This window comes from Amycolatopsis sp. NPDC114505 (assembly GCF_055633615.1).
Window position 1 is genome coordinate 952263 of sequence record NZ_JBVKDV010000003.1, and the last position, 226203, is coordinate 1178465.

Below are 226203 nucleotides of genomic sequence, written 5' to 3' on the forward strand. Positions count from 1 at the left end.
GCAGCACCTGGCGCGGTGTGAAGGCCTTCTGCTCGTCGGAGACTTCGGTGGCTTCGGCCGAGCGCGGCAGGAAGGCGGCGTTGTCGTTCTTCGCGACCTCGCTGAGCTTCCCGGCGAACGGCCCGCCGAACCCGCCCAGCCCGAGCCAGGCGATCACCAGGAGGGCCGGGATCAGCCAGCGGAGGCGGCGCGGCTTGTCGTTCATGGTCGCTAAGGTCCTTTCGAGGGCGAACACGCCCAATTGTTCAGCAAGCTGAACATTCTGCACGACGACCCGGAGTGACGGTGAGCACAACCCCCGAACCCGACCTGAGCACGTGGCCGACGGGCCGGCTGCTCGCGGTCGCCGCGCGCCTGGTGGAGCACCGCTGGGCGGCCGTGCTCGACGGCATGGGGCTCACCCACGCGGGGCTGATCGCGCTCCACACGCTGCGCGACGGGCCGCTCCCCCAGCGGACGCTGGCCCAGCGCTGCCAGGTGACCGACCAGACGATGAGCCGCACGCTCGACCGGCTCGCCAAGGCCGGGTTCGTCACCCGGACACCGGACCCGGCCGACGCGCGGCGTCACCTGACCCGGCTGACCGCGCGCGGCGGCGCGGTGCACGAACGCGCGGTGCGGGCCGAGCCGGCGTTGCTCGGCGTACTGGGCGAGGACGACGCGTTCCGCGCCGGGCTGCTGGACGTGATCGCGCGGCTGTCCGCGGAGGATCGAGACCAACCGGTGACCTGAGCGGCCCGGCCCAGGCCAGGCCCGGATTCCCGGGCCCGGCCCGCTTCTCCGCGGTCAGTCCGGCGATTCAGCTCCGGCGGGCCTGGGTAGCTCTTCTGGCATGTGGATCGCGGTGAGCACCCCAGTGGCCCTCCTGATCGCTACCGTCCTGATGGAGCGGTTCGAACGACGATGCACGCTCGCACCGGCGAAGGGCGAACCGGCCGAACTGCCGGCTTCCGCCGCACTCGACTAGCGTCCCTTGTGGACAGTCCGCGTCGACTGTGATCTACGTCTCACTCCGCTTCGTCGAGAACCCGCGGCCCCTCCCGCGACGACTGACGAAGCAGATCCGGCGAACCCCGGGTCGAGGGAGGAGAACCCCATGCGCGGCAAGTCCACCCGCACGGTGATCGGCCTGGCCACCGCGGCCGGGCTCGTCACGGCAGTGAGCATCGGCATCGCCGGCGGCGCGTCGGCGGCATCAGGAACTTCGGAGGGGACCATGACCACACAACCACCCCAGGGCGCCCGCGCCACCGTCGAGGTGACGCCGAACCCGACGACGCACCGCGGCCAGGAAGTGACCATCACGGGCGACTGCGGCGGCGGGACCGGGTTGAAGTCCGTGCTCGGCGGCTTCCCGGAGCACCCGGCGCTGGAGAACATCCGGATCATCGACGCCGGACCCGGCCACTTCGTCGCCAAGGCGACCGTTTCGCAGCACATCGGCAACGGCGTCGGCCCCGTCTTCGTCGACTGCGGCGGCGAAGCGGGAGTGACACTTCTGGTCACGCACGTATAACGCGAACGGACCCGCTCACCGGGAGACGTTCCGGTGAGCGGGCCATCCGGGCAATTCCGCCGAATTCAGCAGGTCTTCCACGCGAAGTGGTAAATCGTGTCGACACTCGCGTGCTCGGAATCCATTTCGATGTAACTCGTCGCCGAGGAGGTGCCCGCGTCCGCCCGCAGTTCCGCATTGATGTTCAGGTTGCGGTCCTCACCGCACGGGGCGAACACCAGCGCGGCGACGTCGGTGACGTCGCTTGCCCGCCACACGCCGTGGAACGGGCCCGGGTAGGTGTGCCGGACCCGCGCGGTCGGTGACGTCCCGGCGAAGTAGTAGTTGGCCTGCTCGAGCGCGCTCGCCCCGCTCTCGATGTGCGCGTAGCCGCGGTACTCGGCTTCGGCGATCGCGTACGTGAACCCTTGTGGCACATGGACGAGCACGTTGATCTGGCAGTTCTTCCGGGCGTCGAGCGCGGACGCGCCACCGCCGGCCTTGGCGGTGAAGTTCGTGTAGTGCACCGTGAACGACGTGTTGTCGGACGCGACGTCCGCCGAGGCCGTGGCGGTGCCGGCCGGGCAGCCGGACCCGTTGATGGTCTTGATGTCGAGCGTGATCTTTTCGGTCGGAGCCGATGCCGCCGCGGAATCGACGGGTGCGGCGAGAGTGGACAGAATCATTCCGGCTACGACCAACATACCGAGCATGACGCTCCTCCAAATGGGCCACGGTGCCTTTTGATCACGATGATCGCGCGCGAAACGGATCGTAGCGCGATCGCAACCTTTTCGACGGCCACTGAACGGAGTAACACGACAACCGGGAGTACGGGAAATCCATTTCCCGCTATTTCACCCTTCGCCGGTTGTGCATATCGAAGAATCGTCGGTCAGTACTGGTTCAGACCAGTATCGTGCCGGAGCGAGTACGGCGGGGTGGCGCCGGCGAGCAGCGCTTCGGCGTCCAGCGTCGAAGCCCGGCTCCCCCGCTCCGCGAACCGCCGCGCCACCAGCGCGCCCGGTTCCTCGACGCGGTCCGCGCGCCCGGAGAGGAAGGCCCACTCGTGCTCGTCGGACCCGAAGTACAGCACCGTGCCGAACACCTCGCGGAACCGCCGCCACGACGCGAGCAGCGTCTCGTTGCGCCACAGCGTCGGGCAGCCCGCCTGGCAGGTCACCACCCCGCCGGGCGCCAGCACCCGCACGCACCGGCCGAGGAAGTCCGTGCCGTACAAGCGGTTGTGCTGCGCGTCCGGGTCGGTGTTCTCGTCCGGCAGGTCGATCACGACCACGTCGTAGGTGTCGCCGCGGGCTTCGGCCGCGGCCAGGAACGCCCAGCCGTCCTCGAAGGACACCCGGATCGGCCCGTCGCTCCGCGCGAGGTCCGCGGTCGTGTAGCCGTAGGGCAGGTGCTCGGCGCAGGCCCGCACCGCCTGCTCGTCGATGTCGACGTGGTCGACCAGCGTGGCGCCCGCGTCCACGGACAGCTGGGAGGCGACGCCTTCGCTCGACCCGATGACCAGGACCCGCCGCACCCGGTCGGCCAGCAGCAGCGCGGGCACCATCAGCGCCTCGTGGTAGACGAGCTGGCTCGCTTCGGTGCTCTGGCGTTCGCCGTCGCAGAACAGCGAAACCCCCTGCGCGGTCTTGCCGATCAGCACCTCCTGGAACGGTGTGCGCGCGTCGAACACGACGTCGTCGACCGCCCAGACGCGGGTGAGGCCGGCGCCGACCGGTTCGTGGATCGTGGGCATCAGCGTTCTCCCCGGTGCAGGACGGACAGGTGGACCGCGGCGGCGTCCAGCGACTTCGCCAGCAACCGCAGCGCGTGCTCGGGGTCGGCGCGCTCGCCGCAGGTGAACACGTCGGCGAACAGCGACCCGTGCTCGGGGTAGGTGTGGACCGACGCGTGCGACTCGGCCAGCAGCGCGATCACCGTGGCGCCCTGCGGGGCGAACCGCTTGGCCACGACGTCGACGACCGTCGCGCCCGCCTCCGTCACCGCCGCCCGGAGCAGCTCCCCGAGCCGCTCGGGGTCGTCGAGCAGGGCCGCGTCGACGCCGTGCAGCTCCGCCAGCACGTGCCGCCCGGTGAACCGGCCGACCTCAGACATCGCCCCACCTCCCGACGCAGTACGTCCGCAGCGGCTCGATGCCGTTGAACCCGACCGACGCGTAGCTCGCGGTGTAGGCCCCGGTGCCCGGCACGTCGAGCCGGTCGCCGGCGGTCAAGGACATCGGCAGCTCGTACGGCGTCCGCTGGTAGAGGACGTCGTCGCCGTCGCAGGTCGGCCCGGCGAGCACGACCGGCCCGGCCGGGCCGTCGTGTGGCTCCACCGGCTCGAAGCGGTAGGCGATCGCCTCGTTCTCGGCCTCGGCCAGGCCGTTGTAGCGGCCGATGTCGAGGTACACCCACCGGCGCTCGCCGCGCTGGGCGACCAGCACGACTTCGGTCCGCAGCAGTCCCGCGTCGGCGACGAGCACCCGGCCGGGCTCCAGCATCAGCTCAGGCCGCTCGCCGGGGAAGTACGTGTCGAGGGCCGTCTCGATCGTCGCCGCGTACGCGTCCAGCGACGGGACGCCCGTCCGGTGCGTCGTCGCGAAGCCGCCGCCCAGGTTGAGCCGCGTCATCGCGACGCCCTGCGCGGCGGCCTCGGCGAACAGCTTCGCCGCCGTGGCGATCCCGATCTCCCACGCGGCGACGTCCGGCTGCTGCGACCCGACGTGGAACGCGATGCCGGGGCGCAGCCCGAGCGCGGCCGCGCGCAGCACCAGGTCCAGTGCCTCGGCCGGGTCGCAGCCGAACTTCCGGCCGAACGGCGTCACCGAGTCGGGCGCGTCGAGCACCACGCGGATCGACACGGCCGAGCCCGGCGCGTACCGGCCCAGGTGGTCGACGTCGCCGGGCGCGTCCGACGTGAACTCCCGGACCCCGCGCTCGAAGGCGAAGGCGATGTCGCGGGGCTTCTTGATCGGGTTGCCGTAGGCGAGGTCCGCCGGATCGGCACCGCGTTCGAGGCACAGCTCCAGCTCGGCGGGTCCGGCGACGTCGAAGCCCGCCCCGGCCGCCACCAGCGCGTCGAGCACCGGGGGCGCCGGGTTGGCCTTGACGGCGTACCGGATCAGCGCGCCCGGGAACGCCGAGCGGAACCCGCGCGCCCGGGCCGCGACGGCGTCGGTGTCGACGACGAGGCACGGGGTCGGCGGGTCCCGTTCGTCGAGGAACCGGCGGAGGGGGTCGGCGCACACGCCGCCAGTCTCGCAAACGACGTCAGACGAACCGCCACAGGTGGTCCGGTGACCCGTTGTCGTCCCACTGGGTGACCTGGGCGCCGTCCGCCGTGGACTGCTGGTCGACCGCCATGACCTTGCCGCTGCGGACGTTGACGAGCTTCGACCAGCCACCGCCGGCGTCGACGATCCGCCAGTTGTGGTCGGGCGTGCCGTTGTCCTGGTACTGCTGCACGTGGGCGCCGTTGTCGAGGCTCTGGTCGTGCACCGCGAGGATCTTGCCGCTGTTGCGGTTGACGACCCGGACGGTGCCGTCGCCGTTGTCGACCACGGCCCAGAGGTGGTCGGCCGTGCCGTTGTCCGACCACTGGGTGACCTCGGCGGTGTCGGCCAGCGACATGTTCGACACGGCGAGCACCTTGCCCGAGCGCTGGTTCTGGAGCTTGCGCCAGACCGTGGCCGACGCCGCCGGGCGCGTCAGCAGGGCCAGGTAGCCGCCGGCGACCGGGCGGGCCTGGAAGCCGCGCTGGGTGGCGTCGGCGACGACGTACCAGTCGCTGAACGGCACCCGCTGCGGTGTCGTATTGGCGTAGCTGTAGACGCCCTCGACCAGGGTGTTCCGGATGTTCGGCTGGTCGGTGAGCCAGGCCGCCGTCCACAGCTCCCAGTCGGCCTTCGTGTAGTTGTTGCGCGGGTCGAGCAGGACGCCGTGGGCGCCCGCGCGCCCCTGGTACCAGGCGGCCTCCTGCGCGGCGACCCCGAGCGGGACGAGGTCGAGGCCGAGCACGCGGTCGGCGAACCCGTTGTACTTGAGGCTCCACGTGCCGGGCTGGTCGTAAGCGAGCTTGAGGTGCTGGTTCGACGAGTCCTGCGCGAGGGTCACCCACTGGCTGACGTAGCTGCGGGAGGTCGACCGGTAGCGCTGGACGTCGGCGGTGTTGCCGGCGGCCGCCGCGATGGCCCCCATCGCGCCGACGCCGATGATGCCCTTGAGCGCGAGGTTGGCGCTGTGGGCGATGAAGCCGGTGAAGTCGTCGGTCTGGTTCTGGAAGCCGGGGTCGAGGGTGTTGCCGATCAGGTATTCGGCCCACTGCCGCAGGATCCGGTAGTGGGCGGTCGCGAAGGAGACGGCGTCCGCCGACGGCAGCCGCTGGACCAGCGCGGCGGCCATGATCAGCAGGTTGGCCGACTCCTCGACCGGCATGCTCTCCTCGTTGCCGTCGTTGTGCCCGGTCGCGTCCGGGTAGTGCGTCCCGAGGTCGTGCTCGGCGAACTGCATCGGCCAGCCGCCGCGCTCGGCGTAGTCGAGCAGCGGCTCCAGGATCAGCCGCAGGTAGGCCGGCGACAGGTAGAGGTAGGCGGGGAACGCCGGGTAGGTGACGTCCACAGTGGACATGTTGCCGTTGGAGGAGATCTCCTTGAGGAACCCCCAGGGCGCGCCGCCGCGGTCGACGAGCTCGGTGCCGCCGAAGGCCTGGCGCAGCGCCAGCGCGCAGATCCCGGCGTAGTGCTCGCCGGTGGTCCCGCCGCCCGCGGCCGCGACGGCGTCGTCGTGCAGGCGCTGGTCGATCGCGGTCGCCGCGCTCAGCGCGCTCGCGTAGTCGCCGGCGAACCAGACCGCCATGTCCTGCCAGCTGCCCCAGTAGTGCGTCCACCAGGGGCGCAGCTCGGCGCCGAGGTAACGGACGGCGGGCGTGCGGACGTGCCCGATCGACAGCGTGAACGGGGTCGACGAGCCACCGGCCGGGATCGTGCCGAGGTTCTTGTTGAAGGCCAGCACGGGCCAGCGGTCGTTGATCGCGCGCGGCTGGGCGGTGTCGCTGGTGTTGTTCAGCGCGCCCTGGCCGGCGGACGCGGCGCGCACGACGGTGTCCGGCCCGATCTGCCAGCTGACACCGGACGCCGGCGCGGCCAGCACGAGCGAGCCCCAGCTCGCCTGGTCGCCGCTCTCCTGCAGGACGCCCGGGCTCGCCGGGGTGCAGCTGAGCAGCGTCTGGCCGCCGGACTGCTGCTGGGTCCAGGTGACCGGGGTGGCGGTGTTGCCGTGCACCCACTCGGCGGAGGTGTCGAAGTGCAGGTCGACGGCGTGCGCGCGGCCGTCGGCGCTGGCGGCCTGCAGGGTCACATAGCCGAACGGCACGCTCTGGCGTTGCAGGTTCGCCGGGTCGACGGGCGAGAAGAACGTGACGGTCAGGTTCACCCCGCCGCCGGTGAGGACGTACGTCGAGCGCGTCCCGGTCACCTGCAGGCTGACCTGGGTCATCGGGGTGAGGGCGGGGCCGGACGGCAGCGCGGGCGACCCGGCGAAGACGTACGCCACGCCGTCGATGCGGGCGAGGCCGCAGAGGGCGGTGACGTGCCCGGTCCAGAAGCTCGACCAGGTGCCCGGGAGGTTGTCGGCGGGCTGCCAGGTGGACAGGTACGGCGAGCGGACGATCAGCGGGGTCGCGGGCGGCCGGATCGGGCCGAAGGTGCCCGCGGTGGCCGCCGTCGCGGGCAGCCAGAGCGCCGCGGCGACGGCGGCGGCCGAGCCCCCGGCGAGCCGGATCAGGTCCCGGCGGGTCAGGTGAGCGCGTTCTCGGGAGGACATCGGTGGCCCCTTCCACGGCGTGCGAGCCGGTGCGGGATAACTTTTACATCGTTGGTACAACGTTGTAAATCCGCCGTTGGTCGGCGTGGTGATTCATTTGCGGACCAGTGCGGGCGCAGGTCCGGTGCGGATTCCGGGGCGGATCGCCGGCCCGCGATGTCCGGAATGGGTCGGTCCCGGCGCCGGACGTCCCGGATGACTCATTCACGACAGCCCGAAACGTCCGCGCACCGGCCGAATCACGCCCGCGGATGCGGGAAGATCGAGGGCATGCACGCCGACCTCGTCTTCACCCGCGGCCCCGTGCTCACCCCCGGCGGCCGGGCCGGCTTCGCGGCCGTCCGCGGCCATCGGATCATCGCCGTCGGCGACGATCCGGGACCGCTGATCGGCCCGCGCACCGAGCTCGTCGACCTCGACGGCCGCCTGCTGCTGCCCGGCTTCCAGGACGCGCACGTGCACGCCGTCGGCGGCGGCGTCGAGCTCGGCCGCTGCGACCTCACCGGCGCCGGCACCGTCGTGAGCTGCCTCGACACCGTCGTCGCGTACGCCAGGGCGAACCCGCGGCTCGAGTGGCTCATCGGCAGCGGCTGGTCGCTCGACACCTTCGCGGGCGGTCTCCCCCACCGCCGGCTGCTCGACGCCGTCGTGCCGGACAGACCGGTGGTCCTGGTCAACCGCGACCACCACGGCGTCTGGCTGAACAGCGTCGCGCTCGCCAGGGCCGGGATCACCGCGAGCACGCCCGACCCGCCCGACGGCCGCATCGAGCGCGACGCCGACGGCGCCACCGGCGTCCTGCAGGAAGGCGCGATGGACCTCGTCACGCGGCTGCTGCCGCCGGTCACCGAGACCGACGGGCTCGCCGGGCTGCTGCGGGCGCAACGGCTCCTGCACTCGCTCGGCGTCACCGCCTGGCAGGACCCGCTGCTCGGCGAGTACGGCGGCATGCCCGACCCGTCGCGCGCGTACGCCACCGCGTCTGCCCGCGGCCTGCTGACCGCCCAGGTCACGGGCGCGCTCTGGTGGGACCGCACCCGCGGCGCCGAGCAGCTGCCGGACCTGCTGGAGCGCCGGGAGTCGTTGCGCGGCAGCGGGTTCCGCGCCGAGACCGTCAAGATCATGCTGGACGGCATCGCCGAAAACCACACCGCGGCGCTGCTCAGCCCCTACCTGCGCACCGGCCACAGTGGACTGAGCTTCGTCGACCCGGTGGAGCTGCGCGAGCACGTCACGCTCCTGGACGCCCACGGCTTCCAGGTGCACTTCCACGCGCTCGGCGACCGCGCGGTCCGGGACGCGCTCGACGCCGTCGAAGCCGCCCGCACCGCCAACGGCGCGAGCGATCACCGGCACCACCTCGCGCACGTGCAGGTGGTGCACCCCGACGACGTCCCGCGCTTCCGGCGGCTCGACGCGACCGCGACGATCCAGCCGCTGTGGGCCGTGCACGAGCCGCAGATGGACGAATTGACCATCCCCTTCCTCGGTGCGGAACGGGCGTCGTGGCAGTACCCGTTCGGTGCGCTGCTGCGGTCCGGGGCCACCCTGGCCGCCGGGAGCGACTGGCCGGTGAGCAGCCCCGACCCGCTGCAGGGCATCCACGTGGCGGTGAACCGGATCCCGTACGGCGAAGACGTGCCCGCGTTCCTACCCGGGCAGCGGATCGATCTGGCCGCGGCGATCACCGCGTACACGGCGGGCTCGGCCCACGTCAACCACCTCGACGACACGGGCACGATCCGGCCCGGTCACCGCGCCGACCTCGTGGTGCTCGACCGCGACCCCTTCGCGGGCCCCGAAAGCGAGATCGGGGCCGCGAAGGTCGCGATGACGTTCACCGGGGGCCGGTGCGTCCACGAGCCATGACGGCCGGCTCGTGCTCGACGCTCACCCGCGGGCGCAGGGGCAGGTTTTCCAGCCCCTCGACGTCGAGCACCAGGAACCAGTGCGCGTTGGCCGGGATGTGGATCTTGAACATCGGCGCGGTGGCCACCCCGCCGTGCATCCGGTAGTACTGCCGGCGCCGGTAGGCCTGGAGGTTGACCTCCGTCAGGAGCCTGACGTTGGCCATCGCCTCCAGCCGGATGGTGACCACCGCGTCTCTTCGCAGCTTTCCGAGATCGAACACGTTCGCTTCCATGACGCCCCTCTTCACGCGTGGTTGCAGTTCGATGCTGTGTCGCGGGCAGCGCGGATCGCGCCGCGAAAACGCGACGGGCGGAAGTCCGGGGCGGGATCAGCCGGGGCCGGTACCGGGTTCGCAGGCCCGCCAGAGCGGGACGAAGTCCCCCTCCGACGGCGTGCCGGCATGGGTGGCGCGGGGCCCGTGGCCGGGGGTGAGGAAGGCCGGCGGCACGGTGGGAGCGGGCCCACAGGCGGCAACCTCGGGAGCCGGCGACCGCGGCGCGGGGACGTTGTTCCCGGGGACGCGGATCGGCTGTGACGGGGTTTTGGCGGCCGTGGGCGTGCGGTGCGTGGCCCGGGGCTTCGCGGTGGCGGGTTCGGTGGTCGGGCTGGTTGGACGGTCGTAGGTCCGGTCCGGCGTGGTGGTCGTGCTCGGGCCGGCGGCGGTGGGTTCCTGGTGCAGCGGCGCGGTTTCCGTCTCGCTGGTGGGGACGACCGACGGCTCGCGGGTCTGCTTCGGGGCGAGTGGGTCGGCTACGCCGTCGCTCACCGGTCGCACCACGACGGGGGCCGGGGTCAGGACGTCGCCGACGGGCTTGGCCACGGCATCAACGGGCTTGATCACCGCACCGGCGGCACCCAGGACCGGATCGAGCACCGGCCGCACGACCCGGGTGACCGGTTCGAGAGCAGGTTCGAGGGAACGCACCACAGGCTCGACAACCGTTGCGGCAGAACGCGTTACTCGCGACAGGGGCTCGACCAAGGGGGCAGCCGCCCGCACGACCTGCGAGACCGGCGCAGCCGCTCGCACCGCGGGCTCAACGACGACCGGCTCAGCGGCGCGCACAATCCGCGAGATCGGCTCGACCGCAGGCGTTGCCGTACTCACCACCGGCGAAACCGGCGCGGCAGCGCGCACAACTCGCGCCACGGGTTCGGCCGCCTGCCCTACGCTCGACACCGGCGGAAAGACCGGCGCAACAGCCCGCGAAACCGGCTGAACCACTCCAGCCACCGCCCCGCCGATCGGGTCCACCTCGCGCGTCGCGGCCTGGGCATGGCCCGCGACCCACCACGAAACCAGCCAAAACCCGACCATCGCCCCGGCCACGAGCAGCAAGCGCCGGGCGGCAGCTGTCGCGTCACCCTTGTCGCGCGCCCTGGCCACGGTTGGCGAACCTCCAAAATGCGAGATGCAGGTCTGGGACTTACCCTCCAACGCCCGACCCCACACACCCGCTACGCGCCACCCGTCGCTACCACTCGACCGGCCTAGTTCTTTCGGGTCGGCAAGCCTGAGTGAACCCGCCACTTGGCGGAGCGCGGTCCCCCACCCGCAGGCCGCCGGTCAGGCTTCCTGAGAACGTCGCTGGGACGACAACGCGCCCAGTGCCAGGACGCCGTGCTGGAGTCCCTCGCGGAACGTCGCGCGCTGGCCCGGGCTCAGGTCGGCCAGGAGCACGTCCTCCACCTCCGCCACCGCCGGGGCGCAGTCGGCCAGGAGGCGGTGCCCGGTCTCCGTCAGGCCGGCCAGCAGGACGCGGCGGTTGTCCGGCTTGGGGGTCCGCGCGATCAGCCCGCGCTTCTCCAGCGCCAGCACCATCTCGTGCATCGTCTGCGGACGCAGGAACGAGCGCCGCGCGAGCTGGGCCGAGGACAGCGCGCCGCTGGCTTCGAGGACCGTCAGCGCCGTGTACTGCAACGTCGTGAGCCCGAGCGGCCGCAGCGCGTCGTCGAGCAGCGCCCTGATCACCAGCTCGAGCCGTTTGACCAGGTAAAGGGTCAACGGCGGGCTAGCGGGCTGCTGCTCCGCGGAGGTGCTCACGCCGCCCATCATGACACGCGCCCGCGACTATGCTCCGATCATGGACCTCGGTCGGCAAACCCGCGTGCGACAGGCGTTCGGCACCTTCTTCGGTCCACCCGAACCACCCGCGGCCGACCACGTCCTGGACTTCTTCCGCCGCACCGCGGAGACCGTGCCCGCGTACCGGAAGTTCCTGCGGGAGCACCACATCGCACCCGACGCCATCCGGACCATGGCCGACTTCCGGCGGCTGCCGCTGCTCGACAAGGCCGGCTACCACCGGAAGTACCCGCTGCCCGAGCTGTGCCGCGGCGGCACGTTCGACGGGCTCGACATGATCGCCGTCTCGTCCGGCTCCAGCGGCCACCCGACGATCTGGCCGCGTGCGCTCGAGGACGAGCTGCACGTCGCGCGCCGGTTCGAAACCGTGCTCGTGGACGCGTTCGAGGCCGACCGGCGCAGCACCCTCGCCGTCGTCTGCTTCCCGCTCGGCACCTGGGTGGGCGGCCTGTTCACCACGGCGTGCGTGCGCCACCTCGCGGCCAAGGGCTGCCCGATCACCGTCGTGGCGCCGGGCAACAACAAGGCCGAGATCCTGCGCGTGCTCCCCGAGCTCGCGCCGCACTTCGAGCAGGTCGTGCTGCTCGGCTATCCGCCGTTCGTCAAGGACGTCGTCGACACCGGCGTCGCCGATGGCGTCGACTGGCCCGCGTACGCGATCAAGCTCGTGCTGGCCGGCGAAGTCTTCAGCGAGCAGTGGCGCGAGCTCGTCGCCGGCCGCGCCGGGGTCGCCGACCCGGTCCGGGACATCGCGTCGCTGTACGGCACGGCCGACGCGGGTGTCCTCGGCACCGAAACCCCGCAGTCGGCGGGCATCCGCCGGTTCCTCGCCGGCCAGCCGGACCTGGCCCGCGAAGTCTTCGGCGACGCGCGCCTCCCGACGCTCGTCCAGTACGACCCCGCGAGCCGCTTCTTCGAGGAGCACGAGGGCACGCTCGTCTTCACCGGCGACGGCGGCATCCCGCTGATCCGCTACCACATCGCCGACGACGGCGGGCTCCTGCCGCACGCGGAGCTGCTGGACTTCTGCGCCCGCCACGGGTTCACGCCGCCGGCCGGACCCGAGCTGCCGTTCGTGTACGTGTTCGGCCGGTCGCTGTTCACGGTGTCGTTCTTCGGCGCGAACGTCTACCCGGAGAACGTCACCGTCGGCCTGGAGCAGCCCGGCATCAGCGACACCGTGACGGGCAAGTTCGTCATCGAGTCGGTGGAGGACGCCGACCGCGACCGCCGGCTGCGGATCACCGTCGAGACGGCGCCGGGCGCGACCGCCGACGCCGCCGGGATCGCGGTGGCCGTGCGCGACCAGCTGCGGCGGCTCAACAGCGAGTTCGCGCACTACGTCCCGGCCGAGCGCCAGCTGCCCGACGTCGACCTGCGCCCGGCCGGCGACCCCGAGTACTTCCCGGTCGGGGTGAAACACCGCTACACCAGGCAGTCCTAGGCTTCGGACGCCCGGCTGACCCGCTCGGTCGGGTCCCGCGCGCCCGGGTCGCGCACGCGGTCGGTGATCAGGAAGCCCGGGAGCTCGAATCCGTGCTCCTCGGCGAGCCGGAAGGTCCCGCCGCGGGCATCGGGGTCCCAGCCGAGCGTCAGCGCGTGCTCGACCAGCCGCCGGACGTCGCCGGACGCCGGGTAGGAGCCGTCGGTCGCCGCCGGGGTCCACCCCACGCTCGTCGCCTTCGAGAGCAGGTCGGCTTCCAGCGCGCGGCCGTTCTTGCCCGCGCCCCACACCCGCACCCGGACGCACCGGTGGAGATCGACGCCGTCGCCGCGCACGGACCCGATCGCCGCCCGCCAGGTGTAGTCCCGGTCGCCGGCCCGCAGCCGCCGCAGCCTCGTTCGCACGCGAACCAGCCTAAGGCGTGTCCTGTAAGTGATCTAGCTGCGGCGCAGCTGGTTCCGTTACTGGACGGCATCGGCGGCGCCCGCCCCGGGCCAGGCCGGCCGAGGTGTCGGCCGGAGACGGTGATCGCGGACAGCTCCTAGGCCCGGGCCAGCTTCCGGAACCGCTCGCGCCGCTCGGCGGCGGACGAGCCGTCGGCGATGTCGTCGTCGAACCACGACGACAGCGCCGTCCACAGCTCGGCGCGGGCCGCGAAACCGTCCTCCGCCACCAGGGAGTGCTCGAGCTCGGCGATGTCGGCGGTCAGCTGGTCGAGGCGCTGGTCGCACTGGCGGACGTACTCGCGGACCACGACGTTGACGTCGAGACCGGTCTTCGCCCGGGGGCCGGCGGCGCCGCGCAGCCAGCCGTGCAGCCGTTCCTCGCAGTACAGCGGGAACCCGGCGACCGACCCCGGGTAGCCCGAGTCGGCCGACCACGCGCGGAACGCGCAGATCGCCTGGTAGCGCGTGTACCAGTCCTGCTTGCCGGTGGCGAGCTCGGCGAGCCGGCGCCAGGCGTCGCGGTCGGCCGCGCGCCAGCGGTCGAGCGTCCGGCCGTCCGGGACCGCGTCGGGGTCGAGGGCCCGGGCGCGCCAGAAGTGCGCCCGGCAGGCGGCGATCTCCGCGACGAGCTGCCGGACGTAGCTGACCTGTTCCCAGACGTGGGCGCGCTGCGGCCGCAGCGGCGCCGCGCGGTCCGGGGAGAACGTCACCATCTCGAAGACCCGGAACAGCTCGTGCCCGCGCAGCGCGACGAGGTCGGGGTCCTCCCCCATCACCCACGACCGGCGCTCGGGCAGCCGGCCGCTGTGGCTGATCGTCGCGGCGTGGTACAGCTCGCGGATCGCGCGGCGGGCCACTTCGTCCCGCGCTTCGCCGACGAGACGCGGGTTGCGGGCGCGGTCGCGGAGGTCGCGTTCGCCGCGCGGGCCGACTTCGAGCATCGCGACGGCGTACACGCTCGCCGCGTTGTAGCACTCCTCCCACGACTTGCGGGCGCCCGCGGCTTCGACGGTGTCGTCGAGCGCCCGCGGGTCCGGCGGCCAGCGCCGGTCGGGGCAGACGTCGGCCAGCCGCACGCGGCTGCCCGGGTAGGCGGGCTGGGGCACGGGGACCGCGCCGGTCACCGGCTCGACGTCCGCCATCGCCCGCCGGACCACCGTCCAGACCAGCGACAGGTCGAGCGCGCGGTTCGTCAGCTGCCGCCAGCTGCCGCGCCAGCGCCGGGTGAACCGGCGGTAGTCGGCGACGAGCCGTTCGATCTCGTACTGCGACAGGGCGCCGAAGTACGAGCGCATCTCGGCGGCCCGCTGGTTGTACTCGGCCAGCTGCGCCGGCGTCGCCTCGTGGACGACGAGCTCGTCGGCCGGCACCTTCAGCACGCGGCGGTGCAGTTCGAGCCGCTTCTCCGGCGGGATCGCGTACGGCCGCACCCGCACGTCGAGGTCGACGTACCGGCGGAACCGCAGCTCCAGCGCCACCCGCAGCTCGGCCCGGCGCAACGCCCGCGCGTCGCCGGGCACGCCCGCCGTCGTGCGCCGCACCCACCACGAGCCGGCCACGGAGTCGCCGTGACCGAGGACGAGCGCGTGCCGGTAGCGGGCGATCAGCAGCGCGACGGCCCGCCCGCGGCCCGCGTGCCGCGGCTGGCGCGCGAAGTCCGGGCCGATCCACCAGCGCGCCAGTTTCGGGTGACCCCGGCTGCACAGGGTGATCACGTCGTCGTACGTCGCGAGCGCGTCGAGGTGCAGGTCGAGCTGCTCCTGCAGGGCGGCGATCTCGAGTCTGATGTAGACGTTCGACGGGTCGAGGCTCACCGCGCGGTAGTACTCGGCGAGGGCCTCGTCGTAGCGGCGGTTGACGATGAAGTGGTTGGCGCGCTGGTAGGCGTCGAACAGCTCGTACGGGATCTTCGCGCCGCGCCAGGCGGCCCAGTGGATGTTCGTGCGGACGTAGGCGCTGCGCGGGATGACGAGCGCGGCGACCGCGTTCGCCGCGCGGTGCAGCACGCGCGGCCAGTTCTCGTCCTCGATCACCAGCGGGCTGGCGGCGAACCGCGGGACGCGGACCAGCTCCAGGATCAGCTGGTAGCGCCCGGTGGTGTTGCCGGGCCGGACCGTGCCGGTGACGGTGAACGCGGCGGGCGGCTGGGCCAGCCGGACGAGCTTGGTGGCGGCCTTCCACCAGCCTTCCGCGGCGTCGCCGGCGTGTTCGACGATCTGGATGAAGTCGTAGGAGCTCCCCGCCCCCGGCACCGGCGTCGGCGTGTAGAGCCGGGAGTCGTTGAGGATCCGCTTGAACGCGGCGGTCAGCTCGACGGCGGAGTCGATCGCGCGGTCGTGGCTGTCGCCGGGGCGTTCGTCGGCGAAGAGGCGGATGTCGATCTGGTTGGCGCGGAAGGCGGCGGCCTCCAGCCGGGCCCGGCCGATGAAGTACAGCGTGAGCACCGCGGAGATGATCACGACGGACGTCTGCAGCACGGTCCAGGTGATGACGCTCGCGACCTTCGGGTCGCGGACGAACGTCCAGCTCTGGAAGAACGGCAGGTAGGGAACGACGGCGAAGCCGGCCGCGACGAGCCCGGCCGTCACCGCCGCGAGCCACCACCTGATCCGGTGAGCCGCCGGAAGTTCAGCCTGATCGAAGCCGCCGTGACGTCGCGCGGGCACCGTCGATCACCCCCTCGTGTCGCCAGGTTACTCGCGGAGGGGGTGTGTTTCGTTACGGGCCGTGATCCGCGAGCTCGGCGATCACCTGGGCGTGGCACAGCTCCGGCACGCACCAGCACCCGAGCCGCCTCCCGCGCAGCTCAGGCAGGAGCGCGAGCAGGTCCGGCCGGGACAGCAGGTGCTCGCGGTACTGCGAGAGCACTTCTTCGCGGGAGCCGTCCTTCCCCGGCTTGAACGGGCTCGCGAGCTTCGACCCCGCGAGGTGCCAGCCGCCCCGGTGCATGGCCCGCCCGACGTAGACGACGTCGGCGTAGCCCGGGTCGTCGCGGTGGCCCTTCAGGTTGACGACGGTGGTGGGCACGCGTGCTCCTTCCTGCTCCGCCCGGCGGCCCCCGGTGCGGGGCCGCCGGGCGGGATCGTCACGGCAGCTTGACCGCCAGCAGGTCGGTTTCGCGGATCTCCGGCGGTGCGCTGAGCATCGTCGCAGCCGCTTCGGTCAGCGCCGCGGCGATCCGGCCCTCGAGGTGGGCGCGGCGGCCCTGCTCGTCGGCGAAGGTGTCGAACACCCCGAAGGTCGTGGCGTCCAGCCGGAACGCGAACCACGCCAGGGTGTGCTGCTCCTCCTTCGCGAGTTCGACCGCGTCACGCAGCATCGCCTCGACCTTGTCGGCGTACTCGGGCTTGGCCTCGATCCGGGCCAGCAAACCGATCTTCATCGTCACTCCTCGTCTCGTTCGGACCTCACCGAAGCTAGGCCCGCGGCCGGGCCAGCGTCAGTGGCAGAAACGACACCTTTGCTACCGTTTCCGACATGAAGATCGCGGTGCTGGCGTACGACGGGGTGTTCGACTCGGGACTGGCGGCGGTGCACGACGTCCTCGACACGGCGAACGCCCTGCGGGGCGAGCTGGACCGGCCGCCGCCCGCCTGGGACGTCACCACGGTCGGCGCGAAACGGCGCGTGCGGACCGGGGCCGGGCACGTCGTCGCCACGGAACCGCTGCGGCACGTGGCGGACGCCGAGCTGCTGGTCGTGCCCGCGCTGGCCGAGCGGCGGCCGGACGAGCTGATCGCGTACGTGTCGGGGCCCGGCGCGGCGCCGAGCCGGCGGACCGTCGCCCGGGCGTGCGCGGCCGGGACGCCGATCGCGTCCGCCTGCACCGGCACCTTCCTGCTGGCCGAAACCGGCGTGCTCGAGGGGCACCGCGCGACCACCAGCTGGTGGCTGGCCCCGGTGTTCCGGGCGCGCTACCCGGGGGTCGAGCTCGACCAGACGCGGATGGTGGTCGCCTCCCCCGGGGTGACCACCGCCGGCGCGGCGTTCGGGCACGTCGACCTGGCGCTCGCGATCGTCCGGCACCGCAGTCCCGCGCTGGCCGACCTCATCGCCCGGTACCTGGTCGTCGACGAGCGCCCGTCGCAGTCGGCGTACACGATCGCGAGCGCGCTGGCCGGGCACGACCCGACGGTCGCCGCGTTCGAGGGCTGGGTCCGGGCGCGCCTGGCGGAGCCGATCAGCCTCCCGGCGGCGGCGCACGACCTCGGCGTCAGCGAACGCACGCTGCAGCGCGCGGTCCGGCGCACGCTGGGGACGTCGCCGGTGCGGTTCGTGCAGGACCTGCGCGTCGAGCAGGCGGCGCACCTGCTGCGCACGACGGGCCTGTCGCTGGAAGCCATCGCCCGCAAGGTCGGCTACGAGCACCCCGGCACGCTGCGGGAGCTCCTGCGCGACCGGACGGGCAAGCCGGTGGCCTCGCTGCGCGGGTGAGACGCCCGGCGGGGCACGCGCGGTGGTTCGGCTAGTGCATATGCACTATGCTGAGGGTTCACGGTTGAGCCGTCAGCCGCTGCCGGACGTTTCCGCGCCCGGGCGGCAGGCGCTGTCCACGGCCGAATCCTCCGCCCACGTCCGGTCCGCCCCACGCTGCCCGACGAAAGGGTGTGCCCGCGATGGTTCCTGAACCTCGCTCGGCCGACCACGAGCTCACCACCGCCGGCTGGATCGCCGCCGTCGGACACCTGTCCCTGCGCGTCTCCCTCCCCACCCCGCGCACCCTGCTCGTCCGGGTGGCCGGCGAGGTCGACCTGAGCACCGCGCGCAAGCTCGACGAAGTCCTGCGCTCGCGCGTCCACGCCCCGGTCGGGGAGGTCGTCGTCGACCTCGACGGCGTCACGTTCTTCTCCGTCGCCGGCCTGAACTCACTGCTGCGCGCGCAGCTCCTCGCCGACGCCGCCGGGGCGCGCCTGACGGTGGACCCCGGCCGGTCTCGCGCCGTGAAGCGGCTGTTCACGTTGCTGCCGATGGACTTCTACGGCGTGCTGATGCCGGGGCCGGCCGGCTGACCCAGCCGCCGGACGGTCTCGACGATCGTCGTGTTCGGCACGCCCTTGACCAGGTACTCGGTGACGCCGGCCGCGGCGAGCGCGGCCATCGACGCCCGGTCGGCGTAGGCCGAGAACGCCAGGATCGCGGTGTCCGGGCTGCGGCGGGCGATCTCGCGCGCCGCCCGGGCCCCGCCGCCGCCCGGCATCCGGACGTCGAGGACCGCGACCGTGGGCCGGTGGTGCTCGGCGAGCCGGATCGCCTCGTCGGCGTCGACGGCGACCGCGACGACCGCGATGTCGGGCTCCTCGTCGAGGACCTCCTTGAGGACGGCGCGGATCATCGCGTCGTCGTCGGAGATCAGCACCCGCACCTCGGTCACGGTTCGAGCCCCGCCGCGTCGGGCAGCATCGGCAGCCAGAACTCGACGGCCGTGCCGCGGCCGGGGACGCTCGTCACCGACAGCCAGCCGTTGGCCGCTTCGGCCCGCTCGTGCATTTCGACCAGACCGAAGTGGCCCGCGCCGGCGTCCTCCCCCGCCGTGCCGGTGCCGTCGTCGGCGATCCGCACGAGCGTCCCGTTGTCCACTGTGGACAGGTGAAGGTCGACCCGGCTGGCCCGGGCGTGCCGGTGGACGTTGCTGAGTGCCTCCTGGCAGATCCGGTACACGGTGATCGCGGCGGCGGGCGACGGCTCGGCGGTCAGCTCGTCCCGCACCGAGTGGGCCAGCTCCCAGCGGCCCGCGACCTCGTCGACGTAGGCGGAGACGGCCTCCGCCAGGCCGTGCCGGTCGAGCTCCGGCGGCCGCAGCCGCGACACCAGGCCCCGCAGCCTGCCGATGGCGGCCCGCACCGAATCGTCGAGCCCCGCGACGGCGCTCGCGTGCGGCTCCGGCAGCCGGGAGGCGAGCAGCTGCAGGCGCATGCCGACGGCGACCATGGACTGGATGGACTCGTCGTGGACGTCCCAGGCGATCCGGCGCCGTTCCACCTCCTGCGCCTCGACGAGGTGGCCGACGAGCCGGCGGCGTTCGCGCAGGGCCTGCTCGGCGTTGCGGCGCTCGGTCATGTCGCGGGTGACCTTCCCGAAGCCCTGCAGCCGGCCCCGCTCGTCGAACAACGCCGTGATCACGACGTTCGCCCAGAAGCGCGTGCCGTCCTTGCGGACCCGCCAGCCTTCGTCCTCGAGGCGGCCCTCCTCGGCCGCGATCTCCAGCTCCCGTGCCGGCTTGCCCGCCGCGACGTCCTCCTGCGGGTAGAACATCGAGAAGTGGCGGCCGATGGCTTCCGGCGCCGACCAGCCTTTGATGCGCTGCGCGCCGGCGTTCCAGCTCGAAATGCGGCCTTCCGGGTCCAGCATGAAGATCCCGTAGTCCTGGACGGTCTGCACCAGCAGCCGAAACCGTTCTTCGCTCTTCCGCAACGCTTCCTCGGCGTCGCGGCGTTCCGTCACGTCGCGGGTGACCTTCCCGAACCCCCGCAGCCGGCGCCCTTCGTCGAACAACGCCGTGATCACCACGTTCGCCCAGAACCGCGAACCGTCCTTGCGGACCCGCCAGCCCTCGTCCTCCAGCCGGCCTTCCTCGGCCGCGATCTCCAGCTCCCGCGCCGGCTTGCCCGCCGCGACGTCCTCCGGCGGGTAGAACACGGAAAAGTGCTGCCCGACGATCTCGTCGGCCGACCAGCCCTTGATCCGCTCGGCACCCGCGTTCCAGCTCGCGATGCGCCCTTCGGGATCGAGCAGGAAGATCGCGTAGTCCTGCACGCTGCGCACCAGCAGCCGGAACCGCTCTTCGCGCTCGGTGCCCTGGTCGTCGCCCGGCCGAAGCTCGTCGTCCATGCGGCAACTGTGCCGGACGGACGCCCGCCCGGCACGGCGCGTCAGCCGGCCAGCTCGGCCGACGGTGCGGACAGCGCGCACCAGACCACCTTTCCGGGACCGTGGCTCGTCGTCCCCCAGGCCAGGGACAGGCGCTCGACGAGAACCAGGCCCCAGCCGCCGTCGGCGCCGGGCGGCCGCCGCACGGGTGGCGCCGGGTCGTCGTCGAAGACCTCGATGCGCACGTGCCCGGCCCCGACGCTCAGCCGGAGCACCGGGTGGCCGGCGCCGTGCCGCAGCGCGTTGGTCGCGAGCTCGGTGACGATCAGCAGGGCGTCGTCGACGACGGTGCCGCAGGCCCAGGCCGTCAGGGTGAGCCGGGCGAACCGGCGCACGAGCGCCAGGCCGCCCGCCGGATCGGTCAGGCCGCACTCCGCGACGAGCGGCGCCGGGATGTCCACGGCGTCCAGCCTGCCGGGCCGCCCCACCGTCGGACGAGATGCAAACCGGGACCGCGCGGGTGATGCAGGTGCATCAGCCGATGAGGCCCTCCCGGCGGGCCACGGCGACCGCTTCGAGCTTCGACCGCGCGCCGAGCTTCTCCAGCACCCGCTGCACGTGGTTGCGCGTGGTGTTGCGGGAGACGCCGAGCCGCGTCCCGATCTCCTCGGTGGTGGCGCCCTCCGCGAGCAGGTCCAGGGTCTCGCGCTCCCGGGCGGTGAGCTCCGCGCCGCGGACGGGCAGCCGGCCGGTGAGCCGGTCGAAGATCTCGGGCAGCAGCTCCGGGTCGAAGACCACGCCGCCCGCGGCGACGTCGCGCACCGCCGACTCCAGCACGCCGAGCTGCGACGACTTGAGCAGCAGCCCCGCCCCGCCGGCCTTCGCGACCTGCACGGCGACCGCCGGCGTCGCGTCCCCGGTCAGCACCAGCACGCGCGCGCCGCCGGAGCCGAGCTCCGCGATGACGCCGAGGGCGTCACCGTCGGCGAGGCGCCGGTCCAGCACCACGACGTCCGGGGCGTGCTCGCGCGTGTCGGCGACGGCTTCGGTGCGCGAGCGGGCCCGGCCGACCACGGTGATCCCGTCGGCGCGCTCTAGGGCCAGCTGCAGCGCCTCCGCCACCATGTCGTGATCCTCCACGAGGAGGACGCGGACGGGGTTCGGTGCCTCGGCGCTGCTCACGGGGTTCCCTCGGTGGACGGATCACTGGCGGCCCATCCTAGGCGTCCCGGCGCGCGTCACCACCCGGGCGAGCTCGTCCGCAGCAGTCCTTCGGGCCCGGTGACCGGCAGCCGGTCGACGAGCTCTTCGTGACGGCCGGGCTCCCGCAGCACCGGCGGCCGGGCCGGGCCGGCGACCTCCAGCCGGTCGACGAACCGCACGACGGCCTGCGGCGGCGGGATGACCTCGGCCCCGCCGAGGTAGGCGAGCACCTCCGGCTCGTCGCCGCCCGCGGGCTCGACCACCGCCGACCAGCCGTGCACCTCGTGCCAGATCAGCGCCAGGTCGTGGCCGGGACGGTCCGGGAGCTCGCGGTCGAGGGCGACGTAGCCGGAGGTGGGCACGTCGAGGTCCAGCGAACACGATTCGTACCCGACGCCGACCGCGCGGGCGACCCGCGCGAGGTAGGCCCGCAGTCCGCGGGCGAAGTGGTATTCGCTGTCCCTGCCGAAGTCGATGAGCGTGTTCATGGTTCCGCCTCCCGCGCCGCCGCAGCGCCCCGGATACCCCCTTCGGCGGAACGTCACACTTTCGGTTACTCCTCGACCGCGCCGCCGACGGCCCGCAGGTGCGCGCGGAACGTCAAGGCGGGATCCGTTTCGCGGGCGGCGAGGAAGTCGGCGAAGCGAACCTGGTCCCGCAGCGACTCGCCGCCCCGGATCCGCTCGGCCTGGCGGCGTTCGGTGTCGCGGATGCCTTCGGCGAGGGTGAACAGCTCGTCCGCGCGGTCGAGCGGGAGGAAGACGACACCGTCGTCGTCCCCGGCGACGAGGTCCGACGGCCCGATCCGCCAGGTCCCGACGATCGCTTCGCCGAGCCCGCCGTCGACGCGCGGGCCGAGGCTGAGCGGGCCGGTGGGGATCGAGCCGAGGCTGAACACGGGGAGGCCGATCGCGCGGACGTCGGCGGTGTCGCGGTGCAGGCCCCAGATCACGACGCCGGCGAGCCCGGCGGCGCGCGCTTCGAGCACCATGAGGTCCCCGACGCAGCTTTCGTCGAGGCGGCCGCCGTTGTCGACCACGAGCACCCCGCCCGCGGGGGCGTGCTCGAAGGCTTCCAGGAAGACGTCGACGCTGCCGACGTGCCGAGCCGGGACGGCCGGCCCGAGCAGCCGGCTACCGGGCACGACGGCGCGCGTCGCCGCCGGGGCGCAGCGCACGGGGAGGCCGGCGCGGATGCACGCGTCGGCGAGGTGGGCGGTGGTCAGCTGCTCGAACCGCGTTCCGATGTCCATACCCTAAAGCTAACCACCGTTCCCGCTTTCGGTGGTCACCCAGGTGAGGTAGTCCGCACTGCCGCCCTCGATCGGCGTCGCGATGACCTCGGGCAGGTCGTAGGTGTGCAGGTGGTTGATGCGCTCGGTGAGGGCGGGCACCCGGGCGGCGGTGGTCTTGATCTCGACGCGCCACTCCTGGTCGGTCCGCACCTCGCCCTCCCAGCGGTAGACGCTGGTCACCGGCCCGACGATCTGTGCGCAGGCGCCGAGTCGCTCGTCGATGACCTGCGCGGCCAGGTCGCGGGCCGCGGTCTCGGAGTCGGTCGTGGACGTCACGATCACGTGCTCTGCCGCCATGGGGCGAGGTTACCGGCGGTGTGGGGGGTGCATCGCGACCGCGCCGAGCAGCGGCTGAGCCGCGCCACTTGACGGCGAGCAGGCCGGCCGGACCGGTTCCGGGGCACCGGGCCGCTCACCGCACCCGGCCGAATCGCACCGCCACGCCCGGACGCCTCCGAGGACAGCGGGCCACTCACCCCGACCGAGCCGGGCCGAATCGCGGCGGAGCCGCACGGCCCAGCCACAACGCCTCCGGATCAGCTGGGCCGGCTCCCACCCCCTCGGTGGGAGCCGGCCCAGTATCCGGCGACCGGGCCGGCCCCCGAACCGCACGCGCCGACCCGGCCCCTCACCCCGGCGGCCGGTACTGCTCCTCGCAGCCGCACGCCGGCGCGACCGCGGCGGAACCCTCGCGCCGCCGGGAACTTCTCCCAGCCACCTCATCGCGACGCCACGGAACTCCTCACCTCACGGTGTGGGCTTCGTGCTCGTCGAGGTCGTCGCTGTCGTGGTCGTCGTAGGCGTGGTCGTCTTCGTCGGCGTCGTCGTGCGGGGCGGGGTCTTCCGCCGGGTCGTCGCCGGGTTCGTGCGCGGGACCGCCGCCGTCGTGTGGGTTGTCTCCGGGGCCTCCGGAGACGGCACCGACACCAGCGTCGGCGTCTCGCTCTCCGAACTCGTCGCCGGTGGGGTTACACCGGACGGACTCCCGCCCGAACTGCTCACCGCGACCGCCACCCCGCCGATCGCCACCACCGCCACCGCGCACAGCCCCACCACGACGCCGCGGCGCGACGCCCGCCGTCCCGGGGTCGCCTCGGTCTTGGCTCGGCCCAGTGACGGCGGCGGTGCCCCCGCGCCGAACCCGGGCGTCGCCAGTGTCTTCGTCTCCTCGCGCGGTGCCGGGACGCGCGGAACCGGGGGCGGCGGGGGTACCGGCCGGATCGCCGGTTGGGACCGCGTCGCCTGGACCAGGCCCGATCGGCCGGACGCCAGTGCCGCCGCCCCCAGCGCCACCCCGTACTTCGGGTGGATGTCGACCGCCGTCGGGCGACCGAGCTCGGCCGATACCAGCTGGGACACCAGCGGGATCCGGGACGAGCCGCCGACCAGGAGCACCGCGCCGAGGTCGGCCGGGCGCAGGTTCGCCGAACGCAGCGCCCGGTGCAGGGAGCCGATCGTCGCCGTGATCGACGGGCGGATCATCTCCTCGAACTCGCCGCGGGTCAGGCGCACCTCCGTCTGCACCGACGGCAGCAGCACCGGAACGGCCGTCTCGGTGTCGGCCGACAGGGCTTCCTTCGCCAGCACGCATTCCTGGCGCAGCCGCACGACCGCGGCCACCGCGCCCGGGTCGTCCGGGTCGATCTGCGACAGCTTCCCGTCGAGCGCCCGGTCGACGTGCCCGAACACCGCTTCGTCGAAGTCGACGCCGCCGAGGCCTTCGATGCCCTCCGGGCTGCCGAGGATCTCGAACCCGTTGCCGCGCTTGCGCAGCACCGTCGCGTCGAACGTGCCGCCGCCGAGGTCGTACACCGCGACGACGGCGCCGTCCTCCAGCCGCTCCTGCGACGCGTAGTGCGCCGCCGCGGCCTCGGGCTCGGTGATCAGGCCGACGCGGTCGATCCCGGTCAGCCGCGGCACCTGCTCGAACAGCTCCCGCTTGTACGGCCCCCAGTTCGCCGGGTGCGTCAGCGTGATCCGGTCCGGCCGGCCGCCCTGCTGCCCGGCGACCGTCCGCACCACGTACCCGAGCAGGTGCGCCATCAGCGACGCCACCGAGTGCGGCGCGCCGCCGAGCAGCACCGGCGTCGGGTCGCCCAGGCGCCGCTTGAACTCCCGCGCCACGCGGTCCGGTTCGACGGCCGCGCGCCGGCTCGCCGCGTCCCCGACCAGCACGCTGCCGTCGGCCCGCAGCAGCACCACCGACGGGATGGCCGCCGTCCGGTCGCCGAGCGACACCATCTCGACGTGGCCGGCGCTGTCGACGGCGGCGGCCGTGAAGGTCGTGCCGAGGTCGATGCCCAGTCCGTAGCCCATGTCAGCCTCCGCCGGCGGTGTGCGCGTGATCGAAAGTCGGGTGCTCGTCCGGAACCCGGTCCGGTTCTTCGAGGTGGTCTTCGTGCGCCTGCGGGCCGGGTGGCTCCACCGGGGGCAGGTCGTGCGGCTCGGGCGGTGGATCGTCCGGCGGGTGCCCCGCGTCCGGCGCGTGGTCCGGCTCCGGCCGGTGGTCGGGCTCGTGGTGGCGCGGCGGCTCGAACGGGTGCTCCTTCTCCGCCGGGTGCGGCCGGGTGCCCGTGACCTCGCCGGCGTCGTGGTGCTCCGGCTCGGGTTCGGTGGCGAAACTGTGCTTCGCCACCGGGTGCTCGGCCAGCGAGTTCGAGGCGGCCAGTGTCGTCGTAGTCTCGACCGCGACCGGCTGCGGCGCCGGCGTGTCCACTGTGGACGGCTGGCGGCTGAACGTCACGACCGGCGCGGACGGCGTCCCGGGCAGCGACGGCGCCGGCGCGGTGACCTGCGCGGTCACCGTGGCCCCGCGGCCCTTGTCGGCGATCACCTCGGTCTGGTGGATGGTCGGCCCGGCCGGCTCGCCGAAGGGGTCGTCGGCGCTGGCCTGCTGGTCCACGGTGACCCCGACGTCGATCCCCGGCGGCCCGGTTTCGGCCTCGTCGAGGACGACCGTCTCCTCCTGGAACACCTCGATGTCACCGTGCCCCGGCGCGTCCGGGGTGAGCTCGTAGGTCAGCGAACCCTGGTGCTCGACGGTGATCGTGCCGTCCGGGTTCTCGTGGACGACGATGTCGGCGTCCTGGACGATGTCGATGTCCGTGTCGCCGGGCGTCCCGTCCCCGGGCACGACGATGTGCTGGTGGTCGGTGTACACCTCGTCCCGGCCGTTGTTGTGCACCACGAACCGCTCGGTCGCGTCGATGACGAAGTTGCCGAACTCGTCCTCGTGGACTTCGATCTGCTCGAACTCCTCGACAGTCGGCAGCTCCTTCAGCGGCAGGCCGTCGGTGGTCTCCGGGTGCCAGACCGTGCCGGTCCGCGCTTCCACGTGGCCGTCTTCGCCCCGGGTGACTGTGCTGGTCTCGACCTGCGGCACGTACTCGTGGGCGGGGGTGTCGTGCGGGGTCTGGGCGGCGGCCGGTTCCGGCTGCGGCGGCGGTGCCGACGCGGCGGGCGACCCGGGCGTGAGCGCATTGCCCGCCACCTCCGACGCGACGGCGCCGGCGACGGCCGCGGCCGCCTTCTTGATCTTCTTCGGCAGCTCGTTCACGACAAGACCTCCGCCCTGGCTTCGCTGAGCAGGATTCCTTCGCAGGTGCGCACCAGCACGCGGGCCGCGTCGCGGACGTCGCGCGGGGAGGCGGGGTGCTCGGCGCGCCGCTGCCACCTCAGCAGCTGCGCGCCGAGCGCCTGCCGGACCGCGGCGCGGCCCGCGTCCCCCGGCAGGGCCAGCCGGCTCGCCACGTCCACCCCGGCCGCGCCGAGCAGCCGTTCCGCGTCGCGGGCCTCGTCGGTCGTGAAGAGCACGACGCCGAGCCGGATCGAGTCGATCAGCTGGATCTCGGCGAACTCGTGCGCCCCGGCGACGATCCGTTCCCATTCGTGCAGCAGCCCGCCGGTGCGGTCCGGGTAGGCGCGCAGCACCAGTTCGGCCGCCTGCAGCGCCGAACGCGCCTTGAGGACGTCGGCGCGCGCGGCGAACTGGGTGGTCAGCAGCGACCGCAGCCGGTGCAGGCCGCTGCGGGCGAGCAGCTCGCCCGACAGTGCCCGCGCGCCGGTCACCAGGCCACTGCGCGTCAGCTCGACCGCCACCCGGACGCCGAACAGCCCGTAGCGGGCCAGCAGGTCCGCGCGCTCGGCCGCCGGGACGTCCACTTCGGACTCCGCGCGGGCGAACCGGTCGGCCGACGTCAGCAGCCTCGCCACCTCCGCCTCCGGCGCGGCAGCCAGCAGCCGGAACGCGCGGTACTCGGACTCCTTCAACGACGCGGCGGAGCTGGCCAGCAGGCCGGCCACCGGGACCACGGTCTGGCACAGGCCGCGGACCCGGGAGTCGCGGGCGTAACGCTCGGCGATCTTGGCGGCCGAGTCGAGCGCGTCGCTCCGGGCGTGCCCGACCTCGTCGGCCCTCGACAGCACGCCGATGGTGTTCACCGGGCGCCGCTGCGCCGGGTCGTCGTGGAAGGCGTCGAGGAACCGGACGTCGTCGCCGTGGACGTGGCGCATCAGGTACACCACGGCGTCCGCGGTGCCGACGCCGTCACCCTCGGGGACCAGCGCGACCTCGGTGCGTTCGGACACCTCCGAGCGCGCCGAACCCAGCCCGGGCGTGTCGATCAGCGTCATCGCCCGCAGTGCCGGCGACGGCCAGTCGACGACGAGCCGGTCGACGTCGCCGGGCGCCATGCCGAGCTCGAGGCCGAGCGTGCCGGAAAGGCGGCCGAACGGCAGCTGGCGCGGCATCCCGCGGACCGGGTGCAGCATGATCCGGTAGGTCGGGCCGTTGCGGTACCAGGTGACGACGCGGGTGCACTCCCCCGCGTCCGTCGCCGCCAGCTCCTGGCCGACGAGCGCGTTGAGCAGGGTGGACTTGCCGGCCTTGACGCGGCCGGCGATGGCGACGCGCAGCGGTTCGGCGAGCCGGCCGGCGATCTGCCGCAGCTGCGGCTCGGCCGGGGTGCCGGCGTACCCGGCGCACGCGCGGGCGACGAACCCGCGGACCTGGACGTAGAGGGGGGTCATCGCGTCACCGCCGGGACGGGTGCGGGCACGGCTTTGGGGGCGCTGCGCAGGGTGAGCTCGTCCGCACGCCGGCCGAGCACTTCGAGGGCTTCGATGTCGGCCTCCAGGCGTTTCAGCTCGCCCGTCTCGGCGTCGTCGTCGACGACGGCCTTCTTCGCGTTGGCGAGCGCTTCGGTCAAGGAGCGCTGAAGTTCTTCGACGCGCGCGCTGTAGGCGTCGCGGAGTTCTCTTTGGACGGTCCGCATCGCGTCGCGGGAGTCCTTGCCGACCTGGAGGTTGAACTCGTCGACGAACCGGCGCACGGCCGTCTTGGCCAGGCCGCGGCGCTTTTCCAGCTGCCGCTTGCGTTCGTCCATGAAGCCGGAGCGGCCCATGAGCAGGCCGGCCGCGACACCGAACGGCGTGGGGATGGCCAGCGCGGCCATCTTGGTGAGCATGGAGAACATCAGGAACCCGCTGTAGGCCTTCTGGAACGCGGCCATCCCGGTGGTGCCGCGGGTCTTGACGCCGGTGAACGACGAGTCGATGTCGATCTCCTCGACGACCTGGACCGGCGCCTGCACCTCGCGCGGCAGCACGGCCTGGGACTCGGCGAGCTCGAAGTGCTCCGCGACGCGGGAGGCGAGGCCGCGGGCCTGCTTGATGAAGGTCGCGTAGTTCTCGAGGGTCTCGTTCGCGAGCCGCTGGCGCAGCCACTTCTCGAACTCGGCCCAGTTCTTGGCGGGGTCGCCTTCTTCGATGGCCTCTTCGGCCTCGTGCAGCACACCGCGAGAGCGGGCGCGCAGGTCGTAGTCCACATCGGACGAAATGTCGGCGAAGCCGTCGAAGAGCAGCTGCTGCCACTTCGCGGACTGGCTGCGCAGCGCGTCGACGCGGTCGTTGACCCGGGTCAGCTCCGCGACGAGCGCGGCGGACTGCTCGGGGTGCGCGAGGGACGTGCGGCGGGCGCGCAGGGCGGCGTTGAGCTGGCCGACCGCGGACCCGACGTGCAGGCCCACGGCGTTGAGCGCGGACCGTTCGGCGTCGCCGACGACGCTCTGCAGCCGCTTGACCAGCTGCGGAAAGCCGGATTCGACGTTCAGCTCCTGGTCGGCCGAGCGCGCCGCGACGGTGCGCAGCTCCGAGGAGACGGCGACGGTGTCGATGGCGATCCCGCACGCTTCGAGGTGGCCGGCGTTGAGCTCGAGGATGCGCCGCCACTGCGGGTAGAGGTCGATCTTGGTGAGGACGAAGTAGACGCTCGGGCAGAGCTCTTTCACCGTCCGGAGGAACCGCAGCTCGGCGCCGGTGAGCTCTTGCGAGGCGTCGGAGAGGAAGAGGACGGCGTGCGCCCGCGGCAGCGAGCTGACCGTGACGGCGTTGTGCAGCGAGCCGAGGCCGCCGACGCCGGGGGTGTCGACCAGCACCAGCCCTCCGGAGAGCAGCTGGCGGCTGATCGACGCCGTGACGGACTTGAGCTTGCGGACGTTGCCGGGGTTCCCGGCTTCACTGACGTGGGTGGGAAGGTCTTCGAGGGAGATCCGCTCGGTCCACGGCGGCGACGACGGGTCGGCCGGCTCGTAGGTCGCCAGAGCCCCGGACTCCGGCGCGAACCGGACGACGGTCGGCACCGCGGTCGCGATGTCGTCGTCGACCGGGCAGATCTTCGCGGTCAGCAGGGCGTTGATGAGCGAACTCTTGCCCTGCTTGAACTCCCCGACGACGTAGACGGTGACGTCCGGTTCGGACAGCAGGCGCCGGGCGTCGGTGAGGCGCTGGACGAGATCGTCCCGTCCGTAGGCCGCCGCTCCCTTGACCGCGAGGTCGAGGGTGTCGAGGGCGATGCGCCCCCCGCCACTCGGCTCCTGCATGACCGCTCCTTCATTCCTTACTGTTCTTCGCCGGCTCAGTAGTGGTCGGCGTCGTGGTGGTGGTGCTCGTCGTGGTGGTCCTGGTGGTGACCGCCGGCGTGGTGGTGCTCGTGCTCGTGGCTCTCGTGGCCGTGGTGCTCGGTGGACGCCTGCTCGTTGAACTGGTTTCCGCCGTGGTGGCCGCTCGCGCCCTGCTCGTTCTGGAAGATGCTGCCGTGGCCGCCGGTCGAGGCCTGCTCGTTGAACTGGTTGTCGCCGTGGCCGGAACCCTGCTCGTTCTGGAAGATGTTCCCGTGGCCGCCCGTGGAAGCCTGCTCGTTGAACTGGTTCCCGTGGCCGCCCGAACCTTGCTGGTTCTGGAAGATGCTGCCGCTGCCGCCGGTCGAGGCCTGCTCGTTGAACTGGTTGCCGCCGTGGCCGCCCGAGCCCTGCTCGTTCTGGAAGATGCTTCCGTGGCCGCCCGTGGACGCCTGTTCGTTGAACTGGTTGCCGCCGTGGCCGCCGGAACCCTGCTCGTTCTGGAAGATGTCGCCGCGGCCGCCACCCGTGGAAGCCTGCTCGTTGAACTGGTTCTCACCGTGACCGCCGGAACCCTGCTCGTTCTGGAAGATGTCACCGCGACCGCCCGTGGAAGCCTGCTCGTTGAACTGGTTCCCACCGTGACCGCCGGAACCCTGCTCGTTCTGGAAGATGTCACCGCGGCCGCCACCCGTGGAAGCCTGCTCGTTGAACTGGTTCCCACCGTGACCGCCCGAGCCCTGCTCGTTCTGGAAGATGTCTCCCACGCCGCCGCCGGTCGAGGCCTGCTCGTTGAACTGGTCGCCGCCGTGGCCGCCCGAACCCTGCTCGTTCTGGAACACGTCACCGTGGTGGCCGGCGGACGCCTGCTCGTTGAACTGGTTCCCGCCGCGGCCGGAGCCTTGCTCGTTCTGGAAGATGTCACCGCGGCCACCGCCCGTGGAGGCCTGCTCGTTGAACTGGTTCCCGCCGTGGCCACCGGAGCCCTGCTCGTTCTGGAAGATGTCTCCCACGCCGCCGCCAGTCGAGGCCTGCTCGTTGAACTGGTCGCCACCGTGACCACCCGAGCCCTGCTCGTTCTGGAAGATGTCGCCGCGACCGCCCGTCGACGCCTGCTCGTTGAACTGGTTCCCACCGGAACCACCCGAACCCTGCTCGTTCTGGAAGATGTCCCCGCCACCACCGGCCGAAGCCTGCTCGTTGAACTGGTTCCCGGATGAATTCGTCATCGTGTGCGCTCCTGACATTCGGATCGGTGAAGCCCTCGCCCCTCCGTTGTCATCCAGTCTCGGACCAATGGGCGGCCGGGTCATGAGTAGCGGCTACTCGGCTTCCGCACTGCCTCCGCTGCGGACTACCTATGGACCGTCGCCGGGACTACTCCCCGACACGAGCGGGCCTACCACCGATGCCAGCTCGCGGCGGCCGGAAATACCCAGCTTCGCGTAGACCCCGTGCAGCACGTTGTCGACCGTGCGCACCGACACCACCAGCCGGTCCGCCACCGCGCGGCTCGTCAGGCCCGTCGCCACCAGGCGGGCGATCTCCAGCTCCCGGACCGTCAGGTCCAACGGTGTCTCCAGCGACGAAAGGGCCGGCGTCGCAGCGTCCTCACAGGACGCCAGCCACCCCCGCGCGCGCTGGGCCGACATCGCCGCGCTGCCGTTCTTGCCCTCCTCGCGGTACACCCGCGCCGCCTCGGCCGATGCCTCCGCCGCCAGCAGCCGCGCGCCCGCGTCGGCGAACGACGACGCCACCTCGTCCAACGCCGCACCGTCCGAAACCGCCGACGCGTGCGCCGCGTACAGCTCCGCCATCCCGCCCGCGGAAGGGATCGCGCCGGGCGAACCCCCGAACCGGAGCAGGTCGTGGCGGATCTCGGCCGCGATCGCGAGCCTGCCGTCTTCCGAAGCGGCCGAAGCCGCCGAAGCACCCAGGGCCAACGCCCGGGACAGCTCGCCCCGCGCCGCGGCGACCCACGCGCCGTCCCAGTCGCCGAGTGGCTCCGCGACGCGGCCGCTCATCGCCGTTGCCCGGACCAGAGCCGCGGCGACGGCGGGGCGGAACTCGTGCGGCTGGTCGTGCGCGTCGGCGGCCAGGGCCTCCCGCAGCCAGCGGATCGCGCCGCGGACGTTGCCGTAGGCCAGCGCGACCGTCCCCAGCGACGCCGCCGCGCCCGCGACCGCGGGGCCCCACCGGTCCCGGACGGCGTCCCGGTAGTCGTCGCCGGCCCGGTCTTCGGCCTCCTCGAGCCGGCCCGCCCGGCACAGCGCGACGATCCGCGCGTGCTCCAGCCGGACCCGCGCCCCCGGCGCGAAGGCGTCCGAGATCCGGGACGCGATCTCCAGTCCCTCGTCGATGACGCCGAGACACGCCTCCGTCCGCCCGGTCGACGCCAGTGCCCCGGCCGCGACCACCAGCGCCGCGAGCCGGAGCGCGTCGCCGCGGCGGTTGCGGTCCAGCACCGGTCCGAGCAGGTCCAGGGCCTCGCGCGACGCGCCCGCCGCCGCGCGCAGGGCCGCGCGGGCGGTCGCCAGCTCGTCCGAGGCCAACGCCCCGGACACCGCCGTCTCGGCGGTGTCCAGCGCCGCGGCGGCCTGCTCGAAGCGGTCGAGGCCGAACGCCAGGTTCCGGGCCCTGGTCGCGGCGACGCGGGCGTGCTGCGCGTCCGACACCGTTTCGCCCGCGAGCTCGGACAGCAGCGAGTCGGCGTCGGCGTGCCGGCCGCCGGCCACCCGGACCTGGGCGAGCAGGAACTTCGCGCCGAAGCCGCCGCCCATCCGGACGGCTTCGGCCGCCAGCTGCTCGGCCTGCGGGAAGTCCTTGCGCAGCAACGTCTCCGCCGCCGCGCGGACCAGCTGCGGGTCGGTCGGCAGCCCGGCGGCCAGGCGCCACCGCACCAGCCGCGGCTTGTCCTCGGCACGGCGTGCGCCGGTGAGGTCCAGGGTCTGCGCGAGGATCCGGTAGGTGTCGCGCTGGCGCAGCGGCGACGTCCGGCGCCGGATCACGTCGGCGTAGAGCGGGTGCGCGAGACGGACGTTCAGCCGCCGCCCGGTCCGTTCCGAAACGACCAGGCCGGCCTGCTCCATCGAGGCGAGGACGCGGCCGGCGCCGAGGCGCACCAGCGGTTCGCTGCCCAGCGGCTCCCCGAAGGCGAGCAGGTCCAGCAGCCGCCGTTCGTCGGCGTCGACCCGGTCGGTGCGGGTTTCGATCAGCTCCACCAGCCGCGGGGTCGCCATCAGCGCGCCGCTCCACCGCCACACGCCGTCCTCGGCCGACAGCGAACCGCTGTCGAGACCGCCCTGGATGAGCTCGCGCAGGAACAGCGGGTTGCCCAGGGTCAGGCCCCACAGCCGGTGCTCGGCACCGTCGTCGAGCCGCCCGCCGAGCGCCGCGGTGATCAGCTCGGTCGTCTGTGGACGCGTCAGCTCGCCGATGTCCAGCCGCTCGGCGACGCGGTCCTTCCACATCGCGAACACCGGGTCGGGCACGCTCACGCCGTGCGGCGCGATCACGAGCACGAACGCCGACGCGGTCGCGGCCAGCTGGTGCACCAGGGTCGCGGACAGGTCGTCGAGCAGGTGCGCGTCGTCGACGCACAGCACCAGCCGGCGCCCCTCCGCACCGCGGGTGAGGTGGCCGGCGACCTGGTTGAGCCGGTGCGCGCGGTCCCCCGAGCCGTCCGCGCTGCCGGGCAGGAGGTGGGCGAACGCGCCGAACGGGATCGTCGAGGCCGACGACATCGCGCGCACCCAGTGCGTGCGCGCCCCGCCGCCGGCCAGCTCGGCCAGCAGCACCTTGGCGAGCCGGGTCTTGCCGGCGCCGGCGCGCCCGGTCAGCAGCAGCCCGCACACCTCCGGGTCGGCCAGCGCGCGGCGCGCGAACGCCAGCTCCTGTTCGCGGCCGACCAGCGGCCAGTCGTTCGCCACACCCACTGCCTCCCCAACCCCTCACGGGCTTTTCGGTGCCCGCGCACAACCGTTCCTCGGATAATGAGCGCGGATGGCCCGGCGAAGTACCGAAACCGCGCGACAATTCGATAAGATTTTCAACCAGGAAATATCGCTATTCCCGGTCTCCTGGTGATTCTTTTTCCATTGCGACCATCATTCCTATGACGCGCGGCAGGACCACCGCGTTCCAGCCCGCCATGGCGGTGACGAGCTCCGGTTCCGGGCCGCCGGTCCACACGCGCACCTGGCCCGCGCGCAGGTCCGTGCCGAGCACGGCGGCCCACGGCACCTTCGGCGCGAACCACCGCCGCCGGCGCAGCCCTTCGGCGTCCGCGTCGATCCGCGGGTGCGCGCCCCCGCCGAAGCGGGCGGTGGCGCCGGCCGTGATGGCGTCGACCGCGGCGCGCGCGATCCGCGGGCAGGCCGCCGATTCGACCAGTTCGACCAGCCGCCGCCACGTCTCGCGCGCGTCCTCGAGCTCGCTGCCGCGGCGGAAGGCGTCGAACACGAACCGGCTCCACACCGGGCCGCGGGCCAGGCCCAGCGCGTAGCTGGCCTGGTGCGGCCGGGCCGCCGCGTGGTAGGCGACCCGGTCCACTTCGGCCAGCCGGAAGACCCGGTCACCGATCACGATCACGTCGCCCGCCGCGGCGAGTGTGCGCCCGCCGCTGGAGACCCGGACCTCGCCGGAGCCGGTGAACGAGAACTTCCCGCCCGCCATCGGGCTACTTGCCGGTCTTCGCCAGGCAGAGCACGACGCCGGTCTCGCCTTCCTTGCCCTGCCAGAACACCGAGTCGGCGTCCGGGTACGGCGTGCACGCGCTGATCTGCGCCTCGATCTGGGTTTTGTCCTCGACGCGCGCGACGACCTTGAGCGTCGCCTCGGGCGTCCCGCAGTCGACGATCTTCACGTAGTTCTCGCCGCTTTCGGTGACGCAGTTGCCGACCTGGGCGTTCTCGCCGTTCGACCGGGTGGCCACCCAGACCAGCGCGAGGATCCCGGCGACGACGATCAGGAACACGGTGAGCACGATCTTCTGCCGCCGCTTCGACTTCTTCGGCACGGCGGGCGGCTGGGGCGGCATCCCGGCCTGGGGCATCCCGGGCTGGGACATCCCGGGCTGGGGCGGCACCGGCCGCGTCGGGTCGGGGTATTGGGGTCCACCGGTCTGGGTCATGGCGTTTCCTCCCTCGAACGTCCAGCTGTCGCCTTCTAGGCGTTCCACCCGTGTTCCACGGAGTTCCACCCGGAGCTCGGCGGCACGGGCCAGGATGGGACCGCCCCGTTCCCGACGTGAGGACCCCGAGGATGACCCGACTGCCCGCCTTGGCCGTCACCGCCTTGACCACCGCCGCCCTGCTGACCGGCGGCACGGCCGAAGCCGCGAGCCCGCCGTTCACCTCCTCGGTCTTCCGCGCGACGCACAACAGCTATTCGGGCAGCGTCGACGGCGCGAAGAACTCGATCTCCTACCAGCTCGACCACGGCGTCCGGTTCATCGAGTACGACATCCACGACAACGGCTACGCCACGAACCACGACTACGGCGTCGGGCACGACTCGCCCGGCAACGCCGTCGACCACAGCGGCGGCAACCCCGCGTCGAACAACCTGCGGGACTGGCTGGCCACCGTGAACACGTGGTCGGCGGCGCACCCGACGGCCGCGCCGATCGTCGTCATGCTCGACCTCAAGGACAACCTGACCGACAACGCGAACTTCGCGGAGGGCAACCTCGTCGCGGTCAACCAGGAGCTGGAGTCGGTCTTCGGCAGCCGGCTGCTGCGCGCGCAGGACTACCCGGCCGGGTCGCCGACCGTGGACGCGCTGCGCGGGCGCGTGCTGCCGCTGCTCTCGGGCGACGGCGGCAGCCGCTCCGAGTACAAGCGGGACGTCGGCTACCACCCGGCCGTCGCGATCAACGGCCGCGGGCAGGTCGTCGAGGTGCACGACTCCGGCGGCGGCGCGCTCTGGTACTGGACCGGGACCTACGGCGCCGACGGCCGCGTCACCTGGCTGCGGCACGGGAAGTACGACAGCGGCCAGACCCCGGCGGTCGCGCTGAACGACAACGGCGACCTCGTCGAGGTCCACCAGTCGCAGGGCGCGAGCACGCTCTGGTACCACGTCGGCAAGCTCGGCACCGACGGCGAGATCACCTGGCAGGCCAGCCACCAGTACGACAACGGCGTCCAGCCGACGGTCGCCTTCACCGACGCGACGCACCTGCGGGAGATCCACCAGAGCCAGAGCAGCAGCCAGAACTGGAACTGGACCGGCACGCTGTCGGCCACGACGGTCGCGTGGACCGGCAACGCCAAGACGTCCGACGCGCGGTTCGCCAAGGACACCGCCACCAACGGCGCCCGGCGCGTCAGGGTGTGGACGGGCGCGGACGGCCCGACGCCGTCGAATACCCTGCGCGCGGACACCGCGAGCGTCACGGGTGACCGGATCCGTTACCGGCAGGTCGCGTTCGACGAGTTCCAGAAGGGTGACAGCGCCGAGCTGCAGGAGGGCGCGTTGTTCTACGGCGCGACCGCGACGGAGTCGGCGTTCATCACCTCGGCCCGCCAGTCGGGCAAGCTGGTCCGCGGCTGGGACTTCGACTCGGCGGGCAACGCGACCACGCCGTTGGCCAGCTACCCGGCTTCGAACCACCCATACGACGCCTGGTACGAGACCCTGCTGACCCAGAACGGCGCCGTCGAGTAGGCCCCGGCGTACGTCAGCCGGGGTGGTAGGAGCAGCGGGTGCCGGTGCGGACGCCGTCGCGCAGGACGTCGCCGATCACGGCGTCCGCCGCGGCGATCCGGGTCAGCGCGCGGCGGATCGCCTTGCCCACCGCGATCCGCGCCTTCTCCTCCGCGCCGGCGAACTCGCGGACCCGGCCCGCGAGCCCCGCGGCGGCCGACAGCTCGCCCAGCAGCCAGTCGCGCTCGGTGCGCACCTTTTCCGCCCGGCCCGCGTCGTGATTGGCCTCGTGCTCGTCGAGCTCGGCCTCGAGGTTCGCGAGCCAGCGCCGGTAGTGCGCGGTCGCCGTCCGGTCGAGCATCGGCTGCGCGGACGTCGCCTCGGCGACCACGCCGTGCGCCAGCTCGACCGCGGTCAGCTCGTGGCCCGGGTTGTCCAGCAGCGTCGCCAGGTAGCCCATCCCGACGCTGTGCTCGACCTCGACGGACCGCCCGTCCAGGGCGAAGAGCCAGTGGCCGCCCTGGCGCCGGCACGTGACCCGCCGGTCCGCGACGCGGCCGGCGAAGACGGGCAGCACCATCCCGAGCTGCTCGGCCTCGCGCGTCGCCGCGGCCAGCTCGCGTCCGGCTTCGGCCGAACCCGGCCCCAGCGCCTGCGCGAGCCGGGCGCGGGAAAGCGCCGCGGCCGGCCAGTGGGCCAGCGCGAGGTTGTCGCGCACCGCCGCCCGGAAGTGCTCCGTGGCGCGCTCGGTCTCGCCCGCGGTCAGCATCGCCACGCCCAGCGCGTGCTGCACCGAGCCGAAGCAGGCGACGGCGAGGCTGCCCATCATCGGCAGCCGCGCGAACGGCGTGAGCAGCGCGTACGCGGCCAGCGCCGAGTCGACGTCGGCGAGCAGGTACGCGGACTCGACGATCCCGTACATCGACACCAGCCAGCTGCTCGACCGCGGCAGCAGCGCGAGGTCCTGCCCCCGTAGCCGGGCCAGTGCACCGGCCGCCTCGCGCTCGTCCCCGGCCGAAGCGGCGGCGACGGCCAGCCCGGCGACGAAGGCGTTGTCCACCGCGCTGAGCGTCGGCGAATGCACCGTTTCCCGCAGGACCGGCAGCAACTCGGCCATGCGGCCCTGGTACCAGCGGACCGCCCCGACCTGCGCGGTGTACCAGCCGATCGCGTCGGCGTCGCCGGCCTGCTCGCCCCGCAGGGCACAGGCCGCCGCCCGCGCCTCGGCTTCGTCGAACCGGCCGGCGCGGATGCTGAGCATGACGTCGATCGCGTCGAGCACGAACCCGACCGCGAGGTGGTCGCGTTCGGCCAGCAGGCCGCGCAGGTCGGCGAGCCCGCGCTGGGCGTGCGGGTCGCCGTCGAGGAAGAGGTCGACCGTGCGCCAGAGCAGGCCCATCAGCAGGTCGCTGCGCCGGCCCGTGCGGAAGCCTTCGGTGATCAGCTCCTGCGCGAGCGCGCGGCGCTGGCCGCCGTGGTCCGGGCCGAGCAGGCAGTGGTGGGCCAGGCTCGCGGCCTCGGCCCAGGCGACCGGGTCGCCCGCGCGCTTGGCCTCTTCGAGCACGGCGAGGATCTCGTTGCTCTCGCCCGCCACGTAGTCGGCCTCGCCCGCGAGCCGGGCCTTGAGCCGCAGGGCCAGCGACGACCCCGGGTCGACCGCCGTGCGGGCACTGCGCAACCGCGCCTGCAGCAACGCCGCCGCGGCCGCGCTCCGGTGTTCGTGCACCCACAGCCCGGCCAGGCCCAGCGCGGCGCGCGCCATCCCCGGGCCGTCGCACTCTGCCTCAGCGGCCCGGTAGGCCCGGTCGAACCACTCCCGGCCGGCACGCAGGTCGCCGTCGGCCTCGAGTGCGCGCTCCCCGGTGCGCAGCAGCTCGCCGAGCGCGGTGGCCGCCGGTCGCGTTTCGCTGTCCAGCATCGCCGCCCCCTCTCCCCCGGGAAATGGTGCCCGGGTGACCGGCTGTGGTCAACGTGCGAAAACCGTCGGGAATGTCCAGGTCACGGCCGGGAATTTTCCGCCGTCACCGTCCGCGCGCGGTCCATTCGCGACAGTCGCTGACGGCCGCCGTCAGCGCTTCGCCAGGGACCGGTCAGCCCGCCCGGCGAAGCTCGGTGCCATGAGAAACCACGGCTTGAAAAACCTCAGCGTCCTGATCTCCGGCGCCAGCATCGCCGGCCCCGCCCTCGCCCTGTGGCTCACCCGCTACGGCTGCACCGTCACCGTCGTCGAACGAGCCCCGTCGGTGCGCCCCGGCGGCCAGGCCATCGACTTCAAGGGCGGCACCCACCGGACTGTGCTGGAGCGCATGGGCATCCTCGACGACGTCCTCGCCCACCAGACCGGCGGCACCGACCAGACGATCATCGACGCCGAGGGACGGCCGCAGGCGGTCATCCCCGGCGAGTTCACCGGCGGCGACATCGAAATCCGCCGCGGCGACCTGGCCGACATCCTGTACGAGCGCACCGCGCCGCACTGCGAGTACCTCTTCGGCGACACCATCACCGCGCTGACAGAGACGGCCGACGGCGTCGACGTCACCTTCGCCACCGCCGCCCCGCGCCGGTTCGACCTCGTCGTCGGCGCCGACGGCATCCACTCGAACGTCCGGCGGCTCGCGTTCGGCCCGGAAAGCGACTACGTCCACTTCCTCGGCCACTACTACGCACTGGCCGAGCTCGGCGAGCAGGTCGCGGACGGCACCGCCGTGATGTACAACGAGCCGGGCCGGATGGCCGCGGTCGGCGGCCCGAAGGCGTCGGCGTTCTTCGTCTTCGCCTCGCCCGAGCTGGACTACGACCGCACCGACACCGACACCCAGCGGAAGCTCGTGACCGAGGCCTACCGCGACGCCGGCTGGCGGGTGCCCGCGCTGATCGAGAAGCTCCCCGACGCGCGCGAGTTCTACCTCGACTCGCTCGCCCGCGTGACGATCGACCACTACTCCCGCGGCCGGGTCGTCCTGCTCGGCGACGCCGCCTACGGCAACACCCTCGGCGGCTTCGGCAGCGGCCTGGCGATCGTCGGCGCGTACGTGCTCGCCGGCGAGCTCCTCGAGGCGGACGGCGACCACCGCGCCGCCTTCGCCCGCTACGAAGAGCAGATGCGCGGCTACGCCAAGGTCTCGCAGCGCGGCAGCGCGGGCCCGTTCCTCGCGCCGCCGTCCCGGCTGCGGATCAAGCTGCGGGACTGGACGTTCAAGTCCCGCTTCCTGCTCCGCCTGATGCTCAAGGCGACCGACAACTTCGCCACGGACATCGAACTGAAGGACTACGCCTCGGGCTCGTAGGCCAGGTTCGGCCGCAGCCACTGCTCGACTTCGCCGATCTCGACGCCCTTGCGCCGCGCGTAGTCCTCGATCTGGTCGCGGCCGAGCCGCCCGACGGTGAAGTACTTCGACTCCGGGTGCGCGAAGATCAGCCCGGACACGCTCGCCGCCGGCGTCATCGCGTACGACTCGGTCAGCGCCATGCCCAGCTCGTCCGACTCCAGCAGCTCGAACAGCTCCCGCTTCTGGCTGTGGTCGGGGCTGGCCGGGTAGCCGAGCGCCGGGCGGATGCCGCGGAACCGCTCCGCGTGCAGGTCCTCCAGCAGCGGTTCGGCGTCGGGCTCGAACCAGTCGCGTCGGGCCTTGAGGTGGATGTACTCCGCGAACGCCTCGGCCAGGCGGTCGGCCAGCGCCTTCACCATGATCGCGCGGTAGTCGTCCTGCTCGGCCTCGTACTTCGCGGCCAAGGCGCCGGCACCGTGGATGGCGACCGCGAAGCCGCCCAGGTGGTCGCCCACCGGCGCGATGTAGTCGGCCAGGCAGCGGTTCGCGCGGTCCAGCGGCTTCGACGTCTGCTGCCGCAGCATCGGGAACCCGACGTGCGCGTAGTCGCCTTCGAGCAGGATGTCGTCGCCTTCGCTGTGCGCCGGCCAGAACGCGTACGCGCCCTTCGCGGTGAAGCTGCCGTTCGCGATGATCTCGTCGAGCAGCGTGTTCGCGTCGTCGAACAGCTCACGGGCCACCGGCTGCTCCAGGATGGCCGGGTACTTGCCCTTGAGCTCCCAGGCCAGGAACAGGAACTGCCAGTCGACCATCTCGCGCAGCTCGGTGATGCTCGGCTCGACCACGCGGCGGCCGGTGAACGCCGGGGTCGGCAGGCCGTCGAACGACACCCGCTCCGGGTTCGCCCTGGCCTGCTCGAGGGTCAGCATCGGGCGCCGCTGCTTGCTGGCGTGCTGCTCGCGCAGCACGTCCTGGTCGGCGCGGTTCTTCTCGGCGAGCGCGACCGAGCGGTCCGGGTCCATCAGGTCGGACACGACGCCGACCACCCGCGACGCGTCGAGGACGTGCACCGTCGCGTTGTCGTAGGCCGGCGCGATCTTGACCGCGGTGTGCTGGCGGGACGTCGTGGCGCCGCCGATCAGCAGCGGCAGCTTCAGGCCGCGGCGCTGCATCTCGGTCGCGACGGCCACCATCTCGTCGAGCGACGGCGTGATCAGGCCGGACAGCCCGACCGCGTCGGCGCCTTCGGTGACCGCGGTGTCGAGGATCTTCGCGGCCGGCACCATCACGCCGAGGTCGATCACCTCGTAGTTGTTGCAGCCGAGCACGACCCCGACGATGTTCTTGCCGATGTCGTGGACGTCGCCCTTGACCGTCGCGAGCACGATCTTGCCCTGGCCGCTCGACGACTCCAGCCGGCCCTCCAGGCGCGCCTTCTCCTTCTCCTCCTCCATGAACGGCTCGAGGTAGGCGACGGACCGCTTCATCACGCGCGCGCTCTTCACGACCTGCGGCAGGAACATCTTGCCGGAGCCGAACAGGTCGCCGACGATCTTCATGCCGTCCATCAGCGGGCCCTCGATCACGTCGAGGGGTCGGGCCATCTGCAGCCGCGCCTCTTCGGTGTCGTCGACGATGAAGTCGACGATGCCGTGCACCAGCGCGTGCGACAGCCGCTCGCCGACGGTGCCTTCGCGCCAGGAGAGGTCGACGACGCGCTTGGTGCCGCTGCCCTTGACGTTTTCGGCGAAGCTCACCAGCCGGTCGGTGGCGTCTTCGCGGCGATCGAACAGCACGTCCTCGACCAGTTCGAGCAGGTCGGCCGGGATGTCCTGGTAGACCGCGAGCTGGCCGGCGTTGACGATGCCCATGTCCAGCCCGGCCTGCACGGCGTAGAACAGGAACGCCGAGTGCATCGCCTCGCGCACGATGTCGTTGCCGCGGAAGGAGAACGAGAGGTTCGAGATGCCGCCGCTGGTCCGGGCGCCGGGACAGCGCTCCTTGATCCGCGGCAGCGCCTCGATGAACGCCTTCGCGTAGCCGTTGTGCTCGGAGATACCGGTGGCGACGGCCAGGACGTTCGGGTCGAAGATGATGTCCTCGCCCGCGAACCCGGCCTGCTGCGTCAGCAGGTCGTACGCGCGGCCGCAGATCTCGACCTTGCGGTCGGCCGTGTCGGCTTGGCCTTGTTCGTCGAAGGCCATCACGACGACGCCGGCGCCGTAGTTGCGGATGGTGCGGGCCTGGGCGAGGAACGGCTCCTCGCCCTCCTTGAGGCTGATCGAGTTGACCACGCCCTTGCCCTGCAGGCAGCGCAGGCCGGCTTCGAGCACGCTCCACTTGGAGCTGTCGACCATCACCGGGATCCGGGCCACCTCGGGCTCGGTGGCGATGAGGTTGAGGAACGTCGTCATCGCCTGCTCGGACTCGAGCAGGTCGGCGTCCATGTTGACGTCGAGCAGGTTCGCCCCGCCGCGGACCTGCTCCAGCGCGACGTCGACGGCGCCCTGGTGGTCGTCGGACTCGATGAGCCGCCGGAACCGCTTGGAGCCGGTGACGTTGGTGCGCTCGCCGATCATCACGAAGCCGGTGTCGGCGCCGATGCCGAACGGCTCGAGGCCGCTGAACCGGGTGTGTGTGCGTGGCGCGGGCACCTCGCGGGGCGTGACGCCCTTCGCCGCGGCGGCGATCTTCGCGATGTGCGCCGGGCTCGTGCCGCAGCAGCCGCCGACCAGGTTGACCAGGCCTTCGCGGACGAACCCGCCGATCAGCCCGGCGGTCTCCTCCGGTGTCTCGTCGTAGCCGCCGAACGCGTTCGGCAGCCCGGCGTTCGGGTGGCAGGCGACGTAGGTGCCGGCGATCCGCGACAGCTCCTCGACGTGCGGGCGCATCTCTTCGGCGCCCAGCGAGCAGTTCACGCCGACGACCAGCGGCTTCGCGTGCTCGACCGAGCTCCAGAACGCCTCGACGGTCTGGCCCGAGAGCGTCCGGCCGCTGAGGTCGACGATGGTGACGGAGATCCAGAGCGGCAGGTGGGGCGCGACGTCGCGGGCGGCGGCGATGGCCGCCTTGCAGTTGAGCGTGTCGAAGATCGTCTCGATCATCAGCAGGTCGACGCCGCCTTCGGCGAGCCCGGCGATCTGCTCCGCGTACGCGGCCTTGACCTGCTCGAACGTCACCGCGCGGTATGCCGGGTCGTCGACCTTGGGCGACAGGCTGAGCGTGACGTTGAGCGGGCCGATGGACCCGGCGACGAACCGGCCGCCGAACTCGTCGGCGGCCTCGCGGGCCAGCTGCGCGCCGCGGACGTTCATCTCGTGGACGTGCGCCTCGAGCCCGTAGTCGGCCTGGCCGATGCTGGTGGCGGTGAAGGTGTTCGTGGTGGTGATGTCCGCGCCGGCCGCGAGGTACTGGCGGTGCACGTCGAGGATGACGTCCGGGCGGGTGAGGTTCAGCAGGTCGGGGTCGCCGGTGACGTCGTGGGTGTGGTCGCCGAAGCGGTCGCCGCGGTAGTCGGCCGGGGTCAGCCCGGCGCCCTGCAGCATGGTGCCCCACGCGCCGTCGAGCACCGCCACCCGCTGCCCGAGCAGCTCGCGCAGGCGCGCGGTGGCGTCGGGTTCGCTGGGGGTTTCTCGCGGGGTGATCGGGTTCACCGGCAGCCTCCCTCATCCGGGAGGCGCCCTTGTTCGGTGGATCCCGGTCGAGCGTGGCGGACCCGGCGGTCCGTCGCAGCGCCTCTCGACCTGTGGACCACGGTACTGGAAACGGGCATTCGCCCGCCAACCCGCCCCGCCGGTGCGTCCACTGGCTGGGACACCGTAAGTCCACAATGGATTACCGATTCCACCCTGCCTCCACGTTTTCCCGGGTCTCCACCTTGTCGCGTCCCGCGCCGGCGCACCGCTCCTCGCCTGCGCACCCAGGTCGCTTCGATCATCGCTCGAGCGAGGCTCGATGTTACTCTCCGCGTCCACGTTGCCACTTTTCGCACTCGCGGCCGACCTTGAAAACTGAAACACGTTCTAATACGCTCCTCGCGTGGACTACGGAATCGTGCTGTTCACCAGCGACCGAGGCATCACCCCGGCTTCCGCGGCGCGCGCCGCGGAGGAGGCGGGGTTCGCCACCTTCTACGTGCCCGAGCACACCCACATCCCGGTGAAGCGGGAGTCACCGCACCCGCGCACGGGTGACGCGTCCCTGCCCGACGACCGCTACAGCCGCACCCTCGACCCGTGGGTCGCGCTGGCGACGGCGGCCGCGGTGACGTCGCGGATCCGGCTGTCCACGGCGGTGGCCCTGCCGGTGGAGAGCGACCCGATCACCCTCGCCAAGACGATCGCGAGCCTGGACCACCTCTCCGGCGGCCGCGTGACGCTCGGCACCGGCTTCGGCTGGAACGTCGACGAGCTGACCGACCACGGCGTCCCGGGCAACCGCCGCCGCACGGCACTGCGCGAGTACCTCGAAGCGATGAACGCGCTGTGGACCTGCGAAGAAGCCTCCTACGACGGGGAGTTCGTCTCGTTCGGCCCGAGCTGGGCGTGGCCCAAGCCGATCCAGGCGCACATCCCGGTGCTGCTCGGCGCGGGCCCGACGGAGAAGACGTTCCGCTGGATCGCCCGCCACGCGGACGGCTGGATCACAACGCCGGCGGACACGGATCTCGACGGGCACGTGGCCCTGCTGAAGGAGATCTGGCTCGCCGAGGGACGGGCGGGGGCGCCCCGGATCTGCGCGCTCGGCGAGCGGCCCGACCCGGACCGGTTGGCGCACCTGGATTCCCTCGGCGTGACCGAGACGATCTTCGGGCTGCCGGACCGGGAGCCGGCGGAGGTCGAGGCCTGGATCGGACGCCTCGCGGGCAAACTCGGGCTCGCGCCCGTCCCCGCCGTCTGACCGCGAGGGGCACCGCGGCACTCGCGACGCGCAAGGGTGCGTCGCCGCGAGCGGCCGGTCCAATGCCAGCCGCGGGCGGCTGCGCGATCCTCCGGTCGAGGCGTGGATCGGGCGCCTCGCGGGCAAACTCGGGCTCGCGCCCGTCCCCGCCGTCTGACCCGGAAGCCGCCCGGTCAGAACCAGTGCAGGCAGTGCGGCGCTCGCTCGGCGCGGAAGAGCGCGTCAGCAAGACCCGCCGCCTCCGGGTGGTGGGCTCGGACGTGCCCGGCGCGCACCAGCGTGCTCGGGGCCGTGCCGCCCAGGTACAACGAGCCCAGGTCGGTCACGTCCAGGGACAGGTCGGGCTCCCGGTCCGTCGGGACGCAGTCGGCCTTGCCGTCCCGGACCGTCAGCAGGTGACGGCCCCGCTCGCCGAGGAACGGGTCCTCGACGTCGAGGACCAGCTCGCCGTCGGCGGCCCAGCCGCGCGCGGTCAGCGCCCGCGGGACGTCCAGCAGCCGGACCCAGAGCCAGTCGGTCTCGTCGGTCACCTCGCCGGCGCGGAAGTCGGCCAGCTGCCAGCGCAGGGGGTGATCGGGCGGGCACTGCCGGAACACGACCTCGGTGGCCAGGTCGTGGTCCAGCAGGAACCGGGCCAATGCCGTGGCGACGGCGTCGTCGGCCGCGATCGTCTCGTCGACCGTCAGAGTGCCCGGCCCTTCCATCAGGTACGTCGCGTAGCCGTCCGGGACGCCGCCGGCGTCGCGGTGGACGGCGACGTACCGCGGCGCCGGGGCGATCGGCGGCCGTCCCGCGCCCCGGGTCCACCAGTGGTGCGGCCGGGACAGCGCACCCGGCCGGGCCCGGCGGTAGCGGTCGTAGACCTCCTCCAGGAGCCCGGTGCACTCGGCGCGCGGCAGGACCTCGATCGAGCCGGGCACCGGACCGGCCGCGGCCCGCGGGACGGCGAACGCGGCTCGATGACGCGCCACCGTCAGCCGGTGCGTGGTGGTCGCCGGCCCGTAGCCGAACCTGCGGTAGATCAGGGCCTCGCTGGCCAGCAGCACGGAGAGGAACTCCCCGCGCGCCCGCACGTCAGCGAGGTGGTGCCGCATCATCGCGGTGAGCACGCCCTGTCGCCGGTGCGAAGGCAGGACGCCGACGGCGGTCACCCCGGCGGCCGGGGCGATGGCCTTCCCGGGCAGGGTCAGCTCGAAGGAGTACGCGGCCGCGGTGGCGAAAGGCTTCCCCTCCGCCGTCACGGCGAACAGGCACCGGTCCGGTTCCAGCGCCGACCAGACCCGGCCGCCCTCGCCGGGAGGTTCCGGGAAGCGCCCGAACGCGGCGAAGAGCGTGTCGACGAAGACGTCGCGGTCCTGCTCGGTCGTGGGACGGATCTCCATCGGGGCACAGTGCAGCGCCGAACGGCGGCGGGGCAAGCGAATTACCGCAGCGGCGGGGCACGGACGCATCCGTGCCCCGCCGCTTTGCCCCGTTACCCCCCGGGGTCAGCTCGTGGCCGCGACTCCCTGCCGCGCCCGGAGGTCGAGCTCGATCTGCTCCAGCGAGCGGCCCTTCGTCTCCGGGACGAGCCACTTGGTGAGTGCGAACAGCACCACGTTGATCCCGGCGAACAGGAACATCGACCCGCCGATGCCGAGCGAACCCGCGGCGGAGATGAGCGGGAACACCGCGCTCACGATGCCGGTCGCCGCCCAGAGGACGACGCTGCTGACGCCCATGCCCGTCGCGCGGTACTTCAGCGGGAACACCTCGGCCATCATCACCCAGACGACCGCGCCCCAGCCGAGCTCGTAGCCGACCAGGTACAGCACCATCATCACCAGCATCAGGATGCCGCGCGTGCCGGTGTCGTGGACGTTCAGCACGACGAGCCCGGCCGCCACCAGCGTGATCACCATGATCACGTTGCCGATGAGCAGCAGCGGCTTGCGGCCCCAGCGGTCGACGACGAACACGACCCACGCGGTGAACAGGAACTTCGTGACGCCCAGCAGCACGCCGGACAGCAGCGCGGCCTGCGTGGCGAAGCCGAGGCCGATCAGCATCGTCGGGAAGTACGCGTTGATCGCGTTGACCCCGCTGAACTGCTGGCCGACCGCGAGCAGGATGGCGACGATCATCATCGGGCGCACGAAGCCGGAGAACAGGTCGCGGAAGCGCGGCTTGCCCTCGGTGTCCATCTGGATGACCTCGCGGATGGTCGCGATCTCCTCGTCGAGGTTCACGGTGTTGCCGTGCGCGCTCTCCAGCACTCGCCGGGCTTCGGCTTCCTGGCCGTTCTTGAGCAGCCAGCGCGGCGTCTCCGGCAGGAACGCGAGCCCGACGAGCAGGATCGCGGCGGGCACGATCGCGCCGGCGAACATCCAGCGCCACGCGGAGATCGGGCCGAGCCAGTAGCTGACCAGGAACGCGATCAGGATGCCGAGCACGATGAAGATCTGGTTCAGCGCACCCATCGCGCCCCGCAACCGGGCGGGCGCCAGTTCGGACAGGTAGGTCGGCACGGTCGACGACGAAAGGCCGATGCCGAGGCCGATCACCAGCCGCGAGATCACGAGCAGCGCGAACGTCGGCGAGAAGCTCGCCGCCAGCGTGCCCACGATGACGATCACCGCGGCGACCATGATCGTGCGCCGCCTGCCGAGCGCTTCGTTGATGCGGCTGGAGAACAGCGCGCCCACGATGGCACCGACCGACAGGCTGGCGGTGATCACGCCCTTGTCCCAGGCGGTCAGCGACCAGGCTTTCCCGATGAACGGGAGCACGCCGGAGATCACCCCGAGGTCGTAACCGAAGAGGATGCCGCCGAGCGCGCCGAAGAAGTACAAGGTGGTTCGGCTGATGTGCCGCGCCGGGGCTGTCTGCGTCATTGCCGGGTCGCCTCTTTCGTAGGTCCAGTCCAGCCAGCGGCACCACACTCACACGCCGGAAAAAACCGGGCAAGACAGTGGTTGGTAACAATTCAGAAACGTGATCGACGTTCACATATGTGATACCGGTTGGCGCACAACGTTGCTCCGTCCGCCACACCCTCCCTTCCGGTCGCGAACCGGTACACAATGGACACGGACGGCCGGTTCCGCCGGTTCACGAATTCCATTGTGGACGGAGTCGGCGAGCGAAATCGTCGAAGCGTTTGACCTGGTCCGAGCCGTGGTTTAAGTTCCTGGAAGCGCTTCCAGCCTCCTGTCGGCAGACTTGTGGAGGCAACCGTGCGAAGTACGCGTTCCCGATCACCGAGACACCTGCTCGCGATCCTGCTGGCCGTCCTGACGCCGGTCGCCGTCGCGGTCACCGTCGCCGCCGCGCCGGCGTCCCCCGCCGCCGTCGCGGCCACCACCACGTGGCGCAACGCGGAGATCGGCGGCGGCGGGTTCGTCCCCGGCATCGTCTTCAACCAGACCGAGCCCGGCCTCGCCTACACCCGTACCGACATCGGCGGCGCGTACCGCTGGAACACCGCCACCGGGCGCTGGATCCCGCTGCTGGACTCGGTCGGCTGGACCGACTGGGGCCACAACGGCGTCGTCAGCCTCGCCACGGACCCCGTCGACCCGAACCGCGTCTACGCCGCGGCCGGCATGTACACCAACAGCTGGGACCCGAACCCCGGCGCCGTCCTGCGCTCGGCCGACCGCGGCGCGACGTGGCAGGCCGCGGCGCTGCCGTTCAAGCTCGGCGGCAACATGCCCGGCCGCGGGATGGGCGAGCGGCTCGCGATCGACCCGAACCGCGACAGCGTCCTCTACCTCGGCGCCCCGAGCGGCAACGGGCTCTGGCGCAGCACCGACTCCGGCGTCACCTGGGCGAAGGTGACCGCCTTCCCCAACCCGGGGAACTACGCGCCCGACCCGAGCGACCCGTCGGGCTACTCCAGCGACAACGAGGGCGTCACCTGGGTGACGTTCGACCCGTCGACCGGCACCCGCGGCAGCACCACGCAGACGATCTACGTCGGCGTCGCCGACAAGGCGAACACCGTCTACCGCAGCACCGACGGCGGCACGACGTGGGCGCGGCTGGCCGGCCAGCCCACCGGGTTCCTGGCGCACAAGGGCGTCCTCGACCCGGTCGGCGGCTACCTCTACCTCGCGACCAGCGACACCGGCGGCCCGTACGACGGCGCGAAGGGCGACGTCTGGAAGTACGCCACGAAGACCGGCGCCTGGACGCGGATCAGCCCGATCGCCTCCGACAGCGCCGACGACTACTTCGGCTACAGCGGCCTGACGATCGACCGGCAGCACCCGAACACCCTGATGGTCGCGACGCAGGTGTCGTGGTGGCCGGACGTGATCTTCTTCCGCAGCACCGACGGCGGCACCACCTGGACGCGGATCTGGGACTGGACGAGCTACCCGGACCGCTCGCTGCGCTACACCCAGGACATCTCCTCGGTGCCGTGGCTGACCTTCGGCGTCCAGGCCGCTCCCCCGGTGCCCTCGCCGAAGCTCGGCTGGATGACCGAGTCGGTGGAGATCGACCCGTTCGACTCGAACCACCTGCTCTACGGCACCGGCGCGACCATCTACGGCACATCCGACCTCACGAAGTGGGACAGCGGCGGGAAGATCACGCTCAAGCCGGTCGTCGGCGGCCTCGAGGAGACCGCGGTGCTGGACCTGATCAGCCCGCCCTCGGGCGCGCCGCTGCTCTCCGGGCTCGGCGACATCGGCGGGTTCCGGCACGACAGCCTCGACGCCGTCCCGTCGGCGATGTTCACCTCGCCGGTGTTCACGACGACGACCAGCCTGGACTACGCCGAGCTGAACCCGGCGACGATCGTGCGCACCGGCACGCTCGACCGGACCGCCCGGCCGAACGACAACCGCGTCGCCTTCTCCACCGACGGCGGCAAGAACTGGTTCCAGGGCGCCGAACCGGGTGGCGGCGCGAGCGGCGGGACGGTGGCCGCGGCCGCCGACGGCAGCCGGTTCGTGTGGAGCCCGGACGGCGCGGGCGTCAGCTACTCGGTGGGCTTCGGCTCGTCGTGGACGGCGTCGGCCGGTATCCCGGCGGGCGCGGTGGTCGAGGCCGACCGCGTCGACCCGAAGCGGTTCTACGGGTTCGCGGCGGGCCGGTTCTACGTCAGCACCGACGGCGGCGCGACGTTCACCGCGACCGCGGCCACCGGGCTGCCCAGTGCGTCGGTGCACTTCAAGGCGGTGGCGGGCGTGACCGGCGACGTCTGGCTGGCCGGCGGCTCCGGGTCGACGTACGGTCTGTGGCACTCGACCGACTCCGGAGCGTCCTTCACGAAGCTGAGCGGGGTCGCCGAAGCCGACAACATCGGGTTCGGCAAGGCCGCTCCCGGCCGGACGTATGCGGCGTTATACACCATCGCGAAGATCGGTGGCGTGCGCGGGATCTTCCGGTCGGACGACGCGGGTGCCTCGTGGACGCGGATCAACGACGACAAGCACCAGTACGGCAACATCGGGGCGGCGCTGAGCGGCGATCCGCGGGTGTACGGCCGGGTGTACGTCGGCACGAACGGGCGAGGCGTGATCATCGGCGAGTCCGGCGGCGACCAGCCGCCGCCCACGACGACGACCACGTCTTCTCCCCCGACGACCACGACCACTCCGGTGCCGTCTTCGTCGTGCACCGCGGCCTACACCGTCACGAACCAGTGGCAGGGCGGCTTCCAGGCCGGGGTGAAGGTCGGCAACACCGGAACCGGTGCGGTCAACGGGTGGACGGTCACCTGGTCGTTCGCCGACGGTCAGCGCGTGACGCAGGCTTGGAACGCGCAGGTGACGCAGACCGGCACGGCGGTCTCGGCGGTCGACGCGGGCTGGAACAAGACGATCGCACCGGGCGGCAGCGCCGAGTTCGGCTTCACCGGGACCTCCGGTACCGCCAACGGCAAACCCACCGCGATCGCGCTCAACGGCAGCCCCTGCACCACGTCCTGACGGAGGAACGGGAACGGGGCGGCGGAAGGGTCCGCCGCCCCGCCCCCCACGCCCGGTCCCGTCAGCCGGCCGCGAGGAAGTGGGCGCGGATGCCCGCGCCGAACGCCGTCGGCGTGCCGTCGTAGGACGTGATGAGCGCCGGGCCGGACGTGCACGGCCAGGTGTTCCAGGTCCAGCCGAGGTAGGACGCCTGGTGCCGGTCGAACCAGTCCATCAGCCCGGTGACGTACCCGCTCGCACAGTCGTTCTCGCCGATTTCCCCGGCCACCAGCGGCACCGCCGCGGCGACCGGCGCGAGCTGGCTGTCCCAGCACGACGACGAGCTGCACGTGTTGAAGTTGTACGAGTGCCAGGAGGCGGCCAGGTTGCCGGCCGGGTCGCTCGGCTTGTACTGCAGCCAGCCGGTGAGGTCGTTGGAGTAGGCGAGGCCGCCGAGCATGATCACGTTGGTCGCGCCGGTCGCGCGCACCGCGTTCACCAGCGTCTGCATGCCCGCCACCGGGTAGCCGATGCCCGAGCACGCCGAGCCGCCGTCCCGCCAGCACGTCCACGCCTGGGCCGAGCCGGACACCGCGCGGTCGAGGTAGGGCTCGTTGAACAGGTCGAGGATGGTCGCGTTGTCGCCCTTGAACGTGGTCGCGACCGACGTCCACAGGTCCACCGAGTGCTCGCTGTCGGTCATCGGCTTCTGGCAGGTGGCGTTGACGTCGCTGCACGCCGAGGAGTTCCCGGTGTAGACGCCGTGCGTCCAGTGCAGGTCGAGGATCGCGACCAGGCCGTTGTCGTGCAGAAGGTCCACATAGGACTTGAGGGCCGCGCGGTAGGGGGCCCCGGCGTACCGGGGGTCCACGTTGGACAGTCCCAGCCAGCAGTCCTCGTTGAAGGGGACGCGCACGACGTTCGCGTGCCAGCTCCTGATGGCGGCGACCGAGGCCGCGTCCATCGGCCCGTCGAAGAGGCCGTTGCCCTGCACGCACGCGAACTCGCCGCCGGAGCGGTTCACCCCGCGCAGCGTCACCGGCGTGCCCGCCGCGTCGGCCAGCCGGTTGCCCGAGACGTGCAGCTGGGGCGCACCGCTCGGGGGCGGCGTGGACGTGGTGGTCGGTGTGGTCGGGGCGGTGGTCGGCGGCTGGGTGCCCCCGCACGGTTCGCCGTTGACGCTGAACGACGTCGGTGCCGCGTTCGCCCCGCTGTAGCCGAAGTTCGCGCCGGCGGTGACCGACGCGTTCGGGGCGATCGTGGCGTTCCAGGTCGCCGGGGTGAGCGTGACGGTCTTGCCGGACTGCGCCCACGTGCCGTTCCAGCCCTGCTGCAGCTGCTGGTTTCCGGTGTAGGCATAGCTGATCCGCCAGCCGGACAGCGGCGCCGTCCCGAGGTTCTTCAGGCTGAGGGTGGCGGTGAAACCGCTTCCCCAGTCGTTCACCGTGTAGCCGACCTCGCAAGCTGTCGCCGCCGAGGCAGGTGAAGGTGTGCCGAGCGTGAACGCCGTCGTCGCGCCGACGACGGCGAGCGCGCTGAAGGCGCCGAGCAGTGCTGGTCCGGAACGCATCGATCACTCCCTTGGTCCTGAACAAGCTCGAGTCCGATACAGAGGTGTGAGAGCGCTCCCAGCAGCGCTGGACAGTACTCGTCGCCGCCGGACGCTGTAAACCCCGCCGTGATCTTGGCCAGGAATTCTCCGAATCCACTCCAACGGCCGCATCCGGCGCCGCCGGACGGTGGCGCAGCGCGACTACGGGATGCTTTGCCTCCCAACGGCTTCGGCCGTTCAGGAGCGTTCAGTTGTGGCTCACCCCAGCCGACGCACCCGAAAGCGGACCACCGGGCCGGCTCGCGTCCGGGTCGCGCTTTACAACGACGACACACCGGGGTTACCTTTCCGGCGGCTGGAAGCGCTCCCATGCCAGGTCGCCTCATCAGAACGCGGCCACCACCCAGGGGCGCCGTGGCGTGAGCCGCGGCGCCCCTGTCCGCGTCCCCGGGAGGCCCCGATGCACAGGTTCGCCGCCGCCCTCGCCGGATTCTGCCTCGCCGCGAGCACCGTCGTGGTCGTCGCGGCCGGGCCGGCGACGGCCGCGCCCGCGTGCGAGGTCGGCTACCGCGTCAACCAGTGGCAGACCGGGTTCACCGCCGAGATCACCGTGACGAACGGCGCCACCGCGCTCGGTTCCTGGGCGCTCACCTGGCACTACGCCGGGAACCAGTCGGTGACGTCCGCCTGGAACGCCACCGTCCGCCAGTCCGGCGCCGCGGTCACCGCGGAGAGCCTGCCCTACAACGCCGCGCTGCCCGCGGGCGGCACCGTCTCGTTCGGCCTGCAGGGCACCTCCACCGGGACCAACGCCGACCCGGTGGACTTCGCGCTCAACGGCGTCGCGTGCGGGGACCCCGCTCCCCCGGTGACGACGACGCCGACCACCACGACGTCCGCACCGCCGCCCGCCGGGTGCGGGACCGCGACGTTCTGCGACGACTTCGAGCAGCAGACCGGCAGCGCACCGACCGGGCGCTGGACCGTCGGCGCGGCGAACTGCCAGGGCACCGGCACGGTGACCGTCGACCCCGCGGTCGCGCACTCGGGCACCCGCTCGGTGAAGGTCGCCGGCGGCGGTAACTACTGCAACCACGCCTTCTTCGGGACGAGCGTGTCCGGTTCCGGTGTGCTGTACGGCCGGTTCTGGGTCCGCCACACGACCCCGCTGCCCGCCGGGCACGTGACGTTCATGGCACTGCGCGACACCGCGGACGGCGGCCGCGACCTGCGGGCCGGCGGGCAGAACCGGGCCCTGCAGTGGAACCGCGAGTCCGACGACGCGACGCTGCCCGCGCAGAGCCCGGCCGGCGTCGCCCAGAGCGTCCCGCTGCCGACCGGCGCCTGGTCGTGCTTCGAGTTCGCGATCGACGGCGCCGGCGGGCAGCTGCGGACGTGGCTGGGCGGCACCGAGGTGCCCGGGCTGGTCGTCGACGGCGTGCCCACGCCCGACGTCGACCAGCAGTGGCTCGCCCGGGCCTGGCACCCGGCCGTGACCGACCTGCGCCTCGGCTGGGAGAGCTACGGCACCGACGCCGACACGCTGTGGTTCGACGACGTGGCCGTGGGCACCGCCCGGATCGGCTGCTAGGCCGCGACGATCCGGTCGATCTCGGCCAGCTCGTCGTCGGAGAAGTCCAGGTTCGCGGTCGCCGCGACGGTGTTCTCGAGCTGGGCGACGCTGCTGGCCCCGATCAGCGCCGAGGTGACGCGGCCGCGGCGCAGCACCCAGGCGATGGCCAGCTGCGCCAGCGTCTGCCCGCGCCGCTTCGCGACGTCGTTCAGCGCGCGGATCGTCGCCAGGGTCTCCTCGGTGAGCCGGTCCTTCGTCAGGAACGGGCTGGCGCCGGCCGCCCGCGAATCGGCCGGGACGCCGTCGAGGTAGCGGTCGGTCAGCAGGCCCTGGCTCAGCGGCGAGTACGCGATCGAGCCGACGCCGTGCTCGTCCAGGGTGTCGAGCAGGCCGTCCTCGACCCAGCGGTTCAGGATCGAGTACGACGGCTGGTTAATCAGCAGCGGCGTGCCGAGCTCCTTCAGCGCGGCCAGCGCGGCCGTGGTCTGCTCCGGCGAGTAGTTGGAAATGCCCGCGTACAGCGCCTTTCCGGACCGGACCGCGGTGTCGAGGGCACCCATGGTCTCCTCGATCGGCGTCTCCGGGTCCGGGCGGTGGGAGTAGAAGATGTCGAAGTGGTCGAGGCCGGTGCGCGCGAGACTCTGGTCCAGGCTGGCCAGGACGCTCTTGCGCGAGCCCCACTCGCCGTACGGGCCGTCCCACATCAGGTAGCCGGCCTTGGACGACACCAGGATCTCGTCGCGGTACGGGCGGAAGTCGGCGGCGTAGTGCCGGCCGAAGTTCGCCTCGGCCGCGCCTGGCGGCGGGCCGTAGTTGTTGGCCAGGTCGAAGTGCGTCACGCCGAGGTCGAACGCCCGGCGCAGCACCGCGCGCTGGACGTCCAGGGGCTTGTCGTCCCCGAAGTTGTGCCACAGGCCGAGCGACACGGCGGGCAGCTTCAGCCCGCTGCGTCCCGCTCGCCGGTACGGCATGCCCGCGTACCGGTCTTCGGCGGCGGCGTAAGGCGACATGGTTCTCCTCGTCGGCATCGGGTTCCGGCGCAGTCTAGCCGCGCTTGATCAGCGCGCCGGCGAACGACGCGGCGGGCGGCAACGCGGGCAGGAGCGTCGCCTGGTAGGCGTGGTAGATGTCCGGTTTGCCCGCCCAGACCGCGGCGGCGGGGCGGTTCTCCGGGTCCAGCTCGTGGTGCCACGAGCCGAGTCCGCGATCGACGAAGCACGCGTCGGCGTGGTCGCACCACTCCCGGAACCGGTCGAGGTAGGCGGCGTCGCCGGTCTCCTGGTGCAGCGTCCACGCGGCGGCGATCGCCTCCGCCACGACCCAGTGCAGGCGGGTGCGCACGACCGGCGTCCCGGCGAAGTCGGTGGTGTAGACGAAGCCCGGGTGGCCGTCGACGGCCCAGCCGTGGCGGACCGCCGTCGCGAACAACGCCTCCGCGTCCGGCAGCAGCCACTCCGGCGCGCCGGTCCCGAGTGCGCGCTTGAGGTGCACGGCCAGCCGCGCCCACTCGAAGAGGTGACCGATGGTGGCGCCGAACGGCCGGAACGGGTGAGCCGGCTCGTCCCGGTTGTGCTCCAGCCGGACGTGCCAGCCGGCGTCGTAGTGCTCCGGGAGCAACCAGCCGTGAGCGCGGGCCTCGCCGTGCACCAGGTGGTCCATAATGGACAGCGCGCGCTCGGCCCACACGCGGTCGCCGGTGACGTCGGCCGCGGCCAGGAACGCCTCGACCGTGTGCATGTTGGCGTTGGCCCCGCGGTAGTCCTCCAGGTGCGTCCAGCCCCGGTCCCAGACGTCGGCGACGCGGCCGGCGTCCGGTTCCCAGAACCGGCGTTCGACGACTTCGAGGGCCTCGGCCAGCAGGGCTTCCGCTCCCTCGGCGCCGGCGGCGACCGCGCTCGACGCCGCCAGGACGACGAAGGCGTGTTCGTAGGCGCGCTTCTCTGACAACGTTGTCGTCGCGTACCAGCCGCCGTGGTCCGGATCACGAAGCGGGCCGGTCAGCGCTGCGACGCCGTGCGCGACCTGCTCGCCGCTCGCCGCGCCCTGGAGCCGGGCCAGCGCGAAGACGTGCGTCATCCGGCAGGTGATCCAGGATTCGACGGGCCGGTCGAGGACCGGGCGCCCGGCGTCGTCGAGCCAGGCGAAGCCGCCGGCGGGATGGGCCGCGTGGGCGGCGAAGCCCAGGAGCCGGGCGGGTTCGGCGCGCACCCAGGCGGGAACCGATGACGGACTGTCCACTCTTTGCCCTTCTCCACGGCCGGCCCGGTGATCGGCTACCTCCGCCAAGGTAGGCCACGGCGCCGCCGGTCGTCACCGCGGGATTCCGGAAGCGACCACCACCGCGTATCCTGATCGTGAGAGCGCTCCCAGTCTTCGACGCACGCTACCCGACGAAGGGACAGACGTGACCAGGAGACGAAGTACGATCCTCGCCGCCGTGACCGTGTTGCTGGCGAGCCTGACGGCGATCCTGCTGAACACCGGCACGGCCGAGGCGCACGGCGCCCTGATGAAACCGGGCAGCCGGACGTTCCTGTGCTGGCAGGACGGGCTCAGCTCGACCGGCCAGATCATCCCGCAGAACCCGGCCTGCGCGGCCGCGGTGGCCACCAGCGGCGCCAACTCGCTGTACAACTGGTTCGCCGTGCTGCGGTCCGACGGCGCCGGGCGCACGCGCGGCTTCATCCCCGACGGGAAGCTGTGCTCCGGCGGCAACCCGGGCTACGCCGGCTTCGACCAGGTCGGCGACTGGCCGCTGACCCACCTCACGTCCGGGGCCTCGTTCGACTTCTCCTACAACGCGTGGGCCGCGCACCCGGGCTGGTTCTACACGTACGTGACGAAGGACGGGTGGGACCCGTCGAAGCCGCTCACCTGGGACTCCCTGGAGGACCAGCCGTTCCTGACGATCGACCACCCGCCGGTGACCGGCCAGGTCGGCACGGTCGACGGGCAGTACAAGTGGACCGGCGCGCTGCCGGCGAACAAGTCCGGGCGGCACGTCATCTATTCGGTGTGGAAGCGCTCCGACAGCGCCGAGACGTTCTACGGCTGCTCGGACGTCACGTTCGACGGCGGGCACGGCGAAGTGACGGGCGTGAAGGACCCGGGCACCCCGCCGACGACGCCGACGACGCTACCGCCGTCGGGTGGTTCGTGCATGGCGATGTACGAGGTGACGAACGCCTGGAGCGGCGGTTACCAGGCGACGGTGACGGTGATGAACCACGGCACGACGGCCTACCGCGGCTGGCAGGTGGGCTGGACGCTGCCGACGGGCCAGACGATCGGCAGCGTCTGGAACGGCACGCTGAGCCAGTCGGGCTCGGTGGTGACGGTCCGCAACGCCGACTGGAACGGCGCGGTCGCCCCCGACGGCGACACGACGTTCGGCCTGGTGGTGAACGCGGCGGGGACGAACCCGGCCCAGCCGTCACCGACCTGTCAGGGGAGCTGAGTCCCGTTGGCGGCACCGGCCCCGTTCAGTGGACGGGGCCGGTGCTGCCCCGGGTGATCAGCCGCGGCCGCGAGGCCAGGACGTCCCCGACGTCGTCCCCGGCGATCAGATCCCGCAGCATCGACGCGGCCAGCCCCCCGAGCTCCGGCAGCGGCCGCCGGATCGCGGAGAGGGCGGGCCGCACGAGCCGGCAGAGTTCGGAGTCGTCCCAGGAGACAACGGAGAGCTCCCCGGGCACGGCGAGCCCGAGTTCCCGAGCGGCGACGAGCGCCGCGACGGCGAGGGAGTCGGTGTCGCAGAGGAGCGCGGTGGGCCGCGGGTGGGCGGTGAGGATGCGGCGGATCGCATCGGCCGAGGGTTCGATGTGGAGGGTGGTGGAGTGAGCGGGCCAGGCCCGATTTCCGGTGACGGCGGGCCGGATTCCTTGACCGGCGGCCGAAATCGCCCCGAGAAGGTCACCGCGACCGCCGACCGCCCTCAACCCGGCCTGCCCCGCACCGCCGCCGTCGGAACCAGCTGCCGGGCTGGCGCCGGGAGGCCCACCACGATCCAGCCGACCGACGGCCCACGAGCCGCCGCGATCATCCGAACCAGCCGCCGGGCTCCCGCCGAAACGCCCACCGTGGTCCAGAGGATCCGCGGCCCACGAGCCGCCGCGATCGGCCGAACCAGCCGCCGGGCCCGCACCGAAACGCCCACCCCCCTCCAGCGAATCCACAGCCCACGAGCCGCCGCGATCGGCCGTGCCCGCGGTCGGCGACCCGGCCCGCCCCGCACCTCCGCCCCACGCCGGCCCAGCGCCGCGGCGCTCTCCGAGACCGCACGCCGAGCCGGCCTGCCCACCCGACAACCCCAGCCGCCGCAGCTCCGCCGCGAAAGCCGCCGCCCGCTCCCCCTCCTCCGCGAACGCCGCCGCCCCCGGGACCCGGACCACGTGCCGGTGTCCCAGCGCCGCCAGGTACTCCAGGGCCTCCGCCGCTCCCGCCGTGTCGTCCAGCCGGACCGACGGCACGCCCGCCAGCCCGCCCGGCCCGCCCAGCACCACCGCCGGCAGGCCGATCCGCACCAGCTCCGCCGCGCAGTCCGGTCCTGTCAGCAGCACTCCGTCCACCTTGCGCTCGGCGCGCCAGCGGCGGTACACCGACAGCGCCTCGTCGCGGCCCGGGGCGATCCGGACCAGCAGCTCCGGGGAGAACCCGTCGAGCAGGGCCGGGAAGAACGCCTCCGACGGGCCCTCGAGCACCAGCCCGATCGCCCCCGCCCGGCCGCCGGACAGGGCGCGCGCCGTGCTGCTCGGGGACCAGCCCAGCTCTCGCGCTATCCGCGTGATGCGGTGGCGGGTCGCCTCCGAGACGCCCGGGCGGCCGTTGAGCGCGTACGACACCGCGCCCTTCGACACGCCGGCCTCCCGCGCGATGTCGGTGATCGTCGGACGCTTCATCGCATTCCTTCCCCGCATGAAATTCCCGCATGAAATTCCCCGCATGAATTCCCCGCACGAAAGTTCCGGACGCGAATGCGTGTCCGCCCGGACACCCGCCGTCGCGCACCTTGACACCCGGCGGTCCCGGAAACAACACTCCGTCCGGGAGCGCTCCCAATCACGAGGGAGTGAGCCCCGGAGGGGGAGCGCATGAGGCTGATCCGAAGACGGCTGGCCGTCGCCGTCGTCGTCGTCCTGGTCGTGCTGACCGGCGGCTGCGGCCCCGCCACGCCCGAGCGCATCACGCTCACCCTGGCGACCTTCGGCGAGTTCGGCTACGACGACCTGATCCCCGGGTACAAGTTCACCCACCCCGGGATCGACGTCCGCCAGGTGAAGACCGACCAGGGCGGCCCGTACCACCAGGACCTGCTGGGCAAGCTGCAGAGCGGGCAGGGCCTCGCCGACGTCCAGGCCGTCGAGGAGGGCCACCTCTCCGACGTCCTCGCGCAGTCCGCCAAGTTCGCCGACCTGGCCGAAATCGGCCCGCCCGACGTCAAGCCGGGCCGGTGGCTGGAGTGGAAGTACGAGGCCGGCCGCAGCAAGGACGGCAAGCTCGTCGGCTACGGCACGGACATCGGCCCGCTCGCGATGTGCTACCGCAAGGACCTCCTCGAGGCGGCCGGGCTGCCGACCGACCCCGGCTCGGTCAAGACGATGTTCGCGACCTGGGACAGCTACTTCACGGCCGGCGAAAAGTACGTCAAGCGCTCGAAGGGCAAGGCGTGGTTCGACTCCGCGGCGCAGAACTTCAACGCCATGGTCAACCAGCTCCCGGTCGGCTACCTCGACCGCGAAGACCATCCGACGCTCGAGACGAACACCGCCCTCCGGGACGCCTGGAACCAGGTCACCACCGCCGTGAAGCAGGGCCAGTCGGCCGGCCTCACCGCCTTCGCCGACGACGGCAACAACGGCCTGCGCCTCGGCGCCTTCGCGACGAAGGTCTGTCCATCGTGGATGCTCGGCGTCATCGAGCAGCAGGCCGGGATCGGCAACGCCGGCAAGTGGGCGATCACCGACGCGTTCCCGGACGGCGGCGGCAACTGGGGCGGCTCCTACCTCACCGTGCCGGCCGCGAGCGAGCACCCGAAGGAGGCCGCCGCGCTCGCCGCCTGGCTGACCGCGCCGGAGCAGCAGCTGCACGCGTTCCGGGCGAGCGGGAACTTCCCCAGCCAGGTCGACGCCTTCACCTCCCCCGACCTGCTCAGCGAGATGAACGGCTACTTCGGCGGCGCGCTGAGCGGGCAGGTCTTCGTCGCCCAGGCCCAGAAGGTCGGGAAACCGCAGTACAAGGGCCCCGGCGACGGGAAGATCCAGGAGACGGTGGTCGCGCCCGCGCTCCAGTCGGTCGAACGCGGCGCCGACCCGGCCGCCGTCTGGCAGCAGGTGCTCATCGGCGTGCACCGGGTGGTGCCCTGACACCTTCCGGGAGGAGGACACCCGGCGTCTCCCGTCTACGATCAGGACACAGTGGACGAAACAAACCCAGTCGCGCAGCACTCCCCCGTTTGACACCCTGGCCGGGTGACGACTCCCGACCTCTCCCCGCTCGCCGGCCACGCCGTCCGCAACCCCGGTCCGGCCGACCACCTGCCCGTCCTCGCCGTCCTCGACTCGTGGTGGGGCGGCCTCGGCGGGGACGAGGGCTCCCGCCAGCGGGCCCTTCTCCTGCCCAAGCTGATGTTCCAGCACTTCACCGGCAGCAGCTTCCTGGTGACCGCCGACGACGGGATCGTCGCGTTCCTGATCGGGTTCCTCTCGCCGTCCCGGCCGGCCGAGAGCTACATCCACTTCGTCGGCGTCGACCCCGCCGAGCGCGGCAAGGGTCTCGGCGCCGCCCTCTACGAACGCTTCTTCGCCTACAGCCGGGCCAACGGCCGGAGCACCGTCCGCGCGATCACCTCGCCGGTCAACAAGGCGTCGCACGCCTTCCACACCCGGATGGGGTTCGTCACCGAAGCCGGGCCGAAGGAGGTCGACGGCCTGCCGGTCCAGCCCGACTACGACGGGCCGGGCCTGGACCGGCTGTCCTTCCGCAAGGACCTCTAGCCCGACACGCTGAACGAGCGCACGCCCAGCCCGGTCTGGCCCTGCCACGGCTCGAACCCGAACTGGACGCTCGTCAGGTACCAGGCGTCGCTGATCTTGCCGCGGTTCACGCCGTCCCGGGTGAAGTCGGACAGGCTGACGTCGAGACTGTCCGTTCCGGAGTTCCGGACGTAGGAGATCACGTTCCAGCCGATGTTCCCGAACCAGACGGTCCACGTCGCGCCGGCGAGCTGCGCGGTGCCGATCACGCTGCCGACCGGCTGCGGGGCACCCCGGTGGTTGCCCCAGATCATCACCTCGGCGCCGGTGTTCTGCCCGGCCGGGTTCGGTGTGGGGTCGTACCAGACGTCGTAGGCGGCGTCCCACTGTCCCGCCTGGACGGTCGTGCAGTCCACATGGGACCGCAGCGAGCCGACCGACCGGACCTGGCGGGGCAGCCCGCTGTTGGCGCTGCAGTTGCCGTAGTGGCAGCCGGCGTAGACGGACGGGTAGCTGCCCGGCGCGCCGTTGGTCGGCCGGTTGTGCGACGCCGTCGTGACGGTGAACCCGGAGGCGGACACCGACAGGCACTGGGTCGTGTCGTCGCCCCAGTTGTTGTTCTGCACGATGTACTTGCCGCTCTGGATGCGCAGCGAGCCGTACTTGTCGCACAGCTGCGTGTCGGCCGCGGCCGGTGGGGCGGTCAGCACGACTCCGCCGGACAGCAGCACGCTCGCGGCCCCGAACGACGCCAGTGTGGCCCGTAGCCGGTTCTTCATGGGAGCTCCTCTGCTCGAAGGGAGGGGTGGAGACCCGGGCCGGACGGCGGCTGCGCGGCACCGCCCGGCCCGGGAGCTTCGGTTACGACACCGGCGGGTAGGCGTTCTGGACCAGCTCTTCGAACTGGGCCTGGAACCACTTGCCCGACAGCGGCGAGTTCGGCAGGGCGCCGGTCAGGTTGCCGCCGTTGGCCTGGTCGCTGCCGTGGTAGGTCGGGTCGCACATCCGGTCGAAGCCCTTGCCCTCGTCGTTCGGGATCTGCGAGCTCGCGCCGTCGGACTCACCCGGCGGCTTGATCCAGACGTAGGCGTCGAAGTGCGCCGCGGGCGACGCCGTCGGGCGCAACCCCAGCCCGGCCCCGCTCTGGTTGCACCAGTTGCCGCGGTGCAGCCGCCGGTCGATCCGGCCCGAGTTGACGTAGGCGTCCACAGTGGATCCGGAGGCGCCGCTCGGCCGGGCCGAACCGCCCCAGCCGTTGCGGGAGGTGTCGACCAGCATGCCGATGCCGCTCGGCAGGCCCGCGGAGACGAACGCGTTGTACATCGCCGTGGCGAACGGCACCTCGGCGAAGTACGGGTTCCACTGGTAGAACGTCGCCGACCGCAGCGGCTGGCCGCCGACGTTGAGGTTCGAGTCCGGCAGGTTCGGCTCGGTCAGCGGGGTGTAGTTCGCCGTGTCGCTGATGAAGCCGTCGATGCTGTTCACCCCGGCCGTCGTGCCCTGCAGCGTCTGCTTGACCAGGTTCACGAACGGCTGGAAGTTGCTGTCCCAGCCCAGCCACGCCGAGTGCGCGATGTCCAGGTAGTTGTAGACGTTGGAGATCGCGTGCAGCTTATTCAGCGCGTACTGGATGCCCTGGGTGTACGCGCCGGTGGACTGCGCTTCGGCGCACTTGGCCGTCGCGGTGTTGGTGATCAGGTTCGGCAGCGAGTCCGGCTCGACGACCGCGACGACCCGCAGCGGCGCGTACTTCGAGTCCGACAGGATCGAGGCGATCGGGTCGATGTACTCGCTCTTGTACCGGGCCAGGCCGTTCGACCCGGCCTGCAGCTCACCGTTGGACGCCAGCGCCGCGCAGTCGCGGTTGGGCAGGTCGTAGACGACGATCTGGATCGTCACCGGCGTGCCGCCGCTCTGCTGGGCCAGCGCCGCGTCGAGGTGCCCGCGCAGGCCGCGCGCGCTCGACGTGCCCTCGATCGCCGCGATCCGGTCCAGCCAGACGGCCGTGGACGTGTTCGCCACCTTGGCCATCTGGGCGCCGAGCGTGCCGCCCTTGGCCGCGGCCGCCGCGCTCACCTCACCCGACCAGTCCGGGTTCACGTACCCCTTCGCGCCGGAGTACGGGTTGTCCACGTGGGTGCCGGGGTTCGGTGTGGTCGTCACCGTGGTGGGCGTCGTCGGGGTGGTGGGCGTCGTCGGGGTCGTGGGCGTGGTGGTCGGGTCGCCGGTGCTGCCGGTGCAGACGACCCCGTTGAGCGTGAACGACGTCGGGGCGGCGTTCGACCCCGAGTACTGGCCGTTGAAGCCGAGGCTCGCGGTGGCGTTCGTCCCCAGCGTGGCGCCCCAGGACGGGTTCTTCGCGCTGACGTGCTTGCCGGTCTGGGTGAACGTCGCGCTCCAGCCCTGCTGGACCTGCTGGTTGCCGCCGAAGTCCCACTGGAGGTCCCAGCCGGACGTGATCGGGTCACCCAGGTTGGTCACCGTGATGTTCGCGGTGAACCCGGGCTCGTACAGGTTGGTCGCGTAGGTGACCTTGCAGCCGGTGGCGGCGACCGCCGGGCTGCCGCCCGCCACCAGCAGCCCGGCGACGACCGCGGCGGCCGTCACCGAGGAAGCCGCGGCGAGCCGCACCTTCCTCTTCGGGGACCAGAATTCACTCTTCATCGAGTGTGCTCCTTCGTGTTGTCGGGTCAGGCGCTGCAGGGGGTGGAACCGATGGCGAAGCCGCTCGGGTTGCCGGTCGAGGCGCCGGTCGCCTGGAAGCCGATCGACGTCGAAGCGCCGCCGGCCAGGTCCGGCGCCCAGGTGGGCGCCTTGGCCGTCGCCTGCTGTCCGGATTGCGTGACGGTGGCGCCCCAGCCGCCGGTGATCTGCGTTCCCGAAGGCACGGTCCAGCCGAGCGCCCAGGTCTTCAGCGGCGTGGTGCCGGAGTTCTTCAGCGTCACCGACGCCACGAAACCGCCCTGCCACGCGTTGTCGACGTGGTAGGTGACCGCGCAGCTCACCGCGGGCGGCGGGTCGGTCGTCCCGCCACCCGAGCCCACGGGTGGGATCAGGTACGGCTGCAGGATCGCCTGCTTGGCCTGGTTGACCGTCGTCCAGTCGTCGTTGAGGATGCCGCCGGTGTCACCGGAGTTGGGGTTCCACGACCAGTACGTGAAGCTCATCCCGGTCGCGCCGGTGCCGGCGTACTTCATCAGCTCCTGCAGCCAGGTCTTGTCGCGCGGGTCGGCGAGGGTGGTGCCGAACTCGCCGAGCAGCACCGGCGCGATGTTCTGCTTCTGCAGGTAGCCGAAGAAGTGGTCCCACAGCGACGGCAGGTTCGCCGGGAACGACGGGTCGGAGAACCACGGCTGGGCGAACACCGACGTCGCGTACTCGTGCGCCGAGTACACCAGCTTGTCCGGTTTGGACAGTCGCACCGGGAACTGGCGGGCGCCGGAGAGGTTGCCGCCCCACCAGCCGCACTGCGGGTCGCCGGTGCCGCTGACGCAGTCGACGCCCTCGACGATGACCAGCCAGTCGGGGTTGGCGGCCAGGACGGCGTTGCCGCCGCGTTCGGCGGCGAGCCGCCAGTCGGTCGCGGTGTCGCCGCAGCCCCAGCACGCGCCGCCGCCACCCTGGATGGAGTGCGGCTCGTTGTGCAGGTCGGCGCCGATCACCGTCGTGTTGCCCTTGTAGTGCTGGGCGAGCATCGTCCAGTCGGACAGCCAGCGGCTCTCCGGGTACGCGCTGGTGTACCAGAGCGGGGACTGCGCGCCGGAGTCCGGCCGGTGCTGGTCGAGGATGACGCGCATGCCCTTCGTGCCGGCGTACGCGATGATCTTGTCGAGCACCTGGAGGCCGGAAAGCCCCTGCAGGTCCGGGTTCTGGACGGCGTCGATGCTGTTGGGCTTGACGCCGGCGTCGAACAGCTGGTTGGAGTACGGCAGCCGCAGCGTGTTGTAGCCGAGGCCGGCCATCTGGTCGAGCATGTCCTTGTAGTTGCGGCTCCACAGGCCGTGCGGCGAGTAGTTGCCGGTCTCGGCACCGAACCAGTTGACGCCGGTCATCCGCACCGGCGCACCGGTGGCGTCGACGAGCTGGGAACCGGACGCGTGCCAGTAGCCGGTCCCGGTACCGGAAGCCGCGGGGGCCGCGGTGGCCGGGGACGCCGTGAGAACGGCGCCCCCGACCAGTGCGGCGACCGCGAGGGCGAGCAGTCGCTTCATCGAGTGCCTTTCAGCCGAACAGGGCGACGTGGGCGGCGAACGCCGTGGCGATCTCCGACTGCGCCCAGAACCGGTGGTAGGTGAACGTCGGCGCGGCGCCACCGTCCAGGTAGGACTGGACCTTCGGCCACTGTGGATCGCTCTTGTAGAACGACCGGATCGACTCGAACGTGGAGCTGGAGTTGATCGCGTCGCCGTTCGGCATCGTGCCCGTCCAGCCCGTGGGCACGTACAGCCCCTGGTCCGTCGTGGCGTTGTAGGCGTCGTCGAACCGGTTGTAGTCCGTCCGGGTCTCCGGCACCGCGATGCCCTGGGTGTCGGTGTTCGCCGAGAGCGCCGTGAGCAGCTGCTCCCCCACGGTCTTCGCCGAGGCGTTGCTCGACCCGGACGCGTAGTAGAGCAGCGTCTTGGCCAGCGAGGCCGCGACCCCGACGTCGTTGCTGTAGTTCTTCACCGTGACGTGCAGGCTCGTGTTCGACCCCGGGCTGGACGCGTTCCACGTGTCCGGCGCGCCGCTCCAGCCGAGGTCGGCCGGGATCTGGAAGCTCCCGCCGGCACCGACCGTGGTGTTCGCGATCGCCCACGGGACCCACTTGTCGAGGATCTTCTTCGCGCGGGCGTCGCCGGTCGCCTGGTAGTACTCGGCGATCCGTTCCATGCCCCACGTCTGGAAGCCGAACCACTGGTTGCTCGGCGGGTCGTGCCAGACCGGCTGCTGGTCGTAGAACATCCCGTAGAACGTCGGCGTGCCGGACGGCGGGGTGCCGTACTGGCCCTCCCAGCTGTTGGTCGCGCCGCCGGCGAGCCCGCCTTCGGACGACTGCAGCCACTGCAGGAACTCCATCTGCCGGCCGAGGCTGGTCGCCCAGTCGCTCGCGCCGGTGGCCGAGGTGACCTTCAGCCCCGGGTCCGTCGACAGCGCGTACGCCGCCAGCGGGTTCTGGTAGCCCTGGTGGGCCGCGCCGTCACCGATGCGCCAGGCCCACGCGCTGGCCGAGTCCATCGACCCACCCCAGGCGTAGTACCAGGAGACGAGGTAGTGCTCGCTGTCCTTGCCGCTGCCGGCCGCGCAGCTCGACGCGCCGACGCAGTTGCCGATCTTCTTGAAGTACTTGTCGAACAGCGAGTACCGCAGGTAGTCGCCCATCTTCGACGCCTTCTTCACGACGGCGGCGACGTCCGAGCTCTTGCCCTGCGCGGCGGCCCACTTCTCGGCCTGGAAGGCCACCTGCACGGCGCGGGCGTCCGCGTCGGGCGCGTCGGTGTACTTCCACTGCTTCGCGTACGACGAGTCGCCGGTGAACAGGTCGAGGTAGCCGTTCTTGCCGCCGAACTTCAGGATGTCGCAGCTGGGCTGGGTGACCGTCTCCCAGACCGACTCCTGCGAACCGCGCTGGAAGGTGTTGATGAACGCGGGCGCGGTGTTCGTGCCGTCCTCGCAGTGGCCGAACTTGTAGATGTTGTCGACGTCGAGCAGCCAGTGCATGCCGTAGACGTCGGCCGAGCCGTAGGCCGCCTTCAGCTCCGCCGCGATCGGGTCGGCCCCGACGGACACGCCGGACTGCAGCTGCGACGGGTACTGCTTCGGGCTCGGGTACTCGGCCGCGTAGGTGGCGGGCTTGCTCGCGTTGTAGCCGGAGTTGCCCGGCTGGTCGGCCGCGGACGGGATCGCGTAGGTCTCGATCGACGTCCACGCCTGGTTGAACGGCGACCAGTCACCGGTGATCCGCCCGTAGGACGCTTCCAGCCACAGGTAGTAGCTGAACGCCTCCGACGTCGTCTCGTGGCCGTGGTCCGGCGCCTCGACGATCAGCGTCTCGATCGAGTGGTAGGGCACCAGGATGCTGCCGAACTTGCGGAAGTAGCCGTTGTTCGGGTCCTTGATCTTGTTGTACTGGGTCAGGAACGCGAGCTGGTAGTCCGAAGTGGACGACGAGATCTCGTTCACCGTCACCGTGGCCGCGGTGTAGCCGCTGCTGCTCGCGGTGAAGGTCGCGCTGCCCAGCGCTCCCCCGTTGTCGGCGCTCTTCACGGTGACGTTCTGCGGCGTGCTCCAGTTCGCCGACGTGAAGGTGAGGCTCGTCGGGGTCGCGGTCAGGTCGGTGCTGCCCGCGGTCCTCGCCACGCCGACCGTGACCGAGCCGGTGGGTGCGCCGGCGAGGGAGACGGCGAACGTCGTCGTCCCGCCCTGCTTGACCTGCGCGGTCGACGGCGTCGCGACGATCGTGGGCCCGGAGAGGACCTTCACGCTCACCGGGGTCGACGTCGTCGAGGCGTTCTTGTTGTCGTAGGCCTTGGCCGTGACCGAGTACGTCCCGGCGGGGACGTTGGCCCAGCTGCCCTCGAACGGCGAGGCCGTGTCGGTGGCCAGCAGCGTGTCGCCGGCGTAGAACTCGACCTTGCTGATGGTGCCGTCGGTGTCGGCCGCCGTGGCGGCGAGCGGGATGGTGGCCGGGGCGTAGTAGGTGCCGCTTGCGGTGGGCGACGTCAGGCTGACGGTCGGGGCCTTGTTGGCGCCGGTGCAGGCGGTGCCGTTGACCGAGAAGTCGGTGGGCGGGCGGTTGGCGGAGCCCTTCGAGCCGTTGAAGCCGAAGCTCGTGCTGGCGCCGGTGTCGAGGTGGCCGTTGTAGGAGAGGTTCGTCGCGGTCACCGCGGCGCCGGACTGGGCGAAGGTGGCGCTCCACCCCTGCTGGACCTTCTGGCCGTCGAGGAACGTCCAGCCGACCTTCCAGCTGTCGAGTGCCGCGCCGTCGTTGCGGAGCGAGACGTTGGCGGTGAACCCGGTGTCCCAGTCGTTGGTGGTGTAGGTGACGGAGCAGGCGACGTCGGCGGCGAGCGCCGAGGAGGGGACGACCAGCGCGGCGGTGAACGCGACCACGGCCGAGGCCATGCTCAGCGCGCGGCCGCGTAACCAGCGCGTTCGGCGCACAGGGCGCCATCGGGGAGAGGAACGCATGGCTTCGGAACTCCTTTGTCCGTAGGGAGCCAGCGATCTGGGAGCGCTTCCAGGCGCAGACGGTAGCCAGCCGGAAACGTGGATGTAAAGAATCGAGTCAGAAGGACACCGCGGCCGCGGACGTCACACCTACGCTCCCGACTCGCCCCGGCCCACTGAACACTCCTGAACAGCCGCGGCCGATCGTCGCCGCGTCACTCGAACGGCCCAGCGAAACGGTCACGCGCCGTGTCGAGCGAACACCGTTTAGCGCCGAAGGCGTGCACCTCAGGCGGGACCGCTCCCAGCCACCGGCGCCCCCCACCGTGTCGTCCATCCAGGTACGCGTGTCGTCCGCGCAAGTACGCGTGTCGGCCATCCCGGCACGGCACCCGTCCCGGACTCAGCCGGACGACACGCGTACGCGCATGGACGACACGCGTGCGCAGGTGGACGACACGGTCAGCTCGAGGCGCGGACCGCCAGGGAGACCGGGAGGATCTGCTGCCGCGGCTTGAGGCTCTGGTCGTCGAGGAGCTGCATCAGCGTCTCGACCATCGCGTGGACCTGCTCGCGCGGGGACTGGTGCACCGATGTCAGGGGTGGGTCCATGGCCGGGGCCAGCGTGGCGTTGTCGTCGAAGCTGACCACCGCGACGTCTTCGGGGATGCGACGGCCGGCCGCGTCCAACGTGCGCAGCGCGCCCACCGCCATCATGTCGCTCGCGACGAACACCGCGTCGAGGTCGGGGTGCCGCGCGAGCAACGCCGACATCGCGGAAGCGCCGCCGGACAGCGTGAAGTCGGCCTCTTCGGCCAGGTCGGCGGGGTCGAGCCCGGCGTCGAGGAGGGTCTTGCGCCAGCCGGCGAGCCGGTCGATCGGGGCGCTCTGGTCCTGCGGCCCGGCCACCGTCCCGATCCGCCGCCGCCCGGCCGCGACCAGGTGCTCCACCGCCAGGCGGGCGCCGCCCTCGTTGTCGAAGTCGACGACGTGGACGCCGCGGCGGATGCCGGCCGCCTGCCCGCCGAACACCACCGGGATCCGCAGCAGCCGCAGCGCCTTGGGCAGCGGGTCGGCCCGGTGCGGCGCGAACACCAGCGCGCCGTCGACGTGGCCGCCCTCGAGGAACCGGACGGTCCGGCTCAGGTCCTGCCGGGTGTCGCTGAAGATCAGCACCATCTGACGGCCGACGTCGGCGAGCTCCCGGTAGCCGGCCCGCATGACGGCGGCGCGGTACGGGTCGTCGAGCAGCAGGTCCTCGGGCTCCGACAGCACCACCGCGATCGCCCCGGTGCGCCGGGTGACCAGCGAACGAGCCGCCTGGTTCGGGGAATAGCCCAGGTCACGGGCCGCGGCCTGCACCTTCTCGCGCGCCGCCGCGCTGACGTACGCGTCGTCGTTCAACGCGCGCGACGCCGTCGACCGCGACACGCCGGCGAACGCCGCGACATCCTCCAACGTCGGCCGCTCTTCATCCCCTGCTCGAGGCCCCACGCCTACCGCCCTCGCTCCCACAACCACCTGGACGCCGACAGCTTAACCGGCAGGCGGAGACGAAGTCCGGGAGCGCTCCTCGCAGGAAACACTCCGGTCACGACCCCTTGACACCGGTGAAGGCCCCCAGCAGACTCTGCGACACCTGGGAGCGCTCCCAGTCGGGCTCCCAGCAGTGAGAGCGCTCATTCCCGTCAACAAGGTGGTTGAACACGTGAGAACGATCCGGAACGGCCTGGTCCTCGCACTGGGCATCACGATGACGGCGCTCGGCGCCACGGCTTGCGGCAGCGGCGGTGACAGCAGCACCCCGCCCGCGGCGGGCCCGAACGAGCACGTGGACCTGACGCTGGCGACGTTCACCGAGTTCGGCTACGAGGCACTCATCCCGGAGTACGAGCGGCTGCACCCGAACATCAAGATCACCCACCGCAAGACCGGCCAGGGCGGCCCGTACCACGAGGACCTCGTCACCAAGCTCGCCGCCGGCTCGGGCCTCGCCGACGTCACGGCGCTCGAAGAGGGCCACCTGTCCGACTTCCTCGACAAGGGCTCGAAGTTCAACGACCTGAGCAAGATCGGACCGGCCGACGCCTCCCCCGACCGCTGGCTGAGCTGGAAGTACGACGCTGCCAAGACCAAGGACGGCAAGCTCATCGGCTACGGCACCGACATCGGCCCGCTCGCCATGTGCTACCGCAAGGACATGTTCCAGGCCGCCGGCCTGCCGACCGACCCCGAGCAGGTCAAGCCGCTGTTCGCCACCTGGGACAGCTACTTCGCCGCCGGCGCCGACTACGTCTCCAAGTCGAAGGGCAAGGCCTGGTTCGACTCGGCCGCGCAGAACTTCAACGCCATGGTCAACCAGCTCCCCCAGGGCTACATCGGCAGCGACGACAAGCTCGCCGTCGAGAGCAACCAGGGCATCAAGGACGCCTGGACCAAGGTCACCGACGCCGTCGCCAAGGGCGAGTCGGCCAAGCTGACCGCGTTCAGCAACGAGTGGAACACCGGCTTCAAGCAGGGCGCGTTCGCCACGAAGGTGTGCCCGGCCTGGATGCTCGGCGTGATCAAGGAGCAGGCGGGCCCCGAGAACGCCGGCAAGTGGGCGGTCACCGCGGCCTTCCCCGGCGGCGGCGGGAACTGGGGCGGCTCGTACCTGACCGTGCCGACGCAGTCGAAGCACCCGAAGGAAGCCGCCGAGCTGGCCGCGTGGCTGACCGCGCCGGAGCAGCAGATCAAGGCGTTCCAGGCCAAGGGCACCTTCCCGAGCCAGGTCAAGGCCCTCACGGACCCCGCACTGCTGAGCAAGACCGACGACTACTTCGGCGGCACGAAGGTCGGCGAGCTGTTCGCTGAGCAGGCCAAGAAGGTCCAGAAGCCGCAGTACAAGGGCCCGGGCGACGGCCAGATCCAGGAGAACGCCTCCAGCCCGGCGCTGCAGGCGGTCGAACAGGGCAAGTCGGCGGCGGACGGCTGGAACCAGATGGTCGACGCCGCGAAGAAGATCACGCGCTGAGCCGATGACCGTCCTCGACAAGGTCGCGCCGGAAGGGAGTAAGGCCGGGGAGCGCACGTCTCCCCGGCCCACCTTCCGTCACCGGTTGAGCCGGTGGGACGTCAAGGTCTCGCCGTACCTCTACATCGCGCCGTTCTTCATCCTCTTCGGGATCGTCGGGCTGTTCCCGCTGCTGTACACCGCGTACGTCTCGCTGTTCAAGTGGGAAGCCGGCAGCGACGACCCCGACTTCATCGGCCTCGACAACTTCAAGGAGCTCTTCGCCGACGCGCAGTTCTGGAACGCGCTGACGAACACGATCAGCATCTTCCTGCTCTCCAGCATCCCGCAGATCATCATCGCCGTGCTGCTGGCGGCCCTGCTCGGCTCCCGGCTGCGCGGTGCGACCGGCTGGCGGGTGGGCATCCTGCTGCCGTACGCGGCCAGCCTCGTCGCCATCGGCATCATCTTCGCCAACCTCTTCGGCCCGAAGTACGGGCTGATCAACGGCGTGCTGCAGACCATCGGGCTGGATCCGGTCGACTGGCAGGCCAGCCGGTTCGGCAGCCACGTCGCGATCGCGATCATGGTCAACTGGCGCTGGACCGGTTACAACGCCCTGATCGTGCTCGCGGCCATGCAGGCCATTCCGAAGGAGCTGCACGAAGCGGCCCTGATCGACGGCGCCGGCACGTGGCGCCGCTTCTGGAACGTCACCCTGCCGCTGCTCCGGCCGACGCTGATCTTCGTCACGATCACCTCGACGATCGGCGGCCTGCAGATCTTCACCGAGCCGAAGCTGTTCGACGCCATGCCCGGGTCGAACAACGGCGGTTCCACCAACCAGTTCCAGACCGTGACGCTGTACCTCTACCAGACGGCGTTCCAGAACGCCGATCTCGGTTACGCCTCGGCGATCGCCTGGGTGCTGTTCGTGATCATCGTGCTCATCGCGCTGGTGAACTTCTTCCTCACCGGCCGGATCGCGCGTCCCCAGGCGGTGAAGAAGAAATGACCACCCTCCAGAGTGGACTGAGGCGGAAGGTCGCCACGCTCGGCAAGCCACGCAAGGCGACCTACGTCGTGCTGGCGATCTTCGTGCTCGGTTCGCTGTTCCCGTTCTACTGGTCGTTCCTGGTGGCCAGCCGCGACAACGGGATGCTCACCGAGCGCATCCCGCCGTTCGTGCCCGGCGGCAACTTCTTCGCCAACGCCGCGCGGGTGTTCGACACCGTGCCGTTCTGGAAGGCACTGGCCAACAGCGTCATCGTGTCCGGCACGGTGACGCTGACGACGGTGCTGTTCTCCTCGCTGGCCGGGTTCGCCTTCGCGAAACTGCGGTTCCGGGGGCGCAACAAGCTGTTCGTGTTCATCGTCGTCACGCTCGCAGTGCCCACCCAGCTGGGCATCATCCCGCTGTTCATCGCGATGTCCGAGCTGGGCTGGACGGGGAGCCTGACGGCGGTGATCGTGCCCAACCTGGTCACCGCGTTCGGCGTGTTCTGGATGCGGCAGTACACAGTGGACGCGCTGCCGTACGAGCTGATCGAGGCCGCGCGCGTCGACGGCTGCAGCATGATCCGGATCTTCTGGAACGTCTGCCTGCCCGCGGTCCGGCCGGCCGCGGCGATCCTGGCGATGTTCACGTTCATGATGTCGTGGAACGACTTCCTGTGGCCGCTGGTGGTCCTGGACGCGGGCAACCCGACCGTCCAGGTCGCGCTGGAGAAGCTCCAGAGCGGCTACTACGTCGACTATTCGCTGGTGCTGGCCGGCACGACCCTGGCCACCATCCCGATCCTCATCGTCTTCGTCCTCCTCGGCCGCCAGATCGTGGCCGGGATCATGCAAGGTGCCGTGAAAGGGTGACCATGTCCGTACATCCCGACAGCGTTCGGGCGGAGACCGCGCAGATGTTCCCGCCCGGCTTCGTCTGGGGTGCCGCCACGGCGGCGTTCCAGGTCGAAGGGGCCACCACGGCCGACGGGCGCACCGACTCGGTCTGGGACGTCTTCGCCCGCCGCCCGGGTGCGGTCGTGGGCGGCGACACCGGCGACCCGGCCGCCGACCACTACCACCGGTACTCCGAGGACGTCGGCCTGATGCGCCGGCTCGGCCTCGGCGCCTACCGCTTCTCGCTGGCGTGGCCCCGGGTGCGCCCGGACGGCGGCGCCCCCAACGCCGCCGGGCTCGCCTTCTACGACCGGCTGGTCGACAGCCTGCTGGAGGCCGGGATCGAGCCGTGGGCGACGCTCTACCACTGGGACCTCCCGCAGGCGCTCGAAGAGCGGGGCGGCTGGACGAACCGGGACACCGCCTACCGGTTCGCCGAGTACGCCGAGACGGTGCTGGAGCGCCTCGGTGACCGCGTCGCGAGCTGGTCGACGCTGAACGAGCCGTGGTGCGCGGCGATGCTCGGCTACGCGGGCGGCATCCACGCACCCGGCCGCACCGACCACCCGGCCGCCGTCGCCGCCACGCACCACCTGCTGCTGGGGCACGGGCTGGCGATGGACGTGATCCGCCGCCACGCGCCGGGCGTCCCGGCCGGCATCACGCTCAACCTGTACCCCGTCGTACCGCACGACCCGGCGAACGTCTCCGACGTCTCCGCGGCCCGCCGGATCGACGGCCTGCAGAACCGGCTGTTCCTGGACCCGGTGCTGCGCGGCGGCTACCCGGACGACCTGGTGGCCGACCTCGCACCGTTCGGGCTCGGGGACGTGGTCCGGGCGGAGGACGCGGCGATCATCGCGGCGCACATCGACTGGCTGGGCGTGAACTACTACCGCGACTACCGGGTGGCGGGCCGTCCGGTGCCGGGCAGCGAGCCGGCGGGCCCGGAGTGGGTCGGAGCGGGCGACGTCCACTTCGTCCCGGACCCGGCGGCCCCCCGCACGGACTCCGGCTGGGAGGTCCAGCCGGCCGGACTGACGGAGTCGCTGCTGCAGGTCCACCGCGGTTATCGGAGCGTCCCGCTGTACATCACGGAGAACGGAGCGGCGTACCCGGACATAGTCTCCGACGGCGGTGACATCGTCGACACCGACCGCGTGGCGTTCCTGGACTCCCACCTCCGAGCAGCGCACGACGCCGTGGCGGCGGGCGTGGACCTACGCGGCTACTTCTACTGGTCGTTGCTGGACAACTTCGAGTGGGCCGAGGGGTACGCAAAGAGGTTCGGCCTGATCCACGTCGACTACGCGACACAGGTCCGAACGCTGAAGCGCAGCGCCCACTGGTACTCCCGAGTGATCGGCTTGAACGGCCTGGGCTGACACGGGGCACCGCGAGGGACCTCGAGACCAGCCACCGACGAGAACCCAGACCCCCCGCACCCCGATCCGAAGCCAGAACACGGCCGGCAGCACCGGGTCAAGGCATCTTTCCCGCCTTGACGCGGTGTTGCCGGCCGTAGTCACAATGACAGGCTTCGGGGTGCCGGAAGGGCTTTGAGCCTATGCCAAACTGGCCAGTATGGGACTGCGCAGCGAAGCTTGGTTCAACAACCCCGCCGACCCCGGAATGACCGCCCTCTACCTGGAGCGGTACATGAACTGGGGCTTGACCAGGGAAGAGCTGCAGTCCGGCAAACCCATCATCGGCATCGCCCAGACCGGCTCCGACCTCTCCCCCTGCAACCGCCACCACCTCCAGCTCGCCGACCGCACCCGCGAAGGCATCCGCGAGGCCGGCGGAATCGCCATCGAGTTCCCGGTCCACCCCATCCAGGAGACCGGCAAGCGCCCCACCGCCGCCCTGGACCGCAACCTCGCCTACCTGGGCCTGGTCGAGACGCTCTACGGCTACCCGATCGACGGCGTCGTCCTCACCACCGGCTGCGACAAGACCACCCCGGCGTGCCTGATGGCCGCCGCGACCGTCGACATCCCGTCGATCGTGCTCTCCGGCGGCCCCATGCTCAACGGCTGGCACAACGGCGAGCGCACCGGGTCCGGCACGATCGTCTGGAAGGCCCGCGAACTGCTCGCCGCCGGCGAGATCGACGACGCCGGGTTCATGGAGCTCGTGGCGTCGTCCGCGCCGTCACCGGGGCACTGCAACACCATGGGCACCGCCTCGACGATGAACGCGCTCGCCGAGGCGCTCGGGATGAGCCTGCCCGGCTGCGCCGCCATCCCCGCACCGCACCGAGACCGCGCCCGGATGGCCTACCTGACCGGACGAAGGATCGTCGAGCTGGTGCGCGAAGACCTCAAGCCGTCGGACATCCTGACGCGCGAAGCGTTCGAGAACGCCATCGTGGTGAGCTCGGCGATCGGCGGCTCGACCAACGCGCCCATCCACATCGGCGCGATCGCCCGGCACGTCGGCGTGGACCTGCCCCTCGACGACTGGCAGCGGCTCGGCCACCGCGTCCCGCTGCTGGTCGACCTCCAGCCGGCCGGGAAGTACCTCGGCGAGGAGTTCCACCGCGCGGGCGGCGTCCCGGCGGTGGTGCACGAGCTGATGCGGCACGGGCTCGTCCACGAGGACGCGCCGACGGTCAACGGCCGCACGCTCGGCGACAACTGCCGCGACGCCGAAGCCGGCGACCGGGACGTCATCCGGACCTTCGACACCGCCCTCACCGCCGACGCCGGCTTCCTCGTCCTCAAGGGCAACCTCTTCGACGCGGCGATCATGAAGTCGAGCGTGATCTCGCCCGAGTTCCGCCGCCGGTACCTGGCCGGCGGCGTCTACGAGGGCACGGCGGTCGTGTTCGACGGCCCCGAGGACTACCACGCCCGCATCGACGACCCGGACCTCGGCGTCGACGAGCACTCGCTGCTCGTCATGCGCGGCACCGGCCCGCTCGGCTACCCGGGCTCGGCCGAGGTCGTCAACATGCGCCCGCCGGCCGAGCTGATCAAGCGCGGGGTGCACGAGCTGCCGTGCCTCGGCGACGGCCGCCAGTCCGGCACGTCCGGGTCGCCGTCGATCCTCAACGCGTCCCCCGAAGCCGCGGCCGGTGGCGGGCTGGCGGTGCTGCGGACCGGCGACCGGGTGCGGATCGACCTCGCCGCCGGCACCGCGAACGTGCTCATCCCGGACGAAGAGCTCGCGCTGCGGCACAAGGAGCTGGCAGAGTCGGGCGGGTACCCGGTCCCGGAAGCGCAGACCCCGTGGCAGGAGATCCAGCGGTCGATGGTCGACCAGCTCTGCGACGGCATGGTGCTGCGCCCGGCGGTGGCGTACCAGCGGATCGCGAAGACCAAGGGCATCCCCCGCGACAACCACTGACTTTCCCCGGAAAGTGCCGCTTCGGACGCCGGCGGAACGGGTACCACTGCGATAGCCGAGGCGAGGAGGCCCCCATGCTGCCGGATCGCGAACGCCACGCTCTGCGCGAGATCGAGGCGGAGCTGCAGGCGAGCGACCCCGCGTTCGCGGCAGCCTTCGCCGGCCGCACCCCGCGGGAAACCAGGCGGTGGAACCTGTTGCTCCTGCTGTCCGACATCACCGCGGGGCTCATGCTGGTCGTCGGCCTGTTCGCGCGCGACGCCGGGCTCGTGCTGTGGGGCACGGTCGGCGCCGGCGCCCTCGTGGCGTGGCACATCGCCCGCGCCGAGACGGCCCGCGGTCCGGCCGCGGACGGCACCGAGCGGCCCTGACCGGTCCACAGTGGACATTTCGGTCTATTCGGCCGCTTTCGCCGCACCGATGACCGCCTCCGCGACCGCCGGCACCAGCGCCTCGTCGAACACGCTCGGCACGATGTGCCCCGCGTCCAGGTCTTCGCCCACCACGTCCGCCAGTGCGCGCGACGCCGCCAGCAGCATCTCCCCGGTCACCCGTGGCGCACCCGAGTCGAGCAGGCCGCAGAACATGCCCGGGAACGCCAGCACGGTGGTGATCTGGTTGGGATGGTCGCCGCGTCCGGTGGCGACGACCTCCGCGTGCTCGCGCGCCGCGTCCGGGTCGACCTCCGGATCCGGGTCGGCCAGCGCGAACACGATCGCCCGGTCGGCCATCGCGGCGATGTCGGCCGGCTCGAGGAGGCCGCCCGCGCTGACGCCGACGAAGACGTCCGCGTCGCGCACCGCGTCCCGCACGCTTCCGGTGGCCCCGCCGGGGTTGGTGTTCTCCGCCAGCCAGTGCTTCTCCCCCATCAGGTCGCGGCCCGCGTGCAGCACGCCTTCGCTGTCGCAGACGACGATCCCCTCGGCGCGGTAGCCCGCGCGCAGCAGCAACCGCGCGATCGCGCTGCCCGCCGCGCCGGCGCCGGCGATGACGACCGACGTGCCCCCGGGCTCGCGGCCGGTCAGCTTCAGCGCGTTGTGCAGGGCACCGAGCACGACGACCGCCGTGCCGTGCTGGTCGTCGTGGAAGACCGGGATGTCCAGCTCGTCGTGCAGGCGCCGCTCGATCGTGAAGCACCGCGGCGCGGCGATGTCCTCGAGGTTGATCGCGCCGAAGGAGGTCGCCAGGTCCTTCACGGTGCGCACGAGGTCGTCGGGTTCGCGGCTGACCGGGCAGATCGGCCACGCGTCGACGTCGGCGAACCGCTTGAGCAGCGCCGCCTTGCCCTCCAGCACGGGCAACGCGGCGGCCGGGCCCTGGTCGCCGAGCCCGAGCAGCGCGGACCCGTCGGACACGATGGCGACGGAGTTGGCCTTCACGGTCTCGCGGGCGAGCGCCGACGGGTCGTCCGCGATCCGCTTCGCCTGGTCCGCGACGCCCGGCGTGTAGTGCTCGGCCAGGTCGCCGGGGGTGTCCAGGGCGACGCGCGTCGCGACTTCGAGCTTTCCCCGGCTCCGGCTCACGATGCCTTCAGCGCCTTCTCCAGCTGGGCGCGCGTCATCTTCGAACGCCCCTTCACGCCCTGCTCGCGGGCCAGCTTGCCCAGTTCGGACTTCGACAGGCCGGAGAGGTCCTTCTTGCCGCCGCCCTTGCGGTTCTTCACGCTGCGTGACAGCGCCTCGAAGAGGTCGACGACGTCGGCCGACGGCTCCGGCTCCTCCTCGTGGGCGATCTCCTTGCCCTGCTCCTTGGCCTTGATCAGCTTCTCGACGCGCTCGGAGTACTCGTCGCGGTAGTCGGCCGGCTTCCACGGCGACGTCATCTCGTCGACGAGCGCGAGTGCCATGTCGAGCTCCTTGGGCCGCGGCTTCGGCAGGCTGGGCAGGCCGCCCATGACGTCCTTCGGCTTCCGCAGGTCCGCGACGAAGTGCAGGGTGTTGAGCACCATCACGTCCTCGCCCGCGCGGATCGCGCAGAGGTACTCCTTGCCGCGCAGCACGAACTTCGCGACGCCCGCCTTCTCGCTGCGGTCCATCGCCTGCAGCAGCAGGCCGTACGCCTTGGCGAAGTCCTCCTTCGCCGGCTTGAGCCAGTACGTGCGGTCGAAGAACCAGGGGTCGATCTCGGCCAGCCCGACGAACTGCTCGATGTCGATGCGCCGGGACCGCTCGGGAGCGATCTCGTCCAGCTCGTCGGGCTCGACGAGCACGTGGTCGCCGCCGCCGAGGTCGTAGCCCTTGACGATCTCGTCCTGGGTCACCTCGTCGCCGGTCCGCTCGTTGACGCGGCGGTTGCGGATCCGGTCGGACGTGCCGCGCTCGAACTGGTGGAAGTGGATCGTGTGGTCCGCCACCGCCGGGTACAGCTCCACCGGAACGGTGACCAGCCCGAGGCTCAGCGCGCCGCTCCACACCGGTCTGGCCATGTCTCGACCTCCTCACCGGCAGCGATACCCGCGTAGCCGGTGCCCGAAACGCGGCGTCGTAGCGGAGGGTGACGCACCGGAGCCCGCCGGACGGGTGGTCTCGGCGGGCTCCGGGTGCGTCGTGCGTCAGGCGACTTCGCTGCTGCTGCGGCCGCCGGACCGGTGCAGGCCCAGCATGTCGAGCAGCTGGGCGCAGTCTTCGGCGTCCTTGGCGTTCGCGGCGACGGCCAGGGCCGCCTTGCGCCGCGTCGAAGCCTGTTCCGGCGTGTCCCCGCCCTCCAGGAGGAGGTCCGCCACCGGTCGCAGGTCGTTCCGCTTGTCTCGCATGTTTTCTCCCCTCCGGCACTCCCCGGTCACGCTTCGCCGAGGCGATTACCCGGTCTCATCCCACCCAACACAAGAGGCACCGAACGGGTTCCCGGAGACAGCCGGGGCTAGGCCGAACGAGTGAATTCGGCCAGTTCCGACCGGGAAACCGGCAAGGTATGTGAGACCCAAGTCACACCAGGAGGCCGGATGGGCACCCAGCTCCGCATCAGCCGTGAGGACGGGTCGCTGCCCTGCGAAGTCTGCGGGTTCCCGACGATGCACGTCGCCCAGGTCGTGGCCGACGACGGGACCGTGCTCGGCCGGACCCTGGTCTGCACGACGTGCCAGCGAAGCAGGCACCGGCCCGACCCGCTGACGGAGACCGAGGCCCCGCCGGACGAGGTCCCGACCGGCCAGCCGTAGCCCAGCGGGCCGGCTCCCGTCACGCGGTCGTGGTCGCGACCGCCTCCACGAACTCCGCCGCCACCTCGTGCAGCTTCCGGTTGCCGTCCTGGGAGCGCTTCACCAGCCGCTGGAACGCCTCCTCGGCGCTGATCCGGTGCGCGGCCATCAGGATCCCCTTGGCCTGGTCGATCACCGCGCGCGTCTCGAGCGCGCGGTTCAGCTGGTCGATCAGCTCGCGCGCCGCGAAGTACCGGCGCGCGCTGCGCAGGCCGACCACCACCGTCGCCGTGTACAGCTCGAGGATCTTCGTGCTCAGCTCGCTGAAGCCGTGCTCGCCGAAGCCGAACAGGTTCACCGCGCCGGACATGTCCTCGTCGACGGTCAGCGGCGCGGCCAGGAAGCTCGCCACGCCCAGCTGCTCGGCCTTGGACACGAACTGCGGCCAGACGTCTCCCACCGCGCCGACGCCGACGCGCACCGGCTGGCCGGTCTCGGCCGCGCGCAGGCACGGGCCGTCCCCGATCCGGTACTGCTCGCGGTCGAAGTTCACGGCCCGCTGGTCCGTGCTGGCCACCGTTTCCGGCACGCCTTCGCGCACCAGGGTGATGCTGGCCATGTCGGCCCCCGGCACCACCTGCACCACGTGATCACACACCGCCTGCAACATCTGGCCCAGGTCGAGTTCCGAGTCCAGCATCGCGGTCAGGGACTCCATCGCGACAGTCACTTCGTCCAGCCGCGCGGTGAGCTGCTCATGGCCGCCCGTCATCCTGGTGACGCCCTTCTTCTTGGTTCTTCGGGCGCTCTTGACCAGGGAGGACCCGGGCGCGCGCCACTAGTGGGCCGCTAGCGCTTTAACGGGTCCAGGGCGAGATTACTGCATCCCGGTGAGCGCGGGCACAAGCGGTCACCGCCGCGGAGCGCCACACGCCCGTTCGGAGCAACGACGGTTGCGGACCGCTCGCACCCGGTTAGGGTTCGGTCATCGGTTCAGCACAGCAGCCGGCTCGGAACACCTCGAGCGCGGCGCTTCGGCCCCGCGCGGTATCTGGACGGCGGCGAACCGGCTTGATGGTCCCCCAGCTCCGAAATCCCTCCTTGCGGCTGCGCACGACGTGGCCCGCTCCGCACGCGGTGCTGGTCTCCGTCCGCGGCGCGCTCGACACCGCGACGGCCGGCGATCTGGCCGCCCTCGTCTCGGACCGCCTGTGGGCCAGACCTGAGCGGCTGACCCTCGATCTGTCCGAAGTGGACTTCCTCGGTGTGGCGGGCGTCCGGGTGCTCCTGCACACGGCGCTGCAGGCCGAGCAGAACGGCACCGAGCTGTCGGTGCGCACCGGGACGAACCCGATGGTCCGCCGGGCTTTGCGGGTGACGGAGGCCGACCGGCGCCTCACGGTCTCGGCGCCGCACCCGGAGCCCGCACCGGTCTGAGCCCCGGGGTCAGTGCGACGCGTCCGCCCGGGCCTGGGCCCGTTTCGAGCGGACGTGCCGCTCCTCGTTCATCCGTGCGACCGCTTCCGGGTGGTGCAGCTCGAACGCGGGCCGCTCCGACCGGATGCGGGGCAGGTCCAGGAAGTTGTGCCGCGGGGGCGGGCACGTCGTCGCCCATTCGAGGCTGTTGCCGAAGCCCCACGGGTCGTCGACCAGGACCTGTTCGCCGTAGCGGTAGCTCTTCACGACGTTCCAGATGAACGGCAGCGTCGACGCGCCCAGGATGAACGCGCCGATCGTCGAGATCGTGTTCAGCGTCGTGAAGCCGTCCGAGGTCAGGTAGTCCGCGTACCGGCGCGGCATGCCCTCGTCGCCGAGCCAGTGCTGCACCAGGAACGTCGTGTGGAAGCCGATGAACGTCGTCCAGAAGTGCCACTTGCCGAGGCCCTCGTCGAGCATCCGGCCGGTCATCTTCGGGAACCAGAAGTAGATCCCGGCGAACGTCGCGAACACGATCGTGCCGAACAGCACGTAGTGGAAGTGCGCGACGACGAAATAGCTGTCGGTCACGTGGAAGTCCAGCGGCGGCGACGCCAGGATGATCCCGGTGAGGCCGCCGAACAGGAACGTGACCATGAAGCCGACCGCCCACAGCATCGGCGTCTCGAAGGTCAGGTTCCCCTTCCACATCGTGCCGATCCAGTTGAAGAACTTGATCCCGGTCGGGACGGCGATGAAGAAGGTCATGATCGAGAAGAACGGCAGCAGCACCGCGCCGGTGGCGAACATGTGGTGCGCCCACACCACCGCCGACAGGCCGGTGATCGCGACGGTCGCGAACACCATCAGCCGGTAGCCGTAGAGCGGTTTCCGGCTGAACACCGGCACGATCTCGGTGACGATCCCGAAGTAGGGCAGCGCCACGATGTAGACCTCGGGGTGGCCGAAGAACCAGAACAGGTGCTGGAACATGATCGCCCCGCCGTTTTCGGGGTCGAACACGTGCGCCCCGAGCCGGCGGTCCGCTTCGAGGCCGAACAGCGCCGCCGTGAGGATCGGGAACGCCAGCATGATCAGGACCGCGGTGAACAGGATGTTCCAGGTGAAGATCGGCATCCGCCACATCGTCATCCCGGGCGCGCGCAGGCACACGATCGTGGTGACCATGTTGACCGCGCCGAGGATGGTGCCGAGCCCGGACACGATCAGGCCCATGATCCACAGGTCGCCGCCGATGCCCGGCGAGTGGATGGCGTTGGACAGCGGGGTGTAGGCCGTCCAGCCGAAGTCGGGCGCGCCGCCCGGGGTGAGGAACGAGCTGATGACGATCAGCCCGCCGAACAGGTAGAGCCAGTAGGCGAAGCCGTTGAGCCGCGGGAACGCGACGTCCGGCGCGCCGATCTGCAGCGGCAGGATGTAGTTCGCGAACCCGAAGAGGTTCGGGGTGGCGTAGAGCAGCAGCATGATCGTGCCGTGCATGGTGAAGAGCTGGTTGTACTGCTCCGGCGACAGGAACTGCAGCCCCGGCCGGGCCAGCTCGCCGCGCATCAGCAGCGCCATCGCGCCGCCCGCCATGAAGAAGGCGAACGACGTCGTCAGGTACAGCAACCCGATCTGCTTCGGGTCGGTGGTGCGCAGCAGCGCGAGCAGCGTCCCGCCCTTGGGTCCGCGTCGCGCCACCGCCAGGGGCACCGCCCGCAGGGTCGGCTTCACGTCGGTCATCCGCAACTCCCGTCGCCGGACTTCTCCCGTACTGCGCGTATTACTCCTGCCGACGGCGTTCCGCGCTAGCCCGAACGGGTGGAGCTACTCCCGCAACGCCGGGAGCAGCTCTTTTTCGGCGAAGTCCAGGAAGCCTTCCTGCTGGTCACCGCCGATCTGGATCAGGGCGACGTCGGTGAAGCCCGCCTTCGCGAACTCGCGGACGCCCTCGACGATCGGCTCGACGTCCGGGCCGCAGGCGATCGAGCCGGCGACGTCGTCCTCGCGGACGAACTGGGTGGCGCCGGCGAACCCGGCCGGGCCCGGCAGCTCCGCGTTGACCTTCCAGCCGCCGGCGAACCAGCGGAACTGCTCGTGCGCGCGCCGCACCGCGGCGTCGCGGTCGGTGCCCCACGACACGGGCAGCTGCGCGATCTTGCGGCTCGGCGGGCCGAGCTTCGTCGCGTCCCACTCGCTCGACAGCGCCGCCTTCGGCTCGACCGCGATCATCGCGTCGGCCACCGGGGCGAACCGCTGGATCGACTGCGAACCCGACACCGCGATCCCGATCGGCGTCCGCTTCTCGGGCAGGTCCCACAGCTTCGCGGAGTCGACGCGGAAGTGCTTCCCCTCGTAGTCGAAGTAGCCGCCGTCGAACAGGCCGCCGATGATCTGCACGGCCTCGGCGAGCATGTCGTGCCGGACGTTCGCCGGCGGCCAGCCGCGGCCGACGACGTGCTCGTTGAGGTTCTCGCCCGCCCCGAGCCCGAGGGTGAACCGGCCGCCCGAGAGCGCCTGCACGGTCGCCGCCTTCTGCGCGACCACGGCCGGGTGGTAGCGCATGGTCGGGCAGGTCACGAACGTCATCAGCTCGGCGCGGTCGGTGACCTGCGTGACAGCGCCCAGCACGCTCCAGGCGTAGGGCGAGTGCCCCTGTTCGGCCAGCCAGGGCGAGTAGTGGTCGCTCATCACCTCGAAGTCGAAGCCGGCCTGCTCCGCTCCGGCGGCGAACCGGACCAGCTCGTTCGGCCCGGTCTGCTCGGTCATCAGCGTGTACCCGATCCGCATCGGCGCCTCCTTTCCGTCCCGCTCCGCTTACCCGCTCCCGGCGTGGGTAACCGGCTGCCCAGGGTGACGGGAAGACGCCGCTCACCGCCCGGAAGTGGCGTTTACCTCATGATCGACGGGGTACCCAGCCCCGGAGCGGAAGGAGCGGCCCATGCCTCAGTCGTGGAGCAAGAAGCGCGAGCGTCAGTACGAGCACGTCAAGGACTCGGCCGAGGACCGCGGCGTCGGTGAGAAGCGGGCGAAGGAGATCGCGGCCCGCACGGTCAACAAGAACCGCGCGCAGGCCGGTGAGTCCCGGCAGGCCAGCAGGTCGTCGCTCCAGGACAAGTCCCCGCAGCAGCGCGGCGGCGAGCGGGCCGGCAAGGGGAAGGGTCCCGGCGGCCCGACGAAAGACCAGCTCTACAACGAAGCGAAGAAGCGGAACATCGACGGCCGCTCCAAGATGACCAAGAAGGAGCTCGAACGGGCGCTCGGCCGGTGACGAAACCGGAAATCCCTGACCAGCAAGTGTCGTCATTCGCCCAGATGGGTAGTACTTCACGCATGGAAGAAACACGAAGCGGTGGCTCGCACGGCGGGAAGCCGACGCTGGACGAGCTGCTCGAGGAACTGGTGGAGCTGCGCCTGCCGGCCATGGCGGAGCAGATCCCGCTGGTCCGGATGCTCACCCACGGTGTGGTCTCGCGCGCGGACTTCGGGCTGGACGCCATCGCCGACGCCAAGATGGCCGTCGACGAGGCCTGCGCCCAGCTCGTCCAGCTGGCCGAGCTCGGCACCCAGCTGCACTGCCGGTTCCGCCAGGGTCTCGACGGCCTGCACGTGACCATTTCGACCCGGTCGAGCGACCCGCGGCCCCCGAGCGACCGCACCTTCGGATGGCACGTGCTCACCACGCTGAGCCGGTCGGTGACCGCGCACTGCGACGTCCTCCCGGGCGGAGGCGCGGGCATCGTCACGATCGAACTGGTTCTCAACGCGGGAACGAGCGCGTGAGCCCCGAGCGGAAAACCCTCCTCCACCGCCCGGACGAGTATGCCCACTGCGAACCCCTGTTCGAAGAGCTGGGCACCCTCGACCCCGCCGACCCGCGGCACGAGGTCGTCCGCGGCAGGCTGGTGACCGAGCTGCTGCCGCTCGCCGAGCACATCGCCACCCGCTTCTCCGGCCGCGGCGAGCCGCGCGAAGACCTGGTCCAGGTGGCGCGGATCGGCCTGATCAACGCGGTCGACCGCTTCGACCCCACCCGCGGCCACGACTTCCTGTCCTTCGCGGTGCCGACGATCATGGGCGAGGTCCGGCGGCACTTCCGCGACACCGGCTGGTCGGTGCGGGTCCCGCGCCGGCTCAAGGAGCTGCACCTGTCGCTGAGCCAGGGTTCGGCGGCGCTGTCCCAGCGCCTGGGCCGCGCGCCGACGCCGACCGAGCTGGCCGAGCACCTGGGCCTGGACGTCGACGAAGTCCGGGAAGGGCTGCTGGCGGGCAACGCCTACCAGGCCCTGTCGGTCGACAAGCCGGTGCACGACGACGCCGAGGCGCTGTCGCTGGCCGACACCATGGGGGAACCCGACCACGAGATGACCATGGTCGAGAACCACGAGGCCCTCCAGCCGCTGCTCCAGGAGCTGCCGGCGCGGGAGCGCGCGATCCTCGTGATGCGGTTCTTCGGCGGGCTGACGCAGACCCAGATCGCCGACCGCGTCGGCATCTCGCAGATGCACGTCTCCCGCCTGCTGTCGCAGACGCTGGAGCAGCTCCGGGGCAAGCTCAGCGGCGACGGCTGAGCCCGCCCCGGCGGCTCAGCGGAGCCAGCCCGGGCGGTCGCCCTCGCGGAGCCGCCGCCACTCCCCCGCGAACCGCTCGCGCAGCCGCGCCGCCGTCTCGGCGTCCCGCTCGTACAGCATCCCGAACGTGAACGTGTTCTGCCCTTCCCCGTGCCCGGCGAGGGCGAGGTGGTGCAGGACGTCCCGGCCGACCGCGGTGTCCTGGTGCTCGCCCAGCGTGCTCTGGACGGCCTTGACGTTCTTGCGCCACTTCCGCAGCTTCTTGCCGTAGACCGGCTTGACGGTGTCGGCGGCGTAGCGGGCCCGCTTCGCCTTCTTGCGGACCTCGTGCAGCGCCGTTTCGCGCTCGTGGCCGTCCAGGCGGCGCGCCGCCGCTTCGGCGCGGCGCAGCTTTCGGGCGGCCTTGCGCACCGGCTCGCGCAGCGCGGACTTCGCCGGCTTGCGGGCCCGGCCGGTCAGCGGCGGTTCCTCCACCACGGTGTCCAGCGCGCGCAGCAGGTTCCGGTACCGCTTGCCGGTCAGGGCCGCCAGCGCCCGGGTGCGCCCCTCCTCGGCCTCGCGGGCGAAGTACCGGGTGAGGTACTGGCGCAGCGGCCCGAGCACCAGTTCGGTGGGGAGCTCGTCGAGCCGGGCGCGCAGCCGTTGCTCGCTCACCTCCGCGTCCCGGGCCGGGGACAGCTCCTGCCCGAGCCACTTCAGCTCGGCCGCGAGGGACGCGGTCGCGTCCTTGTCCACAATGGATCCGAACGTGCGGAGCGCGCTGCGCAGCTTCCGGGTGGCGACGCGCAGCTGGTGCACGGAGTCCTCGACGTCGAGGCGGACCCCGACGTCGGCGCGGCGCAGCCGGGCGTAGTGCTCGCGCAACGACGTCACCACGACGTCGCCCGCCGTCGGCTTCTTGCGGCCGCGGGGCGGCGCGGGAACGCGATCGCCGATCAGGCGCCGCAGCTTCGACGGCCACGGCGAGGCCGACGCGCCGGCTTCCGCCAGCGCCCGGTCGAACTCCTCGAGCCGGCCCGGGTCGGTCGCGGGGTCGAGCTCCAGCTCCAGCTCACGCCACTCGTCGAGCCGCGCGCTCTCCCCGCCGGCTTCCCCCGTCACGTGGTCGTCGGTGAGGGTCGCGACGGTCCGGCCGTCGCCGTCGGCCAGCCGGTGGGCGAACCGGTCGGTGCGCAGGTGCGCGATCGGCACCAGCTTCTCCCCCAGCGTGTAGGCGCGCACGAGCCGGCGCAGCCGGCCGGGGACCTTGTTCGGCTCCCCGCCCAGCGGCAGCTGGATCTCCTGCCGCGCGTCGGCGGAGACCGGCAGCTTGAGGTGCCAGCCGGCGTCGTGCCCGCCGACGCGCCGCCGCAGCGTGATGCCGCTCTTGGCGAGCCGGAAGGTCTCGGTGTCGTAGTAGGACGCGTCGAGGATCTGCTCGACCGGGTCGTCCTGGGCCGTGACGCCCGCCACGCCGACGAGTCGCGGCACCCCGCTGCCCGCCACGATCTCGTACTTCCGCTCGCGCTCGATCACCGACGACGGCGCTGCCATGATCATCCTCCTCGAAATCCGGTTCTCCGGTGCGGTTACCCGGCGTGCGCCGGGCCGACACGGGATTCGGCCGCCGGGCAGCGGGTATCCGCTCGGGGAAACCCCGAGTCCGGACCAGGAGCGTGCATGAACGGAAGCCAGCCCGCAACCGACCTGACCACCGTCCTCGCCGGCGATCACCGGGAGCTGGACCGGCTGTGCACCGAGATCGAGCTCGGCCAGGGCAGCCCCGAGAACCGCAAGGACCTCGCCGACCACCTGATCGCGGCGCTCGTCCGCCACGCCGTCGCCGAAGAGTCCTTCATCGACGGTGACGGGGAGCTCACGAAGGCCGAGGGCCTGATGCGCGACCTGGAGGGCGTGGGACCGCAGGAGACGCGGTTCGAACGCCTGCTGGGCGAGCTGATCCGCGCCGTGCGCCGGCACGTCCACGACGAGGGCCCGGCGGCGGTGCGCGAGGTCCGGCTGAAGTGCTCGCCCGAGCGGCGGGCCGAGCTGGGCGAGCGGGTGCTGGCGGCCCGGGCGGCCGCGGCGACGCTGCCGCACCCGGACCTGTCCGACCGCGTGCCGCAGGCTCGCCAGCTGTGGCCGGGGCCGGGTTTCGTCGACCGGGCGCGGGCCGCGCTGCGCCGCGCGTCGGAGTGACCACCGGCATCGGGTTGAATGGAGGGCACACCCCGGAGACGACGGAGACGCATGAGCATCGGTGAAGACGAGTGGGCGCGGGAACGGGCCGCGTTCGGACTGGACGGCGAGCGGCCGGTGGGCCCGCTGGCCGGTCAGTTCGCCGACCTCACGCGCACGCTGCTCGACGTGACCCCGACCGTCGGGGGCGTGCTCCGGCTGGTCGTCGGCGCCGCGAGCGCGCTCATCCCGGACGCCGACCTGGTCAGCGTCACCCTCCGGGAGCCCGACGGCCGCTACCACACGCCGGTGGAGACCGACCCGGTCGCGGCGAAGCTCGACCAGGTGCAGTACGACCACGACGAGGGCCCGTGCGTCGAGTCGGCCCGCCCGGACGGGCCGGCCATCGCCTGGTCGCAGGACCTCGCCCGCGACCCGCGCTGGCCGGTGTTCGGCCCGGCCACGGCCGACCACGGCTACCACTCGGTGCTGGCGACGACGCTGCTCCCCGACGCCCGCCCGCCGCGGCGCTCGGGCGCGCTCAACATCTACTCGCGGCGGCCGGGCGCCTTCGACGGGCCGGCGATCGACCGGGCGCTCCTGCTGGCCACCCACGCGTCCCTGGCGCTGGCGCACACGGAGGCCGTGGTGGCGGCCGAGCTGGAGGCGGAGAACCTGCGGCGCGCGGTCGAGAGCCGGGACGTGATCGGCCAGGCGAAGGGCATCCTGATGCAGCGCCGCGGCATCAGCGCCGACGAAGCCTTCGACGTGCTGCGCCGCGCGTCCCAGGACCTGAACGTCAAGCTGGCGGACCTGGCCCGCACGCTCGCCACCCGGCACACCGAGGTGGACCTGCCGATGGCGGAAACCTGACCCCGGACCCGTCCGAGGGCGGCACTTTCCCGGGAAAGCGCCGCCCTCGGACGGGATAGCCGGTTACGAAGCCGAGTACGGGGACCGGTTCTCCAGCGTCGGGCTGACGTCGGGGTAGGTACCCGGCTGGCCCGGCGCCGGCGTCACGGTCGGGCCCTGCTGCTCGGGTTCGACCCGCTGCCGGGGGCCGCGCTGGACGACCGCCTCCACCTCCTGCTCGCCGCGGATGCGCGACAGCACGGCCAGCGTGATGCCGTGGGCGATGGCCAGGATCAGCAGCAAGACGCCGACGCGAGCAACGACGCCCGTGATACCGACGCCGATGTCGATGGTCGACACGAGCGCCAGGACGCCCAGTGTCGCGAGGTGGAACAGGACCGTGACCAGGCGGGTCATCGACGCACCCGCCGCCGGGTCGCCGTAGGAGTTCTCCAGGTAGCGGCGGCCGCTGCGGTAGATGATCTGCCCGTCGATCAGAACCAGCACCACCCCGATCACGAGAAACGACAGGTACGCGTTGGTGCTCATGCCGAACGCTCCTTCCAGGGGGACCTCACCGGGTGAAGTACCCGGCCGGTTGCAGAGGGAAACGCCACGGTCACCCCGTGAACGTGTCCGGGTCCGGCCCGGTGCGGTGGCCCTCGTCGAGCTTGCCGATCGCCGTCAGGTCCTCGTCGTCGAGCTCGAAGCCGAACACGTCGATGTTCTGCTCGATCCGCTCCGGCGTCGACGACTTCGGGATGACGATGTTCCCGAGCTGGAGGTGCCAGCGCAGCACCACCTGCGCGGCCGTCCGGCCGTGCTTCGCGGCCAGGTCGGTCAGCACCGGGTCGTCCAGGACTTCCGCCTGGGCCAAGGGACTCCAGGCCTCGGTGGCGATGCCGTGCTCCTGGTGGTAGGCGCGCAGCCCGGTCTGCTGCAACGCCGGGTGCAGCTCGATCTGGTTGACCGCGGGCACGGTGCCGGTCTCCTCGGCGAGCCGGTCGAGGTGCGCGGGCTGGAAGTTCGACACGCCGATGGCGCGGGCCTTGCCCGCCCGCAGGATGTCTTCGAAGCCCTGCCACGTCCGGACGTAGGTGTCCTTGTGCGGCAACGGCCAGTGGATCAGGTAGAGGTCGACGTAGTCGAAACCGAGCCGCCGCAGGCTGCCTTCCAGCGCGGTGATCGCGTTGTCGTGGCCCTGAGCGTCGTTCGCCAGTTTCGTCGTGACGAAGACGTCTTCGCGCGCGATCCCCGATTCCGTGATGCCGGCGCCGACGCCCGCCTCGTTCCGGTACATCTGCGCCGTGTCGAGGTGGCGGTAGCCGGCTTCCAGCGCGGTCCGCACGGTCCGGGCGGTCTCGTCGGGCGGGATCTGGAACACGCCGAACCCGAGCTGCGGGATCCGCACGCCGTTGTTCAGTTCCACGGCCGGGACGTCGGGGGAAGTCATACCCGCCGCCTACCCGGGGTTTCCGGAGGCGAAACGCGGCGAGAGGGTGCCCACCCTGCCGTGTCACTCGATCGTGTGATGTCGGCCGCGCTATCTCGGTCCCAGTGCCGCACCGGGCAAAACCGGCGTGGTTGGTCCCGGGCGGAGCGGGTACACGCCGCCCAGGCAAGGAGGTGTTCCGTGATCGAAGAAGTGAACAAGAAGGCGGCGGCCGACCGCTCGGTCGGCGAGCTGGTGACGGACCTGACCGACGAGGTCAAGCGGCTCGTCCGGGACGAGATGCGGCTCGCGGTCTTCGAACTGCAGCGCAAGGGCAAGAAGATGGGCCTCGGCGCCGGGTTGTTCGGCGCGGCGGGTCTGTGCGCGCTGTTCGGCGTCGGCACCCTGGTCGCGGCCGCCGTGCTGGCGCTCGCGCTGGTGGTGCCCGGCTGGCTGGCCGCGGTGATCGTCGCGGTCGCGTTGTTCCTGGTCGCCGGGATCGCCGCGCTGGTCGGCAAGAAGGAAGTCGCGCAGGGCGTGCCACCGGTGCCCGAAGAAGCCATCAGCGGCGTCCGGCAGGACGTGGACACGGTGAAACAGGGAGTGCACACATGAGCGGGGACTTCCCGAAGAACGCCGAAGAGGCGCGGCTCGACCGGGACACCACCCGGGAGGAGCTGAGCGAGACCCTGGCCGCGCTCGGGCAGAAGCTCGACGTGAAGAGCCGGGTCAAGGAGAACGTCGACGGCAAGCTCGACCAGGCGACCGCGAAGGTCGCCGACGTGACGAACGAGCCGACCGCGGTCAAGTTCCGCCAGGGCGCCGACGCCGTGCGGAGCAACCCCGTGCCGATCTTCGCCGGGGTGCTGGGCCTGGTGATCGTGATCCGGCTGATCCTGCGACGGAGGAACGACTCGTGAACAAGGTGCTGTACAAGCCGCTGAGCTGGGTGGCGGGTGCGCTCGGCGGCATCCTCGCCGGCCAGGCGTTCAAGCAGGTCTGGAAGCGCGTGGCGGGCGAAGAAGACGCGCCCGACGCCACCGACCGCGACTACACCTGGCGTCAGGTGATCATCGCGGCGGCGGTGCAGGGCGCGATCTTCGCCGCGGTCAAGGCCGCGACCGAACGGGCCGGTGCCATCGGCTACGAGAAGGCGACCGGCGACTGGCCGGACGACTGACCGACGCAGCCGCAGTGTCCACAGTGTCCCCAGCGTCCATAGTGGACGGCGGTCACGCCTCCCGGCCGGGTTCGGGGACCGGGGTCAGGTCCGCGAGCGCGGCATCGACGCGGGGGTGGATCTCCAGCAGCACGTCCGCGCCGGTGGCTTCCAGCGAGCGCGTGACGGCGTGGCCGCCGAGGACGACGGCGAGCCTGACGCGGGCGTTCGCTTCGAGCAGCGACCGGACGCCCGCGCAGCTGAGGAACGCGACCCGGGTCAGGTCGACGATCAGCCGCTCGCCCGCGGCGAGGGCCTCGTCGAAGGTTTCGACGGTTGCCGCGTCGATGTCACCGACTAAAGTGACCACGCGGATGCCGCCCGGTCTCTTGGTGGTGGTGTAGGTCAGGCCGGACGGTTCGTCGATCGTGCGAAAGCAGTACATGGCGCTCCCTATCGCAGCGTGCAGGGGCGCTGACCGGAGCACGTGATTCTGAACAACAGCCAACTCCTCTGACCGTACGCCCCTGGGCTCCCAGGTCAACCCCGCGGGCTTCCCCGCCCCGACCTCGGGTAATCGCCGGAAGACGGACATCCGGCCGGGAAGGAGATCCATGCGAGTCGTGATCGTCGGGGGTGGTTTCGCCGGTTACCACGCGGCCAAGAGCCTCCGGAAGAGTGCCGGTGAAGACGTCGAAGTGGTGGTGCTGAACCCCACGGATTACTTTCTCTACCTGCCGCTCCTGCCGGAGGTGGCGGCCGGGATCCTCGACCCGCGGCGCGTGACGGTTTCGATCCCCGAGACGCTGCCCGGCGTCCGCCTGGTGCTCGGCGTCGCGACCGGCGTCGACTTCGACGCCCGGCACGTCACGTTCACCGATCCGGAGGACCAAGAGCACCGGATCGGGTACGACCGGCTGGTGCTCGCCGCGGGCAGCGTCAACAAGCTCCTGCCGATCCCGGGCGTCCCGGAGTACGCCCACGGGTTCCGCGGCGTGCCCGAAGCGCTGTACCTGCGCGACCACATCACGCGCCAGATCGAGCTGGCCGCCACGGCCGAGGACCCCGCCGAACGCGACGCGCGCTGCACGTTCGTGGTGGTCGGCGCCGGCTACACCGGGACCGAGGTCGCCGCGCAGGGTCCGGCGTTCACCGACGCCCTCGCCGCGCGCCACCCCGAGCTGGCCGGGCAGAAGATCCGCTGGCTGCTGCTCGACGTCGCCGAGCGGGTGCTGCCCGAACTCGGCAAGCGGCTCGGGAGTACCGCCGACCGCGTGCTGCGCGCCCGCGGGGTCGAGGTGCTCATGAAGACCTCGGTCGATCATGCGGACGCCAAGGGCGTCACGCTGACGAACGGCGAGCCGGTGCCGGCCCGGACCCTCGTGTGGTGCGTCGGCGTGCGGCCGGACCCGCTGGTGGCCGACCTCGGGCTCGAGACGGCGAAGGGCCGCCTCTGCGTGACCGAACAGCTCGTCGTACCCGGCCACGACGACGTCTTCGCTTGCGGCGACGCGGCGGCGGTGCCCGACCTCACCCGCCCCGGCCAGTACACGGCGATGACCGCGCAGCACGCCGAGCGGCAGGGGAAGCTCGCCGGGCGCAACGTCGCGGCGTCACTGGGGTACGGCCGCACCGGCACCTACCGGCACCACGACCTCGGCTTCGTCGTCGACCTCGGCGCCGGTGCCGCCGCGGCGAACCCGTTGCACATCCCGCTTTCCGGGCTCCCGGCGAAGGCGGTAACCCGCGCGTACCACCTCATGGCGATGCCGGGCAACCGCGTCCGCACGGCCGTCGACTGGATCCTGGAGCGGCTGACCGGCCGCCAGACCGTCCAACTGGGACTCGTCCGCTCCGGCGCGGTGCCCCTCGACACCGACTCCCCCGAGCTCCCCCGGCGCTGACGTTCAGCCCTGCGGCGACGCCGGTAAGTCGTCGTCGAAGACGGACAGGGCTTGACGGCGGTGCAGCAGGTCGACGGCCTCGTCGAGCTGCCGTTCGAGGTCCTTGAGCCGGAGGCGTTCGTCCGGAGTGAGCCCACCGTGGTGGAGGGCGCCCTTGCGCAGCCGGTGCTCCTCGTCGATCAGGTCGGCGATGCGGTCGGTGATTTCGTGGCCTGCCATGGGAAATCCCCTCCTGTCCGCCCGCGAGCATACGCCGCGCGGGTGGAATCGCCCGAGTGATGTGGGTCGCGGGAGGGTGCACCTCGCGCGACGTTGCTGGGGCGGGCGCCACGCTCCGGCTGCGGGCTCGCGGCGGCAGCTCCGGTCGGCGGCTTGCGGCCGGCTGCTCCGGCTCCGGCCGGCAGCTGCGGCTTGCGGCCGGCGGCTGCGGCTCCCGGGCTCCCAGCTGCGGCTGCGGCCCCGGACTCGGCTGCGGCTGCGGGCTGCGGCTCCGACCGGCGACTGCGGCTGCAGTCGCCGGTCGCCGAACCAAGCCTCAGCGCCCCCGCCTACCCCTCCCCACCCCGAGCCAAGTCCACGAACGCCCGCACCACCGGCCCCACCGTCCCGGCCCGCCAAGCCAACCCCAGGTCGATCACCGGCACCGGCTCCTCCAACCTCCGCAACACCACCCCCTTCGGCCGCAACCCCCGCGCCCGGTGCTCCGGGACCGCCGCGATCCCCGCTCCCTCCGCTACCGCGCGCAGCAGCTGCTCGTCCTCCGGTTCCTCGCGGACTATCCGCGGCACTCCGCCCGGCCAGACCTGCTCGCTGATCGCGTCGTACTGGCCCGGCCCGTTGGACCGCGGCCAGAACACCGCCGGCTCCGTCGCTATCCACGCCCGGCGCAGGCGGCCGCGGCGGCGGGCCAGCGCGTGTCCGGACGGCAGCGCGATCAGCACCTCCTCCGACCCCACCACCGCCATCTCGATACCCGGTGCCACCACCGGTGGGCGGACGAACCCGACGTCGATCTCGCCCGCGAGGAGGCGCGCCAGGTTCAGGCTCGTCCAGCCCGTCTCCAACGCCAGCTCCACTCCCGGGAACGCGGTGCGGTACGCCGCCACCAGGTCGCCGGCCAGGGGGCCCGGTGCCGAACGCGTGTACGCGATCCGCAACCTTCCCGCGTCGCCGCGGCCGGCCGCCGTGATCACGCCGCGGGCCCGGTCCAGGCGGTCCAGCAGCTCCCGGGCCTCCGTCGCCGCCACGCGGCCGGCCTCCGTCAGCGCGAAGCGCGGGCCCGAACGGTCGAGCAGCGCCACCCCCAGCTCCGCTTCGAACGCCCGGATCTGCTGGCTCAGCGAAGGCTGGGACACGAACAGCCGCGCCGCCGCGCGAGTGAAGTGCATCTCCTCGGCGAGCACGGCGAAGTAGTGCCAACGGCGCAGGTCCACCCAGCCACTATAGGCCGGGCCTATAGATCAGGACGGACGAAGTCTTGGACCGCCCCACGGACCTGGACCAAGACTGGGGACGTGAACCGCACCGATCGCAAGCTCCACGCCCTCGCCGCCGCCGCGGGCAACGACCTCCTCGACCCGATGGCCGGCTTCGTCGACCTCGCCGGGATCCGTGAAGCCGTCGAGGACCTGACGAAGGCCTTCGCGCCGCTCGGGCGGGTCCAGCACACCGTCGCCGCGAAGGCGTGCGGCCTCGCGCCCGTCCTGCGGTACCTCGCCGATCTCGGGGTCGACGCCGAGGTCGCGAGCCCGGGTGAGACCGCGGTCGCCGAAGCCGCCGGGGTCCGCGGTGCCCGGCTCGTCCTCGACTCCCCCGCCAAGACCACCGCCGAGCTCGTGCACGCCCTCGCCGAAGGCACCGCGATCAACGCCGACAACTTCCAGGAGCTCGCCCGTCTCGACGCGCTCGTCGAGGACACCCCGCGCTCGGTGCTCGGCCTGCGGATCAACCCCCAGATCGGCGCGGGGCGGATCGGCGACACCAGCACCGCCACCTCGACGTCGAAGTTCGGCATTCCCTTGCGGGACAACCGAAACCTCGTCAAAGAAGCTTTCGCGCGACGGCCGTGGCTGACCCGGCTGCACGTCCACGTCGGCTCGCAAGGCTGCCCGCCCGAGCTGATGGCCGACGGCGTCGCCGCCGTACACGCGCTCGCCGAGGAGATCAACGCCGAGGCCGGACGCCGGCAGGTCACCAGCCTCGACCTCGGCGGCGGCCTGCCGGTGAACTTCGCCTCCGAGGACCCCGGCCCGACCCACGCCGACTACGTCGCGACGCTGCTGGCGAAAGTCCCGGCGCTGGCCGACGGGCACTACTCCTTCGTCACGGAGTTCGGCCGGTCCCTGCTGGCGAAGAACGGCTTCCTCGTCAGCACCGTCGAGTACACGAAGGTCTCGGGCGGCCGGCACATCGCCGTGACGCACGCGGGCGCGCAGGTCGCGGCCCGCACGGTGCTCCAGCCCGGGCACTGGCCGCTGCGGCTGACCGCGCTCGACGCCGCGGGCCGCCCGAAGACGGGACCCGCGGTGCCGCAGGACGTCGCCGGGCCGCTGTGCTTCGCGGGCGACCTCCTGGCGAAGGAACGGCCGCTGCCGCTGCTGGAGCCGGGCGACCTCGTCGTCGCGCACGACACCGGCGCCTACTACTTCGGCGCGCACTACGCCTACAACACGCTGCCGCGCCCGGCCGTGCACGGCTTCACCGTGTCGGAACGCGGACACGTGGAGTTCACGCCGATCCGCCGCGCGCAGTCGATCGCCGAACTGGTCGCGGACGCGGGCGGCGAGTTCGTCGGAGTGCTCCCGGAAGCGTGATCACCGGCGTAGCATCCGGGCACGCCGATGGGGGGACTGCCATGGGGGCCGGTCGGGAACTGCCGCGGTTCGCCGCGACGGGAGTGGGCATCGTCGTCGCCGCGCAGGCGGTGATCCTGACCGTGCTGTCCGGCCGCTACGGCTTCCACCGCGACGAGCTGTACTTCGTCGCCGCCGGGAAACGGCCGGACTGGGGCTACGTCGACAACCCGCCGATCACGCCGTGGCTCGCGCGCGCGTCGACGGCGGTGTTCGGCGAAACCCCGATGGGACTGCGGGTCGTCGCGACCCTGCTGGGCATGGCGACGGTCGTGGTCGTCGTGCTGATGGCCCGCGAGTTCGGCGGCGATCGCCGCGCGCAGCTGTTCACGGCGCTCGCGACCGCGCTCTCGACGTACGTGCTGGCCGTGACGCACATGCTCGCGACGAACACCGCGGACACGTTCCTGTGGTCGCTCGTCACCTTCTTCGGCCTTCGGCTGCTGCGCACCGGGGACGGCCGGTGGTGGCTCGCCGTCGGCGCCGCGGCCGGACTCGGCCTGGCGAACAAGTGGCTGGTGCTGCTCCTGCTGGCCGGGCTCGGCGTGGGCGTGGCCGTCGCCGGGCCACGGCGGGTGTTCCGGACCTGGTGGCTCGCCGCGGGCATCGGCGTCGCCCTCGTGCTGGCCGCGCCGACGGTGCTCTGGCAGGCCTCGCACGGCTGGCCGATGCTCACCGTCGCGGGCGGGATCAGCGAGGACGACGGCGTCGAGAACCGCGTGCTGTTCGTGCCGATGCAGCTGGTCTACCTGTCGCCGGTGCTCGTGCCGGTGTGGATCGCCGGGCTCCGGCGGCCCTTGTTCGACGAACGCGTGCGCTGGGCCCTCGCCCTCACGATCGCCTACCCCGTGGTCTGCGTCGCCCTGCTGGCGCTGGGCGGGAAGCCGTACTACGCCGTGCCGCTGCTGCTGCCGCTGGTGGCGCTCGGTGCCGAACCCGCACTGGGGTGGCTGGCCCGGGCCGGGACGGTGGCGCGGGCCCTGACCGGCGTGGCCGCGGCGGTGTGCGTCGCGGTGTCCGTCCTCACCGGACTCCCGGTGCTGCCGGCCACGGCGCTGGGTCCGGTGCTGGCGGTCAACAAGGAGCCCGGCGAGCAGGTGGGCTGGCCGGAGTTCGCCGACAGCGTCGCCGGCGTGTGGGCGCGGATCCCCGCCACCGAGCGGGACACCGCGGTGATCCTCGCCGGGAACTACGGGGAAGCGGGCGCGCTCGAGCACTTCGGGCCCGAGCGCGGGCTGCCCCAGCCGTACTCGCCGCACATGTCCTACGCCGACTGGGGTCCGCCGCCGGACCGGCAGGTCGGCCCGGTGCTGCTGATCGGGAGCTTCGAGCGCGACTCGCCCGCGACGCGGCTGATCACCGGGTGCCGGGTGGTGACCAAGTTCCACAACGCCGAAGGCCTCGACAACGACGAAGACGGCGTCATGCTCTCGCTGTGCACGCTGACCGAGCCGTGGTCGACGGCGTGGCCGCTCTTGCGCCACTACTACTGAACGGGTTCGCGCTACCCTCGGGCGCATGGTGGCGAGGCGCACGGCGGTGGCCGTGGTGGGGGCGGGCCCGGCCGGGCTCACGGTGGCGAACCTCCTGCGGCGGGCGGGAATCGGCTGTGTGCTGCTGGAGCGGGAAAGCCGGGCGTTCATCGAGCAGCGGCCGCGGGCCGGGTTCATCGAGGAGTGGGCCGTGCGCGGCCTGGAACGACGCGGGCTCGGCGAGCAGCTCGTCGCGAAGGCGCCCCGGCACGAGGCGTTCGAGTTCCGGTTCGCCGGGCAGCGCCACGTTTTCCGCTACGGCGACGTCACCGGGCAGCGGCATTTCGTGTACCCGCAGCAGCTTCTGGTCACCGATCTGGTCGCGCAGTACACCGGCGCGGGTGGCGAAGCCGTCTTCGAAGTCTCCGACGTCCGGCTGCACGGCCTGACGTCGGACTCCCCCGCCGTCACGTTCCGGACCGCCGAGGGAGAGCACAGGCTCGACTGCGATTTCATCGCCGGCTGCGACGGCGCCCGCGGCGTCTCCCAGGACTATCTGCCCCCGGAATCGACCGTGAAAGCCCACCACGACTACGGAATCGGCTGGCTGGCTCTGCTCGCGGAGGCACCGCCGTCCGCCGCCGGCGTGCTGTTCGGCATCCACCCGCGCGGGTTCGGCGCGCACATGGCGCGCACCCCCACCGTGACGCGGTTCTACCTGCAGACCGCGGCGGGCGAAACCGAAGCGGACTGGCCCGACGAGCGCGTCTGGGAAGAGCTCCAGGCCCGGCTCGCGGTGCCGGACGGCCCGATCACCGAGGGAAAGCTGATCGAGAAGCGGATCCTCGACATGCACAACTACGTCGTGGAGCCGATGGCGCACGGCCGGCTGCACCTGGCGGGCGAGTCGGCGCACCTGGTCGCGCCGATCGCGGCGAAGGGCATGAACCTCGCCCTGCACGACGCGTTCCTCCTCGCGGAGGCGTACGAGGCGCACTACGCGGGCGACCCCACGAAGCTGGCCGGGTACTCCGCCGCGTGCCTGCCGCTGGTGTGGCAGTACCAGGAGTTCTCCCTGTGGCTGTCGGACATCTTCCACCACACCGCGGCCGCGGGCGAGAACCCGTTCGCGGCGCGCATCGCGGAGGCCCGGATGCGTCGCCTGCTGGGTTCACCCGCGGCCGCGGCGGCGTTCGCGGAGCTGTACATCGGCAAGAACGCCGATCTTTAAGAGGACACAGCTCTAGCTCCAGGCGATCTTGAACACCCAGGCGAAGCGGCCCGCCTGCCGGGCCGCGGCCGGGACGTCGATCACCAGCGAGCCGTTCTCCACCGTCCAGTGCAGGTTCCCGCGGTGGCCCAGGAGCGTCACGCGGTCCCCGGAGCGGATCGGCACGGGCGCGTCGACGACCAGCCTGCTGCCCGGCGCCACCAGCGAATGCACGTAGAAGGCCTCGTTCTGCTTCACCGTGAACCGCAGGTCGCCGAGCTGGGCCATCCGCGACCAGTACGTCGTGCCGTAGATGGCTTCGCCGTTGACCTTCAGCCACGCACCCGCGTCACGCAGGTGCTTCTGCATGACGTCGGGGATGGTGCCGTCGAAGTCCGGGCCGATGTCCAGCAGGAAGTTGCCGTTCTTCGACACGATGTCGACGAGCGTCCGGACGACCTCCTCCGCCGTCATGTACCGGTCGTCGGGGGTCGCGCGGTTGTAGCCGTAGGAGAACGGGTCGAGGCCGCGGCTCGCCTCCCACTTCGCCACCACGGTGTTCGGGTACGTCGTGTACTCCGGCGTCGTGAAGTCGTGGTCGGGGATGCCGCCGCGGTCGTTGTAGGTGACGTCCTTGGGGCGCTTGCGGTTCTTCGCGTGGTTGAAGTACTCGGTGAGGACGTTCCGGCTGTCGTTGACGCCGCCGATGTCGAACCACAGGACGTCCGGGTCGAAGTCCGAGATCAGCTCGAGCACCTGCGGCGCCTGGTAGTCGCGGACGAAGTCCTTCCCCGCGGTGTACCCGGTGTAGGGCAGCGGCGCGCCGGTGTACGGGTTGCGCGGCGCGTGGCCCATCCACGGGTTGTCCGGGTTGAACCACTCCGGCAGCGAGAAGTACAGGCCGTTGCGCAGCTGCGGCGTGTACTTGCGCGACGCCGCGAACAGCTCGGCGATGATGTTCCGGCGAGGGCCGAGCTTCACGGAGTTGCGGTCGCTGACCTCGGTGTCCCACAACGCGAAACCGTCGTGGTGCTTGGACGTCAGGACGTAGTACTCGGCGCCCGCGTCCGCGATCAGCTTCAGCCACGTGCGCGGGTCGAACTTCGCCGCGGTGAACATCGGGATGAAGTCGTCGTAGGCGAAGTCCTCGCCGTACTTCTCCTTGTGGTAGGCGTAGGTCGCGCCGTTCGGGTCCTGCTGGTTCTGCCAGTACCACTCGGCGTACTGCTGCCCGACCGGCGCCCACGCCGGCACGGCGTACACACCCCAGTGGATGAAGATGCCGAACTTGCTGTCGGTGAACCAATAGGGCGCGCGGTGCGTCGACAGCGACGCGTCCGTCGGCCGGAAGTCCGGGACGCCGAGGGTGATCGGGACCTGCTGGGTGGCGAGGGTGCCGCGCCCGGCCGTGACGCGGACCTGGCCGTTCGTGGTGGTCCCCGGTGGCACGGACGCGTTCGGCGCGAGCCCGAGCCGGACCGTCGCCTGCTCCCCCGGCGCCAGCGCGCGGATGGTCGCCGGCACGGTCGTGCGGCCACCGGGGACGTCGACGGTGACGGTGATCTTGTCGCGCGCGCCGAGCCACACCGTTCCCGCGTTGACGACGGTCGCCTCGGCGGCCTGCGGACCGCCGTCGGCCAGCAGGTTGGCCGACGAGCGGCCGTCGAGGATCAGGGCCGCGCGGCCCACGGCCACCGGCTGCAGGGTGAGGGCGAAGACGTGCAGGCTGGAGACGTTCGGCGCCGGCGTGGCCGTGGCGGGCAGGGTCAGCGCGACGGCTTCGCGGGCCGGGTCGACCCAGACCTGGCCGGTGGCCAGGGAAACGGGGTTGTCGTCGACGACCCCGCCGGGTGCGTAGCGGAACGGCGAAACCAGGGCGCCGGTGCCGGTGTACCAGTCGGGACCGGAGAGGGAGCCGGTGCTCGTGGTGCCGTCGGCGTAGTGCACGGTCGCCGTCCCCCCGGTGGTGCCGTAGCTGGCGGCGACCAGGAAGTACGCGACGAAGTACCGGCCTTTCGGCAGGTCGATCGTCTGGCCGGTGGCGGCGATGTTGTTCTTGGCGCCGGCCGCGGCGGAACCGAGCCGGAACGGGACGCCGCCGACGGTCGTGGTCTGCCCCACCGGCAGGTGCTCGGCCGGGAAGGTGTAGCCGGAGCCGTCGAAGTCGCCCCCGGTGGCCGACGCGCTGTCGATGCCGTCGTTCGAGAACCAGGCGTTGAGCGCGACTGGGACGGGCGGCGGGGGCGGCACGATCGGGGTGTCGGGGCTGTCCGGAGCGGCGTCCACGGGCACGGCGGCACCGGCGGGGGTGCGGCCGGCCGCGCTGAGTGCCACGGCGCCACCCAGGGCGATGCCGAGGGCTTGACGGCGAGGGAAGGTCGTCACTGAACCTCCAGGGATCGGATGACTACGGCGGAATGACGACAGAGTCCGCCCCTTGCTGGCCGATCTGTCGATGGCGGAGCTGATTCATCCGATGAATGACCATTGTCGCTGCGCCTGCCGCTGTCAAGGGGCCAACCGGAGCGATCGTTATGAACCGTGCTCACGTCAGGCTCGTGGTCTTGGGTAACGAGCTGCAGCACTCGCCGCCAGAACCAGCCGCGCACCGAAAGGCCAGACCGATGCCGACCTACCCGAACGCGTTGAGCCGCCGAGCCATCGCCATGTTGAAGGCGGTCGCCGAAGGGCGTGCCGAGCTCCGCTGCAGCTGTGAACCCGACCTCCGCGTGGACGGGTTGTCCTGCTGTGACCAGAACACCGCCCACGACCTCGCCCGCGCCGGGCTGATCCGCGCGGTCGGCGTCACCGTCGTCGGCCAGTGGGCACCGGCGGAACTGACCGATGCCGGGCACCGCGCGCTCGGCACAGGTCTTCCCGCCGCCGCAGCCTGAGCCTCCCGCTCGAAGGCCGTGAAGGGCACACCGAGTTCCTTCGGTGTGCCCTTCACGGCTTTCCACGTCCCCGGCCTGCGGCGGCGCGAGAAAACCTCGCGAACGGACTGAACCGCCCCGGGCCGGTGGCCGTGCTCTGAGGTGAGGGCGTCTCGCACACGCCCTCCGGAGTCGCTACGACGAAACGATCCGGGCCAGCCTCCGCCCGATCGGGACCGGGCAACTCCGGCGAGCGGCCGTCGCGGCAACGGCCACCTCGCGCGGGCCCGTCCGGCATCCCCAGAATCCCGGACGGGCCCGCCCCGGACTGTCCGGGATCTTGTCCGATTCGATCACCTGATCAGCGGTCCCTGGCCTGGAGTAGCCGCGCCACGGTGAGTGCATGCGACGCTTCCTGGCTCTCAGCGCGGCACTGCTGGCGGGGTTCGGCATCCTCACGACGTCCGGCACCGGGAACCCCGTCGGCGCGGACCCGGAAAGCGCTCTCCCCGCCACGGCCGAGCACGCCGTCGGCGGCTGGGTCGGCACGTGGGCCGCGTCGCCCGCGTCCGCCGTCGGCAACACCCCGGACGGCTACCCCGGTTACTCGATCCGCAACGTCGTGCACAGCAGCGCCGGCGGCACCCGGACGCGCGTGCACCTCTCGAACGCCTTCGGCGCCGCTCCCCTGACCTTCGGGCACGTCACGATCGCCGTCCAGGGCACCGGCCCGGACGCCGTGCCCGGCACGCTGCGGTCCCTCACCTTCGGCGGCGCGGCGAGCGTCGTCGTCCCCGCCGGCGCCGAGGCGCTGAGCGACCCGGTGGGCCTGCGGGTGCCGGCCGACGCCAACCTGCTCGTCACGACCTACGTGCCCACGAAGTCCGGGCCCGTCACCTACCACCCGGCCGCGGCGCAGACGTCGTACTTCACCCGCGCCGGCGACTTCGCCGGCAGCGAGTCGGGCGCGCCCTACACCGAGCAGACGTCGGTGTGGCACTACGTTTCCGGCGTCGACGTCCAGGGCGGGGCCGAAGCCTCGATCGTGACGCTCGGCGATTCGATCACCGACGGCGTCGGCTCGGTCGCCGGCGCCAACCACCGCTGGCCGGACTACCTCGCCGACCGGCTGCACGGCCGGTTCGGTGTGCTCAACGCGGGCATCAGCGCCAACCGGCTGCTGCTCGACGTGCCCGGGTCGGGCGCGGGCCAGAACGCGTTGTCCCGCTTCGACCGCGACGTGCTGAGCGTCGGCGGCGTGCGGACGCTGATCGTGCTGGAGGGCATCAACGACATCCAGCAGGACCCGCACCAGACCGACCCCGCCGCGATCACCTCGGCCTACCGGCAGCTGGTCACGCAGGCGCACGCGCGCGGCATCCGCGTCCTCGGCGGCACGCTCACACCGTTCAAGGGCTGGCGCGTCTACGACGAAACGCTCGAAGCGACCCGCACCGCGGTGAACACGTTCATCCGCACCGGCGGCGTCTTCGACGGCGTGGTCGACTTCGACGCCGCGGTCCGCGACCCGGCCGACCCGCTGCGGATGCTCCCGGCGTACGACTCCGGCGACCACCTCCACCCCGGCGACGCGGGCTACGAGCGGATGGCCGCCGCGGTCCGCCTAGACCGGTTGTGAGCGCGGGATGAACAGCACCGCGACCAAGCTGAGCACCGCCACCCCGACGAGGTAGAGCGCCACCGCGAACGAAGTCCCCGTGACCGCCTGCAACTTCGTCGCGATCAACGGCGCGAAGGCACCGCCCAGCACCGCGCCGACCGCGTAGGAGAACGACGCGCCGCTGTAGCGGTACCGCGGCTCGAACAGCTCCGCGAACAACGCCGACTGCGGCCCGTACGTCGCGCCGAGGCCGACGTTCAGCACCACGACGGCCACGATCAGCCAGCCGGTGGCCTTGGTGTCGACCAGCAGGAAGAACGGGATGGGCCACACGACCAGCAGGATCGACCCGGCCAGGTACACCGGTTTGCGGCCGACGCGGTCCGACCACGCCGCGGTCACCAGGATGCTCACCAGCCACGTGACGCTGCCGACGATGACCACCACCAGCAGGGTGGTGCGGTCGATCTTCAGCACCGATGTGCCGTAGGACAGCAGGTACGCCAGGAAGATGTAGCCGATCGCGGTGTTCGCGATGAAGCTGCCCGACGCCACGAGCACCGCGCGGGGCCGTTCGCGGAAGACGTCGACCATCGGCTTGCTGCTGCGCGCGCCCGACTCCCGCAGCCGCGCGAACACCGGCGACTCCTCGATCCGCAGCCGGATCACCAGGCCGACGCCGACGAGCACGATGCTCGCCAGGAACGGCACCCGCCAGCCCCACGCCGCGAACTGCGCGTCGGTCATGGTGCGGCCGAGGACGAAGAAGAACAGCTGGGCCAGGATCAGCCCGGCCGGGACGCCGATCTGCGAGAACGCGCCGTACTGGCCACGACGCCCTTCCGGCGCGTGTTCGACCGCCATCAGCGCCGCACCGCCCCACTCACCACCCGCGCTCAGGCCCTGCAGCAGCCGCAGGACCAGCAGCAGGATCGGGGCCCAGACGCCGATCGCGGAGTATGTGGGCAGCAGGCCGACGCCGACCGTCGCCACGCCCATCAGGAGCAGGGACAGCACCAGCATCGCCTTGCGGCCGACGCGGTCGCCGAAGTGGCCCCACAGGATCCCGCCGACCGGGCGGGCCAGGAACCCGACGCCGAGCGTCGCGAACGCGGCGAGCGTCCCGGACGCCGGCGAGAGCGACGTGAAGAAGAGCTTGCCGAACACGAGCGCCGTCGCCGTGCTGTAGATGAAGTAGTCGTACCACTCGATGGTGGTCCCGATCGCGCTCGCGACGGCGACCCGTCGCAGCTGCCGAGCCGCCTCGGCCGGCGCCGGGGTGCTCACGAACCCGCGAGCGCCGGGAGGAGGTCTTCGGCCAGCAGGTCCATCAGCAGCCCGTCGTGCCAGCTGCCGTCCGGACCGCGCTCGTAGGAGCGCATGGTGCCGACCGGCTGGAAGCCGAGCGACTGGTAGAGCTGGATCGCGGACTTGTTGTCCGCCGCGGGGTCGATCACCACCCGGTGGTGCCCGCGCACGCTGAACAGGTGCTCGGCCAGCGTCCGGATCGCGTCCGAGCCGAGACCACGGCCCTGCCAGTCCGGGTGGACGGCGATGTCGATCCCGGCGTGCCGGTACTGCGGGTCGGCCTCTTCGAAGGCCAGTTCGATGCCCACGACGACGCCCTCGTGCTCGATGGCGTACGTCGTGGTGCCCTCGTCGGGGTCCAGCAGGTAGGACACCTGGGTGGCCACCGGTACCTCGGCGTCCGCCCACCAGCGGGCGACCTCCGGATGCGACAGGATCTCCTCGAACCGGGCGGCGTCCGCGGCTGCGGCGGGGCGCAGGCGGACGCGGCTTCCGGTGATCAGGCCGGTCATCGGCCCAGTGTCGACCCCCGGACGCCGTCTGTCGAGCAGTGCCGCCCGGCCGGGCCACGCCGATGGCCGGGTCTCAGCCCCCGGCCACGGCGTGCGCGGTCACCAGGGGTTGTTGTCCTGCTCGTCCGGGTCACCGGTGCGCCCGCGGCGCGGCGGCCCGGCCGGAGGCGCGCCGGCACCACCGGCGGGAGCACCACCGGCGGCCGACGGCGGCTGCGGCGGCGCGGGCGGCGGGTCGGCGGGCGGCTGCGGGTCGTCCGGCTCGTCCGGGTCCGGGAACCGGCCGCGCAGGTTGTCGAGCAGCAGCGTCCGGGTCTCGCGGTCCTCGTCGCCGAGCCGCTCGGACATCACGCCCGCGACCTTCTCGGCGATGCCGGACTGGGCCCGGCGCATCGTCGTGAGGATCGCCCGGGACAGCTCGTCCAGCGGGAACGACTTGATCTTGTTGCTGAACGTCAGGTCGGTGACCGTGCCGTCGGCACCGACGGTGACGCTGACCGCGCCGTCACCGCTGCTCGCGGTCAGCCGCAGCCGTTCGGTCTCCTCCTGCGCGGCCTGGTAGCGCTCGGCCTTCGCCGCGAACCCGGCCGCCCAGTCGTCCATCCGGCGGATCGTCTCGTCGGGGTCCCGCATCAGGTCGCCCAGGCCGTTGTTCGGGCTCGTCATGCCTGTGCCTTCTCCGCCGTGCGTGGTGCGGCCGTGAGCTGCCGCTCGAACGGCTGGGCGTTGCCCTCTTCGCCGTCGCGGTAGGACTGCGCCGCCGTCTTGACGTTGTCCGCCAGGCCGCGCACGCCTTCGGTCGACGCGTCCAGCGCTTCCTTCGCCTTCTCACCCGTCGGCCGGATGATCGGCGGGAGGAACGCGCACAGCAGCCCGTATGCGTGGTCCGACATCGCCGTGTCCGCCGCCGAAGCCGCCGTGTTGAGCCGGTCCACCAGGCTCTCGACGTGGCTCGCGTGCGCGATCAGCTCGTCAGGCTCTACTTCGAAGCCGGCGGCCGTCATGCGCTCACTTCCAATCCTGGTTCTTCCAGTCACCGATCACCGGAGGCGCCACCGCTTCTTCGCCCGCGAAGAAGTTCGGGTCGTCGCTCTCGAGGTAGTCGGCGGCCTTGTGTTCCTTGTCGTTGTCGCCCTTGCCACCCTTGGCACCGGCACCCATGCCGCCCATGCCCGGGCTGCCCGCCGCACCGGCCTTACCCGCCGTGCCCGCGTTCCGCATGGCGGCCGCCTCGGCCTCCGCGGCCGCGCCGGACGCGGCGCCACCGCTCAGGCTGCCCGCGCCGCGCAGGCCCGCACCGCCGGCACCCGAGCCCGAGCCGCCGATCCCGCCGAGCGAACCGCCGCCGCCGGCGCCACCGCCACCGATGCCGCCGAGCCTGCTGGCGATGCTCTCGCCGTTGATCCCGCCACCGCGGCCGATCGTCGGCATCTTGCCGCCGATGCCGCTGCCGGGGATGCCGCCCGGGCCGGAGCCGGTGGGCAGGCCGGTGATCGGGTCGATGCCGGACGGGGTGAACCCGGGGATGCCGCCGCCGCGGATACCGCCGCCACCGCCGCCCGAGGTGTCCGGAATGCCCGGGATCGAGCCCGGGTTGAAGCCGCTGCCGCCGGTGCCGCCACCGCCGCCGCCGATCCCGGACGGTGAGAAGCCGGAGGACGTAGTCCCGTCGCCGCTGACCGGCATCGACGAACCGGGGATACCGGAGCCGGTGAAGCTGCCGCCCGGGATCTCCGGGATGCCGGCTCCCGAGAAGCCCGAACCACCGGCGCCCGAGCCGCCCGCGCCACCGCCGCCCGACGCGGCCGGGATGCCCGCGCCGGAGAACCCGGAACCGCCCGCGCCGGAACCGCCGCCGGGGATGCCGCTGCCGGAGAAGCCGGAGCCACCCGCGCCCGAGCCACCGCCGGGGATGCCGGCACCCGCACCCGCGCCCGCACCGGCGCCCGCGCCACCCGCACCGTTCGCGCCGTCGATGCCGCCGGTGGTCCCCTCACCCGGGATCCGCGCCGAAAGCGGGTCCATGGCCGTGCGGGCCGTCAGCGGCTGGGAACCGTCCGCGCCGGTACCGGCGCCGCCCGCCGCGGTGGTCGCCGACCGCGCCGTGGCGGTCGGGAGCTTCGGCGGAGCCGGGAACCGCGGCGTCGCGACCGCGCCGCCGATGGTGTCGTCGTACTGCGTCAGGATCTGCGCCGCGTGGTCCCGGGCCGCCGTCTGCGCCCGGTAGGTCTGCATGGCCTCGCCGGCCGCCGCGGCGTACTGCACCGGGTCGGTCATCGCCATCAGCTTCTGGTTGGTGCTCTGGAGGTCGAACTGCACCGGCGGGTTGGCCGCCATCTGCCGCTGGGTCTCGTTGAGCGCCTGGGAGTGGATCTCCTGCTGGCGCCCGGCGAGCGTCGCGCCCTGCGCGGTCGCGCCCAGCCACTTGCCGACGCCGGCGAGGTGCTCGCGGACGGCGTCACCGGCGTCGCCCTGCCAGTTGTTGGTGCTCGCGTTGATCGCGTCGCCGAGGGTCTTCTGGTGGGTGCCCAGGTCGTTGCCGACCGAGACCCACTCCTCCGACGTCTCCGCGACCGTCGCCGGGTTGGCGTCCTGCGTGATGGCGTCGTTCATCTGCTCGTGGCTCGCGTTGGCCCACAGCGTGCGCGGCGCTCCGCCGTTCTCGCGCATGGCGAGGCCCTCGTCGAGGCCGTGCTTGGCGTTGTCGAGGTGCTGCTGGTACAGCTCCTGGATCTTCTTGTCGCGCAGCACCGGGTCGACGGCGGGGCCGAGCCAGCCGGCCCGGATCTCGTCGTCGATCTGCTGGGTGGCCATCTCGCGGATCTCGTCACCCGAGGGCGTGTTGTCGGTCTTGATCGGCCCGACGTAGTACTTCGACGACGAATCGGCCGTCACGTCGTAGAGCGGACTGCGTTTGTCGTAGTCCGGCGACGACGGGTCCGAGACGGACTCGGCGGTGGGTGCCACGGTCTCGGTCTCCCTCAGCTCTGATCGGCGGTCGGGAGCGAGGTCAGCGTCGTGCGCGTGGTCTCTTCCCGGGACTTGTAGTTGCTCTTCGCCAGCTTGATGGCTTCGATGTAGGTCGGGAACTCCTGCCGCGCGGCCTGCAGCTGGGTGACCAGGCCGTGTTCGTCGGCCGCGGTGCTGACCATGTGCGCGGAGACCCACTGGCCGGTCGCGGTCCGGCTCATCGCGGGCGCGTCGTGCAGCCGCTGGAGGTTGGACCAGCGCTGCTCCAGCGACTCGAGCACGCCTTCGAGCGCCTCGATCAGCTGGTTGCCCGTGGTGTCGTCGATGGCGAAGCCGCCGGTCTGCGCGAGCCGCTTCAGCTGGGCGCCGGCGAGCCCGACGCGGACCGCGGCCATCGCCTTCTGCGCGGGCTCGGTCGCGGTCTGCATCTGCGCCGTCGCCTGGAGAGCCTGGGCAACCGCCTCGGTCTCTTCCGTCATCAGGACTGTTCCCTTTCCGGTCAGTACACCGCGGCGATGGCGTCGCGGATCGCGCGGGCGAGGTCGGCCCGTCCGGCCGGTACGTACTCGGCTGTCAGGTCGCCGGCCTCGCCGGTCTTGGTGCGCACGAGGTAGCGGCCGTCAGCGGTGTCGAGCCAGCTCAGCGGTTCGCCCGCGAGGCGCTCGCCGCGGCGGCTCTGCGCGGTGACGGCGATGTGGCCGCCGCCCAGCCGCGGTTCGGCCAGCACCCGCTCGAGCGTCGCGACGTCCGACGGCTTCGGCGCCGGCGGGCGACGGCCGGGGCGGACCACGGCCTTCACCTCGATCATGCCGAAGGCGTCGGTCTCTTCCTCGTCGAACTCGGCGTCCGCGAGCCGCTTCGCCGTCATGGCCGAGACCTCGCGCCCGGCGGCGCGGTGCACGACGTGCCTGCCGGTGGTCGCGGCCGGAGCCGGGGGCAGCACGCCGGTGACGACCTCGACCAGCTCTTCGTCGGCGAACAGCGAGAACAGCAGCTCGTCGGTGTCCGGGGCCTGGGTGATGCCGAGCGCCTGGGCGCCGTCGGTGACCACCAGCACGGCGACGTCGGCGCCGAGGCCGTCGATCCCGCTCACCGCAACCGAAACGCGCGGCTCGGCCAGCAGCTCGAACGCCGTCCGCACCCCCGGGTGCAGTTCGCCCGACACCGAAAGCCGTCGCTCCTCGAGCGCGTCGTAGACCTGGCGCGCGACCCGCACGAACCGCACCGGGTCCGATGGGAGGTTGCCCGCGCGCAACGGGTAGCGCCGTACGTCGCCACCGGTCGCCCGGCCGACGACGAGGGCTTCGACGACCTCGAGGACGAACTCGAACCTGTCCGCCATTTCCCCTCGCTGCTTCTTTGTCAAACCCTCAAGCAACTTTCCTGCCGAAGGGTAGCAGTGCCTCGGAAAGGGGTGCTGACGCCGCCACGCCGATGCCCGAAAGACCACGATCCCCGGCCTGTGCGGGCAAAGCGCGCTCGGTGACCGAGTCACCCGATGCGGTGCTGGTGCACGCGCAGCTGCAGGGTGACGAGATCGAGAAGAGGCACGGCAACGCCCAGCTCACGGGCACGCGCGGTGAGATCGCCGAAGATCTGGTCCCCCTCGACCGGGTGACCGCCGACCAGGTCACGGTAGAGCGAAGATCCACCCATCCCGGGATCGGTGACGGTCTTGCGCGTGGCCGCGAGATCGGCGGCGGGCACCGGGTACCCGGCGGCCTCGGCGACGGCGGCCGCTTCGGCCACGACGGCTTCGGCGAACTCCGTGCCGCCCGGGACGGCGACGACGTCGCCGATCGTGGCGCGCATCAGGCTGTTCACCGCGCCGATCGCCGCGATGAACACCCATTTCGACCACATCGACTCGGTGATCCGCGCGTCGAGATCGGCGGCGAACCCGGCGTTCCGCAACGCGGAATCGACGTCGGCGAGCCGCTCGGGCGCGGATGCCGTACGGGCGCCGTAGGCCAGGCTCTGCAACGGGCCGAGCCGCCGGATGGCACCGTCGTCGTCGATCGTGGTCTGCACCTTGGCGACGCCGCCGAGCACGGCGTCCTCGCCGAACCGCGCGTCGAGGGCGTCGAGGTGCGCGAGGCCGTTGAGGAACGGGAGAACCAGCGTGCCGGGCCCGACCGCGGGGGCGAAATCGTCGATGGCCGAGGTCAACCCGGTCGCCTTGACGGCCACCAGGACGAGGTCGAAGGTCCGGTCGAGTTTTCCGGTCTCGACGAGCCGCGGCGTGAGAACGGTGTCTTCACCGAGGCCGGTGATCCGCAGGCCGCGGTCCCGGAGCAGTTTCGCCCGGCCCGGCCGTACGAGGAAGGTGACGTCGCGGCCCGCCTGCTGCAGCCGTCCGCCGAAGTACCCGCCGGTCGCGCCGGCGCCCACCACCAGAATCTTCAAGTCGCTCACACCATGACGTAGCGCCGGGCGGCGGCCACAGTATTCCCACAGCAAGACACAGCGAAACGACAGGTCGATCCGGGAACGCCGGGCGTTGACCAGGCATGGGAAGACGGATCGGGTGGACTTTGGCGGGCGCGGGACTGGCGGCGGCCGCGTTGACGGCAGGGACGGTGGTCGTGGTGGACGGGCACCGGGTGACCCCGGCGGCCGTCTCGGCGCCCGCGGCCTCGCCCGATTCCTCGGACTCCCCTGACGACACGGCCGTTAGCCCGGTGGCGTCGACGTCCGAGGTGCCGTATCCGGACTTGTCGTCGGTGGCGACCGAGGTGACCGACGCGGTGGCGGCGGCTTCGCGCGGCACGAGTGTCGGGTTCGTCCTGTACGACCGGGAGTCGGGCAAGGCACTGGCCTCGTCCGACGCGGACCAGCCGTTCTACACGGCATCGGTGGTCAAGCTCCTGATCGCGATCGACGAGGTCCGGTCGAACGACGGCTGGGCGCTCCCGGACGCGGACGCGGTCGAGGACCTGACGGACATGCTGGAGGGCAGCAACGACGCGATCGCGTCGCAGTTCTGGGAAGAGAACGGCGGCAACGCGATCGTGACCCGCACGGCGGCCCTGATCGGCCTGTCGAACACGACGCCGCCGACCGACCCGACCCAGTGGGGAATGGCCAAGACGAGCGCGAACGACGTGGTGACGACGTACGAATACCTGGAGGACGTGATCCCGGACGAGGTGGCGGCACCATTGCTGGCGGCGTTGGGGAATGCGCGCAACCCGGCGGACGACGGGTGGGACCAGTATTTCGGGATCCCGGACGGCTTGCCGGGACGCTCGTGGCAGATCAAGCAGGGGTGGATGATCCTGCGCACCGCGGTGGTCCTGAACACGACGGGTGTCGTGGGTGGGCGGTACGTGGTGGCGTTGCTGACGCAGCAGCCGCTGGTGAGTTCGGCGAAGGGGCGAGCAGCGGTGACAGCGGGGATCAAGACGCTGGGACCGCTGCTGACCCGACTCGACGCGTCTTGAGGCGGGATCACCAAACCTCAACCACGAGAAACAGCACGAGCCCGCTCGATATCCGGCCCCCGGTAAAGCCGCTCCGGAATCCGGGCCAGCGTCGACGGATGAACCTGCGACCCCAACCCGTAAAGCTTCTGAAAACTCATGATCAAAGGCCGCCAAGCATCGGGATCGATGCGATCGGGACTCCCGGGAACCCGGATGTCCTCATGCACGAAAACCCGCTGAACCCGCACCTCGATGGCGACAATCCCGCCACGCTGCGAAGGATCCTCATCGGCGACAGGGTGCACAGCCTCGACAACCGCCTCCATCGCAACAGGACACTCGGCGACCCGAGGCGGCGAAACAGTCTCGGAAACAACCGGCGTCAACCCGGCCCGCGAGAACTTGTCCGCGACGTGGAAATACCCGCGGGAAACCTTCCCCGGCGGAACCGGATCCGACCCCGTGGTCAACGCCAGCCGGTCGACGGCCGAGGCAAGCGCGTCCGAGGGCAGGTTCAGCACGCACTCCCGCGTACGCAGGAGGTTCTGGGCGGTCTTGGAGCGGGCGCCGAGCCCGAGCATCGCTCGCCACCCCAGCCAGAACGCCGAGGACATCGGTGCGAGGTTGGCCGAGCCGTCCTCGTTGTCGCTGGAGATCAGGACCACCGGGGTGCCGAAGTACAGGATGCCCGGCTCGATGGCCGTGTGCGCAAGGGTTTCCGTCTTCACACCTTGATCCTGCCGTCGCCGCGGGACGAAGACTCGCGGGAATCGGCCGTCGCGATCACCGGCGCCGACAACGACGCCGGTGATCGACGACTCAGTGTGTCAAAGCCCGCCGGGTGAGGACCCGCGCCAGGTGACGGCGGTACTCGGCCGTCGCGTGGGGCTCGTCCGGAGGTGACGTCCCCTCCGCTGCCAGTTCGGCGGCCTCGACGACCGACGCCCCCGCGGCCAGCGCCGCTTCCGTCGCCGTCGCGCGCAGGGGTACGCCGCCCATGTTCACCAGGCCGACGCGGCCGCCGGCGACCGCCACGCCCACCATCGCCCAGTCGATCGCGCGGCGGGTGAACTTCTGGAAGCCCCACTCGACGCCGGTCTGGCGGGGCACCCGGACCTCGGTCAGCAGCTCGTCCGGCTCCAGCGGCGTCGTGAACGGACCGAGGAAGAACTCCGACGCCGGAATGCGCCGCTCCCCCGCCGGGCCGCGCGCCACCAGCACCGCGTCCGACGCCAGCACCGCCGCCGGCAGGTCGGCCGCGGAGTCCGCGTGGACCAGCGAACCGCCGATCGTGCCGCGGTGGCGGACCTGGCGGTCGCCGACCTCGCCGGACACGTGGGCCAGCAGCGGCGCGTGCTCCAGCAGCACCGGGTCCCGGGACAGGTCGCTGTACCGGGACAGAGCGCCGATCACGACGTCTTCGCCGTCGAGGCGGACGTACCGCAGCTCGTCGAGCGGCCCGATGTCGATCAGGTACTCCGGTGCCGCCAGGCGCAGCTTCATCAGCGGCAGCAGCGAGTGCCCGCCCGCCAGCACCTTCGCCTCGTCACCGTGCGAAGCGAGCAACGAAAGCGCTTCGTCCACTGTGGACGCCCGCTCGTAGCGGAACTCGGCGGGGATCACCAGCCCACCTCCTGGCCCGAAGCGTCGATCACGGCGCTCACGATGTTGTGGTAACCGGTGCAGCGGCAGAGGTTCCCCTCCAGGCCGGCCCGCACTTCGTCACGGGTCGGCTTGGGGTTGTCGTCCAGCAGCGACACCGACGCCATGATCATCCCCGGGGTGCAGAACCCGCACTGCAGGCCGTGCTGCTCGCGGAACGCCCGCTGCACGGGGTGCAGCGCACCGTCCGAAGAGGACAGTCCCTCGACGGTCGTGACGGCGTGGCCGTCGGCCTGCGCGGCGAGCACCGTGCAGGACTTGACCGACTCGCCGTCGAGCAGCACCGTGCACGCGCCGCAGGACGTCGTGTCGCAGCCGATGTTCGTGCCGGTCAGCCCGGCCGTGTCACGCAGGAAGTGCACCAGGAGCGTCCGGTCGGGCACCTCCTCGGCCACCGGCTGCCCGTTGACCTCGATCGAGACCTTCACTGCGCGTTTCCCTTCGAAGCTTCTTCCAATGCGGCCCAGACCCGGATCGGCGTCGTGGGCATGTCCAGGTGCTTCACGCCGCGGGACGAAAGAGCGTCCACCACGGCGTTGTGCACCGCGGGCGTCGAGCCGATCGTCGCGGCCTCGCCGATCCCCTTGACCCCCAGCAGGTTCCGGTCGGTCGGGGTGGCCATGTCGACCAGCTCGAAGTCCGGCAGCTCGACGGCCGTGATGAACGAGTAGTCCGCCAACGTCGCGGTCGTCGGGTTGCCGTCTTCGTCGTAGGTGACGACCTCCATCAACGCCTGCGCCGCGCCCTGGCCGAGCCCGCCGTGCCGCTGACCGCGGAAGGTCAGCGGGTTGACGATCGGGCCGGCGTCGTCGACCGCGACGATCCGGCGCAGGTCGACCTTGCCGGTCTCGGTGTCGACCTCGACCACCGCGAGGTGCGCGCCGAACGGGAACGTCGGCTTGCCGCCGCCGAACCAGACGTCGGCGGTGAGCTTGCCGTCGGCGGCCGCGGCCACCTGCGCCCAGCTGAGCACGGAGCTCGACGGCGCGCCGCGGACCTGCCAGACGCCGCGCTCGGCGTCCAGCTCCAGGTCGTCCGCCGACGCCTCCAGCAGGTCGGCCGCCAGCTCGCGGGCCTGCGCGATCACCTCGTCGGCCGCCTGCCGGATCGCCGAGCCGCCCAGCTGCAGCGACCGGGAGCCGAACGTGCCGACGGCCTTGGGCACCTCGTCGGTGTCGCCGTGGCGGACGGTGATCTTGTCCAGCGGCACGCCGAGCTGGTCGGACAGCAGCATCGCCAGCGACGTCCCGAGACCCTGCCCGTGCGGGGAGCTGCCGGTCCAGGCGACGACCGAGCCGTCCGGGTGGACGTCGACGCGGCCGCTCTCGCCACCGGAGTCGCCGCCGGTGATCTCGACGTAGGCGGCGATCCCGAGGCCGAGCTCGATCGGGTCGCCGGCCTCCCGGCGCCGCTGCTGCTCGGCGCGCAGTTCGGCGTAGCCGGCGGCTTCGAGGGCCTTGTCCAGCGCCGCCGCATACTCGCCCGTGTCGTACGACGCGCCCGTCGGCGTCGTGTACGGGAACTCCTCGGGCCGGATGAAGTTGACCCGGCGGACCTCGGCCGGGTCCAGGCCGAGCTCGCCGGCGAAGCGGTCCATCGCGCGCTCGAGCGCGGCCGTCGCCTCCGGGCGGCCCGCGCCGCGGTAGGCCGCGATCGGGGTCGTGTTCGTGACGACGGCGCGGCTGCGCGTCTCCACCTTCGGGAACCGGTACACGCCGACGGCCATGAGCTCGGTCAGCGTCGGCAGGAACAGCGTCCGCGGGTACGCGCCGGCGTCCTGGATGACGTCGAGGCGGTAGGCGAGGACGGTGCCGTCGCGCTTGCCGCCGATGGTCACGGTGTTCTGCTGCGCGCGGCCGTGCGTCATCGAGGTGAGGTTCTCGCTGCGCGACTCGACCCAGCGGACCGGCCGGCCGATCTCCTTGGCCGCCCAGCCGAGGACGGTCGCCTCCGGGTCGGCGCCGATCTTCGCGCCGAACCCGCCGCCGACGTCCGGCGCGATGACGCGGACGTTCTCTTCGCCGACACCGAGGCTCATCGCCACCTGCGTGCGGGCGATCTGGGCGTTCTGCGTGGAAAGCCAGACCGTCAGCCTGCCGTCCTCGCCCCAGGCGCAGGACGCGCCCCGGACTTCCAGCGGTGCGGGCGCGACGCGCTGGTTGACGATGGTCGTCGAGACGACCACGTCGCAGTCCGCGAAGATCCCGTCGTCGAACTCCTGCGCCCCGTTGACCTGCATGACGTTGCTGCCGGTCTCGGGGTACAGCAGCGTCTCGTCCGTCAGCGCGGCGTCGATGCTCGCGACGGCGCCGAGGGGGTCGTAGTCGATGTCGACGAGCTCGGCCGCGTCGGCCAGCTGGTAACGCTCCTCGGTGAGGACGAGCGCGACGGGCTCGCCGACGTAGCGCACCACGTCCGCGGCCAGCCACGGTTCCTTCACCGGCCCCGCGGCGTGCGGGTCGAGGCCGAGGTCGGCGGCGGTGAACACGCCGAGCACCCCCGGCGCCGCCTTCGCCTCGCTGACATCGATGCTTTCGATCCGCGCGTGCGCGACGGGACTGCGCACGAACACCGCATGCGCGGCGCCGGAAAGCGCTTCCTCCCGTAGATCGTCCACGTAGGTGCCGCCCGCGGTGATCAGGTTCTGATCCTCCTGGCGGACCACCCGGGTCCCGACAATGCTCATCTGGTCTCCTGCTCGCCGATACCCCGCCGATCATGCCCTGTTTTCAGGAGAACGTCAGCACCACCGCGAGTCCCAGACCGGCGATGCCGATCCCGATGCGCAGTGGCGTGGCGGGCAGGTGGCGCACGAGCGTCGAGCCGAGCCACGCGCCGGCGAGGGAGCCGAGGCAGACGGCGAGGGCGGCCGGCCAGTCGACCTTGCCGGTGACGGCGAAGATGATCGCGGCGAGAAGGTTCGCCGAGCCGGTGACCAGGTTCTTCGCGGCGTTCGTCCGGGCGAGCGGCTGGCTCCACACGGAGACGAGCAGGGCGAGCATGAGCACGCCGGCCGCGGCGCCGAAGTAGCCGCCGTAGATGCCGATGAAGAAGGCGGCGACGCCGGTGGCCGGGCGCAGGCCGTGGTGCTCGGCGCTTTCGGCCAGCCGGCGCAGGCGCGGACCCGCCATGAGGACGACCGAGGCGCCGCCGATCAGCCACGGGACGATCGCGGTGAACGCGCCGGACGGGGTCAGGAGCAGGACGAGCCCGCCGCACGCGCCGCCGACGGTGGTGATGACGCAGAGCGGGACGATCTTCCCCTGCTGGCCGGCGAGCTCCGGCCGGGCACCCGCGGCGCCGCCGGCGGTCGTCCCGAGCATGGCGACGGTGTTGGTGATGTTGGCCGTGACGGGCGGAAGTCCCGCGGCGAGGAGCGCGGGGTAGGAGACGAGCGAGGCGAGCCCGGCGATGGACCCGGTCAGGCCGGCACCGACCCCGGCCAGGACGAGCAGGAGGAGGACGCCGGGATCGGTGATCACGTTGTCATCTCAGCACGGCCGTGGCGGCGGCCCGCGGTGAGATTGCTCCCACCTGGCGTCGTGAGTGAGAAACAGTGTTCTAACCCTGTTTCTCACTCACGACCTCGGGCAGGCCGCAGTATAGGCCGTTATACGAATTACCCAGGCCTTGTCCGAAACCGGACGGGATCCGGCGCCGGGCTTGCCCCGCGGCGACGGGCCGTCACAGAATCCGCGCTGACAAGGTTGTCAGCGAGCGGAGACCGGACCATGGGCGAGTTGAACCGGCGGAAGGCCCTCGTGGGCGCGGGCGGCGTCGCGGCCCTCCTGGCCTCGGGACTGCTGCCGGGGGTCGCGGCGGCCGCGACCGGCAAGGCACCCGGCGGCCCGCCCGACCCCGTCGCCGCCACCTACCTGCGGGTGCTGCTGCGCCACACCCGCTGGGCGGAGCAGCAGTTCGACGCCGCGGCCGGGATCTACCCAGCGAAGGACTTCACCTTCGCCGTCGTCCTCGGCAACGCCCTCCTGCTGACCCGTCCCGGCTACGACGCCGAGACGGCCGGGGTCGACCAGCCGACCCTGAAGGCCCACACCCTCGCCACCATCAAGCACTTCGCGGCGTCGAACCTGCTCACCGGCGGCACCGAATGGGGCCGGCGGCTGTTCTTCGACACCACCTTCCAGTCGTACTTCCTGCTCGCCGCCCGTCTCCTGTGGACGGACCTCGACGCGGCCACCAAGACCGACGTCGAGCGCATCACCGCCGAACAGGCCGCCTACACCACCGCGCTCGGCACCAAGGACGACCCGGCGTCCGGGACCTGGACGCCCCACGGCCTCGACGGCGGCTTCGTCGGCGACACCAAGCTCGAGGAAATGGGTGTCTACGCCCAGTCGCTCGCCCCCGCGCTCGCGTGGGCGCCGAACGACCCGCGTGCGAAGGACTGGCGCGAAGCCTTCGGCGCGTGGAGCCGCAACGAGACCGGGCTGCCGGCCGCCGACCTCGCCAACCCGCGGCTCGTTGACGGCGTCCCAATCAGCTCCAACACCGCCACCAACCTCTACGACACGTTCCTGGTCGAGAACCACGGCTCGTTCGGCCCGCACTACCAGGAAGAGCTCTGGCGCACCTCCGGCCGCAACGCGATGCACTTCCTCGCGGCCGGCGTCCCGCTGCCCGAAGTCCTCACCGCCCAGCCGAACGGCGAGCTCCTCTGGCGCACCATGCTGCTGATGACCAGCGACGCCGGCGAGCCGCTGATGCCGATGGTCGCCGACCGCGAGCACCTCTACGGCCGCGACGTCATCCCGCTCGCCTTCCGCGCCCAGGTCCTCGGCGACCGCCACGCCGCGCGCGCCGAGGCCGACCTCGCCGCGCGGCTCGAGCCCTACCAGGCCTACGCGCCCGCCGACCGGATCACGAAGTTCTCCGGCGAACCGAAGTACGAGCCCGAGGCCCGCGCCGAGCTCGCCATCAGCTACCTGCTCCACGAGTGGCGCGCGAAGCACGGTGGCCCGATCAAGCCGGCGACCGGGAACGAGTTCGACGCCCACGCCGCCGGGGTCGCCGACTTCGGTGCCGCGCCGGGTCTTCTCGCCCACCGCTCCCCCGCCGCCTGGGCCGCGACCGTGACCAAGCCCGGCTTCGTCAAGTTCGCCTGGCAGCCGCACCACGACGACTGGCTGTTCGTGCTCGGCGGCGCCAACCCGATGCTGCTGCCGGCCACGAACATCGCCGTCAAGGAGCGCCACGCCACCACCTACACCAGGGTCCGGGACGGCTTCGACGGCACGGTCGGCGTCCTGCGCTTCGACGCCGGGTACGCCGCGCTCGCCACCCTCCCCACCGGCGCCGCGGTCTACGCCAGCACCGGCGTCGCCGAGAGCGAAGGCGTCCTGAACGTCTACAACCTCACCATGCCGGGCGTCCCCGGCCTCGACGGCGACCGCACCTACACCGCCGCCGAAGGCAAGGTCACGATCGAGGCCGCGGCCGCGCCGACCGGTGCCCGGACCGACGACCTGACGTTCGCCCCGGTCACCGCCCGCCACGTCCGGATGCTCGGCGTCCAGCCGGACCCGACGTACGGCTATTCGCTCTGGGCCTTCGAGGTCCGCGACGGCGACGGCCCGGACCTGGCGCGAGCCGGAACGGCGTCGGCCTCTTCGGCGAGCTCGGGCAAGGAGGCCAAGTACGCCAACGACGGCGACGCGGCCACGCGCTGGGCGGTGTCCACATCGGACCGGCCACGCACCGACAGCTGGCTCGCGATCGACCTGGGCTCCGCGCAGACGATCGACCGTGTCCGGCTGAGCTGGGAGGCGGCCGCCGGGCGCAAGTACCGCGTCGAGACGTCACCGGACGGCGCCACCTGGACGCCGGTGGCGAGCTACCCCGTGCCCGCGCTGAGCAGCACGAAGGGCTGGCTCGACATCGACGGCCGGGCCGGGATCCTCGTCGACGGCCCGAACCCGATCACCGTCACCGGTGACCGCGTCACGCTCTCCGACGGGCCCGCCGCGCCCCTGCTCGCCGAGCTGTACCCGGCGCCCCGCAAGCCGGCCGCCCGAGCTACCTCCACCGCACCGGCGGTCCGGGTGACCGGCACCGACGGCTTCCTCGTGCTGCTCAACCTTTCCGGCGCCCTGGCGACCGGCACGGCGACCCTCCCGAAGGACGGCGACGCGTACCGGCTCTACCGCGGCGAGCAGACGATCACCCGGACCGGCACCGAAGTCTCCTACACGCTGGCCGCGGCGGAAGGCCGCATCGAACCTCCGCGGTTCACCGTGCGGGGCCCGGCCGGGCTGAAGGCGGTCGTGCGCGACGCGAGCCGGGTCGACCTCACGCTGCCGTCCGGGTTCCTGCCGGTGCTCGTCACGGTGACGCCGGACGGTGGCCGCCCGCGGCCGGTGGTGCTGCCGCCGCGCCGGAGCGTGCCGGTGGTGTTCGGTGACGTCCGGCCGTACCCGCTGGCCGACGCCGCGCTCGGCCGGACCACGTTCCCCGCCGAACCGCTGCCGCCCGGCATGTCGAGCCCGGCGGCGGCCGTGGACGACGACCCGGCGACGGCGTGGCGGCCCGGCCCCGGCGGCCGGATGGTCGTCGATCTCGGGACGGTGACGGCGGTTTCCGCGGTCGAACTGGCCTGGACGCCCGGCCGCCGTCCCACGGCGAGCGTCGAAACCAGCACCGACGGCCGCACCTACCGGACGGCGGACACCGGCCCGGCCCGGTACGTGGCGGTCCGGACGGGCTGGCGGTCCGGCGACGCGAGCCTCGTGCGGATTTCCGTCCGGACTTGATCGATCTCGCACCTCTCGCGGCGGGCCCCGGGGCGAGTACCTTGACACCACAGGTCACCTCTGCCCGGGAGGACGGATGCGCGTCACGATCGCCGAGGTCGCCCGCCGCGCGCGGGTGAGCAAGACGACCGTGTCGCGGGTCCTCAACAACAAGGCCGATGTGGACGCGGCGACCGCGATCCGGGTCCGCGAGGTCATCGCGGCGACCGGGTACATCCCGAGCGCCGGCGCGGTCGGGCTGGCCCGCGGGGTGACCCGCACGGTCGGGATGCTGGTGCCGGGGCTGACCTGGCCGTGGATGGGCGAGGTGCTCCAAGGCGTCGCCGACGTCGTGGAGGCCAAGGGCTACGGCCTGCTGCTGTCCACGGCCAACCGCGGCGCGGACTCCCTCGGCGAGTTCTCCCGGCAGGTGTCGGCGAAGGCGTTCGACGGGCTGCTGCTCGTCGAACCGCCGGACGCCGTGCGGCACCTGCGCGTGCTGCACGACTCCGGGCTGCCGGTGGTGGTGATCGACGACCGCGGCCGGCGACCCGCGTTCCCGTCGGTGGGCACGGACAACCGGCAGGGCGGCGCGGCCGCGGCCCGCCACCTGCTCGAAACCGGCCGCACCCGGCTCGCCACCGTCACCGGGCCGCGTGCCTTCGGCTGCACGAGCGACCGGCTCAACGGCTTCCGCGACGTGATCCGCGACGCGGGCCTCGTACTGGACTCGAATCTCGTCATCGAAGGCGATTTCACGAGTGAAAGCGGCGAGGCGGCGATCCTCCAGCTCCTCGCCACCGGCCCGGAGTTCGACGCCGTCTTCGCGCACAACGACCTCACCGCGGCCGGGGTGCTGGCCGGGCTGCGCAAGGCCGGGCACGCGGTGCCCGGGGACGTCGCCGTGGTCGGCTTCGACGACATCCCCCTGGCCGCGCACACCCAGCCGCCGCTGACGACGATCCGCCAGCCCCTGCGGCAGATGGGCGAGACGGCGGCCCGGCAGCTGCTCGACCGGCTGGGTGGGGCACCCCAGCCGGACGAGCCGCTGATCGTCCCGACCTCCCTGGTGATCCGGGAGTCGACTCAGGAGACGGTCAGCGCCGCCGAAAGCGGGACGTTGCGCGAGGAGTCGCCGAGGTAGACGCGGTACTGGCCCGCGTTCGTCGTCCACGATCCACTCCAGTGCGCGAGGTCGCGCGGGGTCACCGGGAACGACACCTGCTGGCTCTGTCCCGGGTTGAGCTGCACCTTCTTGAACCCCTTCAGTTGTTTGGGCGGCTCGCCGTTCCCACTGGGCTGTCCGAGGTAGAGCTGGACGACGTCGGCGCCCGCGCGGGTGCCGGTGTTGGTCACCGTCGCCGTCACGGTGGCGGTGCCGCCTCCGCCCTGGGGTGTGACGGCCAGGTTCGAGAACCCGAACGTCGTGTACGACAGTCCGAAGCCGAACGGGAACAGCGGCTCGATGTTCCGGCTGTCGTACCACCGGTACCCGACGTTGAGGCCCTCCGAGTACTCGATCCGGTCGTTGGCGCCCGGGAACTGCTGGACGTTCGCCGTCGGCAGGTCGGCGATCTGCTTCGGGAAGCTGACCGGCAGCTTGCCCGACGGGTTGACGTCGCCGTAGAGCAGCGACGCGAGCGCGTTGCCGTTCTCCTGGCCCGGGTACCAGCCCTCGATGACCGCGGCCGCCTTCGACAGCCACGGCATCGTCACGGCCGACCCGGTGTTGAGCACGACGATCGTGCGCGGGTTGGCCGTCGCGACCGCGTCGATCAGGTCGTTCTGCTGGTTCTGCAGGTCGATCGTGTCGAGGTCCTGCGTCTCGGACTCGCCGTAGCTGGCGAACACGACCGCGACGTCCGCGGTTTTCGCGGCGGTGACCGCACCCGGGATGTTCGGCGTCTGCACGTGCTCCCCGGCGCCGTCCACATAGGACACCGTGACGCCGGACCCGGCCCGCGCCTTGATGCCGTTGATCGGGTTCACCGACGCCGGCGACGGGTTGACCTTGGCGCTGCCGCCGCCGATGTTCTGCGGGTCGATCCCGTCGCCACCGGAGAGCGCGATCGACTTCGTCGACGCGGTCAGCGGCAGGACACCGGTGTTCTTCAGCAGCACCGACCCGGCCGCCGCGACGTCGCGGGCGGTCGTCACGTTCGCCGCGTTCGTCACGACCGACTGGGGTGTCCCCCGCCGGGCCCGGTCGAAGACGCCGAACTTGACCATCTGCGTGAGCACCCGGCGGACCATGTCGTCGACCCGGGCCTGCGTGACCTCGCCGCGGGAGACGGCGTCGAGCAGGCCCTGGCCGAAGAACGCGCCGCCGGGCATCTCCATGTCGAGGCCGCCGTTGGCCAGCTGCCGCGGGCCGCCGGTCGCCGAGCCCCAGTCGGAGCCGACGAAGCCACCCCAGTTGGCGTCCTGCTTGATCGCCGTCGTGAGCACACCGGCGTTCTGGCATGCCGGGACGCCGTTGATCTGGTTGTAGGCGCACATCATCGACGCGACCTGGCCCTGGCTCGCGACCTGCTGGAACGCCGGCAGGTACAGCTCGTGCAGGGTGCGGTCGTCGATGATCACATTGTCCGACGGCGTCCCGCGCGACGCCCCGGCCTCGACGTTGTAGGCGGCCGCGTGCTTGGCCTGCGCCATCACGCCCTGGCTCTGGATGCCCTGGATCGTGGCGGTCCCGGCCGTCCCGGCGAGGTACGGGTCTTCGGCGTAGGTCTCGAAGTTGCGGCCCCACCGGGGGTCGCGGACCAGGTTGATCGTCGGGCCGAGGGCGATGTCGACGCCCTTGCCCGCGAACTCGGCACCCATCGCGGAGCCGTACCGGTTCATCAGGCCGGTGTCCCAGGTCGCGGCGGCCGACACCGGCGCCGGGAACTGGGTGACGCCGTCGAGGCCGTCACCGACCCCGGCCGGGCCGTCCTGCAGGCCGAGCGCCGGGATGCACAGCTCGGGCACCGCGTCGGTGTTGCCGATGTACGGCCCGGTCGCGCCGTTGCCGTGCAGCACCTTGATCTTCTGCTGCGCGGTCATCACCGCCATCAGCTGGGTGACGCGGTCGGCGACCGGCGCGGAAGAACCCACCCACGGGCAGCCACCGGGGTTGGTCGGCGTGGTCGTCGGCGGAGCGCTGTCGCTCGTGTGCACCGCGAACTCCCACAGCGAGATGCCCCACTGCGTCGCCCGTGCCGTGGCGTTGAGCCGCACGTATCTCGCGGTGCCGCTCACCGCGGGATGCTCGGTGCCGCCGGCGCCGGTCACGGTCGCCGCCGTCGTCCACGTCGAGCCGTTGGTGGACAGCTGGATCGTGTACGCGCTCGCGTACGCGGCTTCCCACGTCAGGTCGACGCCGCAGACCGGCCGCGAGCTGCCGAGGTCGACCTGGATCCACTGCGGGTCCGCGGCCAGGCTCGACCAGCGCGTCCCGGCGTCGCCGTCGAAAGCCGCGGACACCGGAAAGGCGTCCGACTGCACGCTCGACGCCGTCGCCGGTTGCCGCAGTGCCGCGTTCGCGCTGCCGCACGCCTGCGCTGTCCCGTCGCCGAAGACCTGGAACTCCCAGAGCGAGACACCCCATTGGGTCGCGCGCTGGGTGGTCGTCAACCGGACGTACCGGCCGGTCCCGGACACCGGCAGCGTCTGCGTGCCCCCGGTGCCCGTGGTCGTCGAGTACACAGTGGACCATTGGCTGCCGTCGGCCGACGCCTGGAGCGTGAACGCCTTGGCGTAGGCCGCTTCCCACTGGAGCACCACCTGGTTCAGGGTGTGCGACGAGCCGAGGTCGACCTGCAGCGTCTGCGGGTCGGCGGCCAGGCTCGACCAGCGGGTGCCCGGGTCGCCGTCCACCGCGGCCGAAGCGGGGAACGCCGCGTTCTCCGTGGACGACGCGGTCACGGCGTGCCCCTGCGAGAGCAGCGTCGGCGCGGCCTGGGCGGTGAAGAGCGGCACGGTGAGCAGTCCCACCGCGACCACCGCACCGAGGGCGAGCCGCCTCACTGGTAGACCCGCACGTAGTCGATCACCATGTCCTGCGGGAGCACGGTCCCCGCTCCCGGCGGGCCGGGGAAGTCGCCGCCGATGGCGTTGTTGAGGATCAGGAAGAACGGGTGGTCGTAGACCCACGGCCCCCGCGTGCTCTCCACGGTGTCGCGGTTGATCGTCTCGAAGGCGTTGCCGTCGACGGAGAAGGTCATGTGGTTCGCGTCCCAGTCGAGGCCGAACTTGTGGAACCCGGCGGCGACGTCCTGGCCGAGGTCCAGCGGAGCGCCGATGCCGCCGGCGCCGTTGTACGCGGGCGCGTGGATGGTCGAGTAGGCCAGGTTCGGCGACTTCCCGACGTGTTCCATGATGTCGATCTCACCGCAGTTCGGCCACGGCGTGCCGGTGAAGAAGTTCGCGCCCAGCAGCCAGAACGCGGGCCAGAGCCCCTGCGTGCCGGACACCTTGATGTTCGCCTCGACGTGGCCGTAGGTGAAGCTGAACTTGCCCGCGGTGTTGATCCGGCCCGAGGTGTACTGGCAGGTGCCGCTGCCGCTGATCGGGTCGACCGGGCACGCCGATCCCGGCGTCGCCTCGCGGCGGAGCTGGATGACGAGGTTGCCGCGGCCGTCCTGCTTGGCGTTGTTGTTGTTCGTGTAGTACTCGAGCTCGTTGTTGACGCCGGGGCCGGTCTCGGCCGTCCACTTGCTCGCGTCCGGGCCCGCGCCCGACGCGCCGTTGAACTCGTCGCTCCAGACCAGCGTGCCCGGGAAGTGCGGGGCCGGCGGCGCGGGCGGCGGAGTCGTCGGGTTGCCGCCGGTGCCGTAGACGTCGAAGCCCCACAGCGAGTAGCCGTAGCCGTTGGACCGGGCGGTGCCGTACATCCGGACGTACCGGCCGCTGCCGTTGACGGTCAGCGTCTCCTTGAAGCCCTTGCCGGTGGTGGTCGAGTAGAGCGACGTCCAGTTCACGTTGTCGTTCGACACCTGGAGCTGGTACGCGACGGCGTAGGCCGGGTCCCACTGCAGGACGACCTGGTGCACGGCCGCGGTGGCGCCGAGGTCGACGGTGATCCAGCCCGGGTCGACCCAGCCGGTGGTCGCGCTGGTCGCCCAGCGCGTGGCCGGGTCGTGGTCGAACGCCTTCGCCGGGAGGCAGCCGGGGCACGCGCCGTCGTCCTGGTACGAGGAGGCCGTGCCGGACTTGCCGTACGAGAGCAGGACGTCGCCGGGCTGGGTCGTGCCGCCCCCGCCATAGACCTGGAACTCCCAGAGCGAGTAGCCGTACTGCGTCGCGCGCTGGGTGCCGGTCAGCCGGACGTACCGGCCGCTGCCGGTCACGGTCAGCGTCTGGGTGCCCCCGGTCGCGGTGGTGGTCGAGTACAGCTGCGTCCAGGTGGCGCCGTCGGTGGACGCCTGGATCGTGAACGCCTTGGCGTAGGCGGCTTCCCAGTTCAGCACGACCTGGGACAGCTGCTGGGTGGAGCCGAGGTCGACCTGCAGGGTCTGCGGGTCGCCGAACGCGCTGGACCAGCGGGTGCCGGGGTCACCGTCGACCGCGGCCGACGCCGGGAACGCGGCGGACTCGGTCGAGGACGCCGTCACCGGGCGGCCTTGGGAGAGCAGGACGGGGGCGGCCTGGGCCACCGGCGCGGGGAGCAGGGCGGCCAGGGTCAGGGCGAGGACGGCGAGAACCCGGGTTCTCGGCATGCGGCGTTGCATGGGGCACCTCCACGGCGAACCGGCGCCGGGACGGCCTTGCCCCGGCGCGGATCGGCTCACGTGGTCCTCGGCGCGGGTGTGGGTCCCGCCCGTCGGCACGCTCTTAGTTCAGGATATAAATAAAGAGCCGTAAAATGTCAACGACGCTGCGCCGGACGGTCGCGGACCACCCCGGGGATTGGTCCGGGAGAACGAATCCGCGCCGGATCCTTGACTCCGCCGAACCCCGCGATGTTAACTGCGAACCGCTGTCGGAACCGGTTCCGTGACCGCCACCCGGGATCGTTCCGCCGCGACACGCACCCTTCGGGCTGACTGGTTCGCGCTCCTCGCACCACCCGGTACCGCTCCTCCGGCTCACGGCGCCGGGCGGGTGACCTGGGGGCGGACCCGCCGCACCACCCGACGCCGGCGCGAGCTGTGGGGCTCGCCCGGTCCGTTTCGCACGTCCTCCCCCCGATCAGCAGGCAGGCCGATGAGATCAACGACGTTCTCCCCCGTACACCGCCTCCTCGTCATCGCCACCACGTTCGTCACCGCGGTCACCACCGCGGCGGTGGTCGGCTCCGCGCCGGCGCAAGCCGCCGCGTGCGGCACCACCAACCTCGCGCAGGGCCACCCGGCGACCGCGTCCTCGACCGAGAACGGCGGGACCCCCGCCTCGGCCGCGGTCGACGGCAACGCCGGGACGCGCTGGTCCAGCGCGTTCAGCGACCCGCAGTGGCTGCAGGTCGACCTGGGCTCCGCGCAGCAGCTCTGCGACGTGGTCCTCACCTGGGAAGCCGCGTACGCCACAGCATTCACCGTCCAGCTGTCCGGTGACGCGAACAGCTGGACGACGGCGTACTCGACCACCACCGGAACCGGCGGCACGCAGACCGTGGCCCTCACCGGCACGGCCCGTTACCTGCGGGTCAACGGCACCCAGCGGGCGACCGGCTACGGCTACTCCCTCTGGGAGGTCGCCGTGCACGGCACCGGCGGCGGGACGACCATCCCGCCGACCGACCCACGCAACCCGGACCTCGGGCCGAACGTGTCGGTGTTCGACCCGTCGACCCCGGCCGCGACCATCCAGAACCGGCTGACGCAGCTGGCGAACCAGCAGCACACCAACCAGTTCGGCAACGAGCGCTACGCCGTGCTGTTCAAGCCGGGCACCTACAACGCCGACGTCAACCTCGGCTTCTACGAGCAGGTGGCGGGCCTGGGCCTCTCCCCCGACGACGTCAACCTCAACGGTCACGTCCGCGTCGAGGCGGACTGGCTGCAGCAGGGTGACAACCCGGCCAACAAGGGCAACGCGACGCAGAACTTCTGGCGCTCCGCCGAGAACCTGTCGGTGACGCTGCCGGCCGGGCAGGTCGAACGCTGGGCCGTCGCGCAGGCCGCGCCCTACCGGCGGATGCATCTCAAGGGCAGCCAGATCCAGCTGTGGAACGGCGGTGACGGCTGGGCCAGCGGTGGCCTGATCGCCGACAGCAAGATCGACGGCGTGGCCGTGTCCGGTTCGCAGCAGCAGTTCCTCACCCGCAACAGCGAGCTCGGCGGCTGGCAGGGCGGCGTGTGGAACATGGTGTTCGTCGGCTCGACCGGCACCCCGCCGGCGAGCTTCCCGAACCCGCCCGAGACGGTCGTCGGCCAGACCCCGGTGATCCGCGAGAAGCCGTTCCTCTACGTCGACGGCTCGGGCAGCTACAACGTGTTCGTCCCGGCCCTGCGGCAGAACTCCTCGGGCACCAGCTGGGGCCACGGCGCGCCGGCCGGGCAGTCGATCTCGCTCAGCGAGTTCTACGTCGCGCACCCGTCCGACTCGGCCGCGACCATCAACGCGGCTCTGGCGGCGGGTAAGAACCTCCTGGTCACGCCGGGCGTCTACCACCTCGACCAGGCGCTGAACGTCACCCGCCCGGACACGGTGGTGCTCGGCCTCGGCTTGGCGACGCTGCAGCCGACCAACGGCACCGCGGCGATCACGACGTCCGATGTGGACGGTGTGAAGATCGCGGGCCTGCTGATCGACGCCGGCGCGGTGAACTCGCCGGTGCTCGTGCAGGTCGGCCAGCCGGGGTCGAACGCCAACCACGCCGCGGACCCGACGTCGCTGCACGACGTGTTCTTCCGGATCGGCGGCGCCGCCGTCGGGAAGGCCACGCAGACACTGGTGGTCAACTCGAACAACGTCATCGGCGACCACATGTGGCTGTGGCGCGGCGACCACTCGAACGGCGTCGGCTGGAACGTCAACACCGCGGCTAACGGCCTGGTGGTCAACGGCGCGAACGTGACGATGTACGGCCTGTTCGTCGAGCACTACCAGCAGTACGAAGTGCTCTGGAACGGCAACGGCGGCCGGACGTACTTCTTCCAGAACGAGATGCCGTACGACCCGCCGGACCAGGGCTCCTGGTCCAGCGGCGGCGGCCGGCAGGGCTGGGCGGCGTACAAGGTGGCCGACTCGGTGACCAGCCACGAAGGGTGGGGACTGGGCAGCTACTGCTTCTTCAACACCAACCCGTCCATTGTGGCCAGTCACTCCTTCGAGGTGCCGAACACCTCCGGGGTCCGGTTCCACAACCTCGTTTCGGTGTCACTCGGCGGCGTCGGCACGATCGCGCACGTCATCAACGACTCGGGTGACGCCGCGAACACCGGGCACCAGGTGAGCCCGCTGGTCAGCTACCCGTAACACGGCAGCGACGTACGCGTCCGGGCGGACCAGCCAGGCTTCGCCCGGACGCGCACCGAGCGCTCCGCCCACCGGGATCTCCGCGGACCGCACCCCCTCGGCTCGCACCCCGGGGGTCGTCAGCACGAGAAACCCTTGCCGGGCCAGGTCACGTAACCGTCCACTCGCGACGGTGACGTCCGGCAGCAGCACCCCCGGCCCCGGCGGCGGCACCGCGCCCCGCGGGGGCCGACCGGCGAACGGCCGGTCCGGGTCCGGCGTGGTCAACGGTGAATCCGGGTACCAGAACGGTTCGGCCAGCCGTCCCGAGTCGACCTGCTCGTGCACCGCCGGGTCGGTCGCCGCGCGGGTGAGGACGTCCAGACGGCGTTCGCGCTGCCCGTCGTCCTGCGGCACCAGGAAGTCCATGGTCGCCGTGGTCACCGCCGCGTTCTCGGCGGCCGCCGCGTGCCGCTCGGTGTGGTAGCTCTCCAGCAGCTCCTCTTCCGCGTCGCCGCGCAGGACCCAGGCGAGCTTCCAGGCCGCGTTCTCCGCGTCGGCGACGCCGGAGTTCAGCCCGCGCGCCCCGAACGGCGCGACCAGGTGCGCGCAGTCCCCGGCCAGCAGCACGCGGCCGACCCGCATCCGGTCGACGAGCCGCGTGTGGAACCGGTACACCGAACGCCAGACGACCTCGTACGGCCGGTCGCCGATGATCGCCCGGATCCGGTCGTCGAGGGCACCGCCGGTCTCCTCGGCCGCGAGGTCGTAGTCGTCCGGGACCTGCCAGTCGATGCGGAACCGCGAGTCCGGGCACGGGTGGATGAGCACCTGGCGGCCCGGGTTCCACGGCGGGTCGAAGTGGAAGCGGCGCTCGGCCGCCCAGCCGGGCAGGTCGGCGCGGATGTCGCAGATGAGGAACAGGTCGCGGAAGGAGAACCCGGTCAGGTGCTGACCGAGCGCCCGCCGCACGGTGTCGCCCCGCGAACCGGCGCAGGCGATCGCGTAGTCGGCCTCGATCCGGCGCGGCCCGTCCTTCGTCTCGCACTCGACCACGACGCGGCCGGGCTGAGTCACTCCGGTGACGCGGTGGCCGCAGCGGACGTCGATCAGCGGCTGCTCGGCGATCAGCTCGTCGAGCACCTCCTCGACGCGGGCCTGCGAGAGGTTCACGAACGGCGGCAGCGCCGAGCCGCCGTCGGGCAGCTTCAGCGAGAACAGCTCGGTGTCGCGGTGGAACGTCCGGGCGGTCGTCCAGGTGAGGCCTTCCTCGGCGAGGCAGCCCGCGCCGAGCGACGCCCAGACGTCCAATGTGTCCCGTTGCTGGCAGATGGCCTTGGACCCCACGGGGTCGCGCACCTCGTGCTCGTCGACGAGCACCACGGGTACGCCCCAGCGCGCGAGCAGCAGCGCGGCCGTCTGGCCGACCGGGCCATTGCCGAGGACCGCGACCGTCATCCCTGGAGCTGGTCCCAGACTTCGCGGTCGCGTTCGGCGGTCCACACCACCGGCCGCTCGATGCCGCCCAGCTCGTCCCACAGCCGCGAGACGTCGAAGGGCAGGCAGTGCTCGAAGATCGGCCACTGGCCGTACTGACCGACGAGGGCCGCGTGCGTGCGTTCGAAGGCGTCCTTCAGCGTGCCGCCGTCTTCGCGGGCCGCGCCGACCTCGCGGATCATCGTGTCCAGGAAGTGCCGTGTCTGCGCGATGGCCGCCCCGACGGCGTCGCGGCCTCGGCTCACGCCGCCGCGTCCGCCGATCAGCGTCTCGGCCCCGAACTCGCCGACACGGTCCAAAGTGGACGAAGCCCAGTCGCGGTGGAACGCGTCACCCGTGTACAGCGCGGCCTCGGCTTCGACGAGATCGCCCGCGTAGAGGATCTTCTGGCGCGGCAGCCAGGCGACGATGTCGCCCTCGGTGTGGCCGCGGCCGCAGTACTGGAGGACGAGGTCGCCGCGGTCGCCGCCGAGGTCGATGGTCAGCCGGTCGGAGAAGGTCAGCGTCGGCCAGGTCAGGCCGGGCACCGAGTCGGCGCCCTTCGCCAGCCGCGGCATCCGGCCGAACTCGCTCGCCCAGTCCTCCTTGCCGCGCTCGGCGACCAGGGCCCGGGTGTTCTCGTGCGCGACGATGACTTCGGCGTCGAACGCGGACGCGCCGAGCACGCGCACCGCGTGGTAGTGGCTCAGCACCAGGTAGCGCACGGGTTTGTCTGTGTGCTCACGGAGTTTCGCGAGCCATTCGGCCGCGGCGACCGGCGTGGCCAGCGCTTCGAAGCAGACGAGGAAGTCCTCGCCCTCGATCGCGCCGATGTTCGGGTCTCCCTCGGCCGTCAGCGCGTAGACGCCGTCGTCCAGGACTTCCAGGGTTTGCGCTTTCTCCGCCAGGTCGGCCGAAGAGGCGAAGGCTTTCTTCGTCACGGCGAGCGCTCCTTCTGATCGTCAAAGCTTTGACTATCTCGCCGGTCACAGTAACCCGCCGGGGCGGCGCGCGGAACCCCTTCGCCTAATCTGGGCCGCATGACCGACCGACCGGCCGAAGACCTCGACTACCTCTCGTTCGTCGACTACGCGATCGGGAAGACGAAGGCGGAGCTGCCGGACACCGACCCCGTCGCGATGCGCCTCGGCCTCACCCTGCACCGGCTGGCCGGCGCGCTGGTCTACGACTGGGAGTCGACGGTGCACCGTCCTCGCGGCCTGAGCTGGGGCGGGTTCCGGGTGCTGTTCGTGCTGTGGCTGGGCGGCCCGCTGGAGTCCCGCCACGCGGCGCGCCTGGCCGGGATGAGCCGCGCGGCGGTGTCGGCGCTGGTCAAGACCTTGGAGCGGGACGGCCTGGTGACGCGCGCGCAGGTCCCTCGCGATCGACGGGCGGTCCGGCTCGCGCTGACCGAGGCGGGCCACTCGGCGGTGACGGACGCGTACCAGGCGCACAACGCGCGCGAACGGGAGTGGGCGGCGTCGCTGACGCCGTCGGAGCAGACGGTCCTGATCGGACTGCTCGAGAAGCTCACCACGAGCCCGGTGGCCGCGGCGGCGCAGCGCCTGGCCTAGCTGGCCAGCCCGGGCAGGGTGTGCCCGGTCTGCTCGGCCTTCGCGCGGAGGTACCGGACGTTGTTCTCGGTGGCGAAGACCCCGGTCGGCACCTGCTCGCGCACGGCGATCCCGGCTTTGCGCAGCTGAGCGGCCTTGTCGGGGTTGTTCGACAGCAGGTCCACCTCCGTGACACCCAGCGCTTCGAGCATCTGCGCGGCGACGGCGTAGTCGCGGGCGTCCTCGGGCAGGCCGAGCGCGGCGTTGGCGGCGTAGGTGTCGAGGCCCTGGTCTTGCAGCGCATAGGCGTCGAGCTTGTTGTAGAGCCCGATCCCGCGGCCTTCCTGGCGCAGGTAGAGCAGGTAGCCGCCGGCCTCGGAGATCCGTTCGACGGCCTCGGCCAGCTGAGGCCCGCAGTCGCAGCGCGCGGACCCGAAGACGTCCCCGGTGAGGCATTCGGAATGCGGCCGCACGAGCGGCACGTCCCCGGGGGTGCCGAGCACGAGGGCGAGGTGCTCACCCCCGTCGGCCAGGCCCCGGAAGGTGACGGCGTCGGCCTCGACGGCGACGCCGCCGTGGAGTCGCAGCGGGATCCGCACCCGCGTCCGCACCTCAGCCGTCATGCCTTCTCCCCTGGGATCGCCCACGTGATCGACCCTACCGGAAGTTCAAATTCGAACAGTCGGCGTTGTGTGCCGGGTCATCGCTTGATCGAACACCGCGAGGCGCGGGGTTCTTCCCGGTTCGAACACCGTTGGGTGTCACAAGCCTCACTTGAGCAACAGCGCGGGCGCCTTCGCCATCTCCTCGCTCAGGCACTGAACAGGAGTCAGAGCGTGACCACACCCGAATCACCCCCGCCGGCGCGGCACCCACCACTTCGGCGGGCTGCAGCAGTCCCGAAGGACTCCCGCGGTCCTCGCTGCCGGGCATGATGCGTTCACGGGTCCCGGCGGTCGCCACTGTTTCCGATGTCGACCTCCTCGGGATCGCCGACTCCTACTTCTGATGTCACTCGCGACTGGCGCGCTGTGCCCGCAGTTCAACGATCGGGTCACGTACGACGCCATCGGATGGCGCCCCGGGGCGGGCGCCTCCACCACCCTCGCGAACGATCTCAAGGCCAACGGTGGCCTGATGCGGTTCACCACCAAGAAGGGCGAGTACGTCGAGATCTCCGGCAGGTGCACCTTCTCGAAGGTGAAGTAACCCCCGTCGAGGCGGAAAACCGGTGGCATCCCCGTCGTATCCTCAGCGCATGATCCCCGGTGCCACCGCCGCGTCGTTCCTGCTCGTCGTCATCCTCGGGGCGATGTCGCCCGGGCCCGACTTCGTCGTCGTCACCCGGTCCTCGCTCACCGGTGGGCGGCGCGCCGGCATCGCCGCCGGGGCCGGGATCTCGCTCGGGGTCTTCGCGTGGGTCGTCGCCATCGCCTTCGGGGTCGCCGCCGTGCTCACCGCCTCGGCCGTCGCCTTCGGCGTCGTCAAGCTCGTCGGGGCCGCCTACCTCGTGTTCCTCGGCGTGAAGGCCTGGCTGGCCGTGCGCCGCGGGGAGTACCGGGACCTCGGCGACACCGGCCCAGGGAAGTCCCTGAAGGCCGGCGCCGCCTTCCGGCAGGGGCTCTTCACCAACCTGCTCAACCCCAAGGTCGCCGTCTACTTCCTCGCCCTGCTCCCCCAGTTCCTGCCCGCCGACGGCGCCACCCTGCAGACGCTCGAACTCGCCGCCATCGCGACCGCCGGCACCATCCTCTGGTTCGCGGCCCTCGCCCTCGTGGTCGGCGCGCTGAAGCGGTTCTTCAGCGACGGCCGCGTCCGGCGGGGCCTCGACGCCGTGCTCGGGAGCGTGCTCGTCGCGCTCGGGGTCAAGGTCGCCGCCGAAACGGCCTGAGGGCCGCCGCCGTCACAGCTTTTCGGCCGCCAGCGCCGTGCCCTCCACCCGCGCCCGGATCTTCGCGAACGCGATGTCGCGCGAAGTCGACGTGTCGTCCGCGAACGGCGAGAACCCGCAGTCGTCGCACGTGCCGAGCCGGTCGGCCGGCAGGTACTTCGCCGCCGCGAGCACGCGGTCGCGGACCTCCTCCGGTGTCTCCACCCGCGGGTCGATCGGGTCGATCACGCCGACGAAGATCCGCTGGTCCGCCTTGAGGTTGTCGCGGATCACCTCCAGCGCCGCGGCCGGCTCGGCCTCGCTCGCGAGCTGGACGTAGAAGTTGCCCGCCTTCAGCGACAGCAACGCCGGCAGCAGGCCCGCGTAGTCGACGTCGAGGCTGTGCACCGAGTCCTGGTCACCGCCCGGGCAGGTGTGGACGCCGATCTTCGCGCGCTCCTCCGCCGTGAACCGGTCGAGGACGGCGTTGTTGAGGTCGACGAACTGCCGCAGCAGCCCACCGGACGGGTCGAGCTTCAGCGACAGCCGCCCTTCGGTGAAGTCGATCTGGACGGTGTGGGCCCCGGCGTCGAGGCTGCGCCGGATGTCCGCCTCGGCTTCGTTCACGAGGTCGGCGACGAACTCCTCCTGCGAGTACCCGTCGATGCCGTCGCCCGGGTAGATCAGCGAGATCGCGGACGCGGCGATCACCGCCTGCTTGACCGGCCGGTCCGTGAGCGCCTTCGCCCGCGTCAGGTACTCGTCGGCGTGGGTCGCGTAGCGGAACGGGCCCGCGGTCAGCCGCGGCAGCTGCCGGGTGTGCCCGTCGGCGAACGGGATGACGACGCCGTCGGGCGCCAGCGCGGTCAGCCCGGCCAGCGGGTACGTCGCGAAGCTCGGCTTGCCCTGCTCACCGTCCGACACGACCGGCGAGCCGGTCTCCTCGAACCGGCTGATCGTGTCGGCCAGCGCCCGGCCCTCCAGCTCGGCGAGCGCGGCGGCGTCGATCCGTCCGGCGGCGAACGCGCCGAGCCCCTCGATGAGGTACCCGGGGCGCGGGATGCTGCCGATCGGTTCGGTGGGCAGGGTCATGGAGTCCTCCGCGGTTTGAAGGTCCAGACCGGCCTCTGACCGGCGCGAAGCCGGCCTGGCCGGCCTCGTGTCCGCCCGAACGTAGCGTGGTCCCGGGCGGTCACGGAGCGCGGATCACCCGGTCGGAGCAGCAAAAAGCACAAAATGAGAAGACGTTTGGCGGTTAGCCGGGAGGACGATTGGGTATTCGCTACGGCGACACGGCGGGTTCGGCGCCGAAGGAGTACCCCGATGCTCAGTCACCACGATCGCACCGAGCTCGAGAAGATCGAGCGGAACCTCGAGGTCACCGACCCCGATCTGGCCACAGCCCTGCGCGAAGGGCGGCGCCCGAAGTCGCGCGCGCTGCGCAGCGCCCTGTTGGTCTCCGTCGACGTCGTCGCCGTGACCCTGCTGGTCCTGGGGTTGATCTTGCCCGACCCCGGCGTCACCCTCTGCGGGATCCTCGCCCTCACCGGCACCGTCTGGACCCACGTGGCGCGCCACCGGATCTGACGTTCTGGGGCAGACTGGGCCCGTGAAGTGGGTCCTGCACGTCGACCTCGACCAGTTCATCGCCGCGGTCGAGATCGCCCGCCGTCCGGAGCTGCGCGGGAAGCCCGTGGTGGTCGGCGGCAACGGCGACCCGACCGAACGCGCCGTCGTCGCGACCGCGTCCTACGAAGCCCGCGAGTTCGGCGTCCAGTCCGGCATGCCGCTGCGGATCGCCGCCAAGCGCTGCCCGGACGCCGTCTTCCTGCCCAGTGACCCGCCCGCCTACCTCGAGGTGTCCGAGCACGTGATGGCGGCGGTGCGGCAGCTGCCGGTCGTCGTGGAGGTGCTGGGCTGGGACGAGGCGTTCATCGGCGCCGAAACCGACGACCCGGAGGCGCTGGCGGCCTCGATCAAGGACGCCGTGCTGCGCGAGACCGGGCTGTCGTGCGCGGTCGGGATCGGCGACAACAAGCTGCGCGCCAAGCTCGCCACCGGTTTCGGCAAGCCGGGCGGGATCTTCCGGCTGACGCAGGAGAACTGGTGGGACGTGATGGCCGCGCGCCCGACCGACGCGCTGTGGGGCATCGGCGGCAAGACCACCAAGAAGCTCGCCGAGCTGGGCGTCCACACCGTCCTCGACCTCGCGGGCGCGGACGCCGCGGCGCTGGCCACGCGGTTCGGCCCGAAGACCGGCCCGTGGCTGCGCCTGCTCGGCGGCGGCATCAGCGACGCGGAGGTGAGCGCGACGCCGTACGTGGCCCGCTCCCGCAGCCGCGAGACGACGTTCCAGCGCGACCTCACGGACCCCGCCGAGATGGCCGCGGAGGTGTCGGCGCTGGCCAAGCGCGTGTGGCAGGACGTCCTCGACGAAGGCCGGCCGGCCGCGCGGGTCGCGGTGAAGGTGCGGTTCGTGCCGTTCATGACCCACACCCACAGCATCACGTTGCCGGAGCCGACGTCGGACGCGGCCGAGATCGAGCGAGCGGCACGGGAGGTGCTGGGGATGTTCGAGCTGACCCGCGCGGTGCGGCTGCTGGGCGTGCGCGCGGAGTTCCTCCGCGAAGACTAGGCCGGCTAGAGCCCGTCCGGCAGGGGCAGCGGCCGGTCCGGGTCCAGTGCGACGCCGACCGCCTGGAGCGTGTGGTCGAGCATCGCCCAGATCGTGCCGCTGAGCTGGGCCGTCAGCTGGTCCAGGGTGAGCGCGCCCGGGTGGTCGAGCCAGCGGGCCGTCGCCGATTCGACGTAGCCGACCAGGCCGAACGCGATCGTGTCGGCCGGGGCCGGGTCGCGGCCGAACGCCGTCAGGTAGCCGGCGAACAGGCTGCTCAGGTGGCGGGCGATCGTGCCGCGGACGTCCGCCGGTCCCGGTTCCGCGCGCGCCAGGTAGCGGTGCAGGGAGACGTGCTCGGTCAGCCAGCGCAGGTGCGTCGCGATCACCGTCGAGATCATCTCGTTCGGCGAGCCCGAGGGGTGCCAGAGCGGCTCGAGCTCGGCCGTCACCAGCTCGGCCGCCCGCTGGGCGATGGCCCGCTGCAGGTCCGCCGCGTCGTCGAAGTGCTTGTACAGCCGCGTCCGGGCGACGCCGGCGCGCTCGGCGATCTGCTCGGTCGAGACGTCGGGGCCGTGCTCGGCGATCGCTTCCAGGGCCGCGTCGACGAACTCGGCGCGGCGCCGTTCCTGCTGGCCCGCCCAGCGCGCCGCCCGTCCGTCGACCTTGGTCACGGCGGAAGCCTACTCACGGCCCGCGAGCCGGTGTACGCTCCCAAACTAGCTAGTACAGCGTGTACCCCCTACTTTCGGAGGCCGCCATGGGCGTCGAGGCCCAGGACCGGGACGTGACCGCGGCCCGCCTGCTCAAGAGCTCCGCGAAGAACTCCTACGACCCGTACGTGGACATCGACTGGGCCGCGCCGCTCGCCGAGGGCAAGGCGTACATGCCGCTCGAGCGCGTCTCCCTCTACGGCACCGACCTCTGGGCGAAGCTGACACCAGACCAGCGGATCGAGCTGTCCAAGCACGAGATCGCCAGCATCATGAGCGTCGGCCTCTGGTTCGAGATCGTCCTGATGCAGCTGCTCGCCCGGTACGTCTTCGACCTCGACGCGCGCACCGAGCACGCGCAGTACGCGATGACCGAGATCGGCGACGAGACCCGGCACTCTGTGATGTTCGCCCGCACCGCCGACCGGCTCGGCGTGCCGCGCTACGGCGTCCCGAAGGTCGTGCACCGCGCCGCGAAGGTGTTCGGCGCGACCGCCGCCGGGCCGTCGATGTTCGCCAGCGTCCTGGTCGCCGAGGAGACCACCGACCGGCTGCAGCGTTCGATGATGGACGACAACGGCATCCAGCCGCTGATCCGCTCGGTCAACCGCATCCACGTCGTCGAGGAGGCCCGGCACGTCCGGTTCGCCAAGGAGGAAGTCCTGCGGGAGACGCCGAAACTGTCGAAGGCGGCGCTGCACCGCCACCGGGTGCGGACCGCGCTCGTCGCGTTCGGCGTGATCGACAGCATGGTCGACCCGCGGGTCTACCGCAGCGTCGGGATCGACGCGCGCGAAGGCCGGGCCGCGGCGCTCGCGAACCCGCACTTCCACGAGACGCGCCGGTGGATGGCGGAGAAGATCGTGCCGTTCCTGCGCGAGGCGGGGCTGATCGGCGGCCGGTCCGAGGGCATTTGGCGGCGCGCGCACCTGATTTGACCCGGGAGGGGAAATTTCCCTTCCCGGGAGGGACCGGCTTGCGCCAGGATTCGGCGGTGACCGAGGGATTCCCACCGCCGCAGCCGCTCGAACCCGCACCGCCGCAGCCGCCGCGGGCGCCGGCGCCCGCGCCGCGCCCCTTTCTCGCGCGGCCCGTCGCCACCGGCCTGATCGGCGTGGTCGTCGGCGCGTTCCTGGTCGGCGTGCCGTGGCTGGTGCTGGGCCTGCTCGGCGGCGGCCCGAGCGGCCAGGCCCTGACTGCGCCGGCGAACCTCGGCGGGCTCGGCAAGGCCCAGGACGCGATCGCGAAGCTCGACGCCGCGCGCGGCAAGGCGACGATCGACCGCATCACCAAGACCGACCAGGAGACCGCCACCCGCGTGTCGGCGGCCTACGACGGCGCTGGCGCGGTGGTCCAGGACTACCAGGACGAGCGGCTGCTGCGGTCGTTCCAGCTGGTCGCCGTGCGCGCGCCGTCGCCGGAGCTGTTCGCGCCCTACGAGGACGTCCAGGCCCTCGGCGTGGCCAAGCCGGGCACCGAACTGGTGCGCGTCGGCGCCGTGCAGTGCCTGGTGCACAACGCCCCGGCCGCGCCCGGCTCGACCGCGGACCCGGACCAGTCCTTCGTCCTGAACTGCCAGCGCACCGGCCCCGGCTTGACCGTCGCGGTGCGGAGCCTGGGGACCGAGGGCAACCACGACCCCCAGGAGCTCGCCGGGATCGTCGAACAGGCCTGGCGGGAGCTCGGGTGATCACCATCCGGACGGCCCGCGCCGACGACGAGGCCGTGCTGGCGAAGCTCGACGAGCGCACGTGGGACTCGCTGGTGTCGCCCGCTCCCCCGCCGCCGCCCGGCACGCCGTTCTTCGACGAGGACACCCGCCCCGAAGACTTCCTCGTCGCCGAACACGACGGCGCGGTCGCCGGCTACGTCCGCGTCGCCGAAGGCTTCCCGATCCCCGCCCACCGCCACGTTCGGGTGATCGGCGGGCTCGCCGTCGACCCGGACCGGCGCCGGCTCGGCATCGCGCGCCGGCTCGTCGACGCCGCCGTGGCCGAAGCGCGGCGGCGCGGCGCGCGCAAGGTGACGTTGCGCGTGCTGGGTTACAACACCGCCGCCCGGCGGGTCTACGAGAGCTGCGGGTTCGTCGTCGAAGGCGTGCTGCGGGCGGAATTCCGCGTCGACGGCGCCGACGTCGACGACGTTCTCATGGCCCGCTCGCTCGCTTGACAGCTTCCCGGCGGCTTTGCCATCCTGGTCGTGGGCCGAGAGGCGCTGCGACGGAACTCCTTCCGCCACGCTCGGCCCGGACCACGACTCCAAGGGCGCCTCCCGCGAGGGAGGTGCTCTTTTTTGATGACCACTGTGATGTCCACTGTGGTGTCGCGTCCCGCCTCCCGAGCGTCCCGCAAACGAGCTCCGGAGTGCATCGAAGAATGAGTGACAAACTGCAGACCCGCAACGGTCTCGACTTCGCCGTCGCCGACCTCTCCCTGGCCGGGGCCGGCCGCACGCAGCTGCGCCTGGCCGAGCACGAGATGCCCGGCCTGATGGCGATCCGCCGCGAGTACGCCGCCGCGCAGCCGCTGAAGGGCGCGCGGGTCGCCGGGTCACTGCACATGACCGTCCAGACCGCCGTGCTCATCGAGACCCTCGTCGCGCTCGGCGCCGAGGTCCGCTGGGTGTCGTGCAACATCTTCTCCACCCAGGACGAGGCCGCCGCGGCCGTCGTCGTCGGCCCCGAGGGCACCGTCGACGCCCCGGCGGGCACGCCGGTGTTCGCGTGGAAGGGCGAGACGCTCGAAGAGTACTGGTGGTGCACCGACCAGCTCTTCGCCTTCTCCGGCGGCCAGGCGCCGAACATGATCCTCGACGACGGCGGCGACGCCACCCTGCTCGTCCACAAGGGAGTCGAGTTCGAAGCCGCGGGTGCGGTGCCGCAGCCGTCCGAAGAGGACCCGGAGGAGTACCGGATCGTCCTCGACACGCTGCGCGCGAGCCTCGCGGCCGACGGCGACCGCTTCACCCGCATGGCCAAGGAGATCCGCGGCGTCACCGAGGAGACGACCAACGGCGTCAAGCGGCTCTACAAGCTCGCGAAGGACGGCGAGCTGCTCTTCCCCGCGATGAACGTCAACGACTCCGTGACGAAGTCCAAGTTCGACAACAAGTACGGCATCCGGCACTCCCTTGTGGACGGACTGAACCGGGCCACCGACGTGATGATCGGCGGCAAGCGCGTCGTCGTCTGCGGCTACGGCGACGTCGGCAAGGGCGCGGTCGAGGCGCTGCGCGGCCAGGGCGCCCGGGTCGCGGTCACCGAGATCGACCCGATCTGCGCGCTGCAGGCGGCGATGGACGGGCTCGACGTCGTGGAGCTCGACGACGTCGTCGAGACGGCCGACATCTTCATCACCACCACCGGCAACTTCGGCATCATCTCGGCCGCCCAGATGACGCGGATGAAGCACAACGCGATCGTCGCGAACGTCGGGCACTTCGACAACGAGATCGACATGGCCGGCCTCGCGAAGCTGCCGGGCATCGTCAAGAACGAGATCAAGCCGCAGGTGCACGAGTGGACGTTCCCGGACGGCCACGCGATCATCGTGCTCTCCGAAGGCCGCCTGATGAACCTCGGCAACGCGACCGGCCACCCGTCGTTCGTGATGTCGAACTCGTTCACCAACCAGGCCATCGCGCAGATCGAGCTGTTCGCCAAGCCCGGCGAGTACGCCACCGACGTCCACCGGCTGCCGAAGCACCTCGACGAGAAGGTCGCCCGGCTGCACCTCGACGCCCTCGGCGTGAAGCTCACCCGGCTCTCGAAGGAGCAGGCCGAGTACATCGGCGTCGACGTCGCCGGTCCGTACAAGCTCGATCACTACCGGTACTGATCCGAGATTGCTCCATTTGACGCAGTTTGCGGCATCGGGAAAGTGGCCATCCTCCCCGTGACAGCGCATCTGCCCGGCCGGCGCGGCGGGTAGGTCCCATGCGAAGGAGTGTGTGTCAAAGTGATCGTTCTCGGTGTAATTCTTCTGATCATCGGGTTTATCGTCGGTATCCCGGTGCTTTACACCATCGGCATCATTCTCGCGGTGGCCGGTGTTGCACTGGCCATCCTGGGCGGCACCGGCCGCCGGATCGGTGGGCGTGCGCACTGGTACTGATCGAGTACTCGCGAACGGCCTGGCACGGCGTCAGCAGCAATGCTCGCCGCGCCAGGCCGTTCGGCCTTCCTTCACCGCCACGAAGGCGATGACGAGGGCCACGAGCGGATCGGCCCACCACCAGCCCCAGAGGGTGTTGAGCAGCAATCCCGCCAGCAGGACCGCGGAAAGGTAAGTGCAGAGCAAAGTCTGCCGCGAATCCGCGACCGCGCTGGCGGATCCCAGCTCCCGTCCGGTTCGCCGCTGAGCGGCGGACAAGGCGGGCATCACGACGAGCGAAACCGCCGCGAGGACGACCCCGGTGAGCGAGCTTTCCGGCGCCGCCGCGGCGAAGAAGGTCCGCACGGACTCCGCCGTGACATAGGCGGCCAGTGCGAAGAACGAGACGGCGATCAGCCGCAGCGCCCGCCGTTCGCGGGCTTCCGGGTCGCGGCCCGAGAACTGCCAGGCGACCGCGACCGCCGAAGCGACTTCGACGACCGAATCCAGGCCGAACCCGACCAGCGCGCCGGACGAGGCCGCGGTGCCGGCCGTCAACGCGACGGCGGCTTCGACGACGTTGTAGGTGATGGTCGCCGCCACGAGCAGCCGGACGCGGCGAACGAGCACCATCCGGCGGTCCCCGGCCACGGTGACCGGCGCGCAGCAGCCGTCGGCGCAAGAGTCCGTCACGCCGGCTCGCACTCTTCCCGCGGCTCTACCGCGAGCACGACCTGGACGAGTTCACTCAGCGCGCGGGCGAGGTGCGCGTCGGCGATCTCGTACCGCACCTGACGGCCCTCGTAACCCGCCACGACGAGCCCGCAGCCCCGCAGGCACGAGAGGTGGTTCGAGACGTTCGAGCGGCTCAGCCCGAGCTCGACGGCGAGCCGCCCGGGATACGCGGGCCCGTCGAGCAGCGCGGTCAGGATCCGGCAGCGGGTCGGATCGGCGAGGGCGCGCCCGATCCGGGCCAGCGCCGACTCCCGCGTCTCACAGGTCACCATGCGGTGAACTGTACATCGGCCGCTGACATATCCACACGGGACACCGCGGAAAGTGAAGGGTCCTCCGGCTCCGAGGGGGAGGGAGAGCCGAAGGACCTCGTTAGTGTTAGCACATCGCCCCGCCCGTGTACACAGCTGCATACACGATCGTGTCACGCGCTTGACGCGTTCCTGACGCCGCGAAGGCCTCCCCAGCCGGCGGCGAAGCCGGTTGGAAAGGCCTTCACGGGTCCTGGCGGGAGGCTCAGGAAGCTTGGCGCAGCCAGGGTTTTCCCGGTTCGGCCGCACAGCCGCACCCGCGGCCGAGCGCCTGGCAGTCGACGATCAACCCGTGCCGGGCACGGTCACCGTCCCCACAGGCCGGTTCGGTGCACTCGGCGAATCCGCCTTCCGGGTGCACCACCAGCGTGCCGTGGCAGTGGTCGATGCCCGCGTCACACGAAGCACATTCCATAATCCCTTGGTACCACCGGGAAGCACGCGGACGCGGAAGGCGGCGACGGCGTGTCGGCCCGACCACCCGGACGGGATCAGGCGGACTTCGGCGCCTTCTTCCGCGCCGCCGGCTTCTTCTTCGCCGCCGGCGGCTCGTCCTCATCGGACTCCTCCGAAGTGGACTTCGCCCCGCGGGACTTCTTCGCCGCGTCCACACTGGCCTGCAGCGCCGCCATCAGGTCGACCACGTCGGCCTTCGCCGTGACCGCCGCCGGCTTGGTCGTCTCCTCCCCCGCCACCTTGGCCTCGATCATCTCCTCGAGGGCCTCGCGGTAGTGGTCGTGGTACTTCTCCGGCTCGAACACCGGCTCGGCCAGCGAGTCGATCAGCGACCCGGCCATGGTGACCTCCTGCGGCCGGATCTGCGGCGGGTCGTCGCGCAGGAAGGGGAAGTCGGGCTCGCGCACCTCGTCCGGCCACAGCATGGTCGTCATCACCAGCACGTCGGCGTGCACCCGCAGCACCGCCATGCTCTCCCGCTGCCGCACCGCGACCTTGGCGATGGCCACCTGGCTCGACTTGTGCAGCGCGTCCCGCAGCACGATGTACGGCTTCACCGCGTTCTTCTGCGGCTCCAGGTAGTAAGTCCGGTCGTACTGGATCGGGTCGATCGACTCGAGCGGCACGAACTCCAGGACGTCGATCGTGCGCTGCGAGGACAGCGGCAGCTCGGCCATCTCGGCGTCGGTGATCACGACCATCTCGCCGTCGGGCAGCTCGTAGCCCTTGGCGATCTCGGCGTAGGGCACCTCGGCGCCGTCGATCGTGCAGAACCGCTTGTACTGGATGCGGCCGCCGTCGGCCTCGTGCACCTGGCGGAGCGAGACGTTCTTGTTCTCGGTGGCCGCGTACATCTGGATCGGGATGGACACCAGCCCGAACGAGACCGAGCCCTTCCACATCGCCCGCATGCCACGCACCTTTCGGAGATCGTCTTCACGCTACGTGACAACCGTAGCCCGAAACGTCCCTCCGCGACAGTTCCTCCTCAAGAGGCGCCGCACCGCGCGCTAGACCTCTGCCAGGTACTTCTCCCAGAGTGCCGGATCCAGGAACCAGTTCTGGAAGTCCGTCGGATCGGTGAATCCGTTCGCGAACCGCCTCGCGACGGCGGGGTTCTGACCCGCGACGCCGAGGATCTGGAGCACGTGCGGGGGCGGCGGCAGGAGCAGCGCGTTGGTCCATTCGGTGACGTGGCGGGCGTACTCCCAGTAGCGCTCGAACGTGGCGTCCATCCACTCCGCGTCGAACGGCCGGTCGCCGCGCTCGACGATCGCGTCCAGGTACGTCGCGGCGCAGTGGCTCGCGTTGTTGGAGCCCTGGCCGGTGATCGGGTCGTTCGCCACGACGACGTCGGCCATGCCCAGCACGATCGCCCCGCCGGGCAGCGCGCCGACCGGGTTGCGGACCACCGGCGTGTAGCCGCCGGCCAGCGTCGCCTTCGCGTCGGTCAGCTCGGCGTCGCGGCTGCGCTCGTACTCCCACGGAACGAACTGCTTCATCAGGTCCAGGATCCGCGCGAAGTGCTCGGCCGGGCCCGGGCGGTCGTCGAAGCAGTCCAGCGGCCCGCCGGGGACGCCCTCGAAGAAGAGGATGTCGCAGTTCCCGCTCAGCGTGTACGCGGGGATCATGAACAGCTCGCCGACACCGGGGACGATGTTGAACCGCACCGCCATCTTGTCCGGGTGCTCCGGCCGCGGGCGCACGCCGTGGGCGTAGGCCAGCGACAGCGCGCGCATCGGCTTCGTGTACGGCGACCGCTCCGGGATCCGGTCGAACAGCTGGACCAGCTCGCCCTTGCCGGCCGAGATGATCACCAGGTCGTACAGCCGGGCCAGGGCGTCCAGCTCGGACGTCATCACGCCGTGGATGACGAGCTTGCCGCCGCGGTCCTCGAACAGCTCCAGCCAGCCGGCCATCTTCACCCGCTGGTCGACCGACTGCGCGATGTGGTCCAGCCCGGCGAACCAGTCGAGCGCGCGACCGCCGTCCGGCGCGGCCACGGACACGCCGAGGCCTTCGACGTTCACCGTGTCGGCTTCCCACTGGTCGATGCCGAGGTCCCGCTCGTGCTGCAGCGCGTCGTGGAACATGCACTGCGTCGACATCACGCGCCCGTTCCGGATCTCCTCCGGCGTCCGCGCGGACATCACCGTGACGTCGTAGTCCTTCGCCAGCAGCCCGAGGGCCAGCTGCAGCCCGGACTGCCCGGCGCCCACGATCAGGACCTTGCGCATGAAGCTCTTCTCTCCTCGTTCAGGCGTGCGGGGCGCTGGTCGCCAGCTCACGCGGGCCGGACAGCACGGCGAGCGACAGCGTGTGGCCGACCAGCTCGGTCAGGGTGGCGATCGTCGAGGCGCGGTCGCGGGCGTCGCAGGTGACCAGCGGGACGCTCGGGTCGAGCGCGAGCGCGTCCCGGACCTCGTCGAGGTCGTGCACGGGCATGCCCTCGAACTGGTTGACCGCGACGACGAACGGCAGCTCCGAGTCGTTCTCGAAGTAGTTGATCGCCGCGAACGACTCGTCGATCCGGCTGGTGTCGACCAGCACGACCGCGCCGAGCGCACCCCGGCTCAGGTCGTCCCAGAGGAACCAGAACCGCGCCTGGCCGGGCGTGCCGAACAGGTACAGCAGCAGGTCCGGGCGCAGCGTGATGCGGCCGAAGTCCATCGCGACGGTCGTCGTCGACTTGCCGCCGGGCGGGATGTCGTCGACGCCTTCGCCGGCCTCGGTCATCCACGCCTCGTTGCTCATCGGGGGCACTTCCGACACCGACCCGACGAACGTGGTCTTGCCGACACCGAAGCCCCCGGCGACGACGATCTTCGCGGAGATCGTCAGCAGTTCGCCCTCAGGCGGGGAGCCGCTTGAGCCCATCAAGGATCCTCTCGAGGACGTTGGTGTCGTGGTGGTAGGCGTGCGCGGTGGGGTGGACGAACACCGCGCCCTGGGACGCGAGGTCGCCGATCAGCACCCGCACCACGCCCAGCGGCAGGTCGAGCCCGACCGACAGCTCGGCGATCGAGCACCGCGCCCGGGCGCGTTCGTAGAGCGAGCGGGACTCGGGCATGAGCGTGCCGCTCAGCGCCGGGTCGTACCGCGGGACCGAGACCAGCGTCTCCACCAGCAGCTGGTGGCGGGTGCTGGTGCGGCCGCCGGTGAGCGCGTACGCCCGGATCCGGCGGCTGCGCCGCGGCAAGGCGGTGTCCTTCTCGGACACTGAGATCACATCCTTGTCGGGCATCGTCATCACGCCCGCGGCCGGCGCGCGGTGAGCACCTGGCGCAGTTCGGCGCGTACCTCGGGGGTGAGCGCGTGGCCGGCGTTGGTGATGAACTGGGTCATCTCGTAGGCGACCACCTTCATGTCCGCCTCGCCCGAGGTCAGCACCGCGAGCCCGGCACCGGAACCGATGCCCATGAACAGGAAGTAGCCGTGGGTGAGCCGGATGATGATCTGCTCGCAGTTGCCCTTGCCGAACAGCGCCGCGCTGTTGCCGGCCAGCGAGAGCAGGCCGCTGGAGATCGCCGCGAGCTGCTCGGCTTCGGCCTCGCCGACCGAGTCGGACGCGGTGAGGGGGAAGCCGTCCACGCTCATGATCAGCGCGTGGCTGACCCCGTGGACCTTGCGCACGAAGTCGTCGAGCAGCCAGGCGAAGTTGGCCGGTGCCGGGTGGGTGGCGCTCACGAGGCGGTTCCTCCGGGCGTCTCGTCCTGCTGGGGGCGGTTCTCGGCGAGCGCCGCCCGCTCGCCGTCGGCGAAGGCGCCGAGGTCGGCGAGCAGCTGGTCGTGGCCGTTCGTGCCGGCCGCCGCCGCCGGGGGTGGCGGTGGCGGTTCGGGCGCGGCACCGCGGATGCTGCCGGGCACCCGGCGCGGCAGGCCGTTGGCCGTGGTGCCGCCGGTCTGCTCGACCGGCCGCGGGCGCGGAGTGGGCTTGCGCGGGATCGGCGTCGGTTCCTCGCGGGGGAAGGCACCCGGACGGCGGCGCGGGAGCCCGCCGACGGTGGCCGGCTCGCCTGCCGGTGCCTTGACCGGTTCGGCCGTGACCGTGCGCGTACCCGACCAGGCGTTTTCGGCCAGCTCGGTGACGATGCCGGTCGGCAGCAGCACGGTGGCCACCGTGCCGTGCGGGCTGCGCCGGTCGAGCCGCACGGTGACGGCGTGGCGGGCGGCGAGCCGCGAGACCACCGCGAGCCCCATGTGGCGCGCCGCGGCGTCGTCGAGGTCGCCGCCGGCGGCGAGCCGCGCGTTGAGGCCGTCGACGCGCTCCGCGGGGATGCCGATGCCCTCGTCCTCGATCCGGACGAGCACGCTGCCCTGCTCGGTCAGGTGCGCGCTGACGTTCACCGGCGAGCTCGGCGACGACTGGTTGGCGGCGTTGTCGAACAGCTCCGCCAGCACCCGGCCCAGGTCCTCCGCGGCGAAGCCGACGACGCCGAGGTTCACGACCCGGCCGATGGTGATCCGCGCGTAGTGGTCGATCGAGGACATCGCCGCGCGCATGACGTCGAGCACCGACGTCGCGCGGGCGGCGTCGTCGGCGGTCTCCTGACCGGCCAGTACGCGCAGGTTCTCGGCGTTGCGCCGCAGCCGCGTCGCGAGGTGGTCGAGCTGGTAGAGCTCGGCGAGGCGGTGGTGGTCCTCCTCCCCCGCCTCCAGCTCCTCGAGCCGGGCGAGGAGCTGGTCGAGGAGGTTGAGGTCACGCAGGGCGACGCTGGCGCAGATCTCGGCGAGCACGGCGTCGTCCGCCGGCGCCGCCTGCGCCACCACGGGCACGGGCGGCTGCAACTGCGTGAGTGCCGGCCCGGCCGCGGGCTCGTACCCGCCGTGCTTCGGCGGCGCGGTGAGGTACTGCGCCGCCGCGACCCGCGAGCGGTCCAGCAGGACGCGTGATCGATCCAGGAGTTCCCGGGCCCGGCTGGCCATGTGGTCCCACTTCTTCCTTGCTCAGTTCGGACGCGGTGCTTCTGCCGACCCCCGGCGACGACCGACATGCAAGCAGAAAGGCTCGTGACGTGTCCACAACCCGTCCCCGCGCGATCGCGCCGAGTGAGCGCCGATCGGGAGCGTCGCTCCTGGTGAGCGCAGTGCGTTAGGCCATTCGGTTCATTTTTGCAATTTGCTGTTCGCGACACAGCGCACACGGGGGCCGATACCGCAGGCCGGGCGGGTCCGCACGACGGAATCCCGAGCGTGTCCGGTTCGCCCTAATTTTGCGGGCCGCGCACTTTTTTGCGGGGCACGCAACTTTTTCGCTACACTCCGTTCATGCCTCCGGAGGAACCACCGAAGCTGACGCTGCGGGAACGCAAGAAGCGCGAGGCCCGCCGGGCGCTCGCGCAGGCCGCGTTGCGGCTCTCGATGGACCGCGGGCTGGAGAACGTGCGGGTCGAGGACATCGCCGCCGAGGTGGGGGTCTCGCCCCGCACATTCAACAACTACTTCTCCAGCAAGGAGCAGGCGGTCTGCTCGATGGTCGTCGACCGCCACGAGGGGATGCGCGAAGCCCTGCTCGCCCGGCCGGAGGGCGAGCCGCTCTGGGAGTCCGTGAAGCAGGCGGTGATCGAGCAATATTCGCGTGAGGGCGAACCCGATCGCGCGTATGTTGCGCGTATCCGGGAGCTGATGGGTCAGCTCATGCTGCGCGGCGAGTTCCTCAACGCCCACGCGGCGGTCGAACGCGTCCTCGCCGAGACCATCGCGAAACGGGCGGGCGGGGCGGACCACCTGCTGTGCCGGCTGATGGCCTCCACGGTGGAAAGCGCCGTCCGCGTCGCCTTCGTCAACTGGTTCATGACCGAGGGCGAGCCGTTCCTCCCGACCCTGGAACGGCTGCTGGACGAGCTGGCCACCGGGATGCCCGGCCTGACCGGGGGCACCGCACCGTCACCCGGACCGAACACCACCACCACATCACTGGGGGAACCGTTGTGCTAGTCAAGCTCCTGCGCAGTCACCTGCGCCCGTACAAAACCACGTTGTGGGTGATCGTGGCGCTGCAGCTGGTGCAGACCATCGCCATGCTCTACCTGCCGACGCTCAACGCCGACATCGTCGACAACGGGCTGATCAAGGGCGACATGCCCTACATCCTGCGCGTCGGCGCCGTGATGCTCGCCGTGACGCTGGCTCAGATCGCCGGCTCGATCGGCGCGGTCTACTACGGCGCCCGCACCGCGATGGCGGTCGGCCGCGACATCCGCTCCGGGGTCTTCCACCGGGTGCAGGACTTCTCGGCCCGCGAGGTCGGCCAGTTCGGCACGCCGTCGCTGATCACCCGCACCACCAACGACGTCCAGCAGATCCAGATGCTGGTCGTGATGACGCTGACGCTGATGGTGTCGGCGCCGATCATGTGCGTCGGCGGGATCATCCTGGCGCTGAACCTCGACGTGCCGCTGTCCTCGTTGCTGCTGGTGATCGTGCCGGTGCTCGCGGTCGCGGTCGGCACGATCATCACCAAGATGCGCCCGGCGTTCCGCCTGATGCAGGAGCGGATCGACCGGATCAACCAGGTGCTGCGCGAGCAGATCATGGGCATCCGCGTCATCCGCGCGTTCGTCCGCGACAAGCACGAGCGCGAGCGCTTCGACGTCGCGAACGACCAGCTGCTCACCGTGTCGCTGCGGGTCGGGCGGCTGATGGCGCTGATGTTCCCGATCGTCATGCTGGTGATGAACGCCTCCAGCGTCGCGGTGCTGTGGTTCGGCGGGCAGCGCATCGACTCCGGCAGCATGCAGATCGGGGCCCTCACGGCGTTCCTGTCCTACCTGCTGCAGATCCTGATGTCGGTCATGATGGCCACCTTCATGTTCATGATGGTGCCGCGCGCGGAGGTCAGCGCCGAGCGGATCAGCGAGGTGCTCGACACCGAGTCGAGCGTCCGCCCGCCGGTGTCGCCGATCAAGCCCGGCACGCTGCACGGCCACCTCGAGCTGTCCGGCGTCGAGTTCCGCTACCCCGGCGCGGAAAAGCCGGTGCTGCAGGACATCTCGCTGATCGGGCGGCCGGGAGAGACGACCGCGGTGATCGGGTCGACGGGTACCGGCAAGACGACGCTGCTGAACCTGATCCCGCGGCTGATGGACGCGACGCGGGGCACGGTGAAGGTCGACGGCGTCGACGTGCGCGACCTCGACCAGGCGGTGCTCGCCCGCGCGGTCGGGCTGGTGCCGCAGAAGCCGTACCTGTTCGCCGGGACCGTGGCGAGCAACCTGCGCTACGGCAACCCGGACGCCACCGACGAAGAGCTGTGGCACGCCCTCGAAGTGGCCCAGGGCAAGGACTTCGTCGAGGCGATGGCCGAAGGCCTGGAGGCACCGATCTCCCAGGGCGGCACGAACGTCTCCGGCGGCCAGCGGCAGCGGCTCGCGATCGCGCGGATGCTGGTGCACAAGCCGGAGATCTACCTCTTCGACGACTCGTTCTCGGCGCTGGACTACGCGACCGACGCGGCCCTGCGCCGCGCGCTGGTGTCGGAGACCGCCGACGCGACGGTGATCATCGTCGCGCAGCGCGTCAGCACCATCCGGGGCGCCGACCGCATCATCGTCCTCGACGAGGGCCGCGTCGTCGGCACCGGCACCCACCACGAACTGTTCGACGGCAACGAGACCTACCGCGAGATCGTGCTGTCCCAGCTGACCGAGCAGGAGGCGGCGTGAGTACCACGGAATCGCCGAAGACCGCCGTCACCGAAGCGGGCGAACGGCCGACCGCGGAACGGCAGAAGAACACCGGGGCCGCCACCGTCGGGCCCGGCCGGTGGATGGCCGGCGGCGCGCCGCCGGAGAAGGCCCTCGACTTCAAGGGGTCCCTCAAGCGGCTACTGCGCATGCTGGCCCCGCAACGGCTCTACCTGATCGGTGTGCTCGTGCTCGGCGCCGCGAGCGTCGCGCTGACCGTGATCGGGCCGAAGATCCTCGGCCAGGCCACCGACGCGATCCTGGCCGGCGTGCTCGGCAAGCAGGTGCCGCCGGGCGTCACCAAGGAGCAGGTCGTCGCCGGGCTGCGCGCCGCCGGCAACAGCACGCTCGCCGACATCTACGGCCGCGTCGACCTCGTGCCCGGCATCGGCATCGACTTCGACAAGGTCGGCCAGATCCTGGTGACCGTGCTGGCGCTGTTCGTCATCGCGTCGTTCTTCGGGCTCATCCAGGCCCGGCTGACGACGACCCTGGTGCAGAACGCCGTCTACCGGCTGCGCCAGGACGTCGAGGACAAGTTCGCGCGGCTGCCGCTGAAGTACTTCGACCGCCAGCCGCGCGGCGAGGTCCTTTCCCGTGTCACCAACGACATCGACAACCTGGCGATGTCGCTGCAGCAGACGCTGTCGCAGATCGTCGCGTCGCTGCTGACGGTGATCGGCGTGCTGATCATGATGTTCCTGATCTCGCCGCTGCTGGCGTTGATCGCGCTGCTCACGGTGCCGCTCTCGGCGGTCGTCGCGGCGAAGATCGGCAAGCGGGCGCAGCCGAACTTCATCAAGCAGTGGTCGACGACCGGGAAGCTCAACGCGCACGTCGAGGAAATGTACACCGGGCACTCGCTGGTCAAGGTGTTCGGCCGCCGCGACGAGGCCGCCGCGATCTTCGACAAGCAGAACGAAACGCTGTACGAGGCGAGCTTCCGGGCGCAGTTCATCTCCGGGATGATCCAGCCGGCGATGATGTTCATCGGCAACCTGAGCTACGTGCTGGTAGCGGTGATCGGCGCCCTGCGCGTCGCGTCGGGCAGCCTGACGCTCGGCGAGGTGCAGGCGTTCATCCAGTACTCGCGCCAGTTCAGCCAGCCGGTCACGCAGATCGCCAGCATGGCGAACCTGCTGCAGTCCGGTGTCGCGTCGGCCGAGCGGGTGTTCGCGCTGCTCGACGCCGAGGAGCAGGCGCCCGAGCCGGAGCACCCGGAGCGGCCGGCCGTGATCCGCGGGCGCGTCGAGTTCCAGGACGTCTCGTTCCGCTACCTGCCGGACAAGCCGCTGATCGACGACCTGTCGCTGAGCGTCGAGCCCGGCCAGACGGTGGCGATCGTCGGCCCGACCGGCGCGGGCAAGACGACACTGGTCAACCTGCTCATGCGGTTCTACGAGCTCGACGGCGGGCGGATCACGCTCGACGGCGTCGACATCGCGAAGATGAACCGCGAGGAGCTGCGCGACCAGACCGGCATGGTGCTGCAGGACGCGTGGCTGTTCGGCGGCACGATCGCGGACAACATCGCCTACGGCGCCGACAACCCGAGCCGCGAGGAGATCATCGAAGCGGCGAAGGCGACCCACGTCGACCGCTTCGTCCGGACGCTGCCGGACGGCTACGAGACGTTGCTGGACGACGAGGGCGGCACGGTCAGCGCGGGCGAGAAGCAGCTGATCACGGTGGCGCGGGCGTTCCTGGCCAAGCCGGTCATCCTCATCCTCGACGAGGCGACCAGCTCGGTCGACACCCGCACCGAGGTGCTCATCCAGCGGGCGATGAACTCGCTGCGCAGCGGCCGCACCAGCTTCGTCATCGCCCACCGGCTCTCCACGATCCGCGACGCGGACGTGATCCTGGTGATGGAGCACGGGCAGATCGTCGAGCAGGGCGACCACGAGACGCTCCTGGGCAGCGGCGGCGCCTACGCCCGGCTGTACGCGGCCCAGTTCGCCGAAGCCATGGCCGAGACGGACTGACACCGGCGCCCCGGTACCCTGGAAGCTCGTCGAGCGGAAGGGGTACCGGGGCGGCGATGGCGGACAAGCTCACCGAATACCGCGGCAAACGCGGGAAGGACCGCACCCCCGAACCCTGGCCGGACGGGCCGCCGGAGCCCGGGGACGACGACCTCTTCGTCATCCAGGAGCACCACGCCTCCCGGCTGCACTGGGACTTCCGGCTGGAACGCGACGGCGTCCTCGTGTCGTGGGCGGTGCCACGCGGCCTGCCGCTCGCGCCCGGGGTGAACCGGCTCGCGGTACACACCGAGGACCATCCCATGGAGTACCTCACGTTCTCCGGGGAGATCCCGGCCGGCGAGTACGGCGGCGGCCGGATGACCGTGTGGGACACCGGGAAGTACGAAACCCTGCACTGGAACGACCACAAGGTCGAGGTCGTCTTCCACGGCGAGCGGGCGCGCGGCAAGTACGTCTTCCTCAACCGGCACGGCGACGACGGCGACCGCGACTGGACGCTGCGCCGCCTCGACCCGGCCGAGCCGGGGCACGAGGACGCGCCGGAGTTCCTCGAACCGATGACGGCGGTCCCGGGCGAGCTCCCGGCGGACGACGGCGAGTGGGCCTACGAGTTCGCCTGGGGCGGCCTGCGCACGATGCTGCAGGTCTCCGGCGGCCGCGTCACCGCGCACGACGACACCGGTGCCGACGTCACCAGCCGCTACCCGGACTTCCACAAGCTGGGCGAAGAGCTCGGGTCGACGGAAGTGCTGCTGGACGGCGAAGTGGTCGTGATCAAGGACGGCAAGCCCTCCCCCGAAGGCCTCGAAGAACGCCGCCGGGCCGACGACAACGCGGCGAGGCGCCTCAAGAAGCACTGCCCGGTGTTCTTCTTCGCCAGCGACGTCCTGCACCTCGACGGCAAGCCGACGCTGGAGCTGCCCTACACCGAACGCCGCGAGCTGCTGGAGGGCCTGCCGGTGGCCGACCGCCACTGGCAGGTCCCCCGCTACTTCCTCGGCGGCGGCGAGGACGTGCTCGGCGCGAGCCGCCAGCACGGCCTGCCGGGCGTGGTCGCGAAGCGGGCGGACAGCGCGTACCGCCCCGGCGACGACTCCGGAAGCTGGCTGTACATCGGGAACTGACGCCGTCAGTGCATCCGCGGGACGGCGACGAGCTGCCCGCGCCGGGCGTTCTTCAGCAGGAGGAACGCGACCACCACGCCGGCCGCCCCGATCCCGCCGCAGGCGAACATCCCCGCGTGGAACCCGGTGAGCGCGCCCGCCGGACCGGGGTTCGCCGCCATGTTCGTCGCGACGACCGTCGAGACCACCGCGACCCCGAGCGCGCCGCCGACCTGGAACGCCGCCACGTTGATCCCCGAGGCGATGCCCGCGTCGGCCGTGGTGACGCCCTTCAGCGCGGCCGAGGCCAGGACGACCGGGCCGATGCCGAGACCCAGGCCGAACACGACCAGGCCGGGCAGCACGGTCGTCAGGTAGCCGGAGTCGGGCGAAAGCCCGGTCAGCAGGAAGCTGCCGACGCCCATCAGCAGCATGGTGGTCACCGCGACCGGGCGGAGGCCGCGCCGGGCCAGTACGGCCTGCCCGACGTAGGCGCCGATCACCGCGGCGATCGGCATCGCGGACTGGCTCAGCCCGAACACGATCGGCGTGTAGCCGAGCACGCCCAGCGAGTACTGCGAAAGGATGACCGACAACCCGTAGGCGAGCATCGCCATCAGGGCCGTCAGCACGTTGCCGCCGACCACGGTGGCCGACCGGAACAACCGGGCGGGCAGCAGCGGGGCCGCCGACCGCCGCTCGACGACGACGGTCGCCGCGGTCAGCGCCACGAAGACCAGCGCCAGGCCGAGCGTGCGGAAGCTGGTCCAGCCCCAGGTGGGCGCTTCGACCAGCACGTACACCAGCAGGCCCAGTGCCGCGGTGGTGAGGACCGCCCCCGCGACGTCGAAGGTGCGGTGCGCCGCGGGGTCCCGGCTTTCCCGCAGCAGCACCGGGCTCAGCACCAGCATCAGCACGGCGACCGGGACGTTGACGTAGAAGAGGCTCTCCCAGCCGAACCAGTCGAGCAGCGCGCCGCCGAGCAGCAGGCCGATCGTGGCGCCCAGCGCGGCGATCCCCGACCACGCGGCGAACGCCCGGTTGCGCGCGCGGCCCTCCGGGAACGTGTCGGTGAGGATCGCCAGTGCCGTCGGTGCCATCAGTGCCGCGGAAATCCCGTGCAGCGACCGCGCGGCCAGCAGCAGCGGACCCCCGGTGGCGACCGCGGAAAGCAGGGACACCAGCAGGAACAGCGCCGTGCCGATCATGAAGAGCTTGCGGCGGCCGAGCAGGTCCGCGGCCCGGCCGCCGAGCAGCAGCAGGCCGCCGAACGTCAGCAGGTTGCCCGAGAGGATCCACTGCGCTTCGACCGGGGAGAGCCCGAGGTCCGCCGCGATCACCGGCACGCCCATGATCACGGTCTGGGAGTCGAGGATCACCATGAAGTTGGCCGCGCAGAGCAGGATCAGCGCCGCCAGGCGGCGGGGTTCCGCGGGCCGGGCGGCCGAGTCCGGCCGCGCCGATTCTGCCAGGGTCATCGTGCTCCCATGCTCGTTCCGGTCGTGCGAACGACCGTACGAACCGGGGAGCGGTGGGCTCGTCTCCCCTGCTGCGCAAGGGGTCAGGCGCCGCGGACCACGACGACTCCCGCCACGACGACCACAGCGCCGGCGACGACGTTGCCGGCGAACGCGGCCGCCGACGGCTGCGTCTCCGCCGCGGACCGCAGCAGCCACGGCGAAAGCGCGGCCCAGGCGCCGAGCACGGGCACGACCCAGCCCAGGAGCCGCGCGCGCCGTGCGATCGCCAGCGCGACCAGGACCAGGCCGACGACGGTGTTGCTCAGCGCGAGCACGCCAGCCCCGCCGAACCCGGCGATCCAGGGCGCGAGCACGAGGTAGACACCGGCGAGCACCACGAGGCCCGCGGACACGGCCGTCCGGCTGCCGCTCGAAGTCGTCTTCACTCCGGAGAGGTACCCGGCGGTCTCGGCCGGTAACCGGGAACTGCCCGCAGCCCTCGTGACGGGCAGGCCCCGGCACCGGACGTCAGCAGCCGCAGGTGTAGTACGTGATGTCCCAGTGGTTGCCCTCGTCGCAGTAGAGGTTGCCGGAGCCGGCCTTCCACTGCGGGTAGCCGTCGCCGCGCAGCCCGATGTAGCTGAAGGTGTTCTTGATGTAGTTGTCGATGCAGCTGTTGTGGGCGATGTCGACCTTGTAGCCGTTGTAGTGGCTGTAGGTGCCCGACGCGTGGCCGACCTCGGTGCCGCCGGTGATGTTGACCGCGCAGCCGCTCGCCCGCTTCAGCGTGATCACCCCGGTGACCGTGGTCTGGTTGATCTGCTCGTAGGACGTGCAGGTCGAGTTCGACCGCGTGGTGCAGCCCCCGCTCGACGAGTGCGTGACCCCGGCGGCGGACAGCTGCGACGCGGCGGCCGACTGGCTGAGCTTGGTGACCTCGACGCTCGCCGACGCCGTGCCGATGGTCGCGACCACCATCGCGGCCGAAGCGGTCAGCCCCACCGCCACGCGCGCGAGCATCCGTTGTCCCGGCATGCCTTGCTCCTTCTCCTGCGACGATCTCAGACGGCGGCAGCCAAATCGGGACGGCCATAACTTCGCCAAACGGCGGCGCCGCGGACCCCGGCGGGAGCGCGTCAGGTCCTGATCTTCGTCAAGACTTCACGAGTCCGGTCCCGTGCCGGGGATTCACTGGTGACGGCGGTGAGCTCCCGCAGCGCGCGCAGCTCCCACAGCGGGAACCCGAGCTCCTCGAACAGCCCCGCCGACGTCCGCAGCAGCCGCGCGGCCTCCGGTCCGGCCCCCTCGTCGGCGTGCGTCCGGCCGAGGCTGAGCAGGGTGTACCCGGCACCGCGGCGGTCCCGCAGCTCCCGGAACACCCCCATCGCGACCCGCAGGTGCCACCGCGCGCCCGCCGGATCACCGGTGCGGCGGCGCAGCTCGGCGAGGGAGCGGTGGGTGTAGGCGGCGGCGTGCCGGTGCCCGATCTGCTCGAACAGCGCCAGCGAGCGCGTCAGGCAGCGTTCGCCGTGGCCGAGCTCTCCCGCGTCGGTGTGCAGGTCGCCGAGGCTGCGCAGGACGTGGGCCTCCCAATGCCGCTCCCGGGTCCGGACGGCACCGCCGAGAGCACCGGTGAGCAGGTCGGCGGCCTGGTCACAGCCACCGTGCCGGCGCAGGACATCGGCATAGCGCTTGGCGGCGTGATCGTGCCAGCGACCGTCGTCGCATTCCCGCGCGAGCAGCATGCTGACCTCGAAGCTCTCGACGGCGCGTCGCACGTCCCCGACGTCCTCGGCCAGCGAGCCCAGCTGCGCCGCCGCGGCAGCCTGCCCATGACGATCGCCGCACTGACGCAGCAGGTCGAGTGCCTCGACGAGCGCGGCTTCGGCGGCCCGCGGATCACCCCCGTCGAGGTCGACGTCGGCGAGCGCGGCCAGCACGGCGCCGGTGCCTTGCGGGTCGTCCAGCTGCCGGAAGCGGTTCTCGGCCATGACGAAGTAGTTGCGCGCCTGCCGTCCGCGGCCGTGCTGGAGGTGGACCGAGCCGAGGTTGTAGAGCTTTTCGGCTTCGGCGTGCGGGTCTTGCCTGCGCCGGGCGGCGGCGAGGCCGAGGACCGACACGGCGCGGGCGGTGTTGCCGAGCCACGGGGTGCCGGCCAGGGCGGTGCACGCGTCGGCGAGGCGTTCGGTGAGGTCGTGCCAGCCGTGGGCGCCGGCCAGCCTCGCGGCGGCGGCGAGGTGCGCGGTCTCCGCGGCGGCCCAGCCCACGGGATCGGCGGCACCACGCGACCCGCGCACGACCTCCGGTCTTGCCGGGCCATCACCGGCGTCACCCCGGGCAAGCCCGGCCGGACCATACGACCCGCGCGCGGTCCCTTCCCCCACCAGGCCACCACCGGCCTCCCCCCGCGTGCGCTCCGCGAGGGCGAGCGTGACCTCGCACGCACGGCGCAGCGCGACCCCGTCCGTCTCCGGCGCCGCCCCCTCCGTCAGCACCAGCCGGGCGAACGGGGCCACCGCCCAGTGCGTCCCGGCCGGGTCCAGCAGGTGGGCGCCGGCCAGCGTGTCGAGCCGGGCGCGGGCCTCGTCCAGAGGGCAGTCCAGCAGCGCCGCGGCGCACCAATCCGGTACCGGACCGGCGAAAGCCGCCAGCAAACGCAGCAGATACCGGTCCGGCGCCGGCCTTTCCCGCAGCGACGACGTCACCACGGTCCGCACCGCGAGATCGCCCGTGGACAGCTCGTCGAGCCGGCGGCGGTCGTCGGCGAGGCGGGCCGCGAGGTCGGCCACGCGCAGGTTCGGCCGCGCCGCCAGTTTCGCCCCGGCGATCCGGACCGCCAGCGCCAGCCCGGCACAGTGGCCGAGAAGTCGTTGCGCCGCTTCGGGTTCCGCCCGCAGACGCGCCTCGCCCGCGATCGCCGCGAGCAACGCCCAGGCGTCCTCTGTAGACAGTCCGACGACCGGAACCGGCCGCGCTCCACACAAGCCCGGCAGCTCACGGCGCGCCGTGACCAGCGTCGCGCAGCCGGGTCCGCTCGGCAGCAGCGCCCGCACCTGGGCCTCGCTGGTCACGTCCTCCAGCAGCACCAGCAGCCGCCGGTCCGCGGTGTAGCCGCGCCACAGCCCGGTCAGGCCCGCGCGGTCGGCCAGCTCCGCGGGCGTCGCGCCGAGCAGGCGCAGGAAGCCGGCCAGCACGGTCGCCGGGTCCGCGTCCCGCAGCGACGCCGTCAGCTGGCCGTCGGGGAACCGGCGGCGCGCCCGCCACGCCGCCTGGACGGCCAGCGCGGACTTCCCCGCGCCGGCGGCCCCGTGCAGCACCACCGGGCCCGGGCCGCGCAGGGCCCGGCCGACGTCGGCGAGCTCGCCCGCGCGGCCGGTGAAGTCGGGCACGGCCGGCGGCAGCTGGGCGGGCGGCCCCGGCGTCGTCCAGTCGGTGCCGGCGATCCGGCGGTACACCGCGACGAGGTCGTCGCCCGGCCAGACGCCCGCCTCTTCCCAGAGCGCCCGCCGCGTCCGCCGGAGCACCTCCAGCGCCGACTCGCGACGGCCGACGGCGCCGAGCGCGGACGCGAGCCGGGCGGCGAACCGCTCGTCGGCGGGGCGGGCCGCGACGACCGGGTCGAGCCGCTCGACGACGGCCCGGCCGTCCCCGTCGGCGAGCTCCAGCTCCACCAGCTGCAGCAACGCCGCCGAGCGCCGGTCCTCCAGCCACAGCTTGTGCGCCTCCAGCAGCGGCCCGCCCGCGACGTCGGCGAAGGCGTCACCCCGCCAGCACGCCAGCGCCCGTTCGAGCGCGCGCCGGCGCTGCGCCCGGTCGTCGGCGCCCGAGGCCAGCAGCGTCACGAAGTCGTCCGCGTCCAGCTCCCCCGGCTCGACGGCCAGCGCGTAGCCCCGCGGCCCCGAGAGCAGGCGCTGCCCGGCCTCGGCGGTCCCGAGCCCCGGCGAGAGCGTCTTGCGCAGCTTCGACACGGTGACCTGCACGATCGCCGCGGCGCTGGACGGCGCGCCGTCCGGCCACAGCTCGTCGACCAGGGTGTCGCGGCCGACGTACTGACCGGCGCGCGCGAGCAGGACGGCGAGCAGCCGCCGCGGCTGGGCCGCCGACGGCAGCACGACGGAGGCCGTCATCGGGCCGAGGACCTGGAACCGCACGGCTACACCTCACCCGCGAGATCACCTGATCGAGCGGGGGTGAATGTAGCCCTCGGATGCCTGGCATTCCGCCCGATCACCCGGATGGCCGACGACGTTGGTTCAGGTGTGCGCGAGCAGTTTGCCCAGGAGCTCCGGGTTGTCCGCGAGCCCGGCCCGCAGCGTGTGCTCGCGCAGCGGCTTGAGGTCGCCGTAGGGCTGGTTCGCCCAGTCCAGGCCGCCCTGCGGCGGTTCCGGGTCGTACTCGATGGCGAACTGGACGTTCGTCGCGATCTGCCGCCCGGCCAGCCGTTCGACCAGGTGCAGCGCCAGGTCGATGCCGGCCGAGACGCCCGCCGCGGTGATCACCCGGCCGTCCTCGACCCAGCGCCGGGCGACCGGCGTCGCGCCCAGCCCGGTCAGCAGGTCTCGGAACATCCAGTGCGTCGTCGCCCGCTTGCCCTCGAGGAGCCCGGCCGCGCCGAGGATCATCGAGCCGGTACAGACCGACGTCACCAGCTCGGCGCCGGCGGCCGCGGTCCGCAGCCAGGCGAGGAGGCGCTCGTCGGACATCGCCTGAAGCGTCGGCACGGTGCCGCCGGGCACCAGCACCGCGTACGGCGACGGCACCTCGTCGAAGGTGTGGCTCGGCGCGACGCTCAGCGGCGTGTCGGTGCCGACGGTGTCCTTCGTGGCGCCCACGACGACGGTCCGGTAGGTCGCGTCCAGCTGGGCCAGGGCACTCAGCACCTGGAGCGGGCCCACCAGGTCCAGCGGCGTCAGGCCCGGGTAGACGACGAAGGCGAGGGTCTTCTGCTCAGCGGTCATGGCCCTCACCCTGGCGGGGGCCGCCGGCGCGGCGGACGCGGATGTCCGGAATCCTGCGAACCGCGTCCGAAGGCCGGTCCGGCTGCTAGCGTGCGATCATGGCAGGTTCACCCAGACGGGTCACGATCGTCGGATTTCCCGACGTGGAGCTGCTGGACGTCGCCTGCCCGGCGGACGTCCTCGACGCCGCCAACCGCCACGGCGCCCGCCCGCCGTACGAGATCCGGCTGGCCACCATCGACGGCCAGGCCATCCCCACCTGCTCCGGCCTGATCCTGCAGCCGCACCTGCGGCTCGACCAGGTGGCGGGCGAGCTCGACACCCTGGTCGTCGCGGGCGGCTGGGGCAGCACGACGGCGGCGTCCGACGAGCGCGTGCTGGCCCACATCCGACGGCTCGCCCAGAGCAGCCGGCGGGTGGCGTCGGTCTGCACGGGCGCGGAGGTGCTCGCCGCGGCGGGCCTGCTCAACGGCCGCCGCGCGACGACCCACTGGCGCTGGGCGGCGAAGCTGGCGGAGGCCTACCCGGCGGTGACGGTGGATCCGGTGCCGCTCTACATCCGGCACGGCAACGTCTACACGGCCGCCGGGGTCACCAGCGGGCTCGACCTGACCATGGCGCTCGTCGAGGCCGACCACGGGCCGACGCTGGCCCGCGAGGTGGCCCGTTCGCTGGTGACGTACCTGCAGCGGCCGGGGAACCAGGCCCAGGTCAGCCTGTTCCTGGCCGGCCCGCCGCCGGAGCACCGCGAGGTCCGCGACCTGACCGCGTACATCGCCGAGCACCTCGACGAAGACCTCGGCACACCGGCGCTGGCGGCCCGCGCGGGGATCAGCACCCGCCAGCTGACCCGCCTGTTCGACGCGCACCTCGGTACGACGCCGGGCAAGTACGTCCGCACGATCCGCACCGAGCACGCGGCCCGGCTCCTGTCCGGCAGCGACCTCCCGCTGGCGACGATCGCCCGCCGCTGCGGCTTCGGCTCGACGGAGACCCTGCGGCAGGCCTTCCTCGACCACTTCGACACCCCACCGTCGGCCTACCGCCGGGTCCACGTCCGCCAGACCCACAGCTGACGCCGTGTCGTCCATCGGCGTACGCGTGTCGTCCGGCTGAGTACGCGTGTCGTCCGTTCCCGTACCCGGACCGCGATGGCCGACACGCGTACCTGGACGGACGACACGCGTATCCGGATGGACGACACGGCGCATCCGGACGAACCGGGCCGTCGGCGGCCCCTCGCGCGGGACGGCGGATCCCGCTGTCAGGATGTGCGCGTGGACCGCCCCGACCTGGACGACGACGCAACCGGCCCGATTCGCCGGATCACGGACGACGTGTCCGCTTCGCCGGGCGGAACGCCCCGGAAACCCGTCCGCCGGACGCCGCCCGAGGGCGCGCGCCGCCGCACCGACACCGGACCGCAGCGGGTCCCGAACACCGGCGCCCAGCGCGTCCCCACCGGCGACAAGCGGACCGACACCGGGCCCCAGCGCGCAGCTCGCCGCGGCGACACCGGACCCCAGCGGGTCCCGGCCAAGCCGCGCCCCGCGAAAAAGCCCGAACCCGAGACCGGACACGGGCACGGCCATGGGCACGGCCACGGACCCGCCGCCCCGGCGTCGAAACGGGTCCGGCTCCTGCTGATCTGGATGCTCGCGCCCCTCGCGCTGGCGACCGTCGTCGGCATGATCGTGCTCTACCCCTGGGGCAAACCGGACCCGACGAGCGTCGTCCCGCAGGGCACGCCCGTGGCCGCGAACATCACCGCCACCAATACGGGCCCGTGCCTCGCCCAGGGCCAGGTGCAGGTCGGCGACCAGACGGACCCGAACGCGAAACCCTGCCTGACCGCCGACCTCACCATGACCGACGGCCCGGCGAGCGGGAAGCAGCTCAAGCTGACCGTGCCGATCGAGCCGAGCACCCCGCGGTTCAGCGCGGGCGACGCCGTCGTGCTCGCCTACAACGGCGGGAACGCGAACGACCCGGCGAGCTTCCAGCTGGTCGACTTCCAGCGCGGCACCCCGCTGCTCCTGCTCGCCGCGCTCTTCGCGGTCGCGGTGCTGGTGCTCGGCCGCTGGCAGGGCCTCGCCGCGCTCGTCGCGCTCGGCCTGTCCTTCCTCGTGATCGCGCTGTTCATCCTCCCGGCCATCCTCGCCGGCGAGAACCCGCTGGTCGTGGCCATCGCCGGCTCCGGCGCGATCATGTTCATCGCGCTCTACCTGACCCACGGGCTGACGGCGAGAACGTCCGCGGCGGTCCTCGGCACGCTCGCCAGCCTCGCCCTCATCGGCGTCCTGTCGGCGATCTTCTCCGCCGCGGCGTCGCTGACCGGGCTCGACGACAGCACGTCGACCCTGATCGGCTCACTGGGCCACGGCATCGACTCGCGCGGCCTGCTGCTCGCCGGCGTCGTGATCGGTGCGCTCGGCGTGCTCGACGACGTCACCGTCACCCAGACCAGCGCCGTCTGGGAGCTGCGCCGGGCCAACCCGGACCTGAGCTGGCAGGAGCTGTACCGCTCGGGCCTGCGGATCGGCCGCGACCACGTCGGTTCGGCGGTCAACACGCTCGTGATGGCCTACGCCGGGGCCGCGCTGCCGGTGCTGCTGTACTCGTCGATCTCCGGCGTCGGGCTGGGTGCGCTGCTCGGCAGCGAGGAGATCGCGCAGGAGATCATCCGGACGCTCGCCGGCAGCGTCGGCATCGTGGCGGCCGTCCCGGTGACGACGGTCCTGGCCGCGCTGATCGCCTCACGCGAGCCCGCCGGGTACCTCAGCAGCACCAAGAAGGCCGTTCCGTCCCACCCGTAACACCGGCGCACCCCGAGCGCGGCCGACCAGCGAGAACGCGGTAGGAAGGCGGCAGCCGACCCGGGAGGCGCCATGTTCCTGCTCGCCGGACCGCGGTGCCTCGTGCGGGGCGCGCTGCGGGTGGTCACGGCCACCGTCCAGGCCGTCGAGTCCCTGCCCCGGATCGCGGCCGCCCTCGACGACGTCCGCGCCACCCTGCACCACGTCGAGCGCCTGGCCGCGTACATCGCGCAGGAGGTGCCGGAGCTCGTCTACCAGCTCGAACAGCTCCGCGAGGCCGACGAAGAGCTCAGTCGAGAGTCGCCACGAACCGGCTGACGGCCTCCATCGTGAACCGCTGCACGTACTTGCCCGACGGCGCCACCGACGCCAGCCGGTAGAGCGGGCGGTCGGCCACACCGGAGCCGCGCGCTTCGGCCTTCAGCTCGGCGACCAGCAGCTCGCCGAACACGAGGCCGTTCGCCTCGACGTTGTTCATCAGCGCGTTCGCCAGCTTCCGCAGCTGCAGGATGCCCAGCTCGCGCCCGCCCGTCCCGGAGAACACGGCGAGGTCCACCTTCCCCACCTTGCCCCGCTGGCCGGCGTTGACCAGCAGGCTGACCGTGCGGGAGCCCCGGACGTCGCCGATCACCAGGTCGAGGCGCGTCGCGGCGACCAGGTCGACCCGGCGCAGCCCCCAGGTGCGCACGAGCAGCGTGGAGCCCTCCAGCCAGACGCGGCGGCGGATGCTGACCGCCATCACGTACAGCAGCGGCAGCGCGATCACCAGCGCGACGATCAACCCGATCAGGGTCCCGCCGATGAGGCCCGCGACGCCGCCGAACGCCGCGGCGACGATCACCACGCCGATGACGCCCGAGGTCCCGCGGCGACGGCGGCCGCGCGGGTCCTCCTCGAACAGCGCCACCCGTTCCGGCTGCTCCTCGGCCATGCTCACGCCCCCGTCCCGGCGAGGAACGGGTTGCCCGCGCGTTCCCGGCCGATCGTCGTCGCCGGGCCGTGGCCCGGCAGCACCACCGTGTCGTCCGGCAGGCCCTCCAGCAGTGCGAGCACCGCCTCCGGGTCGGCGCCGCGGCCGACCGACCCGGCGAACAGCGTGTCGCCGGTCAGCGCGAGCCGGCCGCCCTCCGAGGTCTCCAGGCCCAGCACCACCGAGCCGGGCGTGTGCCCGGGCAGGTGCCGGACATCGACGGCCAAACCGGCGAAAGTGCCCGAACCGAGCGGCACGCTCTCGCCGTCGTACAGCGCAGCGTCGGCGGGGTGCAGGTGCAGCGGGACGCCGTGCTCGGCCGACAGCGACGCGGCCGAAGCGACGTGGTCGGGGTGCCCGTGGGTGGCGACGAGCGCCGCCGGGACCAGCCGGTGTTCCGCGAGCGCTCCGGCCAGCGGAGCGGCCACCTCCTGCCCCGGATCCACGACCACGCACGGCCCGCCGGCGGCCTCCGCCAGCAGGTAGCAGTTGGCCTGCAGCGGGCCGCTGCCGAACCCGACGACGAGCACCGAACGCCTCCCGGACATCCGCGCCGGATGGCGCCGATCACGATCGGGTTGAGACTAGCGGGCCCTGTACATGGTCCTCACAGGCTGTGCCCATACACTGCCGCTACCTCAGACGTGTGACACAAGCGGAAACCTGGAGGGTACGGGGTGGCGACCAACCAGCAGCGCCGCGAAGCTGCGAAGCGCAAGCTCGAGAGGCAGCTCGAGCGCCGATTGGAGCAGCAGAAGCGACGCAGGAGGATCGGCGCTGGTGTCGTCGGCGTGGCCGTGCTCGTCGTCGCGGGCGTGGTGGTGTGGATCGTGAGCGCCAACGGCGGTGACAGCACCGACACCGCGGCGTCGTCGTCGGCCGCGCCGCCGCCGACCGACCTCCAGATCCCGACGCAGCGCACGGCGCTGCCGAAGCGGACGACCGCGCTGCCGAACCCGACGACGTGCGACTTCAAGGCCGACACGACGGGCAAGGCGCCGAAGAAGGTGAACCTGCCCGACGGCAAGAACGTCGCGTCGACCGGCACGGTGAACGTGACGCTGAAGAGCACGGCGGGCGACATCCCGCTGACGCTCGACCGGGCGCTCGCGCCCTGCGCGGTGCAGAGCTTCATCAGCCTCGCGAAGCAGAACTTCTACAACGACACCATGTGCCACCGGCTGGGCACCGAGGGCCTGCAGATGCTGCAGTGCGGTGACCCGTCGGCGACCGGCGACCCGACCCAGGACGGCCAGGGTGGCCCCGGCTACACGATGCCGGACGAGGCGTTCCCGGAGATCAAGTACGGCCGCGGCATCCTCGCGATGGCGAAGACGTCCGCCCCGAACTCCGGCGGCAGCCAGTTCTTCATGGTCTACGGCAGCGCCGAAGGCCTTCCGGCGGACTACTCGGTGTTCGGCAGCATCAGCGACGAGGGCCTGAAGGTGCTCGACGCGGTCGCCAAGGCGGGCATCGCGAACCCGAACCCGCAGGACGGCACCGGGGCGCCGACCAAGCAGGTCAAGTTCACTGGCGTCACCGTCTCGTAGTGACACGGCGCATCGAGCTGAACGGGGACCCGCTCGGCCCGGACGCCTTCGTCGCGGGAATGACCTCCTACGGTCACTTCACCGCGATGCAGGTCCGGGACGGGCGGGTCCGCGGGCTCGCGCTCCACCTCGAACGGCTGGCCACGAGCACCCGCCTGCTGTTCGGCTCCGACCTCGACGTCGACCTGGTGCGGTCCCACGTCCGGCAGGCGATCGCCGGCGAACCCGCCCTTTCGGTCCGGGTCCTGGTGCTCACGCGCTCGTTCGACGAGCCGATGCGGCCGGAGATCCTCGTCCGGACGCTCCCGCCGCACCCGCCCGACCCGGCGCCGCTGCGCCTGGGGACCGTGCGCTACCAACGGGATCTGCCGCAGGTGAAGCACCTCGGCACGTTCGGCTTGATCTACCACGCCCGCCAGGCCGAGCTGGCCGGGTACGACGACGCGCTGTTCGTCGATCCCGCGGGCCGGATCAGCGAGGCATCGGTCTGGAACGCCGGTTTCCTGGCCGGCGACACGATCGTGTGGCCAGAGGCCGCAGTACTGCCGGGGATCACGATGCTGGCGCAGAAGGAAGCCCTGCACCGCCTGGGTGTCCCGCAGGAGACGCGCGAAGTCCGGCCCGCCGACCTCCGCGGCTTCGACGCGATGTTCGTGACGAACTCCGAGACGCCCGGACGGGCGGTGACCTCGGTCGACGACCTCGTGCTGCCGCCCGCGGACCGCGCGGTGGAGCTGCTCGCGAAGGCGTACGAAACCGTGCCCTGGGACGAGATCTGAACCGCCGCTCGCCCCCTCCCCACCGCAAGATCTGAACCGCGCCCGCTCCGGCCCCGTGTTAAGGGGCAACACCGGGACCCGCCGGGGTCGCCGGGGAGAGGGTGGGAGAACCATGGCCGAAAACCGGGTTCCCGCGGTGCGCCGCGTTCTCGGACGGGCCGGGCAGGCCGGAGCCGCCGGCGTCCTCTTCGCCGTGCTCGCCGGCGGGCCCGCGCTCGCGCAGGCCACCCCGCCGCCCCCGGTCAAGTACTACATCGTCCCGCACGCCGACAACCCCGACGACATCACGCTGTTCAGGATCGCGGAGCGGGCCCTCGGCGACGGGAACCGGTTCCCCGAGATCTTCCGGCTCAACCAGGGCCGGCCGCGCCCGGACGGGACGCCGTTCACGGATCCCACCGCGATCGAACCCGGCCAGGTGCTGCAGCTGCCCGACGACGCCAAGGACCCCGCCGTGCGGTTCGGCCCGCTGCCGACCGCTCCCCCGGCCGTTCCGCAGGCGAAACCCGCCGAAGAACCGTCCGGTCTCAGCGTCGGGCTCGCCTCGGCGGTCAGCGGCACCGGGGGTCTGCTGACCGGCCTGATCGCCGGGCTCTGGTGGCGACGCCGGCCGCGGATCCTCCCGCCGCCGCCGTTCGAAACCGTCGACGACGAGGACGACACCGGCGCCGGCTCGGTCAGCGGCACCCTGCCGATCCCGATCGTGCCGCCCGAGGTGCTGTACCCGGAACCGATCACCACCGAGCTCTCGATCATCGTGCTCGACACGGCCGAGACGCAGGTGGTCGCCGCGGTCCGGCCCGGCTCGCGGTTCCACTTCCGGATCGGCGGGAAACCGGACTTCGCCGACAGCTCCACCGTGCTCGTCGTCGACGGCGAAGACGACCAGCCCTGAGCTGAACGGCTCAACCGGCGCCGGAACACTGGCCATCGGCCCGCCGGTGCCGCGATAGTCGAACGATGACCTCGGATCCGTTCGGGACGCTGCGGAAGACGCTCTGGATCGGTGGGGCCCCGTGGACGGGCAAGTCCACCGTCGCCCGGCTGCTGGCCGCGCGCCACGGGCTGACGGCCTACCACCACGACGATCGGACCCGCCCCGCCACCCCGGCCGACACCACCCCGGCCGACACCACCTCTGCCGACGACGGCCCGGCCGGCGACCAGCTGACCGCGGTGCTGGCCGAGTTCCGGCAGCGGTTCGAGTACGCGCTGGACGAGCTGCGCGCGTGGGAGTCGCCGCGGCCGATCGTCGCCGAGGGCCGCGGGCTGCGCCCGGAGCTGGTCGCCCCGCTGGTGGACTCGCCGAGCCGGATGGTCGTGCTGGTGCCGACCGAGCTGTTCCGCCAGCACCAGCTGCGGCACCAGCCGGACGCGCCGGCGATCCCGCGCCAGCGGACCCGCCTGACGCGCGACCGGATGCTCGCCGCCCAGGCCGTGCGGTCGGCGCGGGAGCTCGGCATCCGCGTCATCGAGATCGACGGCAGGCTCGATCCGGCCGGCGTCACCGACGTGGTGGCCGAGCATTTCCGCGCATACCTCGACGTCTGACGCCTCTGTGTCCTATGTGGACATATGAGCGTCAGCGGTGCGTGAAGCGCGGCGGACGCCGCTCGAGGAACGCGGCGACGCCCTCCGCGTAGTCCACGCCGTGCAGTGCTTCGGACCGGATCTCCTCGACCTCCGCGTCCGAAGACTCTTGTCCCGCCACGATTTTCTCGATGATCCGGTTCATCCCGCGGATCGAGGCCTGCGAGCGCGAGCAGAGCGTCGAGACGAACTCCAGCGTCGAAGTCTCCAGGTCTTCGGCCGGGAAGACGTCGTTGAGCAGCCCGATCCCGCGCGCCCGGCCGGCCGTGATCAGCTCGCCCGACAGCAGGAAGTACTTCGCGTGCGCCGGGCCGACCAGCGACACCAGCTGGCGCGTCGAGTCGAAGTGGTAGACGATGCCGAGCTTCGCCGGGGTGATGCCGAACCGGGACCCCTCGGCCGCGAAGCGGAAGTCGCACGCGACCGACACCTGGCAGCCGCCGCCGATGCAGTTGCCCTGGATCATCGCCACCGACGGCTTGCGCATCGCGGTCAACGCCGCGACCGCGCCCTCGACCGCCTTGTCGTAGCTCGCCGCGCCGTCCGCCGTCGTGCGCAGCTCGCCGAACTCGCTGATGTCCGCGCCGGCCGAGAAGTGCTTCCCCGCGCCCGCGATCACGAGCACCTTCAGCGCCTGGTCGGCCTCCACCTCGGCCACCACGTCCGGGATCGCCGACCACATGCCGTAGGTGATCGCGTTCATCTTCTCCGGGCGGGTCAGCGTCAGCCGGGCGACTTCGCCGTCGCGCGTCAGGTCGAATCCGTCGGTCATGAACCGCACCCTAGCTTCTCGCCCTGAGCGAAAAGTGCGGTGTGTGACACGGTCGTGTCGCTAGCTTGGGGCCATGGCGATGATCGAGGTGGCGGGAACGGCGTTCGGGTACGACGAAGCGGGTGAGGGGCCCGCGGTCGTGCTGCTGCACGCCGCGATCGGCGACCGCCGGATGTGGGACGCCCAGTTCGCCTCGCTCGCCGCCACGAACCGGGTGATCCGCTACGACCGCCGCGGCTTCGGCGAAACCGCCGACGGCCCCGGCGAGTACGCCCACTACGAGGACCTGCTGGCCCTGCTCGATGCCCGGGGGATCGAGCAGGCCACGCTGGTCGGGGCGTCGATGGGCGGGGCGTGCGCGCTGGACGCCGCCCTCGCCGCGCCGGAGCGGGTCACCCGGCTCGTGCTGCTCGGCTCGGGCCTGACCGGGCACGCCTGGCCGGACCACATGCAGCGGGACATCGCGGAGCTGACCGCGGAGGTGGACCCGGCCGGGCGCCTCGCCCGTTACGCCGCCCGCGAAATCGCCGTCGACGAGGCCGACGTGCGGGCCATGGCGGAAGCCAACATCCGCTACCTCGTCGCCGGCCCGGGGCGGGACGTCTCCGTGCTGCCGGCCGGCATGCTCGCACTGGTCAGGGAAATGTGCGCGCAGGTCTACCGGCACGACTGGACGGCTCCACAGTGGACGGAGCGGATCCCCGACACGCGGCACCGGCTGGGCGAGATCACGACGCCCGCCCTGGTCGTGATCGGGACGGCGGACGCGCTCGGGCTCATCGAGCTTTCCCACCACCTCGCGGAGTCACTGCCGAACGCCGAACTGGTCGAGCTGCCCGACACCGGCCACCTTCCCTCGATGGAACGACCCGACGACGTCAACGCTTTGCTGCGGAAGGTCTTCAGCTGAAGATCTTCTGCACCTGGTCGGAGATCTTCGCGACCAGCTCGGAGAACTGCACCACCCCGCCCAGCAGGCCCTTGACCTTCTCCCACCGGGTGCGCACCACCGCGGGCTCCGCCGCGTCGCCGGCGCGCAGGTCGCCGGCCAGGTCGGTCAGCGTGTCCTCCAGCACCTCCTGCTTCGCGAGGTCCTTCCCGCGCACCTCGGCCGTCAGCCGCTCGACCAGGTCGAGCAGCGAGGAGACCGTGGCGTCGGCGTCGCCGCCCGCGATGCCGGTCTGGGTGATCCGGCCCGAGTTGTCGCCGCCGATGCTGACCTTGTTCGTGATCCGGTGTCCCCGCGCCATCAGGCCTCCGTTCCGGCCGGGCGGCCGGTCGTCCGGGGCGCGCGGGGGCCGCGCAGCCCGGTCTGGGTGATCGGGGCGCGGTTGTCGCCGCCGATGGTGATGTCGTTGTTGATGACGACCGCCGCCTGCTCGTCGAACTTCGCCGTCGAGAACCCGGCGTCGCCGAGCAGCCCGCCGATCGTCGGCAGGAGCCTGCTCTCGATGATCTTCTCGTACCGTTCGACGTCGACGAGCTGGAAGTAGTCGGTGAACAGGTTCACCGACGCTAGCTCGCGCAGGGTGTTCGCGGCGCCGTAGCGCTCCGGGTCGAGGACGCCGGCCTCGCGCTTGGGCTGCCGGATCCACGACGCCAGGTTGCCGATCCGGCCGGGCAGGCTCGCCGGCAGCTCCAGCCACGCGAGCAGCCCCTGGCCGTACGGGCGCAGGGACTCCTGGCGCATCCTGTCCACCACCCGGTACTCGGCCCGGATCGGCGGCAGCATGAACGGCGTCCACTCGACGTACAGCGTCGTGTCGTCCACCGCCAGGTGCAGGAACGTCGTGAGCACCAGGTCCCGGTCCCAGGTCTCCACCTGGAAGCACAGGTAGTAGCGCGCCCACTCCTTCGGTTCCCGGCGGATCCGCTCGACGTCGGCCTCGGTCAGCCGGGTGTGCGGCGGGTACTCGATGTCCGGCAGGAAGGCCGCGGTCTCGCTCTCCCCCAGGTGGTCGACGAGCTCGGCGGCCGGGGTGAACACCGCCTCGGTCACGGTCAGCCCGCCGAGCCGGCGGTCCGGGGACAGCGCGGCCGAGCGGCGGAGGTCACCGATCGCCCCGCGGATCTCCTCGTACAACGTCTCGGTGGTGAGCTCGCGGCGCTCTTCCGGTTCGGTTCCGTCGTCGTCGACGCGCTCCAGCGGGATGGCCATGGACCAGGCGCCGCGCCGGAAACCCGCGCCCACGAAGGGTTTGTAGCCGCGGTACACGACCAGGGGCGCGCCGGGCGTCCCGGCGAACTCGTCGCCGCGCTGGTAGCGGCCGAGCTGCGCGCGGAAGTCTTCGGTGAACAGCCCGGTGAGGCTGCCACTGTCGGGGGCGGGCGGCGCGAAGCGCTTGAAGCGCGTCGTCAGCAGGTTCCACAGCGACCAGCGCTCGAACGTCACGACCATCAGCACGACCGCGGCGAGCACGATCCCGAGGACGAACCGGGCGGTGTCGCCGCCCGAGGTGTCGCCGTACTCGACGTCGGCGTAGTAGCGCGACGAGGAGTACCGGCTGCCGGAACCGAAGATCTCGTCCGAGTAGGAGAGCAGCAGCCAGACGACCACGACGGCGACGGCCAGCAGGGCGAGCACCCTCGGGTTGAGCTGCCGTTCGGTCGGCGGCGCGTTCCGGCCCGTCCGCGCGATCATCAGCACGATCGAAAGCACGATCCACCCGTACAGCAACGGGTTGTCCCACGACAGCCCGATCACGACGGCCATGAGCAGCACCAGCACGCCGTCGTAGTTCTTCCGGCGCGCCCGCGCCCGCACCGCCTCGGTGAGCACGCGGCCCGCGTCGAGGCCGGGCGACGGCGGCACCGGCCGGGTCGGCTCGACGAGGAACTCGGTGATCGCCCGCTTGCTGTACCGGGGGTCGAGGTAGGAAGCCGCGCAGAGGTAGCGCGTGGTGTCGTCGGCCGTGCCAGGGGACATGCGCGCTCCCTCGGGGAAATTCCGGAAAGACCCACCCTGCAATTTGCCGACCGTAGCATGCACATCCCGGACACGGGACGGCATTTCGGGCACCGGTTACGCCAGCAGTTTCGCGGTCAGTTCCCCGCGGCTGCGGACGTCCACCTTCCCGAACACGGACTTGAGGTGGTCCCCCACGGTGTGCGCGGAGATGCCGAGCCGGCCGGCGATGTCCGAAGTGGACCGCCCCGCCAAGACCTCGCGGCAGACGTCGCGTTCGCGCGCGGTCAGGCCGTACGCGGCGAGCAGCACGCTCAGCAGCTCGGCTCCCGACGCGCGGCCGACCGTCACCACCGTCTCGTCGTCGGAACCGGTGACCAGCCGGCTCGCGTGCAGCACGATCCAGCCGCCGCGGGCGTCGCGGACCCGCGCGCGGAAGGTTCCGGTCGCCGCCGCCCGCGCGCCGGTCACCACCGCGCGCAGCAGCACCGCGAACCGGCCGGGGGCGATCGCGTCCAGTTCGGACCGCCAGCCCGCGGCCGCCGCGGTGGCCGCCCGCTGCCGGCCGTCCGGGCCGGCCACGACGATCGCCGGGTCCGCCCGCTCCCCCGCGTCCCGCGTGCGCGCGGCCACCCGCGTCGCCGCCGCCACCGCCGGCGCGATCGCCGTCAGGAACTCGACTTCACGGTCGCTGAACTCGCCGCTGCGCGCCAGACCGGCCGCGCCCCACGACGTGCCGTCGACCCGGAACACCACCCGCAGCTCGTGACGCAGGCCCAGCGGCCGCCAGACCTCGTTGAGCCGCCCGCTGCGCTCGACGTCCCGGTGCGGCAGGTCCGAGAGCCGGGCGACCGGGACCGGCCGGGCGGCCAGCTCGGCGAACGTGTGGGGCTGGGCGCCGTCGTACTCGTAGGTCGCCAGCAGCGGCTCGTACTCCCCCGGGATCCGGGCGCGCCCGCTGGTCATCGAGCTGATCACGGCGGTGTCCGGGTCCAGCGACGCCCAGCACGTGAGCTCCGCGGGCACCACGCGCTCGACGAGCTCGATCGCGGCGGCGTGCAGCTCGGCGACCCCGAGGCCCGCCGTCGCGAGCGCGGCGATGTCACGCCGCGCGCCCTGCGCGAGTCCCTCCCACATGGACGCAGTATGCGCCGCGCCGTGACCTCGGGGTATCCCACGATTCCGGGATGGCCGCCGGCTCCCCCGGTTTCCACACTCGGCGGCATGACCCATTTCAGCGCACCGGGCGAAGGCCCGGAACTCGATTCGAAGGACGCGCGGATCACCGTCAAGGTCGGCGCCGAGCACACCGGCGGCGCCTATGAGCTGTTCGAGGTCGACGCGCCCCGCGGGCCGTCGGTCCCGCCGCACGCCGAGCCGTGGGCGAAGAGCTTCTACGTGCTGCACGGGCGCATCACGGTCTACGTCGACGGCGAGCTGCACGACCTCGGCCCCGGCGCGTCGATCAGCATCCCGGCGGGCGCGGTCAACACGTTCACCGTGCACACGCCGTCGGCGCAGTTCCTCGCGGTGGGCCTGACCGCCGCGATGGGACGCTTCTTCCGCGACGTCGACCAGGCCCCACCGGAGCGGATCCCGGAGATCGCGAGCCGGCACGGCATCGAAATGGCCCGGCCGTGAACGCCGTCGTCCAGGTCTTCGCCGGGATCGCGGCGCTGGTGCACCTGCTCGCGTTCACCTGGGAGGTCGTGCTGTTCGAACGGCCGGGCGTGCACCGGGACATCTTCCGCATCCCGACCGAGAACCTGCCCGCCACGCGGCTGTGGTCGTTCAACGTCGGGTTCTACAACCTGTTCCTCGCCGCCGGCCCGATCACCGGGCTGATCCTGCTGCACACGGGAAACACCGCGGCCGGGCAAGCGCTGGTGCTGTACTGCTGCGGGTTCATGGCGCTGGCGGGCGTCGCCCTCGGGGTGTCGGACCTGCTGGCGCTCAGCCGTCCCCGGGGCAGCGGCCGCGGCGGCGCGCTCGCGCAGGCCGTGCCACCGCTCGTCGCCCTGGTCGCGGCGCTGTTCTAGCCGGGCTCGATCAGCTGCTCGCTCCAGGCCCGGATGGCCGCGGCCTGCTCGGGCGCGAGGCGGTCGAGGACGAGCCGGCGGATGTTGGCGCCGTGGGCCCGGGTGGCGCTCTCCGCCGTCCGGTGCCCTTCGGCGGTCAGCTCGACGCCGGTGCGACGGCCGGTGGCGCCGTCTTCGGTCCGCGCCACCAGGCCGCGGTTCTCCATGCGCGTCAGCAGGTGTGCGACGCGGCTCTTCTCCCAGTCGAGCGCGTCGGCCAGCTCGCCGACGCGCATCGGCTTCCGCAGCGTCATCAGGACGCTGAACTCGGCCTTCGAAATGCCGCAGTCGCGCTGCAGGCCGCGGTCGAGCTCCCGGGCGAGCAGCCGCTGCGCGCGCATCCAGGTGTCCCAGAACGCCCACTCCGCCGGCTCCAACATGGGAGTAGCATACAGAGTTGACGCGTCAACTCTTGGAGGAGACCGATGAAGACACTGCTTCGCGGCGGCATGGTGGTCAGCATGGATCCGGCGCTCGGGGACCTTCCCCGTGGCGACGTGCTCATCGAGGACGGCCGGATCGCCGCCATCGGCGCCACGCTCGACGCCGACACCGAGATCGCCGACGCCGAGATCGTCGACGCGACGGGGAAGATCGTGCTGCCCGGGTTCGTCGACACGCACCGGCACACCTGGCAGACGGCGTTCCGCGGCCTCGGCGCGGACTGGACGTTCGACCAGTACCGCGTCGCCGCGCACGGCACGCTCAAACCGCACTACCGGGCCGACGACGTCTACCTGGGCAACCTCCTCGGCCGCCTCGAAGCGCTGAACTCCGGCGTCACGACCATGCTCGACTGGTTCCACTGCGCCCTCCACCCGGAGAACGCCGACGCCGCGATCGCCGGGCTGCACGACGCACCCGGCCACTCGATCTTCTGCTACGGCGCCGACGGGCCGGACATCGCGCCGGAGATCCGGCGGGTGCGGGCCCTGCTGCCGGGCGACGACATGGCACTCGGCCTGCGCGGCCCAGTCGTGTCCACAATGGACGAGACCGCCGCCGATGTCGCGCTGGCACGGGAACTCGGGCTGCGGGTGAGCACGCACGTCCACGGCACCGGCGGCTGGCGGCACGGCGACCGGCCGATCGCCGGGATGCGAGACCGCGGGCTGCTCGACGAGCGCACGACCGTCGTGCACGGCAACGACCTGTCCGACGACCAGCTCGTGATGCTGGCCGAGGCGGGGTGTTCGGTGTCGGTCAGCCCGGACGTCGAGCTGAAGATGGGCTTCGCGCCGCCGGTGACCGGCCGGGCGCTCGCCGCCGGCCTCCGCCCGACGCTGTCGGTCGACGACTGCCTGTCCGCCGGCGGCGACCTGTTCGGCGCCATGCGCACGGCACTGGCCGCCGAGCGCGGCGGCGTCACGGCGCGCGACGTCCTCGAGTTCGCCACGGTGGACGGCGCCCGGGCCTGCGGGCGCAACGGCGGCCGCCTCGCCGTCGGCCGCGACGCGGACCTGGTCCTGCTGGACGCCGAGGACCTCTCGGTCTTCCCCGTCGGCGACCCGGTCCGCACCATCGTCAGCGCCGGTCACCCCGGGCTGGTGGACAGCGTCTACGTCGCCGGCAAGGCGGTCAAACGGCACGGGCGCCTGCTCGACGTCGACTTACCGTCTTTGCGCGCGCGGCTCCTGGAGTCACGCGAGCGCATCGCCGCGGCCGCCGGCATCGCCGTCGACGGGTCGTGGACGCCCTAGGAAGCCGACGTCACGCGGTAGACGTCGTAGACGCCTTCCACGCCGCGGACCACCTTGAGGACGTGGCCGAGGTGCTTCGGGTCGCCCATCTCGAACGAGAAGCGGCTGACCGCGACCCGGTCGCGGGACGTCGTCACCGATGCGGAGAGGATGTTGACCTTCTCGTCGGCCAGCACCTTCGTCACGTCCGACAGGAGCCGGTGGCGGTCGAGCGCCTCGACCTGGATGGCCACCAGGAACACCGAGGACGCCGACGGCGCCCATTCGACCTCGACCAGCCGCTCGGGCTGGGACTGCAGGTCGCCGGCGTTCGTGCAGTCGGTGCGGTGCACCGAAACGCCGCCGCCGCGGGTCACGAAGCCGAGGATCTCGTCGCCCGGCACCGGGGTGCAGCAGCGGGCGAGCTTGGCCCAGACGTCGCTGGCGCCCTTGACCACCACGCCGACGTCGTTGGAGCCGCGGCGCCGGGTGACGGTCGAGGGCGTCGCGCGCTCGGCGAGCTCCTCCTCCGCCGCGTCGACCCCGCCGATCAGCGCGACGAGCCGCTGCACGACGTGCTTCGCGCTCGTGTGGCCCTCGCCGACCGCCGCGTAGAGCGACGAGATGTCGGCGTGGCGCAGCTCGGTGGCGACCGCGCCCATCGACTCCGCGGAGACCAGCCGCTGGATCGGCAGGCCGACCTTGCGGATCTCCTTGGTGATGGCTTCCTTGCCGCCTTCGATCGCCTCGTCGCGGCGTTCCTTGGCGAACCACTGCCGGATCTTCGCGCGCGCCTTCGGGGACCCGGCGAACTGCAGCCAGTCGCGGCTCGGGCCGGCGCTCTCCGCCTTCGAGGTGAAGATCTCGACGACTTCGCCGTTTTCCAGCTTGCGTTCCAGCGCCACCAGGCGGCCGTTGACGCGCGCCCCGATGCAGCGGTGCCCGACCTCGGTGTGCACGGCGTAGGCGAAGTCGACCGGCGTCGACTCGACGGGCAACGTGATGACGTCACCCTTCGGCGTGAACACGAAGATCTCGCGCGAGGCCAGCTCGTAGCGCAGCGACTCGAGGAAGTCGCCCGGGTCCGCCGCCTCACGCTGCCAGTCGAGGAGCTGGCGCATCCACGCCATCTCGTCGACGTCCACGGAGTTGCCGTTGTGCGTGCCCTTGGTTTCCTTGTAGCGCCAGTGCGCGGCGATGCCGTACTCGGCGGTGCGGTGCATCTCGTAGGTGCGGATCTGCACCTCGAGGGGCTTGCCGTCCGGGCCGATCACCGTGGTGTGCAGCGACTGGTAGACGCCGAACCGCGGCTGGGCGATGTAGTCCTTGAAGCGTCCGGGGACGGGCTGCCACAGCGCGTGGACGACGCCCATCGCCGCGTAGCAGTCGCGGACGTCCTCGACCAGGATCCGCACGCCGACGAGGTCGTGGATGTCGTCCAGGTCGCGGCCGCGGACGATCATCTTCTGGTGGATCGAGTAGTAGTGCTTCGGCCGGCCCTCGACCTTCGCGGTGATCCGCGACGACACGAGGTTGCTGGTCAGGTCGGTGATGACCGACCGCAGGTAGATGTCGCGCGAGGGCGCGCGGTCGGCGACCAGGCGCACGATCTCGTCGTACTTCTTGGGCTGCAGGATGGCGAACGCGAGGTCCTCCAGCTCCCACTTGACCGTGGCCATGCCGAGCCGGTGCGCGAGCGGGGCGAGGACTTCGAGCGTTTCGCGGGCCTTGCGGGCCTGCTTCTCCGGCGGCAGGAAGCGCATGGTGCGCATGTTGTGCAGCCGGTCGGCGAGCTTGATGACCAGGACGCGCGGGTCCTTGGCCATCGCGATGACCATCTTGCGGATGGTCTCGGCCTCGGCGGAGGTGCCGAGCTTGACCTTGTCCAGCTTGGTGACGCCGTCGACGAGCTCGGCGACCTTCTCGCCGAAGTCGGCCTTCAGGCTCTCGACGGCGTAGCCGGTGTCCTCGACGGTGTCGTGCAGCAGCGCCGCGACGAGGGTCGTGGTGTCCATGCCCAGCTCGGCGAGGATGGTCGCGACGGCGAGCGGGTGGGTGATGTACGGGTCGCCGGACTTGCGCCGCTGGTTCCGGTGCAGTTCCTCGGCGACGTCGTAGGCGCGCTGCAGCAGCCCGAGGTCGGCGTTGGGGTGGAGCTCGCGGTGGATGACGGCCAGCGGTTCGAGGACCTGCTTGACCGGGGCCGCGCGCTGCGCGGTGATCCGCCGGGCCAGGCGCGCCCGGACCCGCCGGGTCGCGGACGGGTTCGGCGCCGCACCGTTCGGCTTCGGCGGCTGGGCCGCCGCCTGCCCGTTCTGCTGGGCGCCCTCTTTCGAGGGCACTGCGGCGTCGAGCTCCTGGCTCACCCGCACCTCCTGCTGCTCGTGCGGCCTTTCGAACCACCAGGGTAGCCGTTGCGCCTCGCGGCCCTCTCGGGTGCGCCCGTTCAGGGGGATATGACGCCCGCGACCAGGGGCTTCACCCCGCGATGGGGCCCATCACCCCGAAGCCGGATTGTGACTACGGACGGTGGTACCGCGTCAAGGCGGGAAAGCGTGCCTTGACCCGGCACCACCGTCCGCGTTCTGGCTTCGGATCGGGGTGCCGGGGGCGGCCTGGGTGGGGTGCGGTGCGGGACGGCTGTCCGGCACCCCTCTCAGCAGGTCTGCAACGCGTGGATCTTCCGGCCGCCGAGGACCTCGCGGCCCCGCAGGGCACCCAGCTCCAGCACCACCGACACGCTGTCCACGACGGCTCCCACGTCCTCCAGGAGCTTGCCCGTGGCCGCGACCGTGCCGCCCGTCGCGAGGACGTCGTCCAGGATCGCGATGCGCTGGCCGGGCTTCACGACGCCGGCCGGGAGCTCGACCGTCGCCGTGCCGTACTCCAGCGCGTAGTCCACCCGGCCCGCCACCCGCGGGAGCTTGCCCGGCTTGCGGACCAGCACCACGCCGAGGCCGCGGGCGTACCCGACGGCCGCGGCGAGGAGGAACCCGCGGGCCTCCACGCCGGCGAGCGCCTCGACGCCATCGTCGAGGGTGCCCGCCAGCGCGTCGGTCACCGCTTTGAACGCGCCCGCGTCCGCGAACAGCGGACTCAGGTCGCGGAACAGCACGCCGGGCTCCGGGAAGTCCGGCACCTCGGCGATCAGGCCGAGGGCGTCGTCCAGCCGCACGTCAGCGCTTCCGCTTGCCCGCGGGCTTGCCGGACGGGCGCTGCTTCTGGATCCGGGCGGGGACGCTGGCCGCGGCCGCGTACGCCTTCTCCTTGCGCAGCTCCGCCGCCAGGGAGTCGTCGTCCGACGCGTCGAAGTCCTCCGCGCCGGCCGCCTTGCGCTCCTGGCTGATCCGGCGCTGCTGGACCCGCTCGGCCTGCTGCCGGTACTTCGGGTCGCGCATCTTGAAGTCGACCAGCAGCGGCGTCGCCAGTGCCACCGACGACAGGACGCCGACGAGGGTACCGGTCAGCTGCACCAGGGCCAGGTCCTGCAGCGTGCCCGAGCCGAGCAGGACGTACCCGACGATCAGCAGGCCCAGGATCGGCAGCAGCGCGATGAACGCGGTGTTGAACGACCGCATCAGGGTCTGGTTCAGCGCCAGGTTCGCGGCCTCGCCGTAGGTGCGGCGGGTCAGGCCGAGCAGGCCGCGCGTGTTCTCGCGGACCTTGTCGAACACCACCACCGTGTCGTACAGCGAGAACCCGAGGATCGTCAGCAGGCCGATGACCGTCGCCGGCGTGACCTCGAAGCCGACCAGCGAGTAGACGCCGGCCGTGACCAGGATGTCGTGCAGCAGCGAGATGAGCGCCGCCGCGGCCATCCGCGCGTCGAAGTAGATCGCCAGGAAGATGACGACCGCGACGAGGAACACCGCGAGCGCCAGCAACGCCTTCTGAGAGATCTCGCCGCCCCAGGACGCGCTCACCGCGCTGTCACTGATCGCCTGCACGCTCGGCTGCTTGTTGCTGCCGATCGGGCCCAGGTCCTGGAACAGGGTCTGCTTGACCTTCGCGACGTCGGCCGCGTCCAGCGTGTCGGTGCGGATCTGGATGGTCGACGCCGCACCGGAGCCGACCTTCTGCGCCTCCGCGGCCGGGCGGCCGAGCGCCTTCTGGAACGACTCCTTCGCCTGCTCCTCGGTGATCACGCCGTGGATGCCGTTGGCCGGCATCTGGATCTGCGTGCCGCCCTCGAACTCGATGCCGAGGTTGAAGCCCCGGAAGACCATCGACGCGAGGCAGACCAGCACCAGGCCGGAGAAGAACAGGTACCAGCGCTTGCGCTTGCCGACGACGTCGAACGCGCCGGTGCCGACGTAGAGCCGGTGGAAGACGCTTTCCTTCTTGCCGGGCTTGGCCGCCACCTTGACGTCGCCGTCGGCGTCCGTGCCCGAATTCTCGACCGCCACGTCAGGCCTCCTTCACGTTCGCGCGGCCGACCGTGGTCGACTTCCTACGCTGCGAACCCACTTGCTGCACGGCGCCGAGGCCCAGGTTCCTCGGATTGGACAGGAACGACGACTTCGACGTGGACACGATGGCCACCAGCGGGTGCGTCACCAGGTACACGACCACGAGGTCGAGCACCGTGGACATACCGAGGGTGAACGCGAAGCCCTGCACGTCGCCGACCGCGATGATGTACAGGATGGCCGCGGCCAGGAAGCTCACGCCGTCGGAGGCCAGGATGGTGCGCCGGGCGCGGACCCAGCCGCGTGGCACCGCGGACCGGAACGTCCGGCCCTCCCGGATCTCGTCTTTCAGCCGTTCGAAGTAGATGACGAACGAGTCCGCCGTGATGCCGATCGCGATGATCAGGCCGGCGATGCCCGCGAGGTCCAGCGTGTAGCCGATCCAGCGGCCGAGCAGGATCAGCACGGCGAACACCAGCGCGCCGGACAGGGCCAGCGACAGGATGGTGAGCACGCCGAGCAGGCGGTAGTAGAACAGGCAGTAGATGAACACCACCAGCAGGCCGATGCCGCCGGCGATGAGCCCGGCCTGCAGCGAAGCCAGGCCGAGGGTCGCCGACACCGTGGTCGCGTCCGAGGACGAGAACGACAGCGGCAGCGAGCCGTACTTGAGGATGTCCGAGAGGTCCTTCGCCTCGGCCTGCGTGAACTTGCCGGTGATCTGGGTGTTGCCGTCCAGGATCGCGGCCTGGATGGCCGGTGCCGAGACGACCTGCGTGTCGAGCACGAACGCGGCCTGGGCCTGCTGGCTGACGTTCTTCGACGTGAAGTCGGCCCAGATCTTGGTGCCCTCGGGCTTGAAGCTGAGGTTCACCACCCACTGGCCGTTCTGCGTGTTGTAGGTCGAGTTCGCGTCGGCGATCTCGGTGCCCGGCAGGAACTCCGGCTCCAGCAGGTACTTGTACGTGTCGTGGTCACCGCAGGCGACCAGCGGCAGCTTCGGGTCGTCGTTGCCCTCGAGCGGGTCCTTGGCGTTGGGCGCGCAGGTGAGCGTCGCCATCGCCTGGGCGACGAGCTCCTGGTTCGGCTGGCCGTCGGCGCCGATCAGGTCCTTGTTCTGCCGGATCGCCTTCGCGGCCTGGATCTCCTTCGCCGTGTCGGCGTCCACGGAGCCGTCCGTGGGGGCCGGAGCCTGGCTCGACGCGGGCGGCGGCGTGGTGCTACTCGGCGGGGCCGGCGTGGTGCTCTGCTGCTGCGCGGGCGCCGCGGCGGGGGCACCGCCACCACCGGCGGCCGGGCTCGACGGCGGGGCGCTGGAGCTGGCCTTCGGCGCGCCCGAGCTGGACGGCGGGGCCGAGCTGCTCGGGGCCCCCGAGGTCGGCGTACCGGTGGCCGGCGGCGGCGTCGTGGTCTGCGGCGGCACGACCGGCTGCGTCGCGTTCGCGACGACCTTCCGGAAGCCCAGCTTCGCGGTCTTGCCCAGGTTCTTCGCCTGGTCACCCTGCTCGCCGGGGACCGTGATGACGACGTTGTTGCCGTCCAGGAGGACCTCGGTGCCGCTGACGCCGATCCCGTTGACGCGCCGCTCGATGATCTGGCGGGCCTGGTTCAGGGACTCGCGGGTCGGCTGACCGCCGTCGGGGGTGCGGGCGGTGAGCGTGACGCGGGTGCCGCCCTGCAGGTCGATGCCCAGCTTCGGGGTCGGCTTGTGGTTGCCGGTGAGGAACACCAGCGCGTACAGCACGATCACGATCAAGGCGAACAGGGCGAGATAGCGTCCCGGGCGGAGATGCCCGGCTGAAGCTGCCACGGTGCTTCGGTCTCCTCGGACGGGGTGGACCCCAAAGTTGCGGTGCCCGCCCGGAGGGTTACCGGGAGGGACTGTGTGCGATTCACTCCCGGGCACGGGTATGACGGCGGACACGCACGCAGCACCGAGACAGTACTCGGTGCTGCGTGAGCCCGGCGTGCGAGGCCACACCGACTTTCGTCGGAGGTTTTCGCGCCCCGCCCCAGGGTGCCGCGGGGGTTACTTCTTGCCGTGCTCCAGCGGCGGCGCCACCTGAGCGGTGGTCTGCGGCTCGTCGTCGTTCTTGATGCCGGAGCTCGACTCGATGATCGACTCCTCGGCGGGAGCGTCCGACACCTCGTCGGCGGTGTCCTCGTCGGTCTCGACGACCGGCTCGACCTTCTCGCGGACGGCGAGCCGCAGCCAGGTCGTGACGACGCCGGGGGCGATCTCGATGTCGATCGTGTTGTCGCCGGAGGCGTCGGCGACGGTGCCGTAGAGACCCGAGGTGGTCATCACGCGGTCACCGGCGGACAGGCTGCTCTGCAGGTCCTGCTGCGCGGCCTGCTGCTTCTTCTGCTTGCGGGTGCTCATCACCAGCGGGACGGCGAGGACGAGCACGAGCAGCAGGGGCAGCAATAGCTGTTGCATGGTTCTCCGTTCGACGGACTCCGGGCCCAGCCGAAATGTCCGGTTTTTGGGTATGTGCTCCGGTCAAGTGTGCCAGGTACCAGCGCGGACGCCAGCACCCACCCGCCGGTTCCGGCCGCTCAGTCCTGCTCGAACGACGAGAGCCCGCCCGGGTCGGGGCGCCCCGGGTGGTCGGCGGGCGGCACCAGACCGAGGTGCTCCCAGGCGGCCGCCGTGGCGACCCGGCCCCGCGGGGTGCGGGCGAGCATACCGGCGCGCACCAGGTAGGGCTCGCACACCTCTTCCACGGTGGTCGACTCCTCCCCCACGGCGACCGCCAGCGTCGAAATGCCGACCGGCCCGCCGCCGAAAGACTTGGTCAGCGCGGTGAGCACGGCGCGGTCGAGCCGGTCGAGCCCCAGCTCGTCGACGTCGTAGACGGCCAGCGCCGCGCGGGCGACCGCCACGGTCACCTTGCCGTCGGCGCGGACCTCGGCGTAGTCGCGGACGCGTCGCAGCAGCCGGTTCGCGATCCGGGGCGTGCCCCGCGAGCGGCCGGCGATCTCCTGGCAGGCGTCGCGGTCGATCGGGATGTCGAGGATGGTCGCCGCGCGGCGGACGACCAGCTCCAGCTCGGTGTCGGTGTAGAACTCCATCTGGCCGGTGAAGCCGAACCGGTCGCGCAGCGGGCCGGTCAGCGAACCCGAACGCGTAGTGGCCCCGACCAGCGTGAACGGCGCGATCTCCAGCGGGATGCTGGTGGCGCCGGGGCCCTTGCCGACGACGACGTCGACCCGGAAGTCCTCCATCGCGAGGTAGAGCATCTCCTCGGCGGGGCGGGCGATCCGGTGGATCTCGTCGATGAAGAGGACGTCGCCGGGCGCCAGGTTGGACAGCATCGCGGCGAGGTCGCCCGCGCGTTCCAGCGCCGGGCCGGAGGTGATCCGGATGGCCGCGCCCAGCTCGGCCGCCACGATCATCGCCATCGACGTCTTGCCCAGCCCGGGCGGGCCGGACAGCAGGACGTGGTCGGGCGGCACCCCGCGGCGGCGCGCGCTCTCCAGCACCAGCTCCAGCTGCTCGCGCACGCGCGGCTGACCGACGAACTCGTCGAGCTTGCGCGGCCGCAGCGTCCCCTCGACGTCGTTGTCGCCGGTCTGGGCCCACGCCGAGAGGGCTTCGTCTTCCTCCACGGCTTCATACTCCACGGCCGCGCCCTACCGCTTCCGGCCGAGGGTGGCCAGCGAAGCACGCAGCACGCTGGCCGTCGTGTGGCCGTCGCCGTCGGCGAGGACCTTGTCCACCGCCTGCTCGGCCTGCTTGGCCGGGAACCCGAGCCCGGCCAGCGCTTCGACGACCTCGGCCCGCAGCGCGCCGGGCGCCGTGATGGCCGGAGCGTCGCCGGAGCCGAGCGCGGTGACCTTGTCGCGCAGCTCCAGGGTGAGCCGTTCGGCGCCCTTGCGGCCGATGCCGGGCACCGAGGTCAGCACGGTGATGTTGCCTTCGACCAGCGCGCCCCGCAGCTTGTCGGGGTCGAGCACGGCGAGGGTGGCCAGCGCGAGCCGCGGCCCGATCCCGGACACGGTCTGCAGCAGTCCGAACAGCTCCCGCGCGTCGGCGTCGGCGAAACCGAACAGCGTCAGCGAGTCCTCGCGCACGACCAGCGCGGTGTGCAGCCGCACCTCCTCACCGCGGCGCAGCGTGGCCAGCGTCGCCGGGGTGGCCTGCACGGCGAAGCCCACTCCGCCGACCTCGACCACGACGTGGTCCAAAGCGACCGCAAGGACTTCTCCGCGTACCGACGAGATCATCGTGCTGCTCCAGGCTTCTTCGTCTTGTTCATCGTGGCTTGCTTCGCGGCGGCCGCGAGCCGGGCTTTGTGGGTGCGGGCCATCTCGGCCGCGCGGGCCTCGGCTTCGGCGAGCCGCGCGCGCATCGGCTCCCGCCAGAGGTGGCAGATGGCCAGGGCCAGCGCGTCCGCGGCGTCGGCGGGGTGCGGCGCGACCTCGAGGTTGAGCAGGCGCGTCACCATGGCGGTGACCTGCGCCTTGTCCGCCCGGCCCGAGCCGCTGACCGCGGCCTTCACCTCGCTCGGCGTGTGGAAGACGACGGGCAGTCCCCGGCGCGCGGCGGCCAGGGCGACCACCCCGCCCGCCTGCGCGGTGCCCATCGCGGTCCGGACGTTGTGCTGGGCGAAGACGCGCTCGACGGCCACGGCCTCGGGCTTGTACTTGTCCATCCACCGCTCGACCTCGTCGGAGATGCCGAGCAGCCGGTGCGCCAGATCGGCGTCGGCCGGCGTCCGCACGACGTCGACGGCGACGCAGCGGACGGCGCGGCCTTTACCGCCGTCGACCACCCCCAGGCCGCACCTGGTCAGACCGGGGTCGACCCCGAGCACCCGCACCCGTTTTCCTTCCCGCCGCGAACACCAGTTCGAGCTAGCAGGCTACTGGGCGCGTCTGCGGCAGGATGGCAGACATGCCGGAGCCGTCGGATTTCGTCACTCACCTGGGTCTTGAGCCGCTGCCCGTCGAAGGCGGGCGGTGGGCGCAGAGCTGGCGTTCGGAGACCGGGTCCGCGATCTACTACCTGCTCGTCGCGCCGGAGTTCTCCGCGCCGCACCGGCTGGACCGCGTCGAGGTCTACGCCCACCACGCGGGCGCGCCCGCCGCGATGCTGCTGCTGCACCCGGACGGCTCGGTCGAGCGGCCGGTGCTGGGGACGGACGTCGCGGCCGGCGAGCGGCCGCAGGTCGTCGTGCCCGCCGGGACGTGGCAGGCCACGGTCACGCGCGGGGAGTGGAGCCTGCTCGGCACCGTCGTCGTGCCGCCCTACACGGACGGTTGCGTGGAGTTCGCCCCCGCCGCGGACCTGGCCGTGCGCTACCCGGAAGCGGCCGCCGACCTGGCGAAGTTCTAGGGGCCGTCGACGCCGGGGGTCCAGCTTTCCGGGTCACCGCTCTCGGTGAGCACGAGCTGCCACCGGGCGAAGCCCTCGGGCGCGTCCGGGTGCCAGGGGAACTTGCCCTCCGGCGTCGCGACGATCAGCTGCAGCGCCGGGAAGTCGCCGTCGGGGTAGATGAGGAACGCCGTGCCGAAGTACTCGGGGTAGTGCCCCTTGTTGACCCGCTCGAGGACGACCGGGACGCCCTCGAAGAAGTCGTCGTAGCGCTTGCCGACCTCGAAGATCTCCCCGTTGGCCGCGCGGTCGACGTAGGCGTCGAGCAGCACCTGGCCCATCTGGTCGGGCAGGCCGACGACGACGGCCTCGGGCACGTGGTGCAGCGCCCACGCGCAGGCGGTGAAGCAGTAGCCGGCGCCCTCGTCGTCCCCGGCGACCGTGATGACCGCGTTGCCGCGTTCCTTCGCCTGCGTCTCGATCCACTCGATCAGGCGCAGTTCGTCCGCGGAGAGTTCGGCGGTGATGTCGGCGGCGAGGTCGGCGGAGGTGGCGGGGGTCGTCGAGGTCACGGCGCACATTCTGCCTGACGAGCCCCCGAGAGCCCAGTGCCCGGGCCGGAAAGTTTCCGGCCCGGGCACGAAAGCGTTGCGGTGCGGAGGAAAACTCAGTCGACTTCGGCGAGGACATCGTCCGAGACATCGAAGTTCGCGTAGACGTTCTGGACGTCGTCGCAGTCTTCGAGGGCGTCGATCAGCTTGAAGACCTTCTTCGCGCCGTCGACTTCCAAGGGGACGCTGACCGACGGGAGGAACGTCAGCTCCGCCGACTCGTACTCGAAGCCGGCCGCCTGCAGCGCCTTGCGCACCGGGACCAGGTCGCCGCCCTCGGAGACGATCTCGAAGGTGTCGTCGAGGTCGTTGACCTCTTCGGCGCCCGCGTCGAGGACCGCCATCAGGACGTCGTCCTCGGACGCGTCGCCCTTCGGCATGATCACGACGCCCTTGCGGGTGAACATGTAGGCGACCGAGCCCGGGTCGGCGAGAGAGCCGCCGTTGCGCGTGAGCGCGGTGCGGACCTCCATCGCGGCGCGGTTCTTGTTGTCGGTGAGGCACTCGATCAGCACCGCCACGCCGTTGGGGCCGTAGCCCTCGTACGTGATGTTCTGCCAGTCGGCGCCGCCGGCCTCTTCACCGGCACCGCGCTTGCGGGCGCGCTCGATGTTGTCCTGCGGGACCGAGTTCTTCTTCGCCTTCTGGATGGCGTCGTAGAGCGTCGGGTTGCCATCCGGGTCGCCACCACCGGTGCCGGTCCGCGCCGCCACCTCGATGTTCTTGATCAACCGCGCGAAGAGCTTGCCGCGCTTCGCGTCGAGGTTGGCCTTCTTGTGCTTCGTGGTGGCCCACTTGGAGTGGCCGCTCATCTCTCCTCCATCTGTTCCGTACCCCGGCCGGGCACCGCGTCTCAGGCTGCCTTCCGCACGAGGTCGACGAACAGCCGGTGCACCCGCACGTCGGGCGTCAGTTCCGGGTGGAACGCGGTCGCCAGCACCGCCCCTTGCCGGACCGCGACGATCCTAGCGGTGTCGTCTTCCACGCCGGGCACGCCGCTGACCGTGGCCAGCACCTCGACGCCGTCACCGGCCTTCTCGACCCACGGGGCGCGGATGAACACCGCGTGCACCGGCCCGCCGGCCACCTCGGCGAAGTCGAGGTCGGCCTCGAAGGAGTCGACCTGCCTGCCGAAGGCGTTGCGCCGGACGACGACGTCGAGCCCGCCGAGCTGCTGCTGGTCCGGCCGCCCGTCGAGGGTCTGCCGGGCCAGCAGGATCATCCCGGCGCACGAGCCGAAGGCGGGCATACCACCGGCGATCCGCGCTTTGAGCGGTTCCAGCAGCTCGAAGGTCTCGAGCAGCTTCGACATCGCGGTCGATTCGCCACCGGGCAGCACCAAACCGTCCACTTCGGACAGCTCGGCGGCGCGCCGCACCGGCACGGCCCGCGCGCCGGCTTCGGCCAGCATGGCGACGTGCTCCCGCACGGCACCCTGCATGGCGAGCACACCGATGACCGGCTCCGACGACACCCGACCTCCCGAAAGACCTTCCCACCAGCCTAGACGCACTCCCCCGCCACCGTCCCGGCAGGTCAGCCCCGGTCAGCACCCGTGCGCCGAGAGGCATCACGCGTGATTGAGGGGGCATCGCGGTGATGCCCCCTCGATCACGCGTGATGCCCGTCCGATCACAGGTGATGCCCGCCGGGTCACGCGTGATGCCTCCTTGTGCACGTCGGCGCGGTCCGGAGCCGAGCCGTCAGGGCACCCCGGCCAGCCTCAGCAGCGCAGCCGTCGCCGCGGCGGCCACCACGACCAGCACGAACGGCGCCTTCCGCCACGCCAGCACCCCCGCGACCAGCACCCCCGCCGGCCGGGCGAAGCCGGCGAACCCGTGGCCCTCCGTCAACGCGCTCACCGCGACCAGCGCCGCCAGCAGCACCACCGCCGCCAGCGCCATCAGCCGCTCCGCCCGAGGGGACAGCTTCACGCGGCTGCGCAGCACCGGCCCGGCGAAGCGGAACGCGAACGTCCCCAGTGCCAGCACCACCGTGCCGACCAGCAGCTCCACCCCGTCCATCAGCCCACCTCCTGCGGTTCCGGTTCCTTCGCCACCACGCCCACCACGACGCCGGCCAGCGCCAGCAGCACCGGGAGCCCGGCGGGCAGGAACGGTGTCGCGGCCAGTGCGACCACCACGCCCACCAGCACCGGCAGCCGGGCCGCGCGGTCGCGCAGGGACGGGAGCACCAGGGCCAGCAGCACCGCCGGGAACGCGGCGTCGAGGCCGAACACGTCGGTGTCGCTGATGACCGACCCCGCGAACGCCCCGGCGACCACGCCGAGGTTCCAGCAGGCGAACAGGCCGATCCCGCACGCCCAGTACGCCGCGCGCCGCCGGTGCGCCTCGCGCTGGGCCAGCGCGAACGCCACCGACTCGTCGATCATCAGGTGGCTGCCCGCCAGCCGGGCCGGCCACCGCTTGCCCAGGACGTCGCCGATCGCGAAGCCGAACGGCAGGTGCCGCGCGTTGGCCAGCAGCCCCGCCAGCACCGCCGCGAACGGGTTGCCGCCCGCGGCCACGATCCCGATGAACATGAACTGCGACGCACCGGCGAAGACCAGCAGCGACATCAGCATCGGCAGCCAGAAGGGGAAGCCCGAACTCACCGCGATGGCACCGTAGGACACCCCCACGAGACAATCGGCCAGGCAGACCAGGCCGATGTCACGGGCGAGGCCCCGATCGAGTGTTCGCCATATCGAACGCATGTGTTCTATGGTGAACACAAGACCCCGCGTTCGTCAAGGCGAACAGAACGACCGATGGAGCGAACAGCAGATGCCGCAGGAAACGACCGGCGCGCCCCTGGAGATCATCGCGGCGTCCCTGCGCCGGGAACGCACCCGCGCGGGCTTGTCCCTGACCGAGGTCGCGCGCCGCGCCGGCCTGGCCAAGTCGACGCTCTCCCAGCTCGAGTCCGGCACGGGCAACCCCAGCGTCGAGACGCTGTGGGCCCTCGGCGTCGCCCTCGACGTGCCGTTCTCACGGCTCGTCGAGCCGGAGCGGCCGAAGGTCCGCGTCATCCGCGCCGGCAAGGGCCCGACGGTCTTCGCCGAGCACGCCGACTACGCGTGCACGCTGCTGTCGGCCTGTCCGACCGGAGCCCGCCGCGACATCTACGTCGTGCGCGGCGAGCCGGGCACCCCGCGGCGGTCCGACCCGCACATGACGGGCGTGATGGAGCACATCGTGCTGTGCGCGGGACGCGCCCGGGTGGGCATGCTGGACGCACCGGAGGAGCTCCTCCCCGGCGACTACATCTCCTACCCGGGCGACGTCCCGCACCTCTTCGAAGCCCTCGAGCCGGGTACCTACGGCGTCGAGATCTCCGAATACATCTAGGAAGTCACCAGCCGCGCTCGGCGAGGCGGTGCGGCTCCGGGAGCTCCTCGACGTTGATGCCGACCATGGCCTCCCCCAAGCCGCGCGAGATCTTCGCGAGGACGTCCGGGTCGTCGTGGAACGTCGTCGCCTTGACGATCGCCGCCGCGCGCTGGGCCGGGTTGCCGGACTTGAAGATGCCCGATCCGACGAACACGCCCTCCGCGCCGAGCTGCATCATCATCGCCGCGTCGGCCGGGGTGGCGATGCCGCCCGCGGTGAACAGCACCACCGGCAGCTTGCCCGCCCGCGCCACCTCGCGGACCAGCTCGTACGGCGCCTGCAGCTCCTTCGCCGCGACGAACAGCTCGTCCTCCGGCAGCGACGTCAGCTTGCGGATCTCGCCGCGGATCTGGCGCATGTGCGTGGTCGCGTTGGAGACGTCGCCGGTGCCGGCCTCGCCCTTGGAGCGGATCATCGCCGCGCCCTCGGTGATCCGGCGCAGGGCCTCGCCCAGGTTGGTCGCGCCGCAGACGAAGGGCACCGTGAACGCCCACTTGTCGATGTGGTTGGCGTAGTCGGCCGGGGTGAGCACCTCGGACTCGTCCACGTAGTCGACCCCGAGGGACTGCAGCACCTGCGCCTCGACGAAGTGGCCGATGCGGGCCTTCGCCATCACCGGGATCGAGACGGCCTCGATGATGCCGTCGATCAGGTCGGGGTCGCTCATCCGCGCGACGCCGCCCTGCGCGCGGATGTCGGCGGGCACGCGCTCCAGCGCCATCACCGCGACCGCGCCGGCGTCTTCGGCGATCTTGGCCTGCTCGGCGGTGACCACGTCCATGATCACGCCGCCCTTGAGCATCTCGGCCATGCCGCGCTTCACCTTGGCGGTGCCGGTGACGGACTGGACGGTGCCACTGGGGGTGGTCTGCTGCTCGGACACGACGGGGCCTTTCCACAAAGACAACAGGGGGTGACAGTTCGAGCGTAGGTCGGCGGTGGACCCTTCAAGCAGGCCAGTACGCGGCTATCTCAGGAGTCCACTTCGGGGACGCCCGCGACCAGGACTTCCGCGGCCCGGGTGCGCGCGTACAGCACGTGACGTCCGGCACGGTGCCCGCTGACCAGGCCCGCGGCCTTCAGGACGCCCAGGTGCTGCGACACGGCCCCGGCGCTCAGCCCGGTCCGGCGGGCGAGCTCGGCGGTGGACGCCGGCGCGGTCAGCTCGGCCAGCAGCATGGCCCGGCCGCGGCCCACCACGGCGGCCAGCGCGCCGGGCGCGACGGCGGTGCCGGTCTCCCAGAGCGTCGCGATCCCGCGCGGCGGGTAGCGCAGCACCGGCTGCCACCGCGGGTCGGTCTTGGAGAACACCCGCGGCCAGACGAACGCCGAAGGCACCAGCACCAAGCCGCGCCCGTCGAGCGGCACGGCCGCGTGCAGGTGGCGGTGCGCGACCGTGAGCGTGCCGCCCTGCCAGCGGACCAGCGGGGTGAGGTCGTTGAACAGCTCGGCGGCACCGCCCTGGGCCAGCAGCCGCGACCGGTGCAGCACGTCGGCCTCGAGCAGCGCGCGGATCCGGGGCCAGTCCGGGGCGAGCACCAGGTCCCAGTACCGCTCCATCAACGCCGCCAGCCGGTCGAGGCCGGCTTCGGGGTCGCGGTGGAAGCGGTTCAGCGCGGGCGTGCGCGGCCCGGTCATCGCGTCCAGCTCGCGCCGGACGACGCGGGCGGGCACGTCACGCAGGTCGGCGAGCTCGTCGGCCAGCTCGGGCAGCGGGGTCGACGGCGTGCCGGCCAGGAACCCGGGCAGGTGCCGCAGCGGGACGAGCTCGCGCAGCAGTCCGATGTCGAGCCCGGCCTCCTCGATCGCCGCGGTCGCGCGCTTGACCCACGGCAGGTGCAGGGCGTGCTCCCCCGGCCGGTTCAGGACGCGGACGCTCGCCACGACCTCCCACGCCGGGGAGAACGCGAACCGGGTGTGCGCCAGGTCCTCTGTGGAGAATGCCAGGTCGAGCACGCGCTGCCTCTCTGCCGACGTGCCGCGCAGTCTAAGTCTATCCCAAGTGGACAGTCGAGCGGGGCGCCGAAAGTCCTTGCGGGAAAGCGAAAATTCCTCGTGCGTCATACTTTCGGGCGACACCGCGCAGCCGCGGCAGGTTCGGTCCGTAGTACGCCTCGGCCCAGTCCGGCAGCTCCGGGTCGAGGTAGTTGACGTAGCCGGTGGTGCCGAACTCCGGCCCGAGCCCGTCGCGCACGGCGGCGAGCGAACGCCGCGCTCCGGCCTCGCCGCCCTCCGCGGGCGTCGCGCCGTGCAGGAACTGGAAGCTCGCCAGCGCGGTGCGGTGCGGGAACGCCGTCTCCCCCACGCCGACGCGGGCGATCGCGCCGCCGGCCGAGTCGACGAGCGTGTCGACGCGCGGATCCCGGGTCAGCACCTCGACGACCGCGGCCGGGTCGGGAGCCGGCCGCCGCAGCATCCGCGACGTGCCGACGTACGCCTCCCGGACGGTGGCCTCGCGGGTGTCGAAGGACCGCATCGCGCTCAGGTGGTCGGTGACGCGGATTCGCCGTTCGCCAGGCGGGGTGCCCACGCGGCGGACGAGGTCGTCAAGCAGCTCGTTCAACCGCTTCTCGGGACCGAGGAACGTCCCGCTGGTCCCGGCGCGCCCGGCCGCGAGGCCCATCCCCGACCACAGTTCGTCCGGCAGGCCCGGCACCCACTCCTGCCACGCGCCGAGCAGCGCGGCCTGCGTCCCGTCCGGGAAGTCCAGCGCGAAGGTCGCGACGTCCGCCGCCGGCACCGTCCGGAACGTGAACCCCGTGACGATGCCGAAGTTCCCGCCGCCCCCGCCGCGCAGCGCCCAGAACAGGTCCGGCTCCGCCGTCGCTGACACCGTGCGCGCCCGGCCGTCGGCCGTGACGATCCGCGCCGCCTCCAGGTGGTCGCAGGTCAGCCCGTACTTCCGGTCGACGAGGCCGAGCCCGCCGCCGAGGGTGAGCCCGGCGATGCCGACCGTCTCGCAGGTGCCGGCGGGCAGCACCCGGCCGCGGGCGGCGAGCGTCGCCGCGATCGGGCCCAGCCGGGCGCCGGCGCCGATCACCGCGCGGCCGTCCGGTCGCACTTCGATGCCGTGGAACCGGCTCAGGTCCACCACGATGCCGCCGTCCACAGTGGAATAGCCGGGATAGCTGTGCCCGCCACTGCGGGCGGCCACCGGCAGCCGGTGCCGGGCCGCGAACCCGATGGCCTCCTGGACGTCCTCGACGCGCGCCGCGCCGACGACCGCCGCCGGCATCCGGTCGTCGTACATCGTGAAGAACGCCTGCTTTGCCTCCGGATAGCCGGGGTCGCCCGGCCGGAACAGCGGGCCGGAAAGCCGCTTCCGGAGCCGCTCCCAGTCGTCCGGCGGCGGCCACCCCGCCAGGCCCGCCACCGGCACCGCTCCGGAAACCCGCAAGAAAGTCCGCCTGTCCACACGCTCCCCCTGCCCCGCCGCTCCCCCGGGCATTCGGCTGGTCCCGAGGGCACTGCCTTGCCGTGACCAGGGTAGCGGGTGTGTGATCGAGGACACACCACGTACACCAGCCGTTCGCCGAGGAGTCGTCATGGCCGACAAACAAGCCAAGAACGCCGACACCGGGGCCGCCGTCGCTGTGGACGACCCCGCGAAGGTCCGCAACGTCGTGCTCGTCGGCCCGTCCGGCTCGGGGAAGACGACCCTCACGGAGGCCCTCCTCGCGGCGTCCGGCACGGTGCCGCGCGCGGGCTCGGTGGTCGAGGGGACGACGGTGTGCGACCACGACCCCGCGGCGGTCCGGCAGCAGCGTTCGGTCGGCCTCTCGGTCGCGCCGGTGCTGCACCAGGGCCACAAGATCAACCTGATCGACACGCCCGGGTACGCCGACTTCGTCGGGGAGCTGCGGGCCGGGCTGCGCGCCGCCGACGCGGCGCTGTTCGTCGTCTGTGCCGCCGAGGGCGTCGACGCGGCGACGGTCGCGGTGTGGGAGGAGTGCGCCGCCGTCGGCATGCCGCGCGCGGTCGTCGTCTCCCGGCTCGACCACCACCGGGCCGACGCGATGGCCGAGATCGCCGCCTGCCAGGCCGCGTTCGGCGCCGGCGTCCTGCCGCTGTACCTGCCCGCCGGCGACGGCCTGGTCGGGCTGATCACCCAGCGGTACTTCGACTACTCCGCCGGGCACCCGCCGAAGATCGGCGCACCCGACCCGGCCGACCTGGAGCGGATGGCCGAGGCCCGCAACGAGCTGATCGAAGGGATCATCGCCGAGAGCGAGGACGAGTCCCTGATGGAGCGCTACCTCGGCGGCGAAGAGATCGCCGAGGAGGTCCTGATCGCCGACCTCGAAACCGCCGTCGCGCGCGGGTCGTTCCACCCCGTCATCCCGGTCTGCGCGACCAGCGGGATCGGCCTGGCCGAGGTGCTGGACGGGATCGTCCGCGCGTTCCCCTCCCCGCTCGAGCACCAGCCACCCGACGTCACGACGCCGGACGGCGCCGCGCACACCGCCATCACCGCCGACCCCGAGGGCCCCCTCGCCGCGGAGGTCGTCCGGACGGCCGTCGACTCCTACGTCGGCCGGGTGTCCCTCGTCCGGGTGTTCTCCGGGACGCTGCGGCCGGAGCGGCCGGTGCACGTGTCCGGGCACGGCCTCGCCGAACGCGGGCACGAGGACCACGACGCCGACGAGCGCGTCGCGCACCTCTACTCCCCGCTCGGCGCGAACCTGCGGGAGGTGCCCTACTGCGTCGCGGGCGACCTCTGCGCGCTGACGAAGGTCGGCTCGGCCGAGACCGGTGACACCGTCTCCTCGCCGGAAGAGCCGTTGCTGATGGAGCCGTGGGCGATGCCCGAGCCACTGCTGCCGGTGGCGGTGGTCGCGAAGACCCGCAGCGACGAGGACACGTTGGCGCGCAACCTTTCCCGCCTCGTCGCCGGCGACCCGACGCTGCGGCTGGACCGCAACGCCGAGACCAACCAGCTGGTGCTGTGGTGCATGGGCGAGGCCCACGCGGACGTCGTCCTCTCGCGACTGCGGGCGGGCGGCGCGGACGTCGACACCGAACCGGTGAAGATCAGCCTGCGCGCGACCTTCAGCAAGCCGGCCAAGGGACACGGGCGGCACGTGAAGCAGTCCGGCGGCCACGGCCAGTTCGCCGTCTGCGACATCGAGGTCGAGCCGCTCCCCCGCGGCGGCGGGTTCCAGTTCGTGGACAAGGTCGTCGGCGGGTCGGTGCCGCACCAGTTCATCCCGAGCGTGGAGAAGGGCGTGCGGGCCCAGCTGGCGCGCGGGCTGTCCGACGGGCACCCGGTCGTGGACGTGAAGGTCACGCTGGTCGACGGCAAGGCGCACAGCGTGGACTCGTCGGACGCGGCGTTCCAGACTGCGGGCGCGCTCGCGTTGCGCGAGGCCGCGGCGAGCGGGCACATCACGATGCTGGAGCCCCTCGAGGAGGTGGCGATCCGGCTCCCGGACGAGCACCTCGGCACGGTGCTCGGCGACCTGTCGTCCCGCCGCGGCCGGGTGCTGGGCACCGAAGCCGGCGACGGCGGGCGGACGGTGATCCGCGCGGAGGTCCCGGCGACGGAGCTCCTGCGCTACCTGATCGACCTGCGCTCGATGAGCTCCGGCACGGCGACGTTCACCCGCCGCCACGCGAGGTTCGAGCCGATGCCGGAAGGAATGGCTGTCCACTAGCGCCCGGAACGGACGACACGCGTACCCAGGTGGACGACACGCGCACCTGGATGGACGACACGGCGAACGCCGGACCGCGCGCGCCGTGTCGTCCAGCTGCGTACGCGAGTCGGCCGTCTGGGTACGCGTGTCGGCCGGCTGTGTACGCGTGTCGGCCGGCGCGCGTCAGAAGGTGAAGCCGCCGGGGCGGTCGTTGCGGTCGGCCAGCAGGCCGGCCAGCGTGGCGATCGCGATCTCCGGCGGCGTGCGGGAGCCGATGTTCAGGCCCACCGGCCGGTGCACGCGGGCGATCTCGGCCTCCGCGACGCCGAGACCGCGCAGCGCGGCCTCGTGCGGACCGGCGTGCCGCGGGTTGCCGAGCACCCCGATCCACCGGGGCGCCTGGTCGAGCGCGGCCTTCAGCACCACGCCCAGCTCGAGCCGGTGGTGGTCGGTGACGACCACGTCCGCCGACGCGTCCAGCGGCGGCATCGTCGTCTCCGCGTCGACGCCGTCCGGCCCGTCGGTGGCCCGCGCGAGGTCCGGCTCGAACAACGCGACGTGGTAACCGAGGTCCTTCGCGAACTTCAGCAGGTACCGCGACACCGGCGACGCGAACACGGCGACCAGCGTCCGCACGGCCGGATCGGCCGCGACCGTGCCGTGGGCGACCTCGCAAGCATCGGGCTCCGTCATGCCGCCCAGTCTGTCAGGCCTGCTCGCCGACAGTCACGCGAAACTGCCACAGGTCGGTCTTGCCCTTCACCAGCACCAAGTACCCGTCGGTCACGCGCAGCACCACCCGTTTCTGCGGCGACGACGGCCGCGGCGGCCGGTGCTGCTTGGCGAGCAGGTACGCGTCGTCGTCCGCGCTCTGGCGGTCCGGGTACGGCGTCGCCTCCGCGACGCCCCAGCCGCGGCCGTCGCCCATGCCGCCCTGCTCTTCGATGACCACCCACCACGTCGGACTCATGCCCGGTCCGACGCGGGCGGGGGCCGAAAGGTTTCAGAGCTCTTCGAGCACGCTGAGCCGGAAGTGGAACGTCGACATCTGGCCTTCCACGATCACCAGGTAGCCGCCGGGGCCGCGCAGCACCCTCCGCGACTTCGGCGACCACGGGTGGGCGGGCTCGAACTCCCGCGCGAGCTGCTCCGCCGCGGCTTCGGCGGTCGCCTGGTCGGCGAAGGAGAACGTCTCCGACAGCGACCAGCTGCGGCTGTCACCCGAGCCGCGTTGCTCCTCGACGACCACCCACCACACGTCAGACCTCCGGCTCGGCGAACTCGAAGTACTCCGGCAGCGGCGCCGTGCCCGCGAGCCGGAAGTACCGCACCTTCCGCCGCCGCCGCAGGCGCAGCGTGTCGCGGACGGCGTCGTTGTGGACGCGGCGGGCGATCACCACGCGGTGCTCCGCGTCGGTCAGCTCCTCGGCCAGCTCGGCCGGCAGGCCGGCCCGGTCGACGCGGCTCAGCTGCAGCGTCAACTCGTTCTCGGAACCTTCGCGATCCGCCCGTGGTGCCGCTTCGGCCTCCTCGGCCAGCGTCCGCAGGCCCGTATCGCCCAGCACCACCGCGACCGCGCGGGCGACGACCGCGCGCCGCGCCAGCGCCGCGTCGAGCGCCGCCCAGCCCGCGTCCATCCGGACGTGCAGCCGGTCGAGCCGGTTCGCCGTCGCCACCAGGAAGAGCCCGCCCAGCACGACGACCAGCGCCAGCACCGGCAGCAGCCAGCCGAGCACGCTCACCGGGCCGGCTCCCGCTCCGGCGCCGCGACGCGCCGCGGGTCGGCGGCGACGGCCGTCTCGTAGACGCGCAGCACCTGCGTCGCCACGACCGACCAGTCGAACATCGTCACCCGCTCCCCCGCCGCCGCGGCCAGCGACGCCCGCCGCGCCGGGTCGCCGAGCAGCTCGCGCAGCCCGTCCGCGAGGGCCGCCGGGTCGCCGGTGTCGACGAGCATCCCGGCGTGGCCGTCGTCGAGCACCCGCCGGAACGAGTCGAGGCCACTGGCCAGCACCGGCGTCCCCGCGGCCATCGCCTCGGTGAGGATCATCCCGAAGCTCTCGCCGCCGGTGTTGGGCGCGCAGTAGACGTCGACGCTGCGCAGCGCCTGGGCCTTCACGTCGTTGTCGGCCTGCCCGAGCAGCTCCAGGTGCGGCGCCAGCTCGGGACCGGCGTCGCGGCGCAGCTGGTCCTCGTCGCCGCGGCCGACGACGACCAGCCGCAGGTCCTCGAACTCCGGCAGGATCCGCCGCAGCGCCTCCAGCAGAACGCCCATGCCCTTGCGCGGCTCGCCGAAGCGGCCGACGAACCCGACCGTGCCGCCGGCCCGCGGATAGCCCGGCAGCGGCGTCGCCGAGGAGAAGAAGCCGACGTCGACGCCGTTGGGGATCTCCACGGCGTCGCCGCCCGCGTGCTCCACCTGCACCCGGCGGGCGAGCGCGGACACCGCGATCCGCGCGGTGATCTTCTCCAGCAGCGGCCGCAGCACCGGCTGGAACGCCGACAGCGTGCGCGAGCGCGTGGTCGCCGTGTGGAACGTTGCGACGATCGGGCCGTCCGCGATGAGCAGCGCCAGCAGCGAAAGGCTCGGCGCGGCCGGTTCGTGCAGGTGCAGGACGTCGAAGTCGCCGTCGCGGATCCAGCGGCGCACCCGGGCGTAGGACACCGGGCCGAACTGCAGCCGCGCGACCGAGCCGTTGTACCGGATGCCGAGTGCCTTGCCGGCCGGGTGGACGAACGGCGGCAGGTCGGCGTCCTCGTCGGCGGGCGCGAGCACCGACACCTGGTGCCCGCGCGCCAGCAGCGCCTTCGTCAGGTCGATCACGTGCCCCTGGACCCCGCCGGGCACGTCGAAGGAGTAGGGGCAGACGATCCCGACCCGCATCGGACGCGCGGTCACGCGGTCAGCTCGCTTCTTCGAGGTTTGCCTGCTCGGCGGCCTCGAGGTCGGCCGGCCAGAACTTCTGCACCATGTGCCAGTCGGCCGGGTGCGCGGCGATGTCGCCGGCGAAGATGTCCGCCAGTGCCTGGGTCGCCGCCGCGACCTCGGCGCGCGCGGTGACGCGGATGCGCGGGTGCAGGCGGATCTGCCAGCCGTCCTCGGTGAACCAGCAGCCGGCCGGGATCAGGGCGGCGCCGGTGGTGGCGGCCAGCCGCGCCGGGCCGCCGGGGAAGCGGGCCTGCTCGCCGAAGAACTTCACCGGGATGCCGCTGGTGGTGAGGTCGCGGTCGCCGACCAGGCAGACGGCCTTGTTCTCGCGCAGCCGCTTCAGCAGCACGCGCATCGCGGAGCTGTCGCCGGTCAGCGGCACGATCTCGAAGCCGAGCGACTCGCGGTACTCGACGAACCGGCGGTAGAGCGACTCGGGCTTCAGCCGCTCGGCCACGGTGGTGAACCCGCCGAGGTAGTCGGCCAGCCAGACGCCGGCGATGTCCCAGTTGCCGCTGTGCGGCAGCGCCATCACCGCGCCGTTGCCCTCGGCGAGCGCCGCGTCGAGGTTCTCGACTCCGGTGATGGAGGCCGCGACCTTGCCGCTGACCTCCTTCTGGTCCATCGACGGCAGCCGGAACGTCTCGTGCCAGTACCGGGCGTACGAGCGCATCGCGCGCCGGGTCAGCTCGTCCATCTCGACCTCGTCGGCCTGCGGGACGACGCGGGCGAGGTTGGTGCGCAGCTGCCGCACGCCCCCGGCGTCGCGGCGGACGGCGAGGTCCGCGCCGAGCGAGAACACCGTGCTGCCGAACCCGGCGGGCAGCCAGCCGGCCAGCCGCCACCCGGCGGCGTAGCCGAAGGCGCTCAGCCGTTCCGACAGCGCGCTCATGCGGGTTGCTCCCCGGCGGCTGCCTCACGCGCGGCCTTCGCGACGCCGGCGAAGCGCTGCAGCAGGGTGATGACCGACAGGACGGCCAGCAGCCAGAGCGTCACGTCCACGGTGTACGGGATGCCGAAGCCGTGCAGGCCGGTGCCGACCAGGGCGATGATCAGCCGCTCGGCGCGTTCGACGAGCCCGCCGTCGACCGGCAGGCCGGACGCGTCGGCACGAGCCTTGACGTAGGAGATGACCTGGGCGAGCACCAGGCACAGCAGGGCCGCGGCGGCCGCCGGGTGGTTGTCGTCGACGACGAAGCACCACCACGCGATCGCGGCGAACAGGGCGCCGTCGACCAGCCTGTCGCAGGTGGCGTCGAGCACCGCGCCGAACGGGGTGCCGTAGCCGCGGGCGCGGGCCATGGCGCCGTCGAGGAGGTCGAGCATGGCGAAGCCCCACACCGTGAAGGTGCCCCAGAGCAGGTAGCCGTTCGGGAAGAAGGCGAGAGCGCTGATGACCGCGCCGGCGGTGCCGATCACGGTCATCGCGTTCGGGGTCAGCCCGACGCGGACCAGCGCCTGGCCGATCGGATCGGTGACGCGGGAAACGGAGGCACGCGCGAAGATATTGAGCATCGGTTCGTCTGAGACACCTGGCTACGAGGATCGGGTGGGCGATGGCAGCCTATCGACCCGCTCCGGTGAACCCGACGCGCCGCCCCGGGTCAGCCCGATTTCGGCAGCCGGACGACCTCGCCGGGGTACTCCCGCGCCTCTTCGGCGGCCTGCGCGGCGGCGCACTTCGGCGAGAGCCGCTGCCGGATCGCGGCGCTGATCTCGCCGAGCGCGGCGACCTGCTCGGGCGTCAGCGGGTCGAAGAGGCTCTCGCGGACGGCCTCGACGTGCCCGGGCGCGGCCGCCTCGAGCGCGGTGAAGCCGGCGTCCGTCAGCACCGCCCACGCGCCGCGCTTGTCGGTCGGGCAGGCCTCGCGGCGCACCCAGCCGTTGGCTTCCAGGCGCGCGACCGCGTGCGAGAGGCGGCTCCGCGACGCCTGACGCGCGTCGGCGAGCTCGCTCATCCGCAGCCGGCGGCCGGGCGCTTCCGAGAGCGCGACGAGGACTTCGTAATAGGTGTGCGGCATGCCCGAGTCGTGCTGCAGCTGGCCCTCGAGGTGCGCGCTGAGCATGCGGGTGGCCGCGTTGAACTCACGCCAGACGCGCTGCTCGTCGTCGCTGAGCCATCGGGTTTCGGACATACCCCCATCATACCCTCGGTTGAACACTCAATCAGGCTTTGCCGGTTACGGCATTCGAGCGTTTCACCAAGCGTCGGCGAGCAGATCCCGCGTTTCGCCGAGCAATTGCGGGAGCACCTTCGTCTGACCGATGATCGGCATGAAGTTCGCGTCGCCACCCCAGCGCGGCACCAGGTGCTGGTGCAGGTGCGCGGCGATCCCCGCACCCGCGATCACGCCCTGGTTCAGGCCGATGTTGAACCCGTGCGCACCGGACACCGCGCGGATCACCTTCATCGCGTGCTGGGTGAACTCCGCGACCTCGCGCGTCTCTTCCACCGTCAGCTCGGTGTAGTCCGCGACGTGCCGGTACGGCACGACCATCAGGTGCCCCGGGTTGTACGGGTACAGGTTCAGCACCGCGTACACCGCTTCGCCGCGCGCGGCGATCAGCCCCGTCTTGTCGTCCAGGGACGGGATGCGGCAGAACGGGCAGCCGGTGTCCTCATCGCCGTCCGGCTTGTCCTGGCCCTTGATGTAGGCCATCCGGTGCGGGGTCCAGAGGCGCTGGAACGCGTCCTGGACCCCGGTGCCCTGCTGCTCGACGAGCTCGGGACCGTCACTCACCGAACGACCGTCTCCAGCGCCTCGGCCGACGGCGACGCGTTCTCACGGCGCTCGATCCAGCCGGCGATGGCGGCGACGGCGTCGGCCACCGGCACGCCGTTGATCTGGCCGCCGTCGCGGAAGCGGAACGACACCGCGCCCGCCTCGACGTCCTTCGCGCCGGCGAGCAGCATGAAGGGCACCTTCTGCGTGGTGTGCGTGCGGATCTTCTTCTGCATGCGGTCGTCGCTCGCGTCGACCTCGGCGCGGATCCCCTTGGCGCGCAACGCCTTTTCGATGTCCTGCAGGTGCTCGACCTGGTCGGCGGTGATCGGGATGCCGACCACCTGCACCGGCGCGAGCCACGCCGGGAACGCGCCCGCGTAGTGCTCGGTCAGCACGCCGAAGAACCGCTCGATCGACCCGAACAGCGCGCGGTGGATCATCACCGGCGTCTGGCGCGAACCGTCGGGCGCGGTGTACTCGAGCTCGAACCGCTTGTTCTGGTTGAAGTCCAGCTGGATGGTCGACATCTGCCAGGTGCGGCCGATGGCGTCCTTGGCCTGCACCGAGATCTTGGGGCCGTAGAAGGCCGCGCCGCCCGGGTCCGGGACCAGCTCGAGGCCGGAGTCGACGGCGGCCTGCCGCAACGTCTCGGTGGCCTCCTCCCACTCCCAGTCCTCGCCGATGAACTTCTCGGAGTCACCGCGGGTGGACAGCTCGAGGTAGAAGTCGGAGAGGCCGTAGTCGGCCAGCAGGTCGAGCACGAACTTCAGCAGCGACCGGAGCTCGCCCGGCATCTGCTCCTTGGTGCAGTAGATGTGCGAGTCGTCCATCGTCAGGCCGCGCACGCGGGTGAGGCCGTGCACGACGCCCGACTTCTCGTAGCGGTAGACCGTGCCGAACTCGAACAGCCGCAGCGGCAGCTCGCGGTAGGACCGCCCGCGCGAGCGGAAGATCAGGTTGTGCATCGGGCAGTTCATGGCCTTGAGGTAGTAGTTCTCCTCATCGAACTGCACCGGCGGGAACATCGTGTCCGCGTAGTACGGCAGGTGGCCGGAGGTGTGGAACAGCTCGCCCTTGCTGATGTGCGGGGTGTTCACGAACTCGTAGCCGGCCTCTTCGTGGCGGCGGCGCGAGTAGTTCTCCAGCTCCCGGCGGATGATGCCGCCCTTGGGGTGGAACACCGGCAGGCCGGAGCCGATCTCCTCGGGGAAGGAGAACAGGTCCAGCTCGGCGCCGAGCTTGCGGTGGTCGCGGCGCTCGGCCTCGGCGATGCGCTCGAGGTAGGCGTCCTGCGCCTCGGCGGACTCCCACGCGGTGCCGTAGATCCGCTGCAGCTGCGGGTTCTTCTCGCTCCCCCGCCAGTACGCGGCGGCGACGCGGGTCAGCTTGAACGCGGGGATGAACTTCGTGGTCGGCACGTGCGGACCGCGGCAGAGGTCACTCCAGACACGTTCCTTGGTGCGCGGGTCGAGATTGTCGTAGATGGTGAGCTCGCCCTCGCCCACCTCCATCACCTCGGAGGTGTCCACTTCGGACTTGAGGTCGACCAGCTCGAGCTTGAACGGCTCGTCCGCCAGTTCCTTCTTGGCCTCGTCGACGGAGTCGAAAACACGCCGCGAGAACTGCTGGGCGCCCTTGACGATCTGCTTCATGCGCTTTTCGAGCGCCTGCAGGTCCTCCGGGGTGAACGGAGTGTCGACGGCGAAGTCGTAGTAGAAGCCGTCCTTCACCGGCGGGCCGATGCCCAGCTTGGCATTCGGGAACTGCTGCTGGACGGCCTGGGCGAGCACGTGGGCCGCCGAATGGCGGATGACGCTGCGGCCGTCTTCGGTGTCCGCGGCGACCGGCTCGACTTCGGCGTCGGATTCCGGCGCCCACGCGAGGTCGCGCAGCTTGCCCTCGGCGTCGCGCACGACGACGACCGTGTCCGGGCCCTTGGTCGGCAGGCCGGCCTCGCGGACCGCCGCGCCCGCCGTAGTGCCCGCCGGTACCACCACACGGGAGGTGGCCACGGGGGAAACGGGGGGCGACTGCGACACGATGGCTCCTCGGACTGGGGTGACGGAGATGACTCCGACGATGCTAGTCGTCGGCTCGCGCGGGCCTCACGCGCGTCCGCGAACGATCGGGCAGGCCGCCTCCGGGTCCGGAAGCGGCCTGCCCGATCGGGGACCAGGGCGTCAGAGGGTTTCGACGACCTGCTCGAAGTCCAGCCGCGGCAGGCGGTCGAACCAGGGGTTCTCGCCCGGCTTGCCGACGTTGACGACGACCAGCGAGCGCCACTTCTTGTCCGCGAAGAACTCGTCGTCCACCCCGGCGGCGTCGAAGCCGGTCATCGGCCCGGCGGCCAGGCCGGCGGCGCGGACGCCGATGATGAAGTAGCCGACCTGCAGCAGCGAGTTGAGCTTCGAGAACTCGACGCGGCCCTGCTCGTCGGAGAAGTTGTCCTTCACCTGCGGGGCGTGCGGGAAGACCTGCGGGATGTTCTCGTGGAAGTCGACGTCCGCGGCGAGCACGACGGTCAGCGGAGCGGCTTCGGTCTTGTCCCGGTTGCCCGGGGCCATGTGCGGGAGCAGACGGGCCTTCGCCTCGGCGGTGCGCAGCACCAGCGCACGCAGCGGCTGGGTGTTCATCGACGTCGGGGCCCACTTGACGAGGTCGTAGATCGCGCGGACCTGCTCCTCGGTCACCGGCTCAGAGCTGAAACTGTTGGCCGTGCGCGCCTCGCGGAAGAGGAGGTTCTGGACGTCCGCGGGAAGCTCGAGGGCCTCGGTCTGCTCGGCAAAGGTGGTCATGGGGCTGGGTTCCTTCCGTTGGGTCGGTTACCCGCTCCAACGAGGTTGAGCGTTGAACTATTTCACGTTCAACCAGTTGTGTGGATCACAGCGCCGCACACGAGTCGCGACGGACCCTCACCCGACCGGGTACACGAACACGACCGCCGACCCCCTCGGCGGGGATCGGCGGCCGTGGTGCGCGTGCGCGGCTCGTCGGACGGGGTCAGTAGGCGCCCTGACCGCCCATCACCGCGCGGAACGTCTTCCAGAGGATCACCAGGTCCAGGGCCAGCGACCAGTCCTCCACGTAGCGCAGGTCGAGCCGGATGCTCTCCGCCCACGTGAGGTCGCTGCGCCCGCTCACCTGCCAGAGACCGGTCAGGCCCGGCTTCACCAGCAGCCGGCGACGGGCGTCCGGCGCGTACTGCGCGGTCTCCTCCGGCAGCGGGGGCCGCGGGCCGACGAGCGACATCTTCCCGGACACGACGTTGAACAGCTGGGGCACCTCGTCGAGCGAATATCGGCGGAGGAAACCACCCACGCGGGTGATCCGCGGATCGCGCTTCATCTTGAAGAGCGGACCCGCTCCTTCGTTGTCCTGGGCGAGGGTCTTCCGGATTTCGTCGGCGTTGGTGACCATCGTGCGGAACTTCAGCATGGTGAACGTCGCGCCGTCGCGGCCTACGCGCTGCTGGCGGTAGATCACCGGGCCGCGGTCGTTGAGCTTGATGGCCAGCGCGATCACCAGCAGGAGCGGGGAAAGCATGGTCAGCAGGAACGCCGAGCCCGCCCGGTCCACGATCTCCTTCACCACGCGGCGGCCGCCGGTGAACATCGGCGCCGTGACCCGCAGCAGCGGCATCCCCAGCACGCCGGTGACGTTGAGCCGGGGCCCGGCGACCTCCATCAGCACGGGGGCCACGACCATCTCCGCGCCGGTGCCCTCCATGTCCCAGGCCAGCCGCTGCAACCGCTTCGGCGTCCAGTACTGGTCGGCGGTGATCGCCACGACCCGGTACCCGCCGCGCCGCACGTACCGCGAAAGTTCTTCCAGCCTCCCGACCACCGGGACGCCGTCGATCTCGCCGCTGTCGCGCTCGGCGCCGTGGCCCGTGAACGTGCACGCCGCCTCGACGCGCCAGCCGACGTGGACCTCGGACTTGGTGCGCGCGATCAGGTCGGCGACGGTTTCCGGGCTGCCCGCGGCCATCACCGGCAGCAGGCAGAGTCCCTTGGCGCGCTTGCGGTGCAGGACCTGGCGCAGCAGGTACCGCTGCGGGAACGCGACGAGCGCGATCGCCGGGACCACGACGAACACCCAGACCTGGACCTCGAGCGCGCCGAACAGCAGGCCGCCCAGTGCGACCAGGACGGCCGCGGTGATGAAGCCGCGGCCCAGCGTGCGGTACTCCTCCGCGCCTTCGCCCAGCACCCGCGAGCTCCACGCCCGGCTGACCGGCAGCGAGACGAAGACGGCGAGGATCGTGCCGAAGGCGTGCATGTCGTGCGGGGCAACGCGATCGATGACGAACGCGCTGATCGCGATCACCAGCAGCGTGATGAAGACGTCGCTGCCGATGACCCAGGCTCTGTATCTCGCTTCCCAGGCCGCCGGCAATGCCTTGGGAGACGGCGTTCCGGCCGTTTCCGCCGGCTTGCCGTCCCGCGGGGTGGGGCGGGGAATGGCCTGGAGGTCGATGTGCGGCGGTGGCTGGCTCACCGTGTAAGACGGCCGCACCGACTCTTCCATCTGTCCTCCCGGGACCAGGGATCGAATGAGTCCGCAAGCACGCTGCGTCACCGGCGGTGATTTCGTACAGTCACCACGGCTGGAACATCGCGCTGTGCCCGCGGAGGGCTTCACACGGCAAGGTATCGGCGACCCTCTCAGCATCGTTACAAGGATTTCCAGCCACATGCAGCGCGTCTTTCCCGCCAGAAAATGGCCGCAAGATAACAAGACGATGACGATGCGTGATAGGGCGTATCCCCACAAAAACTACGGAATGTAGCCAATGGAGCGATACCCGCACCCGGGTGGACCCGCGCTCTTCCGAACGGCCGAACCGGCCTTCGGGCTCTACTGTGGACACTGCGGCAGGCCGCCGGTCCACTGTGGACCAGCCGGGGCCGCGGGCACCGCCGCGCGGGCGCCGGACGATCACTCCGTGACGTTCGTCGCCGCATCGTCACACGGGCGGGTTTCCGTCACAAGTCGCCCCGCCGTGGCCGGGCCATGGAAACCGAAGATCACAAGCACGCCTCCCGCAGGGCCGGTTCGACAGAAGACCGCCGCAACGACAGGCCTCAGAGGCAGATCCCGACTTTCCCGCACGACGGGTCTGGAACCGCGCTCATCAGCAGATACGGAAGATCCGAACGGATCGTTCACTCCACTTAGGCCGTGGCCGACATCACAACGCAACCAGCCACGGGGGTCCGGGGGCTCACCCCCGGCGGGGGCGTGGGGGTTCGACCCCCACAGGACACAACGAGAAGAGCCCCGTCTGCGCATTCGGCAGACAGGGCTCTTCCAGCGAATCTCGTGGGCGATACTGGGATCGAACCAGTGACCTCTTCGGTGTGAACGAAGCGCTCTCCCCCTGAGCTAATCGCCCGCTCGCGGTGGTGGGAGAACTGTACCGCACGACTTCCGGGCGCCTGCAAATGGGTGGTCTCCGGCGACCACACTCCGCTTACCGGCGAGTACGGAACGAACAAACCCGAGCTAGCCGGGGTCGTGGCAGGTGGGGGCCGCCCGACGCCACGTTCGACATCCGTGCGACGGTGCTATCGCCCGGCGACTAAACCGCGCAGTATGGAGGAGTGGGCCCACACGGGGCGCGCCGGTCGATCGCGCGTCGTGGGGTGATCACGGGCGCGAACGGGGGCTGATGGGCCCGTACGGGTGATATGCGGCTCACCTGCGACGGAATCGGCCTCCCGATGCGTCCCAGTGGTGACGCCCTCGGCCGGGCCGGGCCGGGAAGGGAGACGAAGGGTAGGACGATGCGCAACGATCACGTGACGCTCCGCTCGACGGCGGTCTTCGACCTGCTGGCGCCGCGGACGCCCGCGGTTCCGGTCAAGGTGGAGCTGCGCTACGACACACGCGACCCGTATGCGGTCGTCGCCGCGTTCCGCACGGGCCGCGCCGGCTGGGTCGAATGGGTGTACGCACGCGACCTCCTCGCGGACGGCCTGCTGGCCGACGCGGGTGACGGGGACGTCCGCATCCGCCCCTCCGTCGAAGACCCCGAATCCGTGCTGATCGAGCTGAACTCGCCGTCCGGGCACGCCATGTTCGAGGCGTCCGCCCAGGAGCTGGCCGACTTCCTCGACCGCACCTACGACGTGGTGCTCCCGGGCAACGAGCACCTGTGGGTCGACGTGGACGACGCGCTCACCCACCTGATCCCCCACGATCTGGCCTGATGACGGCTTCGCAACAGCGGAGTGACACCCCGGTGTCGAACCCGTTTTCGGGGTCCGATATGGTTTTCTCACACCACGGCGACGGGGATTCGACCCCCTGGAGCTGCGGAGTGCGGATGTAGCGCAGCTGGTAGCGCATCACCTTGCCAAGGTGAGGGTCGCGGGTTCGAATCCCGTCATCCGCTCGGTAGGCTCTCGCAGCCTGGCACGGTGGAGTGGCCGAGAGGCGAGGCAACGGCCTGCAAAGCCGTGTACACGGGTTCGAATCCCGTCTCCACCTCGCGCGATTAGCTCAGCGGGAGAGCGCTTCCCTGACACGGAAGAGGTCACTGGTTCAATCCCAGTATCGCGCACCAAATGTTTTAGCAGGTCAGAAGCCCTGTCCCTCCCCGGAGGGGCAGGGCTTCAGTCGTCAGATGGCGATGAAATGGCGATGGGTCCAGGGCCGGGCTCCAGCCCCCGCCGGGACCGCAGGTGCGGGAACCAGGACACGAGCTTGGACCGCTCCCCCGGATACAGCGCGGCCAGAGACCGCAGCCAGCGCTCCCCTTCATCTGCTGACCCAGCCGCGCCCGCGGGGCGACCTCCGGGATCCCGTCCTCCGTCAGCCACGTGGCGTGCGTATGCCGTCCCTCATGGAAGGTGAAAGTCGGCAGGATCGGCGGGCGCCGCTCCCCCGCCCCGGCGTCCTCCAGCTCGACACCGTCCCACGCCGGCCACCAAGACCGGATCCGGAAGTTCGACCGCCGCCACGGATGCGCCTCCGGAGTGCACATCACAAACGGCTCCCGGTGGCTGTCCATCAGCTCCTCGTAGAGCACCGCGATCCCCGGCGGCAGCGCCACGAACCGAGTTCCCGCAGGGGTTTTCGTCCGCCCCTTCTTCGGCCGCGAGTTCCCCCGCCGCGTCGGCGGCCGCTGGCGACCGTCCAAGTGATGATCATCACTCTTCCGGCCTCCTTTGTAGACTTTCCCGCCAACTTCCTTGAGCAGCGTCCGGATCTCGATGCCACGTCGCTCGGAGTCGTACTCGTGCCGCTGCTGCCCGACGAGCTCACCCCATCGGGCGCCGGTATAGAAATCCATCAGGCACAGCACGAACCCCGACATCCCCAGACCAAGCTCGTAGAGCCGCATCGCCGCCCGCAGCGCCTGCGCCGGAGTGCCTACCAGCCGTTCGGTGTCGTACTCGCCTTTGGACACTCGGACACCGTTGCACGGTTGGCCGGGATCATCCGCGCCCGCACCGCGCCGTTGAGGATGGTCCAGAACAACGCGAAGTACGACGACACCGACGACTCGGCATAGTCCTCATGCAGCGGCCAACGGACTCCCCGCCCTCAACGCGGCTCGCAGCCGTTCACACTGGACGACCAGGTCATCGAGACCCGCGAACCCCATGCCGACCGCAAACTCGTCACCACATCGGGCGGGACCACCCCACTCCACCAGCGCCCGGTCCAGCAGCGCGATCTCCTCCGAGGCAGCAAGTCGCCCGGGATCACGTCGTCCGGAGTCATCGAACCTCGACGACCACGCCGAACTCACCCAAGACAGCCGTGATCGCGCTCACGAACTGCTTCCCCAGCGCCTCTTCAGAGGAGGAGAAGTCTTTCCACAAGAGCCTGACCGGTCGCGTCCCTACCGGACTCGAGCGGAGGCAATCGGCGAGGGCGTCGACATTCGAACCGAAGTAGCCGCCCGGACCGTTAGCAGCTTCGCCCAGCGCACAGTAAAAGCCGGCCTTCGTCACAGTCGATACACCGTCGAGGGTCATCACCTCCGCGTTCCCGTACCTGACAGCACCGTGACCGGTGGCGAACCACGAGTTCCGCACGACGTGCAGCCAAGCCTGGTGGTGGCCGGCCGGGCGTTGAAGCCACTCGCCCGTCCGCAGCGGCCGTCCCGACGCCCACCGCAGCCAAATCCCGGCTGCTTCCGGATACTCACACCGGTCGCCGAAGTACCGGAACGAAACGCGGGGAACTTCGCCCCGCGCGTCCGCAGTACCGGACTCACCGAAAATCACCCCTCCGACGAGGTACTCACCTATTCTTTCGCGCTGTGTGTTCACTACCTCGAGGACCGCGTCCTCGAGGCGCCGCGGAGGTCTCTCACCGAGGCGCGCCCGTAAGAACGCGACTTCCGACGAGTCGTCGCCCGGAGAGACGAAGAAACCGTCCAGCTCTTCGGCCCCGACGAGCAGGTTGCCCCCGCTCCCGTCGACCAGGCGGTACAGCGCACCACTCTCAACGGACTCCACCTGACTCCCCCTTCCCGTCACCGCTGGACGCGCACGACCGCTGCCGACTCCTCAGTTCCTGCCCGAATCAGGGAAGTGTGGCGCGCTGAACCGTTGGATCTTGTCATAGTGGGTCGACGTCCAGCCGTACACCGTCGAGCCGTTGGAGAGCTGCTCGGCAGGCAGTGCCTCGGTGAGCACGGTCGCCAGGTCCTCGCGTGCGATTTCGATGTCGTCGTCGGAGTCGCTCGTTTCCGCGAGCGGCAGTGCGGCGAGAACAGTGCCATCGACGTCGACGAAGACGCTGTTCTCGGTCATCCGCAGCCGCCGGTCGCGAATCTTCGCCAGCAGGCCCATGTTTTCCGCAGCGGCGATCGCGTCACCGCGGACATCGATCGGCGAGCCCGGCTCCGGAGATGAGGATGTCCATGATGATCCCTCCGCCTAAAGCGACTATCCGTCGCTTTAGTGATAAAGTAGCTGACCAGTGAGCAGCTGGGAGGGACACCGAACGGGAAGGTGACACGCATGACCGACACCCGGCGGCCCGGCGGGCGAACCGCCCGCGTGCGCGCACAGGTCCTCCAGGCGACCGTCGAGCTGATCGCACGCGACGGGGTCATGGGGTTTCGATACGAAGAGGTGGCCGATCGCGCCGGCGTGAACAAGGCGAGCGTGTACCGCAACTGGCCCCAGCGCAGCGAGTTGGCCATCGAAGCGCTGAGCCACCGCGCCGACCAGCAGGTCCCGTTCGCCGACACGGGCGACCTGCGCGCCGACCTCATACAGTTCCTGGTGACCTTGGCGGCCGAACTGGACACACCCCTCGGTCGAGCTCTGGCGATCGCGGCGCAGAGCCGCGAACACGAGGCGGTGACTCAGACCGTGCGCGGCGTGTACGAACGCCGTCTGGAACTGGTGCGGGTCCGGCTCGAACGAGCTGCCGAACGCGGCGAGCTACCGCCGGTCGACCCGCTCTTCTTCGCCCAGCTGATTTCCGGCCCGATGCACCCCTTTCCAAGCCGGACCGACGTCCCGTTCGGTCACGCCGAGGCGGAGCGCCTCACCGACGTCGTACTCGCCGGGATCGGGGCCACAGCAAATCAGGGCCATTGACCTGGAGGGTTTGCTCGAAGTCAGTCCAGGAATTCCCATGATTCTTATCACGGGCACGGGGCACAGTTCGGCGACTTCTCATTTCCCTTCGTCCTGAAACTCATGGCACATGAAAGGTGTCAGTCGGTGCCGGCCTACGACGAACTGGATCTGGCCATTGTGGACGCCGTGCGGACCGCCCCCCGCGCGAGCTGGCGGGACCTCGCGCCCGTCCTCGGAGTCGACCCCGCGACCGTGAGCCGCCGGTGGTCGCGCATGCAGGCCGACGGGGTCGCCTGGGTGACCGCCCACCTCGGCGGCCACCTGACGCCGTCGGTCGCGACGGTCGAGATCAGCTGTCTCACCCAGCATTCGACCGACGTGGCGGCCGCACTGGCCGAGGACGCCGAGGCGGCGACGGTGAAGCTGACGGCCGGGGCCCGGGACCTGGTGGTGCTGGCCCAGGCCCCGGATTTCGAGGCGCTGGCCGGCTACCTGCTCGACCGGGTCGGTCACGTTGCCGGGGTGCGAGACGTCCGCAGCCACATGGTGATGCACTCTGCCGTCGACGCGAGCCAGTGGCGGGAGGGTGCACTCGACCTCGATCAGCGGCGGCAGCTGCACTCGCCGCCGCCGACCGGGACGGTGCGGCGAGCGGCCCTCGATCCGACCGACCACCGAATCCTGCGCGCGCTCAGCCTCGACGGCCGCGCGGCGTTCGAACAGCTGGCCACCTACGCGGGCATCGGCCCGGTCGCCGTCCGCCGACGGCTGGCCCGCATGGAAGGCGCCGGGCTCGTGACCTACCGATGCGACATTTCCCCGCACCTGTCCGGGCGCACGGTGCACACCGTCTTTTTCTGCTCGATCGGGGTGACCAAGCTCGCCGAGGCCGAGCAGTGCATCCGGGAGTTGCAGGGTGTCCGATCCTGCAATGTCGTTTCCGGGCCGTGCAACCTGGTCGTCGACGCGTCGTTGCGCTCGATCTCCGAGGCTCACGACCTCGAGCGCCAGATGAGCCAGGCGCTGCCGGCGTTGCGTGTCCACGATCGGGTGATGGTCCTGCGCATGATCAAGCTCCTCGGTCGGGTTCTGGATGCCGACGGCAGGTCGGTCCGGTCCGTGCCCTTGCTGGCCGAGGCGGCCGAGTAGGGGGCGGTCACACCCTCATCGACATCGTCACCAGGTCACCGGCAGCCGGTACAGGCCGTAGATGTTCGCATCGTCCTTGAACGGCAGCTCGTCCACCTCCGCGGCCAGCGCCAGCGTCGGCATACGCCGGAACAGCGTGTCGAACACGATCTGCAGTTCCATCCGGGCGAGGTTCTGGCCGAGGCACTGGTGCGGGCCGAAACCGAACGCGACATGGTGACGCGCGCCGCGCGCAACGTCCAGCTCGTCGGGATTGGCGAACGCCCGCGGGTCGCGGTTGGCCGAGAAACCGAGCGCCAGCACCCCCTCCCCCGCACGGATCCGCTGCCCGCCGACCTCGACGTCCTCCACGCACAGCCGCGCCATGCTGTCGCCGATCGTCCAGTAGCGCAGCAACTCCTCCACCGCCTCGAGCGTCAGGCCCGGCTCGGCCCTGATCGCCGCGAGCTGCTCCGGGTGCCGCAGAAAAGCCAGTGTTGACAACGAGATCATGTTCGCGGTCGTCTCGTGCCCGGCGGCGAGCAGCAGAAAGCCCGTCGCCGCCAGCGAAGCTCGCCGGTAGCCACCGTCCGCGCGGAGCTTGACGATCTGCCGCCCGAGCAGGTCGTCCGGCGGATTCTTTTCCTTCTCCGCGATGAGACCGATCAGATAGCCGTGCACGGTCTCCAGCGCCAGCCGTCGGTCCGCCGCGGCGGTATCGCGGTTGATCAGCTTCGCGGTGCTCTCTTCGAAAAAACCGTGATCCGCATACGGCACTCCGAGAAGCTCGCAAATCACCAGCGACGGCACCGGCAGCGACAGCGACTCGACCAAATCAGCCGGCCTCGGCCCGGCCAGCAGCACATCGATCCGGTCGTCGACGATCCGCTGAACCCGCGGCCGCAACGCCTCCATCCGGCGCACCGTGAACTCGCCGAGCACGGCCCTGCGCGCCGCCCCGTGCTCGGGCGCGTCCATCGCGACCATCGTGCGCTCACCCTGCTGCCGGACCGCCCCTCCGCCTTTGACCCGCTGCGGAAAGTCCGGGTGCTGCCGGTCGGCACTGAACCGGCGATCGTTCAGCACCATCCGGACATCCTCGTGCCGGCTGATCACCCACGCCCACCCGCCATCAGGCAACCGGACCTTCGAGACCCGCTCACCATCCCGGATCTCCTCGTATTCCCGCGGCACGGTGAACGGACACCCTCGGTTCACCGGAAAGTCGCGAATACGACCTGCAGCACTTCCGACGAAGTCAGACACTGGACTCCCGTTCACGTTCGGCGTCGACCGGTACCGGGACGTCGTAGGCATTGAGAACCATCGAAATGCTCGCATACTGCGCGATCAGGAAGACGAGTTCAGCGGTACCGAGTTCACCGAAGCAATCGACGGCGGCTCGGTACAGCTCTTCCGGCATCGGGCCGCCGGTGTGAAGGTGAGCCGCCACGTCGTGCGCCACGGTCTCCTCCGGCGTCAGATCGGTCGGACGTCGTCCGGCGACCAGGGTGGCGACAACGTGGCCGGAAAGCCCGACCGCCAGCGCGATCCTGCTGTGTGAATAGACCTCGTACGCCGCACCGTAACGGGCTCCGATGGCGAGGGTGGCGACCTCGCGCGCCCGCGCCGGCAGCACGCTGCCGCCGGTGACCGAGGTGAACCACTCCAGCAACGGCTTGGCGAGTTCGGGAAAGCGAAGCATCACGGGAAAGGGGCCGATCAGCGCCCCGCTGTCATCCGTCGTGGTGAACGGCGGGTGGAGTCCCGCCAGCATCCCGCGCACGTGCTGATCCAGCGAACGCTGCTCGTCGGACAGGTCACCGGGTTTGATCGGGGGCATCCGCACGGCGATCACACGTCCCGGGTACGGATCACCCAGTGGGCGGCGACGCTGACGGCCGCCGTCGCCACGAGCAGGATCGAGATCCCGAGGCCGGGTGCGACCGCACCGTCGGCCGGGACCACCGCGTAGGCGGCCTGGCCGGCGATGAACGGCCAGAACCGCCCGAACGCCTCACCGATGGCTCCCGGGATGCCGGGGGCGAGGGCGGGCACGAGGAGGAGGGCGCCGACGAGCACGGCGAGGCTGCCCGTACTCGACCGCGTCAGCACGCCGACGGCCACCCCGGCGAGGGCGACCGCGGTCAGATAGAGCGTGGCCGCGCCGAGGGCGCCGAGCACGCCCGGATCGCCGAGTCCTGCAGCAGGCAGCCCGGCTCCGTGCAGCATCAGCTGGACCACGCCGAAGCTGATCAGCGTGGTGAGCAGACTGGTGACCAGCGCGACTGCCGCCACGACGAACGTCTTCGCGGCGAGGAGACGGGACCGCGCCGGCACCATGGCGATGCTGCTGCCGATCATTCCGCTGCTGTGTTCGGGCGTGATGCTGAACGCGCCGAGCATGCCGATGAGCAGCTGCGCGAAGAGGAATCCCTTCAGGCTGCTCGCGGTCGGATCCCAGCCGGCGGGCAGGTCCGACGGTTCGCCCCCGAGGAGGTCGGAAACGCCGAGCGTGCTGAGCGCGACCCCCGAGGCGATGGCGCTGAACGCGATGATCCACGTGGTGCGGACGCTGCGAAGCTTGGTCCACTCGGAGCGGAGCATGTTCGCGGTGGGCCAGAAGCCCCAGTTGATACGCGTGCCGCGAGAGGTGTTCGCTTTCGTCCGGCGGAGAGTCATGGTTTTCATGCGGCCTGGCTTTCGAACTCGGTGACGTCGTGGGTGAGCCGGAGGAACACGTCCTCGAGGGACTCGCGTACCCAGGCAAGCTCGTCGAGCGCGATCCCGTCAGCCGCGGCGATCTTGCCGACGAGGGCCGGGTCGGCGCCGGCGACGAGCAGGTTTCCCTTCTCACTCCGCTCGAACGCGATCTCCGCCCGGTTCAGTGCGCGCCCGAGCTCGTCGAGCGTGGGCGAAGAGACCGTGACCGTCCGCGTCGTGTGCGCGAGGACGAAGTCGTCGAGCGTCGACTCGGCGACGAGCCTGCCCTGAGCGATCACGACAAGGTTGTCCGCGGTCAGCTCCATTTCGGACATCAGGTGGCTGGAGAAGAGGATCGTGCGGCCCTCCGCCGCCAGGTTCCGCAGCAGGGTGCGGGCCCACCGGACGCCTTCGGGGTCCAGGCCGTTGAGCGGCTCGTCGAAGACCAGGACGGCCGGGTCGCCGAGCAGGGCCGTCGCGATGCCGAGACGCTGGTTCATCCCCAGCGAGAACTCCCCCGCCCGGCGCTGGGCCGCGCCGGTCAGCCCCACGAGGTCGAGCACCTCGGCCACCCGCGGCCGGCCGAGGCCCGCCGCCTGGGCGAACGCGAGGAGGTGATCGAAAGCTGTGCGCTGGGGATGAACGGCCCGTGCGTCGAGCAGCGCACCGATGGTGCGCGGCGGGTCGTCGAGCTCGGTGATCCGACGGCCGCCGATCGTGATCGTGCCCGCGGTGGGTTCGGTCAGCCCCAGCAGCATCCGCATCGTCGTGCTCTTGCCGGCTCCGTTCGGCCCGAGGAAGCCGGTGACGGCCCCCGGTTCGGCGGTGAACGACAGGTCGTCGACCACGGTCGCGCTGCCGTACCGCTTGGTCAGGCCGCTCGCCCGGATGGCGACGCCACCCCTCTGCACCCTGGTGGATTCAGCCATGCGAGTGCTCCCTTCGTCAAAATTCACACTACACGGTGTAGTTTTCAATGGGCTGAGAAGACGGTGAGAAGATGACCTCGATGAAGACGACCGAGCAGACCCCGGGCCGACGGCGGCGATCCGAAAGCAAGCAGGCCGCCATCCTCGACGCCGCCGAGCGGCTCTTCGTCGCCGATGGCTACGAACCCACCAGTGTCGACGCCATCGCCGCGCGGGCCCAGGTGTCCAAACGCACCGTCTACGACCACTTCGGCGACAAGGCGGCGCTGTTCGAGAGCGTCCTGGCGCGGGTGCACGAGAACGTCACCGCGACCGTGCGCGAGGCTGTCGACCAGGAACTCACCGACGACCGAGACCTGAGCGAGGCGCTGACCGCTTTCGCGATGCGCGTGGTGACGCGGGCTTTCCCCTCCTCGAGCTACGTCGCCCACCGGCGACTGACCTCGCAAGGCCCGTCGGCGCCGCGATTGCCCGAGGCCGTGGACGAGCAACCCGAACGCTTGCTGGCCGAGCGGTTCGCCCAGCTCGCCGCCGCCGGCACGCTCCGGGTCCCCGACCCGCGACGTGCCACGAAGCACTTCACCGCCCTGACGATTCTTCTGGCGCTGGAAGCACTTCGGGACACCCCGGAGGAAGCGGAGGCGGAGATCCCGGCGATCATCGCCGATGGAGTCGACGCCTTCCTCCGCGCCTACCGGAGCTGAACGTCACGGCGCCCGGTTCCCCGTTGGGTCCGCACCAGCAGCACGGCCGGTACCCCGGCGATCACGAACGCGGCCAGCCCGATCCCGACGTAGGTGAACACGCCCGTGGCCGAGTTCAGCGAAACCCCGCCGACGGTCACCCGGTGGGACTTCAGGACCGCCGCGCCGATGAAGTTGAGGAACACCGAGCCGAGCGCGACCATGACCATGACCTGGCTGGACACGGTGGCCTGGCGATCGGCCGGCACCAAGATGCCCGCCATGTTGAAGCCCGACGTCACAAGGGTCCCCGCGGTGAGGCTCAGCATGAAGGAGCAGACGACGGCGAGCGGCAGCGAGTCCGCTCCGACGAACAACCCCAGGGTCGCGACCGTCCCGAGGGCCACCCCCGCGGCCAGTACCGGCGCCGGGCCGGTCCGGGTCGAGATCGCTCCCGCCAGCGTGCCCCCGAGCACGATCCCGATCGACGGCAGCCCGAGCAGCAGCCCGATCGCCGCGCCTCCGGCGCCGGCGAGCCCGTAGCCGAGTCCCTGGTCCGGCGACACGTCACTGAGCAGGCTGAACAGCTGCAGCATGCTTTGGTAGGCGCCGGTTCCGAGGACGACCACCAGCAGCGTGAGGATCAGCGGGCGACCGAGGTGGTGGACGTCGACCACGGGCTCGGGCACCCGCCGCGACAGCGGGTACCAGACGCCGAGCGCCGCGAGTCCGGCCAGCAGGAGCGGCAGCGCGCCGACCCAGCCGTACTCCGACCCGAAGCTGATGTAGGCGACCGTCAGCGCCAGGCCACCGCCGAGCAGCAGCGCCCCGCGCACGTCGATCCGGCCCGGGGTCCGGATCAGCGACTCCGGGAGCAGGAAGCGGACCAGAACCGCCGTGACGACGGCCAGGATCCCGGCCACGACGAAGACCACCTGGTAGCCGTACTCGTCGCCGAGGTAGTGGAACAGGAACGTCGTCCCGATGCTGAAGATCGCGTTACCGGTCGTCACGACTCCGGTGACGACCATCCCGAGCCGCGGCGCGCAGATGTCCTTGACGATGCCGACGGTGAGGAACAACGACGCGACCGCGGCTCCCTGGATCATCCGCCCGACGACGAACACCCAGATGGTCGGCGCGAGCAGGCACACGAGGGCACCCACCGCCGCGACGACCAAGGTCAGGACCAGGGTCCGGCGTTTGCCGGAGCGGTCGGCGATCTTCCCCAGCAGCGGTGACCACATCGCTCCCGCCAGCATCGCGCTCGAGTTCAGCCACGCCGGCTCGTCGGTCCCGAAATGGCCGAGCATCTGGGGCAGCACGACGATCGGCGCGGTGATCACGGTGTCCACCATGACGTTCACCAGCAGCAAGACCGCCGTCTGGCCGACGAGCAACCGGGTCCATCGCAGGTGCAGCCGGCTGCCCGGCGCCGCGGTGGCGGTACTGGTTTCTTCCACGGTGGGCTCCTAGTCGGGCCGGACGGTGGTGCCGATCGAGCGGAACGGCGCCAGATGGTTGATGAGGTCCATTTCCCGGTCCGCGGGAATACGAGCCAGCAGATAGCCGTCGGGCCGCACGAGGATCAGCTCTCCGGCGTAGGGCTGGTAGACGCACTCGAACTCCCCCTTGGCGTCGACGATCGGGCTGCCGGGGCCCGGGCCGATCCGGTGCACGTGCAGGTGGGTCGGTTTGGCGTTGTCGAAGATGACCGGTGCGGTGTGGTCCCACACGAACAGCGAGTAGTGCATGCCGCGCAGGAGGTCGAACAGACCGCCACGGCCCTCTCCGCCCTCCAGGCCCGTCACGTTGGGCGCCCGGTCGCCGGGCTGAGGGCCGGAGATGACTTCGCTGCCGCCGCGAAAGGTCATCCGGCTGTCGCGGTAGTGGATGCCCAGGCCGGTGTTCATCTTCCCGTCTCCGATGCCGGCGAGCGCGGAACCGAGTTCCTCCTCGCCGCCGCCGGCCGCCGCCATGGCCTTGGCCATCTTGTCCGTGCTCATGGCGAGCACTCGGCGGGCAACCGGGACCCGTTCTTCGCTGTAGGTGTCCAGCAGCGTCGACAACGCACCGTTGAGAATGCTGTCCATTTTGAAGCCGAGGTTGTAGGCGTCCTGGATGCCGGTGTTCATGCCCTGGCCGCCGGCGGCGGAATGCACGTGGGCGGCATCGCCGGCGAGCAGAACGCGGCCCTTGCGGTAGGTCTGCACCATGCGGACGTTGATCAGGTACACCGACAGCCAGCTGGCGCTGGTGAGGACGACGGTGCCCGTTCCGGCCCGGTCGTCGAACAGCTGCTGGTAGAACTCCAGCGACGGCACGCCGGGAACATCCCCGGGCAGGATGGGGCTCTGGAACTGCCACACATCGTCGCCGAGCGGAGTGAGGCCGAGCATCCCCCGCTCGGAGGGCCAGATGTGCATGCGGCCTCGGTCGAGGTCCGAGCCCACGGTGACATCGCCGAGGTACCAACGCTGTTCGTCGTAGGTCTTGCCCAGCAGGGGAAGCCCGGCGTACTTGCGGGTGCTGCTCTTGCCGCCGTCGGCGCCCACGACGTAGCGGGCTCGCGCGGTCCGCGCGCCGTCACCGGTGTGCAGCGCGACGGTGACCCCGTCGTCGTCCTGCTCGAACCCGGTCACCTCACTCCCGAACTCGACGGCTCCGCCGAGCTCTTCGAGCCGCTGCCGCAGCGCGTGCTCGACGTGGAACTGCCCGATCCACAACGGATCCGGGTAGGGAGTGTGCGCGGAGTCGTCCGCCGGGACCGAGATCGGCGGCTTGTCCACGACCGCGCCGGAGGGCTCGTGGAACCGCATCGGCAGCTTGGCGACACCGTGGCGCAGGACGTGGTCCACCGCCCCCAGGTCGTCGAGCACCTCCAGCGAGCGCGGCTGGATGGTCTTGGCCCGGCTGGCGCGGTTGGGCACCTGGGCCTGCTCGAGGATCCGGACCGCGAAGCCGCGGCGGGTCAGGTCGCACGTGAGGGTGAGCCCGGTGGGCCCGGCTCCGATGACGATGACGTCGATGCTCGGGTGCTCGGTCATTAGGTCCTTTCCAGAAGCGGTGAAGCTGCGAGAGGCTGCACCGACAGAAGGTTCTTGCGTACGACTCCCTGCTGGGCGACGACGACGATGTTTTCCGGCACCGACAGCACGGTGATGTCCCGCAGCGGGTCGCCCGCGCAGAGCACCAGATCGGCGAGCATGCCGGGGCGCAGAGTGCCCAGCCGGTCATCGACCCCGAGCAGCCGGGCACTGTTCACCGTCGCGGCGCGGACGGCGTCCATCGGGCTCATGCCGAGCTCGACCAGATGCGCCAGCTCGGCGAGGTTGTTCCCGTGCGGGGCGATTCCCGCATCAGTGCCCGCTGCGATGTTCACCTTCCGTTCGATGGCAGCGGCAATGTTTTCCTTGGCGATCTCGTTCCAGCGCCGCTTCTTCTCGTAGCGCCACGGCGAAGTCGTGCCCCGTTCCAGCGGCCGGAAGACTGTTTCCAGAGTGGGGACGAGGAACGCCCCGCGCTCGCCCAGCAGGTCACAGCCCTGGTCGTCGATGCCGAAACCGTGTTCGACCGAGCGGACACCACCGCGGATCGCGGCGAGAACTCCGGCCCGCCCCTGCGCGTGCGCCGCGACCACGCGGCCCCGGTGCCGGCGTGCTTCGTCCACGACGGCGGCGACTTCCTCCTCCAGAAGATCCTCGTCGTCGGGGTCGTCCGTCGCGCTGCTGATGCCGCCGGTGGTGCAGATCTTGACGACGTCGGCGCCGGCGCGCAGCATCCGACGCGCCGCGAGCCGCACCTCGGACACGTCGTCGGCCAGCACGCAGAAGTCGAAGTCGAGATGCAGGCCGCTGGGCAGCGTGCTGTCCGCGTGGCCACCGGTGTGGCTGATGATGCCGACCGACACCTGCAGCCGCGGCCCGGCCAGTTCGCCGCCGGAGACGGCGTCGCGGTAGGCCGCGGGCAAGGCTCCCAGGTCACGCGCCGAGGTGATGCCCGCATCCAGCGTCAGCCGCATCCGCCGCACGGTCCCGAGCACCCGCATCACGTCGTTCGTCGTGAGCGCCTGTTCCACCACCGACTGCTCCGACGGCATTCCGAGGTGGACGTGGCAATCGAAGAACCCGGGCAACAGCGTGCCACCCCGGCCGTCGATGACCGGAACACCCAGTGGCGGCGGCGGTGCCTCGCTCGCCGGGCCGGCATAGGTGATCCGTCCGTCTTCATCGGCCTGCAGCACGGCGTCGGGCACTGCGGTGTCCTCCACACCGTCAACGAGACTGACGTTGTGCACCCTCAGTGCCGCTGTGCGGTCCAAGTTCATGATCCCGAACGCTACGGCGACGTTCCCACCGACCATGGATATCGCAAGTTTCCTTCATGCGAGCCCGCCGTCGCGCATGAAACCGACTGCCTGTTCCGCCGTTCAGTGTCAAGAAGCCGGCCACGCAACGGAGCAAACCTCAGGCAGCCGACCAAAGGGGGTGCAGTCCATCGGAGATTTCGGGCCGGGTCAGTCGTAGGCCCCCTCGACCGTCCGCTGTGGATTCGGGTCCGATGCGACGGCCAAGCTCAGTGCTCTGTCGCTGTCTTCCCCCATGGCGACCCGAGCTGGACGTCATCAAGCAGCTCGCCCCTCCCCGGGCCGGAGGGTCGGTGGCGAACTCGGCGGTCTGCTACGCGCTCTGGATCTGTCACGCCGACCCGGTGAAGTGGAACCTGCCGGTGCCGACGGTGCCGGAGCCGACCGGCTCCGGGAGGTCCGGTAGGGATCATCCCGGATGTCCCGGGCCGGGTCCCGCCAAGACACTGGTTGCCACACCGACCCGAGGACGAATCACTTGAGACAGCCAGGAATCAGGTTCAGCGCGCTGGCTCTCGCCGGCATCACAGGTCTGTCGCTCACCATGACCGGGACCGCAGTCGCGGGCGGCGGTCCCGACCGGCACCGGATCGTCCGGGCACTGGATCTGATGACCACGACGGGAGCCGCGGGCGCCCAGGTCAGGATCGCCGCCGGCGGCCGGGAGTTCACCGCACGCAGCGGCGTCGCCCAGCTGGGGTCGCCGGAGGGCGTTCCCGTGAACGGGCGGTTCCGGATCGCCAGCGTCACCAAGACCTTCACCGCCACCGTCATCCTCCAGCTCGCCGGCGAGCGACGGCTCACCCTCGACGACCCCGTGTCCCGGCACCTGCCCGGCCTGCTGCCCGACGGCGACCGGATCACCGTCCGCATGCTGCTGCAGCACAGCAGCGGCCTCCGCGACTACTCCGACGACCTCACCGGCGACCCGGCCGAGCTCCAGCGGCACTGGGACCCCCGCGACCTGGTGGCCATGGCCACCGCTCATCCCCTGAACTTCCCGCCCGGCACCGCGTCGAGGTACTCCAACACCGACTACATCGTCGCCGGGCTGCTGGTCGAACACCTCACCGGCCGGCACTGGGCGACTGCCGTCCGGGACCGGGTCCTCCGCCCGCTCGGCCTCCACGACACCACCCTGCCCGGCGACCGCACCACCATCCCCGGCCCGCACGCCCACGGCTACGCACCCCGCGACGGCGCACTCGTCGACGTCACCGCGATGAACCCGTCCGTCGGCTGGGCCGCCGGCGAAATCATCTCCACCACCGCCGACCTGGACACCTTCACCGAAGCCCTGTTCGGCGGCCGGCTGCTCGCACCCGCACAGCTCACCGACATGACCACGGTGTCCCCGGTCGGCGCCTACGGCCTGGGCCTGAGCACCAACGTGCTCCCCTGCGGCTTGCGGGTGTGGGGCCACACCGGCGACGTGCCCGGCTACGACACCCTGCTGGCCACCACCCCTGATGGCAAAACCCGCCTGCAGCTGTCCTTGACCACCGCGACCCGGCAGATACCGCTGCAGGGCTACCACGAACTCGTCGACGAAGTCTTCTGCGGACAAGGAAACCCATGACCCTGCTCGCCGTCGAGCGCATCAAGTTGCGCTCCACGCGTTCGCCCTGGTGGTGTGCGCTGGCCGCCACGGTCGTGAGCGTCGGCTTCGCGGCCCTCATCGCCGGCACCCGGGAAGACGCCGAGTTCACCGCCACCGTGGCCTCGACCCAGTACGGCTACGACTTCGGCGTGGCCGTGATCATGGTGCTGGCCGCGTTGTCGGTGACCACCGAATACCGCTTCGGCACGATGCGTACGACCTTCCAGGCGGTACCGCGGCGCACCCCGGCACTGCTCGCCAAGACCGCGGTGGTGGCCCTGCTCGCCCTGGCCATCGGCGAGGTCAGCGCGTTCGGCTCGTGGTTCGCGGCCACGTTGCTGCAACCCCGGGCCGATCTCGCACTGGACAGCGGCGCGGACTGGATCACCGTGAGCGGTGTCGGCGTTCTGTACGCACTGGCCGCCGTCATCGCGGTCGCGGTGGCCACCTTGCTCCGCCACGGCGCCGGGACGATCGCGTTGCTGCTGGTTTACGCGTTCGCCGCCGAAAAACTGGTCCGGATCGTCCCCGGTGTGGGTGAGAACATCCACCAGTGGCTGCCGCTCAACGTGGCCCGGAAGTTCCTCACCGGCACCGGAGGGTCGAATGCGCGCGCCCATGGAGCGGGGCCGGTGTCGTTGTCCACCGCGCCGCTGGATCAGGGCTGGGCGCTGGCCTACTTCGCCGCGGTCGCTTTCGGCCTGCTCGCAGTCGCGATCACCGTGGCGAAAAACCGCGACGCCTGATTCGCGGCCGTCGAGCCCGGAGCCGGCTTCCGGTCCTGACCGCTGGCGGCGGTTCAGCTGGAGCGCCAACCTGCCCGACAAGTCCGGCGCGGCGGCGTTCTCGGCTCGGGTCGGAGCGCCGCGCACGCCGGCGGGCCCATGTCCGCACCAGGAAGCCGCCGGGCTGCACATCGGACCCGGTTCGGGTTGATCAGGCTTACCGGCGCCGTGGGTTCGGCAGCGTCCTCATCGGACGCCCTCTCCCGAGGTGCCCCGGACCGAGCAGCTTCGACGACCCGTGACCGCACCCCTCGATGTGGTGACCGCGACCATGTCCGAGGCGTGCGGGACGTGGCCGGCGCACATTGCCCCGGCTCGCCCGGTGGCCGATAGTTGCTGAGTTCTCCCGATGTCGTGAGGAGCCCGTCGTGCGCCTGCTCAGCCTGGTGGTCGCTGCGGCCATCGTCGCCGGTGTGGAGGTCGCCGCGCCGGCCTTGCCGGTTGCCGCCGCCGATCCCGCCTACCTGACCAAGGAGGCGACGTTCGGCACCGTCGCCAACGGGTGGGACAAGGTGGAGCGGTACCGCGACACCACAGCGGGCTTCGCCGACGAGCAGTACCCGCCGGACGGACGGGGCAACCAGGACGGCCAGCGGCTGACCTTCTTCGGCGGGGTGGCGCAGCCGTCCTCGTCGCGGTTCCTGCTCTACTCCGCACCCGGCTGGTCGACCGGCGCGAAGGCCACGCCGGTGCTGCTGGTGCACGGCGCCAACGACAATCCCGACCGGGCCTGGGCCAATCCGAACGAGTCCGGCGGCTTCGGGTGCGGCTCGGCGACGTGCCCTTCGACCGGGCTGATGCAGTACCTCAGCTCGCGCGGGTACCGGGTGTTCGCCATCGGCTTCGCGCACAAGCAGGGCGAGAACCGCCAGCAGGCACAGCAGGTCGGTGACGCGGTCGCGCTGATCAAGTCGCGGCTGGGTGTGGGCCAGGTCGATCTGGTCGGCTGGAGCAAGGGTGAGCTGTCCACCCGGATGTACGTGTCCTCGGTGAAGCCCCCGTGGGGCCGGGCCTACGCCGGCGACGTGCGCAAGCTGATCACCCTCGGCGGCCCGAACGGTGGCTACGACTACCCGTTCGCGCACGGTTACGCGCACGACCTGTCGATCTGGCCGGAGTGCGGCGTCAACATCAACGCGCCGAGCCCGCACACCAGGATGACCTGCTACGGCGCGTACACCTACCACCCGGAACTGTCGATCACCCCCACCGCCGGCTGGGACACCTACCCCGGGCAGCGGCAGATGCTGGCCCGCTTCGACAGCGCGTTCGGCGTGGACGGCTCGCAGCAGGACTGGTACACGACCTACTACGGCGGCCAGGGTTTCTACACCGACGGGACGGGCATCCAGGCCGCGATCAACGCCGGGTCGATGATCTCCGCCATCCAGTCCGCCGGAATCCCGGCAAGCGTCTCGGTGTACCTGCTGGCCGGCGGCTCGCCGAGCATCGTCGGCGTGTTCAACGAGAACCGGGGCCCGAGCGACGGCATCGTGTTCGTGGCCAGCGCATTGGACAGCACGGGCATCGGCCACCTCGCCGCGACCGCGCTGGTCGGTTCGGTGAACCACTTGCAGCTGGGCTGGGCGTCGGCGTCGATGTCCCAGGTGACGAGCTGGCTGGCGTGAAAGGGACGACAGTGACCACACTCCTCGACGGAATCACTTCGGCGAAGGTGCCGACCAAGCGGCTGACCACACACGTGCTGGAGGTGGCCGGCCGGGAGCACGGCGAACCGGTCGTGTTCGTCCACGGCAACGTCTCGTCCTCGGCCTTCTGGCAGGAGCCGATGCTCGACCTGCCGGAGCGGTACCGCCCGATCGCGGTGGACCTGCGCGGATTCGGCGGCACCGACCCGTTGCCGGTCGACGCGACGCGGGGCGTGCGCGACTACGCCGACGACGTGGCCGCCACGCTGGCCGCGCTGAGCATCGACGCCGCGCACCTGGTCGGCTGGAGCATGGGCGGCGGCGTGGTGCTGCAGCTGCTGCGCGAGCACCCCGCGCTCGCGCGCACCGTGACGCTGGTCAACCCGGTCTCGCCCTACGGCTTCGGCGGCACCAAGGGCGCGGACGGCGAGCTGGTCGACGCGGCGGGCGCCGGCTCGGGTGGCGGTGGCGGCAACCCGGACTTCGTCGCCCGGCTCGAGGACGGTGACACCTCGGACGAGTCGCCGTTCTCCCCGCGACAGGTGCTGCTGGCCTTCTACGTCAAACCGCCGTTCCACCCCGCCCGCCTCGACGACCTCGTCGAGTCGATGCTCACCACCCGGGTCGGCGACGACCACTACCCCGGCGACTTCACCACGACCGACGCGTGGCCGGGCGTCGCGCCGGGCACCCGTGGCGTGCTCAACACCATGGCGCCCGGCCATTTCCGCCTCGACGACCTCGACGCGATCGAGCGCAAGCCCCCGATCCTCTGGGTCCGGGGAGCGGACGACCAGATCGTGTCCGACACCTCCATGTTCGACCTCGCCCACCTCGGCCGGCTCGGCGCGGTGCCCGGCTGGCCGGGCGAGGCCACCCATCCCGCGCAGCCGATGGTCACCCAGACCAGAGCCGTCCTCGACCGCTACGCCGCGGCGGGCGGCGACTACCGCGAGGTGGTCATCGCCGACACCGGGCACAGCCCGCACATCGAGAAGCCGAAGGAGTTCTCGGCGGCGCTGCTCGAGGGTCTGGCCAAGGGCTGAAAAGCATCCGACACCGTCCGCCGCCTTGGCGGGATCATGATCGGTCCACGGGCCGTTGCAGGCCGCGACGCCGCCACCGACCTTCCAGCTTCCCCATCGGCCAGCACACCGGCCTCCGCGGACTACGAGGGCCGCATCCAGGTCATCGTGACAACTCACTGACCGTTGATCGCCGCCTCGGCGGAGATCGAAGACCTCGTGGTCCTCAAACGTCACCGGCTTCAGCTGGCCACGCAAGCCGAAGCCATTCCCGTGGGTTCGGGCCAGAGCGATGAGCCGGTGACCGCCGAGAGTCGTTACGAGTCCAAAGCGATCGCTCTGGCCGACCTCGACCTCGCCGACGGCGCCGGAAGGCTGAAGCGCTACCTCGACGCGACGCGCAGCGCCATGCTGTTCGGCCCCCGGGTCGTCCTGGTCGAGGGTGTCGCCGAGTCCCTGCTTCTGCCGGTATTCGCCCGAAGGGTCCTGCCTCGTCCCGCCGCTTCGCCGCTGTTCCGCGCGGCGAAGGCGCCAGCAGCCGAAGTCAGGCAGGCGAACCTTGAATGGGCGAGGTGGGCGCGATTCGTCGGTACGACAATCGTCACGATGATCACCGACAAAGATCCAGGGCTGACGTACGACCGGCGGACCAATCTTATGGACCTGGCCGCGAGGCTCGGGGCGAAGGATCGGCTCGAAGTGTTCGTCGCGGACCCCACCCTGGAGCCCGAACTACTGCGCGCGGGGCCCGCGAACTTCGCTGTCGCGAAGGACGCTTTCAACAGGCAGAAGCCCGAAGCCGGCCCGCGCGTGTGGACGGAGCTCGACGCCGTCTCTGCCCCAGAGGAACGCATCGGCCGCTTCCTGGAGGTGTTCGAACCGGCTGCCCGGCCAGCACGAATCAGGGGTGGCGTCGAGGACGCCCATCACCTTGAGCGGACCGACGTCCGGTCTGGTCACAGCGTTACGCGGCGCCTGGCCGGGCAAGGGCGATCGGATGAGGCTCATCGGGTCCTGTCTGATGTGGACGATCGGCCGGCGCGGCGAGCAGCGCATCACGGGCACACTCGGCCTCGATGCCCAACGCCCGCACCGCCGCGGGATCGTCGGCGACCGCGGCGAACCGCTCCGCCAGGTGCGGCGGGAACGGCGCGCCGGACAGCTGCTCCGAGCGGGCGATGGTCTTCATCGTCGTCACCGGCATCAGCGCGAGGATGATCGGCGTGTCGCAGCCCGCCGCCACGGCTCGGTCCCGCAGCCGGAGGTAATCGTCCGCGTCGAAGACCATCTGCGTGATCGCGTAGTCCGCGCCCGCTGGGCACTTCGCCACGAAATGCTCGGTGTCCTCGGCCACCGAACCCGAACGCGGGTGGCCGAAGGGGAACGCGGCCACGCCTACGCAGAAGTCGCCGTGCTCGCGCAGCAACGTCACCAGCTCGCTCGCGTACTCGAGCCCCTTCCGGGTGGCGGGCCCAATCACCGTCGATGTCGCCGGGTGGATCGCCGCGCAGCGCGAGGACGTTGACGACCCCCGCGTCGGCGAGCGCACCGACGAACGACCGCAGCTCACGGACCGAGTGATCGACCGCGGTGAGGTGGACGACCGGCAGCATCGTGGTCTCCCGGGCGATCCGCGCCGCGACGGAGATGGTGTTGTCCCGGGTCGAGCCGCCGGCGCCGGAGGTGACCGATACGAAACCGGGGTGCAGCGACTCCAGCTTGCGGACGTTCTGCCAGATCCGGCCCGCGTCGTCGGTGGGCCGGGGCGGCATGAACTCGAGCGAGAGCACCGGCGTTCCCGCAGCCAAGCGCTGCCGGACCGTGCGCGGGCGGCCGGCGCGCGGCGCGGGTACCGCGGCGGGCTCCCGCCGCGCCCGCCCGCCGCGGCGAAACGCTGGTCACGCCCGCGCCCTCAGCTGCCCGGTGGCCGCCACCAGGTTGGCCAGGGTCGCCCGGACCTCCGGGTAGCCGCGGACATGGCGGCGTTCACCCGAGAAGCGGCCGCCGAAGTTTCGGCATGCCTGACCGGTGGCCGGGCCACACTCGGTGGTGGCCCACACCGCGTGATCGGCCGAACGCGAATTTCACTCATGGTGGCGTCTCCACCTGCCGGTTCCCCACTTCGGTCCCGGCCCCACCTGGCTCCTCATCCTCCACTCCACGACGGTGGGGTGACGGGAATGGGGAGCCGGGAGACGAGGGTGGAGATGCGGGCCAGTCAGCACATCGAACGGAGAACGAACGACAGACCGGCGTGGGATGAGGCCGCCGTCGACGAGCTGTGCGTGGAGCTGCTGCGGTCGTTGCCGAGAACCGATCAGCGCGCGAAAGGCACTCGATACGTCCACGGGCTGCTGCGCACACCCGGTCGCAAGACGATGCGGAACATCGCGGCCGAGCTCGGCGGCGACGCCACCGAGCAGAACATCCACCACTTCATCAGTGACTCCACCTGGAACTGGGAGCCGGTCCGCCACGCCCTCGCCGAGCACGTGCTGCGGCGCGCCACCCCGCGAGCCTGGGTACTGCGGCCGGTCACGATCCCGAAGAGCGGCCGGCACTCCGTCGGGGTGGGCCGCCGGTTCGAGCCGACGGCCGGGCAGGTGCTGGCGGGTCAGCACGCGGCCGGTGTCTGGGCGGCTTCGGACGGCTTCACCGCGCCGGTCAACTGGCGGCTCCACCTGCCGAAAGCCTGGGTGGAGGACAGCGGCCGCCGAGCCCGGGCGAGCATCCCGGAGAGCACCTGCGTGGAAACGCTCTCCGGCTGCACGGTCAGCGCTTTCACCGCCGTCGCGAAGCAGTGGTCCTTGCCGGACCTGCCCGTCGTCCTCGACGCCTGGCAAGCGGACGCCGGCGCCACGATCCGGCGGCTGCGCGCCCTCGGCCGGCCCTTGCTGGCCCGGGTCGGTGAGGACCTGCCGTTCGTCGTCACGGACGCCGCGATGACCGCACACAGCCCCGAGCCGATCTCCGCGCGCGACATCCTCGCTTCCGCCGCGCACCTGGGCCGCGGCGTTCCGGCCCGGAGCCGGCTCGTCACCACGAGGGTGCGGGTGCGACCGCCGGTCCACGGGGACGACTTGCTGCTGTTCGGGATCTCGGAGCCCACCGGCCGGCTGGTGCAGGTGTGGCTGACCGACCGGATCGCCGCCCCGACCGCCGACCTCCTGTACCTGTCGCGTCTCGTCGAGCGCGTCGACCGCGACGTCTCGGCCATCGCCGCGCCGGTCGGCATCCGCGACTACGCCGGCCGGTCCTTCGCGGGCTGGCACCGCCACGCCACGCTCGTTTCGATCGCCCACGCGATCCGTTCGCTCGGCGCGGACGTCGCGCTTCCCTGCCCCGCCCG

211 protein-coding genes, 4 tRNA genes, 1 pseudogene and 2 riboswitches (2 of these 218 running past the window's edge) are annotated in these 226203 nt (G+C 71.6%); of the genes and pseudogenes, 81 read left to right on the plus strand and 135 right to left on the minus strand.

Features of this window, described 5'->3' with window-relative positions; translation table 11 throughout:
* Positions 1–205, minus strand: partial view of an MMPL family transporter gene (locus tag ACZ7OU_RS33735; RefSeq protein WP_470258320.1) — the start only. The gene continues 1850 nt to the left of window position 1, outside the view; 205 of the gene's 2055 nt are visible here — the first part of the coding sequence; it begins with the start codon at positions 203–205; its stop codon lies off the left edge, out of view.
* Positions 206–279: 74 nt separating this feature from the next.
* Here ACZ7OU_RS33735 and ACZ7OU_RS33740 point away from each other — a divergent pair, with 74 nt between their 5' ends.
* A complete protein-coding gene (locus ACZ7OU_RS33740; protein WP_470258321.1) occupies positions 280–732 on the plus strand; it encodes a MarR family winged helix-turn-helix transcriptional regulator in 453 nt (150 codons plus the stop codon).
* A 364-nt stretch (positions 733–1096) separates the two neighbouring features.
* Entirely contained in the window at positions 1097–1516 is a 420-nt protein-coding gene (locus tag ACZ7OU_RS33745) for a hypothetical protein (RefSeq protein WP_470244485.1), read from the plus strand.
* 65 nt (positions 1517–1581) lie between these two features.
* Here the strand turns inward: ACZ7OU_RS33745 and ACZ7OU_RS33750 are convergent, their stop codons facing one another.
* From ACZ7OU_RS33750 to ACZ7OU_RS33770, 5 genes are all read right to left on the minus strand, one after another.
* Positions 1582–2181 (minus strand): DUF4360 domain-containing protein, encoded by a 600-nt coding sequence (locus ACZ7OU_RS33750; protein WP_470258322.1) that lies wholly within the window; start codon positions 2179–2181, stop codon positions 1582–1584.
* Between the two features lie 209 nt (positions 2182–2390).
* The gene (locus ACZ7OU_RS33755; RefSeq protein ID WP_470258323.1) at positions 2391–3254 is read right to left on the minus strand and encodes a spermidine synthase; all 864 of its coding nucleotides are present in this window, start codon (positions 3252–3254) and stop codon (positions 2391–2393) included.
* On the minus strand, positions 3254–3613 hold the full coding sequence (speD, locus tag ACZ7OU_RS33760) for an adenosylmethionine decarboxylase (RefSeq protein WP_470258324.1): 360 nt from the start codon (positions 3611–3613) through the stop codon (positions 3254–3256). Before speD ends, ACZ7OU_RS33755 begins: the two co-directional genes overlap by 1 nt.
* The gene (locus tag ACZ7OU_RS33765) at positions 3606–4748 is read right to left on the minus strand and encodes a type III PLP-dependent enzyme (RefSeq protein WP_470258325.1); all 1143 of its coding nucleotides are present in this window, start codon (positions 4746–4748) and stop codon (positions 3606–3608) included. The genes speD and ACZ7OU_RS33765 overlap by 8 nt, the downstream gene beginning before the upstream one ends.
* 22 nt (positions 4749–4770) lie before the next feature.
* Complete coding sequence (locus ACZ7OU_RS33770; RefSeq protein WP_470258326.1) at positions 4771–7320, minus strand: glutaminase domain-containing protein; 2550 nt, start codon at positions 7318–7320, stop codon at positions 4771–4773.
* A gap of 270 nt (positions 7321–7590) precedes the next feature.
* Between ACZ7OU_RS33770 and ACZ7OU_RS33775 the strand changes: the two genes are divergently transcribed.
* Positions 7591–9189 (plus strand): amidohydrolase, encoded by a 1599-nt coding sequence (locus ACZ7OU_RS33775; protein WP_470258327.1) that lies wholly within the window; start codon positions 7591–7593, stop codon positions 9187–9189.
* Here the strand turns inward: ACZ7OU_RS33775 and ACZ7OU_RS33780 are convergent.
* From ACZ7OU_RS33780 to ACZ7OU_RS33790, 3 genes are all read right to left on the minus strand, one after another.
* Entirely contained in the window at positions 9158–9463 is a 306-nt protein-coding gene (locus tag ACZ7OU_RS33780) for a DUF1883 domain-containing protein (RefSeq protein ID WP_470244492.1), read from the minus strand. The two genes, ACZ7OU_RS33775 and ACZ7OU_RS33780, sit on opposite strands and share 32 nt — an antisense overlap.
* A gap of 96 nt (positions 9464–9559) precedes the next feature.
* Positions 9560–10618: a hypothetical protein gene (locus tag ACZ7OU_RS33785; RefSeq protein WP_470258328.1), complete on the minus strand. Its 1059-nt coding sequence runs from the start codon at positions 10616–10618 to the stop codon at positions 9560–9562.
* Between the two features lie 180 nt (positions 10619–10798).
* On the minus strand, positions 10799–11287 hold the full coding sequence (locus tag ACZ7OU_RS33790) for a MarR family winged helix-turn-helix transcriptional regulator (RefSeq protein WP_470244494.1): 489 nt from the start codon (positions 11285–11287) through the stop codon (positions 10799–10801).
* Between the two features lie 28 nt (positions 11288–11315).
* Here ACZ7OU_RS33790 and ACZ7OU_RS33795 point away from each other — a divergent pair, with 28 nt between their 5' ends.
* Positions 11316–12761 (plus strand): phenylacetate--CoA ligase family protein, encoded by a 1446-nt coding sequence (locus ACZ7OU_RS33795; RefSeq protein ID WP_470258329.1) that lies wholly within the window; start codon positions 11316–11318, stop codon positions 12759–12761.
* Here ACZ7OU_RS33795 and ACZ7OU_RS33800 read toward each other — a convergent pair.
* From ACZ7OU_RS33800 to ACZ7OU_RS33815, 4 genes are all read right to left on the minus strand, one after another.
* Positions 12758–13165, minus strand: a complete 408-nt coding sequence (locus tag ACZ7OU_RS33800; RefSeq protein WP_470258330.1) for a hypothetical protein — start codon at positions 13163–13165, stop codon at positions 12758–12760. The genes ACZ7OU_RS33795 and ACZ7OU_RS33800 overlap by 4 nt on opposite strands.
* A 137-nt stretch (positions 13166–13302) precedes the next feature.
* Positions 13303–15795, minus strand: coding sequence for a hypothetical protein (locus ACZ7OU_RS33805; RefSeq protein ID WP_470258331.1), 2493 nt, complete (start codon positions 15793–15795; stop codon positions 13303–13305).
* Positions 15796–15925: 130 nt separating this feature from the next.
* Positions 15926–16234: a DUF4326 domain-containing protein gene (locus ACZ7OU_RS33810; RefSeq protein ID WP_470258332.1), complete on the minus strand. Its 309-nt coding sequence runs from the start codon at positions 16232–16234 to the stop codon at positions 15926–15928.
* 58 nt (positions 16235–16292) lie between these two features.
* The gene (locus tag ACZ7OU_RS33815; RefSeq protein ID WP_470258333.1) at positions 16293–16589 is read right to left on the minus strand and encodes a putative quinol monooxygenase; all 297 of its coding nucleotides are present in this window, start codon (positions 16587–16589) and stop codon (positions 16293–16295) included.
* A 95-nt stretch (positions 16590–16684) separates the two neighbouring features.
* On the opposite strand from ACZ7OU_RS33815, the gene ACZ7OU_RS33820 reads away from it, so the two are divergent.
* Both ACZ7OU_RS33820 and ACZ7OU_RS33825 read left to right on the plus strand, forming a co-directional pair.
* On the plus strand, positions 16685–17641 hold the full coding sequence (locus tag ACZ7OU_RS33820; protein ID WP_470244500.1) for a GlxA family transcriptional regulator: 957 nt from the start codon (positions 16685–16687) through the stop codon (positions 17639–17641).
* Between the two features lie 182 nt (positions 17642–17823).
* Complete coding sequence (locus tag ACZ7OU_RS33825) at positions 17824–18216, plus strand: STAS domain-containing protein (RefSeq protein ID WP_470258334.1); 393 nt, start codon at positions 17824–17826, stop codon at positions 18214–18216.
* Here the strand turns inward: ACZ7OU_RS33825 and ACZ7OU_RS33830 are convergent.
* The 15 genes from ACZ7OU_RS33830 to ACZ7OU_RS33900 all read right to left on the minus strand — a co-directional run bounded on the left by ACZ7OU_RS33830 (position 18183) and on the right by ACZ7OU_RS33900 (position 34538).
* Complete coding sequence (locus tag ACZ7OU_RS33830; protein ID WP_470258335.1) at positions 18183–18578, minus strand: response regulator; 396 nt, start codon at positions 18576–18578, stop codon at positions 18183–18185. The genes ACZ7OU_RS33825 and ACZ7OU_RS33830 overlap by 34 nt on opposite strands.
* Positions 18575–20035 (minus strand): PAS domain-containing sensor histidine kinase, encoded by a 1461-nt coding sequence (locus ACZ7OU_RS33835; protein WP_470258336.1) that lies wholly within the window; start codon positions 20033–20035, stop codon positions 18575–18577. Before ACZ7OU_RS33835 ends, ACZ7OU_RS33830 begins: the two co-directional genes overlap by 4 nt.
* Positions 20036–20076: 41 nt before the next feature.
* Positions 20077–20475 (minus strand): ATP-binding protein, encoded by a 399-nt coding sequence (locus ACZ7OU_RS33840; protein ID WP_470258337.1) that lies wholly within the window; start codon positions 20473–20475, stop codon positions 20077–20079.
* Positions 20476–20548: 73 nt separating this feature from the next.
* Positions 20549–21196 carry a response regulator transcription factor gene (locus ACZ7OU_RS33845; RefSeq protein WP_470258338.1) on the minus strand — a complete coding sequence of 216 codons (648 nt, stop codon included), beginning with the start codon at positions 21194–21196 and terminating at the stop codon, positions 20549–20551.
* A gap of 56 nt (positions 21197–21252) precedes the next feature.
* Positions 21253–21705: a DUF6292 family protein gene (locus ACZ7OU_RS33850; RefSeq protein WP_470258339.1), complete on the minus strand. Its 453-nt coding sequence runs from the start codon at positions 21703–21705 to the stop codon at positions 21253–21255.
* Positions 21706–21770: 65 nt separating this feature from the next.
* On the minus strand, positions 21771–22469 hold the full coding sequence (locus ACZ7OU_RS33855; protein WP_470258340.1) for an RraA family protein: 699 nt from the start codon (positions 22467–22469) through the stop codon (positions 21771–21773).
* A gap of 9 nt (positions 22470–22478) precedes the next feature.
* Entirely contained in the window at positions 22479–22808 is a 330-nt protein-coding gene (cutA, locus tag ACZ7OU_RS33860) for a divalent-cation tolerance protein CutA (RefSeq protein WP_470258341.1), read from the minus strand.
* Between the two features lie 450 nt (positions 22809–23258).
* The gene (locus ACZ7OU_RS33865; protein ID WP_470258342.1) at positions 23259–24827 is read right to left on the minus strand and encodes an Hsp70 family protein; all 1569 of its coding nucleotides are present in this window, start codon (positions 24825–24827) and stop codon (positions 23259–23261) included.
* Between the two features lies 1 nt (position 24828).
* Complete coding sequence (locus tag ACZ7OU_RS33870) at positions 24829–26067, minus strand: hypothetical protein (RefSeq protein ID WP_470258343.1); 1239 nt, start codon at positions 26065–26067, stop codon at positions 24829–24831.
* Positions 26064–27539, minus strand: coding sequence for a dynamin family protein (locus ACZ7OU_RS33875; protein WP_470244511.1), 1476 nt, complete (start codon positions 27537–27539; stop codon positions 26064–26066). The genes ACZ7OU_RS33870 and ACZ7OU_RS33875 overlap by 4 nt, the downstream gene beginning before the upstream one ends.
* Entirely contained in the window at positions 27536–29389 is a 1854-nt protein-coding gene (locus ACZ7OU_RS33880) for a dynamin family protein (RefSeq protein ID WP_470244512.1), read from the minus strand. Before ACZ7OU_RS33880 ends, ACZ7OU_RS33875 begins: the two co-directional genes overlap by 4 nt.
* Positions 29390–29424: 35 nt before the next feature.
* The gene (locus tag ACZ7OU_RS33885) at positions 29425–30636 is read right to left on the minus strand and encodes a glycoprotein (protein WP_470258344.1); all 1212 of its coding nucleotides are present in this window, start codon (positions 30634–30636) and stop codon (positions 29425–29427) included.
* A 129-nt stretch (positions 30637–30765) separates the two neighbouring features.
* Positions 30766–33336, minus strand: coding sequence for a helix-turn-helix transcriptional regulator (locus tag ACZ7OU_RS33890; protein ID WP_470258345.1), 2571 nt, complete (start codon positions 33334–33336; stop codon positions 30766–30768).
* A 136-nt stretch (positions 33337–33472) separates the two neighbouring features.
* Positions 33473–34081 (minus strand): hypothetical protein, encoded by a 609-nt coding sequence (locus tag ACZ7OU_RS33895; protein WP_470258346.1) that lies wholly within the window; start codon positions 34079–34081, stop codon positions 33473–33475.
* A gap of 4 nt (positions 34082–34085) precedes the next feature.
* On the minus strand, positions 34086–34538 hold the full coding sequence (locus ACZ7OU_RS33900) for an LppU/SCO3897 family protein (protein ID WP_470258347.1): 453 nt from the start codon (positions 34536–34538) through the stop codon (positions 34086–34088).
* Positions 34539–34669: 131 nt separating this feature from the next.
* Between ACZ7OU_RS33900 and ACZ7OU_RS33905 the strand changes: the two genes are divergently transcribed.
* Complete coding sequence (locus ACZ7OU_RS33905; protein WP_470258348.1) at positions 34670–36076, plus strand: PI-PLC domain-containing protein; 1407 nt, start codon at positions 34670–34672, stop codon at positions 36074–36076.
* Between the two features lie 13 nt (positions 36077–36089).
* Here ACZ7OU_RS33905 and ACZ7OU_RS33910 read toward each other — a convergent pair whose 3' ends face one another.
* Positions 36090–37973, minus strand: a complete 1884-nt coding sequence (locus ACZ7OU_RS33910; protein WP_470258349.1) for a hypothetical protein — start codon at positions 37971–37973, stop codon at positions 36090–36092.
* Between the two features lie 214 nt (positions 37974–38187).
* Here ACZ7OU_RS33910 and ACZ7OU_RS33915 point away from each other — a divergent pair, with 214 nt between their 5' ends.
* Entirely contained in the window at positions 38188–39345 is a 1158-nt protein-coding gene (locus ACZ7OU_RS33915; RefSeq protein WP_470259024.1) for an FAD-dependent monooxygenase, read from the plus strand.
* Here the strand turns inward: ACZ7OU_RS33915 and metH are convergent.
* Positions 39327–42980 carry a methionine synthase gene (gene metH / locus ACZ7OU_RS33920; protein ID WP_470244519.1) on the minus strand — a complete coding sequence of 1218 codons (3654 nt, stop codon included), beginning with the start codon at positions 42978–42980 and terminating at the stop codon, positions 39327–39329. The two genes, ACZ7OU_RS33915 and metH, sit on opposite strands and share 19 nt — an antisense overlap.
* Positions 42981–42994: 14 nt before the next feature.
* Positions 42995–43073, minus strand: a riboswitch (S-adenosyl-L-homocysteine riboswitch).
* 292 nt (positions 43074–43365) lie between these two features.
* Here metH and ACZ7OU_RS33925 point away from each other — a divergent pair.
* Positions 43366–44226 carry a TIGR03619 family F420-dependent LLM class oxidoreductase gene (locus ACZ7OU_RS33925; protein ID WP_470258350.1) on the plus strand — a complete coding sequence of 287 codons (861 nt, stop codon included), beginning with the start codon at positions 43366–43368 and terminating at the stop codon, positions 44224–44226.
* 173 nt (positions 44227–44399) lie between these two features.
* On the opposite strand, the gene ACZ7OU_RS33930 is transcribed toward ACZ7OU_RS33925, so the two are convergent.
* Together ACZ7OU_RS33930 and ACZ7OU_RS33935 are read right to left on the minus strand one after the other, a co-directional pair.
* On the minus strand, positions 44400–45608 hold the full coding sequence (locus ACZ7OU_RS33930; RefSeq protein WP_470258351.1) for a GNAT family N-acetyltransferase: 1209 nt from the start codon (positions 45606–45608) through the stop codon (positions 44400–44402).
* A 105-nt stretch (positions 45609–45713) separates the two neighbouring features.
* Positions 45714–47099, minus strand: a complete 1386-nt coding sequence (locus ACZ7OU_RS33935) for a sugar porter family MFS transporter (RefSeq protein ID WP_470258352.1) — start codon at positions 47097–47099, stop codon at positions 45714–45716.
* Between the two features lie 342 nt (positions 47100–47441).
* On the opposite strand from ACZ7OU_RS33935, the gene ACZ7OU_RS33940 reads away from it, so the two are divergent.
* A complete protein-coding gene (locus tag ACZ7OU_RS33940) occupies positions 47442–50147 on the plus strand; it encodes a cellulose binding domain-containing protein (RefSeq protein WP_470258353.1) in 2706 nt (901 codons plus the stop codon).
* Positions 50148–50208: 61 nt separating this feature from the next.
* On the opposite strand, the gene ACZ7OU_RS33945 is transcribed toward ACZ7OU_RS33940, so the two are convergent.
* A complete protein-coding gene (locus ACZ7OU_RS33945) occupies positions 50209–51696 on the minus strand; it encodes a cellulase family glycosylhydrolase (RefSeq protein ID WP_470258354.1) in 1488 nt (495 codons plus the stop codon).
* Between the two features lie 442 nt (positions 51697–52138).
* Between ACZ7OU_RS33945 and ACZ7OU_RS33950 the strand changes: the two genes are divergently transcribed.
* Positions 52139–53269 carry a cellulose-binding domain-containing protein gene (locus tag ACZ7OU_RS33950; protein WP_470258355.1) on the plus strand — a complete coding sequence of 377 codons (1131 nt, stop codon included), beginning with the start codon at positions 52139–52141 and terminating at the stop codon, positions 53267–53269.
* On the opposite strand, the gene mgrA is transcribed toward ACZ7OU_RS33950, so the two are convergent.
* Positions 53266–54261 carry an L-glyceraldehyde 3-phosphate reductase gene (gene mgrA, locus ACZ7OU_RS33955; protein ID WP_470258356.1) on the minus strand — a complete coding sequence of 332 codons (996 nt, stop codon included), beginning with the start codon at positions 54259–54261 and terminating at the stop codon, positions 53266–53268. The genes ACZ7OU_RS33950 and mgrA overlap by 4 nt on opposite strands.
* Before the next feature lie 34 nt (positions 54262–54295).
* Positions 54296–55489, minus strand: a complete 1194-nt coding sequence (locus ACZ7OU_RS33960) for an AGE family epimerase/isomerase (protein ID WP_470258357.1) — start codon at positions 55487–55489, stop codon at positions 54296–54298.
* A gap of 199 nt (positions 55490–55688) precedes the next feature.
* On the opposite strand from ACZ7OU_RS33960, the gene ACZ7OU_RS33965 reads away from it, so the two are divergent.
* Positions 55689–56708, plus strand: coding sequence for a lytic polysaccharide monooxygenase (locus ACZ7OU_RS33965; protein WP_470258358.1), 1020 nt, complete (start codon positions 55689–55691; stop codon positions 56706–56708).
* A 25-nt stretch (positions 56709–56733) separates the two neighbouring features.
* Here the strand turns inward: ACZ7OU_RS33965 and ACZ7OU_RS33970 are convergent, their stop codons facing one another.
* On the minus strand, positions 56734–58149 hold the full coding sequence (locus ACZ7OU_RS33970) for a LacI family DNA-binding transcriptional regulator (RefSeq protein WP_470258359.1): 1416 nt from the start codon (positions 58147–58149) through the stop codon (positions 56734–56736).
* Positions 58150–58341: 192 nt separating this feature from the next.
* Here ACZ7OU_RS33970 and ACZ7OU_RS33975 point away from each other — a divergent pair, with 192 nt between their 5' ends.
* Positions 58342–59613, plus strand: a complete 1272-nt coding sequence (locus ACZ7OU_RS33975; protein WP_470258360.1) for an ABC transporter substrate-binding protein — start codon at positions 58342–58344, stop codon at positions 59611–59613.
* Positions 59614–59718: 105 nt separating this feature from the next.
* A complete protein-coding gene (locus tag ACZ7OU_RS33980; RefSeq protein ID WP_470258361.1) occupies positions 59719–60243 on the plus strand; it encodes a GNAT family N-acetyltransferase in 525 nt (174 codons plus the stop codon).
* On the opposite strand, the gene ACZ7OU_RS33985 is transcribed toward ACZ7OU_RS33980, so the two are convergent.
* The 5 genes from ACZ7OU_RS33985 to ACZ7OU_RS34005 form a co-directional block, all read right to left on the minus strand.
* Positions 60240–61001, minus strand: a complete 762-nt coding sequence (locus ACZ7OU_RS33985; protein ID WP_470258362.1) for a GH12 family glycosyl hydrolase domain-containing protein — start codon at positions 60999–61001, stop codon at positions 60240–60242. The two genes, ACZ7OU_RS33980 and ACZ7OU_RS33985, sit on opposite strands and share 4 nt — an antisense overlap.
* A gap of 82 nt (positions 61002–61083) precedes the next feature.
* Positions 61084–62886 carry a glycoside hydrolase family 6 protein gene (locus tag ACZ7OU_RS33990; protein ID WP_470244533.1) on the minus strand — a complete coding sequence of 601 codons (1803 nt, stop codon included), beginning with the start codon at positions 62884–62886 and terminating at the stop codon, positions 61084–61086.
* A 26-nt stretch (positions 62887–62912) separates the two neighbouring features.
* Positions 62913–64433 carry a cellulase family glycosylhydrolase gene (locus tag ACZ7OU_RS33995; RefSeq protein WP_470258363.1) on the minus strand — a complete coding sequence of 507 codons (1521 nt, stop codon included), beginning with the start codon at positions 64431–64433 and terminating at the stop codon, positions 62913–62915.
* Positions 64434–64443: 10 nt separating this feature from the next.
* Positions 64444–67323: a glycoside hydrolase family 48 protein gene (locus ACZ7OU_RS34000; protein ID WP_470258364.1), complete on the minus strand. Its 2880-nt coding sequence runs from the start codon at positions 67321–67323 to the stop codon at positions 64444–64446.
* Positions 67324–67830: 507 nt separating this feature from the next.
* The gene (locus ACZ7OU_RS34005; protein WP_470244536.1) at positions 67831–68826 is read right to left on the minus strand and encodes a LacI family DNA-binding transcriptional regulator; all 996 of its coding nucleotides are present in this window, start codon (positions 68824–68826) and stop codon (positions 67831–67833) included.
* A gap of 250 nt (positions 68827–69076) precedes the next feature.
* Between ACZ7OU_RS34005 and ACZ7OU_RS34010 the strand changes: the two genes are divergently transcribed.
* The 6 genes from ACZ7OU_RS34010 to ACZ7OU_RS34035 all read left to right on the plus strand — a co-directional run bounded on the left by ACZ7OU_RS34010 (position 69077) and on the right by ACZ7OU_RS34035 (position 75975).
* A complete protein-coding gene (locus tag ACZ7OU_RS34010; RefSeq protein WP_470244537.1) occupies positions 69077–70381 on the plus strand; it encodes an ABC transporter substrate-binding protein in 1305 nt (434 codons plus the stop codon).
* A gap of 4 nt (positions 70382–70385) precedes the next feature.
* Entirely contained in the window at positions 70386–71375 is a 990-nt protein-coding gene (locus ACZ7OU_RS34015) for a carbohydrate ABC transporter permease (RefSeq protein WP_470258365.1), read from the plus strand.
* Positions 71372–72229 carry a carbohydrate ABC transporter permease gene (locus ACZ7OU_RS34020; protein WP_470258366.1) on the plus strand — a complete coding sequence of 286 codons (858 nt, stop codon included), beginning with the start codon at positions 71372–71374 and terminating at the stop codon, positions 72227–72229. Before ACZ7OU_RS34015 ends, ACZ7OU_RS34020 begins: the two co-directional genes overlap by 4 nt.
* A complete protein-coding gene (locus tag ACZ7OU_RS34025; RefSeq protein ID WP_470258367.1) occupies positions 72226–73638 on the plus strand; it encodes a GH1 family beta-glucosidase in 1413 nt (470 codons plus the stop codon). The genes ACZ7OU_RS34020 and ACZ7OU_RS34025 overlap by 4 nt, the downstream gene beginning before the upstream one ends.
* Before the next feature lie 199 nt (positions 73639–73837).
* Positions 73838–75604, plus strand: a complete 1767-nt coding sequence (locus ACZ7OU_RS34030; RefSeq protein ID WP_470258368.1) for an IlvD/Edd family dehydratase — start codon at positions 73838–73840, stop codon at positions 75602–75604.
* 74 nt (positions 75605–75678) lie between these two features.
* Positions 75679–75975: a DUF3040 domain-containing protein gene (locus ACZ7OU_RS34035; protein ID WP_470258369.1), complete on the plus strand. Its 297-nt coding sequence runs from the start codon at positions 75679–75681 to the stop codon at positions 75973–75975.
* Between the two features lie 24 nt (positions 75976–75999).
* Here ACZ7OU_RS34035 and ACZ7OU_RS34040 read toward each other — a convergent pair whose 3' ends face one another.
* From ACZ7OU_RS34040 to ACZ7OU_RS34050, 3 genes are all read right to left on the minus strand, one after another.
* On the minus strand, positions 76000–77127 hold the full coding sequence (locus ACZ7OU_RS34040; protein ID WP_470258370.1) for an NAD(P)-dependent malic enzyme: 1128 nt from the start codon (positions 77125–77127) through the stop codon (positions 76000–76002).
* Entirely contained in the window at positions 77124–78029 is a 906-nt protein-coding gene (gene ku / locus ACZ7OU_RS34045; protein WP_470244544.1) for a non-homologous end joining protein Ku, read from the minus strand. Before ku (ACZ7OU_RS34045) ends, ACZ7OU_RS34040 begins: the two co-directional genes overlap by 4 nt.
* Before the next feature lie 126 nt (positions 78030–78155).
* A complete protein-coding gene (locus tag ACZ7OU_RS34050) occupies positions 78156–78356 on the minus strand; it encodes a hypothetical protein (RefSeq protein WP_470244545.1) in 201 nt (66 codons plus the stop codon).
* 189 nt (positions 78357–78545) lie between these two features.
* Between ACZ7OU_RS34050 and ACZ7OU_RS34055 the strand changes: the two genes are divergently transcribed.
* A complete protein-coding gene (locus tag ACZ7OU_RS34055) occupies positions 78546–78761 on the plus strand; it encodes a hypothetical protein (RefSeq protein ID WP_470244546.1) in 216 nt (71 codons plus the stop codon).
* Positions 78762–78780: 19 nt separating this feature from the next.
* On the opposite strand, the gene ACZ7OU_RS34060 is transcribed toward ACZ7OU_RS34055, so the two are convergent.
* Positions 78781–79512, minus strand: coding sequence for an ANTAR domain-containing response regulator (locus ACZ7OU_RS34060; RefSeq protein WP_470244547.1), 732 nt, complete (start codon positions 79510–79512; stop codon positions 78781–78783).
* A gap of 329 nt (positions 79513–79841) precedes the next feature.
* Here ACZ7OU_RS34060 and ACZ7OU_RS34065 point away from each other — a divergent pair, with 329 nt between their 5' ends.
* On the plus strand, positions 79842–80177 hold the full coding sequence (locus ACZ7OU_RS34065; RefSeq protein WP_470258371.1) for an STAS domain-containing protein: 336 nt from the start codon (positions 79842–79844) through the stop codon (positions 80175–80177).
* 9 nt (positions 80178–80186) lie between these two features.
* Here the strand turns inward: ACZ7OU_RS34065 and ctaD are convergent, their stop codons facing one another.
* Entirely contained in the window at positions 80187–81899 is a 1713-nt protein-coding gene (ctaD, locus tag ACZ7OU_RS34070) for an aa3-type cytochrome oxidase subunit I (protein WP_470258372.1), read from the minus strand.
* A gap of 84 nt (positions 81900–81983) precedes the next feature.
* On the minus strand, positions 81984–82946 hold the full coding sequence (locus tag ACZ7OU_RS34075) for a TIGR03557 family F420-dependent LLM class oxidoreductase (protein WP_470258373.1): 963 nt from the start codon (positions 82944–82946) through the stop codon (positions 81984–81986).
* A 151-nt stretch (positions 82947–83097) separates the two neighbouring features.
* Here ACZ7OU_RS34075 and ACZ7OU_RS34080 point away from each other — a divergent pair, with 151 nt between their 5' ends.
* The 3 genes from ACZ7OU_RS34080 to ACZ7OU_RS34090 all read left to right on the plus strand — a co-directional run bounded on the left by ACZ7OU_RS34080 (position 83098) and on the right by ACZ7OU_RS34090 (position 84727).
* A complete protein-coding gene (locus ACZ7OU_RS34080; RefSeq protein WP_470244551.1) occupies positions 83098–83427 on the plus strand; it encodes a plasmid stabilization protein in 330 nt (109 codons plus the stop codon).
* A gap of 62 nt (positions 83428–83489) precedes the next feature.
* Positions 83490–83939, plus strand: a complete 450-nt coding sequence (locus tag ACZ7OU_RS34085) for an ATP-binding protein (RefSeq protein ID WP_470244552.1) — start codon at positions 83490–83492, stop codon at positions 83937–83939.
* Entirely contained in the window at positions 83936–84727 is a 792-nt protein-coding gene (locus ACZ7OU_RS34090; protein WP_470244553.1) for a SigB/SigF/SigG family RNA polymerase sigma factor, read from the plus strand. Before ACZ7OU_RS34085 ends, ACZ7OU_RS34090 begins: the two co-directional genes overlap by 4 nt.
* Positions 84728–84742: 15 nt before the next feature.
* Here ACZ7OU_RS34090 and ACZ7OU_RS34095 read toward each other — a convergent pair whose 3' ends face one another.
* Positions 84743–86260, minus strand: coding sequence for a CYTH and CHAD domain-containing protein (locus ACZ7OU_RS34095; RefSeq protein WP_470258374.1), 1518 nt, complete (start codon positions 86258–86260; stop codon positions 84743–84745).
* A 126-nt stretch (positions 86261–86386) separates the two neighbouring features.
* Here ACZ7OU_RS34095 and ACZ7OU_RS34100 point away from each other — a divergent pair, with 126 nt between their 5' ends.
* A complete protein-coding gene (locus ACZ7OU_RS34100) occupies positions 86387–86905 on the plus strand; it encodes a hemerythrin domain-containing protein (RefSeq protein WP_470258375.1) in 519 nt (172 codons plus the stop codon).
* A gap of 51 nt (positions 86906–86956) precedes the next feature.
* Positions 86957–87757 carry an ANTAR domain-containing protein gene (locus ACZ7OU_RS34105; RefSeq protein WP_470258376.1) on the plus strand — a complete coding sequence of 267 codons (801 nt, stop codon included), beginning with the start codon at positions 86957–86959 and terminating at the stop codon, positions 87755–87757.
* 63 nt (positions 87758–87820) lie between these two features.
* Here ACZ7OU_RS34105 and ACZ7OU_RS34110 read toward each other — a convergent pair whose 3' ends face one another.
* Together ACZ7OU_RS34110 and ACZ7OU_RS34115 are read right to left on the minus strand one after the other, a co-directional pair.
* Complete coding sequence (locus ACZ7OU_RS34110) at positions 87821–88285, minus strand: hypothetical protein (RefSeq protein WP_470244557.1); 465 nt, start codon at positions 88283–88285, stop codon at positions 87821–87823.
* 70 nt (positions 88286–88355) lie between these two features.
* Complete coding sequence (locus ACZ7OU_RS34115) at positions 88356–89189, minus strand: aldo/keto reductase (RefSeq protein ID WP_470258377.1); 834 nt, start codon at positions 89187–89189, stop codon at positions 88356–88358.
* A gap of 180 nt (positions 89190–89369) precedes the next feature.
* Between ACZ7OU_RS34115 and ACZ7OU_RS34120 the strand changes: the two genes are divergently transcribed.
* The 3 genes from ACZ7OU_RS34120 to ACZ7OU_RS34130 are packed head-to-tail and all read left to right on the plus strand — an operon-like array spanning position 89370 to position 90348.
* Entirely contained in the window at positions 89370–89783 is a 414-nt protein-coding gene (locus tag ACZ7OU_RS34120; RefSeq protein WP_470244559.1) for a phage holin family protein, read from the plus strand.
* Entirely contained in the window at positions 89780–90088 is a 309-nt protein-coding gene (locus tag ACZ7OU_RS34125) for a DUF3618 domain-containing protein (RefSeq protein WP_470258378.1), read from the plus strand. The genes ACZ7OU_RS34120 and ACZ7OU_RS34125 overlap by 4 nt, the downstream gene beginning before the upstream one ends.
* Positions 90085–90348, plus strand: a complete 264-nt coding sequence (locus ACZ7OU_RS34130) for a DUF4235 domain-containing protein (protein WP_470244561.1) — start codon at positions 90085–90087, stop codon at positions 90346–90348. The genes ACZ7OU_RS34125 and ACZ7OU_RS34130 overlap by 4 nt, the downstream gene beginning before the upstream one ends.
* Positions 90349–90400: 52 nt before the next feature.
* Here the strand turns inward: ACZ7OU_RS34130 and ACZ7OU_RS34135 are convergent, their stop codons facing one another.
* The gene (locus ACZ7OU_RS34135) at positions 90401–90772 is read right to left on the minus strand and encodes an STAS domain-containing protein (RefSeq protein WP_470258379.1); all 372 of its coding nucleotides are present in this window, start codon (positions 90770–90772) and stop codon (positions 90401–90403) included.
* Between the two features lie 169 nt (positions 90773–90941).
* On the opposite strand from ACZ7OU_RS34135, the gene ACZ7OU_RS34140 reads away from it, so the two are divergent.
* A complete protein-coding gene (locus ACZ7OU_RS34140) occupies positions 90942–92231 on the plus strand; it encodes an NAD(P)/FAD-dependent oxidoreductase (RefSeq protein WP_470258380.1) in 1290 nt (429 codons plus the stop codon).
* A gap of 3 nt (positions 92232–92234) precedes the next feature.
* On the opposite strand, the gene ACZ7OU_RS34145 is transcribed toward ACZ7OU_RS34140, so the two are convergent.
* The gene (locus tag ACZ7OU_RS34145; RefSeq protein ID WP_470258381.1) at positions 92235–92450 is read right to left on the minus strand and encodes a DUF2630 family protein; all 216 of its coding nucleotides are present in this window, start codon (positions 92448–92450) and stop codon (positions 92235–92237) included.
* A gap of 329 nt (positions 92451–92779) precedes the next feature.
* Positions 92780–93664, minus strand: a complete 885-nt coding sequence (locus ACZ7OU_RS34150; RefSeq protein ID WP_470258382.1) for a LysR family transcriptional regulator — start codon at positions 93662–93664, stop codon at positions 92780–92782.
* A gap of 81 nt (positions 93665–93745) precedes the next feature.
* On the opposite strand from ACZ7OU_RS34150, the gene ACZ7OU_RS34155 reads away from it, so the two are divergent.
* The 3 genes from ACZ7OU_RS34155 to ACZ7OU_RS34165 are packed head-to-tail and all read left to right on the plus strand — an operon-like array spanning position 93746 to position 97786.
* On the plus strand, positions 93746–95044 hold the full coding sequence (locus ACZ7OU_RS34155) for a type III PLP-dependent enzyme domain-containing protein (RefSeq protein ID WP_470258383.1): 1299 nt from the start codon (positions 93746–93748) through the stop codon (positions 95042–95044).
* A 41-nt stretch (positions 95045–95085) separates the two neighbouring features.
* Positions 95086–96576 carry an ArnT family glycosyltransferase gene (locus ACZ7OU_RS34160; protein ID WP_470258384.1) on the plus strand — a complete coding sequence of 497 codons (1491 nt, stop codon included), beginning with the start codon at positions 95086–95088 and terminating at the stop codon, positions 96574–96576.
* A gap of 25 nt (positions 96577–96601) precedes the next feature.
* Complete coding sequence (locus tag ACZ7OU_RS34165) at positions 96602–97786, plus strand: 4-hydroxybenzoate 3-monooxygenase (protein ID WP_470258385.1); 1185 nt, start codon at positions 96602–96604, stop codon at positions 97784–97786.
* Between the two features lie 12 nt (positions 97787–97798).
* Here the strand turns inward: ACZ7OU_RS34165 and ACZ7OU_RS34170 are convergent, their stop codons facing one another.
* Positions 97799–100150, minus strand: coding sequence for an alpha-L-fucosidase (locus tag ACZ7OU_RS34170; RefSeq protein WP_470258386.1), 2352 nt, complete (start codon positions 100148–100150; stop codon positions 97799–97801).
* Positions 100151–100389: 239 nt separating this feature from the next.
* Between ACZ7OU_RS34170 and ACZ7OU_RS34175 the strand changes: the two genes are divergently transcribed.
* Positions 100390–100659, plus strand: coding sequence for a hypothetical protein (locus tag ACZ7OU_RS34175; protein WP_470258387.1), 270 nt, complete (start codon positions 100390–100392; stop codon positions 100657–100659).
* 382 nt (positions 100660–101041) lie between these two features.
* Entirely contained in the window at positions 101042–102277 is a 1236-nt protein-coding gene (locus ACZ7OU_RS34180; protein ID WP_470258388.1) for an SGNH/GDSL hydrolase family protein, read from the plus strand.
* Here the strand turns inward: ACZ7OU_RS34180 and ACZ7OU_RS34185 are convergent.
* From ACZ7OU_RS34185 to ACZ7OU_RS34220, 8 genes are all read right to left on the minus strand, one after another.
* The gene (locus ACZ7OU_RS34185) at positions 102263–103546 is read right to left on the minus strand and encodes an MFS transporter (protein ID WP_470258389.1); all 1284 of its coding nucleotides are present in this window, start codon (positions 103544–103546) and stop codon (positions 102263–102265) included. The two genes, ACZ7OU_RS34180 and ACZ7OU_RS34185, sit on opposite strands and share 15 nt — an antisense overlap.
* The gene (locus ACZ7OU_RS34190; RefSeq protein WP_470244572.1) at positions 103543–104079 is read right to left on the minus strand and encodes a GNAT family N-acetyltransferase; all 537 of its coding nucleotides are present in this window, start codon (positions 104077–104079) and stop codon (positions 103543–103545) included. Before ACZ7OU_RS34190 ends, ACZ7OU_RS34185 begins: the two co-directional genes overlap by 4 nt.
* A gap of 99 nt (positions 104080–104178) precedes the next feature.
* Positions 104179–104745 (minus strand): YbaB/EbfC family nucleoid-associated protein, encoded by a 567-nt coding sequence (locus ACZ7OU_RS34195; RefSeq protein WP_470258390.1) that lies wholly within the window; start codon positions 104743–104745, stop codon positions 104179–104181.
* Positions 104742–105083 (minus strand): type VII secretion target, encoded by a 342-nt coding sequence (locus ACZ7OU_RS34200; protein WP_470244574.1) that lies wholly within the window; start codon positions 105081–105083, stop codon positions 104742–104744. The genes ACZ7OU_RS34195 and ACZ7OU_RS34200 overlap by 4 nt, the downstream gene beginning before the upstream one ends.
* A gap of 4 nt (positions 105084–105087) precedes the next feature.
* Positions 105088–107046 carry a hypothetical protein gene (locus ACZ7OU_RS34205; protein WP_470258391.1) on the minus strand — a complete coding sequence of 653 codons (1959 nt, stop codon included), beginning with the start codon at positions 107044–107046 and terminating at the stop codon, positions 105088–105090.
* A 14-nt stretch (positions 107047–107060) separates the two neighbouring features.
* Positions 107061–107528 carry a hypothetical protein gene (locus tag ACZ7OU_RS34210; protein WP_470244576.1) on the minus strand — a complete coding sequence of 156 codons (468 nt, stop codon included), beginning with the start codon at positions 107526–107528 and terminating at the stop codon, positions 107061–107063.
* 20 nt (positions 107529–107548) lie between these two features.
* Complete coding sequence (locus ACZ7OU_RS34215) at positions 107549–108391, minus strand: ESX secretion-associated protein EspG (RefSeq protein WP_470244577.1); 843 nt, start codon at positions 108389–108391, stop codon at positions 107549–107551.
* A gap of 149 nt (positions 108392–108540) precedes the next feature.
* The gene (locus ACZ7OU_RS34220) at positions 108541–109455 is read right to left on the minus strand and encodes a ketopantoate reductase family protein (RefSeq protein ID WP_470258392.1); all 915 of its coding nucleotides are present in this window, start codon (positions 109453–109455) and stop codon (positions 108541–108543) included.
* A gap of 104 nt (positions 109456–109559) precedes the next feature.
* On the opposite strand from ACZ7OU_RS34220, the gene ACZ7OU_RS34225 reads away from it, so the two are divergent.
* Positions 109560–110492 carry a serine hydrolase gene (locus tag ACZ7OU_RS34225; RefSeq protein WP_470258393.1) on the plus strand — a complete coding sequence of 311 codons (933 nt, stop codon included), beginning with the start codon at positions 109560–109562 and terminating at the stop codon, positions 110490–110492.
* 17 nt (positions 110493–110509) lie between these two features.
* Here the strand turns inward: ACZ7OU_RS34225 and ACZ7OU_RS34230 are convergent, their stop codons facing one another.
* The 5 genes from ACZ7OU_RS34230 to ACZ7OU_RS34250 all read right to left on the minus strand — a co-directional run bounded on the left by ACZ7OU_RS34230 (position 110510) and on the right by ACZ7OU_RS34250 (position 115618).
* On the minus strand, positions 110510–111202 hold the full coding sequence (locus ACZ7OU_RS34230; protein ID WP_470258394.1) for a flavin reductase family protein: 693 nt from the start codon (positions 111200–111202) through the stop codon (positions 110510–110512).
* 91 nt (positions 111203–111293) lie between these two features.
* Positions 111294–112097 carry an FAD binding domain-containing protein gene (locus tag ACZ7OU_RS34235; protein ID WP_470258395.1) on the minus strand — a complete coding sequence of 268 codons (804 nt, stop codon included), beginning with the start codon at positions 112095–112097 and terminating at the stop codon, positions 111294–111296.
* Positions 112094–112564, minus strand: coding sequence for a (2Fe-2S)-binding protein (locus ACZ7OU_RS34240; protein ID WP_470258396.1), 471 nt, complete (start codon positions 112562–112564; stop codon positions 112094–112096). Before ACZ7OU_RS34240 ends, ACZ7OU_RS34235 begins: the two co-directional genes overlap by 4 nt.
* A complete protein-coding gene (locus ACZ7OU_RS34245) occupies positions 112561–114822 on the minus strand; it encodes a xanthine dehydrogenase family protein molybdopterin-binding subunit (RefSeq protein ID WP_470258397.1) in 2262 nt (753 codons plus the stop codon). The genes ACZ7OU_RS34240 and ACZ7OU_RS34245 overlap by 4 nt, the downstream gene beginning before the upstream one ends.
* A 43-nt stretch (positions 114823–114865) precedes the next feature.
* A complete protein-coding gene (locus ACZ7OU_RS34250; protein WP_470258398.1) occupies positions 114866–115618 on the minus strand; it encodes a sulfite exporter TauE/SafE family protein in 753 nt (250 codons plus the stop codon).
* Positions 115619–115867: 249 nt separating this feature from the next.
* Between ACZ7OU_RS34250 and ACZ7OU_RS34255 the strand changes: the two genes are divergently transcribed.
* Complete coding sequence (locus ACZ7OU_RS34255) at positions 115868–118903, plus strand: discoidin domain-containing protein (RefSeq protein WP_470258399.1); 3036 nt, start codon at positions 115868–115870, stop codon at positions 118901–118903.
* Between the two features lie 76 nt (positions 118904–118979).
* Complete coding sequence (locus tag ACZ7OU_RS34260) at positions 118980–120026, plus strand: LacI family DNA-binding transcriptional regulator (protein WP_470258400.1); 1047 nt, start codon at positions 118980–118982, stop codon at positions 120024–120026.
* On the opposite strand, the gene ACZ7OU_RS34265 is transcribed toward ACZ7OU_RS34260, so the two are convergent.
* Complete coding sequence (locus ACZ7OU_RS34265) at positions 119969–122890, minus strand: glycoside hydrolase family 3 C-terminal domain-containing protein (RefSeq protein ID WP_470258401.1); 2922 nt, start codon at positions 122888–122890, stop codon at positions 119969–119971. The genes ACZ7OU_RS34260 and ACZ7OU_RS34265 overlap by 58 nt on opposite strands.
* Positions 122887–124581 carry a discoidin domain-containing protein gene (locus tag ACZ7OU_RS34270; protein WP_470258402.1) on the minus strand — a complete coding sequence of 565 codons (1695 nt, stop codon included), beginning with the start codon at positions 124579–124581 and terminating at the stop codon, positions 122887–122889. The genes ACZ7OU_RS34265 and ACZ7OU_RS34270 overlap by 4 nt, the downstream gene beginning before the upstream one ends.
* Positions 124582–125068: 487 nt before the next feature.
* On the opposite strand from ACZ7OU_RS34270, the gene ACZ7OU_RS34275 reads away from it, so the two are divergent.
* Positions 125069–127282, plus strand: coding sequence for a discoidin domain-containing protein (locus ACZ7OU_RS34275; protein ID WP_470258403.1), 2214 nt, complete (start codon positions 125069–125071; stop codon positions 127280–127282).
* Here the strand turns inward: ACZ7OU_RS34275 and ACZ7OU_RS34280 are convergent.
* Positions 127184–128719, minus strand: a complete 1536-nt coding sequence (locus tag ACZ7OU_RS34280; RefSeq protein WP_470258404.1) for an FAD-dependent monooxygenase — start codon at positions 128717–128719, stop codon at positions 127184–127186. The genes ACZ7OU_RS34275 and ACZ7OU_RS34280 overlap by 99 nt on opposite strands.
* Positions 128716–129678 carry an MBL fold metallo-hydrolase gene (locus ACZ7OU_RS34285; RefSeq protein ID WP_470258405.1) on the minus strand — a complete coding sequence of 321 codons (963 nt, stop codon included), beginning with the start codon at positions 129676–129678 and terminating at the stop codon, positions 128716–128718. The genes ACZ7OU_RS34280 and ACZ7OU_RS34285 overlap by 4 nt, the downstream gene beginning before the upstream one ends.
* Positions 129679–129777: 99 nt before the next feature.
* Between ACZ7OU_RS34285 and ACZ7OU_RS34290 the strand changes: the two genes are divergently transcribed.
* Complete coding sequence (locus ACZ7OU_RS34290) at positions 129778–130311, plus strand: MarR family winged helix-turn-helix transcriptional regulator (protein ID WP_470244592.1); 534 nt, start codon at positions 129778–129780, stop codon at positions 130309–130311.
* Here ACZ7OU_RS34290 and ACZ7OU_RS34295 read toward each other — a convergent pair.
* A complete protein-coding gene (locus ACZ7OU_RS34295) occupies positions 130308–130913 on the minus strand; it encodes a GTP cyclohydrolase II (protein ID WP_470258406.1) in 606 nt (201 codons plus the stop codon). The two genes, ACZ7OU_RS34290 and ACZ7OU_RS34295, sit on opposite strands and share 4 nt — an antisense overlap.
* A gap of 385 nt (positions 130914–131298) precedes the next feature.
* Between ACZ7OU_RS34295 and ACZ7OU_RS34300 the strand changes: the two genes are divergently transcribed.
* Together ACZ7OU_RS34300 and ACZ7OU_RS34305 are read left to right on the plus strand one after the other, a co-directional pair.
* Positions 131299–131499 (plus strand): hypothetical protein, encoded by a 201-nt coding sequence (locus ACZ7OU_RS34300; RefSeq protein ID WP_470258407.1) that lies wholly within the window; start codon positions 131299–131301, stop codon positions 131497–131499.
* A 49-nt stretch (positions 131500–131548) separates the two neighbouring features.
* Positions 131549–132181: a LysE family translocator gene (locus ACZ7OU_RS34305; RefSeq protein ID WP_470244595.1), complete on the plus strand. Its 633-nt coding sequence runs from the start codon at positions 131549–131551 to the stop codon at positions 132179–132181.
* Between the two features lie 12 nt (positions 132182–132193).
* Here the strand turns inward: ACZ7OU_RS34305 and ACZ7OU_RS34310 are convergent, their stop codons facing one another.
* Positions 132194–133252, minus strand: coding sequence for a cobalamin-independent methionine synthase II family protein (locus ACZ7OU_RS34310; protein WP_470258408.1), 1059 nt, complete (start codon positions 133250–133252; stop codon positions 132194–132196).
* 231 nt (positions 133253–133483) lie between these two features.
* On the opposite strand from ACZ7OU_RS34310, the gene ACZ7OU_RS34315 reads away from it, so the two are divergent.
* Together ACZ7OU_RS34315 and ACZ7OU_RS34320 are read left to right on the plus strand one after the other, a co-directional pair.
* Positions 133484–133747, plus strand: coding sequence for a DUF3040 domain-containing protein (locus tag ACZ7OU_RS34315; RefSeq protein WP_470258409.1), 264 nt, complete (start codon positions 133484–133486; stop codon positions 133745–133747).
* A gap of 22 nt (positions 133748–133769) precedes the next feature.
* On the plus strand, positions 133770–134795 hold the full coding sequence (locus ACZ7OU_RS34320; protein ID WP_470258410.1) for a DNA polymerase IV: 1026 nt from the start codon (positions 133770–133772) through the stop codon (positions 134793–134795).
* 5 nt (positions 134796–134800) lie between these two features.
* Here the strand turns inward: ACZ7OU_RS34320 and ACZ7OU_RS34325 are convergent, their stop codons facing one another.
* Positions 134801–135448, minus strand: a complete 648-nt coding sequence (locus tag ACZ7OU_RS34325; protein WP_470244599.1) for a TetR/AcrR family transcriptional regulator — start codon at positions 135446–135448, stop codon at positions 134801–134803.
* Positions 135449–135534: 86 nt separating this feature from the next.
* Here ACZ7OU_RS34325 and ACZ7OU_RS34330 point away from each other — a divergent pair, with 86 nt between their 5' ends.
* The 5 genes from ACZ7OU_RS34330 to ACZ7OU_RS34350 all read left to right on the plus strand — a co-directional run bounded on the left by ACZ7OU_RS34330 (position 135535) and on the right by ACZ7OU_RS34350 (position 139599).
* Entirely contained in the window at positions 135535–136425 is an 891-nt protein-coding gene (locus ACZ7OU_RS34330) for an AurF N-oxygenase family protein (RefSeq protein WP_470258411.1), read from the plus strand.
* Between the two features lie 56 nt (positions 136426–136481).
* Positions 136482–137177, plus strand: a complete 696-nt coding sequence (locus tag ACZ7OU_RS34335) for a hypothetical protein (RefSeq protein WP_470258412.1) — start codon at positions 136482–136484, stop codon at positions 137175–137177.
* Positions 137174–137656: a GNAT family N-acetyltransferase gene (locus ACZ7OU_RS34340; protein WP_470258413.1), complete on the plus strand. Its 483-nt coding sequence runs from the start codon at positions 137174–137176 to the stop codon at positions 137654–137656. The genes ACZ7OU_RS34335 and ACZ7OU_RS34340 overlap by 4 nt, the downstream gene beginning before the upstream one ends.
* A gap of 31 nt (positions 137657–137687) precedes the next feature.
* Positions 137688–137764: riboswitch (S-adenosyl-L-homocysteine riboswitch) on the plus strand.
* 98 nt (positions 137765–137862) lie between these two features.
* The gene (gene ahcY / locus ACZ7OU_RS34345) at positions 137863–139323 is read left to right on the plus strand and encodes an adenosylhomocysteinase (protein ID WP_470258414.1); all 1461 of its coding nucleotides are present in this window, start codon (positions 137863–137865) and stop codon (positions 139321–139323) included.
* Between the two features lie 120 nt (positions 139324–139443).
* Positions 139444–139599, plus strand: a complete 156-nt coding sequence (locus tag ACZ7OU_RS34350) for a hypothetical protein (protein WP_086678182.1) — start codon at positions 139444–139446, stop codon at positions 139597–139599.
* Between the two features lie 30 nt (positions 139600–139629).
* Here the strand turns inward: ACZ7OU_RS34350 and ACZ7OU_RS34355 are convergent, their stop codons facing one another.
* The 9 genes from ACZ7OU_RS34355 to ACZ7OU_RS34395 all read right to left on the minus strand — a co-directional run bounded on the left by ACZ7OU_RS34355 (position 139630) and on the right by ACZ7OU_RS34395 (position 146005).
* Positions 139630–140211 carry a cation efflux transmembrane domain-containing protein gene (locus ACZ7OU_RS34355; protein WP_470259025.1) on the minus strand — a complete coding sequence of 194 codons (582 nt, stop codon included), beginning with the start codon at positions 140209–140211 and terminating at the stop codon, positions 139630–139632.
* Positions 140212–140267: 56 nt separating this feature from the next.
* Positions 140268–140585 (minus strand): Cd(II)/Pb(II)-sensing metalloregulatory transcriptional regulator CmtR, encoded by a 318-nt coding sequence (cmtR, locus tag ACZ7OU_RS34360; protein ID WP_470244605.1) that lies wholly within the window; start codon positions 140583–140585, stop codon positions 140268–140270.
* Positions 140586–140829: 244 nt separating this feature from the next.
* The gene (locus ACZ7OU_RS34365) at positions 140830–141039 is read right to left on the minus strand and encodes a hypothetical protein (protein WP_470258415.1); all 210 of its coding nucleotides are present in this window, start codon (positions 141037–141039) and stop codon (positions 140830–140832) included.
* Between the two features lie 76 nt (positions 141040–141115).
* Positions 141116–141991, minus strand: a complete 876-nt coding sequence (ku, locus tag ACZ7OU_RS34370; protein ID WP_470244607.1) for a non-homologous end joining protein Ku — start codon at positions 141989–141991, stop codon at positions 141116–141118.
* A gap of 99 nt (positions 141992–142090) precedes the next feature.
* Entirely contained in the window at positions 142091–143317 is a 1227-nt protein-coding gene (locus ACZ7OU_RS34375; RefSeq protein WP_470244608.1) for a styrene monooxygenase/indole monooxygenase family protein, read from the minus strand.
* A 19-nt stretch (positions 143318–143336) separates the two neighbouring features.
* Positions 143337–143957, minus strand: coding sequence for a GTP-binding protein (locus tag ACZ7OU_RS34380; protein WP_470244609.1), 621 nt, complete (start codon positions 143955–143957; stop codon positions 143337–143339).
* Entirely contained in the window at positions 143932–144324 is a 393-nt protein-coding gene (locus ACZ7OU_RS34385; RefSeq protein ID WP_470244610.1) for a DUF742 domain-containing protein, read from the minus strand. Before ACZ7OU_RS34385 ends, ACZ7OU_RS34380 begins: the two co-directional genes overlap by 26 nt.
* Before the next feature lie 5 nt (positions 144325–144329).
* A complete protein-coding gene (locus tag ACZ7OU_RS34390) occupies positions 144330–144767 on the minus strand; it encodes a roadblock/LC7 domain-containing protein (RefSeq protein ID WP_470244611.1) in 438 nt (145 codons plus the stop codon).
* Positions 144764–146005, minus strand: a complete 1242-nt coding sequence (locus ACZ7OU_RS34395; RefSeq protein WP_470258416.1) for a sensor histidine kinase — start codon at positions 146003–146005, stop codon at positions 144764–144766. The genes ACZ7OU_RS34390 and ACZ7OU_RS34395 overlap by 4 nt, the downstream gene beginning before the upstream one ends.
* Positions 146006–146347: 342 nt before the next feature.
* Between ACZ7OU_RS34395 and ACZ7OU_RS34400 the strand changes: the two genes are divergently transcribed.
* Genes ACZ7OU_RS34400 through ACZ7OU_RS34415 form a run of 4 tightly spaced genes read left to right on the plus strand, consistent with a single transcriptional unit; the run spans position 146348 to position 151876 of the window.
* Entirely contained in the window at positions 146348–147016 is a 669-nt protein-coding gene (locus tag ACZ7OU_RS34400) for a TetR/AcrR family transcriptional regulator (protein WP_470244613.1), read from the plus strand.
* Positions 147010–148743, plus strand: coding sequence for an ABC transporter ATP-binding protein (locus ACZ7OU_RS34405; RefSeq protein WP_470244614.1), 1734 nt, complete (start codon positions 147010–147012; stop codon positions 148741–148743). Before ACZ7OU_RS34400 ends, ACZ7OU_RS34405 begins: the two co-directional genes overlap by 7 nt.
* The gene (locus tag ACZ7OU_RS34410; protein WP_470258417.1) at positions 148740–150749 is read left to right on the plus strand and encodes an ABC transporter ATP-binding protein; all 2010 of its coding nucleotides are present in this window, start codon (positions 148740–148742) and stop codon (positions 150747–150749) included. The genes ACZ7OU_RS34405 and ACZ7OU_RS34410 overlap by 4 nt, the downstream gene beginning before the upstream one ends.
* Positions 150750–150805: 56 nt before the next feature.
* A complete protein-coding gene (locus ACZ7OU_RS34415) occupies positions 150806–151876 on the plus strand; it encodes a DNA polymerase ligase N-terminal domain-containing protein (protein WP_470258418.1) in 1071 nt (356 codons plus the stop codon).
* A 5-nt stretch (positions 151877–151881) separates the two neighbouring features.
* On the opposite strand, the gene ACZ7OU_RS34420 is transcribed toward ACZ7OU_RS34415, so the two are convergent.
* The 5 genes from ACZ7OU_RS34420 to ACZ7OU_RS34440 form a co-directional block, all read right to left on the minus strand.
* A complete protein-coding gene (locus tag ACZ7OU_RS34420; protein ID WP_470258419.1) occupies positions 151882–153333 on the minus strand; it encodes an MFS transporter in 1452 nt (483 codons plus the stop codon).
* Positions 153334–153416: 83 nt separating this feature from the next.
* The gene (locus ACZ7OU_RS34425; protein ID WP_470258420.1) at positions 153417–153761 is read right to left on the minus strand and encodes an SPW repeat protein; all 345 of its coding nucleotides are present in this window, start codon (positions 153759–153761) and stop codon (positions 153417–153419) included.
* A gap of 82 nt (positions 153762–153843) precedes the next feature.
* The gene (locus ACZ7OU_RS34430) at positions 153844–154350 is read right to left on the minus strand and encodes a hypothetical protein (protein ID WP_470258421.1); all 507 of its coding nucleotides are present in this window, start codon (positions 154348–154350) and stop codon (positions 153844–153846) included.
* Between the two features lie 101 nt (positions 154351–154451).
* Positions 154452–157466 (minus strand): AfsR/SARP family transcriptional regulator, encoded by a 3015-nt coding sequence (locus tag ACZ7OU_RS34435; RefSeq protein WP_470258422.1) that lies wholly within the window; start codon positions 157464–157466, stop codon positions 154452–154454.
* Positions 157467–157568: 102 nt separating this feature from the next.
* Positions 157569–158273 (minus strand): DJ-1/PfpI family protein, encoded by a 705-nt coding sequence (locus ACZ7OU_RS34440; protein WP_470258423.1) that lies wholly within the window; start codon positions 158271–158273, stop codon positions 157569–157571.
* 98 nt (positions 158274–158371) lie between these two features.
* Here ACZ7OU_RS34440 and ACZ7OU_RS34445 point away from each other — a divergent pair, with 98 nt between their 5' ends.
* The 3 genes from ACZ7OU_RS34445 to ACZ7OU_RS34455 all read left to right on the plus strand — a co-directional run bounded on the left by ACZ7OU_RS34445 (position 158372) and on the right by ACZ7OU_RS34455 (position 161407).
* Positions 158372–159349, plus strand: coding sequence for a GlxA family transcriptional regulator (locus tag ACZ7OU_RS34445; protein WP_470258424.1), 978 nt, complete (start codon positions 158372–158374; stop codon positions 159347–159349).
* 201 nt (positions 159350–159550) lie between these two features.
* Entirely contained in the window at positions 159551–161089 is a 1539-nt protein-coding gene (locus tag ACZ7OU_RS34450; protein ID WP_470258425.1) for a YibE/F family protein, read from the plus strand.
* Positions 161090–161161: 72 nt separating this feature from the next.
* Complete coding sequence (locus tag ACZ7OU_RS34455) at positions 161162–161407, plus strand: hypothetical protein (protein ID WP_470244624.1); 246 nt, start codon at positions 161162–161164, stop codon at positions 161405–161407.
* Here ACZ7OU_RS34455 and ACZ7OU_RS34460 read toward each other — a convergent pair.
* On the minus strand, positions 161379–162020 hold the full coding sequence (locus ACZ7OU_RS34460) for a hypothetical protein (protein WP_470244726.1): 642 nt from the start codon (positions 162018–162020) through the stop codon (positions 161379–161381). The two genes, ACZ7OU_RS34455 and ACZ7OU_RS34460, sit on opposite strands and share 29 nt — an antisense overlap.
* A gap of 2 nt (positions 162021–162022) precedes the next feature.
* The gene (locus tag ACZ7OU_RS34465; RefSeq protein WP_470259026.1) at positions 162023–162589 is read right to left on the minus strand and encodes an MBL fold metallo-hydrolase; all 567 of its coding nucleotides are present in this window, start codon (positions 162587–162589) and stop codon (positions 162023–162025) included.
* A 147-nt stretch (positions 162590–162736) separates the two neighbouring features.
* On the opposite strand from ACZ7OU_RS34465, the gene ACZ7OU_RS34470 reads away from it, so the two are divergent.
* The 4 genes from ACZ7OU_RS34470 to ACZ7OU_RS34485 all read left to right on the plus strand — a co-directional run bounded on the left by ACZ7OU_RS34470 (position 162737) and on the right by ACZ7OU_RS34485 (position 165939).
* Complete coding sequence (locus tag ACZ7OU_RS34470; RefSeq protein ID WP_470244625.1) at positions 162737–163609, plus strand: peptidylprolyl isomerase; 873 nt, start codon at positions 162737–162739, stop codon at positions 163607–163609.
* On the plus strand, positions 163609–164388 hold the full coding sequence (locus tag ACZ7OU_RS34475; protein ID WP_470258426.1) for an aminotransferase class IV: 780 nt from the start codon (positions 163609–163611) through the stop codon (positions 164386–164388). Before ACZ7OU_RS34470 ends, ACZ7OU_RS34475 begins: the two co-directional genes overlap by 1 nt.
* Before the next feature lie 112 nt (positions 164389–164500).
* Positions 164501–165283 carry a LysM peptidoglycan-binding domain-containing protein gene (locus tag ACZ7OU_RS34480; protein WP_470258427.1) on the plus strand — a complete coding sequence of 261 codons (783 nt, stop codon included), beginning with the start codon at positions 164501–164503 and terminating at the stop codon, positions 165281–165283.
* A gap of 65 nt (positions 165284–165348) precedes the next feature.
* Positions 165349–165939 carry a hypothetical protein gene (locus ACZ7OU_RS34485; protein ID WP_470258428.1) on the plus strand — a complete coding sequence of 197 codons (591 nt, stop codon included), beginning with the start codon at positions 165349–165351 and terminating at the stop codon, positions 165937–165939.
* 31 nt (positions 165940–165970) lie between these two features.
* Here ACZ7OU_RS34485 and ACZ7OU_RS34490 read toward each other — a convergent pair whose 3' ends face one another.
* Complete coding sequence (locus tag ACZ7OU_RS34490) at positions 165971–166750, minus strand: enoyl-CoA hydratase/isomerase family protein (RefSeq protein ID WP_470258429.1); 780 nt, start codon at positions 166748–166750, stop codon at positions 165971–165973.
* Positions 166751–166823: 73 nt separating this feature from the next.
* Between ACZ7OU_RS34490 and ACZ7OU_RS34495 the strand changes: the two genes are divergently transcribed.
* Positions 166824–167660 (plus strand): alpha/beta fold hydrolase, encoded by an 837-nt coding sequence (locus ACZ7OU_RS34495; protein ID WP_470258430.1) that lies wholly within the window; start codon positions 166824–166826, stop codon positions 167658–167660.
* Here the strand turns inward: ACZ7OU_RS34495 and ACZ7OU_RS34500 are convergent.
* The 3 genes from ACZ7OU_RS34500 to ACZ7OU_RS34510 form a co-directional block, all read right to left on the minus strand.
* Positions 167653–168000: a hypothetical protein gene (locus ACZ7OU_RS34500; protein ID WP_470258431.1), complete on the minus strand. Its 348-nt coding sequence runs from the start codon at positions 167998–168000 to the stop codon at positions 167653–167655. The two genes, ACZ7OU_RS34495 and ACZ7OU_RS34500, sit on opposite strands and share 8 nt — an antisense overlap.
* Positions 168000–169676 carry a hypothetical protein gene (locus ACZ7OU_RS34505; RefSeq protein WP_470258432.1) on the minus strand — a complete coding sequence of 559 codons (1677 nt, stop codon included), beginning with the start codon at positions 169674–169676 and terminating at the stop codon, positions 168000–168002. The genes ACZ7OU_RS34500 and ACZ7OU_RS34505 overlap by 1 nt, the downstream gene beginning before the upstream one ends.
* Positions 169677–169772: 96 nt before the next feature.
* A complete protein-coding gene (locus ACZ7OU_RS34510; RefSeq protein WP_470258433.1) occupies positions 169773–170792 on the minus strand; it encodes a helix-turn-helix transcriptional regulator in 1020 nt (339 codons plus the stop codon).
* An 87-nt stretch (positions 170793–170879) separates the two neighbouring features.
* Here ACZ7OU_RS34510 and ACZ7OU_RS34515 point away from each other — a divergent pair, with 87 nt between their 5' ends.
* The gene (locus ACZ7OU_RS34515) at positions 170880–171296 is read left to right on the plus strand and encodes a cupin domain-containing protein (protein ID WP_470244633.1); all 417 of its coding nucleotides are present in this window, start codon (positions 170880–170882) and stop codon (positions 171294–171296) included.
* A complete protein-coding gene (locus tag ACZ7OU_RS34520) occupies positions 171293–171694 on the plus strand; it encodes a DUF1304 domain-containing protein (protein WP_470258434.1) in 402 nt (133 codons plus the stop codon). Before ACZ7OU_RS34515 ends, ACZ7OU_RS34520 begins: the two co-directional genes overlap by 4 nt.
* On the opposite strand, the gene ACZ7OU_RS34525 is transcribed toward ACZ7OU_RS34520, so the two are convergent.
* Positions 171691–172113, minus strand: a complete 423-nt coding sequence (locus ACZ7OU_RS34525) for a MarR family winged helix-turn-helix transcriptional regulator (protein ID WP_470258435.1) — start codon at positions 172111–172113, stop codon at positions 171691–171693. The two genes, ACZ7OU_RS34520 and ACZ7OU_RS34525, sit on opposite strands and share 4 nt — an antisense overlap.
* Before the next feature lie 45 nt (positions 172114–172158).
* On the opposite strand from ACZ7OU_RS34525, the gene ACZ7OU_RS34530 reads away from it, so the two are divergent.
* Positions 172159–173433, plus strand: a complete 1275-nt coding sequence (locus ACZ7OU_RS34530) for an amidohydrolase family protein (RefSeq protein WP_470258436.1) — start codon at positions 172159–172161, stop codon at positions 173431–173433.
* Here ACZ7OU_RS34530 and ACZ7OU_RS34535 read toward each other — a convergent pair.
* From ACZ7OU_RS34535 to ruvC, 8 genes are all read right to left on the minus strand, one after another.
* Positions 173430–175778, minus strand: a complete 2349-nt coding sequence (locus ACZ7OU_RS34535; protein ID WP_470244636.1) for a RelA/SpoT family protein — start codon at positions 175776–175778, stop codon at positions 173430–173432. The genes ACZ7OU_RS34530 and ACZ7OU_RS34535 overlap by 4 nt on opposite strands.
* 290 nt (positions 175779–176068) lie before the next feature.
* Complete coding sequence (locus ACZ7OU_RS34540; RefSeq protein ID WP_470258437.1) at positions 176069–176587, minus strand: adenine phosphoribosyltransferase; 519 nt, start codon at positions 176585–176587, stop codon at positions 176069–176071.
* 1 nt (position 176588) lies between these two features.
* Positions 176589–177818 carry a protein translocase subunit SecF gene (gene secF, locus ACZ7OU_RS34545; RefSeq protein ID WP_470244638.1) on the minus strand — a complete coding sequence of 410 codons (1230 nt, stop codon included), beginning with the start codon at positions 177816–177818 and terminating at the stop codon, positions 176589–176591.
* Position 177819: 1 nt separating this feature from the next.
* Positions 177820–179631 (minus strand): protein translocase subunit SecD, encoded by a 1812-nt coding sequence (gene secD, locus ACZ7OU_RS34550; protein ID WP_470258438.1) that lies wholly within the window; start codon positions 179629–179631, stop codon positions 177820–177822.
* Between the two features lie 219 nt (positions 179632–179850).
* A complete protein-coding gene (gene yajC / locus ACZ7OU_RS34555; RefSeq protein ID WP_470258439.1) occupies positions 179851–180261 on the minus strand; it encodes a preprotein translocase subunit YajC in 411 nt (136 codons plus the stop codon).
* Between the two features lie 119 nt (positions 180262–180380).
* Complete coding sequence (gene ruvB / locus ACZ7OU_RS34560; protein WP_470244641.1) at positions 180381–181448, minus strand: Holliday junction branch migration DNA helicase RuvB; 1068 nt, start codon at positions 181446–181448, stop codon at positions 180381–180383.
* Between the two features lie 9 nt (positions 181449–181457).
* The gene (gene ruvA, locus ACZ7OU_RS34565; RefSeq protein WP_470244642.1) at positions 181458–182051 is read right to left on the minus strand and encodes a Holliday junction branch migration protein RuvA; all 594 of its coding nucleotides are present in this window, start codon (positions 182049–182051) and stop codon (positions 181458–181460) included.
* On the minus strand, positions 182048–182647 hold the full coding sequence (gene ruvC / locus ACZ7OU_RS34570; protein WP_470244643.1) for a crossover junction endodeoxyribonuclease RuvC: 600 nt from the start codon (positions 182645–182647) through the stop codon (positions 182048–182050). Before ruvC ends, ruvA begins: the two co-directional genes overlap by 4 nt.
* Positions 182648–182721: 74 nt before the next feature.
* On the opposite strand from ruvC, the gene ACZ7OU_RS34575 reads away from it, so the two are divergent.
* Positions 182722–183162, plus strand: a complete 441-nt coding sequence (locus tag ACZ7OU_RS34575) for a cupin domain-containing protein (protein WP_470244644.1) — start codon at positions 182722–182724, stop codon at positions 183160–183162.
* Here the strand turns inward: ACZ7OU_RS34575 and ACZ7OU_RS34580 are convergent.
* The 5 genes from ACZ7OU_RS34580 to ACZ7OU_RS34600 form a co-directional block, all read right to left on the minus strand.
* Positions 183159–183722, minus strand: coding sequence for a DUF4262 domain-containing protein (locus ACZ7OU_RS34580; RefSeq protein ID WP_470244645.1), 564 nt, complete (start codon positions 183720–183722; stop codon positions 183159–183161). The genes ACZ7OU_RS34575 and ACZ7OU_RS34580 overlap by 4 nt on opposite strands.
* An 86-nt stretch (positions 183723–183808) precedes the next feature.
* On the minus strand, positions 183809–184564 hold the full coding sequence (locus ACZ7OU_RS34585) for a YebC/PmpR family DNA-binding transcriptional regulator (protein ID WP_470244646.1): 756 nt from the start codon (positions 184562–184564) through the stop codon (positions 183809–183811).
* Positions 184565–184605: 41 nt separating this feature from the next.
* Positions 184606–185226, minus strand: coding sequence for a pyridoxal 5'-phosphate synthase glutaminase subunit PdxT (pdxT, locus tag ACZ7OU_RS34590; protein ID WP_470244647.1), 621 nt, complete (start codon positions 185224–185226; stop codon positions 184606–184608).
* A gap of 229 nt (positions 185227–185455) precedes the next feature.
* A complete protein-coding gene (locus ACZ7OU_RS34595) occupies positions 185456–185776 on the minus strand; it encodes an AzlD domain-containing protein (protein ID WP_285451107.1) in 321 nt (106 codons plus the stop codon).
* Entirely contained in the window at positions 185776–186468 is a 693-nt protein-coding gene (locus ACZ7OU_RS34600; protein WP_470244649.1) for an AzlC family ABC transporter permease, read from the minus strand. Before ACZ7OU_RS34600 ends, ACZ7OU_RS34595 begins: the two co-directional genes overlap by 1 nt.
* 70 nt (positions 186469–186538) lie before the next feature.
* Here ACZ7OU_RS34600 and ACZ7OU_RS34605 point away from each other — a divergent pair, with 70 nt between their 5' ends.
* Complete coding sequence (locus ACZ7OU_RS34605; protein WP_470244650.1) at positions 186539–187102, plus strand: helix-turn-helix domain-containing protein; 564 nt, start codon at positions 186539–186541, stop codon at positions 187100–187102.
* 4 nt (positions 187103–187106) lie between these two features.
* Here the strand turns inward: ACZ7OU_RS34605 and pdxS are convergent, their stop codons facing one another.
* The 3 genes from pdxS to ACZ7OU_RS34620 form a co-directional block, all read right to left on the minus strand.
* The gene (pdxS, locus tag ACZ7OU_RS34610) at positions 187107–188027 is read right to left on the minus strand and encodes a pyridoxal 5'-phosphate synthase lyase subunit PdxS (protein ID WP_470258440.1); all 921 of its coding nucleotides are present in this window, start codon (positions 188025–188027) and stop codon (positions 187107–187109) included.
* A gap of 89 nt (positions 188028–188116) precedes the next feature.
* A complete protein-coding gene (locus ACZ7OU_RS34615; RefSeq protein WP_470244652.1) occupies positions 188117–189100 on the minus strand; it encodes a DUF5937 family protein in 984 nt (327 codons plus the stop codon).
* Between the two features lie 37 nt (positions 189101–189137).
* The gene (locus ACZ7OU_RS34620; protein WP_470258441.1) at positions 189138–190559 is read right to left on the minus strand and encodes an FAD-binding oxidoreductase; all 1422 of its coding nucleotides are present in this window, start codon (positions 190557–190559) and stop codon (positions 189138–189140) included.
* A 130-nt stretch (positions 190560–190689) separates the two neighbouring features.
* On the opposite strand from ACZ7OU_RS34620, the gene ACZ7OU_RS34625 reads away from it, so the two are divergent.
* A complete protein-coding gene (locus ACZ7OU_RS34625; RefSeq protein ID WP_470244654.1) occupies positions 190690–192798 on the plus strand; it encodes an elongation factor G-like protein EF-G2 in 2109 nt (702 codons plus the stop codon).
* Positions 192799–192963: 165 nt separating this feature from the next.
* On the opposite strand, the gene ACZ7OU_RS34630 is transcribed toward ACZ7OU_RS34625, so the two are convergent.
* The 13 genes from ACZ7OU_RS34630 to ACZ7OU_RS34690 form a co-directional block, all read right to left on the minus strand.
* On the minus strand, positions 192964–193473 hold the full coding sequence (locus tag ACZ7OU_RS34630) for an XdhC family protein (protein ID WP_470258442.1): 510 nt from the start codon (positions 193471–193473) through the stop codon (positions 192964–192966).
* A gap of 13 nt (positions 193474–193486) precedes the next feature.
* The gene (locus ACZ7OU_RS34635; protein WP_470244656.1) at positions 193487–193750 is read right to left on the minus strand and encodes a hypothetical protein; all 264 of its coding nucleotides are present in this window, start codon (positions 193748–193750) and stop codon (positions 193487–193489) included.
* Between the two features lie 33 nt (positions 193751–193783).
* On the minus strand, positions 193784–194038 hold the full coding sequence (locus tag ACZ7OU_RS34640; RefSeq protein WP_470258443.1) for a hypothetical protein: 255 nt from the start codon (positions 194036–194038) through the stop codon (positions 193784–193786).
* A 1-nt stretch (position 194039) separates the two neighbouring features.
* Positions 194040–194522 carry an NUDIX hydrolase gene (locus ACZ7OU_RS34645; RefSeq protein WP_470244658.1) on the minus strand — a complete coding sequence of 161 codons (483 nt, stop codon included), beginning with the start codon at positions 194520–194522 and terminating at the stop codon, positions 194040–194042.
* Positions 194519–195664 (minus strand): glycosyltransferase family 4 protein, encoded by a 1146-nt coding sequence (locus tag ACZ7OU_RS34650; protein ID WP_470259027.1) that lies wholly within the window; start codon positions 195662–195664, stop codon positions 194519–194521. Before ACZ7OU_RS34650 ends, ACZ7OU_RS34645 begins: the two co-directional genes overlap by 4 nt.
* A gap of 19 nt (positions 195665–195683) precedes the next feature.
* A complete protein-coding gene (locus ACZ7OU_RS34655; protein WP_470258444.1) occupies positions 195684–196601 on the minus strand; it encodes a phosphatidylinositol mannoside acyltransferase in 918 nt (305 codons plus the stop codon).
* On the minus strand, positions 196598–197224 hold the full coding sequence (pgsA, locus tag ACZ7OU_RS34660; RefSeq protein ID WP_360476558.1) for a phosphatidylinositol phosphate synthase: 627 nt from the start codon (positions 197222–197224) through the stop codon (positions 196598–196600). The genes ACZ7OU_RS34655 and pgsA overlap by 4 nt, the downstream gene beginning before the upstream one ends.
* A gap of 89 nt (positions 197225–197313) precedes the next feature.
* Positions 197314–197844, minus strand: a complete 531-nt coding sequence (locus ACZ7OU_RS34665; protein ID WP_360476561.1) for a MarR family winged helix-turn-helix transcriptional regulator — start codon at positions 197842–197844, stop codon at positions 197314–197316.
* A 63-nt stretch (positions 197845–197907) separates the two neighbouring features.
* The gene (locus ACZ7OU_RS34670; RefSeq protein WP_470258445.1) at positions 197908–198450 is read right to left on the minus strand and encodes an HIT family protein; all 543 of its coding nucleotides are present in this window, start codon (positions 198448–198450) and stop codon (positions 197908–197910) included.
* A complete protein-coding gene (gene thrS, locus ACZ7OU_RS34675; protein ID WP_470258446.1) occupies positions 198447–200474 on the minus strand; it encodes a threonine--tRNA ligase in 2028 nt (675 codons plus the stop codon). Before thrS ends, ACZ7OU_RS34670 begins: the two co-directional genes overlap by 4 nt.
* A gap of 141 nt (positions 200475–200615) precedes the next feature.
* Positions 200616–201230 (minus strand): malonic semialdehyde reductase, encoded by a 615-nt coding sequence (locus tag ACZ7OU_RS34680; RefSeq protein WP_470258447.1) that lies wholly within the window; start codon positions 201228–201230, stop codon positions 200616–200618.
* Positions 201231–201435: 205 nt separating this feature from the next.
* Positions 201436–202962 carry a sugar transferase gene (locus tag ACZ7OU_RS34685; protein ID WP_470244663.1) on the minus strand — a complete coding sequence of 509 codons (1527 nt, stop codon included), beginning with the start codon at positions 202960–202962 and terminating at the stop codon, positions 201436–201438.
* 796 nt (positions 202963–203758) lie between these two features.
* Positions 203759–203830: transfer RNA gene (locus ACZ7OU_RS34690), tRNA-Val, on the minus strand.
* Positions 203831–204221: 391 nt separating this feature from the next.
* Between ACZ7OU_RS34690 and ACZ7OU_RS34695 the strand changes: the two genes are divergently transcribed.
* The 5 genes from ACZ7OU_RS34695 to ACZ7OU_RS34715 all read left to right on the plus strand — a co-directional run bounded on the left by ACZ7OU_RS34695 (position 204222) and on the right by ACZ7OU_RS34715 (position 205954).
* Positions 204222–204647 carry an SsgA family sporulation/cell division regulator gene (locus ACZ7OU_RS34695; protein WP_033293569.1) on the plus strand — a complete coding sequence of 142 codons (426 nt, stop codon included), beginning with the start codon at positions 204222–204224 and terminating at the stop codon, positions 204645–204647.
* Between the two features lie 112 nt (positions 204648–204759).
* Positions 204760–204832 (plus strand) — tRNA-Gly (locus ACZ7OU_RS34700).
* Between the two features lie 24 nt (positions 204833–204856).
* A tRNA-Cys gene (locus tag ACZ7OU_RS34705) sits at positions 204857–204927 on the plus strand.
* Position 204928: 1 nt separating this feature from the next.
* A tRNA-Val gene (locus ACZ7OU_RS34710) sits at positions 204929–205003 on the plus strand.
* A 579-nt stretch (positions 205004–205582) separates the two neighbouring features.
* Positions 205583–205954, plus strand: a complete 372-nt coding sequence (locus tag ACZ7OU_RS34715) for a hypothetical protein (protein ID WP_470258448.1) — start codon at positions 205583–205585, stop codon at positions 205952–205954.
* Between the two features lie 208 nt (positions 205955–206162).
* On the opposite strand, the gene ACZ7OU_RS34720 is transcribed toward ACZ7OU_RS34715, so the two are convergent.
* The gene (locus ACZ7OU_RS34720) at positions 206163–206909 is read right to left on the minus strand and encodes a barstar family protein (RefSeq protein ID WP_470258449.1); all 747 of its coding nucleotides are present in this window, start codon (positions 206907–206909) and stop codon (positions 206163–206165) included.
* Positions 206910–206960: 51 nt separating this feature from the next.
* Positions 206961–207245: a hypothetical protein gene (locus tag ACZ7OU_RS34725; RefSeq protein WP_470258450.1), complete on the minus strand. Its 285-nt coding sequence runs from the start codon at positions 207243–207245 to the stop codon at positions 206961–206963.
* A 171-nt stretch (positions 207246–207416) separates the two neighbouring features.
* On the opposite strand from ACZ7OU_RS34725, the gene ACZ7OU_RS34730 reads away from it, so the two are divergent.
* Complete coding sequence (locus tag ACZ7OU_RS34730; RefSeq protein WP_470244668.1) at positions 207417–208004, plus strand: TetR/AcrR family transcriptional regulator; 588 nt, start codon at positions 207417–207419, stop codon at positions 208002–208004.
* A 126-nt stretch (positions 208005–208130) separates the two neighbouring features.
* Complete coding sequence (locus ACZ7OU_RS34735) at positions 208131–209135, plus strand: Lrp/AsnC family transcriptional regulator (protein ID WP_470258451.1); 1005 nt, start codon at positions 208131–208133, stop codon at positions 209133–209135.
* Positions 209136–209162: 27 nt separating this feature from the next.
* On the opposite strand, the gene ACZ7OU_RS34740 is transcribed toward ACZ7OU_RS34735, so the two are convergent.
* The 4 genes from ACZ7OU_RS34740 to ACZ7OU_RS34755 are packed head-to-tail and all read right to left on the minus strand — an operon-like array spanning position 209163 to position 212746.
* Positions 209163–210380, minus strand: a complete 1218-nt coding sequence (locus ACZ7OU_RS34740) for a cytochrome P450 (RefSeq protein ID WP_470258452.1) — start codon at positions 210378–210380, stop codon at positions 209163–209165.
* On the minus strand, positions 210373–210972 hold the full coding sequence (locus ACZ7OU_RS34745) for a carboxymuconolactone decarboxylase family protein (RefSeq protein WP_470258453.1): 600 nt from the start codon (positions 210970–210972) through the stop codon (positions 210373–210375). Before ACZ7OU_RS34745 ends, ACZ7OU_RS34740 begins: the two co-directional genes overlap by 8 nt.
* The gene (locus tag ACZ7OU_RS34750; protein WP_470258454.1) at positions 210969–211796 is read right to left on the minus strand and encodes an ABC transporter permease; all 828 of its coding nucleotides are present in this window, start codon (positions 211794–211796) and stop codon (positions 210969–210971) included. Before ACZ7OU_RS34750 ends, ACZ7OU_RS34745 begins: the two co-directional genes overlap by 4 nt.
* A gap of 5 nt (positions 211797–211801) precedes the next feature.
* Entirely contained in the window at positions 211802–212746 is a 945-nt protein-coding gene (locus tag ACZ7OU_RS34755) for an ATP-binding cassette domain-containing protein (protein WP_470258455.1), read from the minus strand.
* A 71-nt stretch (positions 212747–212817) separates the two neighbouring features.
* Here ACZ7OU_RS34755 and ACZ7OU_RS34760 point away from each other — a divergent pair, with 71 nt between their 5' ends.
* Positions 212818–213450 carry a TetR/AcrR family transcriptional regulator gene (locus ACZ7OU_RS34760; protein ID WP_470258456.1) on the plus strand — a complete coding sequence of 211 codons (633 nt, stop codon included), beginning with the start codon at positions 212818–212820 and terminating at the stop codon, positions 213448–213450.
* Here ACZ7OU_RS34760 and ACZ7OU_RS34765 read toward each other — a convergent pair.
* Genes ACZ7OU_RS34765 through ACZ7OU_RS34775 form a run of 3 tightly spaced genes read right to left on the minus strand, consistent with a single transcriptional unit; the run spans position 213438 to position 217756 of the window.
* Positions 213438–214892, minus strand: coding sequence for an MFS transporter (locus ACZ7OU_RS34765; protein ID WP_470244674.1), 1455 nt, complete (start codon positions 214890–214892; stop codon positions 213438–213440). The genes ACZ7OU_RS34760 and ACZ7OU_RS34765 overlap by 13 nt on opposite strands.
* A gap of 9 nt (positions 214893–214901) precedes the next feature.
* Positions 214902–216476, minus strand: coding sequence for an FAD-dependent monooxygenase (locus ACZ7OU_RS34770; protein WP_470258457.1), 1575 nt, complete (start codon positions 216474–216476; stop codon positions 214902–214904).
* Positions 216476–217756 (minus strand): metal-dependent hydrolase family protein, encoded by a 1281-nt coding sequence (locus ACZ7OU_RS34775; protein WP_470244676.1) that lies wholly within the window; start codon positions 217754–217756, stop codon positions 216476–216478. The genes ACZ7OU_RS34770 and ACZ7OU_RS34775 overlap by 1 nt, the downstream gene beginning before the upstream one ends.
* Before the next feature lie 517 nt (positions 217757–218273).
* Between ACZ7OU_RS34775 and ACZ7OU_RS34780 the strand changes: the two genes are divergently transcribed.
* The 4 genes from ACZ7OU_RS34780 to ACZ7OU_RS34795 all read left to right on the plus strand — a co-directional run bounded on the left by ACZ7OU_RS34780 (position 218274) and on the right by ACZ7OU_RS34795 (position 222875).
* Positions 218274–219374 (plus strand): serine hydrolase domain-containing protein, encoded by a 1101-nt coding sequence (locus ACZ7OU_RS34780; RefSeq protein ID WP_470244677.1) that lies wholly within the window; start codon positions 218274–218276, stop codon positions 219372–219374.
* Complete coding sequence (locus ACZ7OU_RS34785) at positions 219371–220141, plus strand: ABC transporter permease (protein WP_470244678.1); 771 nt, start codon at positions 219371–219373, stop codon at positions 220139–220141. Before ACZ7OU_RS34780 ends, ACZ7OU_RS34785 begins: the two co-directional genes overlap by 4 nt.
* A 407-nt stretch (positions 220142–220548) precedes the next feature.
* Positions 220549–221808, plus strand: coding sequence for an esterase/lipase family protein (locus ACZ7OU_RS34790; protein WP_470258458.1), 1260 nt, complete (start codon positions 220549–220551; stop codon positions 221806–221808).
* A gap of 11 nt (positions 221809–221819) precedes the next feature.
* Entirely contained in the window at positions 221820–222875 is a 1056-nt protein-coding gene (locus ACZ7OU_RS34795; protein WP_470258459.1) for an alpha/beta fold hydrolase, read from the plus strand.
* Positions 222876–223818: 943 nt separating this feature from the next.
* Here the strand turns inward: ACZ7OU_RS34795 and ACZ7OU_RS34800 are convergent.
* Positions 223819–224334 (minus strand): methylenetetrahydrofolate reductase, encoded by a 516-nt coding sequence (locus ACZ7OU_RS34800; protein ID WP_470258460.1) that lies wholly within the window; start codon positions 224332–224334, stop codon positions 223819–223821.
* Between the two features lie 31 nt (positions 224335–224365).
* A pseudogene (locus tag ACZ7OU_RS34805) lies at positions 224366–224626 on the minus strand (methylenetetrahydrofolate reductase); the annotation flags it as partial.
* Between the two features lie 435 nt (positions 224627–225061).
* On the opposite strand from ACZ7OU_RS34805, the gene ACZ7OU_RS34810 reads away from it, so the two are divergent.
* A protein-coding gene (locus tag ACZ7OU_RS34810; RefSeq protein ID WP_470259028.1) for an IS701 family transposase crosses the window boundary here: on the plus strand, positions 225062–226203 show its 5' portion. It continues 4 nt past the right edge of the window; the window shows 1142 of its 1146 coding nt (coding positions 1–1142); it begins with the start codon at positions 225062–225064; its stop codon lies off the right edge, out of view.

Excerpts from the sequence above, each read along its gene's own strand:
- ACZ7OU_RS33745 (WP_470244485.1), top strand. The coding sequence starts at position 1,097 with ATGCGCGGCAAGTCCACCCGCACGGTGATCGGCCTGGCCACCGCGGCC.
- ACZ7OU_RS33750 (WP_470258322.1), bottom strand. The coding sequence starts at position 2,181 with ATGATTCTGTCCACTCTCGCCGCACCCGTCGATTCCGCGGCGGCATCG.
- ACZ7OU_RS33755 (WP_470258323.1), bottom strand. The coding sequence starts at position 3,254 with ATGCCCACGATCCACGAACCGGTCGGCGCCGGCCTCACCCGCGTCTGG.
- speD (WP_470258324.1), bottom strand. The coding sequence starts at position 3,613 with ATGTCTGAGGTCGGCCGGTTCACCGGGCGGCACGTGCTGGCGGAGCTG.
- ACZ7OU_RS33770 (WP_470258326.1), bottom strand. The coding sequence starts at position 7,320 with ATGTCCTCCCGAGAACGCGCTCACCTGACCCGCCGGGACCTGATCCGG.
- ACZ7OU_RS33775 (WP_470258327.1), top strand. The coding sequence starts at position 7,591 with ATGCACGCCGACCTCGTCTTCACCCGCGGCCCCGTGCTCACCCCCGGC.
- ACZ7OU_RS33780 (WP_470244492.1), bottom strand. The coding sequence starts at position 9,463 with ATGGAAGCGAACGTGTTCGATCTCGGAAAGCTGCGAAGAGACGCGGTG.
- ACZ7OU_RS33790 (WP_470244494.1), bottom strand. The coding sequence starts at position 11,287 with ATGATGGGCGGCGTGAGCACCTCCGCGGAGCAGCAGCCCGCTAGCCCG.
- ACZ7OU_RS33795 (WP_470258329.1), top strand. The coding sequence starts at position 11,316 with ATGGACCTCGGTCGGCAAACCCGCGTGCGACAGGCGTTCGGCACCTTC.
- ACZ7OU_RS33815 (WP_470258333.1), bottom strand. The coding sequence starts at position 16,589 with ATGAAGATCGGTTTGCTGGCCCGGATCGAGGCCAAGCCCGAGTACGCC.
- ACZ7OU_RS33820 (WP_470244500.1), top strand. The coding sequence starts at position 16,685 with ATGAAGATCGCGGTGCTGGCGTACGACGGGGTGTTCGACTCGGGACTG.
- ACZ7OU_RS33825 (WP_470258334.1), top strand. The coding sequence starts at position 17,824 with ATGGTTCCTGAACCTCGCTCGGCCGACCACGAGCTCACCACCGCCGGC.
- ACZ7OU_RS33835 (WP_470258336.1), bottom strand. The coding sequence starts at position 20,035 with ATGGACGACGAGCTTCGGCCGGGCGACGACCAGGGCACCGAGCGCGAA.
- ACZ7OU_RS33850 (WP_470258339.1), bottom strand. The coding sequence starts at position 21,705 with ATGAACACGCTCATCGACTTCGGCAGGGACAGCGAATACCACTTCGCC.
- ACZ7OU_RS33855 (WP_470258340.1), bottom strand. The coding sequence starts at position 22,469 with ATGGACATCGGAACGCGGTTCGAGCAGCTGACCACCGCCCACCTCGCC.
- cutA (WP_470258341.1), bottom strand. The coding sequence starts at position 22,808 with ATGGCGGCAGAGCACGTGATCGTGACGTCCACGACCGACTCCGAGACC.
- ACZ7OU_RS33865 (WP_470258342.1), bottom strand. The coding sequence starts at position 24,827 with ATGGGCTACGGACTGGGCATCGACCTCGGCACGACCTTCACGGCCGCC.
- ACZ7OU_RS33875 (WP_470244511.1), bottom strand. The coding sequence starts at position 27,539 with ATGACCCCCCTCTACGTCCAGGTCCGCGGGTTCGTCGCCCGCGCGTGC.
- ACZ7OU_RS33880 (WP_470244512.1), bottom strand. The coding sequence starts at position 29,389 with ATGCAGGAGCCGAGTGGCGGGGGGCGCATCGCCCTCGACACCCTCGAC.
- ACZ7OU_RS33885 (WP_470258344.1), bottom strand. The coding sequence starts at position 30,636 with ATGACGAATTCATCCGGGAACCAGTTCAACGAGCAGGCTTCGGCCGGT.
- ACZ7OU_RS33895 (WP_470258346.1), bottom strand. The coding sequence starts at position 34,081 with ATGGCGGGCGGGAAGTTCTCGTTCACCGGCTCCGGCGAGGTCCGGGTC.
- ACZ7OU_RS33900 (WP_470258347.1), bottom strand. The coding sequence starts at position 34,538 with ATGACCCAGACCGGTGGACCCCAATACCCCGACCCGACGCGGCCGGTG.
- ACZ7OU_RS33905 (WP_470258348.1), top strand. The coding sequence starts at position 34,670 with ATGACCCGACTGCCCGCCTTGGCCGTCACCGCCTTGACCACCGCCGCC.
- ACZ7OU_RS33910 (WP_470258349.1), bottom strand. The coding sequence starts at position 37,973 with ATGCTGGACAGCGAAACGCGACCGGCGGCCACCGCGCTCGGCGAGCTG.
- ACZ7OU_RS33930 (WP_470258351.1), bottom strand. The coding sequence starts at position 45,608 with ATGGAGATCCGTCCCACGACCGAGCAGGACCGCGACGTCTTCGTCGAC.
- ACZ7OU_RS33935 (WP_470258352.1), bottom strand. The coding sequence starts at position 47,099 with ATGACGCAGACAGCCCCGGCGCGGCACATCAGCCGAACCACCTTGTAC.
- ACZ7OU_RS33945 (WP_470258354.1), bottom strand. The coding sequence starts at position 51,696 with ATGCGTTCCGGACCAGCACTGCTCGGCGCCTTCAGCGCGCTCGCCGTC.
- ACZ7OU_RS33950 (WP_470258355.1), top strand. The coding sequence starts at position 52,139 with ATGCACAGGTTCGCCGCCGCCCTCGCCGGATTCTGCCTCGCCGCGAGC.
- mgrA (WP_470258356.1), bottom strand. The coding sequence starts at position 54,261 with ATGTCGCCTTACGCCGCCGCCGAAGACCGGTACGCGGGCATGCCGTAC.
- ACZ7OU_RS33970 (WP_470258359.1), bottom strand. The coding sequence starts at position 58,149 with ATGAAGCGTCCGACGATCACCGACATCGCGCGGGAGGCCGGCGTGTCG.
- ACZ7OU_RS33975 (WP_470258360.1), top strand. The coding sequence starts at position 58,342 with ATGAGGCTGATCCGAAGACGGCTGGCCGTCGCCGTCGTCGTCGTCCTG.
- ACZ7OU_RS33985 (WP_470258362.1), bottom strand. The coding sequence starts at position 61,001 with ATGAAGAACCGGCTACGGGCCACACTGGCGTCGTTCGGGGCCGCGAGC.
- ACZ7OU_RS33990 (WP_470244533.1), bottom strand. The coding sequence starts at position 62,886 with ATGAAGAGTGAATTCTGGTCCCCGAAGAGGAAGGTGCGGCTCGCCGCG.
- ACZ7OU_RS33995 (WP_470258363.1), bottom strand. The coding sequence starts at position 64,433 with ATGAAGCGACTGCTCGCCCTCGCGGTCGCCGCACTGGTCGGGGGCGCC.
- ACZ7OU_RS34000 (WP_470258364.1), bottom strand. The coding sequence starts at position 67,323 with ATGGCCTCGGCCGTGGTCGCGTTCACCGCCGCGCTGGTCGTCCCCTCC.
- ACZ7OU_RS34015 (WP_470258365.1), top strand. The coding sequence starts at position 70,386 with ATGACCGTCCTCGACAAGGTCGCGCCGGAAGGGAGTAAGGCCGGGGAG.
- ACZ7OU_RS34020 (WP_470258366.1), top strand. The coding sequence starts at position 71,372 with ATGACCACCCTCCAGAGTGGACTGAGGCGGAAGGTCGCCACGCTCGGC.
- ACZ7OU_RS34030 (WP_470258368.1), top strand. The coding sequence starts at position 73,838 with ATGGGACTGCGCAGCGAAGCTTGGTTCAACAACCCCGCCGACCCCGGA.
- ACZ7OU_RS34035 (WP_470258369.1), top strand. The coding sequence starts at position 75,679 with ATGCTGCCGGATCGCGAACGCCACGCTCTGCGCGAGATCGAGGCGGAG.
- ku (WP_470244544.1), bottom strand. The coding sequence starts at position 78,029 with ATGGCCAGACCGGTGTGGAGCGGCGCGCTGAGCCTCGGGCTGGTCACC.
- ACZ7OU_RS34050 (WP_470244545.1), bottom strand. The coding sequence starts at position 78,356 with ATGCGAGACAAGCGGAACGACCTGCGACCGGTGGCGGACCTCCTCCTG.
- ACZ7OU_RS34055 (WP_470244546.1), top strand. The coding sequence starts at position 78,546 with ATGGGCACCCAGCTCCGCATCAGCCGTGAGGACGGGTCGCTGCCCTGC.
- ACZ7OU_RS34060 (WP_470244547.1), bottom strand. The coding sequence starts at position 79,512 with ATGACGGGCGGCCATGAGCAGCTCACCGCGCGGCTGGACGAAGTGACT.
- ctaD (WP_470258372.1), bottom strand. The coding sequence starts at position 81,899 with ATGACCGACGTGAAGCCGACCCTGCGGGCGGTGCCCCTGGCGGTGGCG.
- ACZ7OU_RS34075 (WP_470258373.1), bottom strand. The coding sequence starts at position 82,946 with ATGCGGATCGGGTACACGCTGATGACCGAGCAGACCGGGCCGAACGAG.
- ACZ7OU_RS34080 (WP_470244551.1), top strand. The coding sequence starts at position 83,098 with ATGCCTCAGTCGTGGAGCAAGAAGCGCGAGCGTCAGTACGAGCACGTC.
- ACZ7OU_RS34085 (WP_470244552.1), top strand. The coding sequence starts at position 83,490 with ATGGAAGAAACACGAAGCGGTGGCTCGCACGGCGGGAAGCCGACGCTG.
- ACZ7OU_RS34095 (WP_470258374.1), bottom strand. The coding sequence starts at position 86,260 with ATGGCAGCGCCGTCGTCGGTGATCGAGCGCGAGCGGAAGTACGAGATC.
- ACZ7OU_RS34100 (WP_470258375.1), top strand. The coding sequence starts at position 86,387 with ATGAACGGAAGCCAGCCCGCAACCGACCTGACCACCGTCCTCGCCGGC.
- ACZ7OU_RS34105 (WP_470258376.1), top strand. The coding sequence starts at position 86,957 with ATGAGCATCGGTGAAGACGAGTGGGCGCGGGAACGGGCCGCGTTCGGA.
- ACZ7OU_RS34110 (WP_470244557.1), bottom strand. The coding sequence starts at position 88,285 with ATGAGCACCAACGCGTACCTGTCGTTTCTCGTGATCGGGGTGGTGCTG.
- ACZ7OU_RS34115 (WP_470258377.1), bottom strand. The coding sequence starts at position 89,189 with ATGACTTCCCCCGACGTCCCGGCCGTGGAACTGAACAACGGCGTGCGG.
- ACZ7OU_RS34125 (WP_470258378.1), top strand. The coding sequence starts at position 89,780 with ATGAGCGGGGACTTCCCGAAGAACGCCGAAGAGGCGCGGCTCGACCGG.
- ACZ7OU_RS34135 (WP_470258379.1), bottom strand. The coding sequence starts at position 90,772 with ATGTACTGCTTTCGCACGATCGACGAACCGTCCGGCCTGACCTACACC.
- ACZ7OU_RS34140 (WP_470258380.1), top strand. The coding sequence starts at position 90,942 with ATGCGAGTCGTGATCGTCGGGGGTGGTTTCGCCGGTTACCACGCGGCC.
- ACZ7OU_RS34145 (WP_470258381.1), bottom strand. The coding sequence starts at position 92,450 with ATGGCAGGCCACGAAATCACCGACCGCATCGCCGACCTGATCGACGAG.
- ACZ7OU_RS34160 (WP_470258384.1), top strand. The coding sequence starts at position 95,086 with ATGGGGGCCGGTCGGGAACTGCCGCGGTTCGCCGCGACGGGAGTGGGC.
- ACZ7OU_RS34165 (WP_470258385.1), top strand. The coding sequence starts at position 96,602 with ATGGTGGCGAGGCGCACGGCGGTGGCCGTGGTGGGGGCGGGCCCGGCC.
- ACZ7OU_RS34175 (WP_470258387.1), top strand. The coding sequence starts at position 100,390 with ATGCCGACCTACCCGAACGCGTTGAGCCGCCGAGCCATCGCCATGTTG.
- ACZ7OU_RS34180 (WP_470258388.1), top strand. The coding sequence starts at position 101,042 with ATGCGACGCTTCCTGGCTCTCAGCGCGGCACTGCTGGCGGGGTTCGGC.
- ACZ7OU_RS34190 (WP_470244572.1), bottom strand. The coding sequence starts at position 104,079 with ATGACCGGCCTGATCACCGGAAGCCGCGTCCGCCTGCGCCCCGCCGCA.
- ACZ7OU_RS34195 (WP_470258390.1), bottom strand. The coding sequence starts at position 104,745 with ATGACGAGCCCGAACAACGGCCTGGGCGACCTGATGCGGGACCCCGAC.
- ACZ7OU_RS34200 (WP_470244574.1), bottom strand. The coding sequence starts at position 105,083 with ATGACGGCCGCCGGCTTCGAAGTAGAGCCTGACGAGCTGATCGCGCAC.
- ACZ7OU_RS34210 (WP_470244576.1), bottom strand. The coding sequence starts at position 107,528 with ATGACGGAAGAGACCGAGGCGGTTGCCCAGGCTCTCCAGGCGACGGCG.
- ACZ7OU_RS34215 (WP_470244577.1), bottom strand. The coding sequence starts at position 108,391 with ATGGCGGACAGGTTCGAGTTCGTCCTCGAGGTCGTCGAAGCCCTCGTC.
- ACZ7OU_RS34225 (WP_470258393.1), top strand. The coding sequence starts at position 109,560 with ATGGGAAGACGGATCGGGTGGACTTTGGCGGGCGCGGGACTGGCGGCG.
- ACZ7OU_RS34245 (WP_470258397.1), bottom strand. The coding sequence starts at position 114,822 with ATGAGCATTGTCGGGACCCGGGTGGTCCGCCAGGAGGATCAGAACCTG.
- ACZ7OU_RS34255 (WP_470258399.1), top strand. The coding sequence starts at position 115,868 with ATGGGCGAGTTGAACCGGCGGAAGGCCCTCGTGGGCGCGGGCGGCGTC.
- ACZ7OU_RS34260 (WP_470258400.1), top strand. The coding sequence starts at position 118,980 with ATGCGCGTCACGATCGCCGAGGTCGCCCGCCGCGCGCGGGTGAGCAAG.
- ACZ7OU_RS34270 (WP_470258402.1), bottom strand. The coding sequence starts at position 124,581 with ATGCCGAGAACCCGGGTTCTCGCCGTCCTCGCCCTGACCCTGGCCGCC.
- ACZ7OU_RS34275 (WP_470258403.1), top strand. The coding sequence starts at position 125,069 with ATGAGATCAACGACGTTCTCCCCCGTACACCGCCTCCTCGTCATCGCC.
- ACZ7OU_RS34280 (WP_470258404.1), bottom strand. The coding sequence starts at position 128,719 with ATGACGGTCGCGGTCCTCGGCAATGGCCCGGTCGGCCAGACGGCCGCG.
- ACZ7OU_RS34290 (WP_470244592.1), top strand. The coding sequence starts at position 129,778 with ATGACCGACCGACCGGCCGAAGACCTCGACTACCTCTCGTTCGTCGAC.
- ACZ7OU_RS34295 (WP_470258406.1), bottom strand. The coding sequence starts at position 130,913 with ATGACGGCTGAGGTGCGGACGCGGGTGCGGATCCCGCTGCGACTCCAC.
- ACZ7OU_RS34300 (WP_470258407.1), top strand. The coding sequence starts at position 131,299 with ATGTCACTCGCGACTGGCGCGCTGTGCCCGCAGTTCAACGATCGGGTC.
- ACZ7OU_RS34305 (WP_470244595.1), top strand. The coding sequence starts at position 131,549 with ATGATCCCCGGTGCCACCGCCGCGTCGTTCCTGCTCGTCGTCATCCTC.
- ACZ7OU_RS34310 (WP_470258408.1), bottom strand. The coding sequence starts at position 133,252 with ATGACCCTGCCCACCGAACCGATCGGCAGCATCCCGCGCCCCGGGTAC.
- ACZ7OU_RS34315 (WP_470258409.1), top strand. The coding sequence starts at position 133,484 with ATGCTCAGTCACCACGATCGCACCGAGCTCGAGAAGATCGAGCGGAAC.
- ACZ7OU_RS34330 (WP_470258411.1), top strand. The coding sequence starts at position 135,535 with ATGGGCGTCGAGGCCCAGGACCGGGACGTGACCGCGGCCCGCCTGCTC.
- ahcY (WP_470258414.1), top strand. The coding sequence starts at position 137,863 with ATGAGTGACAAACTGCAGACCCGCAACGGTCTCGACTTCGCCGTCGCC.
- ACZ7OU_RS34355 (WP_470259025.1), bottom strand. The coding sequence starts at position 140,211 with ATGGTGCTCGTTCGCCGCGTCCGGCTGCTCGTGGCGGCGACCATCACC.
- cmtR (WP_470244605.1), bottom strand. The coding sequence starts at position 140,585 with ATGGTGACCTGTGAGACGCGGGAGTCGGCGCTGGCCCGGATCGGGCGC.
- ACZ7OU_RS34365 (WP_470258415.1), bottom strand. The coding sequence starts at position 141,039 with ATGGAATGTGCTTCGTGTGACGCGGGCATCGACCACTGCCACGGCACG.
- ku (WP_470244607.1), bottom strand. The coding sequence starts at position 141,991 with ATGCGGGCGATGTGGAAGGGCTCGGTCTCGTTCGGGCTGGTGTCCATC.
- ACZ7OU_RS34375 (WP_470244608.1), bottom strand. The coding sequence starts at position 143,317 with ATGCGCAAGGTCCTGATCGTGGGCGCCGGGCAGTCCGGGCTGCAGCTG.
- ACZ7OU_RS34380 (WP_470244609.1), bottom strand. The coding sequence starts at position 143,957 with ATGGGCTCAAGCGGCTCCCCGCCTGAGGGCGAACTGCTGACGATCTCC.
- ACZ7OU_RS34385 (WP_470244610.1), bottom strand. The coding sequence starts at position 144,324 with ATGCCCGACAAGGATGTGATCTCAGTGTCCGAGAAGGACACCGCCTTG.
- ACZ7OU_RS34395 (WP_470258416.1), bottom strand. The coding sequence starts at position 146,005 with ATGGCCAGCCGGGCCCGGGAACTCCTGGATCGATCACGCGTCCTGCTG.
- ACZ7OU_RS34400 (WP_470244613.1), top strand. The coding sequence starts at position 146,348 with ATGCCTCCGGAGGAACCACCGAAGCTGACGCTGCGGGAACGCAAGAAG.
- ACZ7OU_RS34415 (WP_470258418.1), top strand. The coding sequence starts at position 150,806 with ATGGCGGACAAGCTCACCGAATACCGCGGCAAACGCGGGAAGGACCGC.
- ACZ7OU_RS34420 (WP_470258419.1), bottom strand. The coding sequence starts at position 153,333 with ATGACCCTGGCAGAATCGGCGCGGCCGGACTCGGCCGCCCGGCCCGCG.
- ACZ7OU_RS34430 (WP_470258421.1), bottom strand. The coding sequence starts at position 154,350 with ATGCCGGGACAACGGATGCTCGCGCGCGTGGCGGTGGGGCTGACCGCT.
- ACZ7OU_RS34440 (WP_470258423.1), bottom strand. The coding sequence starts at position 158,273 with ATGACCGCTGAGCAGAAGACCCTCGCCTTCGTCGTCTACCCGGGCCTG.
- ACZ7OU_RS34445 (WP_470258424.1), top strand. The coding sequence starts at position 158,372 with ATGGCAGGTTCACCCAGACGGGTCACGATCGTCGGATTTCCCGACGTG.
- ACZ7OU_RS34455 (WP_470244624.1), top strand. The coding sequence starts at position 161,162 with ATGTTCCTGCTCGCCGGACCGCGGTGCCTCGTGCGGGGCGCGCTGCGG.
- ACZ7OU_RS34460 (WP_470244726.1), bottom strand. The coding sequence starts at position 162,020 with ATGGCCGAGGAGCAGCCGGAACGGGTGGCGCTGTTCGAGGAGGACCCG.
- ACZ7OU_RS34480 (WP_470258427.1), top strand. The coding sequence starts at position 164,501 with ATGGCCGAAAACCGGGTTCCCGCGGTGCGCCGCGTTCTCGGACGGGCC.
- ACZ7OU_RS34485 (WP_470258428.1), top strand. The coding sequence starts at position 165,349 with ATGACCTCGGATCCGTTCGGGACGCTGCGGAAGACGCTCTGGATCGGT.
- ACZ7OU_RS34490 (WP_470258429.1), bottom strand. The coding sequence starts at position 166,750 with ATGACCGACGGATTCGACCTGACGCGCGACGGCGAAGTCGCCCGGCTG.
- ACZ7OU_RS34495 (WP_470258430.1), top strand. The coding sequence starts at position 166,824 with ATGGCGATGATCGAGGTGGCGGGAACGGCGTTCGGGTACGACGAAGCG.
- ACZ7OU_RS34500 (WP_470258431.1), bottom strand. The coding sequence starts at position 168,000 with ATGGCGCGGGGACACCGGATCACGAACAAGGTCAGCATCGGCGGCGAC.
- ACZ7OU_RS34505 (WP_470258432.1), bottom strand. The coding sequence starts at position 169,676 with ATGTCCCCTGGCACGGCCGACGACACCACGCGCTACCTCTGCGCGGCT.
- ACZ7OU_RS34510 (WP_470258433.1), bottom strand. The coding sequence starts at position 170,792 with ATGTGGGAGGGACTCGCGCAGGGCGCGCGGCGTGACATCGCCGCGCTC.
- ACZ7OU_RS34515 (WP_470244633.1), top strand. The coding sequence starts at position 170,880 with ATGACCCATTTCAGCGCACCGGGCGAAGGCCCGGAACTCGATTCGAAG.
- ACZ7OU_RS34525 (WP_470258435.1), bottom strand. The coding sequence starts at position 172,113 with ATGTTGGAGCCGGCGGAGTGGGCGTTCTGGGACACCTGGATGCGCGCG.
- ACZ7OU_RS34530 (WP_470258436.1), top strand. The coding sequence starts at position 172,159 with ATGAAGACACTGCTTCGCGGCGGCATGGTGGTCAGCATGGATCCGGCG.
- yajC (WP_470258439.1), bottom strand. The coding sequence starts at position 180,261 with ATGCAACAGCTATTGCTGCCCCTGCTGCTCGTGCTCGTCCTCGCCGTC.
- ruvA (WP_470244642.1), bottom strand. The coding sequence starts at position 182,051 with ATGATCTCGTCGGTACGCGGAGAAGTCCTTGCGGTCGCTTTGGACCAC.
- ACZ7OU_RS34575 (WP_470244644.1), top strand. The coding sequence starts at position 182,722 with ATGCCGGAGCCGTCGGATTTCGTCACTCACCTGGGTCTTGAGCCGCTG.
- ACZ7OU_RS34580 (WP_470244645.1), bottom strand. The coding sequence starts at position 183,722 with ATGTGCGCCGTGACCTCGACGACCCCCGCCACCTCCGCCGACCTCGCC.
- ACZ7OU_RS34585 (WP_470244646.1), bottom strand. The coding sequence starts at position 184,564 with ATGAGCGGCCACTCCAAGTGGGCCACCACGAAGCACAAGAAGGCCAAC.
- ACZ7OU_RS34595 (WP_285451107.1), bottom strand. The coding sequence starts at position 185,776 with ATGGACGGGGTGGAGCTGCTGGTCGGCACGGTGGTGCTGGCACTGGGG.
- ACZ7OU_RS34600 (WP_470244649.1), bottom strand. The coding sequence starts at position 186,468 with ATGCGTTCGATATGGCGAACACTCGATCGGGGCCTCGCCCGTGACATC.
- ACZ7OU_RS34605 (WP_470244650.1), top strand. The coding sequence starts at position 186,539 with ATGCCGCAGGAAACGACCGGCGCGCCCCTGGAGATCATCGCGGCGTCC.
- ACZ7OU_RS34625 (WP_470244654.1), top strand. The coding sequence starts at position 190,690 with ATGGCCGACAAACAAGCCAAGAACGCCGACACCGGGGCCGCCGTCGCT.
- ACZ7OU_RS34630 (WP_470258442.1), bottom strand. The coding sequence starts at position 193,473 with ATGACGGAGCCCGATGCTTGCGAGGTCGCCCACGGCACGGTCGCGGCC.
- ACZ7OU_RS34635 (WP_470244656.1), bottom strand. The coding sequence starts at position 193,750 with ATGAGTCCGACGTGGTGGGTGGTCATCGAAGAGCAGGGCGGCATGGGC.
- ACZ7OU_RS34650 (WP_470259027.1), bottom strand. The coding sequence starts at position 195,664 with ATGCGGGTCGGGATCGTCTGCCCCTACTCCTTCGACGTGCCCGGCGGG.
- ACZ7OU_RS34655 (WP_470258444.1), bottom strand. The coding sequence starts at position 196,601 with ATGAGCGCGCTGTCGGAACGGCTGAGCGCCTTCGGCTACGCCGCCGGG.
- pgsA (WP_360476558.1), bottom strand. The coding sequence starts at position 197,224 with ATGCTCAATATCTTCGCGCGTGCCTCCGTTTCCCGCGTCACCGATCCG.
- ACZ7OU_RS34665 (WP_360476561.1), bottom strand. The coding sequence starts at position 197,844 with ATGTCCGAAACCCGATGGCTCAGCGACGACGAGCAGCGCGTCTGGCGT.
- ACZ7OU_RS34680 (WP_470258447.1), bottom strand. The coding sequence starts at position 201,230 with ATGACCACCTTTGCCGAGCAGACCGAGGCCCTCGAGCTTCCCGCGGAC.
- ACZ7OU_RS34685 (WP_470244663.1), bottom strand. The coding sequence starts at position 202,962 with ATGGAAGAGTCGGTGCGGCCGTCTTACACGGTGAGCCAGCCACCGCCG.
- ACZ7OU_RS34695 (WP_033293569.1), top strand. The coding sequence starts at position 204,222 with ATGCGCAACGATCACGTGACGCTCCGCTCGACGGCGGTCTTCGACCTG.
- ACZ7OU_RS34715 (WP_470258448.1), top strand. The coding sequence starts at position 205,583 with ATGATCATCACTCTTCCGGCCTCCTTTGTAGACTTTCCCGCCAACTTC.
- ACZ7OU_RS34725 (WP_470258450.1), bottom strand. The coding sequence starts at position 207,245 with ATGGGCCTGCTGGCGAAGATTCGCGACCGGCGGCTGCGGATGACCGAG.
- ACZ7OU_RS34730 (WP_470244668.1), top strand. The coding sequence starts at position 207,417 with ATGACCGACACCCGGCGGCCCGGCGGGCGAACCGCCCGCGTGCGCGCA.
- ACZ7OU_RS34750 (WP_470258454.1), bottom strand. The coding sequence starts at position 211,796 with ATGACTCTCCGCCGGACGAAAGCGAACACCTCTCGCGGCACGCGTATC.
- ACZ7OU_RS34755 (WP_470258455.1), bottom strand. The coding sequence starts at position 212,746 with ATGGCTGAATCCACCAGGGTGCAGAGGGGTGGCGTCGCCATCCGGGCG.
- ACZ7OU_RS34760 (WP_470258456.1), top strand. The coding sequence starts at position 212,818 with ATGACCTCGATGAAGACGACCGAGCAGACCCCGGGCCGACGGCGGCGA.
- ACZ7OU_RS34770 (WP_470258457.1), bottom strand. The coding sequence starts at position 216,476 with ATGACCGAGCACCCGAGCATCGACGTCATCGTCATCGGAGCCGGGCCC.
- ACZ7OU_RS34775 (WP_470244676.1), bottom strand. The coding sequence starts at position 217,756 with ATGAACTTGGACCGCACAGCGGCACTGAGGGTGCACAACGTCAGTCTC.
- ACZ7OU_RS34785 (WP_470244678.1), top strand. The coding sequence starts at position 219,371 with ATGACCCTGCTCGCCGTCGAGCGCATCAAGTTGCGCTCCACGCGTTCG.